Genomic DNA, 230686 nt, shown 5'->3' with positions numbered 1-230686 from the left:
CACGATCTTTTTGGTGACCAGGTCGATCGCCGTGAGCGTGCCCCAGACAGGTCCCTTGCAAGGAATCTGTAGCGGATTCAGCCAAGGATTGGTGTAGGCGATATAGGGCGTGCCGTAATCCGGGGAGACTGAAAGCGCGTCGCCCTTGGCCGCAGGCTCTTCGCCATTGCCGTTCCACTTCGGCAGAACGCCGGGATCTTCGAGAGTCCGTCGATGATCGAGTTTGATGCGGAACGGCAGATAGCTCGCATTCGCCAGCATGATCTTGCGCTGCGGATCAATCGTGATCCCCTGCCAATCTACGATACCGTAGAACGCCGGGTAGACGATCGTTGTCTTGCCGACATGTGGCGGCGTGAACTGCCCGTCATAGGCCGACTGCCGGAACTGGATGCGGCACACCATCTGGTCGAGCAGCGTGGCACCCCACATATCCGTTTCTTTAAGATCCGGCGGCGTCAGCGACGGCATGGCCGCCGGGAAAGGCTGCGTCGGAGAAATGCGGTCGTCCGGGGCCACGCCCGCAGTCGGCACCGCACGCTCTTCTACAGGGTAGCCCGGCACTGGCACGCCCGTGCGACGGTCAAGGACGAAGAACTCGCCTCGCTTGGTGCTCTGAACCAGCGCAGGGACCATCTGGCCGCTGGAGTCCGGCAGATCGACCATCGACGGCCCGGACGGAATATCCATATCCCAAAGGTCGTGATGCACGGTCTGATAGGTCCAACGCCGCTCACCAGTCTCGATATCAAGCGCAATAGTGGCGGAAGACGTCGCATCATCGAACGGGCGCCGTGAACCGCCCCAGTTGTCCGGCGGAGCGTTGCCGGTGGGAACGTAAACGAGGCCGAGATTCGTGTCAGCCGTATAGACGCCCCACCCGTTCGGGGTGTCGCGCGTCAGAACGTCATCTGGACCGGGCTTAAACGTCTCCGGATTGTGCCCGGCGTCCCACACCCACGCGATCTCGCCCGTCGTCGCGTCAAACGCGCGCACTGCGCCGGACGGTTCGAAATTCGCCTGATTGTCGAAAACCCAGCCGCCCGTGATGACGCGATTTTTGGCCACAAGCGGCGGCGACGTCACGAAGTGGAAACCATGCGGCACATGGCCGAGATATTGACGCAGGGAGATGAAGCCGTGATCGCCGAAATCGTCACAGGGTTTGCCCGTTTCCGCATCCAGCGCGACCATTCGCACGTCCGCAACCGGCGAGTAGATACGCGCGCGGCAACCGGTCTGGATCTCGTCCGGAATCCGGTAATATGAAACGCCACGGCAAGCGAGGTAGACGTTCTTCGCCAAATCGGCTTCCGCCGGATGCGGGTCGAACTTCCATTTGATCTTGCCCGTGGCGGCGTCCATAGCGATCACTTGGCTATGGGGCGTGCACATATACAGCGTGTTGTCGACTTTGATCGGGGTCAGTTCAAGATTGAACTCATGCCCCTGATCCGGACCGGCGACCGTTCCCTCCCCCATCTGCTGCGTGTCGCCCGTCCGGGTGATCCACGCGCGCTTCAGGTGCGACACGTTCTTCGTCGTGATCTGATCCAGTGGCGAATACCGATCGCCGCCAACAGTGCGGCCGTACGCCTGCCAGTCGGCGGCAGACATCTCCGGCGAACCGGTGTCCGGCTGCCCCTGCGGGGCCATGCGATCCGACGGGACGGAGCCGTTGATCGAATAGGACGTGAAGCAACTGACGACTAGAGCGGCCACGCTGACCCCCATCGCCCCCAGAACTTCACGCTTGTCGGAGAGCCAGCTGTTGGAAAGCCTCCAGACCCAGGGGAGTAGCAGCCATGCGCCCACGGCGATCAACGTTAGAAGACGGACTTCCAGTCCCCAGATGTCGAAGCCGACCTCCAAAAGTGACCAAAGCGTCGCGAACAGTAGCAACCCCGCATAGATGCGCAGTGCGAGGCGAGGCGTTTTGAGGCCGGTGGCCGCCACCGCCAGAAAAACACCGCCGGCCGCGATATAAAACCACGATCCGCCAAGAAGCAGGAGTTGCGCTCCGCCAAAGAATAGAAAGAGCCCGATGGCTCCGACAAGAATCGTTGTTATTATAGACAACATTCTTGAGATGCTTGTCTGCATGTTTCACGTCTTTCCCAGCTCTTCCATGGCGACGGCGCCGGTGGGTTGGCTCCACCTGACGAGCGCCGCCAAAGCTGAGAAGTGTCTCGCCACACCCGATATAATTCCGGCCAGCGATTAACTCACGTGATCACGGCAACTTGTATTGCCTTGGCCAAAGTGTGTCAGAGGTGAGACAGTTTGCGGGCGGCTCACTTGGTCCGCCCATGTTACGAGAGCGGGTTTATGGATGTGACGTGCCGTCGATGCTGACGGCGCATGGGTAATCAAGCCAGCACGTTGTTCGCAAGAGTAGCTGGTTTCGTCCGTCACTCCAGACATACGGATATTTGACGAACCTTCCGTTAAGTGGACATGTGTTATCTCGATTTCAGTTGGCGCTTACTCTGCGTGGAATTGTTTGGTATTTGCTTTGCAAGTATCTGTCCCAGAGAATAAAAAACTCGCTCCTTCTCGTATCGCCTGACGTTGAACTGCATGAAGGGAGAAGCAGATTGGCTCATGCTGAATACATTACCTGGCGCATGAATGATGCTACCGCCCATACTTCCAATCGCGACTGCCGCTAAATCCTGCCCATCAGACGCGCGACACCACAGCTAACCGCTTACGCCCCGCATTCTACGACTGTTTCATGACATTGCCCGCATTATAAGCGCCGACGGCCGCAACGTTCGTGATCTCCTCGTCTTCGAAGTTTTGGATCAGAAACGCCGGCAGGATGAGAGAGTCTCCGACGTCGTCGTCCGTGATATCGGTGGTCCTGATTTCCAGTGATCCCTCGTCGGTCCCGATATGGAGTTTACGCCAGATGCGGCGTTTCAAACCTCCTCGCTCGGGGGCGCCATCAGCCTCCCTGATCCCCGTGCCGTCAATCAGAAGGCGCAAAGGTCTGTTCGAGCCGCGATACGCAATATCGACCGTCAGGGTTTTCTGCCGGCGGCTCGGGGTGCTGAAATCTGGAACGCTCCAAGCCAGCCCCGCCACACGGAGCAAGCTTTCGGCAAAGCCGGTCGTCTGGCTCAAGGTCACGCCAAAAAGAGCCCTCAGCGTCAGACAGGTCTGGATCGCGGCTTCGTTGTAACTTTGTCACCGCCCTCGCCGATCGGACGGCAGACCTTCCCGACACATCGACGGATCGAACCAAACCGTCAGAGGTCCTAGCTTCTTCAGCATAGCATTATTAGGAACCCCGGCTCCTCGCTCCATAGCGGGGTGGAGGTCGTTTGCTCATGCACGCTCGTCACCAGAACGCATTCACTCCGTGAATCACAACCTGTTTGCGCAACAGAGCCGCAGCGCTTATCAAAACAGGCGCATCTCACTTGATGTCTGTGCGCCAGAGATCATTGAGCCACGAGGCTAGGAAATCGACGACACCCTCAACTGCTCCAACTGCTCTTCCGAAATTGAGAAAACCATGAACCTGGTCGCTCAGATGGAGGTGGGTGACCGCAACACCCTCCTGTTCCAGCCGCCGGGCGTAAGCATCCCCTTCATCCCGGAGGGGATCGTGCCCACAGGTCAGCACTATGGCTGGCGGTGTTCTAGCCAGCGAAGCGGCCAGCAGTGGCGAAGCGCGCCAATCTTCGCGATCAACGCCCCGTGGTAGGTAGTGATCGATAAAAAAACGCATAGCCGTCGGCGTGAGAGGAAGCGAAGAGTCGCAGAGGCGATAACTTTCGCTTGCCATCCTGAGATCGGTGACAGGGTAAAGCAGTATCTGTCCGGTCAGCTTAGGGACCTCACCTCGGCTGGCCATGATCGCGAGGACAGCAGCGAAATTACCGCCGGCACTGTCTCCGCAGATGGCCAGGCGTGAGATATCGATTCCACGATCAGGACCAAATCGGACGAGCCAACTCAAGGCTCTTGCCGCGTCTTCCAGCCCGGCGGGAAAAGGGTGCTCCGGAGCCAAACGATAATCGACCGCCAAAACATGCATGCGAGTTTTTTTGGCCAGTTTCCGGCATAGACCCTCATGCGTATCAAGATTACCCACCATCCATCCCCCGCCATGAAGAAAGAGCAGGCAGGGCTGTTGATCATCGCTAAAAGTGTCGCGATAGAGACGCAGCTTCAAAGGAGCGCCATCTCCTTTAATCGCAATATCTTCGATACTTGCGACGGGCAGGAACTCAAGTTCCTGGAGCTTCCGAGCTTCAATATAATTTGCGCGTGTCTCACTAGGGGGCAGCGAACCAAATGGAGCGGCGGTAGATCGCGCCGCTGCGGATAGTATCTCAGGATTGAGGGCTCTGGTCATCTCAGCTCATCCGAAAACCCTGATAGCCAGCCCTGGCGATGTCATCCGATTTCGATGCAAAATTGGACAGACCGCCAGCATAAGGCATGAAAACACGTGGTTTTCCTGGAATATTGGCCCCCAAATACCAAGAGTGATTGGCCATGGGTAGCAGAGTGTTCTTTGCGGCGGCATCAACATGAGCCATCCAAGCTTGAGCAGCGTCCACATCTGCCTCGATGCGTTTGTATCCCTTATCGGCCATGTAAGCGATACACGCCGTGATCCATCGCGTGTGTTGCTCGATCGCGACTGGCATGTTGCAAAGGACGGAGGGGCTGCCAGGCCCAGTGACAGTGAACAGGTTTGGATAGCCCGGCGTCTGGACGCCTAGCAGGGTGCTCGGTCCGGTGGACCAATCGTCGCGTAACGTCCGCCCACCGCTTCCGATAAGGTTGAGCGCCAGTAAAGGCCCCGTCATGGCGTCGAAGCCGGTGGCAAAGACGATGGCGTCGAGTTCATAATCGGCGTTGGTGGTTCGAATGCCAGTAGCCGTGATCGACTGAATTGGCGCCGCGCGGACATCTACTAGCGTTACATTGGAGCGGTTGAAGGTCTCAAAATAATTGGTGTCGATGGGAGGGCGTTTCGAGGCAAAAGGGTGATCCGTAGGAGTCAGCAGCGATGCGGTCTCGGGATCTTTTACGATCGAACGGATCTTGCCACGAATGAAGTCCGACGCTGTGGTGTTGGCTTTAATGTCGGTGAGAAGATCGCTGAACACCGCGCGAAAGCCCAGTCCGCCCTTGGCCCAGGCGTCCTCGTAGCGCCGCTCGCGCTCTTCGGAGGAAACTGAAAGGGCCCCCTCAGGCGGCATTTGATAAGGGTGGCCATTACTGTTGGAACGCATGTGCTTTCGGATCGCGGGGTAATCCTCCTTGATGGCTCGGATCTCGTCTTTTCCAAGGGGCGCATTATGAGCCGGTATGCTGTAGTTGGCCGTGCGCTGGAAAACGGTAAGATGAGCAGCCTCACGGGCGATTTCAGGCGCGGCCTGAATGCCGGTCGAGCCTGTTCCGATCAATCCGACGCGCAGGCCAGAGAAATCGACGCCCTCATGCGGCCAGTGACCCGTGTGGTACCATTCACCCTTGAAGTCGGCGAGGCCAGCGATGTGCGGGACGTTGGCAGATGAGATACAGCCGACTGCCGTGATTAGAAAGCGGCACCTAAAATCTGCTCCGTCTAACGTACTGACGGTCCAGAGATTGGTTGCGTCGTCGAACGACGCGCCAACGACCTTGGCGCCAAAATGAATATTTCGACGCAAGTCAAAACGATCGGCGACGTGCTCCAGGTAACTACGGATTTCTGCTGCGCCAGGATAACGCTCTGACCAAGACCATTCCTGCTCCAGAGAAGGATCAAAGGAATAGCTGTAAGCGTAACTTTCAGAATCGCAACGTGCTCCGGGATAGCGGTTCCAATACCACGTTCCGCCGACATCCTTACCAGCTTCGAGAACGATTGCTTTAAGGCCGAGTTCTTCACGAAGTTGATAAAGTTGATAAAGACCGGAAAAGCCTGCCCCTATAATGATTGCGTCGACGATTTCGTCGGTATGAAATATTTCATCTCGTGTGACTGGATCAGCGATCAACATCGCAACCTTCTCCTCTAATATCCCGTCTACGTCTGATTCTCGAAAAGTTTTTCGGGTTGACAAACGGGTACGCCAGACCCACCCCTTGTCTCAATAGAATTGAATTCACTCCTTAGTTGACGGCAAGGCACAGACCGTGGATCGATATGGAGAGATGGTAGTATTCGCTCGAGTGGTAGCCGAGGGCGGATTTTCCCACGCGGCACGCTCGCTGTCGCTGACCCCCTCGGCGATCAGTAAGGTCATCGCGCGCCTTGAGGATCGTCTGAAAGTAAGGTTGTTTATTCGTTCGAGCCGCGCGATCGAACTGACACCAGATGGGATGAATTTTCATTTGGCGGCGCTGCGAGCGATTGAGGCGGTGGAGTCGGCCGATGCAGCCGTCAATACCGGCGCCTTGTTAAGTGATACGTTACGTATTCGCTCCATGCCGACCTTCGCAACGGCGCAACTCGCCCCCTTGGTCCCGGATTTTCGGAGAATACACCCTTCGCTTAAGCTCGAAATACATCTGCGAATGGAACCCGGCAATTTGCTGGAGGGCGGGATGGATGTCGCCATCCATGTTGGCCCGTTACCCGATTCTTCTTTGGTTGCTAAACTATTTGCCAGAACGCGCTGGGTGATCTGTGCGTCGCCTGGTTACCTGTCGCAGCACGGTACGCCGCAGGAGCCTGTTGATCTGGCATTCCATCGTTGCCTCAATTTCCTGCCCAGTTTGGCGGTTAGTCACTGGGCGGTGCAGGCATCCGATAATGTGGCGCGCAGACTGCGCATTGACAGCGACGTGACCACAAATCAAGGGCAGATGTTGCTTGAGCTCGCCCGTGCCGACGCAGGAATTGTCCGCTTGGCGGCTTTTCATATCCATGATGATCTGGCATCGGGCCGATTAGTTCGGCTTCTCCCGAAATTTCAGTGCGAAGAAGAAGATCCCATCTATGCCTGTTACGACGGGCACCGCAACTTGAGTATGAGGATAAAGCTTTTTTTATCGTATCTTGAGCTATATTTCTCGGGAGAAAAAGGTCGTTGGAATTAGGTTAAGGACTCATTCTTTGTTCCAGAAGATGAAACTTTCTGCATGTGGATTGCAGACATGAATGTATGAGCGCAGCGGTCGTATCTGGTCGCAACACGTCGCCAGTCTTTCAGATTTGCGAACATGTTTTCGATCGGGTGACGCTTTTTATACAGATGCCAATCGTAAGGCGGCTTTGATTTCCGGTTCTTCTTCGGCGGAATACAGGCCGTGATATTGCGTTCTGCAAGCAATAACCTGATCCGGTTGCTGTCATAGCCTCCGTCCCCGATGACTTCTTCTGTCTCGTCGGGGAGGTCTGCCGGCAGCACGTCTGCGCCTTTGAAGTCACTGACCCGACCTGCTGTCAGATGCAGACGAACAGGCCGACCTTGACCATCGCACATGGATGCAGCTTTGAGTTCAGGCCGGCTTTTGTCCATCCGATATGGCGAGGAAAAGCCTATTTTGAGCGGGGACGCCAACCTCCGGTGAGCCTTGAGATGTGTCGCATCGATCATTAGGCGTTTCGAACGGCCAGCCTGCTCTGTCAGAGCAACAAGGATACTGTCAAAAACACCCAGACAGCTCCGCAGGATAAAGCGATTGTATAACGTCTTGTGCAGGACGCAAGCTTTCGGAGCGTCTTTCCACTGAAGACAGTTGCGGAACACGTAAACGATTCCGCCAGAACACGACGGTCATCCACGCGCGGCACACCATGCGCCAGAGGAAAAGCGGCCTGATCCCTTCCATCTAGCACTCAAAAAGTAAAGACACGTCACTCGCAGCTTCATTTGCACCTGTAGGCCTGTGAATCGCAACAGTTCTCTCAGTTCAATAAATTAATAGGTCCTGAGCCTGGCGTCAGCTGCAGCCTTCCAGCACTTCGGTTGCCACCAGACTGGGCCCGCCGAGGCTGGTTCCTACCTGAAGGTCTATCAAACCAGAAATCAGACACTCCAGGGCCGCACAGTCTGGAATTTTCCAATCAGCTTCGCCCCACGCCAAAGCGGCGGTTGCTGCGAGCGTCGGATATGACGCAAGATGGCGAAATCTGCGTGCGGGTTGGTCTGGTGGAGAATGAGCAGCGCATTCGTCCGCCTGCCTGCAACATCCAATGTTAACTAGAAATCGATAGGCGCGAATGCGCTATCAGGCAACGAGGTCCAGTAATGTCTTTCTTTAAAGGCCTCTCGGCTTTTCCAATTACCCCTGCAAATGAACATGGCGTGGTGGATACGGCTGGCGTGATGCGTATGACGAAGTATCTGTCAGCTAGTGGCGTGGACTCCATCGGCCTGTTAGGCAGCACCGGAACCTATGCCTATTTGAGCCGTGACGAGCGATGCCGGGCTGTTCGTGCAGCCGTCAAATCGATTGGGGGCAAAACACCGCTGATTGTAGGGATTGGAACCCTGCGCACCGACGAGGCCCAGAACCTGGCACGTGATGCCGCAGCCGAGGGCGCCGACGGACTACTGATGGCCCCTGTGTCCTACACACCACTGACACAGGAAGAAGCTTATCAGCATTACAAAGCAGTGGCCGAGGTCACGTCTTTACCGCTTTGCATCTATAATAACCCCGGCACGACCCATTTCAGCTTCAGTCGTGAACTGCTTGAGCGGTTGGCGGCCCTTCCCACCATAGTCGCCGTTAAAATGCCGGCTCCGGCAGAAGGCGCGGTTGCACAGGAGCTGGACGCCCTACGATCCAGCGCTGTTGGAAAGCTTGCTATAGGGTACAGCGGAGACTGGATTGCGGCGGAAGCCCTGCTCGCCGGATGCGATGGCTGGTTCAGTGTCCTGGGCGGCTTCTTGCCAAAACTGGCCAAGGCGATGGTGGCGGCGGCACATGAAGGAAATGCTCCTGCCGTAAACCTATTTCAGCAGACGCTGCAGCCGATGTGGGCACTGTTCCAGGAATTTGGCAGCCTGCGCGTTGCTTATGCCGCCATCAACCTTCTGGAGCTATCGGACGCCCAACCTCCGCGTCCAGTTCTGCCACTAACGCCCCGTGACCTTGAGCGCACTGCACATGCTCTGAAGGTTTGCATAGGAGCTGAGGAATAATAGTCACGTTTGTTTTAGGACTACACCGATCAGAAGCAGGTTACCCGCTCCCTCCCCCTGGCTGCAGCCACTTGCAGCAGAGTAAATTTGCCAACAATACGCGAGTTTGAAAGGCACATGGGATGTGCCCCAACTAAAATCCGCGGCACATCTCAAGAACAAGATTCACGGCAAGAAACCGCCCTTGTTCAAAATATCCAAAGCCTCGCGAATACGATGCCCATACGTGTGCTCCGCCATCGTGCGCGCCTGCGCCTTCTTCGTCGTTTCCAGTCGCAACGCGCCGTTGTCGAGGTAAACGTCGAGCAGTCGATCGAAATCTCTCTTGTTGGAGAAGGACGGAATTTCGTCTTTCGTATAATAGCGGCGGATTTCGTAAGTATCTTCGTGGAATATCTGCATCGCCCCTGCCGCGGCAGCCTCATAGGTCCGGGGACCGGGAGTCGACGGCGAAATCATGAAGCGCTTGTTCTCGAAGCTCAGGCTGCGACCGAGATTCAGAACGATCTTGGAGTGTTGGTAGAATTGCACCAACTGCTCCTTCTCAAGACGCGCGTCCGAGAAGCCAACGCCCAGTTCGCCCCAGCCCGGCCCGACGATCTTGATGTTCAGATTGCGCAACGTCGGCAGCAATCCACGCACGATATCTTTGCGGTTCGTGAAGGCAACGCCGCAGAACAGCACGTCGATCGTGCGCTCGGTCGTCTCATTGATCGGCCGATAATGCAGGTTCGGGCATGCCGCGAGCGGAAGATGCCAGACGTTCGGTCGCGTATAAAAATTCGAACCCCAACGTTCGCACGAGAAGACGACGTCGAATTCGTCCGTAATGCGGTAAGACGCATCCTGCTCATAGGGATCTTCGGTCGCCCAGAAAACCGTCGCGGCGCCGACCTTACGCGCCTCCCGGCAAACCTCGCCAAAATAGGTGCTCTCAGGGAGGTAGGACCCGATGGCGAAGACGATCGTCGGTCGGAGATACTGAATAGAGGCCGCTGCGCCGTTGATGTTCGCAGCGATGACGTTTTCTTCGCCAAAGACCTTGGCCCAGCCCGCCATGATGGACTCGCGTATCTGAGCGTTGGCCTGGGATTCAAAGCGCCCGCCGCTGCAGATCAGGACCTTTCCCGAGTATTTTTCTGTCTTTTCAGCGCTTTTGGCCATGCCGCTCTTCCAGTCCGGGGTGCGAGAAATGTTCATACACAACTAGGGAGGACTCTCCCAGCGGGCGCGTCCCGCAAACGACGCAGTTTGTCATTCGCGAGCCTTTTCGATGACGTCCGAAAGCGTGCGCACGAAGCGCGCGGGATCGCAGTCGTTACAGATGCGGTCCAGCGCCGCCTGCCTGACGCCGCTCCACAAGGATTCGTCATCGTAAAGCGTAATGACTGCGCCCGCGAAAGTCTCTGCGTCCGGTGCGCCACCTGAAAGGATGTCTCGCCCGGCGACCCATCCCAGTTCGTCGATAAGCAACTGACTCGCCACGACTGGCAGCCCGCGTGATGCGCTCTCGTGAATCTTGTAGGGGATGCCTCCTGCGAACCGCGTCGGCGCGACAAACGCCCGATGTGCGTCGTAAAGAGGCGAGAGATCATCCACGCGCCCGATGAGCCTCACGTTGTCGAATTCGGACAGGAGCGTCATATCGACGTCCGCTCCCTGATACCCGGCGATAGTCAGCTGCGCGATCAAGGGTCGCCGTTCGGCGATAATCGGCATGACTTCACTAAGAAACCAGAGCAACGAATCAAGGTTCGGAGAATCCTGATCCGTGATCGCCCCGACAAACAGAAGCCCTGCCCGCTCGGCGAATGACGCGGGAGTCGGCGCGACTTGCAGGGCGTGCCCCAGAACATTGACGTTCGTATGTCCTGAGCGCCTGATCAACCCGGCCTCGGCTTCGGTAACGGCGACGATCTGCTTGCAGAACGTGGCATTTTCGAATTCGGCGCGGAGCGCCGCATCAAGGTCTGAGATCGTTTCCGGCAGGTCGAGAGCCTGCTCCCGCAACAACGTACGCGGGGCAGCTACCACCTCTGTGTCGAGGATAACGTCGCATCCTGTAAGGTACCTGTGGTTACCGTGCAGGATCGGCAGCACTCGGTTGAGGTTATGTGTGCGGCCAATCCAGACGACATCAAAGCACCCGGCTCGTTCCTCCAAAAAATGATCGAACTGCGTGGCGGTCTTGTCGAACAGGACTTCCACAGTATCGGGGAAGTCGGCGTAAATGCGCGCAACAGAGTGGAAGTGATTGTCGACCGGGTACACCGTCACCTGATGTCCCAATTCTGCAAGCCCGCGCACGATGTCGTTTGAACGCACATAGCCCGATCCGAGACTGCGCAACGGCACGCGATCCTCGATGAACAGAATGCGCGCTCCGGCGCCTTTCCGGGTTCGCGCCAGAATGACGTTACGGCTGTGCGCAGGCAACTGATTGCGAAGAAATACGCCCCTTAACGCGGCGAGCACCCGTCTGTTTCGCTGCATTAGCGCGTGGGAGGCCCCGGAATTGGAGGAGCCGTATTCCAGGTGCTCGATCACCACGGATGGATCGTAAACGACCCTCAGCCCCTGCTCGATCAGGCGTGCGCAAAAATCAGCGTCTTCAAAATATGCTGGACAGTATCTTTGATCGAAACCAGCCAGTTCTTTGGCCGCGGCCGTTGAAACAAGCAGGAACGCCGCGGAGCAGTAGTCAACGTCGCGAACGAAATTCGCCTCGGCGCAATTTGGATCCCCGTCACGCAGGTAACCGAAGGTCGACCCGTCGCGCCAGATGATCGAGCCAGCTTCCTGCAGAAGCCCATTTGTGCGGACGATCTTTCCGCCGACGGCCCCAATGTCCGACGAGGAGGCCAGACGCTTCAACGCATGGGTCAGCGCGCCCGGCGCCAACCGAACGTCATTGTTAAGATAGAGCGTGACAGGAGCAGTGACTTCCGCAAGTCCAAGATTGCAGGCGCGGACGAAGCCCGCGTTATAACGCAACGGGATGATGCGCGCACCACGCACGTATCGGGCGATATGCTTCGTTTCGTCGGTGGAGCCTGAGTCCACCAGAATCAACTCAATATTGCCGCCAAAATTATCCCGCAAAGACGCCAGGGTCCCCATGGTCAGCGGAAAATGATTGTGCAGCACGATGATGACGCTGACCACTGGTGGTCCGTCGCAGGTGAAGTTCAGGGGGCGACGACCGAGAAACGTGGTCGTCGATCGCGCAGTATCGATGAAATGCGCCTTGGCGTAAGTCTCGGCTGTTTGCGCCGGAAGCGTAGACGTGGCGTCTGCAGAGCGTGACGCAACCCAGTGCGCGTAAGGATCCAGGAAAAGGCCGCTCTCGATGTCTGCGCGAACGCTCGGCCGGGTGGCGTATCGCTCGAGATCACAGCCAGCCACTGGCAACCGCCCCTCGCGGGCGCCAGCCCGCAGGAAGTGATCGAAGCCGTTTCGAAACTGCCCAGCCTTTACTGACGCAGCAACGTCTGGATATGCCTCCGCGTAAAACGCTTCAGAGAACGCTTCTTGCGGATCGTAGGCGTTTGCGTCGTCCACCATGAGGTAATGATGAAGCGCGCAGGTGAACTCACCCTGCTTTATCTGTTCGGCTACTTCGGGATAACGGCGCAGATACCAGACCGGATCGAAGTACCAGGACGAACGGCAGCCATCAAGGAGGCCGTTCTGGACATCAAGCAGCAATGAAAACCAGGTATCCGCGCAGCCTGACTCACGTCCCGACACGCGAACGTTCGCGACAGGGCCGGACGATGCGTGGATCGCCACCACGTGCGGATCGAAGAACCGGCTACCGCTACGAAAACCTGCCTCCCCACCAGACAGAAAATGATCGTATCCGTTCAGCTTCCCCTTCTCGGCAATGACACGGTGCGTCACGTCGGGGTTCATGCGCCGGTAGTATTGCTCAGAAAACAACCAGTGTGGGGAAAGTTTCGTATAACCGACCTGCTTGTAATGATCGAAACCTGAAGTCCATTCGCCACGCTTTACCGCGCGCATGACCTCTGGGTAGGTGGACAAGTACCACAATTCATCGAACCATGGATTAGGAGAATGTCCTAACGCTGCGCCAATGGATTCGTAATAATTATATTCGTTGGAGTATTGTCCGTCTGCAAGCGCTGCAGCGACGAACGGATATGTGCGTCTGTACCAACTTGCCTCGAAGCGAGCCCATGCGGGCTGCGCCACAACTGGCGCAGCGCCCGCGCCAAGAATTTCGTCGGAAGGCGATAGTGTCATCGCACCTCTCCCACCCGCGTGTCTGCGCGATATCCAAACGACGGTTCGCATCCCCGTCGCTTAATGCTTGCGACAGACGCCGCGTGCATCAGGCGCTCAGAAATCCGCTCGCCGCTTCGCGGCATTTATCAAGAACCGCTTCGCTGGGCGGCGAATCCTCAACGGATACGATTTTCCCGTCCCTGCTGGTCAGGCGAACCGCAGTGGGGCGCATTCCGGCTTCATCGCCGACGACATTGAGCAGACATAGACGGTATGCTCCGTCGAGCGTTTCGTTGAACCCCCTATTGAGGCTCAGGTTGCCGACAAAGCCGACGCAAAGAGGCGCGTCATGGAAGATCGTCTGCACGTCCTGACGAATTAGACGGGATGTGCCGAACGATACGCTGCTGGCATTAGCCTCGTTCACCAGAACCACGAAAATCTGCCCGGCGCGAGACAGCCCCCGAAGGAAAGCCCACCCCCTTACGATCAGGTCACTTCCTTCAACATCTCTCTCATGCTGGCCGCCATCTTCGATGAGACCTGTGACGTGATCGAGGTAGAATTCGAGGTCGCCGGAGTAGACGTGGCGCGGTCCATCGGGGAGCGTCGACAGCTTGATGCCCCGCAGCACGCCGTCGCTTTCCGAAACGCGCTCGAAGTCGCGCAAAATCTGTCCATTGGAGGGTGGGACGCGGGCGATACCGATGATTTGCCCATCCGCGACTTCGATCTGCACGCCAGTCAACTGAAATGCGCCGCGTCCATGGACAATGTTCGCCAGACCGATGCGAAACACGCCTTCGCACCACTTTCCACGCAATGCGACCTGACCGGCGAAGCCGGAGCGGCGGGGAGCGCCGGGGAACAACCCGGTCACGTCCGAACGAACCTCGCGTTGCGTGGGAATGAAGATCGGGGGCGCTTCATCCTGACCAATCAAGACAGCGTAAAGCTGACCGGAGCCAGACACTCCCGGCGCCACATACCAGCCCCGAATGTGAAATTCACTGGCGATGACGAATTCCTCGTCGTCGGCCTCGGCGAAGACGTGGCGGCACACGTCGTCGATGTAATATTCCGCACCCTGAATCGAATGCCAGTCCGTTACGATTTCGGGCAACTCGATCGAAACGTCGCGTGTCGTCGGCGGATCGAAGATGTGGCGTGGCGGCGCCTGATGCTTCCATGAAGGATGCGGCAACAGGTTCACCTGCCCCGCGTCGAATTGCACATCGCTGCTGCCTAAGCCATTGCGCGGCGCCACATCTCGGTAAAGGCTCAGAAGCGCTGCGCCGTATTCCTGTGCATTTGTCCATAGATGTGGGCCGATATTGGCCATCAAAGATTGACGCACGGCCTCGCATGAACGGATTAATTCCAGACGTTCGAGCACTTTGGCAGGCGCACCGATCGGCACCTTGAAGCCATTGACGCCATCGATCACACGGTCGCCAAGAGCGCCGACGTCGGTCACGATGGGAATCAGCCCGTTTTGCCACGCCTCCGAGAGGGAGATGCAATAGGTTTCGGGCCATATGGAAAGATTGAGAGCGACGTCCGCAACCTGCAACGCGGCGATCTCGCCGACCGAATAACGCCCGTAGACGTGCACGTTGGCGCGTTTGAGGTTGTTCAGAACCTCCTGATACTCGGGATGCACATAACCGAAAATATGGAACTCGAAGAGATCGGGATTCGCGATCTCGATCGCATTCAGGACCGTGTCGGCCCCCTTCGTCCGCAGGAAGTTTCCGATGATGGCGACTGAAAGACGACGCCCGTCGAGGGGTTGATACGCCTTCGGCGTGATCGGCGCGGTCGTCTCGGGCGACGGAATTCCCAGAACAAAACTGCGCTTGCTGTCCAGACGCGGGTAGATCGTATGCGTCAGATTGCGCGAGTGCTCCGTGCCGAACAAAATCGCATCGACTGAGTTAAGCATCGTCGCGACGAAAGCCCGTCGCGTCTGCTCTGCTCCAAACTCAAGATTCTCCGAACGCTTGAGCATGATGTCGGCGGCGAGAACCCATTTCACGTCCTCCTCGCAATACCGCATCTCATGATTGAGAAGGTTGTAGTGCGCGGACACCAGAAGGAAGTCATGCGCGGAAAACACCACGCCGGCGCCATTGGCCTTCGCAATGATCGGCAAGGACATCGTGTGATGTCCGAGATGTTGAAAATGAACGATATCGAAGTTGTACTGGCTTAAGGCGCTCGAAAATGCTGTTTCTTCCGGCGCATCGCACAGCGCGTCCAGCCAACCGACGTCGGGCACGTCGAAACTTTCGATCTCCCTTCCGCTGGCGTCAGTCAGACGACACGAGCCGTTCCGCCGGAGCCAGTAGAAAAACTCGACGTCACGCAGGAGCATGGACGAAATCGTCCGCTGATAAACCTCTACGCCACCCCAGTTCTGTTCGTAGATGGTCGAATGCGTGCACATCAGGACACGCAGCCGTCCCTTGCGGGACGGAACATTAGTCGGCGACGGGGCGTTGCGGCCAAAATTAGCGCCGGTCGTCTCGATCATCCGCCGGATGCGGTGCTCGTAGAGATGGGCTTCCGACACGGACTTTTGGGCGGCCAGCGCCTGTTTGCGACGCAGCGACTTGTTGCCAAGCAACGCAGCCACATGCCCGATCAGTTCGTCTGCGTCTCGTGCGACATTGATTCCGTTGATCTCGGTCAGATAGCTTTCACGCATCGACTGGCCGATTTCGACCACCTGAGCGGCGCCTGCCAGTGCGAGTTCGTAAAAACGCGGCCCTGGCGCTGTCGCCTGACCCACGTCTCCATGACTCGCGTAGTCGCGGAACATCGTCAACGTCACGGTGCTCGCGTTGGCGAAGTCGATGAACGCTTCATGGCTGACCGGCCGCTGAATTGCGAGTTCAGCGATATCGGCAGGCAGAGGAGGCAAATATTCGTTGCCAGGACAGATCAGTTTCAGTCGCGCTTCAGGGAAAGCCGCGATCACGCGGCGAAGCGTTTCCACCCGGTTCGGCCACATCGTGCCAGCGAAAAAGATGTCGTAGTCGAGTTCGTTGGCGGCACGGACCTTGCGCTCGTGAATAGAGACACTGGCCGCGAGCGGAAGGTAGAACGCCGGCGTCTTGTACTCGCTGACACATGAAGGATCGTTGGTGAAGACGTAATCGAATATGCCGGTATTGTTGACGTTGAATTCGACCATAAACGGGTCTTCAAACGCCCAGAAAATCATCGTTTTGAATGCAGGGCGCACCCGCTTCATCAACTCGCTGTTGATCCGTTGCCCGTCAATGCAGATCAGAACGTCATGTCGCCCAGAGGCCGCGATGCCGGCGAGAGTCATGTTGTCGGCGACAACGACGGCATCATCGCCAAGAACAGTCTTGGCCGCCCGCTCAATTGCTAACGTGAGATAATAATTCGGGTTGTGAGTGTAATTCGTATTGTAGATTACAGCCATTCACTCACGCCGACGTTCCCGCCAAACGCCTTCTCAGCCAGTCAGGGCAGACATCGCATCCGCTTCTTACCTTTCAATAACGCATAAGGAGACTCTACAAAAGCCCAGCCCACGAATTGACGATGTATTCCTTTGAAAATCTGGGGTTTTTACATTTTGAGGCGACATGAACATGGTTTGCGCAAAAAAATAACGCTTAATTAACGGCTGTATTCGCAAATTTTATACGCGCACCTAATAAGTAAACGGCGCGCGTCGCAGTTTAAAACCCGGCTACCAATTCGCAACCAACGCAACACGGGATCTGGGCGCCATTCAAGGCGATCGCGCCCTCTGCATCAGCCCGCGGTGGACAAATAAGCATCAAGAACGTCTTCGGTCGGGCCATCCATGCGCACCCGCCCCTGATCCATCCAAAGTAGACGGGTGCACCACTCCTGCATGATCTCCGGCTGGTGACTGGAGACCACCAGAATTTCGGCCCCCTCCACCAACCCGATCATCCTTTGCTTCGCTCGCTCGCGAAACGAGGCGTCACCCGCCATGAACCACTCGTCCATGATCAGCACCTGGGGCATAATCGCGGTCGCCAGTCCGAATGCCAGACGGACTCTCATTCCCGAACTGTAAGTCTTGATTGGCAGATCGAGGAAGGGACCAAGATCCGCAAAAGTTTCGACGTCTCGTTCGATCTCCTGAATGGCGACTTCGCCCAGAGCATGGAACAGGCCACGCAAGCGGATATTCTCCCGGCCCGACATGTCGTCGTTCATGCCGAGGGACGTATCCAGCAGTGCGCCAATGCGGCCCTGTACGAGCACCTGCCCTTCCAGTGGTTCGTATATTCCAGCCAGAGCGCGCAGCAGAGTGGTCTTTCCCGCCCCGTTGCCTCCGATCAGCCCGAGCCTCTCTCCGCGTTGCAGTGAAAAACTGACCCCCTTCAGGGCCTGCACCAGAACCCGCTCGCGCCGATCCTGCGTAAACCTGCCCGAGAGCTTACCGTCAAGCGATCGGCGAACTGTCTTCTTCAGGCTTCTCGCGTCACCATGATAGAGAGGAAAGGAGATGGCGAGGTCAGTGACTTCTATAGTGGCCATTGTCGTCAGACCCAGTATGCCAGACGCGTCCGCATACGCGAAAACAAAGCGAAGGCTGCGACCCACAGCAGGCCACTATAAGCGACTGCAGCAAGCCAGATCGACGGCCGGACCTCCTGGTTCATTAACGGTCCTCGAACGATTTCCACCAACGGGTAACAGGGGTCCAGGAGCAGATATTGCCGACCTATGAAAATGAGGTCGGGCTTCCAGATAATCGGCGTCACAAAAAACAGAATCTGCATGACACTGGCGCTGACTGGGGGCATATCCCGGAAGCGCGCTCCGAGGACCCCGAAGAGAAGCGTGATGGCGTACATATCGGCCAACCACAGCAACACGCCTGCCGGAGCCTCCCAATTCAGTCGCGGGGCGATTCCGAAAATCACGAAGACGATCGCAACAACGGCTGCGCTGTGCAGGAAGGTCAAAAGCCCGCGTATTGTCACACGCAGCACATGCACGCTGAACGGCATGCGCAACGCATGGATTAACCCTACCGAGCCTGTGAATGTGCTGCATCCCTCGGACACGGCGCTGTTGAGGTAGCCCCACAGAATCAACGAAAACGACAGGAACGGAAGGTATACGCGCAAGTTGATGTTGAACAGCGCCGCGTAGAGGAAGCCCATCGCGCCGACCATGATGGCCGTGGACAGCGTCATCCAGAATGGACCGAGCATTGACCCTCGGTAACGCAGTTTTATGTCCAGCCAGCCGAGCGTCCATCCAAGCCTGAAGAGGCGAAAACCGTCCCGTGTGTCCTTGATCGCGTGAACGCTGTGCGCAAGTCCACGCTCCGGGCGCAAGTCCATCACCGGCTCGGGGCCGTTGACGCCTATTTCCGCTCGAAGGGCGCGGGCGCCTGCATCCTGCAGCGGGGCTGCCGGAGAGTCGCCCGTCACTGTTTCTGGGTGAATTTGCTCAGGCCGCTCGATCCTGTTCATAGCTGCGCGATAAACAACACGCAGCGCGAACGCAAGCGGCCCGATCTCATTGTCCCTCTGACCTCACCATCGCGGAGATAAGGATCAGATACCTTGCGGCTTGCTCGGCTCTGCGGCCAGCGCAATTTCCAGGCACCGCGCACTGGCCAGGGCTCCGAGCGCGCGAATGCCCTTCGTGTCAAACCAATCCGCTTCCAACGCGTCGTCTCCAGCGTGCAGCGACACATCGGCCAGTGCGACGTCCGATGAGCAGAGGATCACAGCGATCAGGTAGTGAAAGAGCAACGCGCCTGAGGGAGCGCGAGTTATGGAATCGAACGCCGTAATCACTGAACGCCCATGTGCGCTGACGCCGGTCTCTTCTCGCAACTCTCGACAGGCGGCTTCGAACATCCCTTCGCCGGGCTCGATTTTCCCGCCTGGAAAGCCCCACAAGCCAGAATCAGGCGGATTGGCTCGTCGAACCAACAGGAAAGCGCCATCGTCGGATCGACGCAAAACTGCGAGGACAGCGCCGCGAGGCGCGATTTCGTTCACCTCAGTCAGCCGTGATTGTGTCAAGACGATCCAATGCGGCCAGCTGCGGAAACCAGCGCATCCACAATACGGTCACAAGTAACGTCCCTACCCCGCCGATCACGACCGCAGGGACGGCTCCCACGAGGCTTGCGAGCATGCCGCTCTCGAATTCGCCCAACTGGTTGGAGGAGCCGATGAACAGCATGTTCACCGCCGACACTCGACCCCGCATCTCGTCCGGCGTGCCCAACTGAACCAGGGCGTCACGGACCACCATGCTGATCACATCCGCCGCGCCCAGAACCATCAGGGCGACCACGGATAACGGAACGGAACGCGAAAGTCCGAATGCGATGGTGGCGACGCCGAAGATCGCCACGGAGAGAAACATAATCCGGCCGGCGCTACGCTTCAGCGGATGGCGCGCCATCGCAGCGGCCATGATCACGGCGCCCAATGCGGGCGCTGCGCGAAGCAATCCAAGCCCGAAGGGACCAGCGTGCAGGATGTTATCCGCATACAACGGCAGCAACGCTGTAGCGCCGCCAAGCAGGACGGCGAACAGATCCATCGAAATGGCGCCCAGCATCGCCGGCTTGCGACGCAGGAAATTTATTCCGCCAAAGACTGAAACAAGGGAGAGCGGCTGACGCGCCCTGGCTGGGAAGCGTAACCGAAGACGCGTCGTGCCAAGCATCGCCATAGCGAAGGCGCTCCCGCAGACAAGGTAACAGGCCGCCGGCCCCAGACCGTAAAGAACGCCCCCAAGAGACGGACCAACAATAGAGACGACCTGAAAGAGCGATGAGGATATGGCCGACGCGCGCGGGAAGTCCGGCGCGCTGACCAGTGATGGCAGAAATGTCTGCTGCGCAGGCATTTCAAATGCGCGACAGGCGCCGAACACGGCGACCAGCGCGTAGATCCCCCACGGGGCAAGCGCGCCCGTCCATGTCGCGGTCATGATGGCGAACGCTGCGCACATTTCGATGAGCTGGCAGCATATTACGATGCGGCGGCGGTCGTGTTGGTCGACTACATGCCCGGCGGGAAAGACCAGCGCCATCATCGGCGCGAACTGCGCCAACCCGACGAAACCAAGCGCCGCTGCGCTGTGGGTGAGCGCGTATATCTGCCAGCCGACCGTCACGGCTTGAACCTGCGAGGCGAAAGCGGACACGTTCCGGCTGATCAGGTAGGCGATCAGCCCGGGCTGTTTCAGAACGGACGAAGCGGACATGATTTCCTGAGAAGTCGGCGCACCTGACCCGACAGCGCCGTCACGACACGTGCAGGCTCATAAAGTGACGTAATGGAAAAAATTTCGTCGCCGAAACCCGCGTTCCCGTCAATATGCGATTGTAGGCGAATGGGTTTCACGGGCGGACGCAAGGCCGACGCCCGGCCACATTGAACGCGTCCGTTGCAAAACCGCGGTTGGTAGAGCAATAGGGCGCAATCCGCCCAGCGCTTTCGTCCGAATGAGGGCGTTTTTTACGGATCCACCAAACCGTGAACGCGCCGCGTCGGGTAGAGGAAGTCGAGCACAAAACGGGAATATCGGCACGATGGCCACCAATTACGCGACAGTCACCTGGGATCAACTTCACCGCGACGCCCGCCTGCTCGCCACGGATCTGATGCCAAGAGGCCCCTTCAAGGGGCTGGTCGCTGTGACGCGCGGGGGTTTGATACCGGCCGCTATCGTCGCGCGGGAGCTCGATTGCCGCCTGATCGAGACCATCTCCGTCGTAACATATGACGAAGAAGAAAAAGGCAAGCCGGTCGTGATCAAGGCGCCCGACGTCGCGGGTGACGGAGAGGGCTTCATCGTGGTCGACGATCTGGTCGATTCGGGCGTGACCGCGCGAATCGTGCGTGAACGCCTTCCCAAGGCGGTGTTCGCCTGCCTTTACGCAAAGCCAGCTGGCAAGCCGCTGACGGACCTCTTCGTTGCTGAAGTGCCGCAAGATACGTGGATTCTCTTCCCTTGGGACACCGCGCCCCTGTTTGTTCCGCCACTGGCCCGCAAATCAGAAACCCCGACAGGCTAACAAACCTTGTGGCGGCCTGCCTGACAGCAGGCCGTCCGTATGAGGCAAAAGTGCCTGTTTTCGTGGAAAGTTACGAACAAAGACGACCAGAAAAGCCCCTTCCTCCAAATGATAGACGAATTGGGACTTGCCATAGGACCTCGAGCCTCCTAGCTTCCGGTCCGGTTTCGGGGCGTGGCGCAGCTTGGTAGCGCGCGTGTTTTGGGTACATGAGGTCGCAGGTTCGAATCCTGTCGCCCCGACCACTACGCCAGACGGCAATGCCGTAGCGAAGGAAACGGGCATGACGGCACGGATTTACAGACAGCCGAAAAGCGCCGGGCAGTCCGGGCAGAGTCAGACGCATACCTGGATTCTTGAATACGGTCAGTCATCACCGCATCGCCCCGGCGGCCTTATGGGATGGACCGGAAGCCGTGACACGCGCTCTCAGCTTCGCCTCAAATTCGGAAGCCGCGACGAAGTCCTCCGATATGCCCAGTTGCACGCCATCGCATACGAGCTTGAAGAGCCGGCGCCTGCACGTGTCCGCAAGCCGAAGGTTTACGCCGACAATTTCGCCTCCGGTCGGGTACAAAACTGGACCCACTGAGTTACAAGCAGTGCTCGTGACAGCGCTGTATTTTTCGGGCAGACACGCTCGACTTGGGCGCCCTTAGCTCAGTTGGATAGAGCAACAGCCTTCTAAGCTGTGGGTCACTGGTTCGAATCCAGTAGGGCGCGCCACTTTCGTCCCAAACGCACGGCGCGATTTTCAGTGCATTTCAAATACACAAGAATGAAATCGTAGCTTCTGATGGTTAAATTTATTCATATATTGAATATAATAAATACCTTAAAAATTCATGAAACTTCTGGTCAATTGTTGCTGCAACACCTAAAAGCGCCGAAGTGTTAAAAAAACACAAACATTTAAAATTCGAAGCGGTTTTTAGGAAATCAAAATGTCGACAGACTCATGGATTGGCGCAGCCGCAGGTGGCGCGTGGAGCACTGCTGGCAATTGGAGCGCCGGGGCAGTTCCTGACCAGAATTCTCAGGCGATAATCGGTTCGGCGGGCGGTACCGCAAACGTGACTCTTACGATACCCGGTGGCGTTTCCGCCAACACCATAGAAGTCGATTCAGGTTCGTCCGCAACTATTGTCGGTTCGGTCAACGGTTTGCAGAATGTGCACGCTTATGGCGGAACTATCACGTTTGGGCCCGGATCTTCCTCATCAAATGTCAACCTTGCCGTGACGTCCTCGGGTAAGGCGATTATCGAGAGTGTGAATGATACATTCACGAACGTTACCGCCTCGGGGTCCGGCAGCACTGTAGAGCTTAGCGGTTTATCTAACTACTCTCTATCAAACGCGAATTTTTCCAGCGACGCAGTGCTGGAGCTAGACGACACGACGATGTCCTACTTCAGCGGAAACTTCAACAGTGGAAGTTCCGTAGTATTAAATAACAACTCAAGCATCAGTATAGACAACCTGTCGGCGGCCGTTACTGTCAATGGCGGCTCGACCCTGACTTTAACCGGCAACTACAATGGCGGCGCATCTGTTGTCATGGGCAGCGGTTCGGGAAACACTGTTATCCTCTCGGGAAGTGCTGCTCAAAGCAATTTGAAGATTTCCGGCGTGGAACTGACGGACAAGATCGGCGTCGCGGGCAAGACTGTGACGAGCGCAACGTATACCAACACGAACGGCTCTGGCAGTGTTACTTTAACCACTAGCGACGGTTCAAGCTACACGTACTCTGGCATTCAGTTCGCATCTGACGTGCCAACCGGGACCCAAACGGTGACGGCCGTGAACGGCGAAGCTGTTGTCTGCTTCTTGGCGGACAGCATGATCGCGACGGCCAACGGCGAGGTTGCGGTACAGGATATTCGGATTGGCGACAGCCTTGTCGCTTTTGACTGGCGCCGCGGCGAGAACGTCACGCGCACCGTAGTCTGGGTCGGAAAGGCCCGTGCAGTGATCAAGCCGGACCTGCCGGATGATGAGGCAGGATATCCGGTCCGTATCGTCAAGGATGCGATTGCGGTGGGAGTTCCCTACAAGGACATGCTGATCACGGCGGAGCATTGCCTGTTCTTCGAAGGAAAGTTCGTGCCCGCGCGCATGCTTGTAAACGGGCGTTCGATTTCTTACGACAAATCTTTCACGTCGTACGATTACTACCACATCGAGACGACGGATCATTCTGTCATCGTGGCTGACGGCGTCCACACCGAAAGCTACCTCGACACCGGAAACCGCGGTTCTTTCGTCCAGCATGGTCAGGTCGTGCAATTCGGAGCCGCCCGCCCCCTGAACTGGGACGACCACAGCGGCGCGCCTCTCTGCACTGAGCGGAGCTTCGTCGAGCCGCTTTTCCACAGTCTCAATGCCCGCGCCGCGCAGATGAATCTCGCCGAGACCGTCACGTCAGAACGTGTTGTGACCACCGATGCGGACGTGCGTCTGCTGACCGGCAATGGCCAGATCATCCGCCCGATCCGTGAAGATGGAGACCGTGTCGTCTTCATCCTGCCTTCAGGTCTGGAGAGCGTGCAAATCGCGTCCCGTTTCAGCCGGCCGAGCGACATGGTCGGACCGTTTGTCGACGACCGCCGGAAATTTGGCGTGCTGGTCGGGAAAATCAGCCTCTATGAAGGCTCCGTCGAAGCAGAAATGACCGAGCATCTGACGCAGGCGGAGCTGGCCGGTTGGAACGGTCTGGAATCTTCTGAAGCGCGCTGGACTTCGGGCGAAGGTGTCATCACGCTGCCGGAGCGCAACGTAAAAGCTCCCGCAATGCTGAGCGTGCAGGTGCTGGCCACGACGCAGTATATTCTGAAAGATCTACAGGAAGCGCGAGCCGCTCAAGCCGCGTGAATTTCGGGCGCAGCCTAATTGGCATGCGCTGTACGTATGATGTTGGCCCGCCTACATGGCGGGTCAAAGATACTGCTCGCCACTCTGTCCCGGGCAAGCCAGTAGCGCGTCATCTACTCAAGAAAATCGCGAAGTATCGTCGTCAACTTATCTCGGTCCCTGATCTCACATTCCCATAGGGTCAGCGCGCGCCATCCCTGATCGCGTAACGCCGCGGCATTACGTCGATCCCGTTCGATATTTCGTGTAATCTTGCTCCGCCAATATTCGGCGTTGGTTCTGGGCGCCCGCGCGCCACGCTTGCAATCGTGGCCATGCCAGAAACATCCATGGACAAAAATTACTTTCCGGCGTCCCGCGAAGACGATGTCTGGAGAACCCGGCAGGTCCTTGCGGTGCAACCGATATCGATAACCCAACGAGAAGAGCAGTTTTCTGGCAGCAAGCTCGGGCGCCGTATTGGCAGACTTCACGGCCCGCATGGTGCGCGAACGGTTCGCGTCAGGCCTGATCAAGCCGCCTGCCTGCCCTTGCCCCCGACGCCAGCCAGGATCGGCTCAAACAAGTGCTCAGCCAGATGCCGTGCGACGGGCGCTGCGACCCCGTCGCCGAGAAGATGGTAAGCCTCGTTATAGACAGAAGGCAGGGCATAATTATCTGGCAGCCCCATCAGCCGGGCCGCTTCGCGTGAAGAGATCAGGCGGGAGCGAACATGCTCGCCCTCCACGATCAGAACCGTCTGCCTGCTGGAGCCGCCGGACGGCGTGCGCAGACACCCCGCCATATCGTCGAACCTGACTTCCGCACGTTGGACTTTCGCCCCCTGCGAGTCATTGCGCGTACGGCGATAAACGCATCCGACGACCGTCCTGCCTGAGCGTTTGGCGTCCTGCAGCCTGCCCATATGCAACGGGGACATCAATCGAATCAGCGCCTTCGTTTCAGCAGCCGTGTGCCATCTGACACTCGCGGGCTCCGCCTCGATCAGATCGCTGAAACCGGTTCGCCGCCGGGGAGGTTCAAGCAGCCGCCACCAGATCCAGTCAGTTTTCAACGTATCCGGCAGTTTCGCGACAGCGGAGCGAAGCCCTTCAGTGTGAAATGGCGCCTGAGGGCCGTCCGACAGCAAGGCCGCCGGCGTCGGCATGCCCTTACGGATGCCAATCACGAAAAGTCTGGGTCGCGATTGAGGCAGGAACAACGCGGCGTCCACGACTACAGCCCCGAAGCGGTATCCGTTTTTGGCGAACATCTGACAGATGGCCTGAAAATCACGTCCGGCATGCGAGGTCAGCGCGCCACAGACATTCTCGACCGCGACAAGACCTGGAGCGCGCCCCTGTGCGATCAGTCCGGAAATGACGCCCCAGAACGGGTAAAACGTGCCCGACCGCACCCCTCCAAGCCCGGCGCCCGCGCCAGCCAAGGAGAGATCCTGACACGGGAACGACCCCCAGGCGAGATCCGCCATGCCCGGCAGATCGTCGGCGACCAGTTCCGCCACGTCGCCGAGCCTGAATTCTCCCGCGTCGCCCCAGTTCGTGGTGTAAGAAACGGCCTTTCGAGCGTCGAAATCATTGGCGAACAGGCATGACCAGTTGGCCCCAAGCCCCGCCCGGACCATGCCGCCGCCTGCGAAAAATTCATAAAAACATGGCATTATGAAAATCTCTTCAGACGAACGTCACTGCCCCTGAACACGAAACGTCGTCGTTCGACGCCGATCGTCGACCAGCCTCAATCCCTGTAGCGCCAGCGAGCCGCCATAATCGCGAAACTGCAACGTCAGCAGACCGTCCGACGGCATCGCCGTTCGGGCCAGCGACACCTGAAGGAACTCCGGTGCTCTCAGAACGGACGTGACGGTGATCGGACCGCTAAGCCGGATCGGCGTCGCAAGGAGCAGACCGAGCGGATTATGCGACAGGCCCATATGTGTCACGGAACCGTTGCGATCGTCGCGCAGGACCAGATAACCGCTCGCAGCCTTCATGCTGAGGCCACGCGGATAGGTGTAGTCGAGCTTCAGGTCGCCCGGCGAGTAGGTCAGAATTCCCTCGCCCACCCCACCGTCGGGCCACACCTGCGAGAAGCCGGCCGAAAATTTGGATAACCCGTTAAGGTAGGCTTCCACCCTCGCGACATCAACCTGGTCAGCAGAAGACAGCGCCGTCGAACGGCTTCCGGCGCAGGCCGCGACCGCCGCAACGGTAGACAGGGAGAGTAACAGGGCCGCACGACGCCCCAGAAACTGCGATGCGCTCACGCCGACGGCTCCGCCGCCACCTTACCGACCGAAACATCCACCGGCGTGTCGAGAGTCAATGACAGCGCGTGTAATCCAGCATCGAACTCGCTCTGAAGCAGGGTATGCACGAGACGCGATCGTGCGACGCGATTGACGCCGCGAAACGCCTCGCTGACAATCACAAGGCGAAAATGGGTCTCTTCGACGCCTTCTCCGGGACCACGGGGCCGTCCGATATGTCCGGCGTGGCGATGACTGTCGTCGATCAGTTCAAAGCGAACCGGAGCGAGTTCCTTCTCCAGCAACTCTGTGATCCGCTGCGCCCGGGGACCTGTCGCTTCTTTGGCCATGATCAAGTTTTCTCCCGGTTTCCGCCATCGGCGTCGCGCCAAGGCAGGCTTCTGGCGCACCGCATTCATATCCGCCCGGGCCAAGATGCCTCTTGCGCCCTGGGACCGCAGACACACATAACAGGGCCCATGATCAAACGGAACACACGCCACCGGGCTTTCGATCCCGACCCGGACGCGCCGGGGCGGTGTTGCGACGCGCCTGGCTGTACGCAGTCGGCGGGGTACAGGGCTCCACGGTCGCGAACCAGCCTGAATGAATATTTCTGGTTCTGCCTCGAGCACGTGCGCGAGTACAACGCGCGGTGGGATTATTATAAGGGCATGAGCGCCGCACAGATCGAGGCTCAGCTCAAAGCCGACGTTTCCTGGGATCGCCCGTCCTGGAAGCTGGGCTCCGTCGGCAGACAACCGTTTAACGAGGAAGATGTTCTCGATCCTCTGGACGTGCTGGGCGCGTCTCGGGCCGAGCGGGCTCGCCGTCGTCGGGAGAGCGCCGCGCCACGGGTTCCGGATCCGTTGCGAGAGCCATTGGATACGATGGGTCTCAGATGGCCGGTTTCACTCGACGAGGTGAAAGCCCGCTACAAGGCGCTCGCCAAGAAGCACCACCCGGACGCCAACAACGGCGACCGCAGCGCGGAGGAACGCCTCAAGACGATCAACGTGGCGTATTCCACCCTGCGCACGCATCTTGCTTCTAATGTGGATAGCGGTCTCGAAAAGACCGCCTGACCGTGCCACACTTTCCCGGATACTGATGGACGGAAACGAAATGACCGCAACGACTGCCGAACTCGCCCCTACTTCCGCCTTCGCCGTGCCTGACATTCAGGTTTCCGCCCGCGAGGTTTTCGGCATCGACAGCGACCTGATGGTTCCGGCGTTCTCGAATCGTACCGAGCACGTGCCGCCTATCGATTCGTCCTATCGTTTCGACCACGACACCACACTCGCGATTCTCGCAGGATTTGCGTTCAACCGACGCGTGCTGGTTCAGGGTTTCCACGGCACAGGCAAATCGTCGCACGTGGAGCAGGTCTCCGCGCGCCTCAACTGGCCGTGCGTGCGCATCAACCTCGACAGCCATATCTCGCGCATTGATCTGGTGGGCAAGGACGCTATCGTCTTGAAAGATGGCAAGCAGATCACTGAATTCCGCGAAGGCTTGCTGCCTTGGTGCCTTCAGCACCCCTGTGCGCTGGTCTTCGACGAATATGACGCCGGACGCCCGGATGTGATGTTTGTGATCCAGCGCGTGCTTGAGGTCGACGGCAACCTGACCCTACTGGATCAGAATCGCGTGATCCGCCCAAACCCTTTTTTCCGTCTGTTCGCCACGTCAAACACGGTGGGCCTCGGCGACACGACCGGCCTGTATCACGGAACGCAGCAGATCAATCAGGGGCAGATGGATCGTTGGAACATCGTGACCTCGCTCAACTACCTGCCGCATGAGCAGGAAGTTGCGATCGTGACGTCCAAGCTCGGCATCTCCCCTGACGACAAGAAAGAGCGCCAGACGATCGACAACATGGTGGCGCTCGCCGGGCTGACCCGGTCGGGCTTCATGGCCGGTGATCTTTCCACCGTCATGTCGCCGCGCACCGTCATCGCCTGGGCTGAGAACGAGCGCATTTTCAGGGATCTCGCCTTTGCCTTCCGCCTGACGTTCCTCAACAAATGCGACGAGGCCGAACGCGACATCGTCTCCGAATACTACCAGCGATGCTTCAATGCGGATCCTATGGGCAAGCGGCCGCGCTAAATTACGCACGTTTGCCGATCAGTCAGCCGTGTCGCTTCGGCGAGGCTACAACTGATCCTCTCCGGGAGCGGCGCGCCACATCTTTGACGGCGTGTCCACGCGTTCGTTTAGAGGCAGATATTGAAGGCGCCGGATGAAAAACGCCGTTCCTCCGAAGAACTGCTTTCCGCGAAGCGCTAGCCGCCAGTTTTTGAGCGCCCACGGCAACGTGTACGTGTGAAGAGGGGGCATTCCCCCACACCCGAACACGTTTTTAAACAACTCTCTGAAACGCGTTGCGACAGATCGAATCTGCGGCGCGCTTCAGGCACATACCCCTTTTCGTCGGCTATGCTTAAAGGGACTATGCTCTAGCGCAGGACGGAGATCACAATGGCCGAGCAGCGCCCGCCACGAAACTCGACGCCCGACGTCAACGATCACGTCGAGACGTTCCGTCGCGCCACGGTCGGCGCGTTGCGCGCCATCGGCGGACGCGCCAACACCGAAGTGAGCTTCCACAGCGGCGCGATCCCCATTGGCGGCCTGGATCAGGAAGCGCCAGTACGGCTGCCCATGCCCTCACGGCACTTCGACCGGGACGAAGCCGCGCGCATTCGCGGGATGGCGGACGCGCAGGCCCTGCGCCTGCGCCATCATGACGCCGAATTGCACCTTTCCCGGCAGCCGCAGGAACAATCCGCCCGCTCTGTCTATGACGCGCTTGAACAGGCCCGCGTGGAGACGTTGGGTTCACGGCACATGCTCGGCGTAGCGGCGAACCTCGCCGTTCGCATGGATCAGGAACTGCGCGACGCGGGCGTGGAGAGGATGGCGTCGAAAGACGATATGCCTCCCTCTCTGGCGCTCGGGCTGCTCGCCCGCGAGAAATTGAGCGGCCAGCCAGTCCCGGCGTCGGCGCGCGATCTGGTCGACGCCTGGCGTGAATCCCTGCCCGACGTGGCGCGACAGGCGCTCGATGGATTGGCGGCGGTACAAGAAGATCAGGAGGCTTACGCCAGGGCGTCACGGCAGTTGATGGCTGCCTGCTCCCTGATTGAGGCTGACGCCGAAACTCCGGAAATCAGCAACGATCCGGACGGCGATGAGAGCGGAACACAGGATGAGGCCGAGGAACCGCCTCCTGCGCCCGAGGACGAGCCCACCCCTTCCGATATCGAAGAGCAAGGCGGTCTGGAGCCCCAGCTCATGGAGGGCACTGGGGAAGCAGGAGAGCCCGATGAAACTTCCGAAGGAGAAGCCGGCGACGCAGACGGCGCCGGTGATCCTGCGGGCCCCAGCGAGCCGACGAACACGCCCCCCGGCGACACGGCGCGCGGTTATCACGCGTTCACGACCCAATTCGATGAGGAAATAGCAGCGGAAGACCTCTGTGACGGCGAAGAGTTAGGACGTCTGCGCCAGCAACTCGACCTTCAGCTTGCCAGCCTTCATGGCGTTATTTCGCGTCTGGCCAACAAATTGCAACGCAAGCTGATGGCCCAGCAGACCCGTGCGTGGGAGTTCGATCTGGAAGAAGGAATCCTCGATGCGGGCCGCCTCTCGCGCATCGTGGTCAATCCGATGCTTTCCCTCTCCTACAAGCGCGAGCGGGAGACCGAATTTCGCGACACCACGGTAACGCTTCTGATCGATAACTCCGGATCCATGCGTGGCCGCCCGATTTCGGTCGCAGCCATGTGCGGCGACATCATGGCCAGAACGCTGGAGCGGTGCGGCGTGAAGGTCGAGATTCTCGGCTTCACCACTCGCGCCTGGAAAGGCGGACAAAGCCGAGAGAAATGGACCGCCGAAGGAAAGCCGAAGAATCCCGGACGCCTGAACGATCTGCGGCACATCATCTATAAGGCCGCCGACATGCCATGGCGCCGGGCGCGTCGTAATCTCGGGCTTATGCTGCGCGAGGGGCTGTTGAAGGAAAACATCGACGGCGAAGCACTGTTCTGGGCCTGGCGCCGGTTGAAGGTGCGGCCCGAGCAGCGGAAAATCCTGATGGTGATCTCCGACGGCGCCCCGGTCGACGACAGCACGTTGTCGGTGAACGCGGGCTCCTATCTTGAAGACCACCTGCGTGAGACGATCGCCATGATCGAAGGACGCAGCGGGGTCGAACTGATCGCCATCGGCATCGGCCACGACGTGACGCGCTATTACCGTCGCGCCGTCACCATTACCGACGCCGAGCAACTCGGCGGCACGATGATGAAGAAGTTGTCGGAGTTGTTCGACGAGGACCGAGGCCCTACCCGCTCACGCGCCGCCTGAGCGGGAGGCGGTGCACGCCAGAACCGCGTCAACAAGACGCTCGACGTCGGCGTATTCGGTTCGGTGATTCACGATGGCGGCGCGGATGACCTTGCGCCCGTTGATCACCGTGGTCGACGGCGCAGCTATGCCGCTTTCCTGCAAGTCCTTGACGATTTCACCATTCAGGATGTCATTCTCGACGTCGTCGCATTGCCGCGCGCAAACCCTGAAACAGACGATGTTGAGCGAAATCGGCGCCATGAGCTCGAGCATCGGCTCCGCCTCCACCCGCTGCGCCAGACGACGCGTCACGGCGCAGCAACGATCAACCATCTCTCCGAGGCGGCGCGTGCCGTACACTGAAAGCGTGGCCCACACCTTGAGAGCCCGAAAACCGCGAGACAGATCGGGGCCGAGGTCGCAGAACCACGGCGCGCCAGCCGCAAGGCCCCGGTCTTCGCGCGACAGATAGGACAGGCTCTGCGCGAAAGCCGCCGCGTGACGGGCTGGATCGCGTACCAGAACGCACCCGGCGTCATAGGGGGCCTGCGCCCATTTGTGGAAGTCGAAGGCGATGCTGTCAGCTCGCTCCAACCCGACCAGACGGGGCCTGATCGTCTCCGACAGAACTGCGGTCGCCCCGAACGCGCCGTCGACGTGAAACCACAGCCTTTCGCTTTTTGCGACATCCGCAATATCGTCGAGAGGATCGATCGACCCCGTATCCACCGATCCAGCCGTACCGACGACGAGAAACGGCTCCAACCCGGCGGCGCGGTCTGCCTCGATCATTCGCCGCAGCACCGCCACGTCCATTTTGAACTCTTGGTCGACGTCGACTAACCGCAACGCCTCTGACCCAAGCCCGGCCATGTCGAACGCACGGCTGACGCAGCCGTGTACGGTCTTGGCTGCATATCCGATGAGGCGCCTGCTCTTCAGGCCAGCCGTCCGTAGCGACAGACCATCCGGCGTCGCGCGGCTCGCCACGATCACGGCTATGAAATTCGCCATGGAGGAGCCTGTCACCAGCAGCCCGCTAGCGTTCTCCGGCAGGCCCATCAACGTCGCGGCCCAACGGATGACCATGCGCTCAACCTCGACCGGCGCATGATCACGTCCCCCGAGATTGGCGTTTAACCCCGCCGCCAGCATCTCGGCCGCCATGCCAACCGGCGTGCCGCCGCCGTGAACCCACCCCATGAAGCCGGGATGCCGGTTGCCGGTGGTGTAAGGAAGAATGTCCTCGCGGAATGACCGCCGCCAATCATCCAGCGAGCCAGCCTCGCCCGGAACCGGCGCCGCCCGAAAGGCCGAACGGCGATCTTCAGGAAGAGGCCGCCAGACTGGTCCGTCGCGCAGCGTCGCCAGATCGTCGATCATGTCATCCAGCATGTGGTGCGCCTGAGAGCGAAACTCGGTCCATTCCTGCTCACTCTGCGGGTCCAGCGAATGCCCGGGCGTCGAGGCTGGCGGCTCGTTCATGCGTCTCTTCTCCACAATGGCGGTCCCTGTTACCGGCCCAGGCCGATGTGAACCTCTCTCCCCGCCTGCGCAACCGTCCCGAGGCAAACGCCTCCAGAAGCGGCGACGGAAGGCACTCACAGGTGCAGCTGACGAAGTGCTCTCCGCATCCTCCATCACGTAATCCGTCGCTTTGGTCGTCCCATCATGGCTGAGCCCGGCGCGCCTCTCCGAACGATGTCGAGCCAAGCTGTTCACAAACCACTTGTCATACGAAAAGATCTTACCGTGGCGGGAAGACCATTCGCACACATGACAAGTAACGAGAGGCGCCTTAGGCAAGCGCAAGCCGTCGTCTTCAAGGCAGACCAGACGGTGCGAACACGGGGCGACAAGGCCGCTCACCGTGAAGGCATGGGAGGCGTCGTTTTGAAAAGTCGTCACAAGCGCGGTAGAGTCGCCGGCGTATCGGCGCCTCGTTATTGTGACGCGTCAGCAGTCTTGAGGATGAGCCAACGGTCATGTTCTTCAGTGGATTCACTCTCACGACGCTGATGGTGAACAGCACCGCATGGCGCCTTCGCTCCGGTGGCGCAGGGCCTGCGCTCATGCTGCTTCATGGCCGACCGGAAACGCACGCCGCCTGGCACGCGGTCGCGCCCGCATTTACGGATACGTACTCCGTTATCTGTCCCGATCTCCATCCTGAACTTCCGCCGCAACGACAGGCCGAGGACCTTCTCGCACTGGCGACCGCCATGGGGCATGATCGGCTTATTCTGGCGGGACAGGACGCTGGAGCGCAGATAGCCTGTCAGATTGCGGCCCTGGCGCCGGAGCGGGTCGCTGGCGTGATCGCTTTGGAAGCGTTGCCCGGCATGAATCATATCGGTCGAGACGATATGGCGTATTCTCTCGCCCAGTATGAAAGCTGTTGGTTCGGTCAGTTGCATCCAAAGCCGGAAGCAGGCGCGGTCCAGACCCCTCCGGAATGGCAAGGCGCGCCGGGCGAGCAGGTCAGCATATTCGCGCCAGAGGCCGTCGCAGATTACACCCACATGGCGCTGTGGCCCCAGTCGACGTCGAGTTACTGGCCGCAGGGCGAACTCTCGCTTCAATGCCCTCTGTTGGTTCTCTGGGGTAAGGCGGGGCGTATCGGCGGGTGGTATGATCCGCCGACCCTATGGCGGGAAGTCGCCCACGGACCAGTGTCCGGCCATGCTCTCGACGCCAGTTTTTTCCTTACGGAAGAAGCGCCGGGCGAAGTTCGTAAAGCTTTTGAAGAGTTCCTTCCTGCATTGCCGTAAAGGCGGCCAGAGCATCTCACAGGCACGCCCGGACGGCAGATCGAATCAAGGCGCGTCGGTGAAACCGGCCGGTAGATCATGACCCGTTCGTGCAACATGAATGCGCCAGACCGCAGACGTTTCACCCGAACAGGGCTGTGATCAGCGATGATGTGCTGGCGGAAGAAATCCCAAACACGCTGAGCGCAACGTTCGTGTTGCTTCCGTCCGATCCATAGAGAGAAAGAAGCGTCGCAGGCTGTGAGGAGGTCTGAGGGGTGATCTGTAACATTGCTAGATAACGTTCAGCGTATTTCTGGATTTTTTCTGTGCTCGAAAAATCCGACAGATTGACGCTCTTCTTGAGCATCTGGACCTGCTGATCATAATCCAGGGCGCCGAATTCAGTCGGGTCATAGCCGGACACCGTCTCGACGACTTTGAGAAGCGTCGAATCTGACATGATCTGCGACAGGGTCATGTCGGTCGTCATGGCGCGCGTAAAATATAGGGCGTTCCCGATCCCGGACCCGTTACTGCTGTCATTCAGGTGAGACTCGTATTTCGACTCCTCGTATTTCGTGACGATGGATGAGACCGATGAGGCGTCGCTAAAGGGTGACGACGACGATGCGCTCGACGACGAACTGGCCTGGTTCCAGACTGAAAACGCGGCTGCGAATTTTTGCCAGGCTGGATTGGCCGACTTTGCAGCGACGGAACTCGCAGAGCTTGGATCCTGCGTAAGCAGGTCTTTCACCAGCGCCGTTTCGTTCTGGATCGAGCTCAAACCATATGCGCCCAGAACGACCGCCAACGCCTTGTAATTGCTCATCAAGCTGGATGCGGACTTAATGTTGACCGCGTCCTCCTCGAAGGTCGAGATATAGTTCTTCTCGGCGCCATCGGTCTTCGCGTATGTCGCGGCTGACTCGGACTCATCAGTCATCGCCTGGAGATATGTCGCTACTGGCGACAGCCCCGAGACCGTTCCGCTCATGCCCTTTGCTCCTTCGCCACGACGGCTCTCTCGCGCCCGAGGGATGTCACACTATGGCCCGCGAGGTGCTGGACTCCGATGTGCAATCGCTTCGTTGCGCAACCCGATTGACGACTGGCCAACTGACAAGACGCGCGCCAACCAAAACTCCAAAGAGCAAGATGAAACCCAATCGTTAACGCCGACTTAAAGTCACAGACGGCATCACGCGGCGAAATCACTTGGCGAACGTCTCAATTCTTGCTTGGCTGCAACAATCCGCCTTGGCAAGAACGCCGTCGGCGGTCAGGCACAAGGGACGCGAATGGGCGATAGCGCAGACGAATCCGTCACACACAACGGGACGCAGGACGCGGCGTCACCGCCTTCACATCGAGAAGGTCTTTTCTCGGGCTATCTCAACGACGCTTTCTTCTGCGAACTGACCAATAGCGGCGGTCCTCCGGATCCCCGCATCCTGCAACTCCGCGAACGGCTCGGCGCTCTGGAGCTTGGAGATCTTCGCAACCGCGCGGCCAACGCCGAGCGCGAGCTCTACAACCTCGGAATCACCTTCACCGTCTATTCCGAACGCAACTCGATCGACCGCATCCTTCCGTTCGATCTGGTGCCGCGCGTGCTGACAAATCCCGAATGGCGCCATGTCGAAGCAGGCGTTCGTCAGCGCGTGACTGCCCTGAACATGTTCCTGTGGGACATCTACCACGATCAGGCGATCCTGAAGGATGGCGTCGTGCCAAGGGAACTCGTCGTCGGGAACGCGAATTACTGTCCGCAGATGATCGGCCTTGACGTGCCCGGTAAAACCTATGTCCACGTCAGCGGAACCGATCTGGTGCGCGACGACGACGGAACGTTCCTGGTGCTTGAGGATAACGCGCGGACGCCTTCTGGTGTTTCCTACGTCATCGAGAACCGACACACGATGCTGCGTGTGATGCCCGACGTCGCCGCCGGGATAGACCTGCTGCCGGTCGACGATTACGGAGTACAGCTTCAGAAGGCGCTGGCGGAGGTCGCGCCGGAGGGCGTGGACGATCCGCAGGTGGTTCTGCTCTCCCCCGGAATTTATAACTCCGCCTATTTCGAGCATGTCTTTCTTGCCCGTGAAATGGGCGTGCCGTTGGTCGAGGGGCAAGATCTGACCATCGAGAACGACAAGGTTTACATGCGCACCACCGCGGGCTTGCGGCCCGTGCACTCCATATATCGTCGCCTGAATGACGAATTCCTCGACCCTGACGCCTTCAATCCATCGAGCATGCTCGGTGTGCCCGGATTGGTCTCAGCCTACCGGAAAGGCAACGTCACGATAGCGAACGCCCTGGGAACCGGCGTCGCGGACGACAAGGCTGTGTACGCCTATCTACCGCGCATCATTCGATATTACCTTTCGGAAGAACCGATCCTGAAGAACGTGGAGACGCATATTTGCGCGGAGCCTGAAGGCCTCGCCTACACGCTCGCCAATCTGGAAAATCTGGTGGCCAAACCGGTCGGCGAGTCCGGCGGCTATGGCCTGATCATCGGTCCCCACGCCACACGCGAGGAGCTGGCCGAATTCCGCACAAAACTTCGAGCGGATCCAGCCAATTACATCAGTCAGCCAGTCGTGAGGCTCTCTGTGTCTCCGACGCTTTGTGAAACAGGCCTTGAGCCGCGTCATGTGGATCTCCGTCCGTTCGCCGTGACTGGGCGGTCCACATGGGTTCTTCCCGGCGGCCTGTCGCGGGTCGCGCTCAAACGCGGGTCTCTGGTTGTCAATTCGTCGCAGGGCGGCGGCTCTAAAGATACGTGGGTGCTGGCGTCATGAGCATGTCACTTGATCCCGTAGCGACGGTATCGCCCCACCCGCTGCTCTCCCGATACGCCGAATGCTCGATGTGGCTGGCGCGATATATGGAGCGCATCGAAAATCTCGCGCGCATCATCGACGTGACCGAAATTTTCGTCCGCTCCGGCGCGTCCGACGGCTGGCGGGCGATCGTGCAAATCAATGCCGATGAGGAGCGATTTTACGCTTCTCATTCGAAAGCGACAGCCGACCGGGTCATCGCCTTTTACGTCATCGATGCGGAAAATCCGACCTCGATCACTTCGCTCGCCCTCGCAGCCCGCGAAAATGCGCGCGCGCTGCGTCCGCTGATTTCGACCGAGATGTGGAGCCAACTCAACATCTTCACACAGTTTCTGCGCGGCCTGCGCGCCGAGGACATCCGCCCAAGCGAGATTTCGCAGCTGTGTGCTCGCATCAAACAGGAGTGCCAGACCCACACAGGCATCACTGAAGGCACATTTTACCGCGATCAGGCGAGCCTGTTCTACAACGCGGGACGTCAGCTGGAACGCGCGGACCAGATCACCCGCCTGATCGACATCAAGTACCACACCCTGTTGCCTGTCGCTGCCGGGGTGGGCTCGGAAGTCGACATCAGCCAATGGACCTCCGTCCTGCGTTCGGCGGCAGGCTACCACGCCTACCGTCGTGTGATGGCGGGCGACCTTCGGCCATCGAGCGTCGTCGGTTTCCTGCTGAAGAGCGAAGCCTTTCCCCGCTCTCTCGTGTGCAGTCTCCGGCACTTGCACAATAACGTCAGCCGGTTGCGCAGCGATTATCGTCTGAGGGACGCTGGCGGCATCGTCGAGCGGATCGAGTTCCTCAGAGCCGGGCTGGATGATCAGACCGTCGGTCAGATCATCACGCGTGGTCTCCACGAATTCCTCGATTGGGTGCAGCGACAGTTGCAGGATGTGCAGACCGAGGTGGCGCAGGCCTTCTGGCCGCCTCCCCGGCCTGCCTCCGCTCCTGCGATCGAAATGTCGGGTCAAACACAGTCGCAGTCCTGACCGCACGCACCGCGCGTTTTTCAGGCTGCGTGACGAAGGCTTTTTTGGTGGGCAAAAGGGGCGCGATCTCCCTATGATCGCGCCATGAACATGCTCACCCCCGTTCACGCCAAGGTAGAGGTCGAAATCGTCTTCGATTTCGTCTGCGCCTGGTGTTACATCGGGATCGAGCAACTCGTTTCAGCTCTTGAGCAACGCGACGATGTGGACTGCAGCCTGCGGTGGCGGCCATTCCTGCTCAACCCCTCTCTTCCCGTCGTCGGAGTGAGCTTCGCCGATTACCTCCGGTCTCGTCACGGGTCGGACGAGCGTTCTGCACGCATCTGTGGCCTGATAGCTGTTCAGGCGCACGAGGCCGGGCTGGACATACGCTTCGAAAGGATCACTCGCGTCAGGCCAACCATCGACGCGCATCGCCTGCTCGCCTGGGCCGGAGCAAGAGGCGATTGCCTCAATCTCGCTCGTGCGATTTTTGCCGCGTATTTCAGGGACGGCGCCGATATCGCCGACCACATGACGCTCGCGGACCTTGCTGCCGCAGAAGGCTTCGACCGGGATATCGCCTTGCAGTTCCTCGCCGGACAGACCCTGACCGGGACAGTCATCGCAGACCACGTCGCAGCGCAGAAATCCGGGATCAACGGAGTGCCGTCAGTAGTCATCGGCGGCCTTGGATTGACGGGCGTTCATGACGCCAGGGTGTTCGACAAGATTTTCGACGCAGCGTGTCCTCAACGGAGCATGGAGCAAAACGCGGGCAGCGTGTTCTCCCACGCGTTGTTGGAATGGTCGGAAGAGCGTTCGAGAGGTTCGTGAAAAGGCTAAAATATCCTTTTCCAGATTGGAGCTCAGTCGCGTTTTTTAGCGGGCAGTTCGTTCAAATACAAAAAACTAAAGGACAGCGCTCTATCATGCTGGCCGCGCCGTTAGCGTAGTACGGGGGCTTGATGACAAGAGCTCACCCCGCCTGAACAGTCCCAGCCCCCTCCTGCTCTGCCCGTCTGGCGAAGCGACGCGCCAGCACGGCGCAGACGAAAAGCTGGATTTGATGGTAAATCATTAACGGCAGCACCACGAGGCCAACTGTGGCCGGAGCGAACAGTACGTTCGCCATAGGCACGCCGGACGCCAGGGTCTTTTTCGAACCACAAAACACGATGGCGACTTCGTCTTCGCGTGAAAACCCGGCCAGCCTGCTGCCAAAGCCTGTCACGAAGAGAACGAGGAATAGCAAGGCGGTGTCGAGAGCCGCGATCATGCCAATCTGCTCAAGCGGCAGGCGCGTCCAAAGCCCTTGCGTCACGGCTTCGCTGAACGCCGTGTAGACGACGATCAGGATGGAACCCCGATCAGTCATCGACAGAAGCTTTTTGTTCCGGTGCGCCCAGCCGCCGATCCACGGCTGCAGCAGTTGCCCCGCCACGAACGGCAGCAGCAGTTGCAGCACGATGTTCAGCACGCCGCCGGATTGCGCCCCATGACGGGCCAGCACCAGACCCACCAGAAGCGGCGTAATGAATATGCCAACGATATTGGACGCGGTCGCCGCGCACACGGCCGCAGGCACATTTCCGCGGCCGATCGACGTGAAAGCGATGGACGACTGCACTGTCGACGGCAGACAGCACAGGAACAGCACGCCCATCCATACGTCGCCGAGCAGCAAACCGGGCGCCACCGCGTGCAGCAGCAGGCCCAGAGCGGGGAACAGGACGAAAGTCGCGCACAGGATCGTCAGATGCAGCCGCCAGTGAGTCAGTCCCTGCACCACGGCTTCTCGCGACAGGCGTGCGCCCTGCAGAAAGAACATAACGGCGATAACTGCGACAGCCAGCCCGTTGAAGACAGGCACCGCAGCGCCATGACAGGGGATAAACGTTGCGACGATCAGCGTCGCAATCAGGCACAGCAGGAACGGGTCCGGTTTGAACAGCATCGCAACATCCAGTCTGCGCGACGAAGCGCGTGTTATTTTTGTTGTTGAAGGCAAGAATGGACGTCATGCCTCTCAAACTTCAAGACCACACCCACGCTGGCTCGTCCAGATTACAGGTGCAGTGGCGGGCCATGACGCCATTGCGAACCACGCGGCTTTCGGTCAGGGTCGGCGTCGCATGACTATATTCAGCCATACCTCCGCCGGGAAAACCGGATTCCGCGCGCGCAGCGCGTTCGCGCTTGTTCTGCTGTGCGGAACGTTCGCCAGGGCTCTGGCTGCGCCGCCGCCAGGCGGATGCGCGCGCATCAGTCACGACGGGGGCTCTGGCGGCGCGATGACCCACGTGCATGTATCCATGGACGACGGAGCCGCAACGCTCGACGCCACGCGCGAAACTTATACAGGGTCCGACGATAGCGTCGCCGACGCGGCGTCAGTTCTGCTGCTTTCCGCGTTTATCGGGCTGCACAAATCGGCGTGCTCGGCGTGGCTTGAGGCCGAGGGCAAACAGGCCGAAGCGGATTTGGCCGACAAACAGAAACTGAGCGTGGGCTGGACCGGCGCGCATATCCGGCGGCATGAACTGCAACTCGGACTAGGCGACGCGCGGCTTTCGGTGAGCATCGACGGAACGCAGGCCAACGCGAACCTGAGTATGTCCGGTGTGAGCGTAACGGGCGTCTCTGCTCCCTCCCTCGCGCCGCAATCGGCCGCCGCCGCCTTCTCGTTGCCGCTCAAGGACGTCGCGACGCTGATGGCGGCGACGGGCGGCAAGCCATCGTCCATGCCCGCGGTGCATGTCACGATCAATTCTCTGACCGCGCGCCGTGAACAGGTTCAGTTCACCGGACATGGCGTGGCGACGCTGACAGGCGACGTCAACCACACATCAGCGTCCGGCCATCTCGAGGTGAGGCATATCAAGGATCTCATAGACCTCGCGCGACAGGACTCTCAGATGCGGGTCGCTGCGGCGCTCGTGCTGGCGCGACTGGTCAGCCATCGGGACGGAGACGTCAGCGCGTGGGACACGACCTGGGAAGGCGGCGTGCTCACTGTCAACGGCGTGCCCCTTCCGCTGAAATAGTCCGACGCTTCTACCGTCGTCTCGCCGGAAATTGCCCGCCCGCCCGGTCTCAGCCATGCTCGCGCCACAAACTCAGGCGATTCGCCTGAGGACAAACGTTTTATCTGCCCTCCACAGGAGACATCGCATGCGGCTTAGCCTCGCCTCCCGGCTACTTCTATCGGTGACGGCCACGCTCAGCCTCGCCGGCGCCCCCGGCGTCGCCAGCGCTGCGGCGTCGCAACAAACTCTGGTCGATAAAGCCACTCTGGCCGTTCAGGACATGTTCGTGGGCGTCACGCCCACCAGCAAGATCCAGCGTTACCTGACGCAGGCGCGTGCGGTTCTCGTCTGTCCGTCGATCTTCCGCATGTCGATCGGCATTGGCGGGTCCGGCGGCGGGTGCCTTCTGCTGGCCCGCGACGCACGTGGTTCATGGTCCGATCCGGCGTTCTACACGCTCAGTTCCGGATCAGTAGGCATCCAGCTCGGCGTGCAGGATTCCGAAGCGATGTTTTTCGTCATGACCGATCGTGGTCTGCAGGCATTGCTCGACAGCCAGTTCAAGTTCGGCGCCGACGCCTCGGCCTCCTTCGCCACGATGGGAAGCGGTATCGAAAGCGGCACCACGGGCCGTTCCAACACCGACATCATGGCCGTCCAGAAATCCAAGGGACTGTTCGCTGGCGCCGCGTTGGGCGGATCGAAACTGACGACCAACAGCGGCGCCAATCGGTCCTACTACAACCAGCCCGTTGGGCCGGAGGACATCGTGATCGCCATGCGGGTCAACAACCCCGGCGCCGATCCCTTGCGCGAAATTCTGACACGCTACGGCGCGCAGACAGCCGCGGCTCCACTTCCCGCGCCATCAGCAGGAACGGCGGCCAACGCCGTCGACAACACGCAACCCACCGCGTTGACGCCTTATACGCCGCCTGCAACTGGCGGCGTGACGAGCGAATCGCTGGCTGCGCCGACACAAACGCACCGCTGATCAAAACCGAGCCGCCCCTGACCCAGCGGTCAGGGCTTCGGTTCGGTCTTTTCCGTTGAGGAGCTGCCGCCCATCAGAGCGACGTTCCGGTTATGCTCCGCCAGAGACGCTGCGAACCGATGCCCGCCCTCTCCCGACGCCACGAAATACAAATCTTCGCCGGACGCGGGGTGAGCGACCGCCTGCAAGGAGGCGAGGCCGGGCGAGCAGATAGGGCCGGGCGGCAGACCCGCGGACACATAAGTGTTGTAGGGGCTGGCGAACGCCAGATCCGCATGTGTCAGAGGTCGACCAAGCGGCCCCGCGCCGTCGTTGGCGGCATAGATGGTCGTCGGATCCGCCTGCAACTTCATCCCAAGACGTAGTCGATTCAGGAAAACACGCGCAATGTGCGGTCTCTCTTCAGGGACAGCCGTCTCTTTTTCAACGATGGACGCCAGCGTCACCATTTCTTCAGGCGTCTTCAGCGACAAGTCCGCATCACGCCCTGCCCACACCTCCGCGACCTCTCGCTCCATTGCCGCGCGCATACGATCAAGAAGCGCCGACCGCTCAACGCCCCTGAGGTAATCATAGGTTTGAGGCGCAATTCCCCCCTCCATCGGAGCGGCGACCGTTCCGGCGAGAAACGGCGCGGCGTTCACAAGCGCTGCGATCTGCCGGGAAGTCAGCCCCTCGGGTATCGTCAACCAATGCCGAACGGGCTGGCCATGACGGAGCACATGCAGAATCTGCTTCATCGAAGCGGCGGCCGGAAACTCAAGCTCAGCCGCGTGCAACTGGCCATCATGCCGTGTCACCGCGATAGCCAACCGGAATAACTGCGTATCGAACCAGCCAGCGGGCAATACGCCTTGCCCCTGCAATGCGCGGATCGTGCTGGAGTAGCCTCCGTGCGGAATGACGATTGCGGCCTGCGCGGGCAAAGGGCCGGGCGCGCGATAGCGCCACACGCACGCGCCAGCAGTTGCGGCGCAAACCGCGACGAAAACGGCCAACACGGCGAGCGAACGCCGGAAGCGTCGCACCTTTTTTGAACTGCTCATGAAATTTTGGCGTCAGGCGTCCGTAGCGGCGACCCGCCACGATGCTGTCCACTCGGCGCCCGGCCCCAAATGCAACAGGCCCGGCTTCTCCTTGAAGGCGCCGGAAAAATTTGCAGGAGAAGCATGGCCACGCCAAGGCTCGATGCAAAGGAACGGCGCGCCTTCCTTGCTCCATACGCCGAGTTCGTCAAATCCCGCCCATTTCACGCGAAGACCCTTTGCGCCGGGGCGCCCAAACCATACGGAGCGCGAGTCCACGGAATCGAAAATCACTGCGTCTTCGACGAACAGGGAATCGGAGAGCTTGAGAACCCGCCCATCAACCGGCGACGGAAATGTCTCATCCAGAAGCAAACCGCCCGCGACACGGCGAATCGGCTCGTTTTCCGGCTGCTCGAAGATGATTTCGTAATCTTCCCGCGCCTCGCCGGGGCGAAGCGGCCAGTTGAACGCGGGATGCACGCCGAGAGACGCCGGAAGCGCCTTGCGTTCGTCAGGGTTCGTGATCGTATAGGTGGCGATCAATTGTCCTGCCGACACGCGATAGGCGATGCGCAGGACGAACGCGAACGGAAAAATGGCCTGCGTTTCATCATCGGCGCGAAGTTCAAGCACGCAGCCAGCCGGCGTGCGCTCGATCCATTCGAACACGCGATCACGGGCGAAGCCGTGCTGCGTCATGCGGTAGGTTTTTCCGTCGATCGGAGCCTGGTCGTCCGCTAACCGACCAACGATAGGAAAGAGAACGGGCGAGTGACGACGCCATTCGGGGCCTGCGTTCCACAGCGCGTCGAGATCGCCATCGAAGACCAACGCAGAAAGCTCCGCCCCCGCAGCGTTTACCATCGCCTGACAGGATTCGTCGCCAAACCGGTGGCTGATGTCGGTCATCCTGCACTCCCTGCCGCGAGCTTACTTCGCATTCCCGACCCGCCGAATGCGAGTCTCTGACCCGCACAGTAATGTATCCATGCGCGAAGCGTAATGCGTGGCGCGGATACGTGAAGCGTTGGACGCGACCAGTTCCGAATCGATTGAACTCTTCGCCATTATCGGCGGGGGCGTTTTCGCCGAATTTCGGGAAGGCGAGAATAGTGTATCTTATTGTTTCACTAGGCCGCCCGCCTGTTCAGATGAGTCCACTCTGAACAGGTCTCGTCGCCAGAAGCGACCACGCGCCGCGCCATCCGGCATACGCGACATCAGTCATCCAGAAGGCGATCTCGCGGATGCGGAGCGGGCGCGCGGATGGCCACTTCGGACGCGGCGGATCCGCGCCCGGACAGCGACGGATGAGTCATGAACCACTCATGGGCGGAGAACGGCTTTCCTCCCGGTTCGAGACGTCGCCATTGGCCGGTTTTCTCCAGAATCCACGAGTGAAGGTTGTCCTTCAGATCGGTGATCATGATCTGGTCCAGCACCTGCGCATGCACGGTGGCGTTGGTGATCGGCACCAGACTTTCCACGCGCCAGTCCATGTTGCGGGTCATCCAGTCTGCCGAGGAGATATAGACCTTCGCTGACCGCGACGGCATCCTCCGCCCGTCCCCGAACGCGTAGATGCGCGCATGCTCAAGAAAACGACCGACGATCGACTTGACGTGGATGTTCTCGGAAAGTCCCGGCACGCCCGGTCGCAGGCAACATATGCCCCGCACGACCGCCATGACCTTCACTCCGGCGCACGACGCCTCGTAAAGCTTGTCGATCAGACGCGGATCGACGAGCGCGTTCATTTTTAGCCAGATGTTTCCTGGCCGTCCCGCCCGCACATGCTCGATTTCAGCGTCGATCAACGCCACCAGCGTTGAGCGGCACGTCAGCGGCGAGAACGCGATGGCCTCCATCCGCGCGGGCATCGCGTAACCTGTGACGTAGTTGAACAGCCGCGCCGAATCCCGCGCCAGTTCGGGGTTACAGGTGAAGAAAGACAGGTCGGTGTAAACACGCGCGGTGATGGGATGATAATTACCCGTGCCGAAATGCGCGTATGACCGGACGACGCTTCCTTCCCGCCGCACGACGAGGCTGAGCTTCGCATGGGTTTTCAGGTCCGGGAATCCGAAGACTACCTGCGCGCCTGCCGCCTCCAGCGCGCGCGATAGGCGGATATTCGCTTCCTCGTCGAAACGGGCGCGCAGCTCGACCATCGCAGTCACGGATTTACCCGCCTCGGCGGCCTCGATCAGCGCCTTGACGATCGGACTGTCGCGCGACGTCCGGTAGAGCGTCTGCTTGATGGCGATCACGTTCGGGTCGAGGGCGGCCTGTCGCAGGAATTGCACCACAACGTCGAAGCTTTCGAACGGGTGGTGAACGATCAGGTCCTTCGCGCGGATCGCGGCGAAACAGTCTCCGCCGAAATCGACGATCCGCTCCGGGAAACGCGGCGTATAGGGCGCAAACAGCAGATCAGGCCGGTCGTCGACGATCATCTGCTTGAGATCGACGACGCCAATCATGCCGGAATGGATCGAGACTTCCTCTGCTGGCAGGTCGAGTTCATCGACGATCGCATCGGCGAGTTCGGGGGGAACGCGCTCCTCCATGTCGAGATGGATCACAACACCACGACGGCGCCGCTTCAGGGCTGTCTCATAGGAGCGCACGAGGTCCTCGGCCTCATCCTCGAACTCGACGTCCGTGTCGCGGATGACACGCATCATTCCGCTCTCGCCGATGGAAAGGCCCGGATACAGCCGGTCGATGCACATCGTGATCAGGTCTTCGAGCAACACGAAGCGTACCTGCGGCGGCTTGCCGGGCGGTGACGGCAGGCGGAGGAATCGTTCTATCTGCGCCGGCAGCAGAATCAGCCCGTTCATAACGAACGCACCGGTGTCCGCCGAAACCAGTCGCAAGCCGAGCGCCAGCCCCATGTTGGGAATGAAGGGAAGCGGATGCGCGGGATCGACTGCGAGAGGTGTGAGCACCGGAAACACGCGGTCCATGAAGCACGCGCTCAACCACGCTCTGTCCGCCTCATCCAGATCGTCGAGCGCGCAGAGAGTGACCCCCGCGCCCACAAGTTGCTGGCGGACATCGACCCAGATGCGCTGCTGGTTACGCAACAGCCGCGCCGACTGCTCCCGCACGGCCGCGAGTTGCAACGCTGGCGTCAGGCCATCGGGAGACAGGGAGACAAGACCCTCGCGCACCTGTCCGACCAGACCCGCCACGCGAACCGAATAAAATTCGTCGAGATTGTTCGCGCTGATTGAGAGAAAGCGCAGACGTTCAAGCAGCGGGTTACGGGGATTCTCGGCTTCTTCGACGACGCGCTGATTGAAGGCCAACCAAGAGAGCTCACGGTTGATGAAACGATCCGGAGAGTTCTTTTCGATGGCTTCATGCATCAGAGCGGGCGGGCGGGCGCGGGTTGAAATTTTTCCCGTTTGGAGCGTTTTCGCGGATTTACGCGCGGGAGGTTTGGCTTTCCCGGTCGCCGACGCGTCACTCGTCGATTTCATCGTTGCTGATCGTGCGCTCGGGCGCTTCGAATCCGTCGCTCCTGCAGTCGCGGCTTTCGCAGGCGCCGACCGTGATCCGGACAGGACGGAGGCGCCACGCGCCCCTCCGGCGGCGACTTTGCCTTCTGAATTTTCGTGAACGTTTCCACCGTGCGTCGTTGCGTTAGAATTCGGTTTCCGCCGTCCAGTCAAAATAGAACTCCCCATACCTCTGCGACGATCACTCGTCGTCACATCAATTGACCAGCGTAGGCGCACGCCTGTGCTCTGTCATATGACAAATTCAAGGGGAGATATTTCGGGGACAAAAGACGCCAGCAATGGCGACGTCACGGCCTCCATGGGCGTCAATGGATGTTATGTGCAACGTCTATGAGTTTGTAATTATTTTATTTAAAAACAGGGTATTACAACGGTTTTATAAAAAATCTACCTTGAAGGTCTAATTTATTTTTTCTTAAATATCATGCAATTAAGAGATAAATCAAAGAAGTAAGATTAACTAGCTACCCGCTGTAGTTCTCCAGCAATTCTTCAATCAACGCGGACGCTGCCGCGCGGTCGAAAGCCGCGCCCGTGCTGAGCGACGCCGCGTCAATCCGCTGCACCGCCAACTGTACCGCGCGCGCTTCGCGAGGCAGACGCGGCAACATCCACTCTACAACTGACGCCGCGACAACAAGCTGGCGTTCCGCGAGCAACCGCAGCATCAGGCGGCGCAGCAACACGTCTTCGGCCGGGCCAAGGCTGACGGCCATCGTCGCACGTACACGGCTTTGCAGGTCGGGCACGGTCAACCGCCAGCGCGCGGGCGCCTGACGCGCGGTCATCAGCACGGGCGCGCCGAGTTCGCGCGCCAGATTCAGCGCCTGCAGCAACGCGACCTCGTCCAGGACGTCGTCAGAGAGGTCGTCAATGGCCAAAGCGCCGGGACCATCTCCGGCCGCGAGGTTTTTGACCACTTCAGCATCCAGTGCGCGGGCCTCGATCACCTTTGCCTCACGACGCGCCGCCCATACGCGCAGGAGATGCGTCTTCCCGCGCCCCGGCCCCCCCCACAAAAGCAACCGCCGATCCGGCCAGCCTTCGATCGTTCGCTGACCAAAGAGCCATGCACGGGCGGCGGCGTTGGAACGGGCCGGCACAAAGCCGGCTTCGTCGAGCACTGGCTGATGAGAGAAAGGCAGCGCTATCTGGCTGCGACTGGAAGACGACGGCGACAAAGGCAGCGCGAGCGTCCCCTGAACAGCTACGCGTTCCTCCGTGCCCGAAGATTTTTCGGGCGCATAGGCGCATTTCGTATCGCAAACCCGGTCCGTCACTGCTATGCGCGCCGCTTCGCCTGCCTTAAAGGAACTCCCGCGCGCCAAGGACATGACGCGTCCGTCGCTTTCACATATTACCGGACGGGCTCGCGGCCAATGGCCGTATGACGACCAGCAGCGGCGCCCGCCCTCTCACCTTTACTGCGAGACGAGACCAAGATGACCCAATCCTCCGCGAAAGGCCTTACCTACCGTGAAGCCGGGGTGGATATCGAGGCTGGAGACGCGCTGGTCGAGGCGATCAAGCCAGCAGCGCGCGCCACGACCCGATCAGGCGTCATGGGCGGACTTGGCGGTTTCGGCGCGCTTTTCGATCTGAAGGCCGCCGGGTTTAAGGACCCGATTCTCGTCTCCTGCACCGACGGCGTTGGGACGAAGCTGAACCTCGCCATAGATTCGGGCCTCCATGAGACAGTTGGAATCGACCTGGTCGCCATGTGCGTGAACGATCTGGTGGTTCAGGGCGCCGAACCGCTGTTCTTTCTCGACTACTTCGCCACAGGGCGTCTCGCCGTCGAAGACGCCGCCAAGGTGGTGAAAGGCATCGCCGAGGGATGCCGTCAGTCCGGCTGCGCCCTTGTGGGCGGCGAAACGGCGGAAATGCCCGGCATGTACGCCCCCGGCCACTACGATCTGGCCGGGTTCTCCGTTGGCGCGGCCGAACGTGAAAATTTGCTGCCGGGCGCCATCCGTCCGGGCGACAGCCTGATCGGCCTGACCGCCAGCGGCGTTCATTCAAATGGCTTTTCGCTGGTTCGCCGCGTGATCGAAGCCGCAGGCCTTACCCTTTCAGACCCGGCGCCGTTCGCCCCCGGTTCGTCTCTCGGCGAAGCAATGATGACGCCGACGCGCCTTTACGTTTCGACAGTGCTGACCCTGCACCGGGAAGGGCTGCTGACGGGCGCGGCTCACATCACCGGCGGCGGCCTGCCGGGCAACCTGCCTCGCGTCCTTCCTGGAGGGACCGGGGCAGTCATCGAACACGCCTGGACTCCGCTACCTGTATTCCAGTGGCTGGCGGCCGCCGGAGGCGTGTCGGATGAAGAAATGCTTCGCGTGTTCAACTGTGGCGTCGGCATGGTTCTGATCACCCGCGATCCGGATCTTGTGATGAAGCGTCTCGCCGAAATGGGCGAAACCGGCGTGCCGTTGGGCCATGTGGAGGCTACCGAATCAGGCGCCACGCCGAGCTTGCGGTTCCTCTCTACGCCGCGCTTCGACGGCAAGTGAGCCCGCCACGATGACGACGCCTGCCGAGAAAACGCCAATAGGCATCCTGATCAGCGGTCGGGGCAGCAACATGCGCTCCCTGATCGCCGCCTGTGCAGATCCGGAATTTCCGGCGTCCGTCTCGCTGGTGCTGAGCAATGATCCCGACGCGCCGGGCCTGCGGACCGCGGCGGATGCTGGATTGGCAACTCGCGCCGTTCCGCACCGGGATTTCGGCCGAAATCGGGAGGCGCATGAGCGCGTCATTGACGCCGCCCTGCGCGAAGCGGGCGTGAAGTTCGTTTGTCTCGCCGGGTATATGCGATTGCTGACGCCCTTCATGACGGACGCCTGGGCCGGGCGCATGATCAACATCCATCCAAGCCTGCTGCCGCTGTTTCCCGGAACGCACACGCATGAGCGTGCGCTTGAGGCTGGCGTGCGGGTCCATGGCTGCACGGTGCATCATGTGACCGCCGGAATGGACGAGGGGCCGATCATCGCGCAGGCGGCGGTTCCGGTCCTGCCGGGCGACACGCCGGACATGCTCGCCGCACGAGTGCTCGAACAGGAGCATCGCCTGTATCCTGCTGCCCTGCGGCGGTTGCTTCAGCCGGAACATGCCGAAGCGGGTTGCTCCGGCGACGCGGCGCTGCTCGTCGCCTGACGGCGCCGCGTTCTCAGAACGATTTCAGGAGCCGGTCTAGATAATCCAGTTCCTGTTGCGGTCGCGTGCGATCCGAATCCCTGCGCCGCAATTCCTGTTCAATCTCATGCGCCCGTTCACGAGAGATGGTATCCGGAATGTGCGTGTCGCCGGGCGCGTTATCGCCGCCTTCCCCGGTTGAACGACCCAGCGGATCCTTGTCCGCCGACCCGTTATCGGAACCGTCGCCACGTTCCGCGCCGCTATCTCCCGCCTGAGACTGTCCCTCGCCTGATTGGTCGCCGTTGTCGCCGCCGCTCAGCGCAGGCAGGAAACTCGGCGTTCCGCCGCTGGAAGAGCCGTTACCGCGCAGAGCCTCTCGCATCTGCCGCCCGCCCTGCTGCAGCGCCTGCAACGCCTTTTCCTCGGCGCCCGCCGCATCCCCGTCATTTCCCTGCGCCAGAGCACGACGAGCGTCCCGCATGGCGCTCTGGGCCTTCGCGAACGCGGGCGGCTCCTTGCCGGTCAGGTCCTTGAACTCCTGCTGCAACTCACTTGTGGCGCGCTCAAGGGCGTGTTGCGTGGCTCGCTCCGTTCCGCGAGCGTCCGCCGCTGCCACCCCGTCGCTCGACTGTCCAGCCTGTGGCTGCCCGCTCGCGGATTGGCTCCCCGCGGAATGATCGGCCGGACCTTGCCGATCGGCATCCGCCCCGGACGGTGGCGCACCGTTCTGTTGACCGGCATTTTTCTGATCTTCGGCGGACGGTTGCTGCTGTGCGCCACCCTCCTGTCCCGGCGGCGCTAGGCCCAGTTTGCGTAGCAACTCCTGCGTCGACATCGTGGCGAGATTCGTGTCGCCGTCGTCGTCCTGATCGCGTACGGCGTTGTTCCGCTCTTCCGCCCGGCGATCCTTGTCGAGCCGCGATTGCGCGTGATCTAACAGTTTGGTCTGCTGCTGCACGATGTCGCGCAGGCCGTCGGTCTGCTCCCGCAGCTTCTGCTGTGCTGCGAGTTGCCGCCCAAGCGCCGCCATGTCCTGCGGCGTGGCGTTGCGCATGCCCTCAATCGAATCTTCAAGCTGTTCCAGCTTGTCCATGGCGTTGCCGGACCTGCCTTCCGCCGCGTCGTCCTGCATGCGTTGCATCAGGCGCCTGAACGCGTTGTCGCCGGATTTCGTCAGGCCGGGCAAATCCGGAATAGCTGTCCTGTCGCGCAACGCCTGTTGCGTCAGCGCCTGCATCTTGTGCGCAATGGCCTGTTGCAACGCCTCCATCCGGCGACGGAGTTCGGCCTGATCCTCCGGCCCATGCGCATTGTCTTCGCGCATGTGGCGAAGTTGCTGAGCGACGGCCTCCTGCGCGGCGCGAACCTCGATGGACGCCTGCGCGCCTTCGTCGCCGCCCCTCAGCCGGTCTTCGATATCCAGCGCCAGATCCCACATCCGGGCGACGGATTCGGCTATTGCGTCTTCATCCGTGACGTCTGGATTGGACAGACGCGCGGCGATCGCAGTCAGGTTAAGAAACATGCCGGTATTGCTGGAAAGCGGCCCTGGCGTGTCGCCCAGCGCCGCCAGATCCTCCGCCGCCGCACGCCGGGATTCCTTCCCGAGCGCCAGCCGCTTCCGCAGATCAAGAACGGCGCGCGCGACGGGAGAACGGAATTTCCGAGATCCCAGAGTGAACGTGACTGACTGGCTTTGGGCCTGTTGATGGCTGACGCTGCGCGCGACAAGAACGGCCTTGACCTCCTCCCCGGCCCAGGGGTCAGAAGACAGGTCGGGCGCTATGACGCCTTTCGCGGTCACGGGATGCCCGGACAGCGGGATCGGCACGCGCAGCACGCGGGAATCGCCCAGAAGCGACGGGTGGGCAAGGCGGATCTCGGCCGTCAGGGTCTCGATGCCGTAAGAGTGCCGCGCCTCGTAAGGCAATCTGGTCCGGCGGCTTCCCTTTTCGCCCCCCGGGTCCTTCCCCCATGCGACCATAGGCGCTGCATCCGGCGTGACGGTGACGTTCCAGCGCGCGATCACCCGTCCACGCGCCTTGAGCGCCAGCGCGCCGCCGTGCTCCAGCGTCGCGTCCAGCCGCCACGATCTCGGATCGAGCGCCCTCACGCTCTCCCGCTCGACGCCACTCGAAACAAGGCGCGGCGCCCCGTTCAAACCGGTTACCGACGCCGTGATTATGGATCCTTGCGGCACAGGCGCTGGAGCGTCGCCGCTATTGAGAAACACTGGCGCTGCAAGCGCGAAGCCGGGCGGCGTGATCCACGCGTCCACATGCGGCATCGGCGTATCCGGGTCGTCCCAGCCCGGCACGAAGGCGGCGGCGAGACGTCCCGGAGCATGACTGCCCGCCATGACGAGCACGACGGCGAGCGCAGGAACCAGCAGGCCGCCCGCGATCCATGGATCGCGACGCGTAAAAGCCGGGCGAGGCCAGCCGGAACGCAACGGCCCGAGCGAGGCGACGAGACGCTCCTGATAAGCGCGCCACAACTCGCTGGAGCCAAGACCAGACGAGTGATCGGTCAGGCTGGCCAAAGGCCGGTTGCGAAGATTCGACGCCTGCTCGATGCGACGGTCGATCTCGATAAGCGTCGGTTCGCGCAGACGCACCCACCCGCGTCGGGCGAGCCATGCCGTCAGCGCGCTCGTTCCAAGCAGCAGCGCCAGATGCGCGCCATCCGGCAGGCTTTGCGGCGCGCGCAGCAGGCCCGCCAGAATATAGCCGCCAGCAACCGTCGCCGCTGGAGCGAGCAACGGCGCCGCGCGTTCGGCAAGCAACACGCGGCGCGTGCGCTTGCGGGCTACGGCGAGGCCGCCCGCCGGTCCCTCACCTGCCCCACCGCCAGAGCCGCCGCCCGAAGCGTTTTCCGGCCCTTTTCTGGCGCCCGAAGCATCGCGCCACGGGTCCGGAATCCGCGATCCGCCGCCATATGTCGCGGCGTCGCTCATGCGTCGCCGTTCAGCCAGCCGGGCGTCGTCTCATTCGCCCACAGAGCCTCGACCGTCTGGCGCGGGCGGATCACGGCCCAGCGCTCGCCCTCGACGAGCACCTGCGCCGCCAGTGGCCGGGCGTTGTATGTGGAACTCATCACCGATCCGTAGGCCCCGGCGTCGAGAAACGCCACGCGCGCCCCGCGTTGCAGCGGCGGAAGCATGCGATCACGCGCGAAGCAGTCTCCGCTCTCGCATACCGGGCCGACGAGATGCGCCTTCTCGGGTTCCTGAACCGCGTCATGAGGAGAAAGGGGGAGCACGCCATGCCACGCATCATACAGCGAGGGTCTCAACAGATCGTTCATGGCCGCGTCCAGAACGATGAAGGGCGCGCCGCCCGTCACCGCCTTGCGGAGAATGACCGTGCTCAACAGAACGCCGGACGGCCCGGAAATCCAGCGGCCGGGCTCGATCGCCAGCCGCACGTCCAGATCGCCCAGCTCCGCGCGGATGGCGCCGGCGAAGGCTTCCGGCGAGCCCTCGCCCTCGTCACGGTAGCCGATGCCCAGCCCGCCGCCGCAATCGACGACGCTGACCACAGCCCCGGCCTCGCGCGTCGCACGAACAAGCTGCGCCACGCGGGCGTAGGCCGCTCGGTAGGGATCGGCCTTCAGAATCTGGCTGCCGATATGCGCGGCGTAACCGACAGGACGCACGCCGGGCAGAGCGGCGGCGCGGAGATAAAGCGCCAGCGCCTCGTCATACGGAACGCCGAACTTGTTGTCGGCGAGGCCCGTGGTGATCTTCGCATGCGTTTCAGCATCCACGTCAGGATTGACCCGCAGCGCGACGTCGACGACGCGCCCGGCCTCCACTGCGAGGGTGGATATGATCTCCAGTTCCTCGGCGCTTTCGACGTTAATCTGCGCGACGCCCTTCTGAATCGCCAGACGAATCTCCGTGTCGGACTTCCCCACGCCCGAGAAGACGATCTTCGACGCAGGGACGCCCGCCTCCAGCGCGCGCAGCAATTCGCCGCCGCTGACCACGTCTGCGCCGAGCCCTTCACTGGCGAGAATTCGCAGCACAGCGAGGTGATCATTGGATTTGACCGCGAAATGAACGGATACGGACAACCCCGCACCCGTCATGGCGGCCAGCAGACGACGTGCGCGAATCCGCAGCGCGCTCGCGCTGATCACCCATGCCGGCGTGCCGATCTCGTCCGCGATGGCGGAGAGCGGCACGCCCTCCATCATCAGCCCACAGGTCGGGTCCAGCGACAGCTGTGGCCTTGTGGCGAGCAGTTCGCGAACGGTCGGGTCGGGAGTCGAGAGATCAGGAGCGTCGGCCATGAGCCCAAGGTAGAGAGTCGCGGCCTCTCCTCCAAGGGGGAGAAGCGTCAGTCGTCGCAGCGGCCTGCATTATGGCGCCCGGCTCCTGCCTCGTGGGCGCCGGAACTCTGAGCCATGCTCCCCACTCTCCGGGTCCCATGAGGCAATGGCCGCACGCCCGTTTCCGAAGTCGCCCTGATCAACGGTCCTATCGCAGCAAGCGCCGGGGTTGTTCAGAATGAATTACCTGTTCAGCGGACAGACAGGATCATGGAAAGAGAGGCTGGGTGGACTTTCCGGGACCTTCGCACTTCGCCAAGGTTTTCAGGACTGTTTCGCCAATCTCTGCATCGGATGCGGCGAAAGGAATCCGGAAGACGCGTCCTTCGTTTCTGTCGAGCGGCCAAGCCGAATGATTGCCGGTAACCGAGCTTTTGGATGCCTCCATGACGATGTCAGGTTCCAATCCGTTAAACCAGGAAATGAACAGGTGGTCCTTCTTTTTCCAGGCCAAATCCCTCGATTTGTAGCCATAGGTGCTGGCGACGTCGTCCCAGAAGGCGAGACGCCGCTCACTTGACGCGGCCTTCATGGCGATGAGGTGGTCCCGGTCAATCGGAACGCCAGGAGGCGGGGAGCAATACTCGCTTGTTTCGAGCGCTTGTCGCACATTGGCGCCGATCCATTCGGGCGTCACATCCCGTGCCGAATGGATCGCTAGGCCGCGACGTGAGAAGTGCATTCCGCCCCATATTTCGTCAGAAATAACGGTGATGTACATGTCCGTGCGATTGACCTGACATGTTCTATGCGGCGTGCCCGGAGGATGACTTCTTATTGGAAACGGCTTTTTCTTTCTCATCACGACACCGGGTTGCTCTTGAAGGTCAGAGACTTGCCGCTGGCGGCGGAGACGTCGTTCATGGCGTCGTGATAGGCTTTACAGAGAACTTCCCTTGGCGCGTCACGCGTAATTTGGCTGGCAGGCGTCAAGCGCCTGCAACGCCACCGTGCCGAGTTCTTCGTCGGTGACGTTGATCGAAACATGGAAAACCTTAGCGTGGTTTTCGTGCGAATACCACGCTGAGTGTCCTCCGCCCCGACCCCGTGAAGCCCGAAGCCGTATCTGATCCGTCTCCTCGTAATCCCAGTCGACGAAAGCGAGCGCCGATTTCGACATGGCCGCAAGATGATCTTTGAAACCGTACTCATCTCTTATTCCGAACCAGAAATTTCTTGACGCTGCGGCAGATCGTGGGCGAGCTTCCTGAAGTCTCTCGTCAAATAGCGGACCATAGCCGTAATCCGCGCGATAGTCATGGCTCGTCAGGAGAGCCTGGCGTAGGTTGTTTCCTATCCAGATCGCCGAAACCTGCTTGATCGGGATGGCAATTGAGGAACCGTCCGGGGAGAAATGACTGCCTCCCCATTCATCCCGGCAGATGACAGCAAAATATTTTCGTGTTCGAATAATATTTGCTCGTTTCGTGCTGGGGGCAACTCTCGGCTGCTGCATGTTCATGCGATCACCTTGACAGCAAAATCAATATCTTTCCCGCTTGTGTCCGGGTCGGCGGCAATACGATCCTTGGAGCGCTTTGCAGATGGCCGGTTCCGATAGCTGCGCGTCACGCGTAGTTTGGCTGGCAGGCGTCAAGCGCCTGCAGCGCCACCGCGCCAAACTCCTGATCACTGGCACTGATCGAGGCATGAAAGACCTTGCCGTGGTTTTCGTTCGAATACCAGGCAGAGTGACTTGTTCCCCGCCCCTTTGATGCTGCCAGATGGACTTGGTCCGTCTGCTCACATTCCCATTCCGCAAAAACCAGAGCCGATTTTGTCTGAGCCTCGCGCCAATCCTTGAAGCCGTATTTCTCCCGAACACGACCCCAGAATTCCATGTAGAGCGGCCCCGATTTTTTACGCTCTGCGTCAATTTTGTCTTGAGGTAGGGGATACTTACCCCATTCCATAAAGAGGTCCTTGCTAGTCCGCAGGGCCTTCATCAGATTTTTCCCGATCCACTGCGGCGTGGCCTCTTTGCGGTCAATAAACGTGGACCATCCCGTAACAGAGAAATAACTGCCACCTCGATTGTCCATGGAAATCACCGCAACATATTTTCGGGTACGGATCAGATGAGCGTATTTTACGATACCGTTTGCGCCTGGAGCAGCCATCGTCAGGCAATATCCTTCACTTTGAAGTCAATCGTCTTACCGTCACTGGCGACACGATCCTCCGCCTCCTGAAGCGCCATGCAGATCAGGAGAGTCAAAAAACGCGTGCTTTCTTCGGGTAAAACTTTACCCATTAAATGACGACGCGCCTTTAACTCCCCCGATACGTGGAATATCCAAACGGCGAGACCTGAAGCGGCACATGGTAATGCCCCCCCTTTCCGTCCTCCGCAGGTTCCGCGATTCCGAAAGCTATCGGCACCACGCCCAGAAATGGCGGATCGCTCAACGCTACGCCCCGGTCGCGGAAATAAGCGGCGACCGCAAACTCCAGCCGATAGATGCCCGGTTCAAGTTGTCCGACGGCCGCGATCTCCGGACAGCGTCCGTCGCCGTTGGTGGCGCCCGCGAACAGCACGGTTTCACCGCGCCAGAGCGTGACGGCCACGCCTTCGGCCGGGCCGCCTGCGACAAGATCGAGAACATGGGTCGACAATGTGCTCATGACGGCTCCTCCAATCTGCGAAAGACCTCGGCGCAGCGCAACGCGGCGATCTTGTCGATCTCGCCCAAGGCGGTCGCAAGCTCTTCTTCTGGCGTATTCGCGCCGCGACGCTCCATTTCTGACAGGATGAAATCCTTGTCGCTGAGCCGCACGCAGATGACGAAAGGCATCTCAAAACGCGCCCTGTAGGCGTCGTTAAGGGCGTTGAATCGCGCATATTCGACGGGCGTCAGCCTGTCGAGCCCGGCGGACGCCTGCTCCGCACGGGACGCGTCGGTCAGCGTCGTGTCCACGCCCGCGCGCCGCGCAAGCTCCGGATGCTCACGCACCAGCGCAAGTTTCGCTTCGTCCGGCGCCGCCGCAATCACGCCGCGCAGGGCGGCTGCCACGGCGGCGGTGTCGGCGAACGGCGCCTGCGCGAACGCAGCGTCCGCGATCCAGGGCGAACATTCGTAGATCGGCCCGAAGGCCGCCACGAACGCATCCTTCGTCATGGCGTTGACCCGGCTTACAGCGTCGGTCATGCGGGATGAGTCTCCAGCCAGTGTCTTGCGATGTCGAGGCGCGTCGCCACCCATACCCGGTCGTGCGCCATGACGTGATCGAGGAAGCGCGCGACCGCGCGGGCGCGCGCCGGTCGTCCGGCGATCCGGCAATGCAGGCCGACAGACATCATGCGCGGCGTCTCCGCGCCCTCGTCCCACAACTGATCGAAGGTGTCGCGCAGATAGCGGAAGAACTGCTCGCCGTCCGTAAAACCGTTCAGCGCCACGATCTTCATGTCGTTCACGTCGAGCGTGTAGGGCACGATCAGCTGCGCCCGGCCATGCGTGCGGTCGTAATACGGCAGGTCGTCGGCATAGGAATCCGCGTCGTAGACGAACCCCCCTTCCTCGGCAACAAGGCGCGCCGTATTGGGGCTTGTGCGTCCCTGATACCAGCCGAGCGGCCGCGTCCCGGTCAGCGCCGTATGGATCGCCACGGCTTCGGCGATGTGTTCGCGTTCGACGGCTTCTGGCACGTCCTGATAATCGATCCAGCGCAATCCGTGGGACGCAATTTCCCAGTTCGCCGACAGCATGGCCTCGACGGCGGCGGGGTTGCGGGCCATCGCCATCGCCACGCCGAACACCGTCACCGGCAGCCCGCGTTCGACGAACAGCCGTCGCAATCGCCAGAATCCGGCGCGGGAGCCGTATTCATAAAGGCTTTCCATGGCCATCGCCCGCGCGCCCGGAATCGCCCGGGCCCCAACCATTTCTGACAGGAACGCTTCGGATGCTGGGTCGCCGTGCAGGACGGAGTTCTCTGCGCCTTCCTCGTAATTGACGACGAACTGCACCGCCACGCGCGCGCCGCCGGGCCAGCGCGCATCCGGCGGCGTCTGGCCGTATCCGGCGAGGTCCCGAGGGTAGGCCCCGCTCATGCGGCGTCCCTAAGCGTCGCGTTCCATGCGGCGAGTGCGGCGTCCACGCCCTCTCCACGACGGACGGCGTATCCCTGCCCCGCAAGCACCGTGTCCAGCGCGCCGATCGTGTGCAGGACCTTGTGTTTCATCGCGTTGTAGCCCATCGCGCCGATGCGCCAGATACGTCCGGCGAGCGGCCCGAACGCCGTGCCGATCTCGATTTCGAAGTCCTCGCGCATCCGCGCGCGCACGGCGTCTCCGTTGACGCCTTCGGGTATCCAGACGCCTGTTACGTTCGTCATGCGGAACGCATCCTGACCGAACACATTCAGACCCATCGCCCGCAATCCCGCCGTCACGGCGGCGCTTGCGGCGCGATGGCGGGCGAAGCGTGTCCCCAGTCCTTCTTCAAGCATCACACGGGCGCATTCCCGCGCGCCGTAAAGCATCGTCGTCGCTTCGGTATGATGATTCAGGCGTTTTTCCGACCAGTAATCCATCACCATGGCGAGGTCGAAATAGTTCGAGCCGATGCGCGCACCGATCCCATCCGTGGCGTCCGCCGCGCGTATGCCGCTCTCCACGTGCCGCCGGCGGAAAATGTGCTCGGCGGCGCGGTCGGAGATCGTAATGGGCGAGGAACCTGGCGGCCCGCCCATGCATTTTTGCAGCCCGCCTGTCACGACGTCCACGCCCCATCCATCGACATCCACCGCCATGCCGCCCAGCGTCGCGGTCGCATCGACGTAGGACAGGACGCCGTGTTTGCGACAGATCTCGCCAACGCCCTCAAGCGGCTGAGCCATTGTGGTGGACGTGTCGCCGTGGATGCAGGCGAAGACCGCCGGGCGATGCGCGACAATCGCGGCCTCGATGGCCTCTGGAGTTGCGACTTCTCCCCATTCGAGATCGAGCGTGCGGATGTCGGCGCCGATCCGCTCCGCGATTTCGGACAGCAGCAACCCGAAACGTCCGGCCCGGACAATCAGGATGCGCGCGCCGGGTTCCACAAGGGAGACCATCGCAGCCTCAATCCCGGCCCTCGCCGTGCCGTCGATCAGAAACGTCCATCGGTTGGCGGTCATGAACACCTGACGATAAAGCGCCATGGTCTGGTTCATGTATTCCGTCATTTCCGGGTCGAACTGCCCCAGCATGTCGGCGCTCATCGCGCGCAAAACGCGAGGATGGACGTTCACCGGCCCCGGTCCCATCAGCAGGCGCTGCGGCGGATCTATCTGTCCGAAAAATGGTTCCGGCATCGTCTCTTTTCCCAATATCTAGCCAACTCACACGTCTATGCGCGTTCATGGACTCCGGTTTGTTGTATTGACGAATCTCTTTATCCGATCAGCCAATTCCGACTGATCGGATGATGCTCTATCTTTCTGGCGAGCGTCATCCGGAGTTATAGCGCTTCACCGTTCACCACGCCGCCACAGCCCCGTCGCTGCGCGGGTCGGATGCGCCTTCCAGCACCCCGTCCGGATTTCTCAGGATCGCTCCTGCGTGCCCCATCATCGATGTGAACGGCGCGACGCGTTCAATCGCGTGGCCCGCAGCGCCGAGACGTGCAATCAGTTCGGGCGAAAAGCGATCTTCGTATTTCAGGGTCACGCTGTCTTCACCCCATGTCCGGCCCAGCAGCCAGCGCGGCGCCGTGACGGCTTCCTGCAATCCCATGCCGAACCGGGCGTAGCGGGTGAACACCGCCGCCTGAGTCTGTGGCTGCCCTTCGCCGCCCATCGTGCCGTAGACCATGAGGCGCCCGTCATCGAAGCGGGCCGCGGCGGGGTTCAGGGTATGGAAAGGCTTGCGGCCGGGTTTCAGGGCGTTCCATCCGTCTTCGGCGATCCTGAAGCTCGCGCCCCGGTTCTGCCAAGTGATCCCGGTCTGTGGCAGCACGATCCCCGAGCCGAATTCGAAGTAGGTGCTCTGGATCATACTGACCGCAACGCCATCGCTATCGATGGCGCCGAGCCACACCGTGTCCCCGGCCTGGGAGGGGTGCGGCCATGGCGCGGCGCGCGCGGGGTCGATGGCGGCAGCCATGGCGTCAAGCGCGCGCGAATCATCGAGAAGCGTTTGCGCGTCGACGGTCATATAGGCCGGGTCGCCGACATGGATGTCGCGATATCGGAAGGCCTGCTTTGTCGCTTCGACAAGGCCGTGAATGTGTTCGAAGCTTTCACCCTGCGTCACGCCAAGACGATCGAAAAGCGAAAGGATAAGCAGCGAAGCGACGCCCTGAGTCGGCGCCGCCATGTTGAACAGCGTCGCGCCCTTGATGGACGTGGACAGGGGCGGTCGAACGCTCGCCCGATGCGCCGCAAGATCGGCGGCGGTGACCGGACTTCCCGCAGCCGCAAGATCGGCGGCGATACGCGCCGCAAGCGGCCCGTCATAGAATGAGGCCGGACCGAGTTCCGCAAGTTCACGCAACGTCGCGCCGAGCGCTGGATTACGCAGAAGCTCGCCCTCAAGCAACGGACGACCGTCGGGCTCATATATCGCTGCGTAACCAGAAACTGGCCGCAGTTCAGCCGATTTTGCGGCGGCCAGTTCCGCGCCCCCCTTTGTCACCGGCGCGCCGTTCTCCGCATACCAGATGGCGTCGCGCAGCAGCCGCTCCAGCGGCAGCGGCGTTCCGGCCTGCGCCGCGAGTTCGAGCGCCTTCGCCCAGCCAGAGATCGTTCCCGCCACGGTGTTCGCAGCCAGAGGACCGCGCCACGGCACGGCGTCATGCCCACTCCTGCGATAGAGATCGAGATCAGCCGCTGCCGCCGCACCGCCACAGGCGTCAATCGTCTGTGTGCGGCCGTCTGGCCAGCAGATAAGCCAGAACCCGTCTCCGCCGATCGACGTCATATGCGGATAAACGACCGCGAGGGTTGCCGCCGTGGCGATAACGGCCTCGATAGCCGAACCGCCGTCACGCAGCACGTCAACGCCCGCCTGCGCCGCAAGGTGATGCGGGGCGGTGACCATGCCGCGTGTCGAGCGCTGGGTGTGCAGCATACCCTCTATCCTCAGGAGTTACCGGAATTTGACGACGACATATGGACCGGCGCAGGCGCAGGAGTTGGGAAACCCAACAGTCCGGCTTGCGAAAGCGCAGTGGCCATGGCGAAAAGGCTGGCCTCTTTTCCCGGCGCCGCGATGAGTTGCACGCCAAGAGGCAACCGCTCTTCAGCCGACGCGCCTTCGTGTGCAGGCGGCGCAAGCGGAGCGGCGAGGATCGGCATCCCGGCCAGACTTAACGGCTGGGTGAACAGCCCCAGATTGGCGCGCGCGGACACCGGCTTGCCGCCGACCATGATCGTCGGCTGATCGATGCGCGGCGCCGGGCCGACTGTCGCGGGCGCGATGAGAACGTCCACATGCTCGAACAGCGCATGCACCTGCTCGCGGAACCAGTTTCGAACACGATGCGCCCGGATCACCGGCGCTGCCGGCAGCATGGCGCCGGCCATCAGCCTGTCGCGTGTGGCGGGGTCGTAGTCTATCGGTCGCGTTCGCAGACGGGGTAGATGCAGGGAACCACCTTCCGCCGCCGTGATGACGAAGGAAGCCGCCCGCGCGCGCGCCGGTTCTGGCAATTCGACTACACGAGAGGTTCCGAAGAACCCGGTCAGACGCTCCAGTCCCTCTCGCAATGCGGGAACCAGATCCTGTTCGAACCATCCGCCCAGTCTGGCCACCCGCAGGCCCCTTGTGTCGGGGACTTCATCGAGCGCGTGACCATCCATCGCCTCGAAGGCCAGTTTCAGATCGTCCACGTCTCCGGCGAAAGGACCAACAACGTCCAGGCTGGCTGCGAATGGATACACTCCGCCGAGCGGCAGGCGGCCTTGCGTTGGCCGCAGTCCCCACACGCCACACAGCGACGCCGGAACGCGGATCGAGCCGTTGGTGTCCGATCCGATAGTGATCGGAACCAGGCCACCGGCGACGGCTGCCGCCGATCCGCCAGACGATCCGCCTGCCAGGCGATCCGTATCACGCGGATTGCGGGTGACGCCATAATGGGCGTTCTCGGTCGCAAAGCCGTAGGCGAACTCGTCCATGTTCAGCAGAGCGAGTGGGATGGCGCCTGCCGCGATCAGACGTTGCACCACAATGGCGTCGTCTTCCTTCGGAGGGTCAGAAGCCAGAACGACGGAGCCTGCGGTCGTCACCTCCCCGGCGACGTCGAACAGATCCTTGACGCCGAACGGGACGCCCGCCAACGGACCGACCTGCTCGCCTCGCGCAATGCGAATGTCGATTGCGTCGGCCATACGCCGCGCGCGCTCCGCGAGAAGCCGCGTCACGCTGCAATAGGCAGGATCACGTATCCCGACCGTCTCGATCGCCGCTTCGATCGTTTCGCGCGCAGTTTTTACGCCAAATCGAACTGCGTTCGCCTGGGCTGCGGCGGTCATCGTCATGGCTTGTACCCAAACGCAGGCTCACAGTGATCGGAGAGCGGCAATCCTTCGATCAGGGCGACGTAGCCGCGCAACACGTTGGTATTGGCTTCCACGCCCGGTCGGCACGCGTCCGGCAGATGCAGGTCCACCGCCCGCGCCATGATCGCGAGTTCATCCGCTCCCTCGTCGACATTCACAGACATATCCGCCCCCTCATCATAAATCGCGATCAGACGCCGGTCGTTTCCGGCACGGCGGAATTGTTACACGCGCAACGCCCGTCAGGAAGACTTGCCCGGCGCCAGTCCAATCGTTTCGAATCAGAACCTTTTATCAGTACTGAGACAGATGGCGACGCTCCGAATTTTGGTAGGGAATTGACGATCACGACGCCTGTTGAATGCGCGACGGTCTTACAGGATGCGCCGAGCGTGAACGGCGAAGGCCCTATCGAGGCGGCGGCTCCGTGCTGATCAGTTCGGGGGTGTCATACTTGAGCAAGCTATCGAGATGCCACTGACCGTCCGCCACGAACAGGTCGCGCGTGAGTCCGCGCGCCAGACGATCCACGCCAAAGCGCATGCCGCTGATGGACGCGCCAGACAGTCCCATGCTGGGCGTAGCCGAGAATGTGAAATTATGGATCGCGGCCAGCAAGGGCGCGCGCGGATCCGCTGCATCCTTGGGCAGAAACTGATACGCGTCGCCAAGATATGGATGTGCGCCGATCAACGTATGCTCATCGCCCTCGGGCGGCGTGAACCGATCTCGCCAGAGCGCCACGGCGTCAGCAAAAGATGCAGTCTCCGGGCGAAGCTTCAGATCGACCGTGAAGCCTGTGCCGATGATGACGAAATCGAACCGTTTCTCGCCGAGAGGCGTATCCACGACGATCTCCTCACCTTCCATCCGCGCGTCAGTCCAGGGACAGCCGGTATGGAAGGAGAAACCCTCATGCCCGCGGCAACGCCAGAACGTGTCCTGCGGCGGTGGCTGGTTGAGATCGTAAATATGCGCCATGAAACGCCAGCGCTGAAGATCCGGCAAAGATGGAAAATGCGCGAGAAACCCGGTGTTTTCCATCCATCTGTACGGATTGACGGAGGGGATGACCTTCCGGCGGAGGCAAAGTTCGACTGATTTGACGCCTGCTTCCAGAGCGGTCGCTGCGTTGTCAAAGGCGGACGCTCCGGCCCCGAGAACACCAACTCGCTTGCCGCGCAGCGCCGCGAAGTCAATTGTCTCGGACGTGTGCGCGTAACGCGATCGTGGTAAAGCCTCGCGAATAAAAGCGGGCGTATTCCAGCATCCGCCGCCATCTATGCCGGTGGCCAGCACGAGCTTCCGCGTCAACCGGGAGGTGACGCCGCCGTCCGCCGAGCGAAAGGTCAATCGCAGAAGACCGTCCTCCCACGTGACTCCTTCGAAAGTAAGATCGTTTTCGACAGGCAGTTCAAGCGTCTTACGGAACCAGTCGAGATAAGCCTGCCAATCCTGCCGGGCTATCTTTTCGAGAGCGTCCCATGCGTCAGCGCCATATTGCGCTGAGAACCATGAACGCGGCGTCAGGCTAGGGACGCCAAGATCCGGCCCGGTCACGTATTTAGGTGTTCGTAGAGTGACCATACGGGCGAACGTGACCCAAGGCCCCTCTCCGCCCCGCGGTGCGCGATCAAAAACGGTGACATTATCGACGTTAAGGCGTTTCAACGCGAACGCCGTAGCAAGACCACCCTGACCAGCGCCGATGATAGCGACGTCCAGCACGGCTTCGCCGTCGCGCTTGGTCACAGGCATCCATTCGCGGCGCGGATAGCGTATGCGATCCAGATCGCGCCTCACCTGTTCGCTCAACGCTTCAAGGGATTGCGCCGACACTTCCGTTTCGCGCGGCGTGGCCATAGGGACGCTCCTGCTCTCCCACTATCTGCGCCAAAACGCAGATAGTGGGGCGTTCAAACAAAGAACAGGTGGTCGCGCCCCCCGGCGCGACCGAGTGTTTCCCCCACTCGCACCGTCCTGACACCGAAACTAATGCGAAAGGGGGGCGCCCGGTCCAGTATAATATTACAACCAGGCTGTTGCCGAAACGGAAACACACATTTGCGTCGGGATTCTTCGCAGTCAGCGCATTCGCTCAGCGCCCGGTGACGGCCTTGTTGATCCTGTTGTTGCGGCAGGCCGATGGCCTACACTTCAACTGATTCGCGCTCGGCAGTTCCTTCGCCGTAACCACGCAGCCTGATGCAGCCGAACTCATTTTTTTGCTTATGGGAACGCGTAAGGCGAAGCCCTGTCAGCCGAAATTCCGCACGAGGCTCGAAAAAATCTGGTCGAATGGCTCAGACGCGACGCCCGCAGGCGCAGGCATGCTCACGTCTGCGAGGCGCTGCATCTCGCTGTCCATGAAGATCTGAATCCGAGGGAGCGGTGGGACGACAGCTGTTTCCGCCTTCTCGCGTTTTGCATTCAGTAATTTGTGGATATCGGCGCGGAGATCATCTTCAAGCCCTTCAATGAGGGGGGCTATGCCTTCCGGGAGCGAATCACTGCGATCTGCACGCCACCGGGCGCGCAGAAGGCAATACACGACGTCGAAAAATTCCGCGAAATCCTGATCCGTGCCGAAGCCCCAGCTTCTGGATCGGGTAACGGCGCGATTACGAAGTCGCAGAAAATCAGATGCCCGGGTGTTCTCTGGCGTGATCAGTCCGGCGCACTCACTCCAGCCCTCAGGCCGGTCAAAATAAACGTCGCCCTGCGCAAGATTCAGCAGAGCTTCAAAATCGCCACTCTGGGCGGAGCGGAGAACGCCGCGAATATCACTCCCTGTCATGTTCAATTCGGGCGACACGGGCAGAGAGATTTTCTCCGCTCCCGGCGTCAACCTGAGATACCAGTCCACCTTTCGAACATAAGCAAACTGAACGTCATGAGGGGTATCGAGCGAGCCAGCGCCATAGCCTCGAGGACCGGCTTCGGTGGCCCTCAGAATCCGCACTCCAAACGCGCTTTCAATCTGCGGCAATGACTGTCGAACGATTTGACAGATTTTCGGGTCGACAGCCCCTGCGTCACTCATCACGGCCTCTTCGCTCAAGACGGCGTCATGAAACCCGACATTTATTGATAAACACCGAACATCATGTCTCAGCGATTTGAGTCGCGCAGGTCGGGCCAGTCAATCGCGCTTCAAAATATTAACGTAATGATCACGATAAATCTCCAGAAGGCAGATCACCCTCCGGTTACGCTCATGTGCCTCACGGGACCGGAGACTTCGCCCCCGCGTCTGCCGATCATGAAATCATGCCCTTTCGGCTTGTGCGACAGGGCGTCGTCGATCGTGGCCGCGATCTGGTCGTCTGAACCACCTCCCCGCAACACGGCGCGAAGATCGGCGCCATCCTCCTGCCCGAGGCACGTGTAGAGTCGTCCAGTGCATGACAGCCGCACGCGATTGCAGCTTTCGCAGAAATTGTGGCTCAACGGCGTGATGAACCCAAGCTTTTTCCCCGTCTCCGCGACCCTAACATAACGGGCGGGGCCGCCGGTTCGCACTGTTAGAGGCTCCAGAGTCCAGCGCGTAGCAAGGTCGCGCCTGATATCGACGAGCGGCAGGTATTGGCTCCGGCGGTCTTCGCCAGTGTCGCCCATCGGCATGGTCTCGATCAGGCACAAATCGGCGCCAATTTCCCCACACCAGCCGATAAGCTGGTCGAATTCCCTATCGTTGACGCCAGCCATCGCCACTGTGTTGATTCGCACCGCAATGCCAGAGTCGAGCGCAGCCTGAACCCCGTCCAGCGTCTGATGAAGCCGGCCACGTCTCGTCACGGTCGCAAAACGCTCGGGATCGAGCGTATCCAAACTGACGTTCACGCGCCTTACGCCTGCCTCATACAAAGCTTTCGCATGCTGCCTTAGCTGGCTGCCGTTGGTCGTGAGCGTCAATTCGTCGAGCCCTGGTGTGGACGAACCCTTGGGGCGTAGCCATCGGCCGAGACTCCGAACAAGCGTGTCGATATCGCGCCTGACAAGCGGCTCTCCGCCGGTGAGGCGAATACGGGTCACGCCGCGACGGATAAACGACGCGCACAAGCGCTCCATCTCAGCAAAGTCCAGGACGTCAGCGCGTGGCAGAAACTCCATGTCCTCCGCCATGCAGTAGACACACCGCATGTCGCATCGGTCGGTGACCGATACGCGAAGATAAGAGATCGCCCGACCGTGGCTGTCGATTAAACTGGACCGCATTTGTCCTCGATATACGCCTGAACTGGCCGCGAGGTGAAGTTACAGTCCTGACAAACTCGCGTTCCGCAGGTTCCCTGCCATGCAGCGGACGCAGCGCCCCACAACGTGAGGAGCAGAAAATGAAGGATTCGAGCGGTATAACTGCGCCCCAGGCTGAAGTCGACGATATCGCCGATCTGCATGGTCGAGGAAGCGCCGAGGTCTGATCCACCGATTCGAGATCAGACCTCGATGCTGAGCGTTACGATGGACGCGTCGAGCGCCACCTTGCCCATATGTTCGAAATTGACGGTGACGCGACGTCCTATCGCCGACTGGACCTGCCCCAAACCCCATTCGGGGTGGTCAGGGTGCGTCACCCACTGGCCGGGCTCAAGAAACGACCGGAACGCGTCCTCGTTCTGCAAGGCTGCCTCCCGGATCGATAGCTGCGATAAGCCCGGCGCAAGGCCGGGTTATCTGAGTGGCCGCCGGTCAGTGGCCGGCATTTTCACCGGAGAAATCCGGTTTCTCCAAACCGGATTGCTCAAGCTGGCGCGAAATCGCGTCCTTTAGCGCCTCAAGCCCCGCGTCGCTCTTGCCTTCGGCGCGCGCGACCAGAACAGCCTGCGTGTTGGAGGCGCGCAACAACCACCAGCCATCTTCCGTGTTGACGCGAACGCCGTCGATCTCCGAAACATCTGCGCCTTCGGTGCGGAGGCGTTCGGCGACTTCCTCGATCACCTTGAACTTGCGCAGATCGTCACAGTCGAAACGGATCTCCGGGGTGGAGATCGTCTTCGGCAAGGACTCCCGTACAGTAGAGAGCGGCGTATCGAGGCGTGCGACGATGCCGAGCACGCGAATGGCCGCGTAGATCGCGTCATCGAAGCCATACCATTTGTCGGCGAAGAAGATGTGCCCGGACATCTCGCCCGCCAGAGGCGATTTGGTTTCCGCCATCTTGGACTTGATCAGCGAATGGCCGGTCTTCCACATCAGCGGCGCGCCGCCAGCTTTGGTGACTTCGTCGAACAGAACTTGACTGGCCTTCACGTCAGCAATGATCGTCGCCGACGGGTGGGTCTTCAGTACGTCGCGGGCAAGCAGGACCAGGATCTGATCGCCCCAAAGGATCTCTCCTTTATCGTCGACCAGTCCAATGCGGTCGGCGTCCCCATCGAACGCGATGCCCGCGTCCGCCTTCACTTCACGAACCTTGTCTATGAGCTGTTCGAGATTCTTCGCGACAGTCGGGTCCGGATGATGCGCCGGGAAGTTCCCGTCCACTTCCCCGTTCAGCACAATGTGCTCGCCCGGAAGCTTCTCAAGCAGTTTCTTCAGCACGTCGCCCGCGGCGCTGTTGCCGTTATCCCAGACGACCTTCAGCTTTCGCTCGCCACCGTCCCAGTCCTTCATCAGGCGCGTAATGTATTCGTCGCTGATGTCGACCGTCGTGACCGAGCCTTCCGCATCCGGGACCACGTCGCCCGCATCGGACAGGCGACCGAGTTCCTTGATCTGGTCGCCGAAGAACGGCTTGCCCGCGAACATCATCTTGAAGCCGTTGTAGTTCGGCGGATTGTGGCTGCCGGTCACCATGATGGCGCCGTCGGCCTTGAATGCAACAGACCCGTAGTAAAGCATTGGCGTCGGTCCACACCCAACGCGCGTAACGTCAGCGCCGGAGGCGACGGCTCCTTTGACAAGGGCGGCCTCCAGTTCCGGCGACGACAGACGGCCGTCATAACCGATGACGATCTTCTTGCCGCCGTTGCAGATAACCATGCTGGCGAACGTGCGGCCAATGGCGTACGCGTCTTCCGGCTTCAGCGTCGCGCCGACGATGCCGCGAATATCGTATTCGCGAAGGCTCGTCGCGTCGAACGTGTGACGAAAAGTCATCAAACAGCTCCGGTGTAGGTCTTCAGGAAACCGCGCACATCGTCGGCGAGATCGGGACGCTCCAGCGCGAACGCGATCTGGGCTTCGAGAAAGCCGATCTTGTTGCCGCAATCGAAACGCTTGCCTTCGTAACGAAGGCCATGGAATGGCGTCTTGCCAATGGTCTTCGCCATAGCGTCGGTCAACTGCACCTCTCCGCCCGCGCCTTTTTCGAGCAGGCCGAGAAAGGGCATGATCTCTGGCGTCAGGACGTAGCGACCAATGATGGAAAGATTGGACGGCGCCTCTTCAGGCTTCGGCTTCTCTACGAGGCCTGCGATCTCCACCAGCTTCCCGTCATCAGCGCCGGGCTTGAGGATGCCATAACGGTTCGTATGCTCGCGCGGCACTTCCTCGACGGCGACGACGCTGCCGCCCGTCTGATAGTACGTATCGGCTAACTGCTTCAGGCAGGACACGTCCGACTGGACGATGTCATCGGGCAGCAGGATCGCGAATGGATCGTCGCCGATAAAGCTGCGCGCGCACCAGATCGCATGGCCGAGGCCCAGGGGTTCCTGCTGACGCACGGCGACCAGAGAACCGGCCTCTATGCTGCTGGGCTTGAGAGCATCCAGCGCCTCGGTCTTGTTGCGCTCGCGCAGTGTGACTTCCAGCTCGAATGCGACGTCGAAGTAATCGATAAGAGAATCTTTGCCACGCCCTGTGATGAGGCAAAATTCTTCAATTCCCGCCGCACGCGCTTCATCGATTGCGTACTGAATCAGGGGCTTGTCGACGACTGGCAGCATTTCTTTCGGCATCGCCTTGGTCGCCGGAAGGAATCTGGTTCCAAGGCCGGCGACTGGCAGCACAGCTTTACGCAATGGCTTCGTCACGAATGAGCACCTTATATGAATGGGCGGACGAGCCGGGCGGCGATGAATATCAGCGCGCCGGCATGCGACGTACTGTAAGGCGGGATCGCAGTCGGTTGCCAGCCTTCAACAGGATTAAAAAATCAGAAAATATCTCTGTTCTGAGGCTTTTAGAGCCACAATCGCGCCTTAATTTCGAAACCGAAGTTAATCACAGGAATAATGCGAACGCGCGCGGGCCGCCCTTTGCAGGGCGGCCGCTTCGCAAATAAATTTTAAATTTGAAAATCCCGACATTCGGGAATTTGGTGCGGCCGAGAAGACTCGAACTTCCACAGGGTTTCCCCCACAAGCACCTCAAGCTTGCGCGTCTACCATTCCGCCACGGCCGCAGCGTGACTTCCGGCTCCGTTTGTTGGATACCGGGGAGTGGAGGCGCGTATAACCGATGCTCGATCAGCCTGCAATGACCCCTGAACCGATTCTTGTCGAAGACGGCGGAGAATTATCCCCGACACGAGACGCAGCTGCGACAAAGCAGGTGGAATGGGAAATCTCATCCGACCCCGTCGCCTATCCTGACGCTATAGCTTCGATGTCTGAAACCGTGGCTGCGATACGCGGGCGCGATGCGCCGGAGCGCATCTGGATGCTTGAGCACCCGTCCCTGTTCACCGCAGGGACCTCCGCACGTGATTCCGACCTTTTCAATCCAAGAGGATTTCCGACCTATCCCGCGGGCCGTGGCGGTCAGTGGACCTATCATGGTCCCGGTCAACGCGTGGCGTATCTCATGCTGGATCTTGCCCGCCAGCATGGCCCGGTCCCGCCGCGCGACCTGCGCGCATATGTGCACGCTCTGGAAGGATGGCTGATCGCGACCCTGGGACGATTCGGCGTTAAAGGCGAAACACGGGACGATCGCGTTGGCGTCTGGGTCGTCGATTCGAAAACGGGCTACGAATCCAAGATCGCCGCTTTGGGCGTCCGCGTGACCCGATGGGTGAGCTGGCACGGCGTTTCACTGAACGTGTCGCCCGATCTGTCAGCGTTCGAAGGTATCGTACCGTGCGGCATCCGCGAACACGGCGTGACCAGTCTCAAGGACTTGGGCGTCGACGTCGATATGGCGACAGTGGACGCTGTGCTGCGTGAGGAGTGGGAACGAGCGATGGGCGCCACCGAAAGCGGAAGGCGTGCGGTTCGCTGAACGCGCTGCCCGCTTTGGTATTTATCCTATAAAATTCTTTAAAATCAGCGCTCTATTTTGTTTCGGAAATGACGGAAGCCACACCAGAGATTCCCGCCTAAGGCGTGAGCGGCATAACGTTCACACCCACAACAAATTATAAACTTTAAAATCAGTCCGTTGTCAGGAGTATTTCACTCTGACTTCCCGCTCGGCCCAGTCCAGCCAGGGAATCAACGCAACGATATCTGCCGTCTCGACCGTCGCCCCACCCCAGATACGCAGCCCGAGCGGGGCGTCGCGGTAGCTGGCGATGTCGAGCGCGGCTTGCTCCCTAGTCAGCAGGTCAGCGATATCCTTCGCCGCACGCGTCTGCGTCTCCGCATCCAGCCCCATAAACCAGGGAGCCGTAATGCGCAGGCAAATCGACGTACTGGATCGGTCCTCGGCGTTTTCGGCGAGGAAGCTTGCCCAGCCAGACTGCGCTTCCCACTCGGCGAGAACCGCAAGGTTTGCGCGACTGCGCGCGATCAGGCCGGGCAGACCGCCGACGCTTTCAGCCCATTTCAGACTGTCCACCGCATCTTCGACGCAGAGCATTGAAGGGGTGTTGATCGTGTCGCCCTTGAAAATGCCCTCGATCAACTTGCCCTTCGAAGTCAGACGAAAAACCTTTGGCAATGGGCGTGGGGCCGGCTCGCCTTCCAGCCGCGCAACAGCGCGTGGCGAGAGAGCCAGCATCCCATGCGCAGCCTCTCCGCCCAACGCTTTCTGCCAGGACCATGTCACGACATCGAGCTTCTCCCATGGGAGCTCCATGGCGAACGCTGCAGACGTCGCGTCGCAGATCACCAGACCATCGCGCTCAGCCGGAATGGCGTCACCACTCGGGAAACAAACGCCCGACGTCGTTCCGTTCCATGCCAACACCACGTCACGCGACCAATCGACGGTCGAGAGATCGGGCAGACGGCCATAATCGGCGGTCAGCACCCGGGCATCCAGTCCAAGTTGGGAGACGATGTCGTTAGCCCACGTCGCCGAAAAGCTCTCGAACGCCAACACGTCCACCGGGCGCGCGCCAAGCAGCGACCAGAGCGCCATCTCCACAGCCCCGGTATCGGAACCCGGAACGACGCCCAAACGCCAAGCGGCAGGCATGCGTAGAATCGTCGCCGAACGGTCGATCACTTCCGCAATCCGCGCCCGTCCTTCCGGCGCGCGATGGGATCGCCCAAGCAGCGCGCCCGACAGGGCGTCGAGCGACCAGCCCGGACGCTTGGCGCACGGCCCAGACGAGAAACGCGGATTCGCCGGTCGCGCTCCCGGCTTGCAATTGGGAAGCAGCGCAGCGTCGGCGGTCTCGGTCATCATTTTTTCCAGATTATCTGGTGCGAGAGGGGGGACTCGAACCCCCATGCCTTGCGGCGGTCGATTTTGAGCCGACTACGTCTACCGTTCCGTCACTCTCGCAGCGAGGGGTTCTGTATCAGCAACCGACGCGTCGCGAAAGATGCGACGACGCCTTCTCTTCATCGGTTACTGGCTTAATCCGATTCAAGCCCGAGCATCAGGGCGATATTCTGAATGGCGGCCCCGGATGCGCCCTTGCCCAGATTGTCCAGGCGCGCAGTGAGAACAGCCTGACGGTGCTCGTCGTTCGCGTGAACGCGCAATTCCATGCCGTCCGCGCCTGCCAGCGCTTCACCGATCAACGCGCCTTCAGGCGCGGCGACTGTAACGTAGCGCGCCCCCTCGTAATAACGCGAAAGGATGTCGCGCAGCCCTTCCCCGGTCACGCCCGAAGCGAGATCGGAAAGATGAAGGGGAATCGACACGATCATGCCTTGCGGAAAGTGCCCGACCGACGGAACGAAAAGCGGGCGACGCGCCAAACGCGCGTGACGCTCGATCTCGGGCACGTGCTTGTGCGTCAAACCCAACCCATAAAGCTCGAACGCCGGACCGCCGTCGCGCTCATGCGCCTCGATCATCGAACGGCCACCGCCGCTGTAGCCGCTGACCGCATTGATCGAAACCGGATACGCAGGATCAAGCGCCCCGGCTTCGACCAGAGGCCTTAGAAGCGCGATTGCTCCGGTTGGGTAGCAACCGGGATTGGAGACGAAGTTCCCCTCCCGAATCCTCCCGGCCTGCAGGCGGTCGAGTTCCGGAAAGCCGTAGGTCCATCCATCCGCGACGCGGAATGCGGTGCTGGCGTCAAGAATCTTCGGCGCCTGTCCGGTCGTCGCCAGTTCTCCGGCTATCGCCACGGCTTCCCGTGACGCAGCGTCCGGCAGGCACAACACGACAAGATCGGCTTGCGCCATGGCCTCGGCGCGGGCGGCGGAATCCTTACGGCGAGCCGGATCGATGGAGTGCAGGCGAACAGGAAGAGCGCGCAGGCGTTCGCGGATACCAAGCCCCGTCGTTCCTGCTTCTCCGTCGATAAACACGACAGGCCGCTGTTCCATCTACCCTCTCCCGTAAAAACCTGAGCGTGTATTTATCTGACAGGTGTTCATGAAGCCAGCGCCTTGACTGCGCCAGACTGTTCTCCCGTTCGGATGCGTAACGTCTTGCGTGGCGTCCATCCGAACGGCACCATAAGATCAGTCGCCATGCGCGCCACTTTCGCGCACGCTCGACCCCGCAACGATACGGAGCGACCTCGCGTGCAGACAGCGACCACGCAAGCGACCAAACATGGCAAGGCGTCTACTGGCGCATCCGAACTGAAAACGCGCCACATCTCCATGATCGCCTTTGGCGGCGTGATCGGCGCAGGGCTGTTCGTCGGCAGCAGCGCCGCTATCGCAGGCGCGGGGCCCGGAGTGTTGCTGACCTTCGCCTTCACCGGCGCTCTGGTGGTCACGGTCATGCGGATGCTCGGTGAAATGCTGCTCGCACGGCCGGGACTGGGATCGTTCGTCGACTATATCCGTGCGGGCTGCGGCGACGCCGCCGGTTTCGTGTCCGGCTGGTTGTACTGGGGCTTTTGGGTCGTGACCGTGGGCAGCGAGGCTATCGCGGGGGCAATCCTGCTCCAGGACTGGGTCGGCCTGCCCGTCTGGTTGATGGCGACAGCGCTGGTCGCGGGCGTTGCGCTTATCAACCAGACGGCGGTCCGAGTTTTCGGCGAGTTCGAGTTCTGGCTCTCGCTGATCAAGATCGCCTGCATCGTCGTGTTCAGCATTCTTGGGGCGTCATACCTGTTTGGGCTGCTGGGCGGTCACCCTGCTCCGGTGGCGACGTTCCTTGGTCACGGCGGTTTCTTGCCGCATGGCATGGGGGCGTTGCTGGCCGTCCTGCCGACAGTGCTGTTCTCCATGGTCGGCTCCGAAATCGCGACTGTCGCAGCGGCGGAATCTCGTGACGCGCCGCGTAATCTGTCGCGCGTAACGCGAACGATTGGCACGCGGATCACGCTCTTTTACGTCGTCTCGGTGTCGCTGATCCTGTGCATCAAGCCGTGGAGCGACATCCATCCCGGACAGTCTCCGTTCGTGCTGGCCATGGACGTGATGGGCGTGCCCGGCGCAGCATTTGCAATACGGCTCGTCGTGTTGAGCGCCGTCCTGTCGTGCCTGAATTCCGCGATGTTCGTCACGGCGCGAACTCTGCGTGGGCTGGCGTTGCGCGGCGAAGCGCCCCGTGCGCTCGGAAGCCTCTCGGCCGCCGGCGCGCCGCAGGCTGCTGTGCTGGCGTGCAGCGTCTTTGGCCTGCTTGCGGCTTTCTCGTCCATTCTTGCTCCCGGCACGGTCTTCGCATTTCTGCTCGGCGCGACCGGCGCGGTGATGCTGTTCATTTACCTTCTGATCGTCGTCGCACATCTGCGGATGCGCGAGCGCGCCGGGCCACGCTGGGGTTACAGCGCCATTCCGCTGTTTCCCGCAGTCAACTATGCGGCCATCGTCGCCATTGCGTCGGTCACGATCACGATGCTGGCAGACCCGGAGCAGCGCCCGACCGTGTTGGCAAGTCTGGGTTCTGCGCTGGCGGCGTTTCTGGCCTACCGTTTCGGTTTCGCTGCTCTGCGGGGAGGACGCTGAGAGGCGTCACACCGACTGCGCCGTTCACACCTGAATCTTCTCATGCGCTACGCCGGGCGGCTATTGCATGAAGCATCACCACCTCGCGCAGGATCGTTTGCCGATGACCGCTTCCCCTTTGACGCAGTCGCCCACGCGTCCGTCCTCCGACGCCTCGGCGCAACTGGAACGTCTTATCGACGTCATGGCGCGTCTGCGCGATCCGGAAAACGGCTGCCCCTGGGATGTCGCGCAGACGCCTGCGACCATCGCACCCTACGCCATCGAAGAAGCGTATGAGATCGCCGACGCTATAGACCGAGGCGCCTGGGACGAGACCGCTGACGAGTTGGGCGACCTGCTGCTGCAGGTCGTGTTTCAGGCGCGCATGGCCGAAGAAAGCGGGCGATTCGACTTCGCCACAGTGGCCCGTGCTATCGCCGACAAGATGATCCGCCGCCATCCGCATGTCTTCACGGACGAAACGACCGCGGCGCGCGACGACGCCGCGCTGATGGCGCAATGGGAGGCCCGCAAGGAGCAGGAACGCATCGCGCGCGCCGAGACCGGCGCTCTCGCTGGCGTTCCCCGTGCGCTTCCGGCGCTACTGCGGGCGCGCAAACTCGCCGCCCGTGCGGCCCGTGTCGGGTTCGACTGGCCCGACGTCGAGGGCGTGTTCGCGAAGGTGCAGGAAGAAGTGAACGAGGTCGGCGTCGAACTTGCGAACGGCGACCGGGACGCGCTTGAGGATGAGATCGGCGATCTGCTGTTCGCCACAGCCAGCCTCGCTCGCCGGCTGGAGCTTGACCCGGAAGCGTGCCTGCGGCGTGCGAACGACAAGTTCACCCGCCGGTTTCAGGCGCTTGAGGCCATTCTTGCTGAACAGGGCCTTACACCGTCAGGTAGAACGGTGGATGAACTCGACGCCGTATGGAACAAGGTCAAGGAGCGCGAGCGCGCCGGGAAGACGCGCTCGGCATAACGTCAAGGCGCCTCAAGCGCCGAAGATGTCTTTCAGCGTATCCGCCATCACCTGCGCATCAGGCTTTTTGCCCATCCACTGCTCGACGCCTATCACGCCCTGATTCACCAGCATGCCCAGACCATCCAATGTGGTGCAGCCCTTCTCGGCCGCGGTCCGTAAAAGACGCGTTTTGGGCGGATTGAAGATGACGTCGGCGACGATCTCCACTCCGCCGAGAGTCTCGACGTTCACGTCTGGCATCGCCTCAGCGTCGCCAAGACCGACCGGAGTGGCGTTGATGAGGATCTCAATGTCCTGGGGGACATCGATGTCCCCGTCCCAAGGTAGGGCACTGGCTTCGGACTTCGTGTTTTCAGCAAGAAGTTTGGCGATTTCCTCAGCCTTTGAGACATCGCGGCTTGCGATCGCGACAGACGCGGCTCCGGCCAGTCCCAGTTCCACGGCGATCGCACGCGCTGCGCCGCCCGCCCCAAGCAACAGCACTCGCTTGCCCGCAGGATCGGTCACGCTCTTGAGGGATTCCAGAAAGCCCTTTCCGTCCGTGTTGTCGCCGGTCAGCTTGCCGTCACTGATTGAAACGCAGTTGACCGCGCCGATCAGCTCCGCGGCGTCCGTCACGCCGTCAAGGTGCTGGATGACCGACACCTTGTGCGGCATGGAGCAATTGAAACCCACCCATTCCATAGCCTTCGCGCCTGCGACCGCGGTGGCGAGATTTTCCGGCTTCACGTCGCAATTGACGTAGCGCGCGTTCGTGCCGTCGCTTTTCCACGCGGCTTCAATCATCGCACCCGTCGGGTTGTCTTTGCAGGGGGTCGAGAACGATCCGGTGAGAATGGCGCGGAAGTTCTGGTCCGACATGCTGAGATCTCCTTTGTCGAGACGTTGTGCCAGTGCGCACAGTCATGAAAATGACTCTGGGCGACAAAGGTTCTGCCACGGAATGACAGCGGACCGTCCGGATGGTCCGCCTAACCTGATCATGTCACCGCCGTGCATCATTGCTCTTTCGAGCAAATCATCAGAACGTCGCGTTGATCATCCCACCGTCGAGCAGAACGTTTTGTCCGACCATAAAGCCGACATGCTCGCTGCACAGGAAAGCGCCGACAGCGCCAAAGTCCTGCGCACGACCGAGATGCCCTGTCGGGATGCTTGCTGCAAGATCAGCCCGGGCCTGCTCGTAAGAGACGCCACGATTGCGCGCGTCGCTCTCGATCCGTCCCGACAGCCTGTCCGTCTCGTGCATGCCGGGAAGAAGATTGTTGATGACAACGCCATGTTTTGCAACCTGCCGCGCTGTTCCCGCGACATAGCCCGTCAGCCCGCAGCGCGCGCCCGTCGAAAGTCCCAGATTGCCGATCGGCGCTTTCACTGAGGATGACGTGATGTTGACCACCCTGCCCCATCCGCGTTCGATCATCCCCGGCAACACGGCCTTGATCAGCATAATCGGCGTCAGCATGTTCGCGCCGACGGCTTTCAGCCAGGCTTCCTCAGACCAGTCGGTCCACATGCCTGGCGGCGGTCCACCCGCGTTGTTGATCAGGATATCAGCGGCGGGCTCGGTCTCCAGCAGCTGCGCCCGCCCCTGTTCAGTCGTCACGTCGGCCGCCACGGTTTTGATGGAGACGGCGTAACGCTCCGAAAGGTCCGCCGCTGTCGCCTCCAGAGCCTCCGCCCCTCGGGCGTTCAACGTCAGATGCACGCCAGCCGCCGCCAACTTCTCAGCGACGCCACGCCCAAGTCCCTTGGACGCGGCGCATACGATCGCCTTACGTCCTGCAATCCCGAGATCCATCGTTCACTCTCCCTGAAACGCTGGCGCAGCTTAGTCGCGCGCGCCGCGTAACCGCAATTCGGCGCGTAACGTGTCCGCCACGGCGCGAACCGGGGTCCGCCATGCCCTCTCCGGAAGGGCCGGCTCTTCCTGCTGGAACATGCGCAGAGACGGGTACCAGAGATTACGTTGTTCTCCACTCTCGTCTTTCGCCCACGAGCCCGCAGCCCACCGCCAATCGCCACCATATCGATTCAGCAACCAGACCGGCTTGCCCATCGCGCCTGCAAGATGCGCAATAGCGGTGTCCACCGTGATAACGAGGTCGAGTTCTCCGACGATGGCCGCCGTTTGCGCCATATCTCCTTCGGGCAACGGAACAACGTTTGGCGGGCAGGCTCCCGGCTGGAGAGAGCGCCATTCGACGTCTCCGATCGCCAGCAGACCGGCAAGCCCTTCCCATGAAATGGAGCGGCGCCTGTCGAAGCGGTAAGAGGAATTTCCTGCGCTGCAAACGCCTATTTTCATGACAGAACAATTCCGCCCATCTTTCCGCCTCGTATCCAGGTAAGGCAGAAAAGGCGGCGGCCGTCCTGCATCGAGCAGAAACGGCAGGCTAAGAACGGATGCATGGGCGCTTGGGGCATCGCCATCGTGCGCGTCGGCCGAAATCGTCAGCCTTCCAGACTCCGTGCTGCGCGCCCAGTTCGGCGCCGAGACGCCGCGTTCAAGCAATGCGATCATCGTCGGAGGCGCTTGAAGATGAACGGGCGCGCGCTCCAGCGCCGCTGGCACAAAACGCAGGAACTGGATGAAATCTCCAAGCCCCTGCTCTGCAGTGAGCAAAACGCGGCCCGTCTGCGGTCTACCCTCCCAACGAGGCAACTCCGTCCCCAGTGACGGCGGCATGAACGCCAACCGCGCCTCGAAATTCCGCCAACCGTCCTTAAAGCGGCCTTCGGCCAGATCGAGCGTTCCAAGATTGAACCGCGCGCGAGCGGCGTCCTGGCCGTCAGGGCGCGCTGCGATGACAGAAGCAAACAACCTGCGCGCGGCCTCGCGGTCTCCGAGTTCACCAAGCAGCGTGCCCCTGTTCAGGGCTATCAGCGGATCGTCCGGCCGTAATGCGGAGGCCCGCACGAACGCCGCGTCGGCGCCCGGCAGATCTCCGCACGCCATCCTTACCAACCCGAGATTCGTTTGTGTTTCGGCCGAATTCGGAGAAGCGCCGGCGGACGCCTCCAGCGCTTCGGACGCCTCCTCCATGCGGCCAAGATCGAACAGCGAAGCGCCATGGTTGGCTAACGCTGCGGGATCGTCGGGAAGCCTCTCCCGCACCTCGGCAAACGCCTGTTCAGCCTCCTCCGCCCGTCCGAGCCGCCGCAGCAGTTCCGCCTTATGCTGGCGCGTGACGACGTCGCCCACGACGGCGAGCGTCACGGCGTCTTCATAGGCACTGAGCGCCGCGTCCCCCCCCCCCAAACGCTCAAGCAACCGGCCGTAAGCCAGCCTGAAACCGGCCTCTGCGGGCTTCATCCGTATCGCGTCGAGTAACGCCTCCGTAGCGTCATCCATCCGACCAAGCGCCTCCAGCGCCTGCGCGAGCGCCAGACGTGGAGAAGCCTCGTCCGGCGCGGCGAGTGTAGCTACGTGCAAGGCGGCGCGGGCTGGCTCAGCGTGACCAAGGGCCAGCAGCGAAAGTCCCAGCGTGACATGTAGTCCCGCAGCGGTGCGGTCCGTCGTCGAGGAAAACCCGACGGCCTTTCCCGCGTAGGCAACCGCAGCGTCATACCGCCCTGCTTGATGTGCTGTTTTGGCAAGCGCATGCAGAACATCGACGTTCTCCGGCTCTCTCGCCAGAATAGCGCGCAGATCGTCGAAGGCTCCTGCTGCGTCGCCAATTTCCAGACGTCCGAGCGCCGCAGCGATTTCTGCGGGAATGTCACCCGTCACGTCGTTTTCCTTCACCATTCGGGCGCATCCCGGAAGGTCATTCCTTAAGGCCACTTCAGAGATGTGAAAATATACCCGTTGCCGCCTCGTCAGAAGACCTGCACCCCGAGCGCGCGCCCATAATGAAGCTCTGAGAAACGGCCTTAGCAATCGCGCTGAAGGCCCACCCAACTTATCCGTGCAGTATCTTGAAGGGCGCGCGTCGCCTCCGCATCCCGATACCGCTATACGGAAGTGGCTCTTACCTGAAACCGATCTTTTCGCCCTCCCCACACCGCCTTATTGGCTGCTTCGTCGCCTGCATGCGCTCTCGGGTCGCACGTAAGGACTCACGACTAATGATGGAGATGACCTGTCATGACTGCTTACGAAACGCTCGAGCGCCTGTTCGCCCGTCTTTCCGCGCTGGGAGACGCGCAGGGCGTGCTGTCATGGGATCGCGACGTGATGATGCCGGATGGAGCCGCTGAACGTCGGGGCGCGACCATGGCCACTCTGGAGGGGCTGCGACACGAACTTCTGACTGCGCCCCAAACGCAGGACTTGCTGGAGCGCGCCGATTCTGGCGACGATCCGTGGCGGGCGGCCAATCTCGCAGAAATGCGGCGCCTGCACGCTCGCGCAGTGGCCGTTCCAGGCGATCTTGTCGAGGCAATGTCCAAGGCCAGCTCCCGGTGTGAGATGGTCTGGCGTGGAGCGCGCGCGAACAGCGACTTCGCCGCACTGCTCCCTGAGCTACAGGTCGTGCTGGACCTTACGCGCGAATGCGCGGTGGCGACTGGCGAAGCGTTATCCCTCTCCCCCTATGACGCAATGCTGGACGCCTTCGACCCCGGAATGCGTCGGGACGTCATTGCGCCGATTTTCGACGAACTTGGGCGGGAACTGCCGTCACTGCTGCAAGCTGTGCTGGACCGACAATCCTCTCGATCGGGTGCCGAGGCGGGCCCGGGCCGCGCGCCATTCCCTGTCGCAGCGCAGGAAGCATTCGGGCGGACCATGATGGAGGCGGTAGGCTTCGACATGACACGCGGGAGGCTGGATGTCAGCACGCACCCCTTCTGTGGCGGCGCCACCGACGACGTTCGCATCACGACGCGTTATGACGAAGCGAATTTTCTCCCGGCGTTTCTGGGCGTCGTGCACGAAACCGGGCACGCTCTTTACGAGCAGGGACTGCCGAAGGCATGGGCCGGGCAGCCGGTAGGGACGGCGCGCGGCATGACGATGCACGAAAGCCAGTCCTTGTTTCTGGAGATGCAGATCGCGAGATCACCCGCATTCGCATCGTTTGCGGCGCCAGCAATGGAGCGTGCTTTTGGTGGCGAGGGATGGAGTTCGGAGACTCTCTATCGTCACATGACGAAAGTCGAGCCCGGCTTCATCCGCGTTGACGCCGACGAAGTGACTTACCCTGCGCACATTATCGCGCGCTACGAACTCGAAAGCGCGATGGTCGACGGGACACTCGCTCTTCGCGATCTGCCTGAAGCGTTCAATGCCCGAATCAAGGCGCTCCTTGGTCTCGCTGTTCCTGATGATCGCCGCGGGTGCCTGCAGGACATTCACTGGCCGCTCGGCCTATGGGGATATTTCCCCTGTTACGCTCTCGGGGCGCTGACGGCGGCGCAACTGAAGGAAGCGGCGGCGACGGCTCTGCCCGACCTCGACGCCTCAGTCCGCCGGGGAGAGTTCGGCGATGTTGTCGGCTGGCTGCGCAAGACGGTGCATGAAAGAGCGAGCAGCGCCTCCACGATGGAGATTATCGCGGACGCCACAGGCGGCCCGCTTGGCGCCGGGGCTTACCTGCGCCACATCCGTGAGCGATATCTGGCAGACTGACAGAGGTTTAGAAGTGCCGACCGGGACCGGGTCCCTGACAGAACAGACGTCCCAGTTCCGCATGCGCGAACGCTTGTATGCGGCGCTCTACTCCCAATCGATACCCGTGCAGCGCCAGCGCGAGCACGCCGAACACCGCAAGCGTCGTAAACAGAGCCGCGCGGCTTTCCGCCTGCTCGCGCGCCAGCGCCCGACGCAGGGCGACGGCCACGCATAGCCCGATGAAACCGCCGAGAGTCACCTCTGGGACCGTATGCACGCCCAGAGCGATTCGGGAGGTTGCGAACGCGATTGCCAGCAGGACCACGCCGCATGCGAACACCACGTCGCTGCCGCAGAAGAGTGCAAGAAGGCCGCCATAGACCATTGTGCCGGCCATAGAGTGACCGCTAGGGCTGTAGATAATGCGATGCTGGGGAACGCCGCAGCGTTCAAACCACAGCTTCAACAGCAGAATCAGCAGCGAACCGGCGGCCATCGCAACGCCCCACGCGCGGGCGTCACGTGGGCGCCCAAGAGCCAGCAAAACGAAAAAGACCGCGATTTCCAACGGAATCAGAAGCCCCTGATCCGCGAAATCCGTAAACGCTCCAATCATTCGATAAAGGTCACTCCGCGGCGATCAACGCCCCTACCGGGACAGCAACACTTGTCGCCCGACTGAGCATCTGAACGCGCACAATGGCTGCAATTGCCACCGCGATCAGCACGTAAAAATCCGGCAGGCCTATGGTCGGGCCCGAGATGCACGCCGCCGTCAGACGTCCAGCGAGCGCCGCCATGACGCCCTCAACCACCATGGTTTCAGGCGACCCCGGCGCAGCGCGCAAGGCCCACGCGGCGGATTTCATAAGTCTCCAGTCAAAAACCGCAAGACAGATGACGCCGACGGCGCCCACAGTCGCCAACAGACCGGGAATGAGGCTGGACGAACGATTGCTGCCCCATCCGACCCCCAGCCCGTAGGTCTCGGCGAAGGCCGTAAGGGAGTCGGCGTCGGCCTGCGAGCGTTCCTGATACGACACGCTGTTCTTTTTTTCCGCCGTGCTCGACGCGATCATCTGCGCGCTTTCCACGGTGTGGGGAGAGAACGTCGCCACGGCCAAACCGCCGACGCCCAGAAGCACGGCGCAAATCATAGCCAGTTGCCCGATCCGTCCAAGCAGGCGCGCGGCGCCTGTCGCCACGACCATGATCGGCATCAGCAGCGCCCCTACCGCGACAGCGGCGAATCCGGTCGTCGAGGTCGTCAGGCACATGCCCAAAGCGGAGGCCGCGATGAGCAGGCGGGAGAAGCGAACCTTGTAGCCTTTCAACGTCACCCAGACCGTCGAGAACAGAATGCCCGCGAGATATGACGCACAGGCTGACGGTTCGCTGAAGGTCGCGTTGATGCGCGGCACCGGTCCCGCCATCTGGTTATCCAACACCGCCCATCCGGTGTTCGAGTAGAAAAACGTCTTCGGGAACGGCAGGCCGCCCACGCGGCTGCCGAACTGCCAGACGCATAGGACCACCACCAGCCACCCTGCGGCGAGATACGCATAATACAGGCGGCTCAGCTTCACTTGCCACCGGGTCAGGTACTGCGCGGCGAGCACCATCAGCAGCACGTTCAGCAGCAAGTATGTGTCTTGCGAGATATTGCCGAAAGTCGGCGTCAGCAGGACCTGACCGCCAACCAGATCCTGCTTCTGTGGCCAGACATGAACCTGATTCCGAAACAGTCGCGGCATGACGATGGAGCCGACCAGCGCCCATCCTGTGGCCAGCATCATGGGGCCGCATAACCGTGACGCCGCATCCTGTCCCGGATATCGAGCGCCGAGAAGCTTCTGCAGAACGACGTAGGAGATAAACGCGAGGCCTGGGACAAGCGATGGCTGCAGACAGACGCTTCCGAGCGTGAGCGCGGATGCCGCAGGAAATACTCCGGCGACCAGAAGCAGGCCGAGCATACGATCCGGTTTCGCCCACAGCAGGAAACAAAGCGGAAACAGGATGGCGCCCATCAAAGGCACGGTCATCGAAATCGGCCTCCACGTGGCGCAAACCCAGCAGCGCGCGATGAAGTCATAGTCTGCGCCCCGGTGACATGGCCTGTCTGAGGGGGCAGGCGCCTAAAAAATCAGGCAAGCGATTATTCGGCTTCGATCGTCATGCTCGTCAACGGATCCGAGACACGCGATGTCGGCAGCCCCTGGTCGAGCAGTCCCTCCGCCAACTTTGTCACGTGTTGACGGAACGCCTCTTCCGAAAACCGCAGCGCGTTGCGGCGGCAGTTTTCCGGAGTAATCGACGCGTCGGCAGCCTCAAACCAGTCGACCGCCGCGACAATCGCATCGGCATCCTGCGTGTCGAACAGCACCCCTGTACAGCCTTCAGGATCGCCCTCCAGACGCACAATATCCAGCGCTCCCCCGCGACCGAACGCGATGAGCGGAGTGCCGCAGGCTTGCGCCTCCACCAGCGCGATGCCGAAATCTTCCTCGGCGGCGAATACGAACGCCTTGGCGCCCTGCATCAAGGCCAGCAACTCGTCGTGCGGCACTTTGCCTTTCACCGTAATATTCGGCGATCCGGCCGCCAGTTCGACGATTTTGTCGTGATCAGGACCGCCGCCCACGACCATAAGCTTACGTTGCGGCATCTTGCGAAACGCTTCCACGACGAGATCGACACGCTTGTACGGGACCTGCCGCGCAGCGACGATGTAGGATGAACGCTCGGTCTTTGCGACCTGAAAACGTTCGATTTCTACCGGCGGGTGGATAACCAACGCATCGCGCCGATACACCTTGCGAATGCGGCGCGCGATATAGGAGGAATTGGCTACAAATACATCGACGCCTGAAGCCGCCCGCACGTCCCACGTCCGGATCCGGTGCAGCATCCAGCGTACGAACATCCCCTTCAGGCCACGTTCAAGCCCGCTCTGACGAAGATAGGCGGCCTGCATGTCCCATGCGTAACGCATTGGCGAGTGCACGTAGCAGATATGGAACTGGTCGGGACCAGTGATGATGCCCTTCGCCACCGCGTGATGGCTGGACACGATCAGGTCAAATTTGGCGAGATCGAACTGCTCGACCGCGATTGGCATCAACCCCAGGTAGTGTCGGAAATATTTGCGCGCGAAGGGCAGCTTCTGGACAAACGTGGTGGTTACCTTTCGGCCGCCCAGAAATCCGCGCTCTTCCGGAGGAAGGAAATCGACCACCGCGAATATTTCAGCCTGCGGGAAGATTTTAAGAAGCTCGGCGACAACACGCTCCGAACCGGCGTAGTGCTCAAGCCATTCGTGGATGATGGCTACTTTCACTTGCGAGATCGGTGTCGTCATATCGCTTCCTCACTTGCGTCGGCAGTCTGGCCGTCTGTTTTCGATCTTTTTTGGCTCCGCGCGGGAACCAGTGCATGTCAGATGTCGCTTTTAAATCGCGCGGGGGCTGTTAAATCTTCGTCAATTAGGTTCCGACAATGATCGGACGGATTCTTTGGGGTGAGCTGACGACAATGAGGCAGGCTTCTTCCAGCAACACTATAGCCGCCCGCTCTTCGGTCTCAGGCGATACCGCCAAATCCGACGAACGGACGTCTACGGCGCGCGGCGTGGTGCTCGGCGTCGTTCTGGGCCTGCTCGCGTGGCTTCCCATCATCGGCGGCCTGATCGCCGCGTTGAGGTAGTGCCCAGCGAAGAACCCTAATGGATTCCGGCGCCCATCCCGACGCTGAGTTTCTTCAGAGCTGTTTCGTCTTAGAAGTGCCTTTCGTAAATCTTGATGACATCTCCGGGTTTGACATAATCTTGGGGCTTCAGTTTACCGACGACTGTGTGGTCGCCCTCCTGCCGCAAGACATAGGCGCGGCTTTCAAGCGAGCGGTAGGTAAACCCGCCAGCCGAAGCCACGGCCGTCAACATCGTCATCCCCGGTTGGTAGGGATACTGACCAGGACGGGCGACTTCACCCAGAACGGACACCATGCGGTATGCGGTAATTTCGACCGACACTTTCGGGTCGCGCAGCATCCGCGATTTTTCCAACGCCTCCGCGACCTCGTTCGCAAACTGCCGGGTCGTAAGACCGGCGGCCTGTAATCCATCGGTCAGCGGAAACGCCACCTTACCGTTGCTATCGACCCTGAAGTCTGAAGTCAGCTGATCCTGCCCATATGTGATGACGCGAATTTCATCGTCGACACCAAGCTTGTATTGGCCCGGATCGTAAGGCGGCGCTGGTTTCAGGTTGTATCCACCCGCACAGCCAGCCGCCGATAACGCCACACTCCCTAGCAAAGCCGCCGCACGAACCGAACGACCGAAGCTATATCCCGACGAAAGCATCATCCGACTTCCCTGCTGAAAATGAAAACTGGCTTAAAGAGCGAAATGCACGCTGAGCTGAGCCATGTGCACCGGGAACATCGCGCTCTGATAGACACTTTGGCTCAGGTAACTGTAATTGGCGGTCACCGAGAGGTGACGGTTTAAAAAAACCTGCCCGCTGAGGCCGAAACCGTAAGTATTCTGGTCGCTGGCCACCTGATAGACAGGCGTTCCCTTCAGCGCTGCAGGCGTCGCGGGATAGGATGCTTTGTTGACCTGCGCATTGAACGTCAACAGCACGTTGCGTTGCAGCGCATGCGTCACGACGAGCGACGCCGCAGTATTCGTGAAACCGACCACGCCTTCGAATGCACTGTCCTCGATACCGTGGCGCACGCTGAGCACGGCGCTGGTAAGCCGTGTCGGCTCCCAACTAAGCTGGGCTTCAGCCACTGGCGAGGTAATCTTCCCATAAAGCGTCGAGGCGTAACGACGCATCTGGTAGCCGAGGAGCGCACGGAACTTGATCGGCCCCTTCCAACCCGCGTCGTAGCCACCCAGAATGGAAAAACCATTCGAATTTCGGCTAGGGTATCCGGACGCTGGAGTATCGTAACGAATTTCCGTCCCCTGCGCGACCACAAGAAGATGCGTCTCCGCCATCAGCTCGTACCGACTGGTGACACCTTCATTGATGACGACACGGTTACGATACGTCTGGTTGGTGTAGGCTCCCGCGTTATTCACCGTCGCCGGGCGTCCGAACGCGTAGCGCTGAGCTTCCACAAAAGGTTGAAAACTGGCTCTTCCATGCGTGTGGACCAGATAGCTGATGCGCCCATCTTCAACCGTATACGGCACAGGGCTGCTCAAAATCAGAGCGCCCGCTTCCGACGGCATCTGCACCAGCGAAAGGTGAGTGTACGAGAAACCCAGCTCGTCTCGACCAAAATAATGTGTGCCGCCGACATTTGCGGTCCACGTCGTTCGGTTCTGAACCGCCCGGGAGGGATAACGCGTATCCGAAACGCTTATATCGCCGTGCACCTGATCGTTGTGCGGAAAGCGCGAAACGACCGATAGATGGCCCTGCGTGTTGATCACCGCGCTCGAATGCGCGGCAGGCAACATATCGACGTTACTGTCATAGCCGCCGCCCTCTGAACCATCCAGATTCACGATGACGGGGCCAGACTGGAATCCCTGCGCTTGGTAAGCGCGGGCCGCCTTGACCTGCGTGGGTTCGGTGCTCAGCTCCCCTGCGCCACTACCCAGAGCCGGGAAGTAGTTTTGGATCACCTGCGCGTTGGCGGCGAGAGGAAGCATGAAGAACGCAATCCCGCATGCTGCGGCCAGGGTAGGCGCACCAGCTTTCTGGTTCATGCCCGACTCTTCAGTGTGTTTGAAATACAGCACGAATCTCCGACCCACCAAAGAAGCCCAGTTCTTAACGCGCTGCTCCCGGCAATACAAACACGTCTCCGACGCCAAATCACTTTAACGACGATTTGACGGTAAGCGTGGATCACCCCCGTTAATTCTTCGTTATACTACGTAACTTGCCGCTCCGCGCGCATGATTTTGCTGCTAAACAGATGTTGTTGTCGTAATAAGGAGCCGTGCAAAACGCATGCAGCGTGGCGACACGGTCGGGTTCAGGCGATCGACGGTCACGCCGGTGGCGCCGAAATCTACGCGCCATTTCATGGGCGGTCACTCGCTCTCAATTTCGCAATGGAGTCTGTGCCCCATGAGCGCGTCCATTTCCGGCGCCCATACAAAACGCCATCCCGAAGCAGCGGGATCGGCGTCTGACGCCCTTCACACCACGACGGACTTCTCTCCAGAAATGGCGGATGAATCAATTTTCGTCCGAAGCGGTTTTCGTTTCAAAGTCGAACGAAGCACAAAAGTTGCTCTGGATATCTTCGGAGCCGCGTTGCTTCTGCTTGCCGCCTCCCCCGTGCTGCTGGTGCTTTGGGTTCTTGTGCGTCTGGACGGCGGTCCGGGAACCTACGGTCACATGCGCGTCGGCCTGAACGGCAAGCTATTCCCTTGCCTGAAATTCAGAAGCATGGTCGTAAACTCTGCTCAGGCGCTTGATGACATCCTTGCAAACGACCCGGTGGCCGCGGCGGAATGGGCCGCGACGCGCAAACTGAAGAACGATCCGAGAATCACCCCCGTCGGACGTTTCTTGCGCAAAACGAGTCTCGACGAGTTGCCGCAGTTATTGAACGTGCTGCGCCTTGAAATGAGTCTGGTCGGCCCTCGGCCCGTGGTTGAATCCGAGCTGGATTATTATGGGCGTAACGCGCGATATTATCTGGCGGTTCGCCCCGGCGTCACAGGCTTGTGGCAGGTGAGCGGGCGCAGCGACACCAGTTATGGGGAGCGTGTCCGGCTTGACACAGACTATGTCCGAGGATGGACACTGGGGCGGGATATCATGATCCTTTTAAAGACCCTTCCTGCTGTTCTGTTCCAAAAAGGAGCGCACTGACCTGCGTCCCACCGCCGCCGGTCCCCGCGCAGCCGATCGCCACAGCACCATGACTTCACATGCTTCCGGTTTATTCGATTATATTTTTTCATGGAAGAGTCCTGAATGAACGCCTTGCAGATACCCTCGTTCAACGGGCCTCCCCCTTCTGAAACACAAGATACTTCGCACGTCTCCCCTCTGACAATTTTCAGCGTGATACGTCGACACTGGCTCGCAGTTTCACTGACGACGGTGCTGATCGGCGGACCGGCCTGTGTGGGAATTGGCCTTCTGAGCCCCTATTACGACGCGTCATCTTCGCTCATGATCGGCACGAAGCAGGCGCCGTTCCGCGATCTTCAGGCCACGCAGTCTCCGGTCGACGTCGACACCGTCGCCGTAAACACCGAAGTTGGAATCCTGAGGAGTTCGACCATCGCGACGTCTGTTGCGCAGAGACTTGATCTGGTCGACGCGCCATATTTTCGCAACATGCTCGACGCTGTACCGCTTAAACGCCGGATTGTGGACGCCATTTCGCGGTTGCTCGGCGAAACGCCGGATCACCCGAAGCTGTCGCCAGCCGAACGTCTCCAGGCCACGCGCGACGCGCTGATGAACCGCATCACCGTGCTGAACGACGGGCGGTCTTACATCATCACCGTCACAGCCCGCACGGGCGACGCCGCGCTAAGTTCACAGATCGCGAACGCGTACGCGGACGTTTACCTCGACTTCAAGAGACATTTGAAAATTTCCGCGACATGGCGGGCGAATGGCCTGCTGGATGAGCAGATCGTTCCTTTGCGCGACAGGCTGCGCAAGGCGGAACAGGCCGTTGAGCAGTTCCGGGAAAAGAACGACCTTGTTTCGACGCAGCTGAGCCAGAGTATCATCCAATCCGGCCCCAACGCGGCCCCCGTGCAGGAAGGCACAACTATAGCTGATCAACAGCTCGTGGAAACAAATCGTCAGCTTATCGAGGCCCAATCTGAACTTGAGGCCAAGCGGGCGCATTACGCCGAAATGCATTCGGGCGGCGCTGGCGGATCCAGCGCCGACACCACGGCAGTCCTGTCGTCACCTATCATCCAGCAGCTTCAGGCGCAGGAGGCGGAACTCAACGCCCGCGCGGCGAGCCTCGCCAGTACGGCGGGCGACGCAAACCCCGAACTGCGCGCCGCCCGGGCTGCGGCTGCGCACGTTCAACGCCAGATCAGCGCCGAGATCGGGCGCATCTCGGCAAGCTCCGGCAAGGATCTTCAAAGCGCTCAGGCGAAGGTCGCGGCGCTGACGCAAGAGGTCCAGCGCCTTCAGGGGCATGTGTCGAAGGAAAACCGTGCGAACGTGACGTTGCGGCAGCTCGAAAGCGAAGCGAGCGCGGCGCGCGCCGTCTATCAAGACTATCTGAGCCGCTTTGCGCAGACGTCTACAGCGGCCGAGTTGCAGGAGCCGGAGGCGGATCTGATCACGCGAGCTGACAAGCCGCTATCGGTCTCCGGTCCGCCGCGCATGCAATTGATGGTTCTCGCTCTGGTCGCCTCCAGCCTTCTGGGCGTAGGTGTCGCACTCGCACTTGACCGCACCCGCAAGGGCGTTCGCAGTCCGGTCGAAATGGACTCTGTGCCGGGCCTGTTCACGTTGGGCATGGTGCCTTCCTTCACGGGCAGCCTGACGCGATTATATCACTCGGGCGCGACATGCGCGTATGTCGAGATGGTGGAGTCCATTCGTGCGATCCTGTCGTTCGGCCAAAGCCGGTTTCGCGCCAAGTCGATTGTCGTGACCTCTCCGGGGCCGGACGAAGGCAAAACAACCTTCGCCCTGTCTCTCGCCGCCAATACGGGACGAAGCGGTAAGCGGGCGCTCCTGATAGACTGCGACACGCACGGCCCGTCCGCGATTCAGCTTGTGGCGGGCGTCGGTCGGTCTCCGCACAACTCGGCCCCGTCCCTGCAGGACAGCGGCGGACTGGCCCGTGACGTTTTGCCGGGCGTCGACGTGATGACGATGTCCGGCGGCGGCAAGGGCGGCGGTCGCATGGTCTCGCCGTCGGCTATCGGTCTCGTGCTCGCCGAACTAAGCCCCCATTACGACATGATCATTCTGGACACGCCGCCCGTGTTAGCGTTCCCCGATGCGGCCGTCCTCTCGCACCAGACAGACGGCGTCGTCGTCCTCGCCAAGTGGGGAACGACCACGCAAGCATCGATCAAGGAGGCCATGCGGCAGATGCAGGCATATGACGCGAAGGTCCTTGGGGGCGTGCTCAATCAGGCGCCTATGCGCGGTCCTGACAGCGCAACAACGAACCAGATCCAGATTTACAGCCACTACGGTCTTCTAGCCTCCTGAGAAGGCGCCGTTTTTCGTTCACGCTCTACGCATTTCACGGAACCTTCAGTGCTGCCAGTATTCATAAACGGGCGTTATCTGACCCAGCATTTAAGCGGTGTGCAGCGTTTTGCCGGAGAAATCGCTCGGGCGATGGCGGCATCCTGGGCGACCGTCGACGGCCCTCCTCCCGTGCTTCTGGCGCCGACCGCTCCTCCCCCGTCCGCCGGAGGCCTGTCAACAGGCGGGCTTTCCGTCAAAGGCGTTGGGAAGCTGGGCGGTCAGATATGGGAACAGGCGGAACTGCCTCGCGTCGCGCGAAGCGGCGTTCTGATTAATCTGGGTAATACGGCCCCCGTTTTCGGCGGGCGTCAGATCGTGGTTCTTCATGACGCTGCCGTTTTCGCTCAACCGGGTGGGTATTCTTGGAAGTTCCGACTTTGGTACCGGGCGCTACAAGCCTGCCTGGTGCGCAGCGATGCCCGCCTCGTCACCGTTTCGGAATTTTCACGCTCGGAGCTGTCGCGGTTTTTACGCACGCCGGAAAGTCGTATCTCTGTCATTCCCGAAGGCGCCGAGCACATTCTTCGAGAAACGCCTGACCCCGCGATACTCGATCGAAATGGCCTGAGCGGAAAGCCGTTCGTGCTTGCCGTAGGCAACCTAGCGCCGCACAAAAACCTCGCCGGTCTGGGAAATCTCGCCAAAGCCCTCGCGGCGCGCGGTGTGCCGCTTGTCATCAGCGGCGGCGTGAACTCAAGCGTATTCAGCGCCACAGCCTCCCTGCCCGAGCCTGCCAAATATGTGGGGCGCGTGACGGACGGTGAACTCCATGCCCTGTATCGCGCGGCTTCATGCTTTGTCTTCCCGTCCCTCTATGAGGGCTTCGGATTGCCGTCAGTCGAAGCGATGGCCTGCGGCTGTCCCGTGGTCGCTTCTGCGATACCCGCGCTCGAAGAAATTTCCGGAGACGCGGCGCTTTACGCCAACCCGGCGGTCCCTGATGAGTTTTCCGCTCAGGTTCTTCGCATTCTGGATGATGCGTCTCTCGCCGCGACCATGAAGGCGAAGGGGCTGAAGCGTGCGCAGGACTTCACCTGGGTCAAAGCGGCTGAACGACTGAAACAAACGGCTCTGGAGTTAAGGGCTTGATGAAAATGATCCCTTCGCTTCATCGCCGCATAACGTTTCTTTTGGCGATTATTGCCGCGACGCCCTCAATCCTGACCCCAGCAGCCATTGCGCGGGATTTGTCACAGAGCAGCGCCTTATCGGGGGACGTAGTCTGGTGTGAGGCCGCCGATGGAGTGGCTGGCCATCTCTACCTCAGCGAACCACGTGAGGTTCGCAGCGCTTCGCCCATGGTTCTGGGCGATCTCAGCGGGCGCTTCGCCCGCACCGTCAACGCTCGCTATGGTATGCATCTTGTGACCACGGCGCCGCATTGCCGGCGTTTCAAAACAGCCACGGAATCAACGTCGGCGAGGGAAACCCTGACCGCCGCCGTGCGCAAGAAAGGAATGGACGTCGTTGGTCTTGGCATATTCTGACACAGACACTGGCGCGCTCGTCTTCTCACAAGCGGACGCCCCGCCATCGTCCGCCCAAAAGGATCGCGTCGACGGTATCCGCGTTTTCATCGGTATCGCGACAAGCGGTCGACCGACGATCCTTCCGTCGACGATCGCGCACCTGCGCGGCCAGACACGAAAGGCGCAACGTATCGTCATTTGCGCGACAAAGGCGGCGGACGTCGAAGGATTGGATGAAGCAGACGACCTGAAGATCATGTACGCCCCTCCCGGCCTGCCGATTCAACGTAACGCCTTGCTCGACGAGGCCGGGGATGACGATTTCATTTTCTTCTTCGACGATGATTTCCTTACTGACCCACATTATATCGAGCGCACTCTGGCGATTTTCTCTGCTCAACCTGATGTTGCGATAACGACCGGACGCGTTCTTGCGGATGGAGCGCGCGGGCCCGGACTGAGTATCGACGAAGGAGAGGCGATTCTCGACGGGGCCATTGTCAGCGGCGCGAACGGTGATCCTTCCATCGAGCCGACATGGAACGGCTATGGATGCAACATGGCGTTCCGTCTTGCGCCGATCCGCGACCACGCCCTGCGCTTTGATGAGCGGTTGCCGTTGTATGCGTGGTACGAGGACGTCGATTTTTCGCGGCGCGTTGCGCCTTATGGGCGTGTCGTCAAAATTAACGCTGCGACCGGCGTTCACCTAGGCACAAAAAAGGGACGCACATCAGGAAAACGCCTCGGGTATTCGCAGGTCGTCAATCCGGTTTATTTCGCCCGCAAGGGCACCTTTGCGTGGCGAAAGTCTCTTCTGAGTATCTCACGCAACATGGGAATGAACGCGGCCCGCAGCGTGCGACCCGAATCTTATATTGATCGACGCGGCCGTCTTCTTGGCAATCTTCTGGGAATTGTCGACGTGATTCGCGGGCGCGCCAAACCGGAGAGAATTCTGGATCTCTGAAGGGCGAAATAACGTGCGACCCGCGATCATATTGCCTTCGGGCAACACGCCGAATCAGAGCGCAATACGTTTTTCGACGATATCCGCCAGGGTGAATGGGAACGCTGGCTGACGCAGATATGAACCGACCTTCTCGAAATTCATGAGACTGCTTTCATGCGGCCACTCGGACGCAAGTTGCAGCGAGCCATTCACTTGATGCACTGAGCAAAAAACTGCCCAAAGAGCGGCTGGCCAACGCATCGACATTCAGGCGAAACACCGGAAAACTACAAAAAATCCTTTGCACTCGACGGGAAGCGGATATCACCGCGCCCGTCGGATGCCACGCGATCTTTATTTATGCTCTTCTGCGTTCAATGCTAACTGCGCTAGTGGGCGCCCGATAAGGCCCAGCGCCCATCACCTCTACGGCAAGAAAGAAGGGCGAGCAGGAGGAATCGGAAGCGACGGACACACTTCCTGCTCCGGTTGTCCAGCGACCTCGCCCCTCTTCCAGTCCGTGCCACCCGTCCAGAGACAAGGCCGTAAGATGCTGATCGATGATTTCGACCTTATCAGCGCTGGATTTCATAATATTACCGACCAGCACACCCAGCTCACGCCTGTCATCGACAAAGGAGCCGATAGAATCGCTGGGCCGGCTTTTACGTGACATGATTCTGACGTTGCTCACTCCGGGCGGAATCATGAAGGAGTAATGGTCGCCATTACGCCTGAGAGGCCTCAGAATCTGCCCTCTGTCGGTCATAAGGTGGACGTCCGGATCGCTCTCGAAAGATACTTCATTTTCGGGCGAATTTTCCGCCACCACAGCTGCGCGAGCGTCGATCGCACGATAAATCGGCTCGACAGCGGAGCGTTCCACGGTCAACGGCGCAGCAGCGTCGCTTTCCCAAGAACGAGCGCGACCGGCTATTGTCGAAACCTCTCCATGCTGTCGGAAGAGATATCTATTTTCGGTATCCAGATACGTCTCTGTCAGCATGCCGTCGGACCAGATGACTGCGTGCGGTTCCGTCTCGATATGGTAATAAGTGTAGGTCGTAATGCTCATGTCATAAAAAATACTTTTTCCATTAACCAGCATTCTGACCGGAATAAATTTTCCCTCAAAAAAAAGACAATGCTCTGCGGTGACGAGCATATCCTTGCAAGGAACGCCCTGCGAGACTGCATCCTTCAGGACACGAACCGGGTATCCGGCTTCATCGTCCCGGAGATCCTTGCTTACGGTGACGCTCTTGCAGCCAACCCATCGGACATTCTGCGTTTTTTCAGTATTGCTGCGCCAATCGAAGGTAGTGACGACATCCCCAATGCGGACGTCTTCAACAGGCACGTCTCCTGAGGGCGTCCGGATCATCGAACCAGGAAGGAAGCAGGCCCCTATGTAAGTATTATTATCTGAATAGGTAATTTTTAGCGGGTTGGTTGTGCTTCCGTTAATATAATACGTATTATTTGTCAGCGTCACCCCGCTGGCGAGCGTAGCGCTGTATGACGCTATCTCGGTCCCCGATACACCGTATAGCGTTATCGTTTTTACCGTGGATGATCCCGTTATTGTATAGTACGATACTGTCGTAACGGTATTTTCCAACTCGATTGTATCTTTGGACGGATCGTAGCCCGTTATAGATGTACTCGACAGGTTGAGAAGCGACGCCCCTGCATTCAGAATGAAGGTGCCCCCGCCTGTTCCGAAGTGAATCGTTGTCCCGGACAGTGCGGTGATCAACGAGGTACCACCAGAGAATGTGCCACCGTTCGTGATATTGACGGTCGTTCCGGAAAGAGCGTTGGCCACCAAACCATTGTTGAGGGTCGCCGTGCCTCCGTCGACATCGACGACGAGCCCGCTGAGCGCGCTCAACAGCGTTGAAATCGTCGCTGTCCCGCCCACGTAGATCGTCGTCGGAAAGATCGTGATCAGATTCGCCAGAATGTCCACAGATCCGGTAACGCCTGCGGGGACAATGTAGGTCGCTCCAACAAGCAGGTTCGCAATGCTGATTGCGCTATCGGTGGATGAAGCCACGTAACCGGTCTGAAGGATGCCCAGAGCACCTGGAAGGAGTGTGCCGTTGTAAGCCGTAGTGCCGTCCGGGTCAGTGATCGTAACATTCCATGAGGTTATAGCGCCCAACAACGTATTCGTTGTTACCGTGTATTTTACGCCACTGCTGGTAGTTGTCGTTGTCGTCGTCGTAGCCATAGCAATACCCTCTTCAAGGATGTGTCTGAATTCGGTTTCAGATCAACGCTGGCAGCGCCACGAAAATTAATATTTTCCAAACAGGTCAATTGCGAAAGTTGTTTTATAATTGGACATCTTTCATAAAATGCCTGTATTCCATTATTTGATTTGTAATGTTATTTTTTACATAACAAACAACAAATACGCCTAAATAAAATTTTTTTCTCAATTTAAATCATTGATATTAATCAATAAATTAATTTGCTCTCGAAACGATCCATTTAAACGCCTCAATTTTAACAAAAGGTGGAATAGCTAAAGTTCGATTAAACTATGGAACCTCGCGATTTTGTGATGCCTGGGGCGCCGCTTTATCTCGCTGCTGTCAATAATTAACTTTCGTTTCCTTTATAATACATAAGGCAAATCACAATCAGCGCGCATGCTGCAGTGCGTTGACGATGCCGCTTCCGATGGCGGAGCCGAGGATCAGCAGCGCCCCGTTCAGTGCGGCGCACCTGCTTTCCGCCGTGTTGAGCTTGCGCAGTTCGGTCCAGATCTGACCGAGCTTCGCGTCGGTATCGTCCCTGAGTTTGTCGATATCTTCTTTCGTTGCGGCACTGTCAGACATCGCTGGTCTCCACGGGAGCAGTAGGCAGGATTGTGCTGGTCGTATCAGTCCCGTCGACAATGGCTTTCAGCGCTTTCTGATACGAGATCCACGCGCCCGGAGCCGCGTCGCCAAGCGATCCATACTCGGCCCAGACGACGTATTGCGCGGCCGTGAGCGCAAAGCCCGCCCGGACGGCGAGAGGAACCGCGTCCGCAAGCTGCTCTTCGGTCATGGCGACCAGCGCTCCGCCCTGCACGCCCCATCCGCCCGTCAGGCGACCGTCCCACTGATCCGCCGTCAGCGGGACCAGATCCGCGACCGGCGGCGCGACGGCGGGATCGCTCATGCCCCACGCAGCCCACCAGCCCGTCACAGGCGCGGGCTGCGCCGCCGACATGTCGCACGACGCATAAGACCGGTTCGGGTAGACAGTCCGGGCGTCGATCTCCGCCATTATAAAATCCCCATGATCAAAAAGGTGATTGTCACAGTCCGCGTCGATCCGTCAGACCCGAACGCCGTCGCGGTAAAGCCGCTGTTATCCGCCGCGTAGCAGTTGACCTAGCTGCCGGCGCCTGCGCCATTCGCGGAATAGGCGACCCCTATCGGCTGCGACCCGAGCGACGACATCGCGATCGGATAGTTGACGCGCGTGCCCGGTCCGACATTCGCCGACCACATCTGAATGACCTTGTTTCCCACCGTCCGGATCACGCTGGCGGTCCCGGTAGCGAAATCGTTGGCGTAAGCCTGGGCCTCATAGCCGGCACATGATGGCTGAACCTCTGTCATGGCGTGCTGGGACGCGCCTTCCAATCCCCGAGGCGTCCAGACATGATCTCGATCTGACGCATCGCTTATATTTTTTCTTGTCGTGTCTAACGAGCTTCCCATGTGATTTCCCACGAGGAGTGAGCGGCTTCACTCCCCCTCCTCCGGCGCGCCACAGTTTTATTCGGCGTCATGCAGGCAATCGGTCAGCAGCCACTGTGCGATGGGGAGGCTGTCGAGAAGGGCAGTTGCCCCTCCCCCTGATAATTGCTCCTGCCCTGCCGTCATGAAGGAGATGAGCGGACGTCGAAAGGAGACCTGCACCTGCTGCAGCTAACCTGGCCAACACAGGTCAACCGCCGCGGACGCTGGCCTCGGTGACGCCGGGCGGCAACGTAACCGAAGTCTTGCCAAGCGATCACACAACCCGCCCGACATTCAGGAATCGGGATGGATGCTTGTCGTGACGTCGCCAGCAATTTTGGAGCGGTCATGCGACGGCTCGATGGACGAAAAATTGTCGACGGACATCTGTTCCGCCGGTTCCGCTCACATGATCTCCGACAGGCCTTAGCGATCCGACAGTTCAAGGCGGGGGTGACATTTACCGGCCAGACAGGCATCTAGGACACACGTCCGTAAAGACGATCGAGATCTATCTGTCCGCCCTTTGACACGTCTGAGCTTGACGAGGTTGCCAATGCTGGCACAAAAGGCGGCACAGACCCGTGATTTGGTGGAGGTGTTCGATGACTTGCCTTCCCTTAAGTCTTTGATCTAGAAGATTTTACGGGCTCAGGAGAGGTGGCCGAGTGGTTTAAGGCAGCGGTCTTGAAAACCGCCGTGCGTGTAAGCGTACCGTGGGTTCGAATCCCACCTTCTCCGCCAGGTTTCAACGGCGTCTCCAACGTGGAACGCGGCGATCGTGCTGTCGCCCTCCCTCCCGCCGTGACCGTCTTGCAACGGTTAGCGGCGTCAGACGTTCGGCCGTTCGTTCGCCTCAACGGAGGAGTGGAAGCGGTGCTTGCTCTGGCTGATATTTGGCGCGAATCGCGCGACGCTCGCTTGCACAACGCAGCCTTGCCCGCTCGACACACCGCAGGTGTCCTCCGGTGAAGGGTTTCACCACACTCGACCGCTACGTTATCCGTCAGCTATTTGTCGCGCTCGCCGCCTCGACTGGCGGGCTGGCCGCGCTGATCTGGCTCACGCAGTCGCTCCGATTCGTGTCTCTGGTCGTTGATCGCGGCCTCTCGCTGCGCGTGTTCATCGAACTGACCAGCATGATGATCCCGTCGTTCGTAGCGGTCGTGCTGCCGATCACTACCTTCATCGTGACGCTCTTCATGTATCAGCGGCTGGCTGGAGACCGCGAATTGACCGTCATGCGGGCGGCTGGCCTCTCACCGTTCGCCCTGGCGAGGCCGGGTCTGGTTTGCGCAAGCTTCGCGACCGCCCTCACGTTCCTTCTGAACCTGTGGATCGTCCCCGTTTCCTATCGTGACTTCCGGCAGTTCGAATTCCAGATCCGCAACAAGATGGCGGCCTTCATGCTTCAGGAAGGCGTCTTCACGCGTGTGTCAGACGTCATGACCGTCTATGTCCGCGAACGCGATCATGACGGCACCCTGCGCGGAATCGTGGTGGAGGACGACCGCGTAGCCAACAGCCGCGCCACGATTCTAGCCAAGAGAGGCACTATGCTGCTGGTGAACGATCAGCCCCGGGTCGTGCTGTTCGAAGGATCGCGGCAGGAAATCGACCCGAAGACCGGACGCCTGACTATGCTACTGTTTGACCGGAACGCGCTCGACCTGACATCCAACAAGGACAGCCAAGTGCGTTACCGGGACGCTGCCGAAATGTCTCTGCATGAGCTGCTGTCGCCTAACCTACATGAGGTCAGCAACCGCGACCGGGGCAAGTTGGCGGTCGAGGGATGGCGGCGAATCACCTCCCCGTTCACAGCGTTCTCTTTCGCCATGATCGGCCTCGTCGCGGTACTGCAGGGAGCTTTCTCCAGACACGGAAACATCAGCCGCCCCCTCCTCGCCGTCGTGACGGTCGTCGCGCTGCTGGCGTTAAACCTGCTTCTCCAGAACCTTGCGAGCCGCAACACCGCGCTGATTCCCCTGATTCTGATCGAAGCGGCCGTTCCCGGGCTTATCTGCGCCGCAATGCTGTTCGCGTCAGGGATCGGTTCCTCCGGATCCGACGTCACGAGACGGCTGGGCGCGTCTCGCGACGCCTCGCCCGCCTCACGCTAGAACGCGGGAGATCCGTCTCGTGGTGGTTTCTGTCACGCTCTCCATCTATATCGCGCGCCAGTTCATGCTGTCGGTCCTGTCAATGACAGCCACGCTGACCGGGATCGTCTGCCTGTTCGACTTCATCGACCTGCTGCGGCGCGTCGCCACCAAACCCGACGTGCCGACCAGCCTGGTCACAGAGATCGCCGGACTGCACATCCCGTATTTTTTTATGGAAATCATGCCGTTCGGCGTGCTCTTGGGCGGGATCGTCTGTTTCTGGCGTCTCACAAGGTCTTCAGAGCTTATCGTCGCGCGCGCAGCCGGTATCTCCGCGTGGCAGTTTTTGGCGGCTCCGTTAACCTGCGCGCTTCTGCTTGGCGGCCTGACCACCGCCGTCATCTCGCCTCTGTCTTCCATCATGTATGCGCGAGCGGAGGCTCTGGATTCACAATATCTGCGCACCGGCGGCGGGCCGCTGAGCCTATCAGGTTCGTCATTGTGGCTCAGGCAACTCGATTCCGGTCTCGACGCCCATGGCGTGGCGATCCTTCACGCCCGCGACACCCGGCTGATGAAAAAGCAACTGGAAATTCGCGACATCAGCATTTTCCGCATCGACCGAAACGATCATCTCATCGAAAGGATCGAGGCCCCGATTGGGTTGCTTGCTCCGGGCCAGTGGGTTTTCCAGCAGGCCCGGACACTGCGTCCGGACGAGACTGCGGGAGAGCCGCATATCGTCACACTGCCCACGGATCTGACGCTATCGCGGGTGCAGGAGAGCTTCGCATCGCCCGACACATTATCGGTCTGGGCTCTTCCGAGCTTCATCGCGCTGCTTGAGAGATCGGGTTTTTCCTCCATCCGGCATCGCTTACACTTTGAATCGTTGCTCGCCCTGCCAATACTTGCGGGCACAATGGCGCTGGTGTCCGCCGGTTTCTCCATGCGTCCGACGCGTCGCGGCGGAGTGGCGCAGATGATCGGCTCTGGCGTCGCGGCCGGTTTTCTGCTCTTCACAGTCTCGAAAGTCGCCGAGCAATTTGGTAATTCCGGCGCCTTGCCGCCGCTGCTTGCGGCGTGGGCGCCAACCGGGGCGGGGCTTTGCCTTGCCGTCTCATTGCTGCTGCATCTGGAGGACGGCTGATCTTGAGTTTCGCCCGGTTTAGTTCGGTCACGTCATTGCGCCGCGCCCCTCGTTGGGCGCGCAGGCGTCGGGTCAAAGCCGGAGACGCAATTCCTTTCGATTTGTCCCGCCGGTTGAGGCTGCCTGCGGGCGTGTGGGCACTTGGCGTACTCGGGGCTTTCGCCGGGTCCTCCGCCCATGCGCAGTTCCGCGCCACTCCCTTGCACGTCAACACCGGGCGTACCAACAATCCGGGCGAGCCGGTCACGTTTCAGTCGGACAAGGTCAGCTACGACGACCATGCGGGCGTCATCACATGGACCGGTAACGTTCAGGTCTGGCAGGGCGACCGGATCATGCGCGCCGACAAGATGACGTATGACCGTAACACCGGGATCATCGCGGCGACCGGCAGCGTCGCATCGAGTCAGCCGGACGGGTCGGTGCTTTTTTCGAGCTATGCCGAACTCACCGGCGATATGCACGAAGGGGTCATGACGCACGTCAACGCGATCATGCAGGACAATGCGAAACTGGCGGCCAACGGCATGCGCCGCACGAGCGGGAAGATCAACGATCTCTCCCGCGCCGTCTACACTGCCTGCGAAATCTGCGCCAAAGACAGGACCCGCCCGCCATTCTGGCAACTTAGGGCTTACGACGCCACGCAGGACCTGGAGCACCAGCAGATTAACTTCCGCGACGCTTACATGGATATTCTGGGCATCCCGGTTCTGTATCTGCCGTTCTTCTCGATGACCGACCCTTCGGCGAAACGACACAGCGGTTTTCTTACCCCAGGCCTGACGCCGCACGACCGCTACCTGGGAACATATCTGACCGTCCCCTATTACTGGGTCATCGACGATCAGTCCGACGCGACGATACAGGGGCTGGTGTCAACAAAAACTGGACCGCAGATCAGCGCGCAGTACCGCAACAGGCTGAACTTCGGTACGCTGACGATCCTCGGCGGCGTCGCTTACGACACGCATAAGCAAAGCGGCTACGTTAATACGTTCGGTAATTCTGTTGGCGCCACCAATGACCATGGCATCCAAGGCTACGTGTTCGCACGCGGCCTCGCCAACATCACCCCGACATGGCGGGGCGGTTTCAATGTGAATATCGCCAGTTCGGCGAACTATATGCGCGATTACCGCATTCAGGGTTACGGCGCCGACACCTTGAATTCCAACGCTTATCTGGAAGGATTCGGCACCGGAGCATATTCACGCCTCGACACTCAATTTTACCAGGGATTGAATCAGGGCGTCATCAGCAACAGCGACCTGCCGTTCGTCCTGCCGTCCTACGAATACAGTTTCCTCGGACAACCTGACGCGCTTGGCGGCAGGCTTGGCGTGAACACCCACGATTTCAACGTCTATCGCTCGAATGGCACCAGCGACCAGCGCGGCGAGTTGCAACTCAACTGGGATCGCCCGTTCCGGAACAGCTGGGGGCAGAAATACCTTCTGACCCTGCGTCTCGATTCGATGCTGTATCACGCTCGATCAGTGAATGAACGTCCGAATTTCTACACGTACAGCGGCTCCGTGACACGCGCGCAGGTCGTGCCGACCGTCGCCTTGAAAATGAACTGGCCGTTTCTGCGCACCTTCTCAAAAGGACGCGGAACGCAGATTTTCGAACCGATCGTTCAGGCGATTTACGCGCCCAACACCGGAAATGGCGCCTCCCGGCTTCTGCCGAACGAAGACAGTCTGAATTACGAGTTCACGGATTCAACATTGTTCGAACTGAACCGTTATCAGGGCACCGACCGCATCGACGGTGGCGCGCGGGCAAATATCGGTTTGCACGGAAACTGGACCTGGAATGGCCATCAGGTTGATCTGTTGGTGGGTGAGAGCTTCCAGGAACATGTCGAGCATGATCGACTGCCCTATTCAGGACTGAATCACCATCTTTCGGACGTAGTGGCGCGCGCGCGCGTCGAGCCTTCGCAATATTTCAACTTTACCGCCCGTGCACGCGTAAACCCGAAGAACGGGGACATCGACTTCGGCGACGCGCTGTTCGGCCTATCCATTCCGCATTTCCAGATCAACGGCGGATATGTGTGGGAACCGGTCACGCCGTACTATTATTATGTCAACAATTTCCGCAACTCGACGCCGACGTCGGTGTATTTCCAGCGCACCAACGAACTCAGCGGTGGCGTGTCGACATACTGGGCGAACTGGCATGCATCAGCTTTCGCACGTCGAGCCATTTCGAGGAAAAGCTTTGTGTCTTTGGGAACCTCGGTTGGCTATCAGAACGACTGCTTCGGGCTCGATTTCCTCTACCTCAAGCAATACACAACGATCGGCGGCCAGCAGCGAAATTCGACCTACCTGTTCACGCTCACGCTCAAGACGATCGGCGCGTTCGGCCTGAAATGATTTAGCCTTCTTCGCTCAACGGCTGAGCCCTTTGCTCGGAGCCGAGCGTTCCGCGCTTCGGCCATGGCCTCCACCAGAGGCCGCAACCGTAGCGCTTCAAAAACCCCCCTTACTCCGCTAGACAACAGTATCCGCCCTGTCCAAACGGTGAGAGATCGACCTTCCATGCGCCTGAGCCTTTCCGTTACAGGGTCCGCCCTGGCCATCATGACCGTTCTGGGCGCGACGTCCCCCTTCGTGACAGCGCCAGAGGCGTCCGCTCAGGCTTCGCTACACGGACACCGTCATCACGGCTCACAGGCCGCCCCTCCTGCCGCCGGAACGGATCAGGATGCGCCCGCCGCCGTGCAGGGCGCAGAATCCGGCAAGAGCAAGGTTGTGTACGGGGAGACACAGGACACGATCATCGCCGTCATTAATGGCACCCCTCTGACTCGCCGGGACGTTGACAATCGCGGACGCCTGTTTGCGCTATCCACCGGCCTGCCGGTCAGCGAAGACCTGATGAACCGGCTTCGTCCGCAGATCGTGCGACAGCTGATCGACGAACGTCTCCGTACGCAGGAAATCCTAGATCGCCACATCATCGTCACGTCAGAGCAGATTGCCTCCGCCATCGCCGGCATCGAAAAACGCAACGGAATGCCCGAGCATGCCTTGCGCGATCGACTGGAGAAGGACGGGGTATCTCTTACCACCCTGATCGACCAGATACGCGTGCAGATCGGCTGGACGCAGGTTCTTCGTCAGGAGATGGGCTCCCGTGCGCGCATGACGTCGGAAGACATCGCCGAACGGACCGAGGCTCTTCGTAAACAGGAAGGCCGTCCAGAATACCTCATCAGCGAAATTTTCGTGCCGGTCGAAGATCCCCGTCATACCGAGACGGAGTTGAAATTCACCGAAACCATCATCCAGCAACTTCGTAGCGGCGCTCCCTTCCCCATCGTCGCTGCGCAGTTCTCGCAGGCGCAGAGCGCGCTCGATGGCGGATCGATGGGCTGGGTGCAGGAGGACAGCCTGGACCCGCAGGTCGTCGCAATGATCAGGCAGATGCCTGAGGGCGCCATCTCCAACCCGATCCGTGTCGCGGGCGGTTACGTGATCGCGACCATCGAAGGCAAACGCGTCATCGGCCATCAACCCGGCACTTTGCTCGACGTCCGGCAGGCGTTCATACCCTTCACCGAGAAACTCAACCCACAAGCGCCGACCGATCAGCAGCGCCGCGCACTACAGCAAGCGGTTCAGATCAGTCAGAGCGTCCACGCGTGCGACGACCTTGCTGCTATGAACAAAAAGCTGGGCGAAGTGCGGCCGAGCAATCCCGGTGAACTGCAACTGGAACGCCTCAATCCGCAGATGCGTCAGGTGCTCTCGGAACTTCCGATTGGCAAGACAACGCGCCCGCTGGTGTCCGAAGACGGTATCGACCTGCTTATGATCTGCAGCAAGCAGACGAAAAACTTCGCTGACCAGACGCCAAGCGAAATCGCGGATCAGCTTCTGAACGAGCGCGTCGAGCAGACCGCGCGTCAGTTGGACCGCGATCTGCACCGGCGCGCGGTCATCGAAATGCGCTCGAAGACCTGACAGCCATCATGTTGTTTTCTTCTGCGCATGGGCGCTCACACGCGGCGGTTTTGTGATTACGACCCGCGAACCGCTGGCGTCGGTAATCAAACGTCACGGTCTTGACGCTCGAAAAGCGCTTGGACAGCACTTCCTTCTTGATCCTAATGTCACCGAGCGCATCGCTCAGCTGGCAGGGTCACTCAAGGGACGACATGTCGTGGAGGTCGGCCCCGGCCCCGGCGGCCTGACCCGCGCTTTGCTCGACAGCGACGCGGCATCGGTTCTGGCGATCGAGGTCGACTCCCGCGCTGTGGCTGTGATCGGTGAACTTACCGAAGAAGCGCCGGACCGTCTTAGGCTTATTGAGGCCGATGCGACCGCCGTGGATCTCACCGAGCTCTGTCCCGCCCCGCGCCATATCGTCGCCAATCTCCCGTATAACGTAGCCACCCCATTGCTAATCGGCTGGCTCCGGCAAGCCGCGCAGTGGGAGAGGCTGACCTTAATGTTTCAGCTGGAGGTCGCCGAGCGCATCTGCGCGGCGCCGGATAGTGAGCATTACGGTCGTCTCGCCGTCATTTCGCAATGGTGCGCGGACTGTGCGCAGGTAATGCGGCTCCCCCCTGGCGCTTTCTCTCCTCCGCCAAAAGTCTGGTCGGCGGTCGTCAGCATAACGCCCAGACCGGAACAGCCGTCGCCAGAGCTGTTCTCCGCGATGGAGCGCGTCACCGCTGCGGCATTCGGACAACGGAGGAAAATGTTGCGCGGTTCTCTCAAGGGCATAGGCGGAGAACATCTCCTGTCGGCCGCGAGGATTGAAGGAACACGACGCGCCGAAACCCTGAGTGTCGAAGAGTTCGATCGCTTGGCTCGGGCGTTTTTGGCGAAGCAATAGTTCCTTTCGCCAGTTTGCTCCGGTGATGGGGGCAGCAAGTTGTAGTGCTGCGATGGGAATTGATATCGGTTTACCGTAGCGTATTGCGGTGTCTCTGATGGTTTCAGTCTAGGAAAAAACGTTTGATTTCGTCTCTCTTTTTGAAGAGGGAGAATCCGAGTTTCCTTGGGTGGCCAAGGTTTCGCCCTGATTAAATATCCGGCGTGATCTGTCACTCTTCAGCGCCTTTTGGCAAGGGAGTGGGCGTCATCGAACAACGCTCCGCCTCAGTGATGTTGGCCTATTGTCCGAGCGTCAGGAATAGCGCCATGGCCCATGCCGCAGCACCCATTATGCCATGGATTTTGACGGTCAGTCGGCCGCGGGATCATGTGATGATTGACCTGCGCCTCATTTTCGCGAACGTCCATGCTGCGCTGTGGCACAGGCGCAATCGTGCTATCGATTATCATGTATGCATTATCACGATCAGGATCCGTGGCGCGATGTTGTAAAATCCGTTCGATCACGGCGCTTCCACACCAGCGGTGCAGTCGTCAGTAAGCATTCTTTCATCCGCCAAAGCTGCGCTGGCGGGTCACATCCGAGAGTGCCAGACCGGCAACGATACAGGACGGCTCAGACAAACAGACGATTATTCGCAGCAGTCTCGCCGGCATGCCCCCCGCGATCCGCGACGAGATTTTTCTGACACCGCTGAGCATCGCTCAGACTACGTAGGCAAATTCATGCTCTCGTCGGAAAAGCGAAGAAAACATCAAAAATCGGCTGGAATTACAAACCTCACTAAACCGCGCGCTCTAACTGACGAAACGAACTAGTTATACGTTCATTGGGCACGCTAGGGACAGATTTTGATGGGTTCGCGTGATGACTCTCGCTTTGCGTTTGGAGCCGTCATCACCGATGGCAACCAGGAATTGGGCCCGACATCACCAGACATCCGATGTTCTTGCCGGGTGGCGCTGATGCGTTGACCAGCACGTCGATGAGGCCAGTCTGCGTCAGACCCTCACGAAGCAACCAGATCATCCTGACGTCGGATACTTGACCTGCGCAGTCCCAGACTAGGAAAATGCACAAAAAATGAGACGATCATTGACCAGGTGTTTCGTCTGCTCATTGAGCAGATTGTGCAATATCTGGATCGCAAAGACTTTGAACATCAACACTGGATCAAACGGTCGACGCCCGTCGTTAAAAGCCCGAGGGATTTTTCGATCCCTCCCCTTACACTTGCCTTTCGTCCGAGGCCGATCGTACCATTTTTATATCGTTACAAATTGAAAAATCCCTGCCCCGTCAGCATCCGTTAGGCCCGATGGACATAGTAGTTTCCTCGCCTAGTTTCGCGTCGGGCAATATCGGTCGATACCGCCAATCACTCCGTCTCTTTGCAAAAACAGATGATTCACAATAGCCTGATGATGTTCGAACATTTCAAATCAGCATCTAAGGGTATTAGCATGAGTGAAAAGCGCGTTTCCATCGCTATGGCTACCTATCAAGGCGGCGCTCACCTGAACAAACAACTTAACTCCCTCCTTGCCCAAGAGCATCTTCCGGCGGAGTTAGTCGTGTGCGATGATGGCTCAACCGACGATACACTTGTGATATTGGAACAATTCGCTACACGAGCGGCATTCCCTGTGCATATACACCGCAATCAAAAAAATATTGGTTATATAGAAAATTTCTTTAAAGCGGCGCGTTTGTGTACTAGCGAATATATCGCATTTTGCGATCAAGATGATATCTGGGCGCCGTCCAAGATTTCGGAGGCAGTATCGGCCTTGAACGATCCTCAATGCTGGATGCATAGCCACGACGCACGTCTAATTGATGAAAACGACACAGTGAAAGGAACATTTAAGCAATGTGAAGCTGAGGGATTACTTAAATACAACGATATTTCTCCTTGGAACACATTTTTTGGCTTTACCTGCACATTCCGCAGAGAATTGCTCGATCAATTCAACTCCCAACAACGACCCGTTGATTTGATCGACCCCAAGCAACGGCTTGCTCACGATCGATGGATTACCATGCTTGCAATGTTATTGAATGGAGTGGTTCATACGCATCTGCCACTCGCAGATTATAGACAGCATAGTAAAAATATCTATGGCGCACGCAAAAGAAACATCATTGCCGACATAAAAAAAATCAAACCAAAATATAGAGAATATCTATACAAACGTTACAATATTTCCGAAAAATTCTCCAAAATTATTATCAATATGGAGAAGAGTGGATTTTATATTTCCAATGAGAAAAAACACTTCTGGAAAAGACAGGAATTTAATTTATCAAAAAGAATGATGATGATCGATAGGAAGATGCCAAAATCTCTCATTTATCTCATTAAAAATATTTTCAGTGGAGTTTATGGCGTTAATGAAAATAAGCAAATTTTTGAAGACATTTTGGCAATTATGATACTGTGAGATTGTCATTTGGTTGATTGAATCTTTTTTTGAGCTAAGGGCATGGGTCTTGCTATGATGTGGGTGCAGACAGAAATGCATCATCGCGTCGTGTCGCAATGCGTCGCCAACCCTGGAAATTTCCAGACAATTTTAGATCATATAGAGTTTTTCGTGGACACTTCTATTCCAAATCACATTGATTTACGGGTTTTCTTCAATGAACCGTAGGTAGTGATGTCCTGTTCGTAGAATGACCGACTGATTAACTCTCTTTCGTAATCCCGACCACCGATACTTTTTTTGCCTCGTCTGGGCGGTCTGCGACTCGTTCTACACAAGAGAAACGAAATCGGATGCCTTTTCGCCAGACTGAAACTTGCAGAGGCGCCGGCAGATACCACACGATCATCAAGATGCAAGAGCGCAGCACCCAAGTTAATCTCAATCTGGAAAAACCAGACAAAAAAATGCGCCCGATACAAACTTGCAGGGTAACGGAATCGACCACATTGTGCTACATCGCTTGGCCAAAGTCGTGCTGCTGTCGAATCAAGGTGCCGACTTAAACATAAACACGATTGGTTCGCGCGCTATGAAAGTTTTTGTTCAACTAGCATACGGTTTCGGGGCAAATTCGTGGCGTAAACGTTGGATTGATGGTGGTATATTGGGGCTCAACGAGCCCAAAGCTTATGGTTATTATAGAGCCGAATCCAACGAAGTGTCCGTTTTATACTCGGAAGATTATCCTGAGAAAAAATATCAAAAATTTCTTCGTTACGGAATTCGAGTTGTTTTCGGATTCGATTTTGTACATACGTGGCGCAACCGAGAAGGTATTTTTGCCTCTGACGTCGTTTGGACTCACACAGAATCGCAAACCCTAGCGGTACTTTGCTTACTTTTATTCAGAAATCATAACCTGCGACCTAAATTAATCGGGCAAGTTGTTTGGCTTTACGATAGGTGGAATCAATACTGGTTTTTAAAGCGGTGGTTTTACCGTCTTCTTTTGAAGCGGTTGGATTTGATGACCACATTGTCGATTTCTAACCGCGACGGGTGCCGGAGCCTTTTCCGATGGTTGCGTGTAGAGAGGGTTCATTTCGGTATTCGTTCGGACGAGATGCTACCGGCGCGAGTTACGTGCCGTGGAACTAAAATTCGTGTCTTGTCTCTGGGAAATGATGAACATCGTGATTGGGAAACACTTGGCGACGTTGCTCGACAGCTGCCAAACATAGAATTTCATATTGCGAGCTCATCTAGGACCGCTAAAGACGCGACTCAGGGCGTCAGCAATGTTAGGTTGGTTCGGGCGAAAAATAATACCGAATTACTTGACCTGTATGCCGATGCAGACATCGTCGTTGTTGCTCTTCACCCGAACTTTCATGCTTCAGGCATAACGGTTATAGAGGAAGCCGTGATTCTAGGCGTTCCAGTAATAGCATCCGATTGTGGAGGGCTCTCGGATTATTTTGCAAAAGATGCCTTATGCTATGTTCAGCCTGGCGACTCGGCGGCAATTATAAATGCTATAACTTCCATCACAATGGATCCAGAAGCCGCGGAAAGCAGGACAAAAGCCGCACAAACCCGAGTTCGAACTAAAATAAATTCAGAGTTATATGCGCAAATGCACGTCGAACTATCCAAGAAAATACTAGATGGTGACGTTAATTTGTCCGTTCATTGCTAAACGCGTATTTTAAAATGCATTTAATGAACAACGACTTAAAAAAATCAGACGAATGCCATCGTTCATGCCGTGAATCAAGGGCGAGCAATTTCAACGGGTGCTTGGAGGGGAGCTAATGCCGCCATATCATGCGTCTTCTTGCCACTCTAAAGGATGTAGGCCGCGATAATAGGCAGGTATTCGAACCACGGGAATCCACCTTCCTTCTGTCATTTTCACGACTACGCACTTGATTCATTCAGCGGCGTGACCTCTGCCGCGACCGCTTTCTTCTAGCCCTGATCAGCATAGGCCCGAGGCATTGCCTCGCCGATTGCGTCCTGACTATCTGAGACGAAACGAGAGGCCGCGTCATTATCGCCGACGTCCTCGCTTTTTACGTGAAGCGTCAGCAGATGATCGAGCGCTATCTGCGGCTGCCGATGAACGCCGCCATTTGTTTTGCCTCGCACCCAACCACGAGTCGCAAAAAAGAATGTCATTTTTTATAATATATTATAGATATTTTATCTTCAGCCACCGATGCATCTGCTGATGTGCTGTGTGCCAGACGATCCCTTAGCGGATCACATAGTGCGGGACATTGAACAGCCCCTGCAGCGAATACTCCCGCTACGACGCCCCCCCAGCATCAAAATCAGATAAGGCGGCACCAACGGTCATTCTGCCTCGCTCACATCTGACGGATAGGGCTTGCAGGAGCGAGGAACATTAATCCTCATCAATTGACCCATCGACGTCTAAAATTACGCAGTGCCTCTTAGAAGCTCTGCGTCCGATTTATAGCCTGTGCAGCCAAGTAACCCGCCGTTACCGCGATCATGCCCAAAGCGATCGAAATCACGACATTCAGAGCCGCGCGCACTGGGGCGCCACTACGTAGCAGTTCCAGAGTTTGGAGGCTGAAAGAAGAAAAAGTCGTATACCCACCGCAAATTCCGATCATGAATGCCATTCGCCCGGTATCAGAGATCGGGAAACGACCAGTTGTTGTAGTCAGAACTCCAAAAAAAGCTATAGCAAACGATCCGGTCGCGTTGATCATGATCGTTCCCCAAGGCAGAGACTGACTCCAGCGGAGCATCGCCAATCCAACCCAGTAGCGGAGCAATGTGCCGATCGCTCCGGCGACGGCGATAATGAGCGTGGAGATTAAATTCGGATACAACACGTGATCTTCTTCCAGATTACTTACGATCAATCACATACGCGCACGGCGCGCGACGCTCACCTGCGGCTCAGCTGTTTTCTATAAAACATATCAAGAAGGCGGACTGCGCACACATTTTGTTCCACCGCTGCGCCTGTCGGTGGCAGATCGCAGGATACCGCGCTGACGCGAATCTCAGTAAGATATTTCTCATGGGACGGACAAAGCTCTCCTGTCGTGCGTCTGGCGCGAAACAGGAATCATCAGCTTCTCGTGAAGCGGTTCGCTCTATAGCGGCAGGCGGAGTCCATCGCCTACCGCCATAGAAACGATAATTGGCGGCGCTATGTCAAGCAGCAACAGCGGCAAGTCTTCTAATGGCGACACCCCCTTGCTCCGCCCTCCTATTCTGCGACGACCGGAGCGATTGGCGAGGAGACGTTGGCGCGCCCAGTGTCGACCGCCGTTGCACTTCTTACCGACCAGAGCTTCTCCAGTTTGACAAAGCCGTACGGCGTCCCGTACTCGTTCCGCCTCGACAACAGATTGGACGTACCCGATGATTCGTATTGGCGTGGACGTGGGGGGAACGAACACCGACGCAGTCATGATCGATTCCAACGGCGTCAAGGCTTCCTGCAAGGTCTACACGAGCCAAGACGTTATATCGGGAGTAAGCGGAGCGCTGGCGCGTTTACTGGACGATTCCGGCGTCTCTTCAGATCAGATAGATGTGGTGATGATCGGCACCACCCACTTCACTAACGCCATCGTACAGAGAAAGCACCTCGCGCCCACAGCCGCCATCCGCCTTGGGCTGCCCGCGACGGCCTGCCTGCCGCCGATGACTGACTGGCCCTCGGACCTGCGAGCGGCAATTCATGGGCGCTCCTACATGCTCGGTGGCGGATATGAGTTCGACGGACGGGAAATCGCTCCGCTGGATGAGACCGGGCTGCGATCCGTAGCTCGTGAACTTAAGGACACGGACACTCGCGCCATCGCTGTGTCCTCGGTCTTTTCTCCGATCAACGCGACGATGGAGGATCGGGCCGAGCAAATTCTTCGCGAGGAAATTCCCCGCGTTCATGTGACGAAATCCCATGAGGTTGGCCGCGTCGGGCTGCTTGAGCGCGAAAACGCTACAATCATGAACGCCTGCCTGCGCGACCTGTCCGCGACGGTCGTGAACGCGTTCCGCGACGCGCTACGTCAAAGCGGACTGCGCGCGGCGATGTATCTGACGCAGAACGACGGCACCTTGATGGACGCCACTTTCGCCGAGCGTTTCCCTGTGATGACGTTCGCGTCCGGCCCGACCAATTCGATGCGCGGCGCGGCATGGCTGTCGGGCGTGTCTGACGCCATCGTCGTCGATATCGGCGGCACGACCAGCGACGCAGGATTGCTGCGCGGCGGTCTGCCGCGGCAGGCGGGTATCGCCGTAGAAGTAGGCGGCGTGCGCACGAACTTCCGCATGCCCGACGTTTTCTCCGTCGGGTTGGGTGGCGGGTCGATCGTGAGGCGGAGCGCGGAAGGCGTGACCGTCGGACCTGACTCGGTGGGCTATCGCCTCGCGACTGAAGGCATGGCTTTCGGGGGCGACACGCTGACCACGACAGATGTCATGATCGCATCCGGGGCCGTCGCGCTTGGCGATCCTGCGCGTCTGACCTCCCTGCCCGCCGACCTGCTTCGGGCTGCGCGTGCGGAGATGGAGCGTATTCTGACGGCCTGTGTCGAGCGGGCCCGGCTGTCGTCGGAGGAAATTCCGGTCATCGTCGTCGGAGGCGGCTCCGTTCTCGTCGATCAGGATCGCATCGCAGGGCTCCCTGTGCTCAAGCCTTCACATTTCGGGGTCGCGAACGCCGTAGGCGCCGCCATCGCACAGGTTTCCGGGGAGGTGGACAAGGTCTATTCCCTCGCGGCCCAAACGCGCGCCGACGCGCTGGCTGACGCGAAGGAGAGCGCAAGCCGGACGGCTGTTGCTGCCGGCGCAGACGCGGCGACGCTCGATATTGCGGAGATCGAGGAAATTCCCCTCGCATATCTTCCAGGAAACGCAACGCGCATACGCGTCAAGGTGATCGGTGATCTCCATGTCAAAGCCTGATCTACGCTCCGACGCCGGTTTTCTGGTCGAAGAGCCCGACCTGCTGCCGCTCGCGCTGGGCTGCGCCGTTCTCGGCACTGGCGGCGGGGGCAATCCCTATCTCGGCATGCTTCGCGCGCGGGAACTGCTGCGTCAGGGCGCACAGGTCCGCGTCATTCCGTTCGAGGCGCTGGACGACGAAGCCTGGGTCTATGCGCTCGGCGGCATCGGCGCGCCTGTCGTCGGCGTGGAGAAGATCAAACGCGGCGACGAATGTCTCCGCGCCATGCGGGCGATCGAAGCGCGCACGGGTAAGAACGCGTCGGCTCTGATCTCCGAAGAAATCGGCGGATCGAACGGCATCGAGCCGATCGCCACGGCCGCACAGGCGGGCTTGCCGGTGCTCGACGGCGACGGGATGGGACGCGCGTTCCCTGAAGTCCAGATGACGACGTTCTTCGTCTATGGGCAGGAGTGCTCACCGGCGGCCGTCGCGGACGACAAGGGCAACGTGGTCACATTCGATCCCGTCGACACGATGCACCGGCTGGAAGCGCTGGCCCGCGCAGTGACCGTGCAGATGGGGGGCGGCGCAGGCATGTGCACCGCGCCGATGTCGATGAGTTTCATACGCCGTGCGGCGCTGCCGGGCACGGTGTCGCAGGCGCTGACGATCGGTCGCGCCATTCTAGACGCACGCCGCACGCATGCGGATGTGCTGGACCGGCTGCTTCTCGCTGCGGACGCCACGCTACTCTTCACCGGTAAGGTGACTGGTGTCACGCGGGAATTGAAGGGCGGCTTTTCCGTCGGGTCCGTGCAGGTGCAGGGCGATGCGGAGCACAATGGGTCTACCGCAGACGTAGCAATCCAGAACGAAAATCTGGTTCTGTGGATCGACGGCGCCGTCCGCGTCTGTGTGCCTGACCTGATCATGCTGGTCGAGCGGGAAACGGGGGAGCCAATCACGACGGAACTGGTCAAATACGGTCTTTCCGTCGCGATTATCGGTATGCCCGCCCATGCGTTGCTCAAAACGCCGGAGGCGCTGAAGATCATGGGGCCTGCCGCATTCGGATACCCCGACATCGACTTTGGCGCCTACCGGCTCTAGGCCCGGCGGCGCCACGGATATGTCAGTCTTCCAAAGCGACAGCGAGTTCCAGACGCAACCGGCCCCAGACGAGGCCGCTCGGCCATGGTGGCGGGTCGCGCTGATCCTCTCGGCCTCCAGCGTCTCCTTTCCGACAATCCTTACCGGCGTCGATCTGGCGCGCGCCGCCACGCCGACGAACTTCTACCTTGGGCTGGCGGGCGGCGGCGTAGTCCTGACGATTATCGCTACCCTGGTGGGGGTAATCGGCAGCCGCACTCGGCTGAGTTCCTACATGCTGGCCAACCGGGCCTTCGGAGAGCACGGCGCGGCGTGCCTCAACGCGCTCTTCGCGCTGTCGCTGGTCGGATGGTTCGGGGTCAACATCGAATTGTTCGCCGACGCCGCCCGCGCTCTGCTTGCGGTTCTGGCCGGCTACCACGGTGCCATCTGGCCGCTAGAGCTTGGCGCGGGCGCGCTGATGACCGCAACGACGGCGCTCGGTCTGCGCGCGATAGACCGGCTCTCGCTGTGGATGACGCCGCTCATGACGTTGATCGTCATGGAGCTCTTCGCCCGCGCATTCGGCGCCACGACAGCTGGGGAGGTCGAGTGGCGAATTCTCGGCCACGCTCTATCTGCCGGAGAGGTCATCACAGTAGTTGTCGGCGGCGTCGTGGTCGGCGCAGTGACCATGCCGGACTTTTGTCGCTTTCTCCGTCGCCCCGCCGAAGTCATCGCCGTCAGCGTCTGCGCCTATCTGCTGTCCGCATCGTTCGTGATGCTTGCTGGCGGATTCGCCGGTCTCGCCGTCCCTGAAGGCGACGCCCTGGCGGCGATGCGCGCTCTCGGGATGGGAGCCGCTGCATTTCTGCTGGTGTTCGGGGGCACATGGACCATCAATGCCCTGAACCTTTACAGCATGGCGCTCAGCGCTTCGACGTTACGCCCCCTGCGGGCGAGTCACGCAATGCTGACGATAATCGGCGGCGTAATCGGAACTGCGGCCGCGTTTGCGGGCCTCGCCGAACATTTTGTGGAATTTCTGACATACCTTTCGATTGCGTTCATGCCCGTGTCCGGCGTGATCGTCGCTGACTTCTACCTTGTCGCCCCATCCCTCAAGCCTCCCGGCTGGGCGCCGTTCGCGTCTTGGGCCGTCGGGATGGTGGTCGGCGTCACGGCCATGCAGCAGATCATAACCGCAACACATGTCGCAGCGTGCGATGCGATGCTTGCGTCCATGTTCACACAGGCAGTTTTTGGGCGTGTCGCAGGACGGCTACATTACCCGATAAGTCGCTAGGAGAGGCATTTTCTGGATTGTCTCACAAAAATCATCACGTAACAGCGTCGAAGCAAGCGCTCACGTGATGGCGAGCTGGTTTAGAAAAACGACCTGACGCTCACTTGGTCTGTCGCCCCGTGCGTACCGCGCCTTACATGAAAACCCTGACGCCAAGCAAGAAAACCGAATACTCTTTGCGTGCAAAAAAGTATTCAAAACACAACACGTCGCCACGGCCATGCAGCGGCTCAGAGAAAAGGGTATAGCGGCCCCTCACGACATGTCGTGAGTGTTGCCCAGCTCTAGACCCGCGCCGATCCATTTCGGAATGGGCGCGAGACCCGCGCACGTCAATCGCCCACCGCTGATCGACACGGGCGCGCCGGTCACGGCAGGCGCCGACAGAGGCAATTTCCGAAGCGCCCGAACCGCCAGAAAGCCGAAACACTCGGCTTCCAGCGCATCTCCGTCCCAGCCCAGATGCTCGACCGGGAGCACTGCCCCCTGCAGCGCACGACGCAATCCTTCCATCAACACAGGATTATGCCGCCCGCCTCCACAAACGTACCAAGCCAACGGTTGGTTTGGCAGTGGCGTGCGGCGTATCGCCTCCACAGTGAACGCCGCCAACGTCGCGGCGCCATCTTCCGGCGAACAATCCTGCACCGCCTCGAGAGCCGCAACGAAACTCAGTCGATCCAGAGACTTTGGGGGGGGGAGGGAAAAATATGGATCTGACAAAAGGCGTTCCGTAATATCCCGGTTCGGCGTCCCTGCCGCCGCCAGCGCACCGTCAAAATCACATGCGACGCCGGTATGACGAAACGCCCAGTCGTCGAGCAGCGCGTTGCCCGGCCCCGTATCGCAGGCGTGGACCGCCCCGTCAGCATCAATGAATGTCAGATTCGCCACGCCACCGATATTTAGGATTGCGACCGGACGGTCTCCCCCATGGAACAACGCCGCGTGGTACCACGGCGCCAACGGTGCGCCCTGCCCGCCGGCGGCCACGTCCGCACTTCGGAAATCGTGAACGACCGGGAGGCCGGTTTCGGCGGACAGTAACGTCGCGTCGCCGATCTGCCATGTCCGCCGTGAGGCGGGCGCGTGCAGGATCGTCTGCCCGTGAAAACCGATCACATCGACATGCGGCGCACCCGCCAAAAGCGCGTTGACCGCTTCCGCATGCCGCAACGTGATCTCACGCTCCACGGCCAGTAACTCAGGGTCATCGAGCGCCAGGCCCGCCGCACGGTCCAGCAACGCCCGCGCGCGCTGACGCAACTCCGGCGCATAAGGCAGGCTCAGCCGCGCGCCGTGAGAAAAAACGCGCTCCCCGTCGGTCTCTATGATTGCTGCGTCCACCCCGTCCAGAGACGTTCCGCTCATCAGGCCAATCGTTGTCAGCATGGCGCTCACCTTCCCTCGCCGCCTCCACGCAACTCCACGACGAAATCATAAAGATCGGCGCGATAACAGGAGAACGTCACTTCAAGAACTCGACCGTCCGCCAGAAAGGAACGCCGCTCTATCGCCAGAACTGCCGAAGCCTTCTCAAGGTGCAGCAATTCGATCTCGGAGACCGCGCCCATCCGGGCGCGTATTCTCTGCAAAGCCCGGACAGGAAGAAGATCACGCTTACGAACTGCGTCATAAAGAGATTCTTCGATGTCCTGTAGCCTCAATCCGAACTGGGCCGACATGACAGCGGTCTCTATGGCCATTGGCTGCCCGTTCGCCATCCTGATCCGCTTCAGGCGCAATACCGGCGCGTGGGGCGCGATCCCCAAAGCCATGGCCTCGTCAGGACTGGCGACGCTCTCCTCCCTTCGCAGCCAGACCGATCCGGGCTCGAACCCCCGAGCACGCATATCCTCCGAAAAGCCCAACAGCCGAGACAGAGGTTGCTCTATCCGTCCCGCAACGAAGGTGCCTGCGCCTTTTTTCTGAATCAGCACGCCGGCTTCGACCAGTTCGACGAAGGCCTTGCGCACCGTCACGCGGGAGACGCCGATCATCTCCGCAAGGTCACGCTCGGCCGGAATTGCGTCACCGCGCCTGAGCGTTCCCCGGTCGATCAAGGCGCGCAGGCGGTCGTTGACCTGAATGTAGAGCGGCTTGCGATCGTCCGGGTCAGGCGTCAGGGCGGCGGCGAGAGTGATCGCGTCCACGATATGCTCCTACGCCGTCTCACCAAGCGCACGACGCAAATCTCCGCCTGCAGCTTCAAGACGCACCTCGATTTCTGAAACCGGGACGCCCTTGCGGATCATCACGGCGCGCTTCACGTTGTCCCCCGCGGCGGCGAGCGCGGCCTCGATTTCTGCGTCTGTCCCGCCCGCAAGGCGACGCACCATGGAGATCGCGCGGACGCGGAGCTTCGCGTTGACGATACGCATATCGACCATCTGGCCACGATAGGCATGCCCAAGCCGGATCATCAGCGCCGTGGAGAGCATGTTCAGCGCCGCCTTCTGCGCCGTCCCCGCCTTAAGACGGGTCGAGCCGGAGATCACCTCAGGCCCGGTAGAGAGCACGATGCTCATGGAGGCGGCCTGCAGCAGTTTTCCTTGCGGATTGGAACTGACACCGACAGTCAGCGCCCCCTTTTCCCGCGCAACGCGCACGGCGGAGCACGTGTACGGCGTACGACCACTCGCGGCCACGCCGATCACCAGATCGTCTGGCCCCGGATCATGCGCAAGTACATCAGCTCGGGCGACATCCTCCCGGTCCTCTGCGCCTTCGACCGCTTCAAACAGAGCCTTCGCGCCGCCAGCGAGTAAAAGCACGAGACGCTCGGGAGGCAGTCCGAAAGTAGGCGTTAATTCAACGCCATCCTGAAGCCCCACCCGCCCCGAGGTCCCGGCGCCGACGTAGAAGAGTCTGCCGCCGTTACGCATGCCCGGCAGCGCCGCATCGACGACAGCCTCGATCTGCGGCGCCGCGGCGTAAGCGATAGCCGCTGCAGCCATCTGGGCCTCGCCAAGCGCCGACAGGATCGAACCGGTCGACCATAGATCAATGTCGGCGAAGCGTTCATCCCGCCGCTCCGTTGCGACGCCGGCGGACGCAAGCGCGGAAGGTGTTCTGGCGTCGTCGTTAGTCAACAAATCGTATTTCCTTGCCTGAACAGTCGGCTCGCGACATCTGGCCCCTTGCCGAACTACCGAACGAACCATGCCACATGTCGCAGGGCGGGGCGACGGCGCGAACTTCGGCCAAATGAGAGCCTCCAAACCCGCTAAGGCCGCTTATGCGTCAGAAAGGAAACCTTTTCCATACCAATTTATCGGGCGTTTCGCGCGGTCGCAGATGACTCGGGAAATTTCGTCCGTAATTTGTTATCAATTTCCATGATGATGCGTTATCAAAACGACTTGCGCGGCATGCTGTAAGTATTATATTGGCTTCATCGAAGCGGAGGTTCCTGCTTGCCGTCAGATAGCGCCGCTTCCATTCCAGGAGTCCTTAAATGACGCACCGCCGCACATTGATGGTGCTGGCCTCCGTGTCCCTGATGGCGCTTGGCGCCGGGACAATGGACGCCGCAACCACGAAGAAATCCACTCCCCGTCATTCGCGACCTGCATCGCGTCACGCGCCCACAGCGAAGACGCCAGTCGCCGCGCCCTCCACCCCTTCCAGAACCGGCGTAGAAGCCAGTCGGGCATCAGCAGAATCCGTCAACGTTCATGCGGAATTGCAGACGGCCACCGGCGTCACGGGATCCACGCCCGGCGGCGGTCTCATGCCTGAGCAGAATGCTCCCAAATCCCGTAGCGGCCTGACTCGCGATTTCATCGCAAAGCAAAGTCCGACCAGCAACCCGACCAATATGATCGCCAGCCTTCCCGGCGTCGTCACCGGCAGCGGCGATCCGCTGGGGACGAGCGATCAGCAGGTCAGCCTGTCGGTTCGCGGCCTGACCCAATTCGAGTTGGGATACACCTATGAGGGAATTCCAGCCGCCGATCCGTTGAACTTCTTCATCTTCACCGGCACGACCGCCGACAACGAAAACATACAGGCAATAAACCTCGCTCAAGGTTCCGCAGATATCTCCGCCCCGCTTTACAACGCCGTCGGAGGACAACTGAGCGAGACTCTGCGCGATCCCGCGGCCCACTTCGGCGGCCTCGTCAACCTCGCCTACGGCTCCTATGCGCTCAATCGAGAGTTCATACGGCTTGATTCCGGCGAGATCGGGCACACAGGCGTCCGCAGCTTCGCGTCCTTCTCCTATGAAGGCGCCGATAACTGGCGCGGTCCCGGGCGAGGGACACGATATCATGTCGACGCCAAGGCTGTGAAAGAGTGGGGCGACGGAAATCGCGCTTCCTTCGTCCTGTCTTACAACAGCCCTACGGGCTATTACCTGAAGACGCCGACGCTGGCTCAATGGAAGTCATTGGGGACGAAAGCAAACTACGCCTACACTTATCGTAACGGCGGTTCATCTTATTATCGCTTTGACGAAAACCAGCGGAACTCGCTCATCCTCGGCGCTCCCGCGCATTTTCGCCTCGCCGATAATCTGACGGCTGACGTGACGCCCTACTTCACCTATTTCTGGGGGTATGGAAACGGCGGCACGACATTACCGACGCAAAGCAGCTACGTCGGCGACCAGAATACGGGCCCCCTGATCACCAGTTCCAGCGCCAGCACGATCGTCGCTGCGGCTATCGACACATTTCACGAACGTCATAGCGGCCTGAACTCCGCAATTCACTGGACCACCAAGCACAACACACTGACGTTGGGATATTGGTATTCCTACTACACCCAGCAGGAGCACTCGTACTACGCGGAAGCGGATGATCAGGGACATATCGCGTCCATGATCGGCGATTATCCTATCTACACCAGCGCCGGAATTCCGCTTTCGCGATACAACATAAACTTCGTGCAGCAGACGAACGCCATCTACATCAACGATGTCTTCAAGGCCTTCAACGACCGCCTTACGATCGAGGCGGGTTTCAAGGAAGCCATGGTCTCACGCATGTCTACGCAGCTGGTCCCCGGTGCGAATTACAAGACAACCGTAAATTACGCAGAGCCTCTGCCGCAATTCGCCATCAGCTACAAGATCACGCCCCACGACCAAATCTACATCAACGGCTCCACCGCCTTCCGCGCACCGTCGTCGATCTTGACCATGGCCGATTACTTCAGTACCATGACGGGCAAGATCGCCCATAGTCGCGCTACAAATCTTTCCCCGGAATACTCCATCGGCGAGGAAATCGGGTTTCGCCATTACGGGCTTGTCAATATTTCGGCGGCCCTGTTCAACTACAACCTCACGAACCGTCAGCTCAGTTCCACCGTTTATATGAGCGGCGTCGCGACGACCGCGTCCATAAACGCAGGCGGGCAGACCTCACGCGGAGCAGAGCTTGAAATAGGACTGCGCCCATGGCGGCATTTCAGTCCCTATCTGTCCGGACAATATCTGCACGCCACAATCGACAACAATCTGTCCGTGGGAACGGATCTCCTGCCGACTAAAGGAAAGACTGCGGTAAACACCCCGGCTTTCTCAGGCGCCATCGGCCTTTCCTATGACGACGGAGCCCTGTTCGGGAACTTCAGCCTCAATTATGTCGGTTCGCAATACGCGACCTTCATGAATGATCAGAAAATTCCATCGTACATCACCGGCGCGGTGACAATGGGCTACCGCTTCCGCTCCCTTGGCTTCGTCAAGCATCCACAGATTCAGTTGAACCTCATCAATCTTGGCAACAGCGGCTATCTGTCCGGCGCCTCCAGTCTTGTCGGCAACGCCAAGGCGACGCGCGGCGTCTACGGAACCTCTATCGCCGCGCAAACGCCTCTCTATTATGTCGGCGGGGGCTTCGCTGGGGTTGTCTCACTCACTGCCGGATTCTGAATTTGAAAAGACGCGCTTCACGAGCTTTTTCGTCGGCCGCCACAATCGTGGCGGCACTTACGCTTGCGCCCTTGTCAGCATGGGCGGACGGAGCCTGCCCCATTCTGAAGAGCACCGCTTCTGCGGCGGAAGTCGCCGCATTTTCAAGTCTGGATGCGGACGTCGAAGCTGGCCTCGGCCATGCTCCGGCGGGGCTCTATCCCGGCGCCGTTCTTCTTGTTGCTCATCACGGGCGCATCGTCCGGCTGCAGGCGTTTGGCGACGCGAGCTATCTGACGGTCGATCCCGCTGGAAAGGCCGTTCCCGAACAGACGCCTCGCGCCATGGCCGCTGATGAAATATTCGATCTGGCGTCCATGACCAAAGTCGTCTCGACCACGGCCGCGCTGATGCATCTGGTGGATCAGGGGCGCCTCCATCTGACGGACAAACTTGGCGACCTTCTTCCTGCGTTTTCTGGCACTGACAAAGCCGACATCACGTTGCAGCAGTTGCTGACCCACCGCGCCGGGTTGTGGGAGTGGCAGCCGACGTGGCTGTTCCAGCACCCCGCTGGCAATGCTCTCCCGTTTCTTGCGCGCTTGCCCCGCCGATACGGCATCGGAGAACGGTGGTCCTACTCCGATCTCGGCTTTATGATTCTTGGCGCTATAGTCGCGAAAACGGTGAATGAGCCGTTGAACGCTTACATGGCGCGTGAAATTTACAAACCTCTGGGAATGGCCGATACCGGCTACCTCCCCTCGCCGGCATTGCGCTCACGCATTGCGGCAACGTCTCAGGGCGACGCCTACCAGCAACGTATGGCGGAAACGGGCAAACCTTACCCTCTGGCGATGCCGGAGGATATTCTGAATTTCTCAGGATATCGAAAGAACTTTCTATCCGGAGAGACCAACGACGCCAACAGCTGGCTCAGCTGGAACGGCGTGGCCGGACATGCAGGCCTGTTCTCGACGGCAACGGACGTCGCCCGCTACGCACAGACGCTTCTCAATGGCGGATGCTACGGGTCATGGCGGTTGGCCTCGGCTGAGACGGTCTCCCGTTTCGAACAGAGCCCCTATGACCAGAAACAGGCTCTGGGCTTTCGCAAACTTTCCATCCCAGGCGTCGCCACACCACTATTTGGCCATCCCGGTTTCACAGGCGGAAATTTTGCGATCGCGCCTGACCTTGATTTGACGGTGATTCTTCTGACCAACCGGCTCCACCGCCCGGACGAACCCGGCGGCTCTTACCCAATTTTGACGCCGGTGTGGAATCGTGTGGTCGCCGACGCTGTGTCTCTGGCTACGAACGCAAAGAATTAACGCGACCGGAGTCGATCGACCTGACTATGGTGTGAACTGATATTTGTGCGCCGTCAGAAAGACTCCCCAACGGAACGCTTTTTCAAAGCCTGACGTTTGGGGGTATTTTTCAAAGAGAGTTCGAAACCGGAATGCGGGCCGGCTCTAAAAGAGAGGTAGCCCTGAAAGCTCCGGCCGGGCGCTCGATTAATCCGACGACGATGAGTCGCCAGATCCGTTGTTTCTATCGCTCGTTCTCATCCGCATAGGGGTTCTTCGTGCCGCGCAACTGCAAGCGGATCGGCACGCCGTCCAAGCCGAAGCTTTCGCGCAAACCGTTGACCAGATAGCGACGATAATCGTCAGGCAGCTGCTCGGCACGCGTTCCAAAGATCAGGAATGTCGGCGGGCGGCTTTTGACCTGGGTGATGTAACGCAGCTTCAGGCGACGACCACTGACCAGCGGCGGCGCATGGCGCTCAAGCGCGCTATCGAACCAGCGATTTAGCTCGCCAGTCGAAACGCGGGTGCTCCAGATTTCGGCGGTCCGACGCACGGCCGGCAGCAGCTTGTTGACACCCGCTCCGGTGCTCGCGGAGAACGACACAACCTCGATCCCGCGCATCTGGGTCAGCGAAATCTCCAGACGGTCGTAAATCGCCTTGCGCGTGGCGACGCGATCCTCGACCGCGTCCCACTTGTTCAGCGCGAGCACGCATCCACGCCCCTCGCGCTCGATCAGGCGCGCGATCTGCAGATCCTGCTCGTGCAGGCCAAGGGTCGCATCGATGACCAGAACCACGACCTCGGCCATTTTCAGGGCCTCGATGGTGGCGGAGGTCGACATCTTCTCCAGTCGCTCATCAATCCGGGCCTTGCGACGAAGACCGGCCGTGTCGACGATCTGCACTTCCCCGTGCTCGTCGCGAACCATCACTGCAATGGAATCGCGCGTCAGCCCCGGCTCGGGGCCGGTGATCATCCGCTCTTCGCCGAGCACCCGGTTCAAAAGCGTCGATTTTCCGGCGTTGGGACGCCCGACGAAAGCGATCTTGAGCACGCCTGCGACGGCGGTCTCGTCCTCGACGAACGCCGCCTGCTCGGCGAATTCGGCGAACATTGGATCGTCCGCTTCCGCCTGAGTCGATCCTTCGAGAATATCCGCGAAATTGACCTCGACTTCCGGCTCGGGCTGGACCGATGTCTTCGGCTGCCCCTTCGCCTCTCGTGCGGCGCGAGCGCGGGCCCGGGCGGACCCTTTCACTGGCTCGACGACCTCTGGGGCTTCTGCCTCCTCCCTTGGAGGCAGACTCTCCGCGATTTCCCCCATCAGATCGGCGATGCCGTCGCCATGCTCAGCCGACAGGGCGAGCGGGTCGCCAAGGCCGAGCGAAAACGCTTCCATCGCAGCGGCCGCGCCCGAGCGTCCTTCAGCTTTATTGGCGACCAGAATGACTTTGCGGTTCTGCCTGCGCAGCCAGGAGGCGAAGTGCGCATCCGCAGGCGTGATCCCCGCGCGGGCGTCGATACAGAACAGTACGAGATCCGCCTGCTGCACAGCCGATTCAGACGACGCGCGCATTCTGCCGTACAGCGTGTCCGGCGCAGCCTCTTCCAGTCCGGCGGTGTCGATCAGGCGCACAAGGCGGCCGCGAAGCATCGCCTCGCCTTCCTTGCGGTCGCGCGTCACGCCCGGCTGGTCCGCCACCAGAGCCTGACGACGTCCCACAAGTCGGTTGAACAGCGTGGATTTGCCAACATTGGGGCGCCCGGCGATGACGACGGTGGGCAGGCCCTCCTTAGGCAAGGGCGCCTCGGGTCGTGAAGCGCGCGGCGTTTTTCTGCGTTCAGCCATAAGAAGTCAGGTTACCTACGTCATCGAGAACAAGAAGCTGGCCATCGACGACAATCGGCTGAACGGACGTTGCGTTCGGAAGCTTGTCGATGGTCAGAATTTTTCCGGTAAGCGGATCGAGCGTCACTACGCCATTTTCAGGCAACGTGCTCACGCAAACCAGTTTGCCGCCCGCCAAAACGGGCCCCGTCCATACGACGCCGTCTTTGCGCGCGTCCACACGGCGATACCGGCGGAGCTGTGTGATCCAGCGCACCTGCCCTGTCTGCCGGTCAACGCAGGCTACCTGCTCGTCCATGCTTAACAGGAAGAGCCAGTCGTTCACGCTCAACAAGGGGCTTTGCCCGGCGACCGCGCGCTCCCAAAGGCGGCGTCCCGAACGCATGTCGATGGCGACGAGAACAGACGCCACGCTCATGGCGTAGGCAGTGCCTGCGACAACGACCGGCATGCTGCGGACACAGGAGAAATCGAGCGCAGAGGTCTGACCGTTGGCGCTGCCGAGCGTGTCGCTCCACACCACCTCGCCGCTTTCCTCTCGCAGTGCGACGAGATCGCCAGATCCGAAGCCGCACAACACGATTCCGTCGACCACCGTTGGTGCAGGCTGGCCGAACATGACCGTGTCCGCCTGGCTGGCGCTGTATGACCACAGTTCGTGGCCAGTGTTCGCGTCGAGCGCGTAGAGCTTTTCGTCAATCGTGCCGAAAAAGACGCGACCGTTCGCTATGGTCGGCGCAGACCGGCCAGGCGTTCCGGCTGTCATCCGCCATTTCACGCTCCCCGTCGCGGTGTCGACCGCCACGGTCTGCGACACGCCGTCAACTATGTAGAGCGTATTCCCGAACGCGCCCAAACCGCCGCCTAGATTGCTGGATTTCACCGAACGCGGCTTGGCGTTCAAGTGCCACAGCTCTTTCATCGCGGGCCAGGAATAGGCTCGCACTTCACCGACGGCGTCCACGGTGAACAGCCGTCCCTCATGAAGGACCGGTTGCGCCTGAATGACGCCACGTCCTGAGGAACCGAGCGCCGCAAAAGCCAAAAAGTCAGGCTCGGAGTTGCCATGGCCGATCGATTGCGACCAACGCTTGTGCAGACCGCCCCAGGCATAGTTGGCCGAGATGTGGCTGGGGATGCGCCCGGCAATGGGCCACTCCGTGACGGATGTCGTCGCCGGGATGGAGATCGGCGTCAGAGTTCCGTCGTTCTTCGTCACAACCAGACCGTTGCGCGTGTTCAGAACATTCGTGCGGTGGCCTGCGAGGATGGGCTTCTCATCGTCGTCGAAAAGACTGCACCCGGCAAGCGCGGGCGCCGCCACAGTCGCCAGCATCTGGCCAAGAAAACGGCGGCGACCGCCGCTCCGGGGCCTCCGGACGGCGGAAAGAGTCATCGGGGTCTCGTCGTTTTGCTGAAGCACGGCGGGCTGATCTCGATCAAACGCTGGGAAAAGAGCCGAAAGGGCTTATCCGGGCTGGTTAAGGGTCTGCATCACAGTGTTCGCACGCATCCGAACACCTTCAGGAGCCTGCACGTCCTGCGCCAGTGAAGACAGCAGCTTGCGCGCGTCATCGAGCTTCCCGGTGCGCAGGTCGAGCGTGGCGAGCACTTCGTTCGCAAGCGACGCGAAAGGCTTGCCCTTGCCGGTCAGCAAGGACAACCGCGAACGGATCGCCGCCTCATCGCCCGAATCGACTTGCCACTGGCACCAGTACAACGCCGCCAGATCGCGTAGCGTCGGCGATACGGACTGGTCCTGCGAGATCGTGTTCCAGACCGCCAAGGCGTCCGGAAGCTTGCCGTGCGATGCGTTGGTCGCCGCGACCTGAAATTTCGCCAAGGTGGCCAGACCTGCCGGAGAACCTTTGGTGACCGTTTCCAGCTGGGCGAGCGCCTTTTTCTGCACGTCGGTGAGTGGCGTGCTCGCGCTGCTTGGTCCGGCGGCCGGGCTCACGTCCCGCAGCGCCTGAAGATAGGTCGCCGAACTGGCGGCTGCGGCCTGATTGGCGCGAGACAAGTGGTATTCCCACGCCCCTGCCGCGACGCCGACGAGCACGACTGCGCCGATGCCGATCCCTGCGTAACGTCGCACGGCGTTACGCAGGCGCTCGGCGCGAAGCTCGTCATCCACTTCCCTGAAAATCTCGTCCGCCACCGAACCCTCGTTCCTTTCCGTCAGGCGCTTCGCACGCCTGTTATTAACACCCGGCGACCGACCGTGCTTACTACTGCGCCTTCACGCTCTACGCGAAAACGCTTCAAACCGAGGATCAGACATTTCGACCTGCTGAGCCGCGCGTCCCGGACAATAGCGGCGTCGCGCGAGCCGAGCAAACAGGCGGAAGCGTAAACGACGCCCGTCACTGGGGGACGCCGCGATAAGTCTTTGTTCATTACCTTCGGTCATAATGACGCTTATGTTCAGAACGCTCCGCCTTGCGCTCTTCGCCACGTCGCTCCCAGCTCTCCTCGCCGCCTGCTCGCCGGTACAGATCGGGAGTTTTGCGATGGGACGCGACTGCAGCGTCTCCGAACTGGAGAAAGGGACAGGCTGGTGTTCCCCTGCCGAAACACCGCCCCCGCCCCAACCCTATTGCACCCAAGGGTGGAGCGGCGTCGACTGCTGGAGCCGTCCAGATTTGATGCCGAACGTCGCACGACAAGTGTCCCAAGGACCAACCGGCCTCACCCCTGAACAAAACGCGGCGCGACTTAACATGGCTTATGGCAAGGCGCCTCCGTCAACACAGAACCCATACTGACGCATCGTTGCTGCCCGGAATTGAGATCCAGCGGATGCTCTCGGGACCTTAAGTCCGCACTTCCCTCATCGCTGCTTGCGCAGTCGCGTAGTCCATGGACCGCGGCACAAAAATAACGGTTGCCTTGCCGGTCTGACTGGCCGTCGTCACCATGTCATTTTCATTGACGCTTAACAGTAACGCCAGAATTTCTTGGCTACTGGCCTCAGGCAAACCTTCCTGAAGCTTTTGCATGGCGTCCCTGAAACCTTCGGCTATGGCCTTGCGTTCGTTGGCGATTCCCTCACCCTGAAGCCTCTTGCTCTCTGCTTCCGCACGAGCGATTCCGACGCGCCTGACCCGCTCTGCTTCCGCCTCGGCTTCAGCCGCCTCCTTGCGCGCGATCGCGGCCAGCTTGTTGTTCATCGCCACCTGAACCTGTTCAGGCGGCATCGGCTGCTCAATCGTCACGCCGTGAATTTTTACCCCACTCTCCTGCGCGTCATCCTCCTGATCGCTCATGACCTGCTCGGCGATGGTGTCGCGCTGACGATAGAGCTCGTCCATCGTCATTCCAGAAATGATTTGTCTTATTTCGTTCTCAACCTTGAACACCAGACGCTTTACGGGCTCCTCGACCTTGTAAGCGTAGGCCATAATACCTTCAGGAGTGTCATTAACGGCGTAACGCAGCACCCATTGAATACGGATGAAAGCGTCATCGCGGGTTTTCACGTCGGAAATTTTTTCGACCTGACTCTGCATCAGCGAGACCTGTCGCGCGATCCTGCACAGCGGCCAGATAAAATGCAGGCCGCTACGCAACGGACGATCCTGAGGGACTCCCAGCCTTTCGATAACAAAGGCATGGCGTCCCGGAACGACACGAAATCTTCTTACCAAGAAGACCAACGCGACGGCCATTACAGCGATAAAAAATATCACCAAAATGTTTGATCCCTGCAAATCACCGCCAGACATCGCAATCTCCAGTTCTGGCGTATACGCCACATATTGATTTTACTTTGCTATAGTGTGCGCAGAAAATCCAAAAGAAAAAACAGACGTAATTTAACTTTATCACCTTTGAACACGAAGAAATTCTCTGAAGCGTTGTTTACCTCACCACGTCGGGAGCGAGGAAGATGATTTCGTTCCAAATTGGAAAAGCAAACATCGAGCATGGTCGCAAGACGGCGCAGACTTCAGACCGGAACGCTGGCAGGACGGTAATTCGAAAACTTTCCTGTCCGCTGATAAACGCTCTCCTCCTCGTCAGGAAGGATGCTGTCTTTATACCAGGGCGTATGTTCACTCTCAAAATTGCCTGAGACACGCACGGCGTCGAAAAATCGGTCAGGCTCAAAATGTTTTTTGTTATACAATGCGAAAGTTGTATCTATAGGCGCATCAAACACTTCACTGCCGTCTGGCAGTCGGCCGAGCTTATGGCGCCAGAATTGACTTTCCCATTCCCATATATGGGTAGGTCCCATCTGTTTGGAATTAAGGTATTTGCCGTGCTTCATGCGGCTACGATGTTTCAGAGACAACGCAAATCCGGCTTTCCCTATTTTGAAATAGTCGGTAAGAGCCGCCAGTTGACGCATGAAATCTACAGGTAAATTTTCGTTGAAAGCAATATCCGGGTCCGTCAGGCAAAACAACTCTGGAAGCGAATCATAAAATTCGCGGGACTTGACGATATGACGCGGACCCACATTGCGGGATAATCTAACGACAGTACAGACGCAGTCGAATTCCAGTTTCCCAAGGACATCCTGCATCTTGTCGTAGCTTGAGCCGCCATCGACGATCGTTATATTGTTAAATCGGTAGCGAAAGAGCTGCCGAAGCATTTTGACAACATAAGTCGGATTGTTGAAAGACGGCACATAAACGGGCGTCTGGCAATAATACAGACTTCGAATATTATCGAATGTACGAGGACGCAGCTCTGGAACTTCGTCCGACAGAAAACTGTCCACGAGATTACGCGTCGCTTCCATACGCAGAAAACACCAATGCCGGATGGTAAATTGGTGTTTGAATCTGCCCGAGCGTCGTTAAAACTTTCTAAACACTGAATGAATTGAAAAGAGCGCCATTTCGCACCCCGGCGGGTGATCCTCGAGCGCCCTGAAACTGCGCAATTGCACGTCCGAACAGATCAGTCGTTCAGATTGACGCGGCCCAAGCGGCTCACGGTCTCACCGGGCGAGACAATCGCTCCGCCCGGTTAAATCCATCACCCGTCTTTAGTGACCGCCTAACTTCCCGCCAGCGGCCTTGAGTTGCGCCGTCATCTTCGTGAAATTCGCCGCTATGCGCTTTTGGACCGCGACGCTGCCTTCATGAATGTGGGCAATCTTGTCACGAGCCTCGTTGCTGACAACTGTCTCATCGCGGTTGGCCTGTTTCGAGACGCAACTGTTGTAAGTGCGCGCGGCTTTCTCGTAGGCGCTGACCCGGTCGATGCTGGCGTTGTAGCGATCGACGCTGGACCCGTCGACCGAAGGAGCAGAAGGCTCAGACCCGCAGCCCGATGCAGTCCATGCGTCATCCGCGCGCGCGGCGTTTGAGACGGCAAACGATGCGGCGAGGGCGAGAGCAACAAAGGCAGGGCGGACTGTCATCAGGGTTCCTTCCGGCGCGCGCCGGTCAAATTGCACTATACGCTTGTCCTGTAATCGATCCGGGAAAGCGCAGCGACTGTAGACGCCAACTTTACGGCAAGAAACGGGCCAGCTGGCCGCGGGGTTCGCCCAGAATTGTGTCGTCACGCATCACGACGCGGCCACGCACGACGGTGGCCACCGGCCAGCCGGAGACTTCCATGCCGTCAAACGGCGTCCATCCCGCGGGAGTGACGATCCAGTCATTGGTGATGCGCCTGTGCGCTTTCATGTCCACCAAGGTAAAATCGGCGTCGTATCCGGCCGCGATGCGGCCTTTTGCCTGCAGGCCATAAACACGCGCGGGTCCTGCGGACATCAGGTCTGCAAGGCGCCCCAGAGAAAGCCGTCCCGCATTCACATGATCAAGCATGATCGGCACGATTGTCTGAACACCGGTAAGCCCCGCCGGACAGTCCGGCCACGGCTTCGCCTTGGCCTCCAGAGAGTGCGGGGCGTGGTCCGAGGACACGACGTCCACCGTGCCGTTGGCGATAGCGCGCCAGCTCGCCTCATAGTGGCGGCGATCGCGGATCGGCGGATTCATGATGGCAAGACCACCAAGAGCCTCGTAACAGTCCGGAGCCACCTGCGTCAGATGGTTAACGAGCACCTCCACCGTAGCGACATCGCGAAACCCTTGCAGATACTCCAGCTCTTCAGCTGTTGATGTGTGCAGGATATGCGCCGGCCGCCCTGTCTTGCGCGCCAGCGCCATGAGACGGCGCGTGCCAAGAAACGCGCACTCCTCATCACGCCAGAACCGGTGCATGTCATGCGGCATGCCAACATGAAAGTCCTTGCGGCGCGCCTGCAGGCGATATTCGTCTTCCGAGTGAAACGCGATACGCCGATGGCCGCTGCGCATCACAGCTTCAATTCCCGGGTCGTCCTCGATCATCAGATCGCCGGTGGAGGAACCCGCAAACACCTTGATCGCGCATACGCCGTCGAAACGCTCATACTCGGCCAGTTGCGGCGTATTTTCCCGCGTGGCGCCTACATAGAACGCAAAATCGGTCCATGATTCCCGTGACGCGTATTCCTGCTTCCAGCGCAGCATTTCAGCGTTCGTGATTGCGGGAGACGTGTTCGGCATGTCGAACACCGTGGTCACGCCGCCCAGCGCCGCAGCCCGCGTGCCCGTCGGGATACTCTCGATTTCGGGTTTCCCCGGATCGCGAAGGTGAACATGCGCATCGATCAATCCGGGCAGAACGTGAAGTCCACGCGCGTCGATCGTCTCCTCCGCCTCTGCCGCTCCTGGCACGGCGAGATCGACGATCCTGCCGCCTACGACGCCGATATCCGTCGCCGCTTCGCCCCATGGCAGAATGCAGACGCCATTGCGGATGATCAGATCGTAACGCATCGTTTACTCCTCAAATGCGCGCCGAATTTCGACTGCGCCGCTGCTATACTGTCGCCAGCGTTTCGAAAACATCCCCGTCGCGCTGCACGCCGTCCACATGTATCCGGCGCCACAACGCATAAAACAGCAGCGTCCAAGCCGCCGGGGCGGCGCGGCGCGCAGTCGCGTCCTTGAACAATGCGCGCACCATATCCGGATCTGCGATCTCCGTGATGGCCGGTTGCGCGGCGACGAGCGGCCCCAGCTTGCGTCCCGCCCCTGCGATCCATTCTCCGACAGGCACGGTAAACCCCTGCTTCGGAGCGAAAGGACTCGCCTCAGGAAGCGCCTGCTCGAGCCAACGACGCAGCAACCACTTCCCACGTCCGTCACGAACACGCAACGAGTCCGGCAGACGCCACACCGCATTCGCGACGATCGGGTCGAGCAGCGGCGTCCTTCCTTCGACCCCGTGAGCCATCAGGCAACGATCAAGTTTTAGCAGCAAATCGTTGGGAAGCCATTCGGCGATGTCCACCGCCTGCGCCCGGGAGAACGGCGTTGGGCCGACGACGCTCATTTCGGCGCCCGCCAACCCGTCGCGCCAGCGCGCCGGACGCGACCGCAGAACGCCAAGGCCGTCGAACATACCGCGCCGCCGCATGCGCCGTCCGCCACGCCACCATGGTCGGGTCGCGTGACGATATCGGCCATATCCTGCAAAAAGCTCGTCCCCGCCTTCGCCGGACAGCACGACCGACACGGATTCCCGCGCCCGTCGGGCCAGCAGCCACGTCGGGATGATGGCGTAATCCGCCACCGGGTCATCCATGCCGCCCACTATTGCCGGCAGGTGCCGCCACATATCGTCGCTGGTCACGCGCACCGTCTCGTGTTGTGCTCCGACAGCACGCGCAAGCGTCGCGGCGGCCGAAGCCTCGTCGGCCACGCCGCGAGCGTCGAAACTGGCCGTCCAGGCCTGTATCGGCGCGCCCCCGCCTGCCTCACGACGGATGCGGGCCATCGCGGCGAGCACAGTTGCACTGTCCACCCCGCCGGAAAGGAACATGCCAAAGGGGACATCCGAACGCTCATGCGCGCGCACGCTGTCCATCAATGCGCCATCAAGGCGAGCGAGCGCTGTCGCTTCATCGATCTCCTCAGCCGCTCCCTCTGGCAACGGCGAACGACGAGATCGGTCGAGCAAACGCCCGGCTGCGATACGCAACGTCTCTCCGGGCAGAAGCCGAGTGATTCCAGGAAAGATGGTCCGGCGACCGGTTGTGAACTGCAACTGCAGCAGTTCGTCACGGGCGACCTGATCTACGCCGGGGGGCACCAGTCCGGCAGCGATCAGAGCCGCCGGTTCCGAGGCAAAGGCGACGCCGTCTGACAGTTCCGCTATGTAGAGCGACTTGATCCCGAATGGATCTCTCGCGAGCGTCAGTTCACCCTTGTCGTCATCGTAAATCGCGACTGCATACATGCCGCGCAACTCGGACGCGAAAGCCGATCCATCCCTCTCCCACAGCCTGAGCGCAGATTCGCAGTCGCTGCCCGTGCTGTAGTGGACGACGCCGATACGTTTGCGGATTTCCGGATCGTTATAGATCTCACCATTGGCGATCATTGTGGCGGCTCCGGCGGAGATCGGCTGATCTCCGCCGTTGATATCTATGATCGCAAGCCGCGTATGGATCATGTCCGCCCGGCCCATACGCACGATATGCACGCCATCCGGCCCACGGTGCTGTAGAGCCCCCGCCAGACGTTCAAGTACGGCCCTGTCTCGTGGCGTCGCGCCGCGATTGTAGAGAATACCGGCCAAACCGCACATTTACTCTGTCGCCTTCGATAACGATGTTTGCGGAGCGACCTGTTGCAAAAAGTGGTTCCATGCGTTCAGGACCGGCGCTGGCGCATAATCGCTCTCGAAGCTGATGCGCCCCCCCAAGGCCAGACGCTGCGCAAGAGCGCGGTCCTCTATGACGGCGCTAATCGCCTGTACCAGAGCCTCGTGATCCTCGACAGGTGCAAGCAGACCGTTGACGCCGTCGACGATCAGTTCACGCGGTCCGTCCGACGCGGCGGCCACGACAGGGGTCGCCGCCGAAAACGCTTCGATCACGACGTTGCCAAGCGGCTCATGGCGCGACGGGCAGACGAGGATATCGCAAGCCCGGATCAATCCGCCCGGATCGGCCCAGCCCGGCATCAACACCCGATCGGCGACGCCCAACCGCCGCGCCAAATCCTCAAGCGCCACACGTTGCGGTCCTTCTCCTGCGATCAGCAACCACGCGCCGGGAAGGCTCGGCATTGCCCGGATCAGGACATCGAACGCCTTGTTCTCGTGCAAACGCCCCAGAGCGAGCAGGAACGGCGCATTCTCCGGAATTTCTCTTGGACGGTGGGGCTCCGTAGCGCTGAAATCCGTAGCGAAATTCGGAACATAGTGAACGCGGTCGGCGGCCCAGCCCTGACTCACCATCCACTGCGCCAATCCCCGCGTATTACCGATCAGGTGATCGCAGTTCCGGTAGTAAGACAGATCGTAATACCCACCCAATCGCCCGACCAACGTCCACCGCCCTTTCGGCGCGAATCGCGCCGCCCGGTTCATCCAGGCGACGACGACATCGGCGCCAAAATTACAAAGGGCGCTTTTCATACGCGGACGTGTCAGAAGATCAGCCTGCCCGCCGAAACGCAGTTCCCGCGGCGACAGACCAGCCGCGCGCAAACGAGCGACGCGGCCAACGTCGCGTCGGATCACGGGCAGAACGTTGAGCCCCGACGCCGCCTGCGCAATGCACAGGCGCTCAAAAAAAAGCTCTGCGCCCCCGGCAGGAGCGCCCGCCATAACATGCGCGACGCGCCCGGAACTCGCCCCGACCGGTTCACCCGACGCCGTCGTCATGCTCCGTTCTCCATTAAATCCAGCGCACGCGGCAACACCGCCCCAACCGGGAGGTTCGCGATGGGAGCACTTCCTTCGGGGCCAGGAGCCACAACCCAGCCGACTCTTCGTCCAACAGGGGCGTACTCACTGGCCCGCGACGGGCCAAACAAACCCAGAGTCGGCGCCCCGGCGGCTGCAGCGAGATGCATGAGTCCTGAGTCGTTGCCTGTGAACAGCGCACATCGGCGCAGCATGGCCGCGGTCTGGGCCAGCGTAAAGCGCCCGCCTGCGTCGATGGCGCCGGGTATCGCGAGCAAGGGCGCCGCCATCGTTCGCTCAGTCTCTCCCGGGCCAAAGAACACCGCCAGACGCGCTTCGGGCCGCTCTCGGGAAAGGGCCTTCCACAGCTCCTCGAATCGTTCCGCAGGCCAGACCTTGCCGGACCAGTTCGCCGTTGGCCCGAGCCCGATGATCGGACCTTCGCCAAGAACTGCGTCGGCTGTCGCGTCGTCTCTGTCGTTGGTCCAAACGACAGGCAATGGCGGCGGCGAGATTCCGAGAACCTGACCAACATGTGCGATCCGCGCCCCGGCTCGACGACCGCCGCGCATGATCCTGCGTTTGCGCGCCCATAACAGAAGGCTGGTGGCCGAACCGCGAAGGTCAATGATCGTATCCCATCGCGTAAAGGCGCACTGTCGCCACAACGCGAGCCAATGCATATCGTGGCGGCGCTTCTCCATGACGATCACGCGCTCCAGCCCCGGCATGCGTTCAAACAACCCGGCAGCCACCGGCCCACAAGCTACGGTGATGCGAGCATCAGGCGCGGCCCGGCGCATATGCTCCAGCAGACCGGTCGAAATGACCGCGTCGCCCAGACGCGTCGCGGTGATGAAGAGAATACGCATGTAGCGCGATCTGATAGCCCGCTTCCTTCGCCGCACCAAGTTTGGCGACATCACTATGCCGAGGCCACGCGCTATGGCGTTTCCGCCGCGCACAGTGCTAGGACGCTGACAGCGGCCGTCTCGCGCGGCCGGCCCCTGCGACACATCAACTCCGGAGACTCCCCGCATGCCGACCGCCCCCGGCGACAGACGTATCAAGAAGGTTGTTCTGGCCTATTCAGGCGGCCTGGACACGTCCGTCATCCTGCGCTGGCTGCAGACCACCTACGGGTGTGAGGTCGTCACGTTCACGGCCGACCTTGGTCAGGGCGAGGAACTGGAGCCTGCGCGCAAGAAAGCCGAAATGTTCGGCGTGAAAGAGATCTTCGTCGAAGATCTGCGCGAGACATTCGTAAAGGATTTCGTGTTCCCTATGTTCCGGGCGAACACGCTCTACGAAGGACAATATCTGCTCGGCACGTCCATCGCCCGCCCGCTGATCGCCCAGCGCCAGATCGAGATCGCGGAAGCCGTCGGCGCCGACGCCGTGGCGCACGGCGCGACCGGCAAGGGCAACGATCAGGTCCGCTTCGAACTGGCCTATTACGCCCTGAAGCCCGACATCACCGTGATCGCCCCATGGCGCGAGTGGGATCTAACGTCGCGCACGCGGCTTCTGGCCTTCGCGGAAGAGCACCAGATTCCCGTCACGAAGGACAAGCGCGGCGAAGCCCCGTTCTCTGTCGACGCGAACCTCCTGCACTCTTCTTCCGAAGGCAAGCTGCTCGAAGACCCTGCGCAGGCGCCGGAAGAGATCGTCTTCCAGCGTACGATCTCGCCCGAAGACGCGCCGGACGTTGCGACCGAGATCACCATCGACTTCGTGTCCGGCGACCCGGTGGCGATCAATGGCGAGGCGCTTTCTCCCGCCACCCTGCTGACGAAGCTGAACGAGTTGGGCAGGGCCAACGGCATCGGCCGCCTGGATCTCGTGGAGAACCGTTTTGTCGGCATGAAGTCGCGCGGCATCTACGAAACGCCCGGCGGCACGATCCTGCTCGCCGCGCACCGCGCCATCGAATCGATCACGCTCGACCGCGAGGCCATGCACCTCAAGGACAGCCTGATGCCGCGCTATGCGGAGATCATCTACAACGGCTTCTGGTTCTCGCCCGAGCGCCGGATGCTGCAGGCTCTGATCGACGCGTCGCAGAACTCCGTTACCGGTCGCGTGCGCCTGAAGCTGTACAAGGGCAACGTCATCTGCGTCGGCCGAGAGAGCACGCACAGCCTGTACGACACGCGCGTCGTGACGTTCGAGGACGATCAGGGCGCCTACAACCAGCAGGATGCGCAAGGCTTCATCAAGCTGAACGCTCTGCGCCTGCGTCTAGGATCACAGATCGGTCGACGCGGCGGCTCGCTCTGAACCCACCGCGTCGTCACTCCCGCGCCTGAAGCGCTTGCGGTAATTGATGCGGGAAAGTCCGGCTCTGTAACATCGGCAAGGGTGGGGTAGCCCCCCTACCCAGCCGCCGCTATACAGATCGCCCGGCTTCCCGGCAGACGGGAAACTTCCCGGAATCCATCCATTCCGCTCTGCTCCCTCCAGCCAAATTCGGCTCGGGAGCGTTCAGGGTCGATAAACTCCGAGGTGACATGTTTCGTTTTTCGCTGACTCCGCGCCGCTTTCTTCCCCTCGCCGTCGCTGCGTCGCTGTCTCTTCCCATGATCGCTTGCGGTCACAAGGAAGAGGTGGAACTGACGCCAGAACAACTGATGCAGAAAGAGATGTCGCAGCCGGGCGTGAAGACGCTTCCTGACGGCCTTGCCTACAAAGTGCTGGAATCCGGGCCGCCGAATGGCCCGCAACCGCACAAGGGCGACACCCTGATGCTGATCTATGAAGGTCGCCTGCCCGATGGGTCGATCTTCGACGCGTCCGATCAGCATGGACACGGGGCTTACATGCAGATGCCGCTGGACGGCCTTGTTCAAGGCTGGATGGAAGGCGTGCCTATGATGCATGTCGGCGACACGTGGATGCTCTACGTTCCGGCGAAACTGGGTTACGGCGACCGTGAGATGGGCATCATTCCCTCTAACAGCCCTCTTATTTTCAAGATCCAGCTTCTGGGCGTGACGCGCGGCGATAACGGGCAGTAACTGCCCCCCTTTTCCGACGCGCTACTGGTGCGTCGGAAACGTAGTTTCGCTGATCGGAAACTTACATCACATGCGCCGCCACGTAGCCGCCGCCCTTTGCTGCCTGGCATTGCTTGCCGGGTGCTCTCGCAGCAAAGGTGGCCATTATCTCTACGCCTCCAATTGCGGCATCTGCCATCACGGCGGACAGGGCATGGCGGGGTCCGTTCCCCCTCTGGTCGGACGGATAGACAAGATCGCGGCCACGCCACAAGGACGCGCCTATCTCGCCGCAGTGCTGATCAACGGAGTAAGCGGCTCCATTCGCGCCAATGGTCAATCGTATCGAGCCGAAATGCCGCCTTTCCGATATCTTACAGACACACAGATCGCGACAATTCTGTCATGGCTGTCCGAGCAAGGCGGTTCCGGTCCCGCGCCGGCGATCTCTACTGCTGAAATCGCCACGGCCAGAGCCCACAGGATTGGCGCCGGTGATGTCGCCGCCATGCGGGCAAAGCTCGACCAGACGAACCCCCTACCCTAACGCCTCTCATGGTCGAGGGGCTCCTCGTCGCCACTTGACGAGTTGCTGGTAAAACCCTGACAACACCGCCATGCAACGCGTGTTCTCCGGCATTCAGCCGACCGGCATCCCTACACTCGGAAACTATCTTGGAGCCATCCGTAACTGGGTGACGCTGCAGGACGGGCACGAGTGCGTTTTCTGTCTCGTGGACCTGCACGCCATCACCGTATGGCAGGATCCAGAGGCGCTGCGCACGCAAACCCGACAGCAGGCCGCCGTGCTGCTGGCTTCGGGCATTGATCCGGTCCGACACGTCCTGTTCAACCAGTCGGCCGTCAGCGCTCACGCGCGCCTGGCGTGGATTTTCAACTGCGTCGCCCGGCTAGGCTGGTTGAATCGCATGACCCAGTTCAAGGACAAGGCAGGCAAGGACCGCGAGAACCATTCAGCAGGCCTCTACGTCTATCCTAACCTGATGGCCGCAGACATCATGGCCTACAAGGCGACGCGCGTTCCGGTCGGCGACGACCAGCGTCAGCATATCGAACTGGCCAACGATATCGCCAAGAAGTTCAATCATGATTACGGCGTCGAATTTTTCCCGGAGATCGAGGCCTTTGTTCCGCCAGAAGCTGCACGCGTCATGAGCCTGCGCGACGGAACGAAGAAGATGTCCAAGTCTGACCCGTCCGAGCAGAGCCGTATCGAGATGACGGACGAAGCTGACGCCATTGCGTTGAAGATCCGCCGAGCTAAAACGGACCCAGAGCCTCTACCCTCTGAGACTGATGGATTGGAAGGCCGCCCCGAGGCCCGCAATCTTGTCGGATTATATGCCGCACTCGCTGACCTGACGCCGCAGCAGGTGCTGGATCGCCACGGCGGAGAGGGATTTGGCCCCTTCAAACAGGCTTTGACTGATGTCCTGGTCGACCGTGTGGAACCTATAGCGAAGGAAACATCACGCCTTCTCGCTGATCCTGGCCATCTGGAAAACGTTCTCCGCGGTGGCGCGCAACGGGCGTCGACGATCGCCAGTCCTATTGTTGACGAAGCTGAGCGGCTTGTCGGTTTTTTGCGATAACCTCGTCATTCATTCAGCTAAGCAGGCGATAACGTTTGCTGCGATCTGGTCCATGATCATGGCCGCAGCGGTTATATCCCGCCGCCTGTTTTAGAATTTTACTCACGTGTTTTCGATAAGACACAACTTGAACTCAGGTCGTTCAGATCGACGAAACAAATGCCGTGATGTTTTGTGCGGCGACCGAATGCACAATCCGAATGCCGTCATAGTCACGGCGTGCCAAGAATCAGTCGGAACCTCTGGACGCTATACTAATAGGCTGTAAGCTGCCCCTACCTGGTCAAAGCAATACAACTTGTCAACTCACGCCGCGCATCATAACGAAGACGATCACGTGCGAAGCTATATAACGCCCATCAGAATGATTTACTAATCTACGAAGGACACTATTTATCGGACTATCCTTGCTCACCGGTTCTTTCATAGCGATACTCCGACACATGTTTTCCAAGACTCTCTGGGTGGCTTTGACACTCCCCCTCGTCGTGTCCGCCTGCGCAGATGACAGTCGATGCGTAATCTCCACTTTGGGGGATCTGACAGTCATGAACGACCGTGGCTCACCCATTGTCAGTTCCACCGTCAACGGCCATCCGGTCGCGTTCATCGTAGATACTGGCGCCCGCTTCAGCAGTGTCTGGCCTGGTCAAGTGGACAAACTGGGTCTCGACAGCCAGGCTGGCACGGTTCGGTTGCAAGGCACAGGGGGAATAACTTTCGGTGGCGTCGCAACTGCCGAAACGCTCGGCTTGGGCAGCGCCACAGCCTCTAACGTTTCATTCGTTATCGCCGGAAACCTCTTCGACGGGCACACAATTAACGGTTTACCTGTTGTCGGCCTTCTCGGAGCAGATTTCCTCCATGGCTACGACGTTGTCTTGGATTTGCCAGATCATCGCATCAATCTCTACGCTATCGACGGATGCACAGACGCGCTGCCTGGCTGGCAGGGGCGATTTTACAAGGTAAAAATCAATCATACGTGGAACGACGAGACAAAAACTGTTGTGCAGATCAAACTCAATGGTCACGCGATAGACGCATTTCTCGACAGTGGCGCCCGCAGCACCTTGATTTCACGTGATGACGCTCGTGAAGCAGGTGTGAAAAAAGACGAATTGCTTCGCGACAAAAAAGGGTTGGGTTACGGGATAGATGACGAAAAAACTGTTCGTTATCTACATCATTTTGATAGCCTTGATGTGGGCCCATTCCATTTTACGCACCCGGCTCTCAGCGTAGGCGAAACTGAAAACAGCCTTTTGGGCGCGGAATTTTTACGTCACCACCGGGTTTGGATTCCACGTCACGCCAATTGGATTTTCATGCAACGTGCCGAATCCCTCACTAAAAGCGTCACACAACCAACGGAGGTGAAACTGATACCTCGCTCTCACTAGAGGGGATCGTAATTTCGATCAAAAATCAGTTGGTAAGCAATTCATCAAGTTGGAAAATTCTTCTGACGCGGGAAAATTCAATTCCACCTTTGTTATAAATTCAGGATAGCTCATTAAATCAAACATCGAAGCCGCACTCGCTGATCAACGCCTCTTATTACTTAGTCAATAAATTCGATTTTTCATATTGTTCGAATATAAAAATATAAATTTGCATGATGGTCAACCAATCTTAAACACATGATGTAATGCCGCCATCGACATACAAAATGTGCCCATTAACGAAGCTGGAAGCGTCAGAACACAAAAACACCGCTGCCCCGACCAACTCCTCAACCCGCCCCCAACGGCCAGCAGGCGTGCGCTTTTCGAGCCAATTCGTAAACTCACCGTCCTGAACCAGAGCTGAATTCATCTCCGTCGCAAAATAACCGGGGGCAAGGCCGTTTATCTGCAACCCATGCTTCGCCCAATCTGTCGCCATACCTTTTGTTAGCATCTTCACCGCACCTTTGGTCGCGGCGTAAGGCGCAATGCCGGTTCTGGCAAGTTCACTTTGTACAGAACAAATATTGACTATTTTTCCTTTTCCCCGTGCAATCATATGCCGCGCAACGGCCTGACCTACGTAAAGAACGCTATCAATATTGACAGCCTTCAGTTGCGCCCAGGCATCTTCTGGAAAATCCTCAAGTGGCGCACGATATTGCATGCCAGCGTTATTAATCAGAATATCAATCGGACCAATCGACTGGCTTATGTCCTCGACCGCCTTTCGAACCTCACCACTATTTCCAACATCAAACACGCGTACATGGGCATCGACACCATGCTCGGCGAGATTGGCTCTAGCAGTCTCCAGTCGACGTTTATCGCGGCCGTTCAGAACCACCGTAGCGCCATGCGCGGCCAGCCCTTGCGCAAGCGTAAAACCTATACCTGCAGAAGAGCCCGTGATCAGCGCAAGGCGATCTTTCAGAGAAAACAGGGATGGTCCAATCATGTTGAAACCTCTTTCAATCAAAATAGTCCATGATCTATGCTACGTCGCGCAATCGAACGTTGTGATGAGTTCCCCAATGCCCAATTCAGCATAATAAATCGGGATGACGTTACAACCCGTATAGCCGCAATGATTCGCGCAGAGTCCATACGTGCCAAGTCATTCGAGCTTATCCGCAAGAGCGTTTAACGATATTTTTTCATATAATATATCAACAACTTAGGAAAAATCGTACAACACACCTCTGTATTCAGTGCACTTTGAGCAAATGACGTCAACGATCAGAGAAAATCATTCATGAATAACGCACACGCAGAATTGACATTCAATGATACACCGCTACCAATCGCCAGCGGCCTTTCTGCGTGGCTCGAACACCGTAAGTTAAAGGCTGACTAACTTCCGCCTGACGGTTGCTATTAGATCAGGGTTTCCTCGCGATGATCAGCTGACTCTTTGGTAAAAGATTATCCAACGCGTGTTTAACGTCCACGCCGCCCGGCAAATCAAGAAGTTGGCGCCAGAACTTTTCCCACGCGTGCATCAACGGATGGGACACGTTCCCTAGCGATGACTCCGTTTTCCAAAACAATCCCCACCAGATACTCCAGAAAAATCCGTAAGTTTCCGTTTCCAGAATTTCAAGACCGCTTCCTTTCGCCAACTCGACGAACTCGTCGACCTCAAAAATACGAATATGATTCGGTTTCTGAAAATATTCGGGCGGCGCCAATTCCTTTTGAAGCGCTTCACTAGAAGGATGAGGGCAAGACAGCAGATATAGCGCGCCCGGGCGGCCGATCCTGACCAGTTCCTCCATTACAGCCTTTGGGTCATCGACATGCTCCAGCACTTCTGTGCAGACAACACGTGAAACCGACAAGTCAGCCAGCGGCAACGGAGCACAATCGCTGACGAAGCTTTTTACATATGCGCCGCCAATCGGATGAACGCGTGCCGTAGCTTTCTCTATCGACGCAGAATCAATATCAACCAATATAACGCTCGCACCCGTTCGCGCGCAGAACGCCGCATTTGATCCGTCCCCGCATCCGACATCAGCAACGACGTCATCAACTCCGACGGGAAAACCTCTAAAAAGTTCACCTGTTTTTGGTTGAAACCAACCCCGAAGAGCCGCGTCAGTAAGACCTATCAACGGATCGCCAATCGAGGGGGAATCCCCCAAAGAAGAGACTCCGTTTGAACCAGAACATGTAACCTCTACGTCGTCTTTCTGCTGGGGAGGCGTCATCGCGGATTCAGACAACTGCGATTTCGCAGTCAGCCACGAGATCAGACGTCGTCGCACGTTCATCTCGCAATCTCCATAGAATGTGGCATGAACGACGCAGCCAACCGCCGTCCATGGTCACGAAGCGGCATTTCGACAAACCTGTAGTTTAATTCGGCCAGAGCGAATGTCAGCGCGACGCCGGACAACACAATCCCGATAGCGGCTACCCGACCTGGTATTTCACGCCCGGCAAATCTAAACCAAGTTTCGTGCACAAAAAAATAAGACGGCACATGAACTAGGTATAGGGAGTAAGATCTTGCCGCGATGTAGAGAAGCCACGGGCGGGAACCGTCATATGGCCACAAATAGTCCCTGTTATAGGATGCGACCCAGACCAGCACTGCGCAAATTATTGAAATCGGACCCATCCGAAAGCTGACGATATGCAGGGCGCTTGTTCCCAGCGCTACGAGCAAGAGGATACATCCACAGAGCAAAACGGGGCCAAATATGCGCCGGGCAGCCAATCCTGTCGGTTCGCACATTCGCCACGTGTCGTGCGTCGACCATTGAGCGAGCAGAACGCCGGCCCCAATAGCCCCCACTCGCAGCATCATATCGAGCGGCATGTTCATGACACGAAAGGACGACACAACCAGCATCGCCATCGGGATCCAGGTCAGACGACGAAAAATTACAACCAATAGGGGAAGTGTCAGATAGAACTGCTCCTCAAGCGACAGGCTCCATTGAACGAATGCTGCGCCTACTCCGTGCTGGCCATAAATCCAGGCCATGCGAAAATTGGCCAAATCGAGAATACCAGCGATCAAACCTTCAAAATTCGCGCCCACCGATCCAAAGGAACCGCTTCGATTATAAACAATCGAAAGAAGAAGCGCCGCGAAAAGCCATAACCAGGCAGAAGGCAACAAGCGCCAGATACGACGTATCCAAAACCGGATCGTTACATCTGCAAAATTCCGCGCGTCACGAATATCGACCAATCGTGGCAGTAAAGGTCTAGCGATAACGTACCCCGAGATGGCGAAAAATATGTCGACGCCAGTCCAAAATCCGCCGTTTAATAACCAGCCATGAGCTATTCGCGCATCCCAAAATAAAAGATTTATTTGCGAATGTTCGATTAGCACCATAACGACCGCGAAGGCGCGCAATACATCAAGGTCGCGAACCCTGCTACCCAGATCAGACGGCGTTGCGTTTGCCCTGACCACAATCCGGCGAGATACAGCGTTCATGACGCAAGCGACGCCTCCAGTCGCGCTGGAGCTGTCTCAAAAAGAAACGCATTGAACTTTTTCAGCACTACCGCGCGCGAACAGTGTTCGCCTAACTTGCGATAAGCGCTTTCCGACATGCGCGCATATCGCTCCGGATCATTTTTGGCGACATCATAACTTTCACTATACGCTTTCATAAGCGATTCAAAATTCAGGCGATATCGTCTGGTGCGAAAAACTCCACGAGGATCGTGCGGCCAGCGGGCACACTCAAGACTTGAGGCTACGATGAAGGCGTTGTCTGCGTCGACATAATCTTCCATCGCAGTGTGATCCGGCGCTACCGCCGGTTTGCCCATGCTCATGTATTCCATCAAAGGTAGGCACTGCCCTTCACCCGTCGAAGTATTCACGGTGAAATCAGTAATTTCCGCCAACTTGAAGTAATCGTCGTCCGACAGGAAGCCGTCGATCAGAACCACTCGACACCTGAAAGGCGAAAGCTTCGCCAACTCCTCAAGCATCGCCCCGATTGCATCCCCACAGTCACGGTGAGTCAGCTTCAATACTAAGACTGCATCATCAATCGCACGAAACGCCCAACAGAATGCGCCGATCATGTCGAACCAGTTCTTCCGGCCATCGGTAGGACAAAGCACTGATGTATAGACGACGCCATCTAACGCCAGTTCACGGTCGCTATTCCGGTCACCTACATCTGTAGGTAATGGGGCACGCCCCTGCTCTCTCCGACGCACCGAACTGTACAACGCAAGATCAATTTTTCGGCTATCGAATATCCTTCCGCGAACCGTCAATGTTGCGCCGATTCCATATCTCCGACCGGTAAAATACGGGGCGAAACTGTCCCAAACCGGCGACGGCAACGCGACAACCGGATAATCATCGCCCATGGCGGCGAGAACTGTCCGAACCGTGTGATTTGAGTGCGTGATCGCTCGTCCCGCGAGCGACAGCACATATCTCCAATCCTGTTTGGGATCATTGTCCCATATTTCGTTCGGGATAGTGTCGAACTCCCACGCGAAAACGGGAATAAAGGGGCACAACAACGGAACAAAAGTCTTGTGTGGCGGAGCGAAACTGAGCAGAACGCACTCATCTCCCCGAGACTGAATATTCTTCCATACCAGATCCGCTTCACTGTCTGGATTTGTCATCGGAAAAACAATCGAATTTTCTTCCAGTAAGGAACGAAATTCCTTCTGAACAAAGTAATAACTATACTCCGGGAGCCCCAGATTGCTGGCAATTGAACTGCGATCCGTATCCGAATACGATAGATAAATCATGCTGCGATCTTTCTGCGCTCTGAGAAAACAACTTTCAGAACGTCTCTGATTTTCCTAGAAACCACATCGTCAGATGAAAACTGACGCATATCGTGTCGCGCCGTTCGGGACATATGCCTGTATATTTCTGGTTCGGTCGTAATCGTCCGAAAGCTGTCGTGGAAAGCATCGACAAGCGATCCCCAGTCCAGACGGTAACGCATGGTTTGATACAGATCTCGTGGATCATGCGGCCACACGTTCTGCTCGAGGCTGGATTTCAGTACAAATGCATTATTTGAAGATACATAGTCAGCCATCGCTGTATGCTGTGGCGCAATAACGGGAACGCCCAAACTCATTGCCTCAACCAAAGGCAAGCACAAACCTTCACCTGACGACGTATTTACATAAAAAGTCGCATGACGGTACAAGTTCTGCATCATTTCGTCTGGCAAAAAGCCAAACAGGATGGCGATCTGGCACTTCATCGGAGAAAATTCGCTCAAAAACACTTTGATTTCCGATTCTGGCGCTAACTCCCTCGGGCACGACATTTTCAAAACCAACGTTGCATTCGGCTCGTCACGAAACGCCCAACAGAAACCGGTTAACAAATCTTGCCAGTTTTTGCGCCCATCACGCGGATTCAAAATAGACAGATACACAACGCCGCGCAGCGCGAGTGTAGTTGTCGAAGACATCGAACGAGAAACATTCTCTTGTGGAAATGGGAGGAGATCGCCGACATCCGCATTTGGCTGAGCATCTGCAATCTCCGGTGAACACGCTATATCGCTTTGCGCTTCAATTTTTCCTGATTCCAAACCGTCCCCGGCTTCTGACGAAGCTTGCGTTGTGTGCAACTGGACTCCGCGATCAACATCTCCAACGACAGCGGCATGATCCACGCCGGAACGAACAGGAGCTATCGATCTGGAGGCTTTATAGAGTGCCTGACCGGATTCAGATAGCAATCGAGCAAGCGGCTCCGGGGTCAAGGGGCGTATCCAACGTCGATACAGGTCAAGGAACGCACGAAAACAATGCACCGAGATTCCGTACGCCGTCCCCCTCGCGCCGAGAGGCAACGACAATCCGCCTTCAGATACGACAAGCAAGCCATTATCTGATTTTGTATCGACGAAGGCGACCGAGCCCTCGCCTAAAAAATTAGAAGAGTCTTGCACTTCCTCATTTAACAGCTTTGTGTCTGTTTCTGCATTATCAGTGTCGTGAGGCGCGCCATATATAAATACCTGTTTTTTCGGTGCAATAATTTCTGGCTGGAGCGCAACTTCGACCGCCCCCCGGACGCCGTCGAATGTCGGAACCGGAACTGCAAATGTTGGGTACGTAGCGCCCATCAATTCGCGGATCAAATCGGCGGTATGGCGCGACAGCGTGATGACGGCGTCAACATGGCGAAATACATAGCTCCAGTCAGTTCGAGGGTCATCGTTCCATTGCTGACAGGGCAAGGTCGAAAATTCCCAAGCCATGACCACCACCGTCGGGCATCCCGAAATTAACGGCACGCGGTGCGGCGGACTGAAGCAAAAAAAAACGCAAGTTTCCCCGCGCTCTTCACACGCCCGGTAGATTTTAGGGATTTCTTCTGGTCGCTCTATCGCAACCAAATCCCCGAAATGCTCAAGGACTCGATAAAACTCTCGAGCGACGTAAAAATAACTGTATTCAGCGCTACCGATTTTCGGACCGATATTTGCGTCGCTGAAGCCCGAGTAAACCAATATTTTTGTCATTTGCTGAGTCACCCTCCGAAGAGCGATCTTCGTATTTTCTGCCAAACTAACGTTCAACAGGCATCGTGATCAACGGAAATTTTCCACTTCCGCAGAGCTCCCTCGGAAAGCGAAGTGCCGCCGGGGTTGAAACGCAGTACCTCCGAGATCGTTTGGCGTTATTTTTCGAGCCGAAAAATTGACGCGTAACGGTATGCTGAAAGGGCTATTCACCTGTTTGTTATTTATCTTGATCACGCACGTATTTTGGTAATCGGATCAGATTTCTCCAATACAGGAGTTACTACTGGAGACGCATGCGCGAGCGCCAGCGGCGCCCAGACGATATCCGTCGCTCAGGGTCGCCAGCGCCTACACCTGCCTCTGAAGCTATTTTCTGGAGAACCAGTCCGGTTAACGTTGCGCAAATCCCGAAGAAGCGGACAATCGCTTCTCCCCAGCCAACACCCAAGCCAATCAACGTCTTGATATCTAAGTGCGACTCTATCTGAATCCGTGTGTTCAGTGGATAAATATCGACGCCAGCAAGACCAACGCCAGTCCCGACACCGAGATCAATGTCTCTAAAACGGACCATGTCTTGATGGTCTGCGGCACCGTGAGACCAAGATATTCCTTGATCTGCCAGAAACCTGCGTCGTTCATGGGGCCAAAAGCCACTGATCCTGCGCCGGTCACAAGCACCATCAAAGACGGGGAAACCCCCGTTGCATGCGCAAGAATGGGGCCAACCACTCCGGACGAAGTCGCCATCGCAACTGTCGCGGAGCCGCAGGCGACTCGCACGATTGCGGCAAGGGCCCACGCCAGAACGAGCAACGGCATGTGAGCGCCAAGAGCCGCGTCCGTGATCGCTTTCGATACGCCGCTATCGACCAGAACGCGCCCAAACCCGCCGCCTGCGCCAATCAGCAGCATAATCAGTGCGGTCGGCGCGAGAGACTCGTTGGTGAACCTCAGGACCGTTTCCTTCGAAAAACCCCGAGCCCGGCCCAGGACCCAGAACGACAGCACCGTAGCAACGAGAAGAGCAATGTCGGTATTTCCGAGGAATTTCAGCGTCGTATTGAACGTCCCTCCCGGAGACGACAAAATATCCGCCGCCGAACCAATCAACATAAGCACGACCGGGCACAATATCGTGAAGACGGTAATGAAAAACCCTGGGAGGTTGGTAGGCGGTTCCGCACTGACAAACTGCGCGACCAACGGGTTTTCTTCAGTCAATTGCACCCGCGACGCAGCGAAACGCCCGAATACCGGCCCAGCGATGATCGCGATGGGCGTGCCGATGACCACCCCCAGCACGATCGTCTGTCCGATACTGGCATGATAGGCGCCCATAGCCAGCAACGCCGCCGGATGCGGTGGAATCAGCGCATGCGTCACCGACAACGCCGCGCCCATTGGCAACGCCACCCGTAGCAGGGGCGTTTTGGTTCGCTCGGAAAGCACGAACACCAGCGGGATAAGCAGCACGAAGCCGACCTCAAAAAAGACAGGCAAGCCGATCAACAGGCCGATGATCATCATCGCCCAGTCCACCCGCTCACGGCCCGCCATTTCGGAAATCGTCAAGGCTATCCGATCGGCGCCGCCCGATTCCGCCAACATTTTGCCGAGCATCGTGCCAAGCGCGATTACGGTGCCGACATGGCCAAGTACGTGCCCCGCCCCGGCCTCGAACGATCCCACGGCCTTCTCTGGCGGCATTCCAGCGATGATAGCCAGCGCCACAGACGCGCCGAACAGGGCGATGAACGGATTCAGACGCAGCCGAGCGATCAGGACGATGACCGTCAGGATCGCAAGCGTCGCTAGCGAAATGGCGAAAATGGCGCTCATCCAGGGAAATCCTTCTTGTTGTTAAGCCCTGGCTCGACCGACGGGCGGCCGCATTTATCTGTGGCGACGCAATCGTCAGATCGCGGGCGCCAAGACGACTCCCGTTATTCGACAGTCACGGATTTGGCCAGATTCCGGGGCTGATCGACGTCAGTCCCCTTCAGCAAAGCCGTCTCATAAGCCAAAATCTGCACGGCTATAGTTTGAATGATCGGCGTAACGAACGGATGGACATGCGGCAGCGCAATGGTCCGCTCCGCAATCGCGTTCAACCTATGCACGCTCCGTTCATCGGTGAAGGCAAGCAAACGCCCGCCACGAGCCTTCGCTTCCTGAAGATTGGACAGCGTCTTCTCGAACAATGCGCCGGACGGAATCGTCGCCACGATCGGCACGGTCTTGTCGATCAGGGAAATCGGCCCGTGCTTCATCTCGCCAGCCGCATAGGCCTCTGCGTGAATGTAAGAAATTTCCTTTAACTTCAGCGCGCCTTCCATGGCGACTGGGTAGGCGCTCCCGCGCCCGAGATACAACACGTCCCTCGCCTCAGCCACGACCGAGGCCATGGCCCGGATATCCTCGCCAAACGAGAAAATCTCGGCAGCGCGGCTCGGAAGATCCAGCAGCGCCGAGACCAGTTCCTCTTCCTGAGCATCGCCGAGGACACCGCGGGCGCGCGCCACCCCGATGGTCAGGCAGGCGAGGACCGTCAGCTGCGCCGTAAACGCCTTGGTGGACGCCACAGATATTTCCGGCCCAGCCACCGTGCCCAGCACGGCGTCGCTCTCGCGCGCCATGGTGCTGTGCTCGGCGTTCAGGATGGAGAGCACCGGCAACCCCACATTTCGCAGCGAGCGCAGGGCCGCAAGCGTGTCCGCCGTCTCTCCCGACTGGGAAATCAGCAGACCGAGGGAGCCAGCCTCCAGCGGCGGATCGCGATAGCGAAGCTCGCTCGCCACGTCGATATCGACCGGAAGCCGCGCAATCTCCTCCAGCCAGTAACGTCCAACCATTCCAGCATAAAAGGCCGAGCCGCAGGCGGTGATCACGCAACGGCGAATGGAGCCAATATCGCAGGGCATGTCCGGCAGCACGACCTTGCGCGTCGCAGGGTCAATCATGCGCTGAAGAGTCTGCCCGATCACCAGCGGATGCTCGTGCAACTCCTTTTCCATGTAATGCCGGTAGCCGTCCTTGCCGATCACTCCGGCGACGAGCGCCGTCGTCTGCACCGCACGCTCGACGGAATCTCCCTTATCGTCGAAGAATTCGGCTCCGGAGCGCGTGACCACCACGCGATCCCCGTCCTCAAGGTAGGCGATCCGTCGCGTCAACGGCGCAAGAGCCAGGCTGTCGGAGCCGAGAAACATCTCACCGTCGCCGTATCCAACGGCCAGAGGCGCCCCATGACGGGCGCCGATCAGCAGCCCCTCCTGATCAGCGAAAATCATCGCAAGGGCGTATGCGCCCTCTAACCGGCTGATCGCAGCGAAAGCAGCCTCACGCGGCGATTGACCTTCCGAAAGGTAATGATCGACGAGACGCGCGATGGTTTCGCTGTCGGTCTCGGTCTCGAACCTGTGGCCGAGTTGCTCCAGTTCACGGCGTAGCGTCTCGAAGTTCTCGATGATGCCGTTGTGAACGATGGCGACGCGGGCGGTGCCGTGTGGGTGTGCGTTGTTTTCCGTCGGTGCGCCATGCGTCGCCCAGCGCGTGTGGCCTATGGCCGTCGTGCCCGCCAACGGGCGTTCCCGAAGCGCTTCGCCAAGATTGCCCAGCTTGCCGGCTGCGCGTCGACGCTCGATCCTGCCTTCGTCCAGCGTTGCGATCCCCGCCGAATCATATCCCCGGTATTCGAGCCGCCGCAGCCCCTCGAACACGATAGGGGCCGCCTGATTGTGTCCTACGACGCCGCATATGCCGCACATCGGCCCTACCCCTTTTTCGCCGCAAGCTTGTTGCGAAACCGGGTTGCCCAACCCGGCTTCGTTGTCTGCGCCGAGCGCGCGATCGCCATCGCGCCGCCTTCGACGTCCTGCGTAATCACGCTGCCTGCAGCGATCATCGCATCATCACCGATGCTCACCGGCGCCACGAGTATGGAGTCGGAACCGACGAACACGTTCGCGCCGATAGTGGTGCGGTGCTTGAAGACGCCGTCGTAGTTGCAGGTGATCGTCCCTGCACCGACATTCGTTCGCGCGCCGACGCTGGAATCGCCCAGATAGGTCAGGTGATTGGCTTTCGCCCCATCTCCGAGAGTCGTCGCCTTCAACTCGACGAAGTTGCCCACATGCGCCCCACGCCCGAGCGTCGTGCCCGGCCGCAGACGAGCATACGGTCCGACCAGAGATCCGCCTCCGACTTCGCAGCCTTCCAGATGGCTGAACGCGCGAATTTCCGCACCGCAGCGCACCGTGACGCCCGGCCCGAAAACAACGTTCGGCTGCACCGTCACGTCCGGTTCGATCACCGTGTCGAAGGAGAAGAAAACCGTCTCGGGGGCAAGCAGTGTGACCCCTCCTTCCATCGCCAGACGACGCAGGCGCGACTGCACCACAGCCTCGGCCTCGGCCAGTTCGACGCGGGAATTGACGCCCCGAAGCTCTGCCTCCGGAGCTTCCACAACCCGCACGGCGCCGCCATCGGCGCGGGCGATGGACACGACGTCCGTCAGATAGAACTCGCGCTTCGCATTGTCGTCACGAACGGCATGAAGCCATGAGCGAAACGGCCCAGCGGCGGCGCACAGCACGCCCGCGTTACAAAGATCAATCGCACGTTCGTCTGGGCTTGCATCTGACCATTCGACGATGCGTTCAACCAGTCCATCATCCCCGACGACGACGCGACCATAACGCGCCGGATCTTTCGGCCTCATGGCGAGCAACGCGAGGTCGGCTCCACCGTTTCGCCGCGTCTCGACCAGTCGGCGCAAGGTCTCCGGTGTGATCAGCGGATTGTCCGCATACAGCACCGCAACGTCGCCTTCGCCGAACAGCACCTCGGCCTGTAGAGCGGCGTGAGCCGTCCCCAGACGGTCATGTTGCACAACCGTAGCATGCGGGGCCGCTAGGCGCTCGACGTCCTCCATTCCCGGGCCGACGACCACGACGATACGGTCGAAGGCCTCCGACGCGCTGGCGATCAGATGGGCGAGCATCGGCCTGCCCGCGAGGGGCTGCATGGCTTTTGGCATGGCCGATTTCATACGCGTGCCAAGGCCCGCGGCGAGGAGTACGGCGGTGGACGCCGCAGGAGAAGAAGAGGCGCTCATGATAATCTTCGCGGTAAGGCAGCGCCCGGACAGTGTCAAACGCAGCGGCTGTTTTCCTTAGTCACTTCACGTTACGTTGCTTTTCGACGTGGGGGCGATTTGCCCTCGGCTATATGGAGAACTGGCCATGACGGGCGCCAGACAACTTGTTGTTTTCGATCTCGACGGCACGTTGATCGACTCCCTTCCCGACATGGCTGGTGCGGTCGAGGATCTTCTAAGCAGCTACGGCATGCCGTCACCCGACACAGGCTCGGTGCGGACGATGATCGGAGACGGTGTCGCCGCACTGGTCGAGCGCGCGCTCGCCTGGAGCGAATCCCGGAATTCTGGAGCGCATCACGCCATCGATCGAGCGGAGGCAACGTCGCGTTTCATGGCGCTCTACAGCCCACGAGCGACAAAACTGTCCCGGCCATTTCCGGGAACCCGGGCGGTTCTGGAACTGCTTCGAAAGCACGGCTGGCACCTCGCTGTATGCACGAACAAACCGGAAGCCGCCGCGCGAACTATTCTGGAGACATTCGAATTGGCTCCGTTGTTCGACGCCATCGGCGGCGGAGACTCGTTCCCGACGCGTAAACCCGATCCCGGGCATTTGCTCGGCGTCATCGAGCGCGCAGGCGGAACCTCTCATCGAACGGTGATGGTGGGCGACCACGCGAATGACATACGCGCAGCCGTCGGCGCCGGAGCGTCATCGATTTTCGCTGAGTGGGGCTATTGCGGCATTGATTCCGGGGCCGGGGCCACGTCCTGCGCGACGAAGATCGACGATGTCCCATCGGCGGCAGCCGACATCGAGGCCCGCTGGCTCCCTGCGTGACAGGCCAAGGATAAGACTCGCTTATTCAGATAGTCTGACTCACGTCAGGCTTGAGCGCGCACATATCGGGCTCAGTCATTCCAGGTCAAAGACAGCCGACGGATCAGCGATCAGGTCATGGGCCCACACAGCGCCCAATAATCATCTGACCAATTTCGGCGGATCGTTCAGCAGAGCCGTCATATGCCCCACCTTCGGATGCTCCATCTCGACCCGCACCACCGTTGGGCCGAAACCCTTGATGTCTTCGATCCACATTGAACCGCCATGCGGCTCTCGCAGCGACTTGTTCTGGCTGTCGACGATAAAGCCCGCGACCTGTTGCCCCACAAAGTCGCATCGCAAGGCCGGAGCGCTCCACTCTTTCCGGACCTTCGGCGCGACCTGCATTCCAGCCGTCCGGAGAGTCATGCGCGTCAGCCGCAGACCGTCATATATCTGGAACACGCCGTCGCAGGTTCCGCTCTTACGTACCTGAGCGAGCGACTTCATCATGGCGGTCAGCAAATCCACGGCGCCACGTCGTGCGTCATCCGGAACCGGCTCCCGGCGCGGCTCAGGCGGGCTGACCAGAACGACGTGCGGATCTCCGGCCGGATAGTCGATGACCACATGCCTTAACGCATCGCGGCTCCACCCTGCGTTGTCATAAGCCGCCGGACGCACGACCCCGTCCACAACTTCACCCCGCGCGAAGGCATGAATGTTCATATGAACGAATACCGCCAGAAGGCCGCCGGCGCGAACCGATGTGGAGACCTCGAACTTGTGGTCGGTCAGCAGGAAATCCGTCGTGACGTCCATGACGGACAGCCAATGCGAGTAGATCGTGTAACTCAATGAGGTGTGAGCGTCGGGAGCCGGAGACCATGTAGGAGCCGCCGTGCTGACCGCCGCCGTATCTGACGAGCCATCCGCTGAAGCCGGGAGCGGCCAGAGAATGGCAGTGGCGAGACCCATTGCGGCGATCGCTCCAAAGAATCGCAGCCTCAGGGGCGTGGCGGCCTGCGCAACCGTCGTCGTCTCTCTCTTCATTACCGATAATCACAGCACGACCTGAGCCATTGCGACAAGCGCGCCGAAGAAGAGATCACCGCTGCCTGTAGCCCATCCGGGCGGAAAGCGTCGCCGCTGTCGAAATCGAAAGTCGCGCCAGAAGCGGCGCGTCACGCTCCGCGTCGACGCCCTTCGGCTGGCTTAAACCCAGCCCTGCTACGACAGAACCGTCGGCCGCCCTCACCGCTGCAGCGAAACACCAGACGCCGTGGTGGATCTGTTCATTATCGACCGCGTAGCCTCGCTCCTGAACTTCGCGAATCTGTTCAAGGACCTCCGTCGGGCTACGAGCTCCATGAGAGGTCAATGGCGCAGGCCACGTCGAGGTCGGATAGAGCGCAAGCCATTCGCGAAACCGCCCGGTCTCCATGGCGGAGAGCTGCGCCATTCCCACGGCCGTATAGACTGCTGGCAAGCGCATTCCGACAGCGTAGTGCACGCCCAGACCTCGCTCGCTGGTCCTGCTGGCGAGGTACACTACCTCGCTTCCCTCCAGGATACTCAGGCTGACGGTGTATGCTGCGAGCTCAGGCGACGCGCCTATGATCTGATGGAACGCGCCGACGAGGTCGTGTCTTCCACCAGCCTGCTCAGCCCAGTCCAGCAGCCTTCCGCCAAGCCGGTATCCCATATGCGCGGAGCCTTGCGCGGCTTCCAGAAGTCCGAGTTCCACCATCGTGTTGATCAGACCGTGGGTCGAACTGCGCGGCAGAGACAATTCACGTGCGATATCGGCGGCGCTGGGCGGAATATCCCGCCGCCCAACCATGTCGAGAATTTTCACCGCGCGGCGTAACGCAGGAACCGAGTCGCTTTCCCGTCCGGAAGACGACTGAGACTCACTTACCGGAGAGCGCATTGTTTCGTCCTTGACGGGCATCATCCGAATCGCCTATATCCGACATACGGGATCGTGTTCAACATAATGAACAACAATAATATGAACGCGGTCTCGTTTTTCGGCGCCGAGACAACATCCAGCGCCGCCCCCGCATTAAAATAAAACATGCTACAGTCCGCAGCTTGCGCCCGGACTGTAGTGGTCGTCCCTCGGCTGCGCCTGCAGCATGACGCCCTTATTTAATGACAAGCCCTATCTGCTTGATATCGTGGAATTTCAGGTCGGGATTCATTTCCTCGGTCCGCCGCATCATGAAGTTCGAACTCGCGAGATAGACCGGATCGCCGTCGAGATCCTCCGCCAGCGACGAACGGTTCATCTCGGCGAAAATCTCCAGCTTCGCACGATCTCCCGTAATCCAGCGCGCCAGTGAGAACGGCGTGGAATCGAAGCCGATGGAAACGCCATACTCGCCCTTCAAGCGCGCCTGAAGCACGTCAAGCTGCAGCGTTCCCACGACTCCCACGATCGGTTGGGCACCGTCCATTGGGCGGAACAGCTGCACCACCCCCTCTTCCGCCAACTCGGTCAGAGCCTGACGCAGTTTCTTCGCCTTCATTGCATCGTCCAGCCGCACACGGCGCAGGATTTCCGGCGCAAAGTGCGGGACGCCCGTGAACCGCAGGGCCTCGTTCTCCGTCAACGTGTCGCCGATACGCAACGTCCCGTGATTCGGAATGCCGACCACGTCGCCGGCAAACGCTTCCTCCGCCAGTTGCCTGTCGCGCGCGAAGAAGAACTGCGGCGTATGCAGGGCGAAATTCTTGCCAGTCCGCGTGTGGTGCAACCTCATGCCCCGAGACAACCTGCCAGAGCAGATTCGCGCGAACGCAATCCGATCACGGTGGTTGGGGTCCATATTCGCCTGAATCTTGAACACGAGCGCCGTCATCTCCGGTTCATCGGCCCTCACCACGCGGGTCTCGGTCGCCTGATCACGCGGAGGAGGCCCGAACTCCACCAGAGCGTCCAGAAGATCGGTCACGCCAATCTCCTTCATGGCGCTGCCGAAGAACACGGGTGTCAGATGCCCGGCGTCGAAGGACTCCTTGTCGAATTCAGGCAACGCCGCCTCAACAAGCTCCAGGTCCTCCCCCAGCTGGACCATGCGCGCGTCGGACTGCTCCAGATTCAGTCCGGCAGGACGCACGATCTTTTTCCGCAGGTCATATGTGCCCGCAAACGTGGCCGCGCGGCCGATAGGCCAGGTCGCCGGGGTCGTGTCCAGCGCCAGCGACGACGAAATCTCGTCCAGCAGCGCAAACGGGTCCTGCGCCTCACGATCCATCTTGTTGATGAACGTGACGATGGGGATGTCGCGCATACGGCAGATCTCGAACAGCTTTCGTGTCCGGTCCTCGATGCCCTTCGCCGCGTCGATGACCATCACGGCGGAGTCGACGGCTGTCAGCGTACGATATGTGTCTTCCGAGAAGTCTTCGTGCCCCGGGGTGTCCAGCAGGTTGAACACGCACCCGCCATATTCGAACGTCATGACGGACGTGACGACCGAGATGCCACGATCCCGCTCGATGCCCATCCAGTCAGAACGCGTGCGACGTCTCTCGCCCTTCGCACGTACATTTCCGGCGAGCTGAATGGCGCCGCCCGCGCGCAGGATGCGCTCCGTGAGCGTTGTCTTGCCGGCGTCAGGATGGGAGATGATCGCGAAAGTCCGGCGGCGCGCAATTGCGTCCCGGATCGCCGGATCGGAGGAAGCGGCAGTAGCCTGGCTGTCGATGGAAGTCTGGGCGTCGGTCATCGGGGCCATCCTGCGGCGACGGGTCTGCCGAACGCAGACCCCTGAAACGGCGACGCCGGCCGGAGAGACATGCTCTCCGCCCGGCGCCGAATACTCGACCCGACCGAGGTGGCCGGGGTAATCTCTGGGGCGTTCCCTGGGATCAGCGCGAGTAGAACTCGACCACCAGGTTCGGTTCCATCTGCACCGGGTACGGCACGTCGGCGAACTTCGGACCGCGCACGAAGGTGCCCTTCATCTGGCGATGATCGGCTTCCATGTACTCAGGAACGTCACGCTCGCCGGTCTGGGCTGCGTCGAGCACCATAGCAAGCTGCTTGGACTTCTCGCGGACCTCAATGACGTCGCCATCACGGACGAGGAACGAAGGAATGTTCACCTTCTTGCCGTTCACCGTCACGTGGCCGTGGTTGATGAACTGACGGGCGGCGAACGGCGTCATCGCGAACTTCAGGCGGTAGACGACCGCGTCGAGACGACGCTCCAGCAGGTTGATGAGATTCTCGGACGTGTCGCCTTTGCGACGCACCGCTTCCTCATAGTACTTGCGGAACTGCTTCTCGCTGATGTTGCCGTAGTAGCCCTTCAGCTTCTGCTTCGCCATCAGCTGGACTGAGAAGTCGGAAGGCTTGCTCTTGCGGCGCTGGCCATGCTGACCGGGACCGTAATCCCGCTTGTTGACCGGCGACTTGGCGCGGCCCCACAGGTTTACGCCAAGGCGGCGATTAATCTTGTACTTGCTCTCAAGGCGCTTGCTCATTTGCGCGCTCTACTCTCTGTTCTCGCTCGACAATCCAGGCGGGCCGGATCATCCGCGGTTGCGCCGGTAGTCCCTGCCCCGGAACGGAGCAGAGCGGGCGCGGCCCGTATTACCGACCTGGGGGAGCATGCACCCACTACGGTCGGCCGGTCCGTCCACATTCCCGGCAATGGGCGGCGCATATAAGATACAGCAGCAGAACTGTCAACGCGCGAAGGCCGCAGCATCAGCCTCTGACCGCTCGTCGTCGTCGTCCAAAATCATCGCAACGATGCCGGGAAATCGACTTTCGAGTTCCTCGCTGCGCAAGGAATTGATGTGCTCCGTTCCCTGCACCAGCGTCCGCACCACCCCCGCATCCCGCAGAACCTTGAAATGGTGCGACATCGTCGAACGCGGTCTGGCGTCGCTAAGTTCAGAGCAGTTCTGCGCGCCTCGGCGCGCCAGACGGCGTGCGATCTCCAGACGTATCGGGTCAGATAGCGCCTGGAAGACGTCGCGCGCAGACACTGCGCTAATAGGCGGATGTTCGTATCGCACCATATTTTCCTGCAGTGTCCTGAACAGTTCCGTTTCGTTCGACGTTAACGTCGCTGCGTCGACTGCGCCAGATATTCAGCGACGCGCAAAGTGCGCACGCAAGCGCCCCTCCGTTCCTGTTCCTTATATAACACCAAGTAGCAGGGGTTGTATTTCGAAATTAGTCGAACAATGTAAGTCGTGGCTCAACGCCACCATCTCTGGAAGGATTGACCTTCATGACCACCCTGTTCGACCCAATTCGCATCGGGGCCATAGACGCCCCCAATCGTATCGTGATGTCCCCCCTCACCCGCGCACGCGCGACACGAACGCACGTGCCGACGCCCGTCATGGCCGAATATTACGGCCAACGCGCCAGTGCGGGGCTTATCATCTCCGAGGCGACAGGCATCAGCCGACAAGGGCTCGGCTGGCCTTTCGCGCCGGGACTCTGGTCCGACGAACAGGTCGATGCATGGAAACCGGTAACCAAAGCTGTCCACGACAAGGGCGGGCGCATCATAGCGCAACTCTGGCACATGGGCTTCCTCGTCCATCCGTCGGTTACCGGACAGGATCCGGTATCATCGTCACCGGGCGCGGCCCCCGGGATGGCGCATACATATGAAGGCAAGCAGCCTTATCCGCCCGCCAGAGCGCTGCGGATCGACGAAATTCCCTCATTGCTGGAAGATTATGAGCGCGCAGCGCGCAATGCGCGAGCGGCAGGCTTCGACGGCGTGCAGATTCATGCTGCCAATGGCTATCTGCTCGACGAATTTCTTCGCAACGGCGTCAACCACCGCGAAGACGCATACGGTGGAGCGCCAGAAAACCGTATCCGCCTGCTGCGGGAAGTGACCGAACGCGTCATCGCCACCATCGGCGCCGACCGCACGAGCGTCAGACTCTCCCCCAACGGAAACAGTCAGGGCGTCGACGATAGCGATCCAGCTGCCGTCTTCCTGCCTGCGGCGAAGATGCTATCGGACCTGGGCATTGCGTCTCTCGGCCTCCGCGAACCCGGACCCGACGGCACGTTTGGCAGCACGGACGTTCCGAAGCTGTCCCCACGCATACGCGAGGCCTTCGACGGCGTGCTCATTCTCAATTCCGATTATTCGCCAGAGACTGCGCAAAAAGCGCTGGAAAGCGGCTTAGCCGACGCCATCAGCTTCGGTCGGCCGTTCATCGCCAATCCGGATTTGCCACGCCGAATCAAGGACGGGCTCCCGCTGGCCGAGGCCGATATGAAGACATGGTACTCGCAGGGTCCCGAAGGCTACATCGACTACCCTACGGCCGAGTGAGCGCAGGTCGTTCGGATTTGGCGTCGAGCCTCGCCCATGTGAGGCTCTAAATACAACCGACGGCGCGACGCCGTCGGTTCACAGCGTCAGGACGGAGCCAGTTCTTCTGAGTCAGCGACCTGTCCAAGGCGAGCTTCGCCCGGCTCATCGCCTTCTTCAGAACCTGAATCCTGAGACGCTCCGTATGGAACGCGGGTACGAGCCACACGCTCCTGCCGTTCTTGCTGAGCCTGCTGCACTGCCTGCGTCATCGCATTCAGAATGCGGAAATAATGCTCGGCATGCTGGAAATAGGCTTCCGCAGTCACCCGATCGCCACTGCTGGTCGCGTCACGTCCCAGTTGCAGGTACTTTTCGAACAGCTGCTGGGCCGTACCGCGCACACGCACTTCCGGGCCATTGCTGTCGAAGACATGGTTACGGTTCAACGGGACCTGCCCGTTGTGAGTGCGCGCCCCACTTCCGCCGCCATTCCCCCCGGGCCGGTGACGATGGTTACGCATCCGTTTCATATTCATGATGTCGCCACGATGCTTTCCTGTTTGCGAAGATCAGCGCTTTGATGAGCGCATTGTTTCTCTCACGCCGCCTCGCCTATCAGATGTCCAATATTGCCGGCTAAGGCTTGAAGCTGCCTATGGCATGACGCCACATAGAGCAACTGCGCTGGGCGTCACCGGACTCAAAGCGATTTTGCGACCAACGCTTTAAACCCCCCACTTGGGAGCGTCCGATGTTCCAGAAATTCCATCATAGCGCCACCAGGAGGCTAAGCCAAGTCCTTCGTGAGCGGTTTTCACATTTCCCTTGCGGGACATACCACCCATTAATCCTGCGCCATGAAGTCAGAAAAATGACCAAGCAATTCGGGGCCTGCGCATATGCGTGAATACCTGATTCCGCATCGCCGAGCCTCCGCCTCCCACCAATACCTTCTGAACCAAGAAACATAGAAAATACCGGCCACCACGCCGATTACTCTCGTTTCGCCGACCGCCACCCAATTTCCGACACGAAATCTATCACATCTCAAGGCGAACGCCTCAGAACATCCGTATTCCACCAGCTTTCAGGTAACTCCGACGACCATGGCGAATCTGGATGAGCTTTTTGCCCCACAACTATCTTCAAAAAGCGGCGTATTTCATTTCGCTCTACTTATACGCGTCTATCACGAGAGAGCTGATCACCGCTGGTCGCAGCGCCCGATCATTGAACACCCCGGCCTGCGTTCGATCCAGAAATGGAACGCTACCGATTTGCTCGGACATTTTTCCTCAAATCGTGACTCTTCCGTGATTAATTACATCACTCAAAAACCCGGCGCCTCACGGCAACCGGGTCATTCAATCAGAACGACGCCCTATCAGGAGATCGTCCAGGAGTGAATCGATAACCGATTTCCCGTTCAACGATTTCGGAGCCGTTCATCAGTTACGGCGGCATGACGGCGTTATCCAACGATACGCATGGCGAATTGAGCGCGAAATATTCATCCCTTAGCCGCTGCGGCATGTTCAGTCAGGCATCAGCCAGACCTATCGTTGCGCCCCAAAATCACAGCCCGTGGCATCCCCGCCAAATCTCGTCGAACATCAAAAACGACCAACCCCTCCCCTACTGCGATCGCCGGAACGCTTTCCTCCTGCCCCACGCCGATCTCCAGCACTGCCAGACCATCCGGCGCCAGTACTTCCGTAAGCGCCGGGATAATGCAGCGGTAGTCGTCGAGACCATCCGCGCCGCCGTCCAGTGCGCTAAACGGTTCGTATCGCCGGACATCAGGCATCAGGGCATTCAGATCAGGCGTCGGAATGTACGGCGGATTGGACAGCACGACGTCAAACTGCCCACGAAGCGCATGCGTCCAACTCCCCGCCACGAACGTCGCCCGATCACCCAGAGCGTTGCGAGACGCGTTGCGCCGGGCCAAAGCGGCTGCAGCGGGAACGCGATCCAGTCCGACGCCAAATGCCTCCGGGTATTCGCTGAGCACGGCGAGCAACAGGCAGCCTGTGCCACACCCCAGATCAAGAACTTTCGTGACAGCGCTTCGGTCTGGACGTGCATCCAGAACCGCTTCGACCAGCGTCTCGCTGTCGCCACGCGGAATAAGGGTCTCTGGCGTAACTTCGAGATCCAGCGTCCAGAACCCCTTGCGCCCCGACAGATGCGCCATTGGTTCCTTCTTCTCACGCCTGCGGACCAGACTCATGAAACCGCCGACGTCTGCGAGAACGGATCGCCCTTGCGCGATCTGTTCCAGCGGCGCGATTCCGGTAGTCAACTCGAACAACAGCCGAGCTTCCCTTCGAGGGTCATCCACGTCCGCCTGCCGAAGAATATCCGCTGCAAGGTTGATCCACTCCCCCACCGTACGGGCAGCGTCCCCACCGGCAGTAACGTCCACCGCCTCCCCAGTCATCGAGCGCCGCTTCCCGAAGCATTTACCTGCGAGCGTCTCATGCTGTTTTGCTCGTCGAGGCGTCTTCCCCCCTGGGACGTCGGGAAAGGCTGATCATGTTTACTGTTCAAACAGAGCATCCGTGAGTTTATATATTGGACATGACGACCATAGCGCTTCCGTCCGCCTGTCACTCGTTGACCGCCCGCAATCATACACCGATGGCGTCACGAAAGGTAAAACGGCTGTTTCTAGCCTCTGCGGCCCTCTGCCTGGCATGCCCACTATCTGCCGCCTGGGCAGGCGAGTTTCACGTCGTGGACGGACGCGCCGAAGCAGAAATTTCCGAAGAGTCGCGCCTCTACGTCGATGGAGCGCTTGTCGCCACCTTCGTCATTGACGCAGACCACCCGAACGTATCCGCGAAGATTACTACGCCAGCCGGCCGCACCGAGCATAATTATGCGTTATGCGGCGAAATCACCATCAGACGCCCCGACGGAAAAACCGAAACCCATGCAGTCGACAGCGTGGGTCATCTTCATAATCCGGACGGTCGTGTATTCGAAGCATTGGGCGCTAACGACTTCACTGATTTTTACCTGGCCGACCCAAATGATCCTGATGCTGCGGACCATACCCGCGGCAAGGCCAATGCATGCTCGATAGCGACAAGCTAAATCAAATCGCAAACTTTCATACGCGTGTTACGCGTCGCGCCGAAAGCACCACCAAAAAACGGCTAGCAGGCTTTGAGGCGAAGCTACATGCCTTACAAGCCCCCGCTCACGCGCGCCTGAGCGTCACCGCCACATTCATTTTGATCAATGTTTAGTTTGCATTCGTTTCTTCGCCTGCCGCTCCGCGGCTTGTGAGGCAGGATCCGCACGACGCCCGTCGAACGGACTTTCTGATTTGGCGTCTCTAAAACTTTAAGGACCAGCCTGCTCCGGAGGGTCGCCCGCGCCACCAAGGCTCTGGCAGCCAACCTCCTGGCCTCACTTCGGCAGTCCATCACCTACGATCAGGGTTCCTCATTCGTGGCCGGCACGATGACCGAAAAGAATGACCCACCTGACAGTTTGATTCGGCGATCTCTCTCGCTCGAAACCTGAAGCCAGACCTACTTATCCTGGCACACAACGCTATCAGCGATCCCTAATTCAAAAAAATCCCTATGCAACAGCCAAGTCCCAATTCAGCAACGCGTTCCGCTACTCCGCAACGACGATACGGTCCCGCCCCCCTCGCTTCGCTCTGTAAAGAGCGCGATCCGCTCGCCCGATCAAAGCATTCACGGTATCGCCCGGCGCTCGCACGGCGACCCCAATACTGCAGCTCACGATAATGCGCTCTGGTTCAAGCATGACCGGTTCCTTCAGGAGCTTATGCAGCGCATCAACGTCCGCCGCCACAGTTCCCGCATCTCCCGCCGTCGACGAGAAAACAAGAATCAACTCTTCACCACCGTACCGCCCGGCGAACACGCCCGGGCGTATCTGATGCCTTAACCTCTCCCCATATTCACGGAGGACACAATCACCCCCCTGATGCCCGTATGAGTCATTTATCGATTTAAAGTGATCGAGGTCGATCAGCACGACCGCCAAAACCCCGTCGGAACTGGAACCGCTCGCCAAATAATCGAGCTCTTCAAGAACGGTGCGACGATTGAGCAATCCCGTAAGAGAGTCGATGCGGGATTGACGGATCAATTGCTCCTGCACCTCCTCCATGACACGCGTCCTGTCACGAACCAGTTTTTCCAGACTTCTCTGTCGAGAGAGAAATGCCCGGCGGCACACGGCGCCAACGCCGACGAGCGCCAGAGCCCCCAGCCCCCAAGCCCCAACCAACACATTCGACGAAAACAACGTTTCTACACTACGTCGCGCAAGTATGCTTGCGGGCGTCGCAACGCGACCGCCCGACTCATCGAGCGCCTGAACGTCAAATACGATCCGTGATCCGCTAAAATCCGGATATTCAACATCCTGCCTGCCCGTTTCCCGTACGGCGTCATCGAGAGCGTTCAGGCGATAACGATAGCGCAAATGGCGTTGCCCGACGAATGTCGGGGCCACGAAAGCCAGACGCAAGCGGTGATCATGATCGTCCCATCCGTGCCCCGCCTTGGTCAGATCAACCTGCCCCAGTTCCGCCGAAACAATGCGCGTATGCAACGACGGCAACGGTTCGAGATTGCCCGCCACCCGGAGCCTGGAGAACCCCTGATCTGTCGCCACCCAGATATCGCCGTTGTCGTCTTCACTCACGCCGCGAACGGAAATCTGGTTCGACACCAACCCGTTTTCGGTATCGAAATGTCTCCGACCGGAAGGCGTCAGGACATCGAGGCCATCGCCTCCGATCCAGATCCAACCGCGGCTATCCCGAAAAAGAGCCGCTCCTCCCGACTGAGCCGAGCGTGATTGAGAGAAACCCGCCACACCAGGCCCGGTATCGTCCGACAAAGTGACCTTACGCAGATCGCCATGCTCTCCCGCGACCCATATCTCGTTCGACATCGTTACCGTCATGGTGCGCGCCGCGCCTATGCCGAGTTCCACGATATCCACTTTTGGAGCAAAGCGGCGTTCACCGCTCAGACGTTGAAAAAGCGCGGTATCCGTGAGCGCGAGCACATTGCCGTATTGGTCGAATTCTATCGCGTTGACTTTCCTGCTCTGCAAAGCAATGGGGGCCGGCACATGCTCAGGCGGAGAAGAGGGATCGTCGATCCTTACCAAACCGTCGGTCGTGCCGATCCAAAACCGCCCGGCGGAATCGAGCGCGGTTGCGCCGGTGAGCTTCGCCGCCGTTGGGAACCTTGTAACGCGCCCGGTTGCTGGTTCGATGCGCGCGAGGCTCGCCTCTTCCAGCGTCGCCCAAATAGCGCCATCGCCTGTGCGTGTGAGCGAGGTCGCATGCAGGTCGAACCTGACCGGCGCCTTGCTTTCGTCCACGCGCCCATCGCGCGCCGCGTAACGGAGCAGACCGCTTCTGCTCGCGACCCAGATTCCGCCTTCGCTATCGCGTCGAACGACAGATACAGGCTCCGCCGAAAAACCCTCATTGGCGCCATAGACATCCCAAAAAGGAAAACCTGCGACCCGGATCGCTCCCTGATTTAGCCCATCAAACCACAGGCCGCCCTCCCGATCCGCAAACGCTGACGCAACCACAGGCCGTTGCAAATCCTTGCGCCATGGCATTTCGCTCCAACGCCCATCCGGGGCCCTCACGATCAGTGAATTCCCGCCGGGCGTGATGATCGATCCATCGGACGCGCCCACGAGAAAAAGTCGATGCGACAAGTCATTGAAAAACTTAGGCGGAGGCGGAATTTTCTCAGCCAGCGCGTGACCTTCGGCATTCAACCGCAGGAATTTACTTCTGCTCCGAGCGAATACGCCGCCATCCGGCGCGCGCGCGAAAGCCGTCCAGGCGTCCGGCGGCACACCGGCCATAACTCCGAAGACAGTGATCGAGCCGTCACGGTAACGACAAATCTCATCGCCGCATCCAATCCACAGCGTGTCCTCGTCAGCGAAAATTCCATGCAAAGATCGCTTCGAAAGCACATCGCCATCAGTCGTTGAGCCAGATGAAATCGTACTTGACAGACTCTCTACTTCCGGAGCCAACCCCCTTGGGCGCACCAACCAAAGGCCCCCATCTTTCACGGCGCCCGCACCAGCCAGAACCACAAAGCCGCGTCGAAAAGCCAATATCTGCGGCGGTAGAGGGCCCGACAGCGCACTCACTGGAAGTCCCGCCGACACGAGCCTGCCGTGGTCTCGCACCAGAAAATCCGACGCTCCGGCTATCATTAAAGTCCCGTCGCTCGCTGCCGCGAGCGCGTTCACCGCGCCAAAAGAATCTCCTCGCTGGGTCGCAACTCGTGTGAACGCTCCACCGGAGCTGACATACAGGCCTGTCCGGTCGCCGGCATACATGAAGCCGTCGCCGTCTTGAGCGAACGCTTCTCCAGAGCCGACCGACGCTCCCGGCAGGCTGTCGAATATGCGAAAAGTTTGTGCCTGTGCTGACGAAAGCTGAACAACCAGTACCGCCAAAACCACGAAAAGACAGCTACCAACCCGATACGCCGCGCGCAGATTTCGACGCCTGATCTGGCGGAACGCCCCGATGGAGTCATGAAACACGGTGGTGACGCGACGCCATGCGGACAATGAGACTGCCTCTTTACAGATCCAGTCTCATTTTAGAGGACCATCCTTATCGGTCAGTTAAGCAGACAGACTTCTACAGTCCCTCAGCGACGAGCAGCGCAGCCTGCTCCTCCTGTGTCAGCGCGTCGACAATGTCGTCGATCTCGCCGAGCATGATCCGATCGATCTTGTGCAGCGTAAGGCCGATACGGTGATCCGTGACGCGCCCCTGCGGAAAATTATAAGTCCGTATCCGCTCCGAACGATCGCCTGTCCCGACTTGAGAGCGGCGGTCCGCCGCCCGCGTGGCGTGCAAGTCGGCCCGCTGCTGCTCATACAGCCGCGCCCGCAGAATCTTCATCGCCTTGGCGCGGTTCTTGTGCTGACTCTTCTCTTCCTGCATCGCCACGACGACGCCCGAAGGAATGTGGGTGATCCGCACCGCGCTCTCGGTCTTGTTGACGTGCTGCCCACCAGCGCCGGACGCACGATACACGTCGATGCGCAGGTCGCTCTCGTCGATCTGCACGTCGACTTCCTCAGCTTCCGGCAGAACCGCGACGGTGACGGTGGATGTGTGAATCCGTCCCTGACTTTCGGTCGCGGGCACACGCTGCACCCGGTGCACGCCCGATTCATATTTCAACCGTGCGAAAACGCCCCGCCCGGTGATCGTCGCGATCCCTTCCCTCAGACCGCCAAGCTCGCTCTCGTCATATTCCATGACCTCAAAGCGCCAGCCGCGCAGGTCGGCGTAACGCCGATAAAGCCCGAACAATTCTGCCGCGAACAACCCCGCTTCGTCGCCTCCGGCGGCGGGTCTGATTTCCAGAATTGCGCTGCGATCATCCGCCGCATCGCGCGGCAACATGGCCAGACGCACTTCCTGCCGCAGAGTCTCGATCCGATCCTTGAGATCATGAAACTCGGCTTCCGCCAGCGCCTTCATTTCCGGATCGGCCATGAGCATTTCGGCGTCGCGCGCCTCGCCCTGCGCGTCACGTAGCGCGTTGACCCGCGAAACCAGAGGCTCCAGTTCCGCATATTCACGCGACGCGCTGGTAAAGCCGTCGCCAGTCACGCCACTGGCGAGCAGCGCCTCAAGTTCTTCGGCCCGGGCGACGATGCGATCGAGCCGGTCGTCGAGACTCACGCGCCCTTCCCGGCTGATAGACCGGGCGGAAGGATAGCGCCGAGATATTCACGCACGGTCGCTCGTAGTGGAGCCTCGCCCAGAGTCTCGATCAGACGATCAACCGATATCTCGCTCTGCTCGCCAGAGGAGAGATCTCGCATCTGCACCACGCCTTTCGCAACTTCGGATTCGCCAAGAATCACGACATGGGAGGCGCCGACACGATTGGCGCGTTCCATGCGCTTCTTGAGATTACCGCGATAGGCCATCTCGCTCCGCAGCCCCGCATAACGCAGACGGGTCAGCACGCCGATAGCGGGCGCCTCCGCCGCATCGCCAACGGGAATCACTACGATAGGCGCTTCTTTCTCGGGCGCGTTTTCAAGAAGCATGGCCAGACGCTCTACTCCGCCCGCCCAGCCGATGGCTGGCGTCTGCGGACCGCCCATTTCGGCGACCAATCCCTCGTAACGGCCGCCCGCGAGCACAGTGCCCTGCGCACCCAGGCGTGTTGTCACGAATTCGAAGGCCGTGTGGCTATAGTAATCCAGTCCACGCACGATGCGCGGGTTCTCGACAAACGGCACGCCGAACGCCCCCAACGCGGCCCGAAGACCATCCCAGAAACGCTTCGAGTGATCGTTGAGGTAGTCGACGAGCATCGGGGCGTCTGGAAGAAGAGCCCGGTCCTCCGGAGCCTTGCTGTCGAGAATCCGTAGCGGATTGCGGTCAAGACGATCCTGACTGTCCTGTGAAAGTCTGTCGCGAAAGTTCGAAAAATAGTCGATCAGCGCCTTGCGCCAGGCGGCGCGGCTCTCAGGATCGCCCAGCGTGTTAAGCTCCAGCGTCACGTCGTCAGCAATGCCGAGCGCACCGAGAACGTCACGTCCCATGGCTATCGCCTCGGCGTCCGCCACCGGTTCGGCAGGGCCGATCAATTCAGCGCCGATCTGGTGGAACTGTCGGTAACGCCCCTTCTGCGGCCGCTCGTAGCGAAACATCGGGCCGGTATAGAACACCTTCTGCGGCAGAGACTGCGTCAGGCCGTTCGTAACGAGCGCGCGGCAAATGGCGGCAGTACCCTCGGGACGAAGCGTCAGGGACTCTCCGCCCCTATCGGGAAATGTGTACATCTCTTTCGAGACGACATCCGACGTGTCGCCAAGGGAACGGGCGAACACGGCCGTTTCCTCAAAGATCGGCGTCGACCATTCTTCAAACCCGTAAAGTCCCGTGACGGTCCGGGCGGTGTCGACAACATGCGCGTGACGACGCTGCTCCTCACCGATGAGATCATGGGTTCCACGGACGGGCTGAACGGCGCTCACTGGCGGGTCTCCGAAAGAGACGCCCCGCCCGCCGCGTTGTCGCGACCGACGGGGCGATGCAGGCTTTTGATATAGCCCCTCTCCATCCGAAGAGGGAATTTCAGACTTATTTCGCGGTCTCGAGGTCCGGAAGAGCAGCTTCGACGCCTTCCGCCTTTTCCTTGGCGGCCTCGGCCTCGATCAACGCGACGCGCTGCTCGACCAGATCGACGACATGATCGATCATCGAGCCTGAGGGCACGGTGTGATCCTGCTTGCCCGCTGAATAGACCATATGGCGGCCCGAACCGCCGCCGGTGACGCCCAGATCGGTCATCAGCGCCTCGCCAGGCCCATTAACGACGCAACCGATGATCGAAAGCGTCAGAGGCGTCTTGATATGCGCGAGGCGATCTTCAAGCGTCTGAACGGTCTGGATCACGTTGAATCCCTGACGCGCACAAGACGGGCAGGAAATGATCTTCACGCCGCGGTGGCGCAGGCCAAGCGACTTCAGAATGTCCCAACCGACCAACACCTCTTCTTCCGGTTCGGCCGAAAGGGAAACGCGCATGGTGTCACCCACGCCAGCCCACAGCAGGTTGCCAAGACCGATCGAGGATTTCACCGTGCCCGCACGGCGGCTGCCAGCCTCGGTGATGCCGATATGCAGCGGATGGTCACAAGCTTCCGCCAGCTGCTGGTAAGCGGCGACGGCGAGGAACACGTCCGACGCCTTCACGCTGATCTTGAATTCGTGGAAATCGTGATCCTGCAGGATCTTGGCGTGCTCCAGCGCGCTCTCGACCAACGCGTCGGGGTTCGGCTCGCCGTATTTTTCCAGCAGGTGCTTCTCGAGTGAACCGGCGTTGACGCCGATGCGGATCGAGCAGTTGTGATCCTTCGCCGCGTTCACGACCTCACGCACGCGCTCGGCGCTGCCGATATTGCCCGGGTTGATGCGCAGGCAGGCGGCGCCGGCTTTCGCAGCCTCGATGGCGCGTTTGTAGTGGAAGTGGATGTCCGCGACGATCGGCACGTTGACCTCGTGCACGATCTCCGCAAGCGCCGCTGTGCTTTCCTCGTCCGGGCACGAAACGCGAACGATATCGACGCCCGCCAGTTCGGCGCGGCGGATCTGTTCGATCGTCGCCTTGGCGTCGCTGGTCAGGGTGTTCGTCATCGTCTGTATGGAAATCGGCGCGTCGCCGCCGACGGCGACCTTGCCGACGTGGATCTGACGCGACTTGCGGCGCTCGATATACTGATAGGGCCGATAGCCACTCATCGTTCAATCCTCCTGTCGAGGTGAAGGCCGGAGCCATAGTCCGTTAAGAAGGCCGTCGAGGCTCCGAATCCGACAATCCGGCTCTTCCTGCCAAATTTGGCGCTTGATGGCCATAGAGCAAGCGCCGAACACCCATGCGGGCCTTCATAAAATGTCCTGCCGACTGTCAATACGTGTCGCCAGCACGTGTCATCACCTCAGTCAGGGACGATTCGCATCTCCGTCGACGGCAGCAGCAGCTGCGGGAGCGGCCACCCCCGTTCCGCGAAGCTGCATCGCGTTCAGTTCGTCCGCTGTCGGCTCGCGTCGTGCGGGCGGCTTCGGGGCCAACCGGCGAACCGGAGCCACCTGCGTCGGCGGATTTGACCCGCCGTCCGAACTTACTGGCGAAGCTGCCACCGGAGCGGAATCCCCCTCGGAGCTCAGAGGCGTCGCTCCGCTCGAAGCAGACGGAATCGGCTGCGCAGGCGTCTGACGAGCAGCAGTCGCGCCGGACGCCGGGACCACCGTGCCTGCGCCCGCCTCTGGAGAAGCCGCCACCGCTTCGCGAATTACGTCGGCTGACAGCGCGATATTACGGCGAACGGAGCCGTTGCGGCCAAGAGGCGGCGTCACGAGATCGCCAAGCGCCAACGTCACTCCGCCCGCATTGCCCGCCGTAAACGTGAACGGTCCGCCATCGGCAGGAGCGGACCATACGTCGCCAGACTGCATCACATGGTCATAGACCACTTTCCCGGCCCCATCGCGGACTTGCACCCAGCTGGCCGCCGAGGCCCGGATGCTCGGCGTGGAGAGGGCCGGAGCCGCCTCCGGGACGCCCGGAGCGGCTGCTTCAGAAGCACCCTGAGCAGAAGTAACAGCCGCGTCAGGAGGAACTACAGATGGAGAGGCTGCAACCTGCGGCGCACCGACTCCCCCATCCGGAGCAGCGGCATTCTCCTGTTGCGCAAACGGAGCAGGAACAGCCACGTGAGGCTGCCTGTCGGGAGGGAGAGGCGAAGGGCCGGACTGGGGCATCACGGAGGCAATCTGTGGCGACGGCGCCGGACCGTGCGCCATGCCGGGCAGCACGCTCGCAACCGGAGGCACCCGCTCAAGAGCGGTCGGCTCATGTCCGACCATGACATACCACCCAACATAGGCAGCCACTATCACCGCAATGCCAGCGAACACGATCGCCCCCGCCGGGACGCTGCGCTCGGGCGCGGGCACAGGAAACGCGAGTTCCGGCTGTCGCTCTACGCCCTTCGCGTCGCGTTTGAAGCGAGCGACGACCTGCTCCGGCGAGAATCCCAGAGCGCTTGCGTAGGTGCGCAGGAAACCGAGAGCGTAGGCGTTTCCAGGCAGCGCGTTCGCCTGCCCGCTTTCCAAAGCTTCGAGATAAGACAGACGAATACGCAACCACGCCGCGACGTCAGGAAGCGCCCAGCCCAGCTGCTCGCGGCGGAGACGCAACGCCGGCCCGACGCCAACGGACGCTACATCAGGAAGCGGCGGCGGTTGCGGCGCAGATTCAACGCCGTCGACGAGCGACGCGTCAGGCAACGTCTCCCCGACGCGCTGTCCGGCCGTCATCTTTTCGCGATCCGCAGCCTCCACCACACTCATTCAGTGCTCCCGCCCGCTGCTCCGGCGCATCAGCGACGTCACGGCCTGATCGATGAGGTCGGCAATGATCTCCGCCACAGGCTGGACTGATCGCACCATGCCCACCGATTGCCCCGCCATCACCGATCCGGTCTCGACGTCACCATCCACAACGGCCCGACGCAAGGCCCCGGCCCAGAAATGTTCGATTTCCAGCTGGGCCTCTTCCTTGTTGAACTCACCCGCCTGGAAACGCCGCAGCGTTTCCGCCTGATGATCGAGGAAACGCTGTGTTCCCTCGTTCACCAGACCACGAACAGGAATAACAGGAAAGCGTGGATCCAGTTGCACCGTCGTCATCGCGTCGCGCGCCGACGCGCGAATGAACGCCGCCTTGAAACGCTCGTGAGCAATGCTCTCGGAAGAGGCCGCAAACCGCGTCCCGAGTTGCGCGCCGGAGGCTCCCTGCTCAAGAAAACCGACAATGGCGTCGCCGCGCGCAATGCCCCCGGCGACGAAGACCGGCACGTCCGAAATATGCGGCAGAATCTCCTGCGCCAACACGGTCAGGGACACAGGACCGACATGCCCGCCAGCTTCGGCGCCCTCGATCACAAGAGCGTCGACTCCCATACGAATCAAACGCTTCGCCAGCACCAGGGCCGGAGAGAACGCGATAACCTGCGCTCCTCCGTCTTTCGCTGCACGAATTGCAGCCCCGGGAGGAATGCCGCCAGCCAGAACGATATGCCCCACCTTGGCCCGCAAACACACCTGAACCAACTCGTCGAGTTGCGGATGCATGGTGATCAGGTTCACGCCGAACGGCTTCGTCGTCAGAACCTGCGTCGCGGCGATCTCGGCCTCCAGCTGCGCCGGGTTCATCGCGCCGCAGGCGATCACGCCGAAGCCGCCTGCGTTGGAAATCGCAGAGACCAGATTGCGTTCGCTGACCCACGACATCGCGCCGCCAAGGATGGCGTAATCGACCCCGAGGAACCGCGCGCCGCGCGACCACAGCCGGTCGAGCTCCGCCCGCGCGACGGCGCGTCTTTGCGCGTCGTCCGCCGCCTCGACAGTATTCGCGCTCATGGCGGGCTCAGGCTGCGTCAAGGCCGTACGCCGTATGCAACGCGCGGATGGCAAGTTCAGTGTATTCGGCTGCAATGAGCACGGACACCTTGATTTCGCTCGTCGAGATAACCTGAATATTGATCGCGCGATCCGACAGCGTGCGGAACATCGTGTTCGCGATACCTGCATGCGAACGCATGCCCACGCCGACCACGCTAACCTTGACCACCGCGTCGTCGGTCAGCAGTTCGCCATACTGGATTTCGTGATGGGCGGCCTCCATCAGCGCGATCGCGCGCCCGAGGTCCGATTTGCTGGTCGTGAACGTCATGTTGGTCATGCCGTCCTCGCCCGTGCTCTGGACGATCATATCGACGTTGATGTTGGCTTCGGACAACGGGCCGAAAATCGCGGCGGCTATGCCCGGCTTGTCCGGAATGCGTCGCATCGACACCTTGGCCTCATCGCGCGAATACGCGATGCCCGTGACAAGTTCCTGTTCCACGATTTCGTCCTCATCCACCACCAGCGAGCCCGGCGTTTCGCCATCCGCAGTTCCCGCGCCGTCGGCGAAACTGGACAGCACCTGCACCCGGACCCGTTCTTTCATCGCCAGTTCGACGCTGCGAGTCTGAAGCACCTTGGCTCCGACCGACGCCAGTTCCAGCATTTCTTCGTACGTAATTTTATCGAGCTTGCGCGCCTTCGCAACGATCCGGGGATCAGTCGTGTAAATGCCGTCCACGTCCGTATAGATATCGCAACGATCGGCGTTAACCGCAGCGGCGATCGCAACGGCGGACGTGTCAGACCCGCCACGCCCCAAGGTCGTGACGCGCCCGTCTGGACCGATGCCCTGGAAGCCGGCGATCACAGGCACCTGACCGGCCCGCATGCAGGAAATCAGCGCGTCTCCGTCAATCGTCGCGATGCGCGCCCTGCCATGCGCATCATCCGTGCGGAGCGGAATCTGCCAGCCATGCCATGACCGCGCATCGACACCCAACGTCTGCAGGGCGATCGCCAGAAGACCACTCGTCACCTGCTCGCCTGTGGCCACGACGGCGTCGTATTCGCGGGCGTCGTGAAGCGGCGACAGCGCCTGACAGTAGCCGACCAGTTGGTTGGTGACGCCGGCCATCGCGGAGACGACCACGGCGACTTCGCGCCCGGCTTCAACTTCCGCACGAACGCGCTCCGCGACGGCGCGTATCCGGTCGAGATCGGCCACGGACGTGCCGCCGAACTTCATGACGATCCGGGGTGCTTTACGCTCCATAATAACGTCTGCTCCGTGCCCGCCGCTCACACGGCGATATCCGCTCGCGTTCCGGCCCGGAACTTCCGGCGCCGGAGCGAAGACGGCTGTCTGCTGTTGTTCGATACGACCGCCGTATCCCTGCCGCCGTCTTCGGAACCGGTTGCGGCCGGAGGCTGAACGCACCTATGTGGGTGGATTCATTCCCGACGCGGCGGCCATTGCGAAGGCAAGCGAGCGGCGTCACATAGACCCCGGCTGAACTTCCGTCCAGCCGCGACCGCAGAAGAAAAGGCGCTGTTCGATGCATCCTGCCCAAGAAGCACTCGCGCCGGATACCGGTCGCCAAGGAATGCACGACGACGATTCTCAGGTTACGGGCGCATCCGTCTCTCCGGAAGAGATCGCCCGCTTTGCTGCGATCGCGCGGGAGTGGTGGGACCCGCGCGGGCCGATGAGACCGCTCCACGCCATGAATCCGCTGCGGATCGGCTGGATCGACAGGCGATTGCCTCAGCGCGCCCGGAAGCAGGGGCGCCTGCGCGTTCTCGACCTCGGCTGCGGCGCTGGGCTGGCGAGCGAAGCTCTGGCGCGCGCCGGCCATGACGTTCTGGGTCTCGACGCGGCGAGCGAAGGCGTAGCCGCCGCCCGACGGCACCTCGAAGAAAATCCACTGCCAACCGGCTCAGGCTCCCTCGTCTACCGCGTCGGCAGCGCGGAGACGCTGGTTGAGGAAGGAGCTGCGTTCGACGCCGTTGTTGCGCTCGAGATCATTGAGCATGTGACCGACCCGGCCGCGTTCGTGGCGATGCTCGCCCGCCTGACCGCGCCGCAGGGCCGCGTGTTCGTCTCAACCATGAACCGAACGCCACGCGCCTTCGCGTTTGCGAAAATCGGCGCAGAATACGTCATGCGGCTGCTGCCGATAGGCACCCATGACTGGAAGAAGTTCGTCACGCCGTCAGAACTCGGCGGTTACGGCAGACGTGCAGGGCTGCAACTGGAAGCTATGGCAGGAATGACGCCGGATCTTCTTGGAAATCACTGGCGCGAGAGCCGTGATCTTGGGGTCAACTACATCGCATCGTTTCTGAAAGCCTGACTGGAATACCGTTTTATTCCCGCCCGCTGCGCTGTGCGGACGGGCGGCGCCTCGTTACAGTGGTGGTATGCGATACGTCTTTCAGGAAGCGGAGATCGATATTCCCGGCGAGTTCCGGGACAACAGCGTCAATGTAATTGCCGTAACGCTGGATGACGGCTCATCGCTTTCGATCACCGTCAACCGTCGCCCCTCCGGGCCGGACGACACGATCGAGCGGTTGATGGAGGCCGACCTCGAGTTCGCCCACGGCGAAGACGACGGGTTTGAGCGTCTATGGACGCGCCCACACACAATTGATGGCCGAACGGCGGCGATTGCGGCGCTTCGCCTCCATAGCGGAGATGGAGCGGCCGAGCAGAGAGTCGTTTACATCAAGGCGGAAGCAACCCTGCTCAAGCTCACGGCTACAGTCTCGAACGCCTTTACACAGCAACAACTTGCTGCATTGAACACAATCGCCTCCAGTTTTCGCTTTACCGTCGCAAGTTAAGGCTTCTCTGCGACGCCTGCGTCTCATAAACTATACGAATCAGGCACTCCTCGCCCTCAGGAGCACGCGATGCCCGCGCCACGTCCCGCCGCCCGCATACTCGACGAACATGTCTGCCCAATGTGCGACGGTCCCGTCCCTCATGTCGGAGGGCCGATCCTGCCGACCGGTTCGCCCAACGTTCTGATCGGAGGGATGCCTGCCGCTCGCGTTAGTGACCGATGCTTTTGCGTCGGCCCGCCTGACGTGATCATCGAAGGCGCTCCGACGGTGCTCATCAACGGCCTGCCCGCCGCTCGCATGCTGGATATGACGGCGCACGGCGGCCGTATTGTGACCGGATGCCCGACTGTCCTGATCGGCGACAGCGCCAGTTTCGGCGAGAGTGGCCCGCCGTCCTTTTGCGTCCCCTGCGCAATCGCAGCAGCAAAGGCTGGAACGCCGTTCTACAAACCGAGCAACACGGCCAAGAGTGGAGGCTGAACTCTTTTCGAAAACACGTGTCGAGTTGATCGGCGACAAGATCTGGATTGCCAATACTGGTCCATCAGCACGGGAGGATTGTCCAGCACATGCGCATTCTCGAAAATCCGCTCGGCTGTTACACGAAGTTCGATAAGCAAAATGTGAGTTTATGCGGTGTCTTCCTGCTTGAACCTTTATCTATGCATTACGCGGCCCGCACGCACCATACCGAAAGATCACTACAGAAAAACAACCTCAAAAATCTATATTTTTAAAAATTAAAACACACCGAGTGCATAACGACCACATTCATGATCGTGTCTCGAAATATCTTACAGTGACCGACCTTGCGCCAGATTGTGGTCTTGCGCGATTAGGAACCCCAGACGGTAATTCAGGTTGCCGCATCTCCTATTTCTCTCCAGCGACATCAAGGATACATCACGATAGACTAAAGCCGCGAGAAAACAAAAACGCTCTTGAAACATACCAAATAACAAGGCAGCCTCCTCACCACAGGACACCCACTTGAACACCACGTGTGTTTACGGTCGATTATGAAAGACTCTCAATTCCCTTTCCAATGCCCTAAGAAAATCATTCCAAAAAAGCCAACTGAGTAAATATTCATGAAATTCAAGAAGATTATATGGGCATATGTTTCTTTTACGATATCCAGCACTACGCCTGCTCTGGCTGCGCCAGACGAAACCGTCACTGTTTACGGCCTGTCACCGAAAATCGTGCTTCATGAAATCCGGAAAATGGCGTCGGGCCAATGGGACGCCCAACTGGCCCGGTGGGATTCGGCATTCTGTCCGGGGGTTCTGGGGCTGGACGAACCCTTTCAGGGCATAGTTCTCAAGCATCTGGACAGAGCCGCCCGCGCAGTCATCCCCGGATTGCCCGCTACCTGCAAGACGAAAAACGCGTTCATTGTCTTCAGTGAAAATGGCAGCGCCATGTTTGACGCAATCGACAAAGGCTTGCCCACGCTAGGCAACGGTTACGATTCAAGCAATGTCAGCAAGCAGGATTTCGAGCCGCCGGATCGTCGCATAGTCGCACAATTACGGCAGGACCGCCCCGTGCGCTGGTATCGCAGCACCAGCGTACAGTATTTCAATGGCGCCTGGGGAGACGCCTCCGCCCAGTCGGCGAAATTTGACGAGAAGGGAACTCTGCTCCGCACGACGTTTTCAATCGTGATCGTCGACCGGAATCTGGCTTCCGGCGCATCCTGGGGGCAACTTGCCGATTATGTGGCGTTCGTCGTGCTTGCCGCACCGGCGCTTGGCGAAAATTTCAACCAGAACTCGATCATGAGCCTGTACGACGAAGGACGTTTTCAATCGACGGCGCCATCGCTTATGACGCCGCTCGACGACGCCGTGCTCCGCGCCTTGTACGCCGCCAATCCAGCGCAGGATGCCCATGCCGAACAGACTCAGATCGCTGCGTCGGTCAGCAATGACGTCACGCTCCAGACCCGCGCAACGCATTAAGCGCAACGGGTCTTGGCCTTCGGGCTTACGCTAATTGCGCGAAAAAAATCACTAGATATCAATGCGCCACAACACAAAACGCCGTCACCTTGTTTTTTCGATGACTGGTCCTCCATTCAACAGACATGCAGCTACAAAACTAAGCGGCTTACTTTCGTAACCTAGTGGGCGCCGCCAACAGCATGCAGGCCATTACGCGCAGGATGACAGCCCATGGTCGTTCTGATGGCCTGCCCCTCTGCCCGCCCCCATTCCATCGCGCGACGAACCGGCCCATAGTCCGGCCGCTCACAGGTCGCAGCGCCCTGTGACGCGCCATGAATCATGCGGCCCCAGGTGGACGTCTCCCCTTGGGTCGCGCAGAAGGAGCCGCCGCATGTCCCTCGGACGTTTTCCCCTGACCCGCCTTCGCCGCAACCGCCATGACCGGTTCACGCGTCGGCTCGTGGCGGAGAACGCCCTGTCGGTAGACGATCTGATCTGGCCGATCTTCGTGATGGAAGGCGAAGGCGCAGTCACCGACGTTGTCTCCATGCCCGGCGTGCAGCGAGTCACGCTCGATCGGCTCGCGGCGCATGTGGAAGAAGCCGTGAAACTGGACATCCCGGCGCTCGCGCTTTTTCCGATCACACCGGCGGAATTGCGAGATGAGCATGGAACGGAAGCGCTCAATCCAGACAATCTGATGTGCCGCGCGGCGCGGCTGCTGAAGAAAGAATTTCCTCATGTAGGGTTAATCGGCGACGTCGCGCTCGACCCCTACACCAGCCACGGGCATGATGGACTGATCCGCGACGGGTATGTCGTCAACGATGACTCTGTTGCGATCCTTGCCCGTCAAGCCACCAATCAGGCTGCCGCGGGCATAGACATCATCGCGCCCTCCGACATGATGGACGGGCGTATCGAGGCTATCCGTCGTGATCTCGACCAACATGGGCTGATCGACACGCGAATAATGTCCTATGCCGCCAAATACGCCAGCGCCTTTTATGGCCCGTTCCGTGACGCGCTGGGTTCTGGCGGTCTGTTGAAGGGTGACAAGAAGACCTACCAGATGGACCCGGCCAACTCCGACGAAGCCCTGAGGGAAGTGGCGGCCGACCTTGCTGAAGGTGCGGACATGGTCATGGTCAAGCCGGGAATGCCGTATCTCGACATCATCCGCCGCGTTCACGAGCGCTTTTCCGTCCCGACCTTCGCCTATCAGGTCTCCGGCGAATACGCGATGCTGATGGCTGCCATCGTTAATGGCTGGCTTGATCGGGAACGCGCGGTGATGGAGAGCCTTCTGGCGTTCAAGCGTGCCGGCGCCAACGGCGTGCTGACGTATTTCGCCGTCGAAGCCGCCGAATATCTGCGTCGGGGGTGATGCGCCCCCAACAGGGAGTCGCATCATTGGCATTGAAACCCGAGGCCCGTTATCCCACTATTGTAGAGGGGAAGGCCCGCACAGGTCTCCAGCGTTCATAAAATCCGGGGGGAAGCGTCGATCATGACCTATTCATCGCGCCATCCCCAGTTCTTCTACACAACGGCACCCCTGCCCTGCCCCTATCTTCCCAACAGGATGGAGCGCAAGGTCGTCACGGATCTTTCCGGGCCTGACGCCGAAGCGTTACACGACAGGCTTTCCCGCGCAGGTTTCCGCCGAAGCCACACCATCGCCTATGCGCCGGTCTGCCACGGTTGCAACGCCTGCGTGCCGATCCGCATCGTTGTTCCTCAATTCCAGCCGGACCGGACGCAGCGCCGCATCATGCGGGCAAACGCCGCCATCGACGGTTTCGACGTGCCGCCGCATGGAACGCCGGAGCAATTCGCCCTTTTTCGTCGATATCAATTGGCGCGTCACTCCGATGGCGACATGGCGTCCATGAGCTTTAACGACTATCGCGCCATGATCGAGGACACGCCCATCAACAGTTTCCTCATTGAATTCCGCTCCGAAGAGGATCAGCTGATCGCTGTCAGCCTCGTGGACGCGCTTATCGACGGATTTTCGGCGGTATACAGTTTTTTCGACCCGGATCTCGCCAACCGCTCACTGGGCGGCTTCGCCATCATGTGGCTGATAGAAAAAGCCCGCGCACGCGGGTTGCCGTATGTCTATCTTGGCTACTGGATCGCGGAGAGTCGAAAGATGTCCTATAAATCGCGTTTCCAGCCGGCGGAGATTCTAACGCGCGGGCTGTGGCGTGCACTCCCTCCAACGTCCACGAGTCCCTGAAATTCATTTGAATTCATGCGCTTTCCACCGACTGCCACGCAACCGGCCGTATGGCGTGCGCTCCGCCGCAGCGCGACGCTAACGTTCCCCACCCAGACGGATACGAACGCCGTGATTCCCTGCAAAATAGCCGCCGGTGCGCAATGTCAATAAAATTGGAACGTTATCCAACCAAATGACAAACCCGTTCCGATGACCATTTTGCGCATAGACGAGATTGCAGCCTCGCCTTGGAAAAACGGAGGCGGCGTCACCCGCGAAATCGCAGTTGCTCGCGGCGACGGCGAACGCGTCCTGTGGCGCCTCAGCGTCGCAGACATTGCGCGAGACGGCCTTTTCTCGTCATTCGAGCAGACAGACAGAAGCATGGCGCTTCTGAACGGGTCAGGTCTGGATCTTACATTTTCCGATCCCGGAAGAATTCTCCCCCTGGATCGCCGCGGAACTATACTGCGCTACCCCGGTGCGCCGGGTCCATTGGCCCGGCTTCGCGCAGGTCCATGCCGCGCAGTCAATTTCATGAACTCGAAGGGCGCAGCGCCGATGGCGTTGACCGTGTGTCGCGAACCTGAATTTCATCGCAGCAGCCAGTTTATCCTGATCCCCGCCGTGGGGGCGTGGCTCGTCAACGACGGACAAGAAGTGGTCCACCCGGGAAGCGTATTCATAAGCCGAAACGGCTGCTCCGTGAGCGCTGCGGCGCCGAACGGCGATAACCTTGCCTACCTTCTGGCGTAGACGCATTGAGAGGCGGGCTGACTGACGTCGCACAACGCAACGGGGCGTCTCCGCCAGCATATCCATAACGTATATTTAATTCGACTGAATTGGCCGGGCGGGCCGAAAGGCGCGGTTTGACGCGCATCTTCCCGCCTGTCGCATGGCATGGCCGTAGCGTGACACAGCGGCGCCGCCACCTTACAATACCAACGTAAGGCCAGCACCGTGGCCGTCGACGTCGCCGGAGTATTTTTATGCGAATTCTTCTCGTCGAGGACGATCCGACTGTTCGGGGCTTTGTCAGCAAAGGGTTGTCTGAAACGGGGCACCTCGTCGAGCAAGCCGACAATGGCAAGGACGGGCTGTTTCTGGCGGTAAGCGAGAAATTTGACGTCGTTGTCCTCGACCGAATGCTCCCCGGCGGCATCGACGGCCTGCGAATTTTGGAAACGTTGCGGAGTCAGGCCAACGCGACACCGGTGCTGATTCTTTCAGCGCTCGCCGACGTCGACGACAGGGTGGCTGGCCTCAAGGCTGGCGGCGACGACTATCTGACCAAGCCGTTCGCGTTCTCGGAACTGCTAGCACGCGTCGAAGCTCTGGGCAGACGTGGCCGCAACGAGTCCGCGCCACAAACGCGCCTTGAGGTCGGCGGACTTGAAATGGACCTTCTGGCGCGCAGCGTGCGACGCGACGGCCAGAAGATCGACCTGCAGCCTCGCGAATTTCGTCTGCTCGAATTTCTTCTTCGTCATGCAGGACAGGTCGTCACGCGGACAATGCTGCTCGAAGGCGTGTGGGATTACCATTTCGACCCTCAGACCAACGTCATCGACGTTCATGTTTCGCGCCTGCGCCAGAAGGTCGACAAACCCTTCCCGCAGCCTCTTATCCATACGATCCGCAACGCCGGCTACATGCTGCGAGCGGAGTAGGCCCGATCCATGCGCGCCGTTCCCCACGAGCGTCCAGCTGATCGTCTTTCGTCGACCGGAGACCACTCGCGCGATGAAATGCGGGAGCGTCCCTGCCAGTGAGCGGATTACGCCTCCCCGTGCGCGCCTTTGGGCGCAATGAAACAAAGGCGCCATGGCGTCGACCGTCACTACGTGCCGCCTTGCGACGCACCGGAGGCTTCCGATCCGCAAGCGTGCGGTTCGCCATCGGTTACGCCGTGCTCTTCTCCGCATCCGCCGTGTTGTTTCTCTCGGTCATCTGGTGGGGAACCGCAGGGCTGATAGAGCGGCAAGTCGAAGCTTCCGTTGCGGCTGACGCCCGCGCTCTGTCAGAGCGCTGGACGGATGGCGGGCTGTCGGCTTTGGCCCTAACCATCGAAGACCGGCTTGAAGACAACGTCGATGACGACGCGATCTATCTTCTGGTCGATCCGCACGGCCAGCATGTCGCAGGCAACCTCCCGTCCTGGCCCGCCGACGTGGCGATGAGCAATGTCTGGTACCAACTTTCCGTCCGTCGCGCCGGCGCTCGTGGCGTGGCCGAAGTGCAGGGCTTCGATTTGCCCGGCGGTTACAGGCTGCTCGTTGGGCGCGACGTGCGCGGTCGGGCGATGTTGCGCAGGCTTCTGACAGACCTGCTCCTCTGGGCGTGGATCATGATTACTGCGCTCGCACTGGGTGGCGCATTGCTCGTGCGCAGCATGTTTCGCCGCATGATCTCCCAGATCGCCCGCACCACCACCGCCGTTGCGCATGGAGACATGACCCGGCGCATGCCGCTGCACGGCAGGGGCAACGAACTCGATGAAGTCGCGGAAGCGATCAACGAGATGCTGGATCGCATCGCGCGTCTGATGGACGGCGTGAAGCAGGTTTCCAACGCCATCGCCCACGATCTTCGCACGCCAATCACAAGAGCCAGAGCACAGCTCGAATACGCGGCGCTTCATGGTAAGGATGAGGTCACGCTCCGCTGCGCCATCGAAGACGGCGTAGCGGATCTGGACAACATAACTGCTGTTTTTGAAGCCCTGCTGCGCATCGCTCAGATCGAAGCGGGCTCGCGGCGATCCGCCTTCGCTTCGTTCGACCTGATTCCCGTGCTGCGTGACATCGCTGAACTATACGAACCAGCGGCCGACGAGCATGAAATCAAGGTCGTCATGCGGCTACCCGAACATCTGCCGTTCTACGGCGATCGCTCGATGATTCAACAGGCCGTGTCCAATCTTCTCGACAATGCCATCAAATTTTCTCCGCACGGCGGCTCGATTACCGTTGCTTCCGCAGTCGGTCCCAATCTTGGCATGGAGGGCGGCCCGGCGGGCCGGGTCGCCACGATTGCGATCAGCGACGAGGGAATGGGCATGAGCGAGGCCGATATCGCTCGCGCCTCCGATCGATTCTTCCGCGCCGATTCCGCGCGCAACACGCCGGGTTCCGGTCTGGGCCTCTCACTCGTTCAGGCGATCGTGCAGCTCCATGGCGGTACGATGCAATTCTCCCGGCGAGATCCGGGCCTTACGGTTCGTATGCAACTCCCGCTGCCAACTGCTCGCGGAAAGACCGTCGGCGCCAACATGAAGCAGGATTCACCGCAGCCACACTCTGGCGATAGCTCCCCGGTAGTAATTTCAGCACCATGAGACGCACATTTCTCTATGCGGTCGTCCCGACCCTTTCGATCGAACTTTGCGGAGCTGCGGTGGTGCCCGATCCGGCGTCGCCCGCAGAGCAGGTCGTTGCGGATCAGTCCGTTCCTGCTCCGGCGACGTCCACGAGCGATGCTGGAGCCATTGAGTCATCCGCGTCGGCGGGAGCAAGCGATGTCGGACACACGCCCCGTGAGCGCAGTCTGGCCATCACGTCGGACAGTCAGGCGTTCTGCACGCGTCTGGTTCACGCAATAGATTCCCACGGCCTGGACACATCGCGAGACGTGCAGGCCTTGCGAAGCGAGGGCGAGCAGCTTTGCGCCGAAGGCCGGGTGCGTCTCGGCGTCGCCCGCCTCAGAGAGGCTCTGGTCGCATTGAAGGAAGAAAAAGATCCATGATCAACCTAGAAAATAAATTGATTATCCAAAGAATTTTCACAAAAAAATACACCATCGCCATGGTCGGCTGCGCTCTTGCATTTGCCGGAACAGCCCCCGCCCAGGCCGAAACGACCGCTGCCGGAACGCAACTCGAACTGACCGGAACGGGGACCGTCGACGCAAGTCCCGATCGCCTCACCGCCACTCTCGTCGCCAGAGGAGTCGCGCCGGACGCCACGACCGCGCAGTCACGCGCAAACGACATTGTTCGCAAGGCCATGGCCGCCATCGCAAGCGTCGATGGAGTGAAAGGTGCGGCTGGCTCCTACTCTGTGTCGCCCCCGGGCGCGAATGACGCTGCAAAAAGCTGGGAAGCCCGACAGACGATCCACGTCGTCGCGTCCGGCGCAGATTCGCTTCTACCACTAGTCGGCCATTTGCAGGCTCAGGGGCTGCTTCTTGATGGACTCGGCTGGTCGCTCTCTTCGGCCCGCGAAAAGGAACTCAGTAAACAGGCAACGAAGCTCGCGCTTGACGACATGCGCGAGAAAGCTCGGGACGCGGCGACTGACCTGGGCATGAAGGTTGCCTCCATCGCCGAAATTTCCCTCGAAACGCCGTTCGGCCCACGGCCAGTCATGCTGATGGCGGCCCGTATGGTCTCCGCGCCGACCTCAACCCCGGAGGAGCAACACGTCTCTGTCACGGCGCGTGCGAAAATCATCCTCGGGCAGTAATTAAGGTCGGGCTGCGAGGCGCACACCAGCGTAAGAAGCGGCAACTTCTACTCTCCCGACACGTTAACGTGTAAAGTGCTGGTTGCTCCTTCATTCTGAGGGGGCGGTTTATGGCGACAACCTTGTGCGGCGGGCGGCCGCGCAATCTACGCTTGGTGGCGATTTTCGCCCAACTCAAGCGACCTCGGTTCGTGCCCTGCATCGGCCAGATCATTCGTCTTCTGCCGTGGCTGTCGTCAACAACAGATCACAGAGGAGAATCTCCGTTTTGAAATTAGGCAGGTCCAATTTTCAAAAGGCGCCCGACACCGTCTACAAACCCAATTTCGATCCGGCTCTGCTACGGCCCGGTATAGTTCACCTCGGCTGCGGCAATTTCCATAGAGCCCATCAGGTCACTGCGACGCAGGCCGCGATCGGAGCCATGGGCGCCGACGGGCTACAGTGGGGCATCGTGTCGGCGACCATGCGGCGACCAGAACTGGCGCTGGAACTGGTTGAGCAAGACAACCTCTACACCTTGCTCACGCGCGAGCCGAACGGCACAGTGGCGTCAATCATGGCCGCGATATCCGAGGCTGTGTTCGCAAGGGACACGCATTCGACGCTCGCCGCGCGAATCGCCGATCCGCGCACGAAAATCGTGACGCTGACCGTCACAGCCAGCGGCTACTACCTGACCGCGGACGGCTCCATTGACCCGGAAGCAGCCGACCTTCTCGCCGACCTGACAGCCAAATCCCCACGCACAGCGCCCGGCATACTGGTGCAGGCGATGTCTCTCGTCCGTGCGAAAGGCGGCACGCCGCCGGTTATTCTCTGCTGCGACAATGTGGCGAACAACGGTCGCACGCTACGACAGGCCGTCATGGATTTCGCGTCCTGGCGCGGAAACGACGAACTCTCGGCGTGGATCGGGGAGAATGTGCAGTTTCCGGACACCATGGTCGATCGAATCGTTCCGGCGCCCCTATCTGACGACAAGGACGACGCCAGAAGGCTGCTTGGCGGGCTGGAAGACTCCATTCCCATTTCGGCGGAACCCTGGTTCCAGTGGGTCATTCAGCGCTTCGACGGCCCGCGCCCATTGTGGGAAGCGCACCCCGGCGCACGGTTCGTCTCCGATGTCGATACATTCGAGCGCGCCAAACTCCAGATGCTGAACGGCGCGCATATGCTGCTCGCCTACGCCGGGGGTTTGGCAGGCTTGAACACCATCGCTGAAGCGGCGTCCGACCCTGCACTCGGCCCTGTCGTCGAGCGCTTCATGCGGCGCGAGCAGACAGCCGACGTCGACCTGCCGGAAGATACGCTCGACCGCTACGCAGCCGACCTGATGACCCGTTTCCGCAATCCCGGAATCGTTCATGAAGTCGAAAGGATCGGGCGTAACGGATCGGTCAAGATGGCCATGCGCGTGATCCGTCCGATGCGCGCCAATCTGGAGCGTGGCGAGCCCACGCCCGGAGCAATCCTCCTGATTGCAAGCTGGATTCGATGGTTCGCCCTGCACGAGCAGGAAGCGTTGGAAATCTCTCTGACCGACCCCCGCGTAGATCACCTGCGACAGATTTGCGCAGACGCTCGAGATGATCACATGGCTCAAGCCGAGGCGTTTCTCGCAATGGAGGAGGTGTTCGGCCCCCCCCTCCCCGACCATGAACGTCAGGTCACCGCAGTGGCGAAAGCGCTTGGCGATCTGACGAGACTGGAAGCGTCAGAAGTTCTGCGCAAGCTCGCGGCAACCGGCTAAAGTAAAGAAGTGCGGCGGCCCGTCAGGCCGCCGCGTGCTCTATGTAAGCCCTGACCACCGTAAGGTCCTCGACCACCGCCAACGCCTTTGCGCGGACGTCGTCTACCGGCTCGAGAAGATCGGGGACGATGATGACACGAATGCCTGCCGCCTGAGCCGCACGCGCACCGGAGTTGGAATCCTCCAACGCAAGGCAATCAGCAGGCGCCACGCCAATTTTTTCTGCTGCTGTCAGGTAAGGTTCCGGATACGGCTTTCCTTGAGACACGTCGTCCCGCGTAACGATCGCATCAAACCTCTCGAATAACCCTACAAGTTTCAGGTGATGATCCGTGCGGTAACGGCTTGACGACGTGGCGATCGCGCGGGGAATTTCAAGCTTGTCGAGAAGATCGAGTAGCGGCTCTACGCCTTTCTTGAGCGCGAGTTCACCCGCGTCCACCAAACCCCGCAGATGCTCCTCTTGAAGCGCGAAAAAACGCTCCAGAGGAAAATCCTCTCCATATGTTTCACGGACCAGCGCCCGGCACCCATCGGCCGGAACGCCAATCATGCGGCGGCAAAACGCCATGGGCATGTCGTGCCCGAGATCTTTCGCCGCGAGAATCAACGCGTCCATCGCAAGCGTTTCGCTGTCGAGCAGCAATCCGTCCATGTCGAAAACCACACCCTTGATTGGGTCCGGTTTGGTCGTGGTCAGATCGGCAAGACGAGTACGTTCGGTCATAAGCGCGCCCTTTCAATGACGTCAGGGGTATTGGGGTACTACACGGGTGCGGCGGAAAAGTTGCGTTCTCGCTTCGTCCCAGCCGCGTACGCTGTGCTGAGAAACCAAACCGACGCAACCTCGTCTCAGGGGGAAACGGTCGCGCCCAGCACCTTGAGGAACTGCGCCAGCCAGGCCGGATGCGCGGGCCAGGCCGGAGCTGTAACGAGTTGATCATCCGTGATGGCTTCCGTCACAGCGATATCTGCATAGGTCCCACCAGCCAGTTCCACCTCAGGGCGGCAAGCCGGATATGCAGAGACACGACGCCCTTTGACGAGGCCAGCTGCGGTAAGAATTTGCACGCCGTGACAGATACAGGCGATGGGCCTGTCAGCAAATGCCCTGACAAGCTTGAGCACATTTTCGTCAAGACGAAGATATTCGGGCATCCGCCCGCCTGGGACGACTAGCCCAATATAATCGTCTGTCGCAATCGTGGTAAAATCCGCGTTCAACGCGAAATGATGTCCCGGTTTCTCGCTATAGGTCTGCGCGCCTTCGAAATCATGAATGGCGGTGATAACCGTGTCGCCTGCCTTCTTTCCCGGCGACACAACGTCCACCTTGTAACCGACCATCGTGAGCGCCTGAAACGGCACCATGATTTCGTAGTCTTCGACATAGTCGCCGGCTAGCATCAACAGCCTGATTTCGTCGGACATACGCTTATCTCCTGTCGTTCGTATCTTGAGCGGACGCCTCGGCTCAACGTTCCTGCAGGCGCGGCATCAACTCCACGAAATTACAGGGCTGAAACCGACTGTCGAGTTGATGGACCAGAATGTCGTCCCAGCCGTCTTTGACGGCCCCGGTCGAGCCAGGCAGGGCGAAAAGATAGGTTCCTCTGGCGACGCCCGCGAGCGCTCTCGACTGTATCGTCGACGGCCCTATCTTCTGGTACGACAGCATCCGGAAGAGTTCGCCAAACCCCTCGATCCGTTTTTCCAAAACCTGCTCGAATGCCTCTGGCGTCACGTCCCGACCGGTTACGCCTGTGCCGCCGTTGGTGATCACCACGTCAATTTCCGGATCGTCTACCCAGCGCTCAAGGATCTGAACAAGGCGGACAACGTCATCAGGTTCGATCGCGCGATCCGCCACCACATGCCCTGCTTTCTCGATCCTTTCGACCAGCGTAGAGCCGGAGGTGTCAGTTTCGAGCGTTCTGGTGTCGGATACGGTGAGGACCGCAATTCTGACAGGAAGAAATGGTTTCGTGGGGTCGATCTGGGGCATGTCGGAGGATATTGATCCACAATTAAGGCACGTCAACCACGTGCAAAAATGTCACGCGACGCGCCAATTACCTTCGAAGCTGCGAATAGAGCCTGAATTTCGCTATGACACAAAATGATTAAATTGTAAGAAACTTATGCACTTGGGGTTAGCTAGAAGCTCCGATGAAACAACGAAAAGTAACAACAATTAAGAGTCCTCGTGCTATGCTAAATAAAAATAAAAATAGCCGCACTCGACGCTCAGCGAACGCTTTCCTTCGCTCCTTCTCTCCTGCGCCTTTGGCATGTGCAGGCTACCTTGGGCTGATCGCGCCCGTCGCGCACGCACAATCGGCCAGCCAGACGCCAGCGTCAGTGGCCGCGACGCCAACCGGTTCCGTCTCAGAAACAAAGACGGTCTCGAAGCCAGTCCAGCCAGTTAGCTACGCCCCTCCAGAGCCGCGCTCCCCTCGCCGCCGTCTCAGCGACGCCGATCTCCATCTTTACGTCACCCTGAACAAGCCGCCGCCGATGACCGGCTCTGACCGTCAGGGCCCGACGGAGATGCTGATGTACGGCAACCCGCATCTGTTCGGCGATTGGGGTGGCATACAGCCCTGGCTAACCAAACGCGGCATTTACCTGACTGCCGGCATCAACGAAGAGTTCATGGGCAACGTCACGGGCGGCAAGCAGCGCGCCTACTCCGACGCGGGCCAGGTCGCCGCAGAACTTGACATTGACTGGGATAAACTCGCTGGCATCAATGAGTTCTGGACGCATATGCTCGTCGTCAACGGCCACGGCAACAATCTTGGCCGCCTCATTGGCGAGAACATTGCGCAACCCCAGCAGATTTATGGCGCACGCGGAAACGTAGTCGCCCATCTCGTCGCGTTGTACGGAGAAAAAGGTCTGTTTCGTAACCGCTTGAACATCGCAGCGGGATGGATCCCGACAGGAACGTTCTTCAACTACGATTATCTGGCCTGTTCATTTGTAAACGTCACTACTTGCGGAAACCCCGCTCCCGGGAAATACGTGCCCGGCGGTCGCGACTGGCCGTCTGGCAATCTCGGCGCTGTCGTCCGAGTGTGGCCGAGTCGGCAAGTCTACCTGATGGCCGGTCTCTTCGCGGTCAATTCGAGCAGCAATTACAATGGCGGCATCTCGGGCTGGGCTTGGGCGCAACCGGGTCTCGGCAAGTTCTCGTCGCAGTTCGAGGTGGGCTGGCTCCCGTCGTTCGGAAAGAACGATCTTATCGGTCACTACAAGCTCGGATATTTTTACGACAACGCCCGTTACCCGCATCTCTACGAAGACATCAACGGGAACTCTTATCAGGCGACGGGCCTGCCGCGGCGATATCGCGCCGGTATGAATGTTGCGTGGTTTCTGGCTGACCAGATGCTTGTTCGCTACGGCAAAGGTCTCACAAACGGCCTGATCGCGTTCGGCGGAGCCGAGTATGCGAACGGCGCGACGGTCGCCATGCGTGATCACGCATGGATCAGCCTTCTTAGCGGAGGATCCCCGTGGCATCGCCCGCTCGATCAGGTCGGCATCATGTACCACCACTTTGACATGAGCCGTTCTGTCGCGCTGCAACAGGAGTCGTCTCAGGCCCTCGGGCTGCCGTACGTCTCAAATCAGTGGGGCGAGCCTTATGGCGTTCAGGGACATGAAAACGTCTGGGAAGCGTTCTACAGCGTGCATGTGCTGACAGGAACGTCGGTTCAACCTGATTTTCAGTACATTAACCACGTAAACGCCACGACCAAATTCCGTGACGCTGCGGTGCTCGGGGTGCAGATCAACACCATTCTGTAACGCGTGTCGCATTGCTAAAAAAGCAGGGCGTCTCCACCTTTGTGGAGACGCCCTTTCTGTATCCGCTGCTCGGAAATATCGAGCAATGCGTGACAGTAATCCGTCATAGCGCACGGTGGCTTCGACGTCGTAAGCTCATGACGGAGATGATTACTGCGTGAAATATCCCCTGAAAATAAGCGAGTGGTGCACGCAAAGCCCGGACCACAAATAAAAAAGGCGCAAGAGATGAATCTTGCGCCTATTCCTTTCCCCTCCCCACGTGTTGCAGGGAGATAAGCAAGGTCAGATATAATGCTCGGCCAACGGAGCGAAACCATTGAAACGAGTCGAGCAGTAGGTCGACACATACGCCCCGGTCGATAAAAGTTCGACGCGATCGCCAGCACTTAATGCGTCCGGAAGCGCGTATGGACTCCGCTCATACATGATGTCGGCCCCGTCACAGGTGGGCCCAGCGATGGCTACAGCCGATACAGCTCCACCATCATGTTGCGTGCGGATGTCGTAACGGATGGACTCGCCCTCCGTCTCCGCCAAACCGCCGAAGCGTCCGATATCGAGATACACCCAACGCGGACCGTCTTCGCGGCCACGGCGACTGACGAGCACGACTTCCGCGGACACAACGCCTGCAGCGCCGACGATGAAACGTCCCGGTTCGACCAGCATTTCGGGGAGCGCATTCCCGAAATGCTTGGTCATGGCGGAGCAGATCGCGTCGCCGAACTGCTCGATCTCCGGCACGTCATCGCGATAACGAATGGGAAACCCGCCGCCGAGATTCACCATACGCAGATCAAGGCCAGTCGCAGACAGATCTGTCACCAGCGAAGCCACACGAGCGATTGCGGCTTCGTAAGCGTCTGCCGACAACTGCTGGCTTCCGACGTGGAACGACAGACCGTACGGGTCGAGGCCCAATTCGCGGGCATGCAGCATCAGTTCATGCGCGCTCTCGACCGTTGTCCCGAATTTGCGCGAAAGCGGCCACTCGGCGCCATAATTGTCGACGAGCAGGCGGCAATAGACCTTCGAGCCCGGCGCGTAACGGGCAATCTTCTCCAACTCTTCAAGAGAGTCAAAGACATACAGCCGAACGCCGACAGCGAAGGCAGCCTGAATGGCGGACACCTTCTTTACGGTGTTGCCGAAGGAAATGTCGTCAGGGCTGGCGCCAGCGTCGAGGCAGAGACGAATCTCCTCCCACGAAGCCGCGTCGAAACGGGAGCCTAGCGACACCAACCGCTCAAGGATGGGGCGAGCGGGATTAGCCTTGACGGCGTAGTAGATCAGGGCGAGCGGAAGCGCGCCCTGCAGGCGACGAAAACGATCCTCAACCTCATCAACGTCGACGACCAGGCAAGGCGTAGCGGGCTGCTCGTCGGCGAGGAATTGTGAAATTTTGGGTGTCATCGCACTTTAATCCCTGTCTGGACCTGCAATTTGATGCAGGTGAGTTGCGAAACGGTCTAACGGACCAGCGACCAAAAACGAGCTCCATCCAGGAGCCCCGATTGCCAGAACGCTTGACGTCGTTGCGTAACCTCAGTGGGCCAGTGGCACGTGCGTTGTTGCGTGGGACGCGCATATGGGGCCAAACAGCCCCCAACGCAACAGGATTTTTATGAAATTCGAAAAAAACTGGCGAAGACGATAATAACCCTTATAATAGCTGGAGATTATTGAATTTTTTAAGACACCTTCATCTGTGCGGCCGGGCTATATGGATCGCCGCTCCAAGCGAGGCTCCTTGACCTTAACTCCCCCTATCGAAAACTCCATTCAAGACACGCCTCACGGCGATTCCGATGTGCGACTGACCGACGACATGGTTCAGCCTAACGTCGATAGTGCAGCACATGGCGAGGTGCCGCAGGTTATGGAGCCCGTCCCCTCGCCGCTTGCACTGACAAAACGGCAATGGGCCTGGGCAGCCAAGGCTACGGTAAAAGCGCTGCTCTCCGGTCCGACCACCCTAGTCTCCGCCGGTTGCGCTTTTTATACGACTCTCGCACTCTTTCCTTCGATCAGCATTCTGATTTCCATCTACGGATTGGCGTTCGACGTTCAAAGCGTCGCGACACAGCTCAATACTGTAAGGCGCCTGCTCCCGCCCGCCGCGTTCACGCTTATTGAGGACCGGATTCAAATTCTCGTATCGGAGCCACACAGCTCCCTTACGCTCAATCTTCTGATCTCAACGCTAATCGCGCTCTGGTCCGCCTCCGCTGGCGTGAAAGCAATCCTTTCTTCCCTGAACATTGCCTATGACGCTGAAGAAAAGCGTGGATTTCTGGCCTTTCAGGCTCTTGCGCTAGGGATGACGCTCGCGTCGACGATCGGTGTCTGCCTCAGCGTGGCGATCCTTGTTGCGATCCCCGTTGCACTCAAATACCTGCCCGCACTTTTACTGATCGATCCACCAGCAGGGTCTATCGAATTCGCCGTGCGTATGAGCGGGCTTGGAGTCATGACCGCCTTTATGACCACGACCCTCATGGCGCTCTATCGCTTCGGCCCGAGCCGTACGCATGCGCAATGGCGTTGGGTCGCCCCCGGCGCCGTGATCAGCACGGTCTTGTGGATCGTGTCGGCCTCGGGGTTTTCCTATTATGTGGCGCACCTCGCCAACTACACGAGCACCTATGGGCCGCTCGGAGCCGTAGTGGCGATTATGATGTGGTTCTTCGTCAGCGCCTGGGTTGTTTTGCTGGGTGCGGAGCTGAACGCCGAACTTGAAGCATTTTCATTGTCGTCCGGACCTCGCAAGGTCGGCCCCGGCGACACCCGCCTACACGGTGGGCGCAAAATCTGAATCCGCCCTACAGTGAGATGCCTGCATCGCCCCTGAGAGATTTCGGACCAGGTCCATCGTCATTTATCTCGCCCATTGCGAGAGGCTTCAGGTTTTGTTCTGGCGGCACATGCGCCATGCGCCGCGCTCGGTGGGTTGACTGCGCCTCAACCTGAGTAGGGGCGTCCTGCGCAAACTTGGGATAAGGGACTGCGGGCTTCAAGCATTTCCAAAACCCGATGCCGTCGCCATTTCCGACCGAGTGAAGGTCGCTTTCCACGAGAGCATGACCGAGCGTATTTTGCTTCGGAGCCTAGCGCTCAGGAGCCTGCGCAACCTCTAAGGGCTCTGCGTCACTTCCCGAGGCCGGGGTAATCTTCACGTGCGCAACGCCAGCGCCAAGCATGCCAATTCGCGCAGCAGCCGCGTGAGACAGGTCGATGATTCGTCCGCGCGCGTAAGGCCCACGGTCATTTACGGTCACGACGACAGAACGACCGGTCTCTTCCGATTCAACAAGGAGCTTGGACCCGATTGGGGCCGTTGGGTGCGCCGCGGTCAGTTCAGCCTGATTGAAGCGGCCGCCCTGCGCGTTCCGGCGGCCGGAAAACCGCCCGCCATACCAACTCGCAACACCTTTCTGTGTCCATGCATGAGTGGCCGAGGCCAATTCGTGCGCCCTGCGGGAGAGAGCTTCACGTACCGAAGCGGCCCAAGACGTGTGAGCATGCGTCGCATCACCCGAAGGGACGCTCGCCGTGGCGTCGGCCGTCGCCAGGAAGCCAGAAAGGGCAAGGGTAAAGTAAACGCCCCGCTGAATTTTCCCGCGTTGTAACCGCACCCAACTTTCTCACACCTGTTTCAACCGACGCCCACCAAAGCCGCCCTTGAACGCAATTACAAGCAAAAAGCGTAATTGCGTGGTTTCAAAGGCGCTCCGGCGCGGGGTCTTTCGTGGATTTTCACCATGCAGGATCGTCAATACGACCGGCACTATCGACGTAAGCAAGCACGCTGCTCTTGGAGTGGATCGCGCGGCGTGCTAACGGCCCGTCATCATGGAGCGCCCTCTGATCGCCGTATTCAACGGCCCCAACCTCAACATGCTTGGCCTTCGCCAACCGGAAGTCTACGGACGCGCCACGCTGGACGACGTAGAACTGTTATGCGCGCAGACGGCCGAGCGCCTCGACGTGGCGATCGATTTTCGCCAGACCAACGGCGAGGGCGAGCTTATTTCCTGGGTGCAGGAATGCAGGGGACGAGCGCAGGGCATCATCATCAACCCGGCGGGTTACTCACACACATCTGTGGCCCTGCTTGACGCTTTGCTGGCCGTCGATCTTCCAGTTATCGAGGTTCATATCTCGAATATCCACCGCCGGGAGCCTTTCCGTCACCATTCATACGTTTCGCGGGGCGCGCTCGGCGTAATCTGCGGGCTTGGCGTGCCGGGTTATGCGCTGGCGCTTCAGGCCATGACTGACATCATCATTAACGAGGACCTTCAATGAGCCAGATGCTCGTGGACGCGGATGCCATACGGGCATTGGCGAACATTCTGAACGACACCGGACTGACCGAGATCGAGGTTTCGGAGAAAGACAGCCGCATCCGCGTCGTCCGCGCCGTCGCCCCCGTCGCCGCTCAGGCAGTCGCCCCCGTCGCGGTGGCCGCGCCCGCCGCCCCTGCGCCCGCCGCCACGCCGGTTCCGACTGCTCCGGCGGATCTGTCCAAACACCCAGGCGCCGTGAACAGCCCGATGGTCGGCATCGCCTATCTCGCGCCCGATCCGTCGTCTCCGCCGTTCGTCGCCGTTGGGCAGACGGTGGCCGCAGGGCAGACGCTGCTGCTTATCGAAGCGATGAAGACCTTCAACCAGATCAAGGCCCCGAAAGGCGGCACGCTGAAGCAGGTCCTCGTGACGTCCGGCGATCCGGTCGAATTCGGTCAGCCTCTCGTCATCGTCGAGTGATGTTCTCCAAGATCCTCATCGCCAATCGAGGCGAAATCGCCCTGCGCGTGCTCCGCGCCTGTCGCGAAATGGGCATCCGCACCGTGGCCGTCCACTCCACCGTGGACGCCGACGCAATGCACGTCCGCCTCGCGGATGAGGCTGTGTGCATAGGCCCGCCGACAGCGCGCGAGTCCTATTTGAACGTCGCGGCGATTCTATCCGCCGCCACGATCACCGGCGCCGAAGCGATCCATCCCGGATACGGCTTCCTGTCGGAAAACGCGGATTTCGCCGAAACCGTGGAGGCACACGGTCTGACCTTCATCGGCCCGACCGCGCAGCACATCCGCACGATGGGCGACAAGATCAGCGCAAAAACGACCATGCAGGCGCTCGGCGTGCCGCTGGTGCCGGGCTCCGACGGCGAACTGGTCAACCTCGATCAGGCGCGCGAAGTTGCGGCTCAGATCGGCTATCCCGTGCTGATCAAAGCCGCAGCTGGCGGCGGTGGGCGCGGCATGAAAGTCGCGCATGACGAAAGCGAGATCGCCGAAGCCTGGAGCGTAGCCCGCACCGAGGCTCTGGCCGCATTCGGCAACGACGCTGTCTACCTTGAGAAATACCTCGACCGGCCGCGCCATATCGAGTTGCAGATCCTCGGAGACACCCACGGCAACGTGGTGCATTTCGGCGAGCGCGACTGCTCGTTGCAGCGCCGTCATCAGAAGCTGCTCGAAGAAGCGGGCTCCCCTGCTCTGACAGCCGCCGAGCGCGACGCGATCGGCGCCACGGCGACAGCGGCGCTGTCGAAGATGGGTTACCGTAATGCGGGCACGCTGGAGTTCCTGTATCAGGACGGTCAGTTCTGCTTCATCGAGATGAACACCCGTCTGCAGGTCGAACATCCAGTGACCGAAATGGTGTGCGATATCGACCTGGTCCGCGAACAGATACGCATCGCGGCGGGCGAGCCTCTTGGCTACGAGCAGAAGGACATCACCTTCTCCGGCCATGCCATCGAGTGTCGCATCAACGCCGAAGACCCTGAGACATTTGCACCGAGCCCCGGCTCGATCACCATGTTCCACCCGCCCGGCGGGCCGGGCGTGCGCATGGACAGCGCGATCTTCACGGGATACCGCGTGCCGCCGTACTACGACAGCATGGTCGCCAAACTGATCGTCCACGCTCCGACGCGCGACGCCGCCATCCGACGGATGCAGCGCGCGCTGGACGAAATCGTCGTGGAAGGCGTGAAGACGGTCATCCCGTTGCACCGCCGCATCATGGCGGATCCGGAGTTCCAGAAGGGCGACTACACCATCCACTGGCTCGAGCGATTCACCGCCCGCAAGGCCTGACTGGTGCGGTCGCCTCTGGGTCAGGGGCGACCGTTCAGGAAATCATGCAACGCCGCGTGAAACAGGTTCGGCGCCTGCAGAAACGCGAAGTGGCTGGAATCCGGCAAAATCAGCAGATACGCGCCGGGAATCATATGTGACATGGCCACCGTGTGTTCCTGACGGATCATCTCGTCATGATCGCCGTCGACGACCCAGACAGGCGTATGGATCGTCGCCAGACGCCCGGCGTCCCAATGGGGTTCCCGTCCCCACATCGCCTGCACACTTGGCGCGAACGTGTTGAACTCCCCCGGCGTCGGCGAAAGCCGCTGATATTCTGATCGCGCCCGATCAAAAAAACATCTTACGACCGTCGACTGCCCCGCGTTCGGATCGTTGCCCCCGGGATCGACATTGGCGCCGAAGGCGAACACGCGGCTGATGCGATCCGCGTGATTCAGCGCCAGATCAAGCCCCACGATGGCGCCGTCGCTCCACCCGATGATCGCAGCCTTGTCTATCCGCAGATGATCGAGCACCGCGACCGCGTCCTCCATCATCAGGTCATAGCCCAGCCGCTCCGTTCCTGCCGTGCTCCGCCCGTGCCCGCGGCTGTCGAGCAGAATGACCCGATAGCCATCAGCGACCAGATTCCGCGCCTGAGCCGCAAGGAAATTCGCGTTGGCCATCCCTCCGTGCAGCATCAGCACGGGCTCGCCTGTTCCCGCTTCCGCATAAAATAAAGAGGCGCCGCGATTGCGCAGATGGCCGGTCCGAAATATCGGTCCGAGGTCTGGCGTCGGTGGGAGCGTTCGCCAACGTGGCGCCGACGGCTCGTCACAAGCGTCGGGCGGCGCCGCGAAAAGACCGGCTGGCGCAAGGTGAAGGCCCACAACGACGGCCGCCGCCAACCGGAACCGCCGCGATTTCGGGCGCGGTGGCATACGCGGCGACAGGCGCGAAGGCGGTGAAAACATTCGAAAGCTCCTCGCGCTGCGTCGACAGGGGCGTCGCCGACGTCTTCTCTCCCATGTCAGCACACCGCCGCCGCACCGGTCGAGCCGCGCAGCGGGGCAGCCGCCTGCCCATCGACGGTTGCCACACGCAGGATGCACGGTTAAACGCCCCGTTTATTGCGCCAGATCCGCCTCCGTTCGCGCGCAGGGCGGCGCGCCAGACGTTACGAAAGACCCGCCCTAATGGACCAGTCCACATCGCTGCGCGTCGCGCGCGCTCTCATCTCGGTTTCCGACAAGACCGGCTTGATCGACCTCGGCCGCGCGCTTGTCGCGCACGGGGCGGAAATCCTGTCCACAGGCGGTTCCGCCAAGGCGCTGCGCGACGCAGGGTTACCCGTGACCGAGGTGTCAGACCACACCGGCTTCCCGGAGATCCTCGACGGCCGCGTGAAGACGCTGGTCCCCCAAATTCATGGCGGCATCCTCGGTCGCCGCGATCTTCCCGCCCATGTGGACCAGATGCAGGCGCATCAGATCTCCCCGATCGATCTGGTCGCGGTGAATCTCTATCCCTTCGAGGCGACTGTTGCTTCAGGAGCTGGCGCCGAGGACTGCATCGAGAACATCGACATCGGCGGCCCCGCCCTGATCCGCGCAGCGGCGAAGAATCATGACCATGTCGCAGTGCTGACCAGCCCGACGCAGTACGCCGAAATCATCACGGCGCTGGAACAGGGCGGCACGACCTTGCAGGCGCGCCGCGCCCTTGCGGGCGCCGCTTACGCTCGCACCTCCGCCTACGACGCCGCGATCTCGGCGTGGTTCGCAAAAGAACGGGCCGACCTGCTGCCGGAGCGCCTGACCATCGCCGGCGAACGCGCCGAAGTGCTCCGTTACGGTGAAAATCCGCACCAGCAGGCGGCGTTCTACCGCAATAGCGAGGCGCGGCCCGGCGTCGCGACCGCGCGGCAGGTTCAGGGCAAGGCCCTGTCCTACAACAACCTCAACGACACGGACGCCGCCTTCGAAGCGGTCGCCGAGTTCAGCGAACCGGCGGTCGTGATCGTCAAGCACGCCAACCCGTGTGGCGTGGCGACGGCTTCCAGCCTGTCTTCCGCATGGGATCTCGCGCTCCGGTGCGATCCTGTCTCCGCTTTCGGCGGCATCGTGGCCCTCAACCAGGCGCTGGACGAGGAAACGGCCGAGAAGATCGCCTCGATCTTCACCGAAGTCATTGTCGCGCCAGACGCCACAGTAGGCGCCATGAACGCACTGGCGCGGAAGAAGAACCTCCGCCTGTTGCTGACCGGCGCTCTCCCCGACCCGTCTCAGGGCGGGCTTGTCGTCCGTTCGCTTGCTGGCGGTTTTCTGGCGCAGACCCGCGACAACGGGCGCATCGGCGTAGCGGATCTGAAGGTCGTCACGAAGAAGGCGCCGACCGAGACCGAGATGGCCGACCTCCTGTTCGCGTTCCGGGTGGCCAAGCATGTGAAGTCCAACGCCATCGTCTACGCAAAGGGCGGCGCCACGGTCGGCGTCGGCGCCGGGCAGATGAGCCGCCTCGACTCCGCGCGCATCGCCGCCAGCAAGGCCGGGGACATCGCCAAGACGCTGGGGCAGGACGCGCCGCTGACGAAAGGAAGCGTCGCCGCTTCCGACGCGTTCTTCCCCTTTGCCGACGGTCTTGAAACCATTGTCGCGGCAGGCGCCACTGCGGTTATCCAGCCCGGCGGATCGATCCGCGACGATGAAGTCATCGCCGCAGCTGACGCAGCCGGGATCGCTATGGTCTTCACCGGCATGCGTCATTTCCGGCACTGACCCGCACGCGCCCCCATTGCTCGCCGGGAGCGAAAGTGGCGAGATTGCTGGTCTCACGCGTCAGAGGCTGATCCGTTAGCGTTCTCGCCCAGATCGGCCTCAGACTTCTTGTTCGACGTGCATCTGTTATCCGATCAAAGTTCTGATCGGATCGAATGGCGTTCCAATGATCGCGTCTCTGCGTTTCTCAGCGAATCGCATAGGTCGCGGCAAGTCGAGGCGATCATGCGTCACTTTCTCAAGTCAACGTTTGCGACTCTGCTCTTGTCTGTCGCCGCGTCCACGCTCGGCGCAGGCTACGCAAGCGCTGCGAACGGCCCCACGGCCGATTCTGTCTACGATCTCTCCGGCCTGCCGACCTTCGGCGGAACCGTCTCCCAATATCTGCCTTCGCCGAGCGGGCAACTTTCGGGTTTCGTGCTCTCTGACGGCACTGAGGTTTTCCTCTCCCGACAGTTGGCCGAGACGCTTCCAAAGCTGGTTAAACCGGGCGAACGCGTCAGCGGGTCAGGCCTCAAGGGAAAATCCCTCCCCATCTTCCGCGCTGTCGCCGTTTCCGGCCCCCACGGGCAGGGCTCGGACGATACGGCGATAACCATGCCGCAGCACGGCTCAGAAATGCTGGCCGGACCGGATCTGGTCGTCAGCGGCGTTGTGGGGCAACAGTTGTATAACGTGCGTGGCCTTCTGGCAGGCGCGATCCTGAAAGACCATACCGTCGTAAGCCTCTCCCCCGGCGGCGCCGCCAAAGTAGCTTCATGGCTTTCTCCCGGGTCGAAAATCTATGCGGTGGGGCCCGGCGCGACCGGCGATCTCGGGAAGGCTTTGTCCGCGCGGGAAATCGGCCCGAGTGCCGATCATCTGGTCACCGTGGTCGCGGACGACGCGCCAGAGGCAGGCAATCCCCCCGGTTCACCGGGGTACGACGTGATCCCGGCTTCGGAGAGCCACTGACATCACCTGAAGACACGCATGAACGGGACCATCTCCACAGGCCCGGCGACTTCGTTGGAGATGCTTCCTGCAACCTGAAGCTGCGGCGCGGCGTAAAGCCGCCCGCCACGAAAATGTCGCGCCGGGGGCACGTTCTCGGCGGGATACCCCGAACGCTTCAAAATCTGTTTCGAGAGAAATCTTGCCGAGCAACCGGGTTAGGTGCGTCTGCGAAGAATACGAACTCCGCAGTACGCGCACCCCCGTGCGCCAGCGCGCCTCAGACGCCGTGGCGGCGCGTGAAACTCCAGTATAAAGGCTGCCGCCCTGCCGCCAGAGCTTTCGCTTCATAACGCGTAGGAGCCCAGTCATCGGGTCGTGTGGTGGCTGGCGCTTCCACATCGAAGAACGTCTGAGCCGCCATCACTTCCTCGACCCAGTTCTGATAGGTCGGATCGTCGCTGGCGACGCGCCAGATCGCGCCCGGCTTAAGAGCGCGGGCGACCAGCGGCAAATTCCCCGGGTGGACGAATCGTCGCTTGGTGTGGCGCGCCTTTGGCCAAGGGTCGGGAAACATAAGGAACAGTCGGTCCAGAGAGGCCTCAGGCAACGCCGCAAGCAATTCCCGCGCGTCCTCGTCCCAGATACGCAACATCGGCGGCGTTGACGCAGTCGCTTCCTCGGCCTCCGGAAACAGACGGCCCAGCAATGAGCACAATCCGTTCTCGAAAACTTCAGAGGCGATATAGCCGACCTGCGGATGCGCCGCGATCTGCGCAGCCGTGTGTTCGCCGCCGCCGAAACCGACCTCCAGCCATACCTGTTCCGGAGGGACATCGAACGCCTCGGCAGGGTTCGTCGCATTGGAAAGGGCGAATCTCATGCGGGGCAAAGATTCGTCGATCAGCCTTTGCTGCCGGGGGCGCAGTGGATGACCACGTTGCCGCCCATAAAGGCGTATGGCGGGGGGTTTGAGAGTAACGGAGGAGGACTCCGCCTCCTCCTCAATCGCGGTCCGGACCAAGTCTGCGGCCTTATTAACGGACGTGAATATCAGCGATTGAACGCGCCGCGAAGCGCGTCGACGAGATCAATGCGCTCCCACGGGAAGGTGTCGCGCGCTTCGTCCGGGGTGCGTCCGAAATGCCCGTATGCCGAGGTCTCGGCATAGATCGGGCGGTTCAGACGCAGATGCTGACGGATGCCGCGCGGCGAGAGGTTCATCACCTCGCGCAGGACGCGGCCGAGCTTCGCCTCGTCGATGTCCTTGCCTGTTCCGTCGAGGTCTACATAGACGGACAGCGGGTGCGACACGCCGATAGCGTAAGAAATCTGCAGCGTGCAACGATCGGCGAGGCCCGCGGCCACGACGTTCTTCGCCAGATAGCGGCAGGCGTAGGCGGCCGAGCGGTCAACCTTCGTCGGATCCTTGCCGGAGAATGCGCCGCCGCCATGCGGGGCCGCGCCGCCGTAGGTGTCGACGATGATCTTGCGGCCGGTCAGGCCGGCGTCGCCGTCCGGGCCGCCTATCACGAAGATGCCGGTCGGGTTGACGTAGAATTCGTCTTCCGGCGGCAGCCATCCTTCGGGAAGCACGTCAGCGACGATCGTCCGCAGTTCGTCACGAAGCTGCTTCTGGTTCATGCCCTCGTCATGCTGCGTCGAGATCACGACGGAGGTCGCGCCGACCGGTTTGCCGTTGACATAACGAAGAGTCACCTGGCTTTTCGCATCGGGCTGGAGACCGAAAGCGCGCTTGTCGCCTGCGCGACGCAGATCGCGCATGGTCTTCAGAATGCTGTGCGAATAGTAAAGCGGAGCCGGCATGAAGGTGTCGGTTTCGTTGGTCGCGAAACCGAACATGATGCCCTGGTCGCCCGCGCCCTCGTCTTTCTCGCCCGCGCTGTCGACGCCGACAGCGATGTCCGCGGACTGCGCGTGCAGATAGTTGCTGATTTCGGCGTTCTTCCAAGAGAAGCCGGCCTGATCGTAACCGATGTCGCGGATCGCCTCGCGCGTCAGTTCGATCAGTCCTTCGGACGTCACGGACGCAGGGCCGCGCACTTCGCCCGCGAGAACGACGCGGTTAGTGGTCACCAGCGTTTCGCAGGCGACGCGGGCCTCCGGGTCGGCGCCGAGATAGGCGTCAAGCACCGTATCGCTGATGCGGTCCGCGACCTTGTCCGGATGACCCTCGGACACTGATTCCGAAGTAAACAGGAACTCGCCGTGCTTGAGCATGATTGTGCTGAACGCCTCGCAAAAAATGGAATTACGCCGCGACCTCGCGCGCCGCTGCGAATAAAAGACCGACGTCGTTTGGCCGAGGATGGGGGCGGGGTCAAGTTAAGACCGATGCAGTCACGCATGAGCGCCTATTCACGTATATCTGACGTGAATAGGCGTGGACGCTCGCGTGACGCCCACGACCATCGCCGACCAGCGACCTGACAATGAGCGCCGTGTAGAGACCGCACATTCCGGAGCGCCGCTAAGAAAAGAGTATTTCTTCTGTCCTGCCGTCGCCAATTATCACCGACGACGAGGCGCATAAAACTCCGCGCAGGCAGTTCTTATGTTCAGATCAGGCCGAGCACATGCTCCATCGAGTATAGGCCCGCTGCCTGTTTCGCCGCCCACGCCGCCGCCATGACGGCGCCGTCGGAAAACACCCGCCGGTCGAACGCCCGGTGCGTAAGGCCGATCTGTTCGCGCGCGGAGGTAAAGAGCGCCGTGTGCTCGCCGACGATCTGCCCGCCCCGCAACGCCGCAAAACCGATGCCGCCTGTCGAACGCGCGCCGCAATGCCCTTCCCGCGCCGGTTCGCGCACGGCGTCGAGCGTGACCCCGCGTCCCGCCGCTACGGCTGCGCCTATGGACAACGCGGTGCCGGAAGGCGCGTCGACTTTCTGCCTGTGATGCATCTCGACTATTTCAGCATCGTAGGTCTCCGCCGGAAGCGCCGCGCCCATCTGTCGTGCAAGACGCTCAACCAACGTGACTCCGGGCGAGAAATTGGCTGCCTGAACCACCGGCGCCCGTTCACTGGCCACCACCACCGCAGCCTGATCAATGGCGGAGAGACCTGTCGTCCCCAGCACCCAGGCGACCCGAGCTTCTGAAACAATTTCCGCATGACGAGCCACTGTCGACACGTGTGTAAAGTCGATCACGACGTCGACATCCGCGATCAGTTCGCTCAGGTCGCTGGCGATTCTCACGTCCGCAATCGGAGACTCCGCGCGCGAGGTGCCGCCGACCAGCGCGTATCCGGATTCCCGCACGCTCAGGACCAGATTTTTGCCCATCCGGCCTGTCACGCCGGCGATGGCGACCCGCAACGTATCTTTGGTCATGTCCTGAAAACGCCTTCAACCATCATCACAACCCGCGGCGCCATTGTAGCCGCCATGGTCATCGAGACGCGCTCAAGGCGAAACAATACCCAAGGTGGCGGCGCGATCCGGGGGGAAGATCACGCCGCCGGTATTCATCCACGGTGCGATTTGGGGGGATCACCATGGACCCCTCCTCCTACGACGTTTGCCCAACACGTTCAACGCCAATACGGATCGATTTCGATATGAGGGCGACCACCGCCCCAGCGGCGAGGCCAACTTTTCACTATGGGGCGTGGCTAAACGCGTCGCCGCCATAACGATCCAGCGCTCCCTGAAGCATGTAGGCGGCCGCCATCTTGTCCACGGTCTCCTGCCTTCGCTTACGCGACATGTCAGCCTCCTGAATCAGGAGGCGATTGACCGCGCTGGACGATAATCGTTCGTCCCACAACGCTGCGGCCACACCTATGCGCTGCGACAGATCCTGCGCCCAGTCGCGCGCAGCCTGCGCAGCCGGACCGAAATCGCCGTCGAGCGATAAAGGCAGACCGACGACGATGCCGCCGACATCGTGCTCACGCACGATCGCGTCGATACGAGGGGCCATGGCGCCCAACTTGTCCCGCTTGAGAACGGAGTATGGCGATGCGACCATCCGCATCACGTCGGACAGCGCGAGGCCCACGAGACGCGCGCCCGGATCGATGCCGAGAAGCCTTTTGCCTGGTGAGAGGTCGGCGAAGAGCCGGTCCATGTTGAACAGTGCCATAGGCTGGGGGTATGTTGCCGCGCCGCCGGCCACGCCAGCGTTTTTTTTCCTCTGATGAGAGTTTTTGCTGCATGTCGCTCGATCTCGCGACCACGAGACGTATCGCCAAACTGGCCCGGATCGGCCTTGACGATCAGGAAATCGAAACCGTGCGCGCCCAGATGGGCGGCATCCTTGGCTGGATCGAGATCCTGAACGAGGTCGACGTTGAGGGCGTGCCCCCGATGGTCGGCACGTCTCAAACCACCGCCCTGCCCCAGCGGCAGGACGCCGTGACCGACGGTGATCGCCAGAATGACGTGCTGGCAAACGCTCCGGACCGTGAGGGTCCCTTCTTTACTGTGCCGAAGGTGGTCGAATGATGCTGACCGATCTGACCATCGCACAGGCCGCCGAAGGCCTGCGCAAACACGACTTTACCGCCGTCGAACTGACGAACGCGCATGTCGAGGCGATCGGCGCGCTGAACGGGCGTCTGAACGCCTACATCACCGTCACCGCCGATCAGGCGACGGAGGCGGCCGCTCAGGCTGACAGGAACCTCGCCGCCGGCGACGCCCCGACGCTGACCGGCATCCCGCTCGGCATCAAGGATCTGTTCTGCACAAAGGGCGTACGGACGACGGCGGCCAGCCGCATCCTCGGCGATTTCACGCCGCCATATGAGAGCACGGTCACGGCGAACCTGCTCGCCAATGGCGCGGTGTTCGTCGGCAAGACGAATCTCGACGAGTTCGCGATGGGCTCGACGAACCTGACCTCCGCGTTCGGCGCGGTTGAAAACCCCTGGCGGCGCAATGGCGACGATACCCCGCTGGTACCGGGCGGTTCGTCCGGCGGCTCGGCCGCTGCGGTCGCGGCGCATCTCGCCATGGGCGCGACGGGCACGGACACGGGCGGATCGATCCGTCAGCCTGCGGCGTATTGCGGCATCGTCGGGCTGAAGCCGACCTATGGACGGTGCAGCCGCTGGGGCACGATCGCCTTCGCAAGCTCGCTGGATCAGGCTGGCCCGATGACCCGCACGGTCGAGGACGCGGCGATCATGCTCGCCGCCATGGCCGGTCACGACGCAAAGGACAGCACCAGCGCCAACATCGCCGTGCCTGATTATCGCGCCGCCTGCGGACGCAGCCTGAAGGGCCTGCGCGTGGGCGTACCCGCCGAATATCGCGCGCCCGGCATGTCCGCCGAACTTCAGGCCGTGTGGGATCGCGGCGTCGCGATGCTGCGTGAGGCCGGATGCGAGATCGTGGACGTGTCTCTGCCGCATACGAAATACGGTCTGGCGACGTACTACATCATCGCCCCCGCCGAGGCGTCGTCCAATCTCGCCCGCTATGACGGCGTGCGATTCGGCGATCGCCGCGAAGGCGCAAGCCTGGACGAATTGTATGAGCGCACCCGCCATGACGGCTTTGGCGAGGAAGTGCGCCGCCGTATTCTGGTCGGAACCTACGTGCTCTCGGCCGGGTATTACGACGCCTACTACCTGCGCGCGCAGAAGATCCGCACACTGATCCAGCGCGACTTCACGCAGGCGTTTGAAGCGGCGGACGTGTTGCTGACCCCCACCGCGCCAACCGCCGCGTTTGGGCATAACGAGAAGCCGGAAGACCCCGTGCAGATGTATCTGAACGACGTTTTCACCGTACCCGCGAGCATGGCGGGCCAGCCAGCCCTGTCGGTGCCGGTGTCATTGGACAGCACAGGCCTGCCGCTTGGCCTGCAGCTGATCGGACGGCACTTCGACGAGGAAACGCTGATCGCTGTCGGCTCGGCTCTTGAAAAGGCCGCCGACTTTACCGCGCGCCCCACTTTCCGCGCAGGAGCAGCGGCATGACGTATACTCTGGAAGGCGCCACCGGGACGTGGGAGATCGTCGTCGGGCTGGAAATTCACGCGCAGGTCATCAGCCAGTCGAAGCTGTTCTCTGGCGCCTCGACCCTGTTCGGCGGCGAGCCGAACACGCAGGTCAGCCTGATCGACGCCGGATTTCCGGGCATGTTGCCGGTCATCAACCATGAGTGCGTGGCGCAGGCTATCCGCACCGGGCTCGGGCTGAAAGCGCATATCAATCTGGAAAGCCGGTTCGACCGGAAGAACTATTTCTACGCCGATCTTCCGCAGGGGTATCAGATCAGCCAGTTCACCCACCCGATCGTGGGCTCGGGCGTGGTTGAAATCGAGCTTTCTGACGGCTCCACGCGCCAGATCGGCGTCACGCGTCTGCATCTGGAGCAGGACGCGGGGAAGCTCTTGCACGATCAGGATCCGAAGCGCTCGTTCGTGGACCTGAACCGCGCGGGCGTCGCGCTGATGGAGATCGTCAGCGAGCCTGACATCCGCTCTCCAGAGGAAGCAGGCGCATATCTGCGCAAGATGCGCCAGATCCTGCGTTACCTCGGCACCTGCGACGGCAACATGGACGAAGGCTCCATGCGCGCCGACGTGAACGTGTCGGTCCGCAAGGCGGGCGAGCCGTTCCGAACGCGCTGCGAGATCAAGAACGTCAACTCGATCCGCTTCGTCACACAGGCGATCGAGATCGAAGCCATGCGTCAGATCGAGGTCTGGGAATCCGGTGGCACAGTCGATCAGGAAACACGCCTGTTTGACCCCGGTCGTGGCGAAACGCGTTCGCTCCGGTCCAAGGAAGATGCGCACGATTACCGCTATTTCCCGGACCCGGACCTGTTGCCGCTTGTCGTCGAGCAGTCCTGGGTGGATGAGCTGAAAGCTCACCTCCCAGAGCTTCCCGACGACAAGCGCGCGCGTTTCCAGACGGAATACGGAATCACCGCGTATGATTCCGGCGTTCTGGTCGCGGAGCAGGCGATGGCGGATTTCTATGAATCCGTCGCCAAAGGTCGTGATGGCAAGATGACCGCCGCCTGGATGACGGGCGATTTCTTTGCCGCCCTCAACCGCACGGGCAAGGCGATCGAGGAAAGCCCCGTTGGCGCGGACAAGCTTGGCGGTATGCTCGACCTGATCACCGACGGCACGATCAACGGCAAGATCGCCAAGGAAGTGCTGGAGACGATGTTCGAAACCGGCGAGGCGCCGCTTGAGATCGTCGAACGTAAAGGCCTGCGGCAGGTCACCGACACCGGCGCTATTGAGGCGGCGGCTGACGAAATCATCGCAGCCAATCAGGACAAGGTCGAACAGTATCTCGGCGGCAAGGACAAGCTGTTCGGCTTCTTCGTTGGGCAGGTGATGAAAGCGACGCAGGGCAAGGCGAACCCCGCGATCGTCAACGATATCCTCAAGAAAAAAATTCACGGCTGAGGTCGTGCCGAGAGAGCCCAACCTCACGTCGGCTCTTTTTAACATGACGCCCGGAAACGGGCGTTGTGCGTTTCTTTTGGAAGTCGCCCTCCCCTGACTGCTTCGTGTCTGCACAATGGCAACCCCTTGCTGCACACACACTCGAAACAATTGCTCAGATTATTGAACGATCTGAATTGCGATTAGCGAGAACACGCCCAGGATCGATAGAGGGGTATTTTTAGATTATTTATTCAAAATTAAAGTATTTTAAAAACTGCGACCGCCGATTTGCGCCCCTTCGACTATAGACCGTATGCGCTCCGCCGGAATTACCGCCGCGACGCGTTCGCCGAGCGCCATCACCGTCAGTCAAAAACAACCATCAATTTTGATCAAATCCTGGATTTACGAGAATACCCAGCCTCACTATTTCAATGAATAATCTACTCTGTATCAGTGTATTTATTTGAGCAGGGCATACCCTACCCTGCTCAGAGCGACGCTCAGCGAGCATCCATCAGGCTACGGGAAACCGCCGCCTGTCCAGAAGCGCCAAATTTTCGTGTATGGCCTTGATAAGGGCCTCGACCGCCGCGTTTCCCTCTGAACCTTTCTGTTTTTCCAAAATAAAAGGCAAAGCGGGGAGCGGCGGCAGTCCGACCGCGTCGTGATCCAGCACCTCCAGTCCTTCAGGCACGAAACTACGCCCGAACACGGACAGACCTAGTCCTGCGAGGACACCCGCGCGTAAACCAGTGATGCTAAGGCTGGTATGGGCGATACGGAACGGGATCGCGCACCGTTCCAGCGTCTCTATCACCATGGCGCGACTGATGCTCGGTTCGGGATGCAACGCAAGCGGCAACGGTCGCAACGTTCCGATTTCAGGTTCCTCAGGCGCGGCGACCCAGACCAGCGGATCGTCCAGCAACGGTTCAGCGTCTTTCGCGGACTGGCGCGCTTTCGCGAGCACGATGTCGAAGACACCCTCATGCAGCTTCTGAAGCAGGTTAACGCTCAGGCCGATCTCGATCTGCAACGTCACGTCAGGGTAAATTCTTCGAAACCGCCTGAGAATATCGGGAAGACGCGATGTCGCAAAATCCTCAGCGACGCCCATATGTACAAAACCGCTCACGCCGGGCGCGTTGAACTCTCTTTCGGCGTCCTGAATTGCGCCACAAATGCGGCGCGCATGAACCAACAGTCTCTCACCGTCCGGCAACAGGGTGACCTTATGGGTCGAACGCTGAAGCAGCCGCCGCCCGACCTGATTCTCCAGGCGCTTGATCTGCTGGCTTACCGAAGATTGCGTGAGACCGAGGCGATCCGCCGCCTGCGTGAAACTCGCCTCTTCAACGACCGTCAGGAAACTTTCCAAAAGCGTAGTGTCGATCATGATAACAACATTAATTACATCACTCACCAAGCTGTCAAAAATTTATTCTATCACTGACAGCCCCATGAGCCTACTGTCGCCTTATTCGCTCGCCTGACAGGATTGGGAGCAATGCGGGACTGGACTAGACAAAAAACGGAACGCGCGACGCGGATGGACGCTGCGGCGCCGTTCGCTGACGGCAAGGTTGTCGCGGCAGATAACGCCACGGATATGCTGCGGCGCGTCATAAAATCAGGCGACCGGGTGTGCCTCGAAGGCGACAACCAGAAGCAGGCGGATTTCCTCGCCTCCTGTCTGGCGCAGGTCGACCCGGCCGACATTCACGATCTGCATATAGTGCAATCGGGCCTCGTGCTGCCGGAGCACCTTGACCTCTTCCGCCTCGGGATCGCGAAAAAACTCGATTTTTCCTATTCGGGCCCGCAGTCGGGCGCTATCGCCCGCGCGCTGGACCAGGGCAAGATCGAACTCGGCGCCATCCATACCTATATCGAGTTGTTCGCCCGCTATTATGTTGATCTGACGCCTAATGTGGCGCTGATCGCAGGCGTGTGCGCCGACCGGGATGGTAACCTTTACACAGGCCCGAACACTGAAGACACGCCAACGATCGTCGAGGCTACCGCCTACAAGAGCGGCGTCGTCATCGCGCAGGTCAACAGGATCGTGGACAAGGTTCCCCGCGTCGATATTCCGGGCGACCAGATCGACTTTGTGGTCGAGGCTCCGCGACCTTTTTATGTAGAGCCCCTGTTCACCCGTGATCCCGGCGCTGTCACGGATTCCCAGATCCTGATGGCCATGATCGCGCTGAAGGGAATTTATGCTGAATATAAGCCGAAGCGGCTGAACCACGGCATTGGTTTCGCTACGGCTGCCATTGAACTACTTCTTCCGACATACGGAGAGAAGCTGGGCCTGCGCGGCGAGGTCGCGACGCACTGGGCGCTGAATCCGCACCCGACGCTCATCCCCGCTATAGAAAGCGGCTGGGTGGAGCAGATCCACTGCTTCGGTAGCGAAGTCGGCATGGACCGCTATATGTCGGCACGACCGGACGTCTATTTCACGGGCAAGGATGGAACGCTACGCTCCAACCGTCTGATGTGTCAGAACGCCGGGCTTTACGCCTGCGACATGTTCATCGGCTCCACGCTGCAGATCGACCTTGCAGGCAACTCCTCCACGGTGACGCCGGATCGCATTGCGGGCTTCGGCGGCGCGCCAAATATGGGCTCAGACGCTCATGGCCGCAGACACGTTTCCGACGCCTGGCTAAAAGCCGGACGGGAGGCGGCGGGCGATAGCGGGCCACTCGTGCGCGGGCGTAAGCTTGTCGTGCAGATGGTCGAAACTTTCGGCGAGGGCATGAAGCCCGCATTCGTGGAAGAACTGGACAGTCTCGCTCTGGCTCGCAAGTTGAACATGGAACTTGCGCCAGTCATGATCTTCGGAGACGACGTCACACACATTGTGACGGAAGAGGGCATCGCCAATCTCCTGCTGTGCCGCAACGCTGACGATGTGGAGCAGGCCATTCGCGGCGTCGCCGGCTATACGCCAGTTGGCCTGGCCCGCGACAAGGCGAAAGTCGAGGCCCTGCGCCAACGCGGCGTGATCCGTCGTCCGGAAGATCTGGGCGTGGACCCGATGGAAGCAAGCCGCAATCTTCTCGCCGCGCGCTCCATTCGTGATCTCGTGACCTGGTCGGACGGGCTTTACAGCCCGCCGTCGAAATTTCGCAATTGGTGAGAGGTTATGGAAACATTCACCATTCGCGCTCAGGCGCGAGCATCGCTCCCCGGGACCGGACGACAGGCGATTGTCGGCGTCGTGGCGTCAGGAAATCTTGAGGTGCTGCTTGAGCGCAGTGAAACTGGCGACGCCGTCGTCGTGGACGTGACCACATCGGCCCGAGGATTTCGGGCCGTGTGGGAAGCTGTGGTCGCGGATTTCATCGCCCGCTCTTCGCCCGGAGGAGTGCGGTTCTCCATCCATGACAATGGCGCGCGGCCCGACACGGTCACGTTGCGTCTGCTTCAGGGCGTAAAACTTCTGGAGACGCAGCCATGATCCCGGAAGAAATCGTCCGCAGCCCAAGTTGGTACGAATCCAGCGCCCGCAACCGTATTGCAGGCGTGCTCGACGCCGACACATTCCACGAAATTCTCGGCCCGGCTGAACGGGTCATGAGCCCGCATCTTGAATTGTTCGATCTGCCGCCAGCTTTCGACGACGGAGTCATCGTCGGGCGCGGTCAGCTCGATGGCAAACCTGTTGCGATCATCGCCCAGGAAGGCCAGTTCATGGGCGGGACGTTCGCAGAAGTCAGCGGCGCGAAGATCGTCGGGCTGCTGCGCGCCGTCACGGCGGCGGCTGGAACGCCGGACGGTGTCAGCGCGGTCCTGCTGCTTCTCGATACAGGGGGAGTGCGTCTGCAGGAAGCGAACGCGGGCGAACTCGCGGTGTCGGAGACCGTTCGCGCGCTTCTCGGCGTTCGCGCCGCAGGAATTCCCGTTGTGGCCCTGGTCGGCGGACGCGCGGGCGCGTTCGGTGGTGGTGGCATCGTTACGGCCTGTTGCTCTCACGTCGTCATTTCCGAACAGGGGCGCATTTCCGTCACCGGGCCGGAAGTCATCGAAACCAACAAGGGAGCGGAGGAATTTGACTCACGCGACCGCGCTCTTGTCTGGCGCGTCACCGGTGGTCGCAGCCGTGTGCTGCTGGGCGGGGCCGACAGTTATGTGAAGGGCGACGTCGCCAGCTTCCGCGCCGCCGCCGCCCGTTCACGCAACGCTGCGCCGCCGTTCACGCTGGAAACGATGGCGGCAGAGCAGGAGCGTCTGGAAAAACGCCTGTCAAGTTACGGAGATTGTCGCGACACCCCGGAAATCTGGGCGCGCGCCGGTCTTGCGGACCCGGCGTCGGTTCCTGACATCGACGACGACGCTTTCCTTGCGCTTCTTTCCGAACGGGAGATCAAACATGACGCCCGTTGAGCTTCTCACACGGTTGTTTCCGTCTGGCCACGAAGTAGTCGCCGGGCCGTTCAACACTCTCGCCGGTCGCGCCATCCTGACGGACGGGGCCGCTGTCGAGGTTGTCGGAGTCACGGACGGCGCACCGCTCAGCCCTGAAATCGCCACTGAACTGGCGGGCAGGATTATCCGCATCGTTCAGGACGGCAAGAAAACGCCGATCGTGCTTCTGATCGACACAGCCAGCCAGCGCATGACGCGACGCGACGAGATGCTTGGCCTGAACGAATATCTTGCTCACCTAGCGAAAGTCGTCACGCTGGCCGGACTGTCGGGGCACCGGACTGTCGCCGTGCTCTACGGCGCGGCGGCGGCGGGCGCGTTCATCGCCACCGCATTGGCTGCGCAAACGTTGATCACGATTGATGGCGCACATCCGAGCGTCATGGACCTTCCGTCGATCGCGCGCGTAACCAAGCTTCCTCTGCAGCTCCTCGAGAAGAAAGCTGAAACGACGCCCATATTCGCGCCTGGCGTAACGCCCCTCGCCGCGACCGGGGCTGTGTTGGAAAACTGGTCCGAGGCGGATAATTTTTCAAACCGCCTTGAAACAGCCCTGACGCTGGAAGCATCTTCCGACACGCGCGACACACTCGGCGAGGAGCGCGGCGGCCGCAAGGTCGCCTATTCCGTCGCGTTGAGAGTCGCTGCGGAATTCGAAAAAGCAGCGCGCTGAATGGTGCTTATCCGGCGCCATGCGTTGGTCACCGTCTCGCCCTCAGCATGGCGTGAGGTCGCGGGTGACCATCCACTTAGGGAGGTCCGCGACTGGGCTGCCCTGCGTCGGCCTCTGGTCTGTCGGCGCCCTGCCCCAGACGAGGACGCTGGCGTCGCCCTCGGGCTGCCGCTGCCGCCCTCGCTCGGAAAACTCAGGCTGCCTTTTCTCTTGCCGATGGACTCCCTTACACCGTTCGACGGCTCCACGGCTTTGTCCGCACTGGACGCAAAGCCAGATTCGTTCTGGCGGCCAGACGTTGCGAAACTGCTCCGGCTTGCGATCCGTCACGACATCGCTCCGGAGGCGACCGGCAGCCTGCTTTGGCAAAGCGTTACTGGTCTGGATTATCTATCCGCTACGTCCGATCTGGATATCCTGTGGCGCGTCGATCCCGTGCGGCACGACACGGCGTCCCTCCTTCGCGATCTGGCCGCCCTGACCAACGCATTGACGATGCGCCTCGATGGCGAGGTCATATTTCCGGACGATCGGGGCGTTCAGTGGCGGGAGTTACACGACTCAGCGAGCCGCGACGGCGATGAGACAGTGCTTGCAAAATCGCTGCGCCATGGCGTGGAGATGGTCACAGTCACGTCTCTCTTCACGCGCGACACGGCGTCTTCGCGAGATGTTATGGCGTCATGAATTTCCTGGGCGCCCCTCCCCTTGTGCAGCCGGAGCTTTCCGAAGCGAAAATCGTGGCACAGTCTGCCCACGATTGTCTGATGGATGAGGTAATGACCTGGCCTAAACCCGGCCTGGTCAGTCACGTCGACAACGGCAGCCACCGGGATATGAGCGTATCGACGTTCATAAAAAGCGCTTCGTCAATTGAGCCATTTTTTGAATCTTTATACGGTGCGGGACATCGGAATGCCGCTCTTTCCGAACTGCGCCGCATAGGGCTTGCCGCCGAGCGCGCGATGTTGGAGGCGACCAACGGCGTCAATACGCATCGCGGCGCAATCTGGGGACTGGGCCTGCTATGTGCAGCCGCAGGCTGGCGCGCCAGATACGACGCCACGATGTCGTGCGGCGAAGTCGTGCGGGCTGTGTGGGGCGACGCCATTCGGGCCACGCCGGTCGTGGCGACCAGCAACGGCGGTCGCGTCTGCACTCAGTATGGTGTGGGCGGCGCCCGCCTTGAGGCGGCGAACGGATTTCCTGTCGTGTACAAAATCGGGCTCGCCGCGCTGCGCAGTAGCCGTCGCGCTAACCCGACGCATACGGAAGCGGCGCGCGTGCAATGCTGCATGGCGTTGATCGCCGCCGTAGACGACACAAACCTTCTTCATCGTGGCGGCGTCGCAGGGCTGCGCCACGCACAGGAGAGCGCACGCGCGTTTCTTTCCGACGGCGGCGTCAATGTTCCGGGGTGGAAAATTCGTGCTGCGGCTATGCATGCGGATTTTGTGGCCCGTAACCTGTCCCCCGGCGGCGCGGCCGATGGACTGGCGATGAGTCTATTTGTTGAAAAAATCGACGCATTCGACGAGCGTTTTTAAATAAATAAAAACTGTAACAAACAGAGGTCAGAAAATGATCCAGGTGCTTCTTACATCTCTCGTTCCAATATTCGCAATCATGGCCGCCGGCTATGTCGCTGGCAAACAAGGAAAAATTGATAACCGCAATGTCGCCAGCCTGAATGTGCTGACAATGGAGTTCGCTCTTCCCGCTGCGTTGTTCGCGACGACAGCCCGGGCCTCCCGTCAGGTTCTGGCCGAACAATGGCCGCTGCTCCTGACACTGCTCCTTGGAATGCTACTCATATTTGCGCTGGTGTGGTGTTTGGCGCGGTTCGTGTTCGGCGCATCGGCCGCGGTCTCGGCGGTTATGGCGCTCAGCGTATCGTTGCCGAACTATGCGGCCGCCGGAATACCGCTCGCCTCCGCCGTGTTCGGAACGACTGGAAAGCTCTATATTACAACTGCGATTGTCTCCGGCGCCATCGTCATGTCGCCATTGACCCTCGCCTTTCTTGAAGCCTCCAAGGCTCAGGGGGACATCAGCGGCGTGCGCCTGCTCTTTCAGTCCATCGGTCGCTCGATGCTCAAGCCCCTCGTCGTGGCGCCGTTTCTTGGCGTGGCGGTCGCCCTTGTCGGGCTTGAACTTCCGGTTTTCATAATCCGGTCCTTCGATCTTCTCGGACAGGCCACGGCTGGCGTCGCGCTGTTCGTCACCGGCCTGATCCTGAGCGCGCAGAAGGTCTCCTGGTCGCCGCGCATCATCGGACTGTCGGTTTTGTGCAATATCATACAGCCGCTGCTCGGCGTGTTGCTTGTCAGCATCATCCCCATGCCGGCAGAAATGGCGCACGCCGTCATTCTGCTGCTCGCATTGCCTGCAGGGTTCTTTGGCCTTCTCTTCGCCCTGCGTTATCAAGCCGACAGCCGGGACGCTGGTTCGATCATGGTGGTCAGCACATTGCTCAGCCTCATCACCCTGACGGCCGCGCTATGGCTTACGGCAACGCCACTGGCTCACGCCGCTTCTTGACGACGACGAGGCGTCCATGTCCGATCCGTCGCCGCCAGCTTCGGCAGCACACCGGGAGGACGCCGGATCTTGACTATCGTCGCCATACTTTGTTCCGGGCAGGGAACGCAGCATCGAGAGATGTTTTCGCTTGTCGAGAGCGATCCCTCCGCGGAACCCGTGTTTCAGGCCGCCAGGACAGTTCTTGGCTCTGACCCCCGCACCTTCGTTCGCACTGCCCCAATGGAGCAACTGTTCTCCAACCGAACGGGGCAGATTCTATGCTGCACAATGGGTTTGGCCGCATACGCGGCTCTCGGACCACTCGACGCGCGCATCGTCTGCGCAGGATATAGCGTAGGCGAACTCGCCGCCTGGGGCGTCTCCGGGTGCCTGAAGCCCGAACAGGTTCTCAAACTGGCCGTCACACGGGCCGATTTGATGGACGCCGCCAGCCCCCATGACGTGGGACTGGCGGGAATTGTCGGTCTTCAACCCGACCGACTGGAACGCATTCTTGCCCAGACGGGACTTTTCATCGCCATAAAAAGCGCCGCCGACAACGTAGTGATCGGCGGCCCTGTTTCTGAGTTGGACGCCGCGCTGGCTCTGGCCATGCAGCAAGGCGCGTCGGTAGCCCGCCGGCTGCGGGTCTCGATCCCATCGCACACACCATTGCTGCGGAACGCCGTCCAGCCGCTGAAGCAAGCCATAATGGAATTGCAACCGAAAGCGCCACGCACAGGCTTACGATTGCTGAGCGGCCTCGACGGGGAACCTATCCTGCGCCCGACGGACGGTAGCGAACGGCTCGCCCGACAAGTGGCCGAGACAGTCAGGTGGGACGCCTGCCTGCAAGGATGCCGCGAGTCCGACGCGCAGGTGATTCTTGAACTCGGCCCCGGATCGGCTTTGACACGTATGGCGCGGACCGCCCTGCCCGACATTCCCGCGCGCAGCATTGATGACTTTCATGGCATGGAAGGCGTGCGCCAGTGGCTGCTCCGTACGTCTTAAGAACCAGACGTTGCGACAGCGGACGCCTTTTAAACGCCTGCCACAGCGAAGCCTTGCGTCGTCAATCCGCGACCACGCCGCGAACAACAGCTCCCTCATTGATCTAGATCATTTTAGCCCGTCAGCGAACGCGGCAGAGAGAGTGATGGCGGGCGGCGCTGTTATCCGGGCGAACAGTTTGCGCCGCCCGCCACACGGATTTTCCTGGGCCAATCAGACCTATGGTCCGCATCACGACGTCGGTGTGGCACATCGAGGCTGACGCCTGAGTCGTAGAGACGCTTTTGCGTGTTCCATGAAAAAGTCTCATCCGCAATTTCGATCGGCCGGCGATTTTTCACGATGATTACCGATATATTGTCGGGCTCGAAACCCACGGACCGAATAGTCTCGCCGTATGCCGAGGCTGCATCTCGCTCCCATGTGGATATTTCCGAACCCATTGAGGGCAACCTTGGCATGGGTGCAAGGGTATGTTCGAGCCACAGATGAACGCCCCACAGCGCCGGATGCCCCCAACCTGCGACATGCTTTCGAATTGGGATTTTTGGCGCTTCCCGGAGACGAACCTCCCAGTGGACCGCCCGACATTCGCGAAGCCTGGCTGATTGGAGAGAGAGCACGGGAATGGGATGACCGGCATTACTGGTGATGATGTCGGCGACTTCTGCCGATGGCAGCTATCTGATTCCGAAAACCCTCCGCCCGCCGCTTCATGCCCGCCTTACCGTTTCTCATCGTGACACAGCATCCTGCATCGGGGCCAGCCGATGAGAATGGCGAAAAGCGGGCATGGCACAATTACAAAGAATATCGAGATACCCTTACGCTCGCTGCCAAATTTAACCTTAATAAAGTCACCCGATCCTGAAAATACTCTTAATTCGACCGAGGAAGCCGCCGCGTCCCTTGGCTTCCTCGCCGAATTAATTACGAAACTCTCTGACTTATTCTGTAAGTTCTTCGCCTGTCACGTTGTATCTCACGTCAATAGCGTCTCGCCATTCGGGGGACGCATTCCACCTGTTGAGGTAATCTGCCTTCTGCTCATCGGTCAGATTTCGCCAGAACGGCGCCCAGTCCACCATGACGGATTGCTGAAGCCCTGTCCAACCGGCTCCCAGGGGCCCATAGACGGCAACGCAACCCACGGCGGGTCATCTCGTCACTTTGTTCCATTATCACCCCACAGATACTTGCTCAGGCTTGTGGCGCCGAAATATCCATCCACGCCTCCAATCGCCGCCCCCACCCCAGCCGTTATAACAGCGCCGGGGCCTGTTTCTATGCCAACCGCAGCACCCGCCGCCTCATACCGGCGCCCATCCCCCCGCCTGCAACGTCGTCTCGCGCGCCAAGGGCCTTACCAAGTGAATATCCAATGATTCCTGAGTGGCTTTCGTCAGGTCGTATGCCGACACGAAGACCCCAATATTTCGACGTCTTGCAGTAGCCTCATAGTCGAAAATGACGAAAAACTCTTCACTGCTGACGCGGGAACCCCGGGACTAAACACAGTTGCCAAGGCGTATCTGCCGTTCGTTCCTTGGCCCCTCGCGACTGAGGATTCCATTCGAGGCAAGCTTACCACGCGGAGGCACGGATAACGTTGACGCCGGATATCCTGTGCATTTAATCGAATAGGATTATTTTTGATACGGAATTACCATGCCGGAATTGGCGCAATGCACGTTTTCACTGAACAGCAAGCCCATAAGCGCGCTGGTGTGCGACGGCGTTTCCTACCCGGCGTTTTCTGGCCGCAAGGGCTGGATCAACGACCCCAAAAACGTTTCCCTGGCGGAGCGTGGCGCGCTGCCCCCAGGGCGATATTACATCATCGACCGACAGTCCGGCGGACGACTCGGATGGCTGTGGGATTTCCTGCACAATGCGTCCAACACCAGCGACAATGCGCTTTGGTTCGCGCTCTATGCGGACGATGGGAAGATTGACGACTGGACCTTTATTCAAGGCGTGAAGCGTGGCAATTTCCGACTGCATCCGGTCGGGACACTCGGCTATAGCGACGGCTGCATCACTCTCTCCGATCCGGGACGCTTCACGATGCTGCGGACGCGATTGCTGGCCTCACCCCCCCGCATACGCGCCCGGAACGAGCCTCCGGTATTACGGGACGGTTGACGTAAAATGATTCGCCGCCTCGCGCTCATCGCCCTGTTTATCGTCGTGTTCCTGGCGCTCGATCGTCTGCTGCTCACAAACTGGACCATAGGCGCGTATCTGACAGAGCTTGGCTATTCGGCCCCGATGGAATGGCTCCAGCACCAGCTTGGCTTGAGCGGCGCTGATGATCGTCACCAGTTCATGACCGGCCTATGCGATATCGTGTCAGTCTTGGTCGCCATTGGCGCAGTAGTGTTGGCCTCGCGCCACAGTCGTCGCCGGGTGTAATCTCAGGTGCCCGGAAGCCTTTTTTACCACGTCACCCTCGTCGCCCTGTTTTATCGTCGTGTTTCTGGCGCTCGATCGTCTGTTGCCACGAACTGGACCACAGGAGCGTAAGCGCGACGACGAAGGAACCGATTACATCGAATACAACAGCCGAGAGTTCACCTGCGAGGACGCCGAGAGGGTCGTGAACAGTCTCAGGGGATCGGGATGGAAGATCGTGAGGTGCGGGGATGAGTGACCGGCCCAAGAGCCGAGCGCGCAGGATTTTGGTTGGGATCGGTAAAGCCTTATCGTTCATCAATGAATGCTTGCAGTTCGCCGTCACGGTTATCGGAAGCGTCCTGCGGACCATTATCGATTGGATAACGCCATGAGTGAGGCGATTTCTTTGCTGAAGCCGAGTGTGAAACCTTCAAAGTTTAACACTTCCGACTCGTAAAAAGTGGCGGATTTCTGCCACTCTGGCGGACCCGAAAGGATTCGAACCTTCGACCTTCGCCTTCGGAGGGCGACGCTCTATCCAGCTGAGCTACGGGTCCAGCGGGTTCTCCCTACTCCAGACTTCATGCGTTTGCCAAGCCGCAAGAGGCGGCTCTGAGAGAAAAACCCGCCTCCGCCCCAATTCTGGAAGCAGCGCCCATTGTCACCGCCCCGCACTCCGCGGCGCTGCGTCGTTAAGCGTGGCCCACACGGCCGCCGCGACATCGCCTCCCGAGGGAAGCGGCGTGTCGGGCGCGTTGATCCAGCTTGCAATATCGGCCGTCACCCTGTCCCGCCTCCGATCGCGCAGCATGAGATGATGACCGCCGGGAATCAGGTCGCGCCGGACGTTCTGCGGAAGATTGCGCCAGACCTGCGCCATCGCAGCGGACGGAACAAGCTGATCCTGATCGCCGTAAACGAGCAATACGGGGCCACGCAGGTCCAGCGCCGCCCTTGCGGCGCTGGACATCAGGTCTATCAGCCCGCTCAATGCGGACAGCTTCGTCGAACGAAGGGTGAGCGGATCGAAGTAAAGCCTGCGGAGGGCGGCCATATTGTCGCTGGCCGTGACATGCACCGGCAGTTCGCGCCCTGTCACACGACCGTCAGGGGCAAGAGCGGCGGCGATCCGCACGGGCAACGCCGCCACGCCGCCAACGGTCCACACAGCGGGAGCCAGAAGTATGGTTCCTGCGACATGTGGCGCATCGGGGGCGGTCATCGTCAGTATAGCGATCGCGCCGCCCATGCTTTCGCCCATCAAAAAGATGGGCGTGCCGGGGTATGCTTTGGCCAACAGAGCCAGTTCCTCTCGCACATCCCTCACCATGCGGGCGGCGCCAACCCAGTCTCCACGACGAGGCGCTTCGCCGAAGCCGCGCTGGTCGGGGGACCAGAGAACGAGGCCCCGCTCGGCAAGCGTTGGCGCAGCGAACTCCCATGCGTCGCGGCTGTCGTCGAATCCATGCAGTGCGAGAATCGCAGCCCGTGGCCGAGCGGTCGACGTTCCCCAGGTCCGAACAGGAATCTGCGCGCCGTCAGAAAGCTTCAGATTAAAATCGGGCGGAACCCGCCGCGCATCCTCTGCGTAACGCGCAGGAACATGGACCACCGGATCGGCGCTGCATGCGACCGCCAGCGAAGCAACAAGCATGGCGCCGCCCAGAGCCAGACGCCTGTGGAATGCGCCGCACCCGCGAAACGCGGACACAAGGGCGTGCATATGGTTTGAAGTCACGGCGTTCACGCGTATCATTGCCTCGCTTCAAAGGCCAACCGACTTTCCGGTGGGCACGCAGGACAGGACAACCCGATGCTGATCCAGCCTACGAACCCCACGCCGCGCCCGCGCCTCGGCCATGTCGAGACGGTGATCGTCCATACGCGCAAGATTTCCTGCGATGGCGGGCTGGCCGCTCTGGGACATCCCAAGGTCTGGCTGAAGATCGGCGGGCACCAGACTTTCTGCCCTTATTGCTCGCGCCTGTTCGTGCTCGACCCCGCAGCGGGGCATGACGACGCCCACTGAGCCGCACGCGCGGTCTATGAAGATGCGCGCGAACGTGCGATTTCGGCGTTCATGAGCACTCCGACACCGCCGCACCTCGTCCTCATTGACGGCAGCGGCTTCATTTTCCGCGCCTTTCATGCCCTTCCGCCGATGAGCAGCCCGGACGGCGTCCCGGTGAACGCCGTGTTCGGGTTCTGCAACATGCTGACCCGGTTGATGCGCGAGCATGTCGGAACCCATCTGGCCGTCGTTTTCGACACCAGTCGCCAGACATTCCGCTCTGACATCTACCCCCAGTACAAAGCCCACCGTCCCGATCCGCCGGAAGATCTGATTCCCCAGTTCTCGCTGATACGCGAGGCCACCGCCGCTTTCGGCGTGCCTGGCGTGGAGCTTGCCGGTTACGAAGCGGACGATCTGATAGCGGCGTATGCGCGTACGGTGGCGGAAGCGGGCGGCCAGTGCACGATCGTCTCGTCCGACAAGGACCTGATGCAATTACTCGGCCCCAATGTCGACATGCTCGACCCCATCAAGCAGAAGCCCATCGGCCCCACGGAAGTCGAAGCCAAGTTCGGCGTCGGCCCGGACAAGGTGGCCGAGGTGCAGGCCCTGATGGGCGACCCCACCGACAACGTGCCCGGCGTGCCCGGGATCGGCCCCAAAACGGCGTCGGCTCTGATCAACGAATTCGGCACGCTTGAAGCGGTGCTGGAAGCCGCCCCCACAATGAAGGCGTCGAAGCGCCGCGATTCTCTGATCGAGCACGCCGAAGCCGCCCGGATCTCACTGAAACTCGTCACACTGGACGCGCACGCGCCCCTGCCCCTGCCCGTCGATGAACTGGGGCTACGCGACCCTGACCTCGCCGTTCTCGGCGACTGGCTGGATCGCATGGGGTTCCGTTCCGTGCGCCACCGTTTTGGACTGGGAGAGAGCGCATCGCCCCGCCCGGCGAGACAGAACGTGAGCGCCGCGCGAGAGCCGACCCCGGCTCCGGACGCGGCGCCTTATAACGAATACGATACGGTGACCGACGCGGGGGTTCTCGCCACGTGGGTCGCGGACGCTCGCACGGCTGGCGTCTGCGCGCTCGACACCGAAACCGACGGCCTCGATCCTCTGCAGGCCCGCATGGTCGGTTTTTCTCTGGCGACCGCTCCGGGCCACGCCTGTTACGTGCCATTGTTGCACGAGGGCACGCTGGACCAGCCGACAGGGGAGCAACTCGATACTGCGACGGCGGTTGAAATCCTCGCGCCGCTTCTGACAGACCCCGGTGTTCTGAAGGTTTTTCACAACGCCAAATTCGACCTTCTGATACTCGCACGCGCCGAGGCCGCCGACATCGCCCCGATCGACGACACGATGCTGATCTCCTACGCGCAGTCCGCCGGTCTGCATGGTCAAGGGATGGACGAGCTTGCGAAGCTCCATCTGGGCCACACGCCCATTTCCTATGACGAAGTCACCGGGACCGGGCGCAACCGCGTTCCCTTCCATCAGGTTCCGGTAAAGCGGGCTACGGAATACGCGGCGGAAGACGCAGACGTCACGCTTCGCCTTTGGCTTGCGCTGCGCCCGACGCTGCGGACCAATCAGGCGCTGGCTCTTTACGAACAGCTTGAACGTCCCCTGATCGGCGTGCTGGCCGATATGGAAAAGGCCGGGGTCAAGGTCGACGCGCCCCAGCTGCGCCGTTTGTCCGAGGACTTCGCCGCACGCATGACGGAGATGGAGGGGCAGATCTGCGCGCTGGCCGGGCGCCCGTTCAATGTTGGTTCGCCGAAACAGCTTGGCGAAATTCTGTTCGACGAAATGGGACTGCCGGGCGGCAAACGCGGCAAGGCAGGCGCATGGAGTACGGACTCCTCCGTCCTGCAGGATCTCGCAGATCAGGGGCTTGAACTTCCGGAGCGGATTCTCGCCTGGCGGCAACTCGCGAAACTGAAAAGCACCTACACCGATGCGCTGGTGCAGGAAATGGACCAGTCGACCGCACGCGTGCACACGTCGTTCCAGATGGCGATCACGACGACGGGGCGTCTCTCTTCCAACGACCCCAATCTCCAGAACATTCCCATCCGCACGGAAGAAGGCGCGCGCATCAGACACTGCTTCATCGCGCCTCCGGGAAAAGCCCTGATCTCAGCAGACTACTCCCAGATCGAACTCCGCCTTCTGGCCAGCGTCGCGGACGTACCCACCCTGCTTGAGGCCTTCGAACTCGGTCAGGACATCCACGCCCGCACGGCGTCGGAAGTATTCGGGACGCCCATCGAGGGCATGGACCCGCTGACGCGGCGACGTGCAAAGGCGATCAATTTCGGCATCATTTACGGCATTTCCGCCTTCGGGCTGGCCAAGCAACTTGGCATCTCGCCCGGAGAGGCTCGAGCGTATATCGACGCCTACTTCGCCCGCTACCCCGGCATTCGCGATTATATGGAAGGACGGCGCGCCGAAGCGAAAGAGCACGGCTACGTGCTGACGCCGTTCGGGCGTCGATGCTACGTCCCCGGCATTAACGAGAAGAACGCAGCCCGACGGAACTACGCCGAACGGCAGGCCATCAACGCGCCGCTGCAAGGCGGGGCCGCGGACATCATCAAGCGCGCCATGGTACGTCTGCCTTCGGCGCTGGCTGACGCAAGCCTTCCGGCTACGATGCTGCTGCAGGTGCATGACGAACTGCTGTTCGAGGTGGAGGCGGACGCCGCGAAGGAAACGGCGGCGCTTGTGAAGACGGTGATGGAAACCGCGGCGACGCTCAAGGCGCCGCTTGTGGTCGAGACTGGAATTGGCGCGAACTGGGCGGAGGCGCATTGATGGCTGGCGGCAAGCTTGCAACGGGCAAGCGTTATGATCGTAAAATGCTGACGGTGCTGGCGGCGTCGGCGCTTCTTGCCGTTGGCGTCGGATACGGGGCGTATCGTCTTTCCGATTCAATGGGCCCCTTGGTGGACAGCGAGGGCAACGAGGTCGGCGGCGCGTTCCGGTTGATGGATTCCTCCGACGGAACGATGACCGCCAACGATTTTCGCGGGCGCTGGATGTTGATGATGTTCGGCGCCATCCATTGCGCCGACAACGCCTGTACTAAAACCCTTACGAATCTGACCGGCGCGCTGAAACAGGTCGATCCGGACGGAAAGCATGTCGCGGCGTTGTTTATCAGCCTCGACCCGCAGCGCGATCTTTCAGAGCAATTGCGGCGTTACGCCACGCAGTTCGGCTCAAGAATCGTCGCCGGAACGGGTTCGCCCGCGACACTCGACGCAGTGACGAAGGAATATCACGCGCCCATCGAAAAACAGCCCGATCCTGAATGGGGTTATGCTTACGTGATGTCCCCCCGTATCGTCGTCATGGACCCGAACGGACGCTACGCTGGAACGATTGAATCCGCCGCGAACGAGGACGAGATGAAGCAGCGCCTTGGCGCGCTTCTCGAAAAACACTAAATGCGCCTCAAATCTTTTCTGATCTTTGGCGGGGCATGCGCGTTGTTCGCAACCGCTTCGACGACGGCGTTCGCCGAAGCGCCCGCGCCGGGCGCGCCCGCAAGCCCCCATGTCGGCGGCACGCTGCGTCTTGCTGGACAGGGAATGCTGGGCACCATGGACCCGCAGGTCAGCTACCTGCACATCGCCTATCAGGTGCTGAACGTGGTCTATGATGGGCTAACCACATTCTCCAAATCTCCCGGCCCGCTCACGCGACAGGCCATTCCTGATCTGGCGGAGTCCCTGCCGCCGCCGGAAGACGGTGGTCTTACTTACAGATTTCATCTGCGGCACGGCTTACATTTCTCCAACGGCAAGGAAGTGACGCCCGATGACGTCGCCGCCTCCATGCGCCGCATCTTCAAGGTCAACAGCCCCACCGCCGGTCCCTATTACAGCCACATCGTCGGCGGCGCCGCGTGCCTGCACTATCCCGACCACTGCACCCTCGCAGGCGGCGTCGAACCTGACGATCAAAACTGGACAGTCACGTTCCACCTGACGCATCCGGATTCCGAATTCTTCGATCGGCTGGCGTTCCTGCATGCGGCGATCCTGCCTGCCGACGCGCCGACTCACGACGTGGGCAATGACGCAGCGCCGGGCACCGGCCCCTACCGGATCGTCTCCTACGACCCAAACACGGGCCTGCGCATGGAGCGCAACCCGTATTTCAGACAGTGGGACGCCGAGGCCCAGCCCGCCGGATACCCCGACGCAATCACCTATACGTTCGGGATGGATCCGGAAGCGTCCGTAACGGCCATTGAAAACGGCCAATACGACTGGATGGCCGAAAACGCGCCGTTGGACCGGCTTGGCGAAATCGGGTCGCGCTACGCGGACCGTGTACGGCTGATCGACTTCCTCAATCTCTATTACGCAGCGCTCAACGTTAACATTCCCCCGTTCAACGACCTGCGCGTGCGACAGGCCTTCAACTACGCGATCAACCGAAAGGCAATGGTGATTCACGCGGGCGGTCCGGCGGTGTCCATTCCGTCGTGCCAGCTACTCCCGGTCGGTTCCCCCGGGTTTGAACCCAGTTGCGCCTACACCAAGGGCGCATCGCCCGAACACCCGGCGCAGGAATGGCGTGCGCCGGACATGGAACGCGCGCGGCAGCTCATCAAGGAAGCGGGCGTCAGCGGTCAGCGCGTCGGCATCGTCTCGCCCTCCACGCCAGGTTATGTCGCCATGGCGAACGAACTGCGCAGCACGCTGGCGGATCTTGGCTTCGTCGTCTCTGTCCGGGCGATCACGCAGGCGGTGCAGTTCACCTACATCCAGAACAGCGATAATCGCGTTCAGGTCGGGCTGACCGGCTGGAACGCCGACTACCCGGCCGCCTCCAGCTATCTTCAGGCCCTGCTGTCATGCGGAACGTTCACGCCGCATTCCGACAACTCCATCAATATCTCCGGCTTTTGCGATCACGGCGTCGATGCGATCATGGACCGGGCCGCCAGCGTCTCCGTCACCGACCAGAAGGCCGGAGACGCGCTCTGGGCGGAGGCGTCCCGCGCGATCATGGCGCAGGCCCCGGTCGTGCCCCTCAATCAGGTCCGTTGGGTCACTTTGCTTTCAGCCCGCGTGCACGGTGAAATCCGGGCTCCGATCTATGAAGTCGTCTTTTCGAAATTCCAGTTGCGCTAGGGAAAGGCCTTATGGAGACACAGACGGCCGCCTCGGCCCCCTCCCCTTCACGCGCTTCGGTTCCCGGTCCGTGGCGCATGGCCGGACGCTCGCTGACTGCCAACCGGTCAGCGATGACGGCGCTTGCAGCGCTCATGCTCGTGACCTTCGCCTGCCTGCTGGCGCCGTTTTACGCTGGCGATGTGGCGCGAACTGATCCGTTCACCTCCAACGTGGCTGGATCGTTCATGCTGGGCGGTCAGGAAGTCGACATCATGCAGCCCAACGACAATCCGCTGCATCTGGGCCTGAGCCCGGTCGGGCCGACGTGGAATCCGTCGGCCTACATGCTCGGCGCGGACAGTCAGGGACGCGACGTCGCCGCGCGATTGCTTTACGGTGGACGTAACTCGCTGCTGATCTCTTTCTCGGCAGCTCTTGTGTGCATCGCAATAGCGACGGTCGTCGGCGTTTCCGCCGGTTTTTTCGGCGGGTTCGTCGACACCGCCCTGTCCCGGCTGATGGACATCATGTGGGCTGTGCCGGTCTATCTGTTCGCCATATCGCTCTCCATCGTGACGATCAGCCAGGGCCTAAAGATCGGTCCCTTCACCATCGAAAGCGACAACCTGCTGATCCCGATCTTCATCATCGCGCTGGTCTATGTGCCCTACGCCGCGCGTCCCATCCGCGGGCGCGTCATGGCTTTGCGCAACGCCGAATTCGTGATGGCGGCGCGCAGCCTCGGTGTCCCGCAGCACCGCATCCTGCTGCGCGACATCGTGCCGAACGTCTCGACCACGCTCGTCGTGCTCACGCCGCTGCTGACGGCGCTGGCGCTGCTTGCTGAATCGGCTCTGTCGTTCCTTTCCATCGGCGTGCAGGCCCCGGCAGCCTCCTGGGGCACGATCATTCAAGACGGCGAAGGCCTGATCTACACGCGCCCGATGGTGGCGATCGCGCCGGGTCTGGCCATCGTCATCGTGGTGCTGGCGCTCAACATCCTTGGCGACGGCCTGCGTGATGCGCTGGACGTGCGCGAAACCAGCCGCAGGGGGGCATAATGGCCGCAGCTCTCCTCCGCCGACTGGGACAGACGCTGTTCGTCCTGTTCGGCATCTCCGTCCTTGTCTTCCTGGTGTTCTTTGCGACGCCCGGCGCCGATCCGACAGCGCGTATCGCTGGCAAGAACGCGTCGCCTGAAACAATGGCCAAGGTCCGGCATGAATACGGCTTCGACCGTCCTCTACCGGTCCAGTACGCGACGATGATGAAGAAGCTGTTCATCACTCGCGACCTCGCCTCCTACGTCGATCGCGGCGAACTGGTGGTGCCGGAGATCATCGAAGCGGCGCCCGTGACCCTGTCTCTCGCGACCGGCGGAGCCGTCATCTGGGTGCTGGCCTCGGTGACCATGGGCACGCTGGCGGCCGCATTCCGCGGAACGTGGATTGATCGGGGCCTGATGATCGCGGGGCTGATCGGTATTTCAATTCCGGTATTCTGGCTCGGGCAGGTCGCCAACCTGATCACCCAGGCCCGTTATCATGACAGCTGGCTGTTCTCGTGGGTTCCGGGCCTGGGCTACGTGCCGTTCACCGAGAGCCCGGTCGGCTGGTTCAAAGTCCTGATTATCCCGTGGATCGTGCTCGCTGTATTGTTCATCGGCATTTACGGACGCGTGCTGCGCGCCGATCTCGTCGCGGTGTCGGGCGAGGATTTCATGCGCACCGCTCGCGCCAAAGGACTTTCGCCTGCGCGGGTGCTGCTGCGGCACGGCCTGCGCACGTCGATGATCACCTTCGTCTCGCTGTTTGGCCTGGACTTCGCGCAGTTGATCGGCGGCGGCGCGCTGCTGACCGAAGTCGTGTTCGGGCTTCAGGGTGTCGGGCGCCTGACCTATCAGGCGCTGTCGAACCTCGACCTGCCGCTGATCATGGCGAGCGTCATGTATTCCGCCGTCTTCGTCGTACTGGCCAACGCCGTCGTCGACGTCATCTATGTGTTTCTGGACCCGAGGGTGCGTGATGGACGCTGAGGCCCCCATTCTGGAGGTTCGCGACCTCTCCGTCAGCTTCCGCTCGCAGGGACGCGACGTTCCCATCGTCGAGAAAGTGTCGTTCGCTGTCGGCGCGCGCGAGATCCTCGGAATCGTCGGCGAGTCCGGCTCAGGCAAGAGCGTGACGGCCATGACGATCATGGGCCTGATCGACGCGCCGGGCGTGCGCGTGACAGGCTCCGCCCTGTTTCGTGGACAGGAACTGATCGGCATGCCGCAGAAGGCGTTGCGGCGTCTGCGTGGACGAGAGATCGCTATGATCTTCCAAGACCCGATGACCGCCTTTACGCCGGTCTACACGATCGGCTGGCAGATCGATGAGCAGATCAGGGCGCATGAGAAACTGGGCAAGGCGGAGGCCCGGTCGCGCACCGTGCGCCTGCTGGGCGACATGGGCGTTCCCGACCCGGAGCGCACGGCCAACCGCTATCCGCACCAGCTCTCAGGCGGCCTGCGCCAGCGCGCGATGATCGCCATGGCGCTCTCGTGCAATCCGGCGCTGCTGATCGCCGACGAGCCCACGACCGCTCTGGACGTGACCGTGCAGGCGCAGATCCTCGACCTCATCCGCACCCTACGCGCGGATTATGGATCGTCAGTGCTTCTGATCACCCACGACATGGGCGTGGTCGCAAAAACCTGTGATCGCGTCATGGTCCTGTACTCAGGCCGTATCGCCGAACGCGGTCCTTGCGACGCCATCTTCGCCCATCCCGGCCATCCCTATACGGCGGCGCTTCTGGACTCGATCCCGCCGCTGACCGGCCCACGTCCGGAGCGACTGCCGTCCATCGCTGGAGCGCCGCCTCCGCCGCTCGAACGTCCGGCGGGTTGTGCTTTCGCGCCCCGCTGCCACTTCACGCACGACACCTGCCAAGCGCTGCCGCCACTGCTGCGCTATGGACAGCAGGACATCGCCTGCGTCCTGCCGAAGGAAGGTCGCCCCATGCCGCCCCGCGTCACCGAGTACGCGCAATGAACGCGCGCCCTCTGCTGCAAGCCGAGCATCTTCACAAGGAATACAAGCTGCCTCGCGGGCAGACCCTGCGGGCGCTCGACGACGTCTCCCTTACCGTCATGCAAGGCGAGACGCTCGGACTGGTCGGGGAATCCGGGTGCGGCAAATCAACGCTGGGGCGCTGCCTGCTACGGCTCACCGACCTGTCATCGGGCGATATCGTGTTCGAGGGGCGCAACATCTCGGCCCTAAGCGAGCGGGCCCTGCGCCCGATACGCAGGCGCATGCAGATGGTGTTTCAGGACTCCTACGCCTCGCTGAATCCCCGCCGCCGCATCGGCGATCTCATCGCCGAGCCGTTGCGCGTGCACCCGGACAATGAGGGTCGGAAGCGCAGCGCCGCCGACATCACCGCGCGCCTCGACGAACTCATGTCGCTCGTCGGGCTCCCGCAATCGGCTCTGGCGCGTTATCCGCACGAGTTTTCTGGCGGCCAGAGACAGCGCATCAATATCGCACGGGCGCTGGCTCTCTCCCCGCAACTTGTTGTTGCGGACGAACCGGTTTCGGCTCTCGACGTGTCTATTCAGGCGCAGATCGTCAACCTGTTCACCGATCTGCGCGAGCGTCTGGGCCTGACCTATGTGTTCATCGCCCACGATCTTGCCGTCGTTCGACAGATCTCGACGCGCGTTGCGGTCATGTATCTCGGCGCTATCGTCGAAATCGGCGACACCGACACCGTGCTGCACAACCCGGCGCACCCTTATACCGCCGCCTTGATATCGGCCGTCCCGGAGCCGGTCATTCGTCACGATGCCCAACGCAGCCTTCTTCGCGGAGACGTGCCGAGCCCCGTATCGCCACCCTCGGGGTGCCGCTTTCACACCCGCTGCCCGCAAGCTCAGCCGCGTTGCTCCGCAGAAACGCCGGAGCTTCGTGACTTTGGCGACGCGCGGCAGGCCGCATGCCACTTTCCGCTTGGACTGTCGGCCTGACATTTTACTATCGTGCAACCCATCGCCCATGCGTGCTGGAGCACTGAACGGTGGAGAACGCGCTTATGACCAGCACGACGGAAAGCGACGCTTCTCCCTTACCCCTCACCGTTCTTGACGAAGCCGCCATGACGCTCGTTCTGCTCAAGAACAGGGGGCTTTCCGTAGTGACGGCAGAAAGCTGCACTGGAGGCCTTATTGCGGCGGCGCTGACACACCATTCGGGTTCCTCCGCGGCGGTGGAAGGCGGTTTCATCACCTATTCGAACGCCATGAAGACCGCCTGCCTCGGCGTTCCGGAAGTCATGCTTCGAAAACACGGCGCGGTCAGCGGCGAAGTCGCCGGCGCCATGGCCGCAGGCGCCCTCGCAGGAGCAAATGCCGCTGCAATCGCCGTATCCGTCACCGGAATCGCGGGCCCCAATGGCGGTAGCGTGGACAAGCCGGTTGGGCTCGTCTGGTTCGGGATCATTCGCCGTGGAGGTTCCGTTCACACGGAATCTCACCGGTTTTCCGGAGATCGCACCAGCGTGCGGAACCAGACAGTCTCACGCGCGCTGACGCTGATTCGGCGGGTTGCGGAAATCCCGTCCCCCTGAGCGGTGCGGTGCGTCAACCTATCTTTCCTCGTAATCAGCAGCCAATACACTCCTGACGCCCGCCAGCCGCGCTGCGTCGCGAGGTCGGTGTTCATCCCGCCCGGTCGTCACTTCGTTCAGAGCCCAGAGCCCAGAGCCCAGAGCCCAGAGCGACCATAGTTTGCGAAAAATTACAGATATTCATATCTCTATATAATATATAGATGTTAACAAAATAATCTCCAATACGATCATCGTAGAAACATCACGCAACAAAGGGGTTGTTATGTTATAACGTTTCACTTAATCTGCCGCCGAAATCAACGCCGTACCGGATGTCTGCATGAGCGCGCCTTACTCCACCGTTCGTCTTCCAGTTCTTGCCGCGAGCGCTCTTCTGCTCGCCTCCACGACGCTCGCACGCGCACAGACACTTTCGCCCACAACTGCCGCTACGCCTACGCACGCAACCACGAAAAACGTAACGAAAGCAGCAACCCAAACGGCAAGCGACGGCGAATCCGCATCACACTCTTCGTTCATCGACGGCCAAAGTCGCGAAATCACGCAGACGACGAGCAATACCCAGGACGCAAACGGCGAAGAGCACATCACCGTAAATGCGCATCTCGACGCGCTTCGCTCCGCCATGCAGCCTTCGACAGGCGCCACCGTCTATCGTTTCTCTCGCAAGGATATCGAGACGATTCCAGGCGGCGATAACGCGCCGCTCAACACGGTGCTTCTGCAGGCCCCCGGCGTAGCGCAGGACAGCTACGGTCAGATTCATGTCCGCGGTGATCATAACGAAGTGCAGTTCCGTCTCGACGGCGTGCAGTTGCCTGAGGGGCTGAGCGTTTTCGGCCAGAGCCTGATGACGCGTTTCGCGCATTCGATGTCGATGACCACAGGCGCCTTGCCGAGCGAATATGGTTTCCTTCAGGCTGCCGTGATCGACATTACCACCAAAAACGGCAGCGCTGATCGCGGCGGCGACGTTTCGATTTACGGCGGCGCGCGAGATTACTTCTTTCCGTCGATCCAATATGGAACACATGCTGGAAAATGGGACTTCTTCGCCACCGCCGATTATGTCCACAACCGCGTGGGAATCGAAAATCCGACACCCAAATTCAACGCGTTACATGATCTGAGCAACCAATATCATTTCCTCGGCCATCTGCGTTACACAGCGGATGAAAACACGCGGATCAGCTTTATCGCCGGCGTATCCAACGCCGAATATCAATTACCGAACAATCCCGGTCAGCAAAGGCAATTCGCCAATCCTGACTTCCTCAATAGCGCCCTGTCGCAACAGGTCTACGGCAGCGTGAACAGCGCGAGCCTCAACGAGCGGCAGAAGGAAATCACCGATTTCGGTATTCTTTCTCTCCAGAAGGAAATGGGAAAGTTCAGCCTGCAATCGTCCGTCTTCACTCGCTATAGTTCTCTTGGTTACTCCCCCGATCCGATCGGAGATCTCGTTTACAACGGCATCGCCCAACGCGCGCAGCGTTCCGTCATGTCCACTGGATCCCAAAGCGACGTCACATGGCGCGTGAACGGACAGCATACAGTTCGATTCGGATATCAGGTTTATATCGAGAGAAATTCGTCAAAAACAGATTCGACCGTCTACCCCCAGACCGGAACCGATTCAAACGGCGACGCCGTGTATAGCGGCTCGACGGTGTCGATCCACGACGGCTCCGGGCGCACCGGATGGATGTACGGGCTGTACGCGCAGGATGAATGGCGCGTGAGAAAAAATCTGACCATAAACTACGGCCTTCGCTTCGACGGCGTCGATGAATACACCCACTCGAAACAGGTTAGCCCGAGGCTGAACATTGTCTACACTCCATGGCATGGCGGCACATTCCACGCTGGATATTCGCGCTACTTCACGCCCCCGCCTTTCGAACTGGTGGGCGGAACGCAGCTCAACAAGTTCGCCAACACGTCGGCGGCGCCCGGCACCTTGCAGGACACGACCGTGAAGGCCGAACGCGATCATTACTTTGACATGGGGTTTGCTCAGGCGATTACGCCGCACTGGCACGCCTCGTTCGACGCTTATCTGAAAATCGCGAAGAACATGATCGACGAAGGTCAATTCGGTTCCCCGGTTATCCTGTCGGCTTTCAACTATCGTCGCGGACAGGTCAACGGTTACGAATTCGCTACCGATTACGAAGCCGGCCCTATCACCCTTTATGGAAACTTTGCCTGGTCGCGGGCAATCGGCAAAGATATCACAACCGCACAGTGGAATTTCGACCCCGACGATCTCGCCTATATCAAGCAGCACTGGATCCATCTCGATCACGACCAGCGCTGGACGGCGTCCGCCGGAGGCAGCTACACCGCCTTCCGCCGAACCGGACACCCGACGCAGATTTCAGCGACTATGGTGTTCGGCAGCGGACTCCGAGCGGACAGCGACATCCCTAATGGTCGGTCAGTGCCTATCTATGCGACCTTCAACATGTCTCTGGTGCAGTCTTTCCAGGATCTGTTTCGCATACCCTTCCTCAAGCGCACGCAACTCCGTCTCGACGTGATCAATCTGTTCGACAAGCGTTACGAATTGCGCGACGGCAGCGGTATCGGAGTTGGCGCACCGCAGTACGGACTTCGTCGTACAATTCTCACCGGAATATCGCAAAGATTCTGATATTTTCTCGCAGAAGACTATAGGCTACGATTACCGACAGGAGTTTTTCCTAGCTACCGCAAACCATGACGCTATCAACACTGTCATGGCTCCTAATTAGCAATGACTTCGGTTAGCGCGAGCGGAATCCAACACCACAACTGCCTCTAGCCGACGAAGATGTCATTTGTAGATCACGCCTCAATTATAGGCATGAACTGGATGATATAGCACCTCGTATCGCTAGCGAGTTCTCCAATTAGGCCGCTCTACTAATATCGTCACCTCCAGGAACCAGTGCTTTGTTCCTAAAAACGCGTCTGGTTTACGACTTTTCAGAGCCTGTTTGGAAAATCGGTCTGATGTGATTCAAGCTCTGGATGTGGACGCCA

At 60.0% G+C, this 230686-nt stretch carries 195 protein-coding genes, 6 tRNA genes and 1 riboswitch (1 of these 202 cut by a window edge); of the genes, 93 read left to right on the top strand and 108 right to left on the bottom strand.

Annotation, left to right across the window (positions count from 1 at the left end; all coding sequences use genetic code 11):
• The 4 genes from J2D73_RS07310 to J2D73_RS07295 all read right to left on the bottom strand — a co-directional run.
• Positions 1-2103, bottom strand: partial view of a membrane-bound PQQ-dependent dehydrogenase, glucose/quinate/shikimate family gene (locus J2D73_RS07310; RefSeq protein ID WP_207880884.1) — the 5' portion only. It extends 354 nt beyond the left edge of the window; only the first 2103 of its 2457 coding nucleotides appear in the window; it begins with the start codon at positions 2101-2103; its stop codon lies beyond the left edge, outside the window.
• A gap of 621 nt (positions 2104-2724) precedes the next feature.
• The gene (locus J2D73_RS07305) at positions 2725-3135 is read right to left on the bottom strand and encodes a transposase (RefSeq protein WP_341535043.1); all 411 of its coding nucleotides are present in this window, start codon (positions 3133-3135) and stop codon (positions 2725-2727) included.
• Between the two features lie 289 nt (positions 3136-3424).
• Entirely contained in the window at positions 3425-4369 is a 945-nt protein-coding gene (locus J2D73_RS07300) for an alpha/beta hydrolase (RefSeq protein ID WP_207880882.1), read from the bottom strand.
• Position 4370: 1 nt separating this feature from the next.
• Positions 4371-6011 carry a flavin-containing monooxygenase gene (locus tag J2D73_RS07295; RefSeq protein ID WP_207880880.1) on the bottom strand — a complete coding sequence of 547 codons (1641 nt, stop codon included), beginning with the start codon at positions 6009-6011 and terminating at the stop codon, positions 4371-4373.
• Between the two features lie 136 nt (positions 6012-6147).
• Here J2D73_RS07295 and J2D73_RS07290 point away from each other — a divergent pair, with 136 nt between their 5' ends.
• Entirely contained in the window at positions 6148-7053 is a 906-nt protein-coding gene (locus tag J2D73_RS07290) for a LysR substrate-binding domain-containing protein (RefSeq protein ID WP_207880878.1), read from the top strand.
• On the opposite strand, the gene J2D73_RS07285 is transcribed toward J2D73_RS07290, so the two are convergent.
• The gene (locus tag J2D73_RS07285; RefSeq protein WP_341535042.1) at positions 7050-7706 is read right to left on the bottom strand and encodes an IS5 family transposase; all 657 of its coding nucleotides are present in this window, start codon (positions 7704-7706) and stop codon (positions 7050-7052) included. The two genes, J2D73_RS07290 and J2D73_RS07285, sit on opposite strands and share 4 nt — an antisense overlap.
• A 501-nt stretch (positions 7707-8207) precedes the next feature.
• Between J2D73_RS07285 and J2D73_RS07280 the strand changes: the two genes are divergently transcribed.
• Complete coding sequence (locus J2D73_RS07280) at positions 8208-9107, top strand: dihydrodipicolinate synthase family protein (RefSeq protein ID WP_207880876.1); 900 nt, start codon at positions 8208-8210, stop codon at positions 9105-9107.
• A 165-nt stretch (positions 9108-9272) separates the two neighbouring features.
• On the opposite strand, the gene J2D73_RS07275 is transcribed toward J2D73_RS07280, so the two are convergent.
• The 7 genes from J2D73_RS07275 to J2D73_RS07245 all read right to left on the bottom strand — a co-directional run bounded on the left by J2D73_RS07275 (position 9273) and on the right by J2D73_RS07245 (position 20618).
• Positions 9273-10271: a CgeB family protein gene (locus J2D73_RS07275; RefSeq protein WP_207880874.1), complete on the bottom strand. Its 999-nt coding sequence runs from the start codon at positions 10269-10271 to the stop codon at positions 9273-9275.
• A 90-nt stretch (positions 10272-10361) separates the two neighbouring features.
• Complete coding sequence (locus J2D73_RS07270) at positions 10362-13376, bottom strand: glycosyltransferase (protein WP_207880872.1); 3015 nt, start codon at positions 13374-13376, stop codon at positions 10362-10364.
• An 88-nt stretch (positions 13377-13464) separates the two neighbouring features.
• The gene (locus J2D73_RS07265; protein WP_207880870.1) at positions 13465-16815 is read right to left on the bottom strand and encodes a glycosyltransferase family protein; all 3351 of its coding nucleotides are present in this window, start codon (positions 16813-16815) and stop codon (positions 13465-13467) included.
• Positions 16816-17153: 338 nt separating this feature from the next.
• On the bottom strand, positions 17154-17912 hold the full coding sequence (locus tag J2D73_RS07260) for an ABC transporter ATP-binding protein (protein WP_207880868.1): 759 nt from the start codon (positions 17910-17912) through the stop codon (positions 17154-17156).
• Between the two features lie 5 nt (positions 17913-17917).
• Positions 17918-18859, bottom strand: coding sequence for an ABC transporter permease (locus tag J2D73_RS07255; RefSeq protein WP_207880866.1), 942 nt, complete (start codon positions 18857-18859; stop codon positions 17918-17920).
• Between the two features lie 84 nt (positions 18860-18943).
• A complete protein-coding gene (locus tag J2D73_RS07250; RefSeq protein WP_341535041.1) occupies positions 18944-19396 on the bottom strand; it encodes an NUDIX hydrolase in 453 nt (150 codons plus the stop codon).
• Between the two features lies 1 nt (position 19397).
• Positions 19398-20618 carry an MFS transporter gene (locus tag J2D73_RS07245; protein ID WP_207880864.1) on the bottom strand — a complete coding sequence of 407 codons (1221 nt, stop codon included), beginning with the start codon at positions 20616-20618 and terminating at the stop codon, positions 19398-19400.
• A gap of 328 nt (positions 20619-20946) precedes the next feature.
• On the opposite strand from J2D73_RS07245, the gene gpt reads away from it, so the two are divergent.
• The 5 genes from gpt to J2D73_RS07220 all read left to right on the top strand — a co-directional run bounded on the left by gpt (position 20947) and on the right by J2D73_RS07220 (position 24308).
• Positions 20947-21432: a xanthine phosphoribosyltransferase gene (gene gpt, locus J2D73_RS07240; protein WP_026398742.1), complete on the top strand. Its 486-nt coding sequence runs from the start codon at positions 20947-20949 to the stop codon at positions 21430-21432.
• A 168-nt stretch (positions 21433-21600) separates the two neighbouring features.
• A tRNA-Pro gene (locus J2D73_RS07235) sits at positions 21601-21677 on the top strand.
• A 38-nt stretch (positions 21678-21715) separates the two neighbouring features.
• On the top strand, positions 21716-22024 hold the full coding sequence (locus J2D73_RS07230; protein WP_207880863.1) for an ETC complex I subunit: 309 nt from the start codon (positions 21716-21718) through the stop codon (positions 22022-22024).
• Positions 22025-22081: 57 nt separating this feature from the next.
• Positions 22082-22158 (top strand) — tRNA-Arg (locus J2D73_RS07225).
• 218 nt (positions 22159-22376) lie between these two features.
• Positions 22377-24308 carry a Hint domain-containing protein gene (locus J2D73_RS07220; protein WP_207880862.1) on the top strand — a complete coding sequence of 644 codons (1932 nt, stop codon included), beginning with the start codon at positions 22377-22379 and terminating at the stop codon, positions 24306-24308.
• A 113-nt stretch (positions 24309-24421) separates the two neighbouring features.
• Here J2D73_RS07220 and J2D73_RS07215 read toward each other — a convergent pair whose 3' ends face one another.
• From J2D73_RS07215 to J2D73_RS07200, 4 genes are read right to left on the bottom strand one after another with little or no spacing between them, the layout of a single operon-like run.
• On the bottom strand, positions 24422-24823 hold the full coding sequence (locus tag J2D73_RS07215; protein WP_243429741.1) for a very short patch repair endonuclease: 402 nt from the start codon (positions 24821-24823) through the stop codon (positions 24422-24424).
• Positions 24820-25968, bottom strand: coding sequence for a DNA cytosine methyltransferase (locus J2D73_RS07210; RefSeq protein WP_207880860.1), 1149 nt, complete (start codon positions 25966-25968; stop codon positions 24820-24822). Before J2D73_RS07210 ends, J2D73_RS07215 begins: the two co-directional genes overlap by 4 nt.
• 24 nt (positions 25969-25992) lie before the next feature.
• On the bottom strand, positions 25993-26574 hold the full coding sequence (locus tag J2D73_RS07205; protein ID WP_207880858.1) for an outer membrane lipoprotein carrier protein LolA: 582 nt from the start codon (positions 26572-26574) through the stop codon (positions 25993-25995).
• A complete protein-coding gene (locus J2D73_RS07200) occupies positions 26571-26906 on the bottom strand; it encodes a BolA family protein (protein WP_207880856.1) in 336 nt (111 codons plus the stop codon). Before J2D73_RS07200 ends, J2D73_RS07205 begins: the two co-directional genes overlap by 4 nt.
• Before the next feature lie 129 nt (positions 26907-27035).
• On the opposite strand from J2D73_RS07200, the gene J2D73_RS07195 reads away from it, so the two are divergent.
• The 3 genes from J2D73_RS07195 to cobT all read left to right on the top strand — a co-directional run bounded on the left by J2D73_RS07195 (position 27036) and on the right by cobT (position 30939).
• Entirely contained in the window at positions 27036-27641 is a 606-nt protein-coding gene (locus tag J2D73_RS07195) for a J domain-containing protein (RefSeq protein ID WP_207880854.1), read from the top strand.
• 40 nt (positions 27642-27681) lie between these two features.
• On the top strand, positions 27682-28674 hold the full coding sequence (gene cobS, locus J2D73_RS07190) for a cobaltochelatase subunit CobS (protein WP_207880853.1): 993 nt from the start codon (positions 27682-27684) through the stop codon (positions 28672-28674).
• A 372-nt stretch (positions 28675-29046) separates the two neighbouring features.
• Positions 29047-30939 carry a cobaltochelatase subunit CobT gene (gene cobT, locus J2D73_RS07185; RefSeq protein ID WP_207880852.1) on the top strand — a complete coding sequence of 631 codons (1893 nt, stop codon included), beginning with the start codon at positions 29047-29049 and terminating at the stop codon, positions 30937-30939.
• Here cobT and J2D73_RS07180 read toward each other — a convergent pair.
• Positions 30925-32406: a pyridoxal phosphate-dependent decarboxylase family protein gene (locus J2D73_RS07180; protein WP_207880850.1), complete on the bottom strand. Its 1482-nt coding sequence runs from the start codon at positions 32404-32406 to the stop codon at positions 30925-30927. The two genes, cobT and J2D73_RS07180, sit on opposite strands and share 15 nt — an antisense overlap.
• Before the next feature lie 500 nt (positions 32407-32906).
• Between J2D73_RS07180 and J2D73_RS07175 the strand changes: the two genes are divergently transcribed.
• Positions 32907-33692, top strand: a complete 786-nt coding sequence (locus J2D73_RS07175; RefSeq protein WP_207880848.1) for an alpha/beta fold hydrolase — start codon at positions 32907-32909, stop codon at positions 33690-33692.
• 121 nt (positions 33693-33813) lie between these two features.
• On the opposite strand, the gene J2D73_RS07170 is transcribed toward J2D73_RS07175, so the two are convergent.
• The gene (locus J2D73_RS07170) at positions 33814-34671 is read right to left on the bottom strand and encodes a DUF1217 domain-containing protein (protein ID WP_207880846.1); all 858 of its coding nucleotides are present in this window, start codon (positions 34669-34671) and stop codon (positions 33814-33816) included.
• A 304-nt stretch (positions 34672-34975) separates the two neighbouring features.
• Between J2D73_RS07170 and J2D73_RS07165 the strand changes: the two genes are divergently transcribed.
• The 3 genes from J2D73_RS07165 to J2D73_RS07155 all read left to right on the top strand — a co-directional run bounded on the left by J2D73_RS07165 (position 34976) and on the right by J2D73_RS07155 (position 38334).
• On the top strand, positions 34976-36484 hold the full coding sequence (locus J2D73_RS07165; protein ID WP_207880845.1) for a circularly permuted type 2 ATP-grasp protein: 1509 nt from the start codon (positions 34976-34978) through the stop codon (positions 36482-36484).
• Positions 36481-37518 carry an alpha-E domain-containing protein gene (locus J2D73_RS07160; protein ID WP_243429740.1) on the top strand — a complete coding sequence of 346 codons (1038 nt, stop codon included), beginning with the start codon at positions 36481-36483 and terminating at the stop codon, positions 37516-37518. Before J2D73_RS07165 ends, J2D73_RS07160 begins: the two co-directional genes overlap by 4 nt.
• Positions 37519-37602: 84 nt before the next feature.
• Positions 37603-38334 (top strand): DsbA family oxidoreductase, encoded by a 732-nt coding sequence (locus J2D73_RS07155; protein WP_207880841.1) that lies wholly within the window; start codon positions 37603-37605, stop codon positions 38332-38334.
• 142 nt (positions 38335-38476) lie between these two features.
• On the opposite strand, the gene J2D73_RS07150 is transcribed toward J2D73_RS07155, so the two are convergent.
• Positions 38477-39454 (bottom strand): bile acid:sodium symporter family protein, encoded by a 978-nt coding sequence (locus tag J2D73_RS07150; RefSeq protein ID WP_207880839.1) that lies wholly within the window; start codon positions 39452-39454, stop codon positions 38477-38479.
• Between the two features lie 178 nt (positions 39455-39632).
• On the opposite strand from J2D73_RS07150, the gene J2D73_RS07145 reads away from it, so the two are divergent.
• Both J2D73_RS07145 and J2D73_RS07140 read left to right on the top strand, forming a co-directional pair.
• Positions 39633-40544, top strand: a complete 912-nt coding sequence (locus tag J2D73_RS07145) for a hypothetical protein (RefSeq protein WP_243429739.1) — start codon at positions 39633-39635, stop codon at positions 40542-40544.
• 127 nt (positions 40545-40671) lie between these two features.
• Positions 40672-41520, top strand: coding sequence for a lipid-binding SYLF domain-containing protein (locus J2D73_RS07140; protein WP_207880837.1), 849 nt, complete (start codon positions 40672-40674; stop codon positions 41518-41520).
• 29 nt (positions 41521-41549) lie between these two features.
• Here J2D73_RS07140 and mltG read toward each other — a convergent pair whose 3' ends face one another.
• The 4 genes from mltG to J2D73_RS07120 form a co-directional block, all read right to left on the bottom strand.
• Positions 41550-42566: an endolytic transglycosylase MltG gene (mltG, locus tag J2D73_RS07135; RefSeq protein WP_207880836.1), complete on the bottom strand. Its 1017-nt coding sequence runs from the start codon at positions 42564-42566 to the stop codon at positions 41550-41552.
• A 12-nt stretch (positions 42567-42578) separates the two neighbouring features.
• Entirely contained in the window at positions 42579-43457 is an 879-nt protein-coding gene (locus tag J2D73_RS07130; RefSeq protein WP_207880834.1) for an aldose 1-epimerase family protein, read from the bottom strand.
• A gap of 311 nt (positions 43458-43768) precedes the next feature.
• Entirely contained in the window at positions 43769-45925 is a 2157-nt protein-coding gene (locus tag J2D73_RS07125; RefSeq protein WP_243429757.1) for an RNA degradosome polyphosphate kinase, read from the bottom strand.
• A gap of 620 nt (positions 45926-46545) precedes the next feature.
• Positions 46546-47415: a P-loop NTPase family protein gene (locus J2D73_RS07120; RefSeq protein ID WP_243429738.1), complete on the bottom strand. Its 870-nt coding sequence runs from the start codon at positions 47413-47415 to the stop codon at positions 46546-46548.
• A 108-nt stretch (positions 47416-47523) separates the two neighbouring features.
• Between J2D73_RS07120 and purM the strand changes: the two genes are divergently transcribed.
• On the top strand, positions 47524-48594 hold the full coding sequence (gene purM / locus J2D73_RS07115) for a phosphoribosylformylglycinamidine cyclo-ligase (RefSeq protein ID WP_207880830.1): 1071 nt from the start codon (positions 47524-47526) through the stop codon (positions 48592-48594).
• A 10-nt stretch (positions 48595-48604) separates the two neighbouring features.
• Positions 48605-49240: a phosphoribosylglycinamide formyltransferase gene (gene purN, locus J2D73_RS07110; protein ID WP_207880828.1), complete on the top strand. Its 636-nt coding sequence runs from the start codon at positions 48605-48607 to the stop codon at positions 49238-49240.
• Positions 49241-49253: 13 nt separating this feature from the next.
• Here purN and J2D73_RS07105 read toward each other — a convergent pair whose 3' ends face one another.
• The 20 genes from J2D73_RS07105 to J2D73_RS07015 all read right to left on the bottom strand — a co-directional run bounded on the left by J2D73_RS07105 (position 49254) and on the right by J2D73_RS07015 (position 69392).
• On the bottom strand, positions 49254-52178 hold the full coding sequence (locus J2D73_RS07105; protein ID WP_207880826.1) for a DUF4175 domain-containing protein: 2925 nt from the start codon (positions 52176-52178) through the stop codon (positions 49254-49256).
• Positions 52175-53518, bottom strand: a complete 1344-nt coding sequence (lysA, locus tag J2D73_RS07100; protein WP_207880823.1) for a diaminopimelate decarboxylase — start codon at positions 53516-53518, stop codon at positions 52175-52177. The genes J2D73_RS07105 and lysA overlap by 4 nt, the downstream gene beginning before the upstream one ends.
• 247 nt (positions 53519-53765) lie before the next feature.
• A complete protein-coding gene (locus tag J2D73_RS07095; protein WP_243429737.1) occupies positions 53766-54278 on the bottom strand; it encodes a contact-dependent growth inhibition system immunity protein in 513 nt (170 codons plus the stop codon).
• A gap of 183 nt (positions 54279-54461) precedes the next feature.
• On the bottom strand, positions 54462-55019 hold the full coding sequence (locus J2D73_RS07090) for a hypothetical protein (RefSeq protein WP_243429736.1): 558 nt from the start codon (positions 55017-55019) through the stop codon (positions 54462-54464).
• Positions 55020-55125: 106 nt separating this feature from the next.
• Complete coding sequence (locus tag J2D73_RS07085) at positions 55126-55677, bottom strand: hypothetical protein (RefSeq protein ID WP_207880820.1); 552 nt, start codon at positions 55675-55677, stop codon at positions 55126-55128.
• A 2-nt stretch (positions 55678-55679) separates the two neighbouring features.
• Positions 55680-55811, bottom strand: coding sequence for a hypothetical protein (locus J2D73_RS21015; protein ID WP_279380900.1), 132 nt, complete (start codon positions 55809-55811; stop codon positions 55680-55682).
• A gap of 17 nt (positions 55812-55828) precedes the next feature.
• Entirely contained in the window at positions 55829-56182 is a 354-nt protein-coding gene (gene uraH / locus J2D73_RS07080) for a hydroxyisourate hydrolase (RefSeq protein WP_207880818.1), read from the bottom strand.
• Positions 56179-56706 (bottom strand): 2-oxo-4-hydroxy-4-carboxy-5-ureidoimidazoline decarboxylase, encoded by a 528-nt coding sequence (gene uraD, locus J2D73_RS07075; protein ID WP_207880816.1) that lies wholly within the window; start codon positions 56704-56706, stop codon positions 56179-56181. The genes uraH and uraD overlap by 4 nt, the downstream gene beginning before the upstream one ends.
• Positions 56703-57608 carry an allantoinase PuuE gene (gene puuE, locus J2D73_RS07070; protein WP_207880814.1) on the bottom strand — a complete coding sequence of 302 codons (906 nt, stop codon included), beginning with the start codon at positions 57606-57608 and terminating at the stop codon, positions 56703-56705. The genes uraD and puuE overlap by 4 nt, the downstream gene beginning before the upstream one ends.
• On the bottom strand, positions 57605-58852 hold the full coding sequence (locus J2D73_RS07065) for a pyridoxal-phosphate-dependent aminotransferase family protein (RefSeq protein WP_207880812.1): 1248 nt from the start codon (positions 58850-58852) through the stop codon (positions 57605-57607). The genes puuE and J2D73_RS07065 overlap by 4 nt, the downstream gene beginning before the upstream one ends.
• A 163-nt stretch (positions 58853-59015) precedes the next feature.
• Positions 59016-60608: a gamma-glutamyltransferase family protein gene (locus J2D73_RS07060; RefSeq protein ID WP_207880810.1), complete on the bottom strand. Its 1593-nt coding sequence runs from the start codon at positions 60606-60608 to the stop codon at positions 59016-59018.
• A gap of 11 nt (positions 60609-60619) precedes the next feature.
• Positions 60620-62020 carry an AtzE family amidohydrolase gene (locus J2D73_RS07055; protein ID WP_207880808.1) on the bottom strand — a complete coding sequence of 467 codons (1401 nt, stop codon included), beginning with the start codon at positions 62018-62020 and terminating at the stop codon, positions 60620-60622.
• Positions 62017-62205 (bottom strand): DUF4089 domain-containing protein, encoded by a 189-nt coding sequence (locus tag J2D73_RS07050; protein WP_207880805.1) that lies wholly within the window; start codon positions 62203-62205, stop codon positions 62017-62019. Before J2D73_RS07050 ends, J2D73_RS07055 begins: the two co-directional genes overlap by 4 nt.
• 244 nt (positions 62206-62449) lie before the next feature.
• On the bottom strand, positions 62450-63904 hold the full coding sequence (locus tag J2D73_RS07045) for an NAD(P)-binding domain-containing protein (protein ID WP_207880803.1): 1455 nt from the start codon (positions 63902-63904) through the stop codon (positions 62450-62452).
• A gap of 394 nt (positions 63905-64298) precedes the next feature.
• Entirely contained in the window at positions 64299-65102 is an 804-nt protein-coding gene (locus J2D73_RS07040) for a DNA polymerase beta superfamily protein (RefSeq protein WP_207880801.1), read from the bottom strand.
• A 137-nt stretch (positions 65103-65239) separates the two neighbouring features.
• Positions 65240-66259 (bottom strand): GTP 3',8-cyclase MoaA, encoded by a 1020-nt coding sequence (moaA, locus tag J2D73_RS07035; protein ID WP_207880799.1) that lies wholly within the window; start codon positions 66257-66259, stop codon positions 65240-65242.
• A gap of 221 nt (positions 66260-66480) precedes the next feature.
• Positions 66481-66666, bottom strand: coding sequence for a DUF3553 domain-containing protein (locus J2D73_RS07030; RefSeq protein ID WP_026396388.1), 186 nt, complete (start codon positions 66664-66666; stop codon positions 66481-66483).
• Positions 66667-66733: 67 nt separating this feature from the next.
• Complete coding sequence (gene pgmG, locus J2D73_RS07025; protein WP_207880797.1) at positions 66734-68143, bottom strand: phosphoglucomutase/phosphomannomutase PgmG; 1410 nt, start codon at positions 68141-68143, stop codon at positions 66734-66736.
• A complete protein-coding gene (gene galU, locus J2D73_RS07020) occupies positions 68143-69021 on the bottom strand; it encodes a UTP--glucose-1-phosphate uridylyltransferase GalU (RefSeq protein WP_207880796.1) in 879 nt (292 codons plus the stop codon). Before galU ends, pgmG begins: the two co-directional genes overlap by 1 nt.
• Positions 69022-69306: 285 nt before the next feature.
• Positions 69307-69392: transfer RNA gene (locus tag J2D73_RS07015), tRNA-Leu, on the bottom strand.
• Between the two features lie 74 nt (positions 69393-69466).
• Here J2D73_RS07015 and lipB point away from each other — a divergent pair.
• On the top strand, positions 69467-70210 hold the full coding sequence (gene lipB / locus J2D73_RS07010; RefSeq protein ID WP_207880947.1) for a lipoyl(octanoyl) transferase LipB: 744 nt from the start codon (positions 69467-69469) through the stop codon (positions 70208-70210).
• A 162-nt stretch (positions 70211-70372) separates the two neighbouring features.
• Here the strand turns inward: lipB and J2D73_RS07005 are convergent, their stop codons facing one another.
• The 3 genes from J2D73_RS07005 to argC all read right to left on the bottom strand — a co-directional run bounded on the left by J2D73_RS07005 (position 70373) and on the right by argC (position 72663).
• Positions 70373-71560, bottom strand: a complete 1188-nt coding sequence (locus J2D73_RS07005; protein ID WP_408736832.1) for a phosphoserine transaminase — start codon at positions 71558-71560, stop codon at positions 70373-70375.
• Positions 71561-71578: 18 nt separating this feature from the next.
• A tRNA-Leu gene (locus J2D73_RS07000) sits at positions 71579-71662 on the bottom strand.
• 74 nt (positions 71663-71736) lie between these two features.
• Positions 71737-72663, bottom strand: coding sequence for an N-acetyl-gamma-glutamyl-phosphate reductase (gene argC, locus J2D73_RS06995; RefSeq protein ID WP_207880792.1), 927 nt, complete (start codon positions 72661-72663; stop codon positions 71737-71739).
• A gap of 201 nt (positions 72664-72864) precedes the next feature.
• On the opposite strand from argC, the gene J2D73_RS06990 reads away from it, so the two are divergent.
• Together J2D73_RS06990 and mazG are read left to right on the top strand one after the other, a co-directional pair.
• Positions 72865-74241, top strand: a complete 1377-nt coding sequence (locus J2D73_RS06990; protein ID WP_341535040.1) for an amino acid permease — start codon at positions 72865-72867, stop codon at positions 74239-74241.
• A 103-nt stretch (positions 74242-74344) separates the two neighbouring features.
• Positions 74345-75202, top strand: a complete 858-nt coding sequence (mazG, locus tag J2D73_RS06985; RefSeq protein WP_207880945.1) for a nucleoside triphosphate pyrophosphohydrolase — start codon at positions 74345-74347, stop codon at positions 75200-75202.
• A gap of 12 nt (positions 75203-75214) precedes the next feature.
• On the opposite strand, the gene aroE is transcribed toward mazG, so the two are convergent.
• From aroE to J2D73_RS06970, 3 genes are all read right to left on the bottom strand, one after another.
• Positions 75215-76066, bottom strand: a complete 852-nt coding sequence (aroE, locus tag J2D73_RS06980) for a shikimate dehydrogenase (protein ID WP_207880788.1) — start codon at positions 76064-76066, stop codon at positions 75215-75217.
• Positions 76067-76226: 160 nt separating this feature from the next.
• Complete coding sequence (locus J2D73_RS06975; protein ID WP_207880786.1) at positions 76227-77006, bottom strand: SDR family oxidoreductase; 780 nt, start codon at positions 77004-77006, stop codon at positions 76227-76229.
• Between the two features lie 30 nt (positions 77007-77036).
• On the bottom strand, positions 77037-78956 hold the full coding sequence (locus J2D73_RS06970) for a tetratricopeptide repeat protein (protein WP_207880783.1): 1920 nt from the start codon (positions 78954-78956) through the stop codon (positions 77037-77039).
• Positions 78957-79295: 339 nt separating this feature from the next.
• Here J2D73_RS06970 and J2D73_RS06965 point away from each other — a divergent pair, with 339 nt between their 5' ends.
• The gene (locus J2D73_RS06965; RefSeq protein WP_207880780.1) at positions 79296-80780 is read left to right on the top strand and encodes a carboxypeptidase M32; all 1485 of its coding nucleotides are present in this window, start codon (positions 79296-79298) and stop codon (positions 80778-80780) included.
• 7 nt (positions 80781-80787) lie between these two features.
• Here J2D73_RS06965 and J2D73_RS06960 read toward each other — a convergent pair whose 3' ends face one another.
• The 3 genes from J2D73_RS06960 to J2D73_RS06950 all read right to left on the bottom strand — a co-directional run bounded on the left by J2D73_RS06960 (position 80788) and on the right by J2D73_RS06950 (position 84123).
• Entirely contained in the window at positions 80788-81378 is a 591-nt protein-coding gene (locus J2D73_RS06960) for a phosphatase PAP2 family protein (RefSeq protein WP_207880778.1), read from the bottom strand.
• 10 nt (positions 81379-81388) lie between these two features.
• The gene (locus J2D73_RS06955; RefSeq protein ID WP_207880775.1) at positions 81389-82807 is read right to left on the bottom strand and encodes a hypothetical protein; all 1419 of its coding nucleotides are present in this window, start codon (positions 82805-82807) and stop codon (positions 81389-81391) included.
• 113 nt (positions 82808-82920) lie between these two features.
• Complete coding sequence (locus tag J2D73_RS06950; RefSeq protein ID WP_207880773.1) at positions 82921-84123, bottom strand: glycosyltransferase; 1203 nt, start codon at positions 84121-84123, stop codon at positions 82921-82923.
• A 137-nt stretch (positions 84124-84260) separates the two neighbouring features.
• Between J2D73_RS06950 and J2D73_RS06945 the strand changes: the two genes are divergently transcribed.
• The gene (locus tag J2D73_RS06945) at positions 84261-84467 is read left to right on the top strand and encodes a hypothetical protein (RefSeq protein ID WP_207880771.1); all 207 of its coding nucleotides are present in this window, start codon (positions 84261-84263) and stop codon (positions 84465-84467) included.
• Between the two features lie 70 nt (positions 84468-84537).
• On the opposite strand, the gene J2D73_RS06940 is transcribed toward J2D73_RS06945, so the two are convergent.
• Positions 84538-85128 (bottom strand): polysaccharide biosynthesis/export family protein, encoded by a 591-nt coding sequence (locus J2D73_RS06940; protein ID WP_243429734.1) that lies wholly within the window; start codon positions 85126-85128, stop codon positions 84538-84540.
• Between the two features lie 30 nt (positions 85129-85158).
• Positions 85159-86490, bottom strand: coding sequence for an outer membrane beta-barrel protein (locus tag J2D73_RS06935; RefSeq protein ID WP_243429733.1), 1332 nt, complete (start codon positions 86488-86490; stop codon positions 85159-85161).
• Positions 86491-86737: 247 nt separating this feature from the next.
• Here J2D73_RS06935 and J2D73_RS06930 point away from each other — a divergent pair, with 247 nt between their 5' ends.
• The 5 genes from J2D73_RS06930 (at position 86738) to J2D73_RS06910 (ending at position 92428) form a co-directional block, all read left to right on the top strand.
• Positions 86738-87610, top strand: a complete 873-nt coding sequence (locus J2D73_RS06930; RefSeq protein ID WP_243429732.1) for a sugar transferase — start codon at positions 86738-86740, stop codon at positions 87608-87610.
• 105 nt (positions 87611-87715) lie between these two features.
• The gene (locus tag J2D73_RS06925; RefSeq protein ID WP_207880769.1) at positions 87716-89947 is read left to right on the top strand and encodes a GumC family protein; all 2232 of its coding nucleotides are present in this window, start codon (positions 87716-87718) and stop codon (positions 89945-89947) included.
• A 48-nt stretch (positions 89948-89995) separates the two neighbouring features.
• Positions 89996-91078 (top strand): glycosyltransferase family 4 protein, encoded by a 1083-nt coding sequence (locus J2D73_RS06920; protein WP_341535039.1) that lies wholly within the window; start codon positions 89996-89998, stop codon positions 91076-91078.
• Positions 91078-91476: a hypothetical protein gene (locus tag J2D73_RS06915; protein ID WP_207880767.1), complete on the top strand. Its 399-nt coding sequence runs from the start codon at positions 91078-91080 to the stop codon at positions 91474-91476. Before J2D73_RS06920 ends, J2D73_RS06915 begins: the two co-directional genes overlap by 1 nt.
• On the top strand, positions 91463-92428 hold the full coding sequence (locus tag J2D73_RS06910) for a glycosyltransferase family 2 protein (RefSeq protein WP_243429731.1): 966 nt from the start codon (positions 91463-91465) through the stop codon (positions 92426-92428). Before J2D73_RS06915 ends, J2D73_RS06910 begins: the two co-directional genes overlap by 14 nt.
• 340 nt (positions 92429-92768) lie before the next feature.
• Here the strand turns inward: J2D73_RS06910 and J2D73_RS06905 are convergent, their stop codons facing one another.
• The 4 genes from J2D73_RS06905 to J2D73_RS06890 form a co-directional block, all read right to left on the bottom strand.
• Positions 92769-94646, bottom strand: coding sequence for a Hint domain-containing protein (locus J2D73_RS06905; RefSeq protein ID WP_207880765.1), 1878 nt, complete (start codon positions 94644-94646; stop codon positions 92769-92771).
• A gap of 415 nt (positions 94647-95061) precedes the next feature.
• Positions 95062-95259 (bottom strand): hypothetical protein, encoded by a 198-nt coding sequence (locus J2D73_RS06900; RefSeq protein ID WP_207880761.1) that lies wholly within the window; start codon positions 95257-95259, stop codon positions 95062-95064.
• Positions 95252-95695, bottom strand: a complete 444-nt coding sequence (locus J2D73_RS06895; protein WP_207880758.1) for a hypothetical protein — start codon at positions 95693-95695, stop codon at positions 95252-95254. Before J2D73_RS06895 ends, J2D73_RS06900 begins: the two co-directional genes overlap by 8 nt.
• 107 nt (positions 95696-95802) lie before the next feature.
• A complete protein-coding gene (locus J2D73_RS06890; RefSeq protein ID WP_207880755.1) occupies positions 95803-96033 on the bottom strand; it encodes a hypothetical protein in 231 nt (76 codons plus the stop codon).
• Positions 96034-96462: 429 nt separating this feature from the next.
• Between J2D73_RS06890 and J2D73_RS06885 the strand changes: the two genes are divergently transcribed.
• The 9 genes from J2D73_RS06885 to J2D73_RS06845 all read left to right on the top strand — a co-directional run bounded on the left by J2D73_RS06885 (position 96463) and on the right by J2D73_RS06845 (position 108402).
• Complete coding sequence (locus tag J2D73_RS06885) at positions 96463-96639, top strand: hypothetical protein (RefSeq protein WP_207880752.1); 177 nt, start codon at positions 96463-96465, stop codon at positions 96637-96639.
• Between the two features lie 171 nt (positions 96640-96810).
• Positions 96811-96900 (top strand) — tRNA-Ser (locus tag J2D73_RS06880).
• Between the two features lie 224 nt (positions 96901-97124).
• Complete coding sequence (gene lptF, locus J2D73_RS06875; protein ID WP_207880749.1) at positions 97125-98279, top strand: LPS export ABC transporter permease LptF; 1155 nt, start codon at positions 97125-97127, stop codon at positions 98277-98279.
• A 19-nt stretch (positions 98280-98298) separates the two neighbouring features.
• Positions 98299-99411: an LPS export ABC transporter permease LptG gene (lptG, locus tag J2D73_RS06870; RefSeq protein WP_207880745.1), complete on the top strand. Its 1113-nt coding sequence runs from the start codon at positions 98299-98301 to the stop codon at positions 99409-99411.
• A gap of 131 nt (positions 99412-99542) precedes the next feature.
• Complete coding sequence (locus J2D73_RS06865) at positions 99543-101801, top strand: LPS-assembly protein LptD (RefSeq protein ID WP_408736831.1); 2259 nt, start codon at positions 99543-99545, stop codon at positions 101799-101801.
• A gap of 165 nt (positions 101802-101966) precedes the next feature.
• Positions 101967-103394: a peptidylprolyl isomerase gene (locus tag J2D73_RS06860; protein ID WP_207880742.1), complete on the top strand. Its 1428-nt coding sequence runs from the start codon at positions 101967-101969 to the stop codon at positions 103392-103394.
• A 52-nt stretch (positions 103395-103446) separates the two neighbouring features.
• The gene (gene rsmA / locus J2D73_RS06855) at positions 103447-104271 is read left to right on the top strand and encodes a 16S rRNA (adenine(1518)-N(6)/adenine(1519)-N(6))-dimethyltransferase RsmA (protein ID WP_341535038.1); all 825 of its coding nucleotides are present in this window, start codon (positions 103447-103449) and stop codon (positions 104269-104271) included.
• 1466 nt (positions 104272-105737) lie between these two features.
• Positions 105738-106718, top strand: coding sequence for a glycosyltransferase family 2 protein (locus J2D73_RS06850; RefSeq protein ID WP_207880739.1), 981 nt, complete (start codon positions 105738-105740; stop codon positions 106716-106718).
• A 505-nt stretch (positions 106719-107223) separates the two neighbouring features.
• Positions 107224-108402: a glycosyltransferase family 4 protein gene (locus J2D73_RS06845; RefSeq protein ID WP_243429730.1), complete on the top strand. Its 1179-nt coding sequence runs from the start codon at positions 107224-107226 to the stop codon at positions 108400-108402.
• 760 nt (positions 108403-109162) lie between these two features.
• Here the strand turns inward: J2D73_RS06845 and crcB are convergent.
• Entirely contained in the window at positions 109163-109603 is a 441-nt protein-coding gene (gene crcB / locus J2D73_RS06840) for a fluoride efflux transporter CrcB (RefSeq protein WP_408736830.1), read from the bottom strand.
• A 196-nt stretch (positions 109604-109799) separates the two neighbouring features.
• Positions 109800-109876: riboswitch (Fluoride riboswitch) on the bottom strand.
• A gap of 235 nt (positions 109877-110111) precedes the next feature.
• On the opposite strand from crcB, the gene J2D73_RS06835 reads away from it, so the two are divergent.
• The 3 genes from J2D73_RS06835 to J2D73_RS06825 are packed head-to-tail and all read left to right on the top strand — an operon-like array spanning position 110112 to position 114043.
• Positions 110112-111665, top strand: a complete 1554-nt coding sequence (locus J2D73_RS06835) for a hydantoinase/oxoprolinase N-terminal domain-containing protein (protein ID WP_207880736.1) — start codon at positions 110112-110114, stop codon at positions 111663-111665.
• Positions 111652-112758 carry a DUF917 domain-containing protein gene (locus J2D73_RS06830; RefSeq protein WP_207880734.1) on the top strand — a complete coding sequence of 369 codons (1107 nt, stop codon included), beginning with the start codon at positions 111652-111654 and terminating at the stop codon, positions 112756-112758. The genes J2D73_RS06835 and J2D73_RS06830 overlap by 14 nt, the downstream gene beginning before the upstream one ends.
• Before the next feature lie 19 nt (positions 112759-112777).
• Positions 112778-114043: a cytosine permease gene (locus tag J2D73_RS06825; protein WP_207880731.1), complete on the top strand. Its 1266-nt coding sequence runs from the start codon at positions 112778-112780 to the stop codon at positions 114041-114043.
• Between the two features lie 255 nt (positions 114044-114298).
• Here J2D73_RS06825 and J2D73_RS06820 read toward each other — a convergent pair whose 3' ends face one another.
• From J2D73_RS06820 to J2D73_RS06810, 3 genes are read right to left on the bottom strand one after another with little or no spacing between them, the layout of a single operon-like run.
• The gene (locus J2D73_RS06820; RefSeq protein ID WP_207880727.1) at positions 114299-115435 is read right to left on the bottom strand and encodes an anhydro-N-acetylmuramic acid kinase; all 1137 of its coding nucleotides are present in this window, start codon (positions 115433-115435) and stop codon (positions 114299-114301) included.
• Positions 115436-115440: 5 nt separating this feature from the next.
• Positions 115441-116196, bottom strand: a complete 756-nt coding sequence (locus J2D73_RS06815) for a GntR family transcriptional regulator (RefSeq protein ID WP_341535037.1) — start codon at positions 116194-116196, stop codon at positions 115441-115443.
• Positions 116197-116205: 9 nt separating this feature from the next.
• A complete protein-coding gene (locus J2D73_RS06810; protein ID WP_243429729.1) occupies positions 116206-117135 on the bottom strand; it encodes an N-acetylmuramic acid 6-phosphate etherase in 930 nt (309 codons plus the stop codon).
• 365 nt (positions 117136-117500) lie between these two features.
• Between J2D73_RS06810 and J2D73_RS06805 the strand changes: the two genes are divergently transcribed.
• Complete coding sequence (locus tag J2D73_RS06805; protein ID WP_207880721.1) at positions 117501-119927, top strand: TonB-dependent receptor; 2427 nt, start codon at positions 117501-117503, stop codon at positions 119925-119927.
• A gap of 47 nt (positions 119928-119974) precedes the next feature.
• Positions 119975-121240: a serine hydrolase gene (locus J2D73_RS06800; RefSeq protein ID WP_207880716.1), complete on the top strand. Its 1266-nt coding sequence runs from the start codon at positions 119975-119977 to the stop codon at positions 121238-121240.
• 223 nt (positions 121241-121463) lie between these two features.
• Here the strand turns inward: J2D73_RS06800 and der are convergent, their stop codons facing one another.
• The 10 genes from der to J2D73_RS06750 all read right to left on the bottom strand — a co-directional run bounded on the left by der (position 121464) and on the right by J2D73_RS06750 (position 133657).
• Positions 121464-123074: a ribosome biogenesis GTPase Der gene (gene der, locus J2D73_RS06795; protein WP_207880714.1), complete on the bottom strand. Its 1611-nt coding sequence runs from the start codon at positions 123072-123074 to the stop codon at positions 121464-121466.
• On the bottom strand, positions 123067-124470 hold the full coding sequence (locus J2D73_RS06790; RefSeq protein ID WP_207880710.1) for an outer membrane protein assembly factor BamB family protein: 1404 nt from the start codon (positions 124468-124470) through the stop codon (positions 123067-123069). Before J2D73_RS06790 ends, der begins: the two co-directional genes overlap by 8 nt.
• Before the next feature lie 72 nt (positions 124471-124542).
• Entirely contained in the window at positions 124543-125232 is a 690-nt protein-coding gene (locus tag J2D73_RS06785; RefSeq protein ID WP_207880707.1) for a hypothetical protein, read from the bottom strand.
• Positions 125233-125887: 655 nt separating this feature from the next.
• Positions 125888-126742, bottom strand: a complete 855-nt coding sequence (locus J2D73_RS06780) for an SPFH domain-containing protein (protein WP_279380902.1) — start codon at positions 126740-126742, stop codon at positions 125888-125890.
• A 281-nt stretch (positions 126743-127023) separates the two neighbouring features.
• Positions 127024-127827: a hypothetical protein gene (locus tag J2D73_RS06775; protein WP_207880702.1), complete on the bottom strand. Its 804-nt coding sequence runs from the start codon at positions 127825-127827 to the stop codon at positions 127024-127026.
• 249 nt (positions 127828-128076) lie between these two features.
• The gene (locus J2D73_RS06770) at positions 128077-128454 is read right to left on the bottom strand and encodes a hypothetical protein (protein WP_207880700.1); all 378 of its coding nucleotides are present in this window, start codon (positions 128452-128454) and stop codon (positions 128077-128079) included.
• Positions 128455-128545: 91 nt separating this feature from the next.
• On the bottom strand, positions 128546-129865 hold the full coding sequence (locus J2D73_RS06765) for a dihydroorotase (protein ID WP_207880697.1): 1320 nt from the start codon (positions 129863-129865) through the stop codon (positions 128546-128548).
• Positions 129866-129908: 43 nt separating this feature from the next.
• Entirely contained in the window at positions 129909-131681 is a 1773-nt protein-coding gene (gene asnB / locus J2D73_RS06760) for an asparagine synthase (glutamine-hydrolyzing) (RefSeq protein ID WP_207880694.1), read from the bottom strand.
• Complete coding sequence (locus J2D73_RS06755) at positions 131682-132764, bottom strand: glycosyltransferase (protein WP_243429727.1); 1083 nt, start codon at positions 132762-132764, stop codon at positions 131682-131684.
• On the bottom strand, positions 132761-133657 hold the full coding sequence (locus J2D73_RS06750) for a glycosyltransferase family 9 protein (RefSeq protein ID WP_207880691.1): 897 nt from the start codon (positions 133655-133657) through the stop codon (positions 132761-132763). Before J2D73_RS06750 ends, J2D73_RS06755 begins: the two co-directional genes overlap by 4 nt.
• Positions 133658-133823: 166 nt before the next feature.
• Here J2D73_RS06750 and J2D73_RS06745 point away from each other — a divergent pair, with 166 nt between their 5' ends.
• From J2D73_RS06745 to J2D73_RS06725, 5 genes are all read left to right on the top strand, one after another.
• Positions 133824-135065, top strand: a complete 1242-nt coding sequence (locus tag J2D73_RS06745) for an argininosuccinate synthase (RefSeq protein WP_207880689.1) — start codon at positions 133824-133826, stop codon at positions 135063-135065.
• A gap of 230 nt (positions 135066-135295) precedes the next feature.
• On the top strand, positions 135296-135802 hold the full coding sequence (locus tag J2D73_RS06740; RefSeq protein ID WP_207880686.1) for an FKBP-type peptidyl-prolyl cis-trans isomerase: 507 nt from the start codon (positions 135296-135298) through the stop codon (positions 135800-135802).
• A gap of 70 nt (positions 135803-135872) precedes the next feature.
• Positions 135873-136328 carry a c-type cytochrome gene (locus tag J2D73_RS06735; RefSeq protein ID WP_207880682.1) on the top strand — a complete coding sequence of 152 codons (456 nt, stop codon included), beginning with the start codon at positions 135873-135875 and terminating at the stop codon, positions 136326-136328.
• A 70-nt stretch (positions 136329-136398) separates the two neighbouring features.
• Positions 136399-137394 carry a tryptophan--tRNA ligase gene (gene trpS, locus J2D73_RS06730; protein WP_207880679.1) on the top strand — a complete coding sequence of 332 codons (996 nt, stop codon included), beginning with the start codon at positions 136399-136401 and terminating at the stop codon, positions 137392-137394.
• Between the two features lie 548 nt (positions 137395-137942).
• Positions 137943-138797: an aspartyl protease family protein gene (locus J2D73_RS06725; RefSeq protein ID WP_207880677.1), complete on the top strand. Its 855-nt coding sequence runs from the start codon at positions 137943-137945 to the stop codon at positions 138795-138797.
• A gap of 232 nt (positions 138798-139029) precedes the next feature.
• Here the strand turns inward: J2D73_RS06725 and J2D73_RS06720 are convergent, their stop codons facing one another.
• The 8 genes from J2D73_RS06720 to glmU form a co-directional block, all read right to left on the bottom strand.
• Positions 139030-139800 carry an SDR family oxidoreductase gene (locus tag J2D73_RS06720; RefSeq protein ID WP_207880675.1) on the bottom strand — a complete coding sequence of 257 codons (771 nt, stop codon included), beginning with the start codon at positions 139798-139800 and terminating at the stop codon, positions 139030-139032.
• A gap of 424 nt (positions 139801-140224) precedes the next feature.
• Positions 140225-141118, bottom strand: coding sequence for a class I SAM-dependent methyltransferase (locus J2D73_RS06715; protein WP_207880667.1), 894 nt, complete (start codon positions 141116-141118; stop codon positions 140225-140227).
• Positions 141115-142302 (bottom strand): acyltransferase family protein, encoded by a 1188-nt coding sequence (locus J2D73_RS06710; RefSeq protein ID WP_207880664.1) that lies wholly within the window; start codon positions 142300-142302, stop codon positions 141115-141117. The genes J2D73_RS06715 and J2D73_RS06710 overlap by 4 nt, the downstream gene beginning before the upstream one ends.
• Positions 142299-143102, bottom strand: a complete 804-nt coding sequence (locus tag J2D73_RS06705) for a glycosyltransferase (RefSeq protein WP_207880662.1) — start codon at positions 143100-143102, stop codon at positions 142299-142301. The genes J2D73_RS06710 and J2D73_RS06705 overlap by 4 nt, the downstream gene beginning before the upstream one ends.
• A 491-nt stretch (positions 143103-143593) precedes the next feature.
• Complete coding sequence (locus J2D73_RS06700; protein WP_207880660.1) at positions 143594-145342, bottom strand: glycosyltransferase; 1749 nt, start codon at positions 145340-145342, stop codon at positions 143594-143596.
• Between the two features lie 501 nt (positions 145343-145843).
• Positions 145844-147187, bottom strand: coding sequence for a GntT/GntP/DsdX family permease (locus tag J2D73_RS06695; protein WP_207880658.1), 1344 nt, complete (start codon positions 147185-147187; stop codon positions 145844-145846).
• 104 nt (positions 147188-147291) lie between these two features.
• The gene (gene glmS / locus J2D73_RS06690) at positions 147292-149115 is read right to left on the bottom strand and encodes a glutamine--fructose-6-phosphate transaminase (isomerizing) (RefSeq protein ID WP_207880650.1); all 1824 of its coding nucleotides are present in this window, start codon (positions 149113-149115) and stop codon (positions 147292-147294) included.
• A gap of 5 nt (positions 149116-149120) precedes the next feature.
• Positions 149121-150464, bottom strand: coding sequence for a bifunctional UDP-N-acetylglucosamine diphosphorylase/glucosamine-1-phosphate N-acetyltransferase GlmU (gene glmU / locus J2D73_RS06685; protein WP_207880647.1), 1344 nt, complete (start codon positions 150462-150464; stop codon positions 149121-149123).
• A gap of 127 nt (positions 150465-150591) precedes the next feature.
• Here glmU and gph point away from each other — a divergent pair, with 127 nt between their 5' ends.
• Complete coding sequence (gph, locus tag J2D73_RS06680) at positions 150592-151290, top strand: phosphoglycolate phosphatase (protein WP_207880644.1); 699 nt, start codon at positions 150592-150594, stop codon at positions 151288-151290.
• 141 nt (positions 151291-151431) lie between these two features.
• Here the strand turns inward: gph and J2D73_RS06675 are convergent, their stop codons facing one another.
• From J2D73_RS06675 to J2D73_RS06655, 5 genes are all read right to left on the bottom strand, one after another.
• A complete protein-coding gene (locus J2D73_RS06675) occupies positions 151432-152325 on the bottom strand; it encodes a DUF3108 domain-containing protein (protein ID WP_207880640.1) in 894 nt (297 codons plus the stop codon).
• Between the two features lie 55 nt (positions 152326-152380).
• Positions 152381-153229: an IclR family transcriptional regulator gene (locus tag J2D73_RS06670; protein WP_243429726.1), complete on the bottom strand. Its 849-nt coding sequence runs from the start codon at positions 153227-153229 to the stop codon at positions 152381-152383.
• Positions 153230-153422: 193 nt separating this feature from the next.
• Entirely contained in the window at positions 153423-155009 is a 1587-nt protein-coding gene (gene prfC, locus J2D73_RS06665) for a peptide chain release factor 3 (protein WP_207880637.1), read from the bottom strand.
• A gap of 142 nt (positions 155010-155151) precedes the next feature.
• Entirely contained in the window at positions 155152-155769 is a 618-nt protein-coding gene (gene rpsD, locus J2D73_RS06660; RefSeq protein WP_026396449.1) for a 30S ribosomal protein S4, read from the bottom strand.
• Positions 155770-155973: 204 nt separating this feature from the next.
• Positions 155974-156312, bottom strand: a complete 339-nt coding sequence (locus J2D73_RS06655) for an ArsR/SmtB family transcription factor (protein WP_207880634.1) — start codon at positions 156310-156312, stop codon at positions 155974-155976.
• 215 nt (positions 156313-156527) lie between these two features.
• Here J2D73_RS06655 and J2D73_RS06650 point away from each other — a divergent pair, with 215 nt between their 5' ends.
• Positions 156528-157601, top strand: a complete 1074-nt coding sequence (locus tag J2D73_RS06650) for an alkene reductase (RefSeq protein WP_207880631.1) — start codon at positions 156528-156530, stop codon at positions 157599-157601.
• An 86-nt stretch (positions 157602-157687) separates the two neighbouring features.
• Here J2D73_RS06650 and J2D73_RS06645 read toward each other — a convergent pair whose 3' ends face one another.
• A complete protein-coding gene (locus tag J2D73_RS06645) occupies positions 157688-158119 on the bottom strand; it encodes a DUF4167 domain-containing protein (RefSeq protein WP_207880628.1) in 432 nt (143 codons plus the stop codon).
• Between the two features lie 570 nt (positions 158120-158689).
• Between J2D73_RS06645 and J2D73_RS06640 the strand changes: the two genes are divergently transcribed.
• On the top strand, positions 158690-158989 hold the full coding sequence (locus J2D73_RS06640) for a hypothetical protein (RefSeq protein ID WP_207880625.1): 300 nt from the start codon (positions 158690-158692) through the stop codon (positions 158987-158989).
• A gap of 140 nt (positions 158990-159129) precedes the next feature.
• On the opposite strand, the gene prmC is transcribed toward J2D73_RS06640, so the two are convergent.
• A complete protein-coding gene (prmC, locus tag J2D73_RS06635; protein WP_207880623.1) occupies positions 159130-160026 on the bottom strand; it encodes a peptide chain release factor N(5)-glutamine methyltransferase in 897 nt (298 codons plus the stop codon).
• A gap of 200 nt (positions 160027-160226) precedes the next feature.
• Between prmC and J2D73_RS06630 the strand changes: the two genes are divergently transcribed.
• Positions 160227-160685: a hypothetical protein gene (locus tag J2D73_RS06630; protein WP_207880921.1), complete on the top strand. Its 459-nt coding sequence runs from the start codon at positions 160227-160229 to the stop codon at positions 160683-160685.
• A 534-nt stretch (positions 160686-161219) separates the two neighbouring features.
• Here J2D73_RS06630 and J2D73_RS06625 read toward each other — a convergent pair.
• The 7 genes from J2D73_RS06625 to J2D73_RS06595 form a co-directional block, all read right to left on the bottom strand.
• Positions 161220-164201, bottom strand: coding sequence for a ligand-binding sensor domain-containing diguanylate cyclase (locus J2D73_RS06625; protein WP_207880620.1), 2982 nt, complete (start codon positions 164199-164201; stop codon positions 161220-161222).
• Positions 164202-164274: 73 nt separating this feature from the next.
• Positions 164275-165333: a peptide chain release factor 1 gene (prfA, locus tag J2D73_RS06620; protein ID WP_207880617.1), complete on the bottom strand. Its 1059-nt coding sequence runs from the start codon at positions 165331-165333 to the stop codon at positions 164275-164277.
• On the bottom strand, positions 165330-166643 hold the full coding sequence (gene hisS, locus J2D73_RS06615) for a histidine--tRNA ligase (RefSeq protein WP_207880614.1): 1314 nt from the start codon (positions 166641-166643) through the stop codon (positions 165330-165332). Before hisS ends, prfA begins: the two co-directional genes overlap by 4 nt.
• A 106-nt stretch (positions 166644-166749) precedes the next feature.
• Positions 166750-167910 carry a flavodoxin-dependent (E)-4-hydroxy-3-methylbut-2-enyl-diphosphate synthase gene (ispG, locus tag J2D73_RS06610; protein WP_207880611.1) on the bottom strand — a complete coding sequence of 387 codons (1161 nt, stop codon included), beginning with the start codon at positions 167908-167910 and terminating at the stop codon, positions 166750-166752.
• Positions 167911-168111: 201 nt separating this feature from the next.
• Positions 168112-169521: a RodZ domain-containing protein gene (locus J2D73_RS06605; protein ID WP_243429724.1), complete on the bottom strand. Its 1410-nt coding sequence runs from the start codon at positions 169519-169521 to the stop codon at positions 168112-168114.
• Positions 169522-170592 (bottom strand): NAD(P)H-dependent flavin oxidoreductase, encoded by a 1071-nt coding sequence (locus J2D73_RS06600; protein WP_207880608.1) that lies wholly within the window; start codon positions 170590-170592, stop codon positions 169522-169524. It lies immediately after the preceding gene.
• A gap of 7 nt (positions 170593-170599) precedes the next feature.
• Positions 170600-171853, bottom strand: coding sequence for an aspartate kinase (locus tag J2D73_RS06595; protein WP_243429746.1), 1254 nt, complete (start codon positions 171851-171853; stop codon positions 170600-170602).
• A gap of 331 nt (positions 171854-172184) precedes the next feature.
• Between J2D73_RS06595 and ubiG the strand changes: the two genes are divergently transcribed.
• The 12 genes from ubiG (at position 172185) to J2D73_RS06535 (ending at position 183828) form a co-directional block, all read left to right on the top strand.
• A complete protein-coding gene (ubiG, locus tag J2D73_RS06590; RefSeq protein ID WP_207880916.1) occupies positions 172185-172934 on the top strand; it encodes a bifunctional 2-polyprenyl-6-hydroxyphenol methylase/3-demethylubiquinol 3-O-methyltransferase UbiG in 750 nt (249 codons plus the stop codon).
• Between the two features lie 67 nt (positions 172935-173001).
• Positions 173002-173427, top strand: coding sequence for a DcrB-related protein (locus J2D73_RS06585; RefSeq protein WP_207880605.1), 426 nt, complete (start codon positions 173002-173004; stop codon positions 173425-173427).
• Positions 173428-173496: 69 nt separating this feature from the next.
• Positions 173497-173910 carry a PAAR domain-containing protein gene (locus J2D73_RS06580; RefSeq protein WP_207880601.1) on the top strand — a complete coding sequence of 138 codons (414 nt, stop codon included), beginning with the start codon at positions 173497-173499 and terminating at the stop codon, positions 173908-173910.
• A gap of 611 nt (positions 173911-174521) precedes the next feature.
• Positions 174522-175397 carry a hypothetical protein gene (locus tag J2D73_RS06575; protein ID WP_207880598.1) on the top strand — a complete coding sequence of 292 codons (876 nt, stop codon included), beginning with the start codon at positions 174522-174524 and terminating at the stop codon, positions 175395-175397.
• A gap of 376 nt (positions 175398-175773) precedes the next feature.
• Positions 175774-176769 (top strand): porphobilinogen synthase, encoded by a 996-nt coding sequence (gene hemB, locus J2D73_RS06570; RefSeq protein WP_207880595.1) that lies wholly within the window; start codon positions 175774-175776, stop codon positions 176767-176769.
• Between the two features lie 123 nt (positions 176770-176892).
• Positions 176893-177627, top strand: a complete 735-nt coding sequence (locus J2D73_RS06565) for an arginyltransferase (RefSeq protein WP_207880592.1) — start codon at positions 176893-176895, stop codon at positions 177625-177627.
• A gap of 192 nt (positions 177628-177819) precedes the next feature.
• Entirely contained in the window at positions 177820-178365 is a 546-nt protein-coding gene (locus tag J2D73_RS06560) for a HutD/Ves family protein (RefSeq protein ID WP_207880589.1), read from the top strand.
• Positions 178366-178601: 236 nt separating this feature from the next.
• The gene (locus J2D73_RS06555) at positions 178602-179282 is read left to right on the top strand and encodes a winged helix-turn-helix domain-containing protein (RefSeq protein WP_086642872.1); all 681 of its coding nucleotides are present in this window, start codon (positions 178602-178604) and stop codon (positions 179280-179282) included.
• A gap of 182 nt (positions 179283-179464) precedes the next feature.
• Positions 179465-180949: a sensor histidine kinase gene (locus J2D73_RS06550; protein WP_207880914.1), complete on the top strand. Its 1485-nt coding sequence runs from the start codon at positions 179465-179467 to the stop codon at positions 180947-180949.
• Entirely contained in the window at positions 180946-181356 is a 411-nt protein-coding gene (locus tag J2D73_RS06545; RefSeq protein ID WP_207880586.1) for a hypothetical protein, read from the top strand. The genes J2D73_RS06550 and J2D73_RS06545 overlap by 4 nt, the downstream gene beginning before the upstream one ends.
• Entirely contained in the window at positions 181353-182075 is a 723-nt protein-coding gene (locus J2D73_RS06540) for an SIMPL domain-containing protein (RefSeq protein ID WP_207880583.1), read from the top strand. The genes J2D73_RS06545 and J2D73_RS06540 overlap by 4 nt, the downstream gene beginning before the upstream one ends.
• A gap of 268 nt (positions 182076-182343) precedes the next feature.
• A complete protein-coding gene (locus J2D73_RS06535) occupies positions 182344-183828 on the top strand; it encodes a mannitol dehydrogenase family protein (RefSeq protein WP_207880581.1) in 1485 nt (494 codons plus the stop codon).
• A 22-nt stretch (positions 183829-183850) separates the two neighbouring features.
• On the opposite strand, the gene J2D73_RS06530 is transcribed toward J2D73_RS06535, so the two are convergent.
• The 3 genes from J2D73_RS06530 to moaB all read right to left on the bottom strand — a co-directional run bounded on the left by J2D73_RS06530 (position 183851) and on the right by moaB (position 185833).
• Entirely contained in the window at positions 183851-184555 is a 705-nt protein-coding gene (locus tag J2D73_RS06530; protein ID WP_207880578.1) for an HAD family hydrolase, read from the bottom strand.
• A 125-nt stretch (positions 184556-184680) separates the two neighbouring features.
• Entirely contained in the window at positions 184681-185259 is a 579-nt protein-coding gene (locus J2D73_RS06525; RefSeq protein WP_207880575.1) for a DJ-1/PfpI family protein, read from the bottom strand.
• A gap of 43 nt (positions 185260-185302) precedes the next feature.
• Positions 185303-185833 (bottom strand): molybdenum cofactor biosynthesis protein B, encoded by a 531-nt coding sequence (moaB, locus tag J2D73_RS06520; RefSeq protein ID WP_207880571.1) that lies wholly within the window; start codon positions 185831-185833, stop codon positions 185303-185305.
• A 206-nt stretch (positions 185834-186039) separates the two neighbouring features.
• Here moaB and J2D73_RS06515 point away from each other — a divergent pair, with 206 nt between their 5' ends.
• Positions 186040-187644 (top strand): carbohydrate porin, encoded by a 1605-nt coding sequence (locus tag J2D73_RS06515; RefSeq protein ID WP_341535036.1) that lies wholly within the window; start codon positions 186040-186042, stop codon positions 187642-187644.
• Between the two features lie 285 nt (positions 187645-187929).
• On the opposite strand, the gene J2D73_RS06510 is transcribed toward J2D73_RS06515, so the two are convergent.
• Complete coding sequence (locus J2D73_RS06510) at positions 187930-189060, bottom strand: type III PLP-dependent enzyme (protein ID WP_207880567.1); 1131 nt, start codon at positions 189058-189060, stop codon at positions 187930-187932.
• A 337-nt stretch (positions 189061-189397) separates the two neighbouring features.
• Between J2D73_RS06510 and J2D73_RS06505 the strand changes: the two genes are divergently transcribed.
• Positions 189398-190462, top strand: coding sequence for a YihY/virulence factor BrkB family protein (locus tag J2D73_RS06505; protein ID WP_243429723.1), 1065 nt, complete (start codon positions 189398-189400; stop codon positions 190460-190462).
• Positions 190463-190754: 292 nt separating this feature from the next.
• On the opposite strand, the gene J2D73_RS06500 is transcribed toward J2D73_RS06505, so the two are convergent.
• Positions 190755-191282 (bottom strand): septal ring lytic transglycosylase RlpA family protein, encoded by a 528-nt coding sequence (locus J2D73_RS06500; protein WP_207880561.1) that lies wholly within the window; start codon positions 191280-191282, stop codon positions 190755-190757.
• Positions 191283-191499: 217 nt separating this feature from the next.
• On the opposite strand from J2D73_RS06500, the gene aroQ reads away from it, so the two are divergent.
• The 3 genes from aroQ to accC are packed head-to-tail and all read left to right on the top strand — an operon-like array spanning position 191500 to position 193759.
• Positions 191500-191955: a type II 3-dehydroquinate dehydratase gene (gene aroQ, locus J2D73_RS06495; protein ID WP_026396474.1), complete on the top strand. Its 456-nt coding sequence runs from the start codon at positions 191500-191502 to the stop codon at positions 191953-191955.
• Positions 191952-192416, top strand: a complete 465-nt coding sequence (gene accB, locus J2D73_RS06490) for an acetyl-CoA carboxylase biotin carboxyl carrier protein (RefSeq protein WP_207880559.1) — start codon at positions 191952-191954, stop codon at positions 192414-192416. The genes aroQ and accB overlap by 4 nt, the downstream gene beginning before the upstream one ends.
• Positions 192416-193759 (top strand): acetyl-CoA carboxylase biotin carboxylase subunit, encoded by a 1344-nt coding sequence (gene accC / locus J2D73_RS06485; RefSeq protein ID WP_207880557.1) that lies wholly within the window; start codon positions 192416-192418, stop codon positions 193757-193759. The genes accB and accC overlap by 1 nt, the downstream gene beginning before the upstream one ends.
• A gap of 20 nt (positions 193760-193779) precedes the next feature.
• Here the strand turns inward: accC and J2D73_RS06480 are convergent, their stop codons facing one another.
• Complete coding sequence (locus tag J2D73_RS06480) at positions 193780-194718, bottom strand: alpha/beta fold hydrolase (RefSeq protein ID WP_207880554.1); 939 nt, start codon at positions 194716-194718, stop codon at positions 193780-193782.
• Between the two features lie 222 nt (positions 194719-194940).
• On the opposite strand from J2D73_RS06480, the gene purH reads away from it, so the two are divergent.
• Positions 194941-196521, top strand: coding sequence for a bifunctional phosphoribosylaminoimidazolecarboxamide formyltransferase/IMP cyclohydrolase (gene purH, locus J2D73_RS06475; protein ID WP_207880551.1), 1581 nt, complete (start codon positions 194941-194943; stop codon positions 196519-196521).
• 225 nt (positions 196522-196746) lie between these two features.
• Positions 196747-197475, top strand: a complete 729-nt coding sequence (locus J2D73_RS06470; protein WP_207880549.1) for a hypothetical protein — start codon at positions 196747-196749, stop codon at positions 197473-197475.
• A 2-nt stretch (positions 197476-197477) separates the two neighbouring features.
• Here the strand turns inward: J2D73_RS06470 and J2D73_RS06465 are convergent, their stop codons facing one another.
• The 5 genes from J2D73_RS06465 to ruvX all read right to left on the bottom strand — a co-directional run bounded on the left by J2D73_RS06465 (position 197478) and on the right by ruvX (position 201564).
• Complete coding sequence (locus tag J2D73_RS06465) at positions 197478-197636, bottom strand: hypothetical protein (protein WP_207880546.1); 159 nt, start codon at positions 197634-197636, stop codon at positions 197478-197480.
• A gap of 98 nt (positions 197637-197734) precedes the next feature.
• Entirely contained in the window at positions 197735-198463 is a 729-nt protein-coding gene (trmB, locus tag J2D73_RS06460) for a class I SAM-dependent methyltransferase (RefSeq protein ID WP_207880910.1), read from the bottom strand.
• Between the two features lie 44 nt (positions 198464-198507).
• Positions 198508-199695, bottom strand: a complete 1188-nt coding sequence (gene metK / locus J2D73_RS06455; RefSeq protein WP_207880542.1) for a methionine adenosyltransferase — start codon at positions 199693-199695, stop codon at positions 198508-198510.
• A 338-nt stretch (positions 199696-200033) separates the two neighbouring features.
• Complete coding sequence (gene dapB / locus J2D73_RS06450) at positions 200034-200810, bottom strand: 4-hydroxy-tetrahydrodipicolinate reductase (RefSeq protein ID WP_207880539.1); 777 nt, start codon at positions 200808-200810, stop codon at positions 200034-200036.
• Between the two features lie 268 nt (positions 200811-201078).
• Positions 201079-201564, bottom strand: a complete 486-nt coding sequence (gene ruvX / locus J2D73_RS06445) for a Holliday junction resolvase RuvX (RefSeq protein ID WP_207880908.1) — start codon at positions 201562-201564, stop codon at positions 201079-201081.
• Between the two features lie 71 nt (positions 201565-201635).
• Here ruvX and gatC point away from each other — a divergent pair, with 71 nt between their 5' ends.
• The 3 genes from gatC to gatB are packed head-to-tail and all read left to right on the top strand — an operon-like array spanning position 201636 to position 204858.
• Positions 201636-201926: an Asp-tRNA(Asn)/Glu-tRNA(Gln) amidotransferase subunit GatC gene (gatC, locus tag J2D73_RS06440; protein ID WP_026396482.1), complete on the top strand. Its 291-nt coding sequence runs from the start codon at positions 201636-201638 to the stop codon at positions 201924-201926.
• Entirely contained in the window at positions 201926-203407 is a 1482-nt protein-coding gene (gene gatA, locus J2D73_RS06435) for an Asp-tRNA(Asn)/Glu-tRNA(Gln) amidotransferase subunit GatA (RefSeq protein ID WP_207880906.1), read from the top strand. The genes gatC and gatA overlap by 1 nt, the downstream gene beginning before the upstream one ends.
• Positions 203404-204858, top strand: coding sequence for an Asp-tRNA(Asn)/Glu-tRNA(Gln) amidotransferase subunit GatB (gene gatB, locus J2D73_RS06430; protein ID WP_207880536.1), 1455 nt, complete (start codon positions 203404-203406; stop codon positions 204856-204858). The genes gatA and gatB overlap by 4 nt, the downstream gene beginning before the upstream one ends.
• Before the next feature lie 499 nt (positions 204859-205357).
• Here gatB and J2D73_RS06425 read toward each other — a convergent pair whose 3' ends face one another.
• Positions 205358-206239: a LysR family transcriptional regulator gene (locus J2D73_RS06425; RefSeq protein WP_207880533.1), complete on the bottom strand. Its 882-nt coding sequence runs from the start codon at positions 206237-206239 to the stop codon at positions 205358-205360.
• A 111-nt stretch (positions 206240-206350) separates the two neighbouring features.
• On the opposite strand from J2D73_RS06425, the gene mdcA reads away from it, so the two are divergent.
• The 10 genes from mdcA (at position 206351) to J2D73_RS06375 (ending at position 215908) form a co-directional block, all read left to right on the top strand.
• Positions 206351-207994, top strand: a complete 1644-nt coding sequence (mdcA, locus tag J2D73_RS06420; protein WP_207880530.1) for a malonate decarboxylase subunit alpha — start codon at positions 206351-206353, stop codon at positions 207992-207994.
• A gap of 6 nt (positions 207995-208000) precedes the next feature.
• Positions 208001-208315, top strand: a complete 315-nt coding sequence (gene mdcC, locus J2D73_RS06415; RefSeq protein WP_207880527.1) for a malonate decarboxylase acyl carrier protein — start codon at positions 208001-208003, stop codon at positions 208313-208315.
• Positions 208312-209241: a biotin-independent malonate decarboxylase subunit beta gene (locus J2D73_RS06410; RefSeq protein WP_207880523.1), complete on the top strand. Its 930-nt coding sequence runs from the start codon at positions 208312-208314 to the stop codon at positions 209239-209241. Before mdcC ends, J2D73_RS06410 begins: the two co-directional genes overlap by 4 nt.
• Positions 209228-209956: a biotin-independent malonate decarboxylase subunit gamma gene (locus J2D73_RS06405; RefSeq protein WP_207880517.1), complete on the top strand. Its 729-nt coding sequence runs from the start codon at positions 209228-209230 to the stop codon at positions 209954-209956. Before J2D73_RS06410 ends, J2D73_RS06405 begins: the two co-directional genes overlap by 14 nt.
• Positions 209957-210643 carry a malonate decarboxylase holo-[acyl-carrier-protein] synthase gene (mdcG, locus tag J2D73_RS06400; protein WP_207880514.1) on the top strand — a complete coding sequence of 229 codons (687 nt, stop codon included), beginning with the start codon at positions 209957-209959 and terminating at the stop codon, positions 210641-210643.
• Entirely contained in the window at positions 210640-211503 is an 864-nt protein-coding gene (gene mdcB, locus J2D73_RS06395) for a triphosphoribosyl-dephospho-CoA synthase MdcB (RefSeq protein WP_207880510.1), read from the top strand. Before mdcG ends, mdcB begins: the two co-directional genes overlap by 4 nt.
• A 34-nt stretch (positions 211504-211537) precedes the next feature.
• Complete coding sequence (locus tag J2D73_RS06390; protein WP_207880507.1) at positions 211538-212497, top strand: AEC family transporter; 960 nt, start codon at positions 211538-211540, stop codon at positions 212495-212497.
• A gap of 69 nt (positions 212498-212566) precedes the next feature.
• Positions 212567-213493: a malonate decarboxylase subunit epsilon gene (locus tag J2D73_RS06385; RefSeq protein WP_207880504.1), complete on the top strand. Its 927-nt coding sequence runs from the start codon at positions 212567-212569 to the stop codon at positions 213491-213493.
• A gap of 1668 nt (positions 213494-215161) precedes the next feature.
• Positions 215162-215638, top strand: a complete 477-nt coding sequence (locus J2D73_RS06380; RefSeq protein WP_207880501.1) for a DUF2778 domain-containing protein — start codon at positions 215162-215164, stop codon at positions 215636-215638.
• Positions 215639-215644: 6 nt separating this feature from the next.
• The gene (locus J2D73_RS06375; protein WP_207880498.1) at positions 215645-215908 is read left to right on the top strand and encodes a hypothetical protein; all 264 of its coding nucleotides are present in this window, start codon (positions 215645-215647) and stop codon (positions 215906-215908) included.
• A gap of 462 nt (positions 215909-216370) precedes the next feature.
• Here J2D73_RS06375 and J2D73_RS06370 read toward each other — a convergent pair.
• Positions 216371-216447 (bottom strand) — tRNA-Arg (locus J2D73_RS06370).
• Positions 216448-216551: 104 nt separating this feature from the next.
• Positions 216552-217637, bottom strand: coding sequence for an alpha/beta fold hydrolase (locus tag J2D73_RS06365; protein ID WP_341535035.1), 1086 nt, complete (start codon positions 217635-217637; stop codon positions 216552-216554).
• A gap of 66 nt (positions 217638-217703) precedes the next feature.
• Between J2D73_RS06365 and J2D73_RS06360 the strand changes: the two genes are divergently transcribed.
• The 10 genes from J2D73_RS06360 to J2D73_RS06315 all read left to right on the top strand — a co-directional run bounded on the left by J2D73_RS06360 (position 217704) and on the right by J2D73_RS06315 (position 230315).
• Positions 217704-217919: a zinc-finger domain-containing protein gene (locus J2D73_RS06360; protein WP_026396494.1), complete on the top strand. Its 216-nt coding sequence runs from the start codon at positions 217704-217706 to the stop codon at positions 217917-217919.
• A 51-nt stretch (positions 217920-217970) separates the two neighbouring features.
• Positions 217971-220730 carry a DNA polymerase I gene (gene polA / locus J2D73_RS06355; RefSeq protein ID WP_207880492.1) on the top strand — a complete coding sequence of 920 codons (2760 nt, stop codon included), beginning with the start codon at positions 217971-217973 and terminating at the stop codon, positions 220728-220730.
• Positions 220730-221365, top strand: a complete 636-nt coding sequence (locus J2D73_RS06350) for an SCO family protein (RefSeq protein WP_207880491.1) — start codon at positions 220730-220732, stop codon at positions 221363-221365. The genes polA and J2D73_RS06350 overlap by 1 nt, the downstream gene beginning before the upstream one ends.
• The gene (locus J2D73_RS06345) at positions 221366-223063 is read left to right on the top strand and encodes an ABC transporter substrate-binding protein (RefSeq protein WP_207880490.1); all 1698 of its coding nucleotides are present in this window, start codon (positions 221366-221368) and stop codon (positions 223061-223063) included. It begins immediately after the preceding gene.
• 11 nt (positions 223064-223074) lie between these two features.
• Entirely contained in the window at positions 223075-224106 is a 1032-nt protein-coding gene (locus tag J2D73_RS06340) for an ABC transporter permease (protein ID WP_207880489.1), read from the top strand.
• Positions 224106-225080 (top strand): ABC transporter permease, encoded by a 975-nt coding sequence (locus tag J2D73_RS06335; protein ID WP_207880488.1) that lies wholly within the window; start codon positions 224106-224108, stop codon positions 225078-225080. Before J2D73_RS06340 ends, J2D73_RS06335 begins: the two co-directional genes overlap by 1 nt.
• Positions 225070-226080 carry an ABC transporter ATP-binding protein gene (locus tag J2D73_RS06330; RefSeq protein WP_207880487.1) on the top strand — a complete coding sequence of 337 codons (1011 nt, stop codon included), beginning with the start codon at positions 225070-225072 and terminating at the stop codon, positions 226078-226080. Before J2D73_RS06335 ends, J2D73_RS06330 begins: the two co-directional genes overlap by 11 nt.
• The gene (locus J2D73_RS06325) at positions 226077-227057 is read left to right on the top strand and encodes an ABC transporter ATP-binding protein (protein WP_207880485.1); all 981 of its coding nucleotides are present in this window, start codon (positions 226077-226079) and stop codon (positions 227055-227057) included. The genes J2D73_RS06330 and J2D73_RS06325 overlap by 4 nt, the downstream gene beginning before the upstream one ends.
• Before the next feature lie 65 nt (positions 227058-227122).
• Positions 227123-227656, top strand: a complete 534-nt coding sequence (locus tag J2D73_RS06320) for a CinA family protein (RefSeq protein WP_207880483.1) — start codon at positions 227123-227125, stop codon at positions 227654-227656.
• A gap of 322 nt (positions 227657-227978) precedes the next feature.
• Complete coding sequence (locus tag J2D73_RS06315) at positions 227979-230315, top strand: TonB-dependent receptor (protein ID WP_207880480.1); 2337 nt, start codon at positions 227979-227981, stop codon at positions 230313-230315.
• Positions 230316-230686 lie beyond the last annotated feature (371 nt).

It is taken from the genome of Acetobacter sacchari, from assembly GCF_017377715.1.
Lineage (GTDB): Bacteria > Pseudomonadota > Alphaproteobacteria > Acetobacterales > Acetobacteraceae > Acetobacter > Acetobacter sacchari.
This window is presented reverse-complemented; position numbering and strand designations above follow the sequence as displayed.

Coding starts and splice junctions, on each gene's coding strand:
- J2D73_RS07300 (WP_207880882.1), bottom strand. CDS start 4,369: ATGACCAGAGCCCTCAATCCTGAGATACTATCCGCAGCGGCGCGATCT.
- J2D73_RS07295 (WP_207880880.1), bottom strand. CDS start 6,011: ATGTTGATCGCTGATCCAGTCACACGAGATGAAATATTTCATACCGAC.
- J2D73_RS07280 (WP_207880876.1), top strand. CDS start 8,208: ATGTCTTTCTTTAAAGGCCTCTCGGCTTTTCCAATTACCCCTGCAAAT.
- J2D73_RS07275 (WP_207880874.1), bottom strand. CDS start 10,271: ATGGCCAAAAGCGCTGAAAAGACAGAAAAATACTCGGGAAAGGTCCTG.
- J2D73_RS07270 (WP_207880872.1), bottom strand. CDS start 13,376: ATGACACTATCGCCTTCCGACGAAATTCTTGGCGCGGGCGCTGCGCCA.
- J2D73_RS07265 (WP_207880870.1), bottom strand. CDS start 16,815: ATGGCTGTAATCTACAATACGAATTACACTCACAACCCGAATTATTAT.
- J2D73_RS07260 (WP_207880868.1), bottom strand. CDS start 17,912: ATGGCCACTATAGAAGTCACTGACCTCGCCATCTCCTTTCCTCTCTAT.
- J2D73_RS07255 (WP_207880866.1), bottom strand. CDS start 18,859: ATGAACAGGATCGAGCGGCCTGAGCAAATTCACCCAGAAACAGTGACG.
- J2D73_RS07245 (WP_207880864.1), bottom strand. CDS start 20,618: ATGTCCGCTTCGTCCGTTCTGAAACAGCCCGGGCTGATCGCCTACCTG.
- gpt (WP_026398742.1), top strand. CDS start 20,947: ATGGCCACCAATTACGCGACAGTCACCTGGGATCAACTTCACCGCGAC.
- J2D73_RS07230 (WP_207880863.1), top strand. CDS start 21,716: ATGACGGCACGGATTTACAGACAGCCGAAAAGCGCCGGGCAGTCCGGG.
- J2D73_RS07220 (WP_207880862.1), top strand. CDS start 22,377: ATGTCGACAGACTCATGGATTGGCGCAGCCGCAGGTGGCGCGTGGAGC.
- J2D73_RS07210 (WP_207880860.1), bottom strand. CDS start 25,968: ATGCCATGTTTTTATGAATTTTTCGCAGGCGGCGGCATGGTCCGGGCG.
- J2D73_RS07200 (WP_207880856.1), bottom strand. CDS start 26,906: ATGGCCAAAGAAGCGACAGGTCCCCGGGCGCAGCGGATCACAGAGTTG.
- J2D73_RS07195 (WP_207880854.1), top strand. CDS start 27,036: ATGATCAAACGGAACACACGCCACCGGGCTTTCGATCCCGACCCGGAC.
- cobS (WP_207880853.1), top strand. CDS start 27,682: ATGACCGCAACGACTGCCGAACTCGCCCCTACTTCCGCCTTCGCCGTG.
- cobT (WP_207880852.1), top strand. CDS start 29,047: ATGGCCGAGCAGCGCCCGCCACGAAACTCGACGCCCGACGTCAACGAT.
- J2D73_RS07180 (WP_207880850.1), bottom strand. CDS start 32,406: ATGAACGAGCCGCCAGCCTCGACGCCCGGGCATTCGCTGGACCCGCAG.
- J2D73_RS07175 (WP_207880848.1), top strand. CDS start 32,907: ATGTTCTTCAGTGGATTCACTCTCACGACGCTGATGGTGAACAGCACC.
- J2D73_RS07170 (WP_207880846.1), bottom strand. CDS start 34,671: ATGAGCGGAACGGTCTCGGGGCTGTCGCCAGTAGCGACATATCTCCAG.
- J2D73_RS07165 (WP_207880845.1), top strand. CDS start 34,976: ATGGGCGATAGCGCAGACGAATCCGTCACACACAACGGGACGCAGGAC.
- J2D73_RS07160 (WP_243429740.1), top strand. CDS start 36,481: ATGAGCATGTCACTTGATCCCGTAGCGACGGTATCGCCCCACCCGCTG.
- J2D73_RS07155 (WP_207880841.1), top strand. CDS start 37,603: ATGAACATGCTCACCCCCGTTCACGCCAAGGTAGAGGTCGAAATCGTC.
- J2D73_RS07150 (WP_207880839.1), bottom strand. CDS start 39,454: ATGCTGTTCAAACCGGACCCGTTCCTGCTGTGCCTGATTGCGACGCTG.
- J2D73_RS07145 (WP_243429739.1), top strand. CDS start 39,633: ATGACTATATTCAGCCATACCTCCGCCGGGAAAACCGGATTCCGCGCG.
- J2D73_RS07140 (WP_207880837.1), top strand. CDS start 40,672: ATGCGGCTTAGCCTCGCCTCCCGGCTACTTCTATCGGTGACGGCCACG.
- mltG (WP_207880836.1), bottom strand. CDS start 42,566: ATGAGCAGTTCAAAAAAGGTGCGACGCTTCCGGCGTTCGCTCGCCGTG.
- J2D73_RS07130 (WP_207880834.1), bottom strand. CDS start 43,457: ATGACCGACATCAGCCACCGGTTTGGCGACGAATCCTGTCAGGCGATG.
- J2D73_RS07125 (WP_243429757.1), bottom strand. CDS start 45,925: ATGCATGAAGCCATCGAAAAGAACTCTCCGGATCGTTTCATCAACCGT.
- J2D73_RS07120 (WP_243429738.1), bottom strand. CDS start 47,415: ATGTCCTTGGCGCGCGGGAGTTCCTTTAAGGCAGGCGAAGCGGCGCGC.
- purM (WP_207880830.1), top strand. CDS start 47,524: ATGACCCAATCCTCCGCGAAAGGCCTTACCTACCGTGAAGCCGGGGTG.
- purN (WP_207880828.1), top strand. CDS start 48,605: ATGACGACGCCTGCCGAGAAAACGCCAATAGGCATCCTGATCAGCGGT.
- J2D73_RS07105 (WP_207880826.1), bottom strand. CDS start 52,178: ATGAGCGACGCCGCGACATATGGCGGCGGATCGCGGATTCCGGACCCG.
- lysA (WP_207880823.1), bottom strand. CDS start 53,518: ATGGCCGACGCTCCTGATCTCTCGACTCCCGACCCGACCGTTCGCGAA.
- J2D73_RS07095 (WP_243429737.1), bottom strand. CDS start 54,278: ATGTACATCACCGTTATTTCTGACGAAATATGGGGCGGAATGCACTTC.
- J2D73_RS07090 (WP_243429736.1), bottom strand. CDS start 55,019: ATGAACATGCAGCAGCCGAGAGTTGCCCCCAGCACGAAACGAGCAAAT.
- J2D73_RS07085 (WP_207880820.1), bottom strand. CDS start 55,677: ATGGCTGCTCCAGGCGCAAACGGTATCGTAAAATACGCTCATCTGATC.
- J2D73_RS21015 (WP_279380900.1), bottom strand. CDS start 55,811: ATGGGTAAAGTTTTACCCGAAGAAAGCACGCGTTTTTTGACTCTCCTG.
- uraH (WP_207880818.1), bottom strand. CDS start 56,182: ATGAGCACATTGTCGACCCATGTTCTCGATCTTGTCGCAGGCGGCCCG.
- uraD (WP_207880816.1), bottom strand. CDS start 56,706: ATGACCGACGCTGTAAGCCGGGTCAACGCCATGACGAAGGATGCGTTC.
- puuE (WP_207880814.1), bottom strand. CDS start 57,608: ATGAGCGGGGCCTACCCTCGGGACCTCGCCGGATACGGCCAGACGCCG.
- J2D73_RS07065 (WP_207880812.1), bottom strand. CDS start 58,852: ATGCCGGAACCATTTTTCGGACAGATAGATCCGCCGCAGCGCCTGCTG.
- J2D73_RS07060 (WP_207880810.1), bottom strand. CDS start 60,608: ATGCTGCACACCCAGCGCTCGACACGCGGCATGGTCACCGCCCCGCAT.
- J2D73_RS07055 (WP_207880808.1), bottom strand. CDS start 62,020: ATGACGATGACCGCCGCAGCCCAGGCGAACGCAGTTCGATTTGGCGTA.
- J2D73_RS07050 (WP_207880805.1), bottom strand. CDS start 62,205: ATGTCTGTGAATGTCGACGAGGGAGCGGATGAACTCGCGATCATGGCG.
- J2D73_RS07045 (WP_207880803.1), bottom strand. CDS start 63,904: ATGGCCACGCCGCGCGAAACGGAAGTGTCGGCGCAATCCCTTGAAGCG.
- moaA (WP_207880799.1), bottom strand. CDS start 66,259: ATGCGGTCCAGTTTAATCGACAGCCACGGTCGGGCGATCTCTTATCTT.
- pgmG (WP_207880797.1), bottom strand. CDS start 68,143: ATGACTTTTCGTCACACGTTCGACGCGACGAGCCTTCGCGAATACGAT.
- lipB (WP_207880947.1), top strand. CDS start 69,467: ATGACCCCTGAACCGATTCTTGTCGAAGACGGCGGAGAATTATCCCCG.
- J2D73_RS07005 (WP_408736832.1), bottom strand. CDS start 71,560: ATGACCGAGACCGCCGACGCTGCGCTGCTTCCCAATTGCAAGCCGGGA.
- argC (WP_207880792.1), bottom strand. CDS start 72,663: ATGGAACAGCGGCCTGTCGTGTTTATCGACGGAGAAGCAGGAACGACG.
- mazG (WP_207880945.1), top strand. CDS start 74,345: ATGACCGCTTCCCCTTTGACGCAGTCGCCCACGCGTCCGTCCTCCGAC.
- aroE (WP_207880788.1), bottom strand. CDS start 76,066: ATGTCGGACCAGAACTTCCGCGCCATTCTCACCGGATCGTTCTCGACC.
- J2D73_RS06975 (WP_207880786.1), bottom strand. CDS start 77,006: ATGGATCTCGGGATTGCAGGACGTAAGGCGATCGTATGCGCCGCGTCC.
- J2D73_RS06970 (WP_207880783.1), bottom strand. CDS start 78,956: ATGGTGAAGGAAAACGACGTGACGGGTGACATTCCCGCAGAAATCGCT.
- J2D73_RS06965 (WP_207880780.1), top strand. CDS start 79,296: ATGACTGCTTACGAAACGCTCGAGCGCCTGTTCGCCCGTCTTTCCGCG.
- J2D73_RS06960 (WP_207880778.1), bottom strand. CDS start 81,378: ATGATTGGAGCGTTTACGGATTTCGCGGATCAGGGGCTTCTGATTCCG.
- J2D73_RS06955 (WP_207880775.1), bottom strand. CDS start 82,807: ATGACCGTGCCTTTGATGGGCGCCATCCTGTTTCCGCTTTGTTTCCTG.
- J2D73_RS06950 (WP_207880773.1), bottom strand. CDS start 84,123: ATGACGACACCGATCTCGCAAGTGAAAGTAGCCATCATCCACGAATGG.
- J2D73_RS06945 (WP_207880771.1), top strand. CDS start 84,261: ATGATCGGACGGATTCTTTGGGGTGAGCTGACGACAATGAGGCAGGCT.
- J2D73_RS06940 (WP_243429734.1), bottom strand. CDS start 85,128: ATGATGCTTTCGTCGGGATATAGCTTCGGTCGTTCGGTTCGTGCGGCG.
- J2D73_RS06935 (WP_243429733.1), bottom strand. CDS start 86,490: ATGAACCAGAAAGCTGGTGCGCCTACCCTGGCCGCAGCATGCGGGATT.
- J2D73_RS06930 (WP_243429732.1), top strand. CDS start 86,738: ATGCAGCGTGGCGACACGGTCGGGTTCAGGCGATCGACGGTCACGCCG.
- J2D73_RS06925 (WP_207880769.1), top strand. CDS start 87,716: ATGAACGCCTTGCAGATACCCTCGTTCAACGGGCCTCCCCCTTCTGAA.
- J2D73_RS06915 (WP_207880767.1), top strand. CDS start 91,078: ATGAAAATGATCCCTTCGCTTCATCGCCGCATAACGTTTCTTTTGGCG.
- J2D73_RS06905 (WP_207880765.1), bottom strand. CDS start 94,646: ATGGCTACGACGACGACAACGACAACTACCAGCAGTGGCGTAAAATAC.
- J2D73_RS06900 (WP_207880761.1), bottom strand. CDS start 95,259: ATGTCTGACAGTGCCGCAACGAAAGAAGATATCGACAAACTCAGGGAC.
- J2D73_RS06895 (WP_207880758.1), bottom strand. CDS start 95,695: ATGGCGGAGATCGACGCCCGGACTGTCTACCCGAACCGGTCTTATGCG.
- J2D73_RS06890 (WP_207880755.1), bottom strand. CDS start 96,033: ATGACAGAGGTTCAGCCATCATGTGCCGGCTATGAGGCCCAGGCTTAC.
- J2D73_RS06885 (WP_207880752.1), top strand. CDS start 96,463: ATGGATGCTTGTCGTGACGTCGCCAGCAATTTTGGAGCGGTCATGCGA.
- J2D73_RS06860 (WP_207880742.1), top strand. CDS start 101,967: ATGCGCCTGAGCCTTTCCGTTACAGGGTCCGCCCTGGCCATCATGACC.
- J2D73_RS06850 (WP_207880739.1), top strand. CDS start 105,738: ATGAGTGAAAAGCGCGTTTCCATCGCTATGGCTACCTATCAAGGCGGC.
- J2D73_RS06835 (WP_207880736.1), top strand. CDS start 110,112: ATGATTCGTATTGGCGTGGACGTGGGGGGAACGAACACCGACGCAGTC.
- J2D73_RS06830 (WP_207880734.1), top strand. CDS start 111,652: ATGTCAAAGCCTGATCTACGCTCCGACGCCGGTTTTCTGGTCGAAGAG.
- J2D73_RS06825 (WP_207880731.1), top strand. CDS start 112,778: ATGTCAGTCTTCCAAAGCGACAGCGAGTTCCAGACGCAACCGGCCCCA.
- J2D73_RS06820 (WP_207880727.1), bottom strand. CDS start 115,435: ATGCTGACAACGATTGGCCTGATGAGCGGAACGTCTCTGGACGGGGTG.
- J2D73_RS06805 (WP_207880721.1), top strand. CDS start 117,501: ATGACGCACCGCCGCACATTGATGGTGCTGGCCTCCGTGTCCCTGATG.
- der (WP_207880714.1), bottom strand. CDS start 123,074: ATGGCTGAACGCAGAAAAACGCCGCGCGCTTCACGACCCGAGGCGCCC.
- J2D73_RS06790 (WP_207880710.1), bottom strand. CDS start 124,470: ATGACTCTTTCCGCCGTCCGGAGGCCCCGGAGCGGCGGTCGCCGCCGT.
- J2D73_RS06780 (WP_279380902.1), bottom strand. CDS start 126,742: ATGGCCGTCGCGTTGGTCTTCTTGGTAAGAAGATTTCGTGTCGTTCCG.
- J2D73_RS06775 (WP_207880702.1), bottom strand. CDS start 127,827: ATGGAAGCGACGCGTAATCTCGTGGACAGTTTTCTGTCGGACGAAGTT.
- J2D73_RS06770 (WP_207880700.1), bottom strand. CDS start 128,454: ATGACAGTCCGCCCTGCCTTTGTTGCTCTCGCCCTCGCCGCATCGTTT.
- J2D73_RS06765 (WP_207880697.1), bottom strand. CDS start 129,865: ATGCGTTACGATCTGATCATCCGCAATGGCGTCTGCATTCTGCCATGG.
- asnB (WP_207880694.1), bottom strand. CDS start 131,681: ATGTGCGGTTTGGCCGGTATTCTCTACAATCGCGGCGCGACGCCACGA.
- J2D73_RS06755 (WP_243429727.1), bottom strand. CDS start 132,764: ATGACGACGGCGTCGGGTGAACCGGTCGGGGCGAGTTCCGGGCGCGTC.
- J2D73_RS06750 (WP_207880691.1), bottom strand. CDS start 133,657: ATGCGTATTCTCTTCATCACCGCGACGCGTCTGGGCGACGCGGTCATT.
- J2D73_RS06745 (WP_207880689.1), top strand. CDS start 133,824: ATGCCGACCGCCCCCGGCGACAGACGTATCAAGAAGGTTGTTCTGGCC.
- J2D73_RS06740 (WP_207880686.1), top strand. CDS start 135,296: ATGTTTCGTTTTTCGCTGACTCCGCGCCGCTTTCTTCCCCTCGCCGTC.
- J2D73_RS06735 (WP_207880682.1), top strand. CDS start 135,873: ATGCGCCGCCACGTAGCCGCCGCCCTTTGCTGCCTGGCATTGCTTGCC.
- trpS (WP_207880679.1), top strand. CDS start 136,399: ATGCAACGCGTGTTCTCCGGCATTCAGCCGACCGGCATCCCTACACTC.
- J2D73_RS06725 (WP_207880677.1), top strand. CDS start 137,943: ATGAACGACCGTGGCTCACCCATTGTCAGTTCCACCGTCAACGGCCAT.
- J2D73_RS06720 (WP_207880675.1), bottom strand. CDS start 139,800: ATGATTGGACCATCCCTGTTTTCTCTGAAAGATCGCCTTGCGCTGATC.
- J2D73_RS06715 (WP_207880667.1), bottom strand. CDS start 141,118: ATGAACGTGCGACGACGTCTGATCTCGTGGCTGACTGCGAAATCGCAG.
- J2D73_RS06710 (WP_207880664.1), bottom strand. CDS start 142,302: ATGAACGCTGTATCTCGCCGGATTGTGGTCAGGGCAAACGCAACGCCG.
- J2D73_RS06700 (WP_207880660.1), bottom strand. CDS start 145,342: ATGACAAAAATATTGGTTTACTCGGGCTTCAGCGACGCAAATATCGGT.
- J2D73_RS06695 (WP_207880658.1), bottom strand. CDS start 147,187: ATGAGCGCCATTTTCGCCATTTCGCTAGCGACGCTTGCGATCCTGACG.
- glmS (WP_207880650.1), bottom strand. CDS start 149,115: ATGTGCGGCATATGCGGCGTCGTAGGACACAATCAGGCGGCCCCTATC.
- glmU (WP_207880647.1), bottom strand. CDS start 150,464: ATGAGCGCCTCTTCTTCTCCTGCGGCGTCCACCGCCGTACTCCTCGCC.
- gph (WP_207880644.1), top strand. CDS start 150,592: ATGACGGGCGCCAGACAACTTGTTGTTTTCGATCTCGACGGCACGTTG.
- J2D73_RS06675 (WP_207880640.1), bottom strand. CDS start 152,325: ATGAAGAGAGAGACGACGACGGTTGCGCAGGCCGCCACGCCCCTGAGG.
- J2D73_RS06670 (WP_243429726.1), bottom strand. CDS start 153,229: ATGATGCCCGTCAAGGACGAAACAATGCGCTCTCCGGTAAGTGAGTCT.
- prfC (WP_207880637.1), bottom strand. CDS start 155,009: ATGACCGACGCCCAGACTTCCATCGACAGCCAGGCTACTGCCGCTTCC.
- rpsD (WP_026396449.1), bottom strand. CDS start 155,769: ATGAGCAAGCGCCTTGAGAGCAAGTACAAGATTAATCGCCGCCTTGGC.
- J2D73_RS06655 (WP_207880634.1), bottom strand. CDS start 156,312: ATGGTGCGATACGAACATCCGCCTATTAGCGCAGTGTCTGCGCGCGAC.
- J2D73_RS06650 (WP_207880631.1), top strand. CDS start 156,528: ATGACCACCCTGTTCGACCCAATTCGCATCGGGGCCATAGACGCCCCC.
- J2D73_RS06645 (WP_207880628.1), bottom strand. CDS start 158,119: ATGAATATGAAACGGATGCGTAACCATCGTCACCGGCCCGGGGGGAAT.
- J2D73_RS06640 (WP_207880625.1), top strand. CDS start 158,690: ATGGCGAATCTGGATGAGCTTTTTGCCCCACAACTATCTTCAAAAAGC.
- prmC (WP_207880623.1), bottom strand. CDS start 160,026: ATGACTGGGGAGGCGGTGGACGTTACTGCCGGTGGGGACGCTGCCCGT.
- J2D73_RS06630 (WP_207880921.1), top strand. CDS start 160,227: ATGGCGTCACGAAAGGTAAAACGGCTGTTTCTAGCCTCTGCGGCCCTC.
- ispG (WP_207880611.1), bottom strand. CDS start 167,910: ATGAGTGGCTATCGGCCCTATCAGTATATCGAGCGCCGCAAGTCGCGT.
- J2D73_RS06605 (WP_243429724.1), bottom strand. CDS start 169,521: ATGAGTGTGGTGGAGGCTGCGGATCGCGAAAAGATGACGGCCGGACAG.
- J2D73_RS06600 (WP_207880608.1), bottom strand. CDS start 170,592: ATGAGCGCGAATACTGTCGAGGCGGCGGACGACGCGCAAAGACGCGCC.
- J2D73_RS06595 (WP_243429746.1), bottom strand. CDS start 171,853: ATGGAGCGTAAAGCACCCCGGATCGTCATGAAGTTCGGCGGCACGTCC.
- ubiG (WP_207880916.1), top strand. CDS start 172,185: ATGCACGACGACGATTCTCAGGTTACGGGCGCATCCGTCTCTCCGGAA.
- J2D73_RS06585 (WP_207880605.1), top strand. CDS start 173,002: ATGCGATACGTCTTTCAGGAAGCGGAGATCGATATTCCCGGCGAGTTC.
- J2D73_RS06580 (WP_207880601.1), top strand. CDS start 173,497: ATGCCCGCGCCACGTCCCGCCGCCCGCATACTCGACGAACATGTCTGC.
- J2D73_RS06575 (WP_207880598.1), top strand. CDS start 174,522: ATGAAATTCAAGAAGATTATATGGGCATATGTTTCTTTTACGATATCC.
- hemB (WP_207880595.1), top strand. CDS start 175,774: ATGTCCCTCGGACGTTTTCCCCTGACCCGCCTTCGCCGCAACCGCCAT.
- J2D73_RS06565 (WP_207880592.1), top strand. CDS start 176,893: ATGACCTATTCATCGCGCCATCCCCAGTTCTTCTACACAACGGCACCC.
- J2D73_RS06560 (WP_207880589.1), top strand. CDS start 177,820: ATGACCATTTTGCGCATAGACGAGATTGCAGCCTCGCCTTGGAAAAAC.
- J2D73_RS06555 (WP_086642872.1), top strand. CDS start 178,602: ATGCGAATTCTTCTCGTCGAGGACGATCCGACTGTTCGGGGCTTTGTC.
- J2D73_RS06545 (WP_207880586.1), top strand. CDS start 180,946: ATGAGACGCACATTTCTCTATGCGGTCGTCCCGACCCTTTCGATCGAA.
- J2D73_RS06540 (WP_207880583.1), top strand. CDS start 181,353: ATGATCAACCTAGAAAATAAATTGATTATCCAAAGAATTTTCACAAAA.
- J2D73_RS06530 (WP_207880578.1), bottom strand. CDS start 184,555: ATGACCGAACGTACTCGTCTTGCCGATCTGACCACGACCAAACCGGAC.
- J2D73_RS06525 (WP_207880575.1), bottom strand. CDS start 185,259: ATGTCCGACGAAATCAGGCTGTTGATGCTAGCCGGCGACTATGTCGAA.
- moaB (WP_207880571.1), bottom strand. CDS start 185,833: ATGCCCCAGATCGACCCCACGAAACCATTTCTTCCTGTCAGAATTGCG.
- J2D73_RS06515 (WP_341535036.1), top strand. CDS start 186,040: ATGCTAAATAAAAATAAAAATAGCCGCACTCGACGCTCAGCGAACGCT.
- J2D73_RS06510 (WP_207880567.1), bottom strand. CDS start 189,060: ATGACACCCAAAATTTCACAATTCCTCGCCGACGAGCAGCCCGCTACG.
- aroQ (WP_026396474.1), top strand. CDS start 191,500: ATGGAGCGCCCTCTGATCGCCGTATTCAACGGCCCCAACCTCAACATG.
- accB (WP_207880559.1), top strand. CDS start 191,952: ATGAGCCAGATGCTCGTGGACGCGGATGCCATACGGGCATTGGCGAAC.
- accC (WP_207880557.1), top strand. CDS start 192,416: ATGTTCTCCAAGATCCTCATCGCCAATCGAGGCGAAATCGCCCTGCGC.
- J2D73_RS06480 (WP_207880554.1), bottom strand. CDS start 194,718: ATGTTTTCACCGCCTTCGCGCCTGTCGCCGCGTATGCCACCGCGCCCG.
- purH (WP_207880551.1), top strand. CDS start 194,941: ATGGACCAGTCCACATCGCTGCGCGTCGCGCGCGCTCTCATCTCGGTT.
- J2D73_RS06470 (WP_207880549.1), top strand. CDS start 196,747: ATGCGTCACTTTCTCAAGTCAACGTTTGCGACTCTGCTCTTGTCTGTC.
- metK (WP_207880542.1), bottom strand. CDS start 199,695: ATGCTCAAGCACGGCGAGTTCCTGTTTACTTCGGAATCAGTGTCCGAG.
- dapB (WP_207880539.1), bottom strand. CDS start 200,810: ATGACCAAAGATACGTTGCGGGTCGCCATCGCCGGCGTGACAGGCCGG.
- ruvX (WP_207880908.1), bottom strand. CDS start 201,564: ATGGCACTGTTCAACATGGACCGGCTCTTCGCCGACCTCTCACCAGGC.
- gatC (WP_026396482.1), top strand. CDS start 201,636: ATGTCGCTCGATCTCGCGACCACGAGACGTATCGCCAAACTGGCCCGG.
- gatA (WP_207880906.1), top strand. CDS start 201,926: ATGCTGACCGATCTGACCATCGCACAGGCCGCCGAAGGCCTGCGCAAA.
- gatB (WP_207880536.1), top strand. CDS start 203,404: ATGACGTATACTCTGGAAGGCGCCACCGGGACGTGGGAGATCGTCGTC.
- J2D73_RS06425 (WP_207880533.1), bottom strand. CDS start 206,239: ATGATCGACACTACGCTTTTGGAAAGTTTCCTGACGGTCGTTGAAGAG.
- mdcA (WP_207880530.1), top strand. CDS start 206,351: ATGCGGGACTGGACTAGACAAAAAACGGAACGCGCGACGCGGATGGAC.
- mdcC (WP_207880527.1), top strand. CDS start 208,001: ATGGAAACATTCACCATTCGCGCTCAGGCGCGAGCATCGCTCCCCGGG.
- J2D73_RS06410 (WP_207880523.1), top strand. CDS start 208,312: ATGATCCCGGAAGAAATCGTCCGCAGCCCAAGTTGGTACGAATCCAGC.
- J2D73_RS06405 (WP_207880517.1), top strand. CDS start 209,228: ATGACGCCCGTTGAGCTTCTCACACGGTTGTTTCCGTCTGGCCACGAA.
- mdcG (WP_207880514.1), top strand. CDS start 209,957: ATGGTGCTTATCCGGCGCCATGCGTTGGTCACCGTCTCGCCCTCAGCA.
- mdcB (WP_207880510.1), top strand. CDS start 210,640: ATGAATTTCCTGGGCGCCCCTCCCCTTGTGCAGCCGGAGCTTTCCGAA.
- J2D73_RS06390 (WP_207880507.1), top strand. CDS start 211,538: ATGATCCAGGTGCTTCTTACATCTCTCGTTCCAATATTCGCAATCATG.
- J2D73_RS06380 (WP_207880501.1), top strand. CDS start 215,162: ATGCCGGAATTGGCGCAATGCACGTTTTCACTGAACAGCAAGCCCATA.
- J2D73_RS06375 (WP_207880498.1), top strand. CDS start 215,645: ATGATTCGCCGCCTCGCGCTCATCGCCCTGTTTATCGTCGTGTTCCTG.
- J2D73_RS06360 (WP_026396494.1), top strand. CDS start 217,704: ATGCTGATCCAGCCTACGAACCCCACGCCGCGCCCGCGCCTCGGCCAT.
- polA (WP_207880492.1), top strand. CDS start 217,971: ATGAGCACTCCGACACCGCCGCACCTCGTCCTCATTGACGGCAGCGGC.
- J2D73_RS06350 (WP_207880491.1), top strand. CDS start 220,730: ATGGCTGGCGGCAAGCTTGCAACGGGCAAGCGTTATGATCGTAAAATG.
- J2D73_RS06345 (WP_207880490.1), top strand. CDS start 221,366: ATGCGCCTCAAATCTTTTCTGATCTTTGGCGGGGCATGCGCGTTGTTC.
- J2D73_RS06340 (WP_207880489.1), top strand. CDS start 223,075: ATGGAGACACAGACGGCCGCCTCGGCCCCCTCCCCTTCACGCGCTTCG.
- J2D73_RS06335 (WP_207880488.1), top strand. CDS start 224,106: ATGGCCGCAGCTCTCCTCCGCCGACTGGGACAGACGCTGTTCGTCCTG.
- J2D73_RS06330 (WP_207880487.1), top strand. CDS start 225,070: ATGGACGCTGAGGCCCCCATTCTGGAGGTTCGCGACCTCTCCGTCAGC.
- J2D73_RS06325 (WP_207880485.1), top strand. CDS start 226,077: ATGAACGCGCGCCCTCTGCTGCAAGCCGAGCATCTTCACAAGGAATAC.
- J2D73_RS06320 (WP_207880483.1), top strand. CDS start 227,123: ATGACCAGCACGACGGAAAGCGACGCTTCTCCCTTACCCCTCACCGTT.
- J2D73_RS06315 (WP_207880480.1), top strand. CDS start 227,979: ATGAGCGCGCCTTACTCCACCGTTCGTCTTCCAGTTCTTGCCGCGAGC.